The sequence below is a fragment of the Streptomyces sp. NPDC048111 genome, from assembly GCF_043202815.1.
In the GTDB taxonomy this organism is placed as follows: domain Bacteria; phylum Actinomycetota; class Actinomycetes; order Streptomycetales; family Streptomycetaceae; genus Streptomyces.
Genome location: NZ_JBIDBD010000004.1, coordinates 150,010 through 360,254, shown reverse-complemented (window position 1 = coordinate 360,254; position 210,245 = coordinate 150,010). Strand labels below are relative to the sequence as shown.

Annotated in this window: 150 protein-coding genes, 2 pseudogenes and 1 riboswitch (1 of these 153 running past the window's edge); of the genes and pseudogenes, 48 read left to right on the top strand and 104 right to left on the bottom strand. The window is 72.8% G+C overall.

Annotated features, from left to right (window positions below; translation table 11 throughout):
* Positions 1–620: 620 nt before the first annotated feature.
* A complete protein-coding gene (locus ACGF3I_RS11585; RefSeq protein ID WP_393130610.1) occupies positions 621–1,355 on the top strand; it encodes a 4'-phosphopantetheinyl transferase family protein in 735 nt (244 codons plus the stop codon).
* Positions 1,356–1,396: 41 nt separating this feature from the next.
* Here ACGF3I_RS11585 and msrB read toward each other — a convergent pair whose 3' ends face one another.
* From msrB to ACGF3I_RS11565, 4 genes are all read right to left on the bottom strand, one after another.
* Positions 1,397–1,804 carry a peptide-methionine (R)-S-oxide reductase MsrB gene (gene msrB / locus ACGF3I_RS11580; RefSeq protein WP_393130608.1) on the bottom strand — a complete coding sequence of 136 codons (408 nt, stop codon included), beginning with the start codon at positions 1,802–1,804 and terminating at the stop codon, positions 1,397–1,399.
* A 40-nt stretch (positions 1,805–1,844) separates the two neighbouring features.
* Positions 1,845–3,239, bottom strand: a complete 1,395-nt coding sequence (murC, locus tag ACGF3I_RS11575; protein ID WP_393130606.1) for a UDP-N-acetylmuramate--L-alanine ligase — start codon at positions 3,237–3,239, stop codon at positions 1,845–1,847.
* A gap of 111 nt (positions 3,240–3,350) precedes the next feature.
* Positions 3,351–3,818 (bottom strand): indole-3-glycerol phosphate synthase, encoded by a 468-nt coding sequence (locus ACGF3I_RS11570; RefSeq protein WP_393130604.1) that lies wholly within the window; start codon positions 3,816–3,818, stop codon positions 3,351–3,353.
* 152 nt (positions 3,819–3,970) lie between these two features.
* On the bottom strand, positions 3,971–4,798 hold the full coding sequence (locus ACGF3I_RS11565; protein WP_393130602.1) for a pyrimidine reductase family protein: 828 nt from the start codon (positions 4,796–4,798) through the stop codon (positions 3,971–3,973).
* A 28-nt stretch (positions 4,799–4,826) separates the two neighbouring features.
* Here ACGF3I_RS11565 and zapE point away from each other — a divergent pair, with 28 nt between their 5' ends.
* From zapE to ACGF3I_RS11545, 4 genes are all read left to right on the top strand, one after another.
* Positions 4,827–5,903 carry a cell division protein ZapE gene (gene zapE, locus ACGF3I_RS11560; RefSeq protein ID WP_393130600.1) on the top strand — a complete coding sequence of 359 codons (1,077 nt, stop codon included), beginning with the start codon at positions 4,827–4,829 and terminating at the stop codon, positions 5,901–5,903.
* A 66-nt stretch (positions 5,904–5,969) separates the two neighbouring features.
* Complete coding sequence (locus ACGF3I_RS11555) at positions 5,970–6,395, top strand: OsmC family protein (RefSeq protein ID WP_393130598.1); 426 nt, start codon at positions 5,970–5,972, stop codon at positions 6,393–6,395.
* 76 nt (positions 6,396–6,471) lie between these two features.
* Positions 6,472–7,356: a PPK2 family polyphosphate kinase gene (locus tag ACGF3I_RS11550; RefSeq protein ID WP_393130596.1), complete on the top strand. Its 885-nt coding sequence runs from the start codon at positions 6,472–6,474 to the stop codon at positions 7,354–7,356.
* Positions 7,357–7,464: 108 nt separating this feature from the next.
* Positions 7,465–8,355 (top strand): polysaccharide deacetylase family protein, encoded by an 891-nt coding sequence (locus tag ACGF3I_RS11545; protein WP_393130594.1) that lies wholly within the window; start codon positions 7,465–7,467, stop codon positions 8,353–8,355.
* Between the two features lie 84 nt (positions 8,356–8,439).
* Here ACGF3I_RS11545 and ACGF3I_RS11540 read toward each other — a convergent pair whose 3' ends face one another.
* Genes ACGF3I_RS11540 through ACGF3I_RS11525 form a run of 4 tightly spaced genes read right to left on the bottom strand, consistent with a single transcriptional unit; the run spans position 8,440 to position 11,009 of the window.
* A complete protein-coding gene (locus ACGF3I_RS11540) occupies positions 8,440–8,772 on the bottom strand; it encodes a hypothetical protein (protein WP_393130632.1) in 333 nt (110 codons plus the stop codon).
* 43 nt (positions 8,773–8,815) lie between these two features.
* Positions 8,816–9,493, bottom strand: coding sequence for an ABC transporter (locus tag ACGF3I_RS11535; RefSeq protein ID WP_393130592.1), 678 nt, complete (start codon positions 9,491–9,493; stop codon positions 8,816–8,818).
* Positions 9,490–10,308 (bottom strand): ATP-binding cassette domain-containing protein, encoded by an 819-nt coding sequence (locus ACGF3I_RS11530; RefSeq protein ID WP_393130590.1) that lies wholly within the window; start codon positions 10,306–10,308, stop codon positions 9,490–9,492. The genes ACGF3I_RS11535 and ACGF3I_RS11530 overlap by 4 nt, the downstream gene beginning before the upstream one ends.
* A 23-nt stretch (positions 10,309–10,331) precedes the next feature.
* Positions 10,332–11,009 (bottom strand): AIM24 family protein, encoded by a 678-nt coding sequence (locus ACGF3I_RS11525; protein WP_393130588.1) that lies wholly within the window; start codon positions 11,007–11,009, stop codon positions 10,332–10,334.
* Here ACGF3I_RS11525 and ACGF3I_RS11520 point away from each other — a divergent pair.
* The 6 genes from ACGF3I_RS11520 to ACGF3I_RS11495 all read left to right on the top strand — a co-directional run bounded on the left by ACGF3I_RS11520 (position 11,008) and on the right by ACGF3I_RS11495 (position 17,577).
* A complete protein-coding gene (locus ACGF3I_RS11520; protein ID WP_393130586.1) occupies positions 11,008–11,838 on the top strand; it encodes an aminoacyl-tRNA hydrolase in 831 nt (276 codons plus the stop codon). The two genes, ACGF3I_RS11525 and ACGF3I_RS11520, sit on opposite strands and share 2 nt — an antisense overlap.
* A gap of 164 nt (positions 11,839–12,002) precedes the next feature.
* Positions 12,003–12,608 carry a DUF4142 domain-containing protein gene (locus tag ACGF3I_RS11515; RefSeq protein ID WP_393130630.1) on the top strand — a complete coding sequence of 202 codons (606 nt, stop codon included), beginning with the start codon at positions 12,003–12,005 and terminating at the stop codon, positions 12,606–12,608.
* Between the two features lie 93 nt (positions 12,609–12,701).
* Positions 12,702–14,123, top strand: coding sequence for a DUF692 domain-containing protein (locus ACGF3I_RS11510; RefSeq protein WP_393130628.1), 1,422 nt, complete (start codon positions 12,702–12,704; stop codon positions 14,121–14,123).
* Between the two features lie 115 nt (positions 14,124–14,238).
* A complete protein-coding gene (locus ACGF3I_RS11505; RefSeq protein ID WP_393130584.1) occupies positions 14,239–15,039 on the top strand; it encodes a DUF4142 domain-containing protein in 801 nt (266 codons plus the stop codon).
* Positions 15,040–15,113: 74 nt separating this feature from the next.
* Positions 15,114–15,872, top strand: a complete 759-nt coding sequence (locus ACGF3I_RS11500; protein WP_393130582.1) for a TIGR04222 domain-containing membrane protein — start codon at positions 15,114–15,116, stop codon at positions 15,870–15,872.
* A 106-nt stretch (positions 15,873–15,978) separates the two neighbouring features.
* Positions 15,979–17,577 carry an alpha/beta hydrolase gene (locus ACGF3I_RS11495; RefSeq protein WP_393130580.1) on the top strand — a complete coding sequence of 533 codons (1,599 nt, stop codon included), beginning with the start codon at positions 15,979–15,981 and terminating at the stop codon, positions 17,575–17,577.
* A 78-nt stretch (positions 17,578–17,655) separates the two neighbouring features.
* Here the strand turns inward: ACGF3I_RS11495 and hemQ are convergent, their stop codons facing one another.
* Positions 17,656–18,372, bottom strand: a complete 717-nt coding sequence (hemQ, locus tag ACGF3I_RS11490; protein WP_393130579.1) for a hydrogen peroxide-dependent heme synthase — start codon at positions 18,370–18,372, stop codon at positions 17,656–17,658.
* A 4-nt stretch (positions 18,373–18,376) separates the two neighbouring features.
* On the bottom strand, positions 18,377–19,807 hold the full coding sequence (hemG, locus tag ACGF3I_RS11485; RefSeq protein ID WP_393130577.1) for a protoporphyrinogen oxidase: 1,431 nt from the start codon (positions 19,805–19,807) through the stop codon (positions 18,377–18,379).
* A gap of 117 nt (positions 19,808–19,924) precedes the next feature.
* On the opposite strand from hemG, the gene ACGF3I_RS11480 reads away from it, so the two are divergent.
* Entirely contained in the window at positions 19,925–21,304 is a 1,380-nt protein-coding gene (locus ACGF3I_RS11480) for an FAD-dependent oxidoreductase (RefSeq protein WP_393130575.1), read from the top strand.
* 3 nt (positions 21,305–21,307) lie between these two features.
* Here ACGF3I_RS11480 and hemE read toward each other — a convergent pair whose 3' ends face one another.
* Positions 21,308–22,375, bottom strand: a complete 1,068-nt coding sequence (hemE, locus tag ACGF3I_RS11475; RefSeq protein ID WP_393130573.1) for a uroporphyrinogen decarboxylase — start codon at positions 22,373–22,375, stop codon at positions 21,308–21,310.
* 91 nt (positions 22,376–22,466) lie between these two features.
* Here hemE and ACGF3I_RS11470 point away from each other — a divergent pair, with 91 nt between their 5' ends.
* From ACGF3I_RS11470 to ACGF3I_RS11450, 5 genes are all read left to right on the top strand, one after another.
* The gene (locus ACGF3I_RS11470; protein WP_393130571.1) at positions 22,467–23,117 is read left to right on the top strand and encodes a DUF3000 domain-containing protein; all 651 of its coding nucleotides are present in this window, start codon (positions 22,467–22,469) and stop codon (positions 23,115–23,117) included.
* Between the two features lie 261 nt (positions 23,118–23,378).
* On the top strand, positions 23,379–24,041 hold the full coding sequence (locus ACGF3I_RS11465; RefSeq protein ID WP_393130569.1) for a LuxR C-terminal-related transcriptional regulator: 663 nt from the start codon (positions 23,379–23,381) through the stop codon (positions 24,039–24,041).
* Between the two features lie 78 nt (positions 24,042–24,119).
* A complete protein-coding gene (locus tag ACGF3I_RS11460) occupies positions 24,120–25,391 on the top strand; it encodes an HRDC domain-containing protein (protein WP_393130567.1) in 1,272 nt (423 codons plus the stop codon).
* Between the two features lie 820 nt (positions 25,392–26,211).
* The gene (locus ACGF3I_RS11455) at positions 26,212–27,438 is read left to right on the top strand and encodes an acetyl-CoA C-acyltransferase (RefSeq protein WP_344380125.1); all 1,227 of its coding nucleotides are present in this window, start codon (positions 26,212–26,214) and stop codon (positions 27,436–27,438) included.
* Positions 27,435–29,567, top strand: a complete 2,133-nt coding sequence (locus ACGF3I_RS11450) for a 3-hydroxyacyl-CoA dehydrogenase NAD-binding domain-containing protein (protein WP_393130565.1) — start codon at positions 27,435–27,437, stop codon at positions 29,565–29,567. The genes ACGF3I_RS11455 and ACGF3I_RS11450 overlap by 4 nt, the downstream gene beginning before the upstream one ends.
* Before the next feature lie 213 nt (positions 29,568–29,780).
* Here the strand turns inward: ACGF3I_RS11450 and ACGF3I_RS11445 are convergent, their stop codons facing one another.
* The 11 genes from ACGF3I_RS11445 to ngcE form a co-directional block, all read right to left on the bottom strand.
* Entirely contained in the window at positions 29,781–30,932 is a 1,152-nt protein-coding gene (locus ACGF3I_RS11445) for a hypothetical protein (protein WP_393130563.1), read from the bottom strand.
* Between the two features lie 197 nt (positions 30,933–31,129).
* Entirely contained in the window at positions 31,130–32,626 is a 1,497-nt protein-coding gene (locus tag ACGF3I_RS11440; protein WP_393130561.1) for a glycosyltransferase family 39 protein, read from the bottom strand.
* A gap of 73 nt (positions 32,627–32,699) precedes the next feature.
* Positions 32,700–34,193, bottom strand: a complete 1,494-nt coding sequence (locus tag ACGF3I_RS11435) for an amino acid permease (protein WP_393130559.1) — start codon at positions 34,191–34,193, stop codon at positions 32,700–32,702.
* Between the two features lie 148 nt (positions 34,194–34,341).
* A complete protein-coding gene (gene dxs, locus ACGF3I_RS11430) occupies positions 34,342–36,267 on the bottom strand; it encodes a 1-deoxy-D-xylulose-5-phosphate synthase (protein ID WP_393130557.1) in 1,926 nt (641 codons plus the stop codon).
* Between the two features lie 177 nt (positions 36,268–36,444).
* Positions 36,445–37,749: a sugar ABC transporter permease gene (locus tag ACGF3I_RS11425; protein WP_393130555.1), complete on the bottom strand. Its 1,305-nt coding sequence runs from the start codon at positions 37,747–37,749 to the stop codon at positions 36,445–36,447.
* Positions 37,746–38,534 carry an ATP-binding cassette domain-containing protein gene (locus ACGF3I_RS11420; protein WP_393130553.1) on the bottom strand — a complete coding sequence of 263 codons (789 nt, stop codon included), beginning with the start codon at positions 38,532–38,534 and terminating at the stop codon, positions 37,746–37,748. The genes ACGF3I_RS11425 and ACGF3I_RS11420 overlap by 4 nt, the downstream gene beginning before the upstream one ends.
* A 211-nt stretch (positions 38,535–38,745) precedes the next feature.
* A complete protein-coding gene (locus ACGF3I_RS11415; RefSeq protein WP_393130626.1) occupies positions 38,746–39,849 on the bottom strand; it encodes a sugar ABC transporter substrate-binding protein in 1,104 nt (367 codons plus the stop codon).
* 133 nt (positions 39,850–39,982) lie between these two features.
* Positions 39,983–41,182 carry an ROK family transcriptional regulator gene (locus ACGF3I_RS11410; RefSeq protein WP_393130551.1) on the bottom strand — a complete coding sequence of 400 codons (1,200 nt, stop codon included), beginning with the start codon at positions 41,180–41,182 and terminating at the stop codon, positions 39,983–39,985.
* Positions 41,183–41,408: 226 nt separating this feature from the next.
* Positions 41,409–42,323: a carbohydrate ABC transporter permease gene (locus tag ACGF3I_RS11405; protein WP_393130549.1), complete on the bottom strand. Its 915-nt coding sequence runs from the start codon at positions 42,321–42,323 to the stop codon at positions 41,409–41,411.
* A 10-nt stretch (positions 42,324–42,333) separates the two neighbouring features.
* A complete protein-coding gene (locus ACGF3I_RS11400) occupies positions 42,334–43,260 on the bottom strand; it encodes a carbohydrate ABC transporter permease (RefSeq protein WP_393130547.1) in 927 nt (308 codons plus the stop codon).
* Between the two features lie 45 nt (positions 43,261–43,305).
* Positions 43,306–44,730, bottom strand: coding sequence for an N-acetylglucosamine/diacetylchitobiose ABC transporter substrate-binding protein (ngcE, locus tag ACGF3I_RS11395; RefSeq protein ID WP_393130545.1), 1,425 nt, complete (start codon positions 44,728–44,730; stop codon positions 43,306–43,308).
* A gap of 481 nt (positions 44,731–45,211) precedes the next feature.
* On the opposite strand from ngcE, the gene ACGF3I_RS11390 reads away from it, so the two are divergent.
* Complete coding sequence (locus ACGF3I_RS11390) at positions 45,212–49,045, top strand: GH92 family glycosyl hydrolase (protein ID WP_393130543.1); 3,834 nt, start codon at positions 45,212–45,214, stop codon at positions 49,043–49,045.
* A 92-nt stretch (positions 49,046–49,137) separates the two neighbouring features.
* Complete coding sequence (locus tag ACGF3I_RS11385; protein WP_393130541.1) at positions 49,138–50,097, top strand: FG-GAP repeat domain-containing protein; 960 nt, start codon at positions 49,138–49,140, stop codon at positions 50,095–50,097.
* 75 nt (positions 50,098–50,172) lie between these two features.
* On the opposite strand, the gene acnA is transcribed toward ACGF3I_RS11385, so the two are convergent.
* The gene (acnA, locus tag ACGF3I_RS11380; protein WP_393130539.1) at positions 50,173–52,887 is read right to left on the bottom strand and encodes an aconitate hydratase AcnA; all 2,715 of its coding nucleotides are present in this window, start codon (positions 52,885–52,887) and stop codon (positions 50,173–50,175) included.
* 544 nt (positions 52,888–53,431) lie between these two features.
* On the opposite strand from acnA, the gene ACGF3I_RS11375 reads away from it, so the two are divergent.
* Both ACGF3I_RS11375 and ACGF3I_RS11370 read left to right on the top strand, forming a co-directional pair.
* Positions 53,432–54,958, top strand: a complete 1,527-nt coding sequence (locus ACGF3I_RS11375) for a helix-turn-helix domain-containing protein (RefSeq protein ID WP_393130536.1) — start codon at positions 53,432–53,434, stop codon at positions 54,956–54,958.
* Positions 54,959–55,331: 373 nt separating this feature from the next.
* Positions 55,332–55,637, top strand: coding sequence for a hypothetical protein (locus tag ACGF3I_RS11370; protein WP_393130534.1), 306 nt, complete (start codon positions 55,332–55,334; stop codon positions 55,635–55,637).
* Between the two features lie 180 nt (positions 55,638–55,817).
* Here the strand turns inward: ACGF3I_RS11370 and ACGF3I_RS11365 are convergent, their stop codons facing one another.
* Together ACGF3I_RS11365 and ACGF3I_RS11360 are read right to left on the bottom strand one after the other, a co-directional pair.
* Positions 55,818–56,819, bottom strand: a complete 1,002-nt coding sequence (locus tag ACGF3I_RS11365; protein WP_393130532.1) for a proline racemase family protein — start codon at positions 56,817–56,819, stop codon at positions 55,818–55,820.
* 80 nt (positions 56,820–56,899) lie between these two features.
* Positions 56,900–57,808, bottom strand: a complete 909-nt coding sequence (locus ACGF3I_RS11360; protein ID WP_393130530.1) for a dihydrodipicolinate synthase family protein — start codon at positions 57,806–57,808, stop codon at positions 56,900–56,902.
* A 290-nt stretch (positions 57,809–58,098) separates the two neighbouring features.
* Here ACGF3I_RS11360 and ACGF3I_RS11355 point away from each other — a divergent pair, with 290 nt between their 5' ends.
* On the top strand, positions 58,099–59,466 hold the full coding sequence (locus ACGF3I_RS11355; RefSeq protein ID WP_393130528.1) for an aminopeptidase P family protein: 1,368 nt from the start codon (positions 58,099–58,101) through the stop codon (positions 59,464–59,466).
* A gap of 36 nt (positions 59,467–59,502) precedes the next feature.
* On the opposite strand, the gene ACGF3I_RS11350 is transcribed toward ACGF3I_RS11355, so the two are convergent.
* Entirely contained in the window at positions 59,503–59,901 is a 399-nt protein-coding gene (locus ACGF3I_RS11350) for a RidA family protein (protein ID WP_393130526.1), read from the bottom strand.
* Positions 59,898–61,007, bottom strand: coding sequence for an acyl-CoA dehydrogenase family protein (locus ACGF3I_RS11345; RefSeq protein ID WP_393130524.1), 1,110 nt, complete (start codon positions 61,005–61,007; stop codon positions 59,898–59,900). The genes ACGF3I_RS11350 and ACGF3I_RS11345 overlap by 4 nt, the downstream gene beginning before the upstream one ends.
* 146 nt (positions 61,008–61,153) lie before the next feature.
* Here ACGF3I_RS11345 and ACGF3I_RS11340 point away from each other — a divergent pair, with 146 nt between their 5' ends.
* Genes ACGF3I_RS11340 through ACGF3I_RS11325 form a run of 4 tightly spaced genes read left to right on the top strand, consistent with a single transcriptional unit; the run spans position 61,154 to position 65,471 of the window.
* On the top strand, positions 61,154–62,770 hold the full coding sequence (locus ACGF3I_RS11340) for an AMP-binding protein (protein ID WP_393130522.1): 1,617 nt from the start codon (positions 61,154–61,156) through the stop codon (positions 62,768–62,770).
* A gap of 4 nt (positions 62,771–62,774) precedes the next feature.
* The gene (locus ACGF3I_RS11335; RefSeq protein WP_393130520.1) at positions 62,775–63,773 is read left to right on the top strand and encodes a PaaX family transcriptional regulator C-terminal domain-containing protein; all 999 of its coding nucleotides are present in this window, start codon (positions 62,775–62,777) and stop codon (positions 63,771–63,773) included.
* On the top strand, positions 63,770–64,267 hold the full coding sequence (locus tag ACGF3I_RS11330) for a BlaI/MecI/CopY family transcriptional regulator (RefSeq protein WP_393130518.1): 498 nt from the start codon (positions 63,770–63,772) through the stop codon (positions 64,265–64,267). Before ACGF3I_RS11335 ends, ACGF3I_RS11330 begins: the two co-directional genes overlap by 4 nt.
* A 4-nt stretch (positions 64,268–64,271) precedes the next feature.
* Positions 64,272–65,471 carry a M56 family metallopeptidase gene (locus ACGF3I_RS11325; RefSeq protein WP_393130516.1) on the top strand — a complete coding sequence of 400 codons (1,200 nt, stop codon included), beginning with the start codon at positions 64,272–64,274 and terminating at the stop codon, positions 65,469–65,471.
* 97 nt (positions 65,472–65,568) lie between these two features.
* Here ACGF3I_RS11325 and ACGF3I_RS11320 read toward each other — a convergent pair whose 3' ends face one another.
* The 3 genes from ACGF3I_RS11320 to ACGF3I_RS11310 form a co-directional block, all read right to left on the bottom strand.
* Positions 65,569–66,024 (bottom strand): tellurite resistance TerB family protein, encoded by a 456-nt coding sequence (locus ACGF3I_RS11320; protein ID WP_393130514.1) that lies wholly within the window; start codon positions 66,022–66,024, stop codon positions 65,569–65,571.
* 129 nt (positions 66,025–66,153) lie between these two features.
* Entirely contained in the window at positions 66,154–68,451 is a 2,298-nt protein-coding gene (locus ACGF3I_RS11315) for a bifunctional salicylyl-CoA 5-hydroxylase/oxidoreductase (protein ID WP_393130512.1), read from the bottom strand.
* Between the two features lie 2 nt (positions 68,452–68,453).
* Positions 68,454–69,281 (bottom strand): enoyl-CoA hydratase family protein, encoded by an 828-nt coding sequence (locus ACGF3I_RS11310; RefSeq protein ID WP_393130510.1) that lies wholly within the window; start codon positions 69,279–69,281, stop codon positions 68,454–68,456.
* Between the two features lie 506 nt (positions 69,282–69,787).
* Here ACGF3I_RS11310 and ACGF3I_RS11305 point away from each other — a divergent pair.
* On the top strand, positions 69,788–70,177 hold the full coding sequence (locus ACGF3I_RS11305; RefSeq protein ID WP_393130624.1) for an ATP-binding protein: 390 nt from the start codon (positions 69,788–69,790) through the stop codon (positions 70,175–70,177).
* A 53-nt stretch (positions 70,178–70,230) separates the two neighbouring features.
* Here the strand turns inward: ACGF3I_RS11305 and argF are convergent, their stop codons facing one another.
* The 6 genes and pseudogenes from argF to ACGF3I_RS11275 all read right to left on the bottom strand — a co-directional run bounded on the left by argF (position 70,231) and on the right by ACGF3I_RS11275 (position 79,089).
* Positions 70,231–71,241 carry an ornithine carbamoyltransferase gene (gene argF / locus ACGF3I_RS11300; protein ID WP_393130508.1) on the bottom strand — a complete coding sequence of 337 codons (1,011 nt, stop codon included), beginning with the start codon at positions 71,239–71,241 and terminating at the stop codon, positions 70,231–70,233.
* A gap of 98 nt (positions 71,242–71,339) precedes the next feature.
* A complete protein-coding gene (locus ACGF3I_RS11295; RefSeq protein ID WP_393130506.1) occupies positions 71,340–72,572 on the bottom strand; it encodes an arginine deiminase in 1,233 nt (410 codons plus the stop codon).
* 194 nt (positions 72,573–72,766) lie between these two features.
* The gene (locus ACGF3I_RS11290; protein WP_393130504.1) at positions 72,767–75,406 is read right to left on the bottom strand and encodes a polynucleotide kinase-phosphatase; all 2,640 of its coding nucleotides are present in this window, start codon (positions 75,404–75,406) and stop codon (positions 72,767–72,769) included.
* Complete coding sequence (locus tag ACGF3I_RS11285; protein WP_393130502.1) at positions 75,403–76,974, bottom strand: 3' terminal RNA ribose 2'-O-methyltransferase Hen1; 1,572 nt, start codon at positions 76,972–76,974, stop codon at positions 75,403–75,405. The genes ACGF3I_RS11290 and ACGF3I_RS11285 overlap by 4 nt, the downstream gene beginning before the upstream one ends.
* Positions 76,975–77,034: 60 nt before the next feature.
* A pseudogene (gene mmuM, locus ACGF3I_RS11280) lies at positions 77,035–78,157 on the bottom strand (homocysteine S-methyltransferase).
* A gap of 2 nt (positions 78,158–78,159) precedes the next feature.
* Entirely contained in the window at positions 78,160–79,089 is a 930-nt protein-coding gene (locus ACGF3I_RS11275; RefSeq protein WP_393130500.1) for an LLM class F420-dependent oxidoreductase, read from the bottom strand.
* A gap of 249 nt (positions 79,090–79,338) precedes the next feature.
* On the opposite strand from ACGF3I_RS11275, the gene ACGF3I_RS11270 reads away from it, so the two are divergent.
* The gene (locus ACGF3I_RS11270) at positions 79,339–79,581 is read left to right on the top strand and encodes a hypothetical protein (RefSeq protein ID WP_393130498.1); all 243 of its coding nucleotides are present in this window, start codon (positions 79,339–79,341) and stop codon (positions 79,579–79,581) included.
* 111 nt (positions 79,582–79,692) lie between these two features.
* Here the strand turns inward: ACGF3I_RS11270 and ACGF3I_RS11265 are convergent, their stop codons facing one another.
* The 6 genes from ACGF3I_RS11265 to ACGF3I_RS11240 form a co-directional block, all read right to left on the bottom strand.
* Entirely contained in the window at positions 79,693–80,184 is a 492-nt protein-coding gene (locus tag ACGF3I_RS11265; protein WP_393130496.1) for a DUF6099 family protein, read from the bottom strand.
* 125 nt (positions 80,185–80,309) lie between these two features.
* Positions 80,310–80,696 (bottom strand): nucleotide pyrophosphohydrolase, encoded by a 387-nt coding sequence (locus tag ACGF3I_RS11260; protein WP_393130494.1) that lies wholly within the window; start codon positions 80,694–80,696, stop codon positions 80,310–80,312.
* On the bottom strand, positions 80,693–81,859 hold the full coding sequence (locus tag ACGF3I_RS11255) for an AAA family ATPase (RefSeq protein ID WP_393130492.1): 1,167 nt from the start codon (positions 81,857–81,859) through the stop codon (positions 80,693–80,695). The genes ACGF3I_RS11260 and ACGF3I_RS11255 overlap by 4 nt, the downstream gene beginning before the upstream one ends.
* Before the next feature lie 219 nt (positions 81,860–82,078).
* Entirely contained in the window at positions 82,079–82,468 is a 390-nt protein-coding gene (locus tag ACGF3I_RS11250; protein WP_393130490.1) for a cell division protein SepF, read from the bottom strand.
* Positions 82,469–82,603: 135 nt separating this feature from the next.
* The gene (locus tag ACGF3I_RS11245; RefSeq protein WP_393130488.1) at positions 82,604–83,014 is read right to left on the bottom strand and encodes a Fur family transcriptional regulator; all 411 of its coding nucleotides are present in this window, start codon (positions 83,012–83,014) and stop codon (positions 82,604–82,606) included.
* Positions 83,007–83,183: a hypothetical protein gene (locus tag ACGF3I_RS11240; protein ID WP_393130486.1), complete on the bottom strand. Its 177-nt coding sequence runs from the start codon at positions 83,181–83,183 to the stop codon at positions 83,007–83,009. The genes ACGF3I_RS11245 and ACGF3I_RS11240 overlap by 8 nt, the downstream gene beginning before the upstream one ends.
* A 423-nt stretch (positions 83,184–83,606) precedes the next feature.
* Here ACGF3I_RS11240 and katG point away from each other — a divergent pair, with 423 nt between their 5' ends.
* The 3 genes from katG (at position 83,607) to ACGF3I_RS11225 (ending at position 87,826) form a co-directional block, all read left to right on the top strand.
* Complete coding sequence (gene katG, locus ACGF3I_RS11235) at positions 83,607–85,838, top strand: catalase/peroxidase HPI (protein WP_393130484.1); 2,232 nt, start codon at positions 83,607–83,609, stop codon at positions 85,836–85,838.
* A 315-nt stretch (positions 85,839–86,153) separates the two neighbouring features.
* A complete protein-coding gene (locus ACGF3I_RS11230) occupies positions 86,154–86,675 on the top strand; it encodes a regulator component (protein ID WP_393130482.1) in 522 nt (173 codons plus the stop codon).
* Positions 86,676–86,683: 8 nt separating this feature from the next.
* On the top strand, positions 86,684–87,826 hold the full coding sequence (locus ACGF3I_RS11225; RefSeq protein ID WP_393130480.1) for an MAB_1171c family putative transporter: 1,143 nt from the start codon (positions 86,684–86,686) through the stop codon (positions 87,824–87,826).
* Between the two features lie 400 nt (positions 87,827–88,226).
* Here ACGF3I_RS11225 and ACGF3I_RS11220 read toward each other — a convergent pair whose 3' ends face one another.
* The gene (locus ACGF3I_RS11220; RefSeq protein ID WP_393130478.1) at positions 88,227–89,078 is read right to left on the bottom strand and encodes an SDR family NAD(P)-dependent oxidoreductase; all 852 of its coding nucleotides are present in this window, start codon (positions 89,076–89,078) and stop codon (positions 88,227–88,229) included.
* Positions 89,079–89,479: 401 nt separating this feature from the next.
* Positions 89,480–89,629: riboswitch (cobalamin riboswitch) on the top strand.
* A gap of 186 nt (positions 89,630–89,815) precedes the next feature.
* Here ACGF3I_RS11220 and metE point away from each other — a divergent pair.
* Positions 89,816–92,134: a 5-methyltetrahydropteroyltriglutamate--homocysteine S-methyltransferase gene (metE, locus tag ACGF3I_RS11215; protein ID WP_393130476.1), complete on the top strand. Its 2,319-nt coding sequence runs from the start codon at positions 89,816–89,818 to the stop codon at positions 92,132–92,134.
* A 273-nt stretch (positions 92,135–92,407) separates the two neighbouring features.
* On the opposite strand, the gene ACGF3I_RS11210 is transcribed toward metE, so the two are convergent.
* The 5 genes from ACGF3I_RS11210 to ACGF3I_RS11190 all read right to left on the bottom strand — a co-directional run bounded on the left by ACGF3I_RS11210 (position 92,408) and on the right by ACGF3I_RS11190 (position 97,778).
* On the bottom strand, positions 92,408–92,818 hold the full coding sequence (locus ACGF3I_RS11210) for a hypothetical protein (protein ID WP_393130474.1): 411 nt from the start codon (positions 92,816–92,818) through the stop codon (positions 92,408–92,410).
* A gap of 115 nt (positions 92,819–92,933) precedes the next feature.
* Positions 92,934–94,352 (bottom strand): DUF6177 family protein, encoded by a 1,419-nt coding sequence (locus ACGF3I_RS11205; protein WP_393130472.1) that lies wholly within the window; start codon positions 94,350–94,352, stop codon positions 92,934–92,936.
* Positions 94,353–94,395: 43 nt separating this feature from the next.
* Complete coding sequence (locus ACGF3I_RS11200) at positions 94,396–95,040, bottom strand: hypothetical protein (protein WP_393130470.1); 645 nt, start codon at positions 95,038–95,040, stop codon at positions 94,396–94,398.
* A gap of 12 nt (positions 95,041–95,052) precedes the next feature.
* Complete coding sequence (locus ACGF3I_RS11195) at positions 95,053–97,374, bottom strand: hypothetical protein (RefSeq protein WP_393130469.1); 2,322 nt, start codon at positions 97,372–97,374, stop codon at positions 95,053–95,055.
* Positions 97,371–97,778, bottom strand: coding sequence for a DUF6507 family protein (locus ACGF3I_RS11190; RefSeq protein WP_393130467.1), 408 nt, complete (start codon positions 97,776–97,778; stop codon positions 97,371–97,373). The genes ACGF3I_RS11195 and ACGF3I_RS11190 overlap by 4 nt, the downstream gene beginning before the upstream one ends.
* Before the next feature lie 514 nt (positions 97,779–98,292).
* On the opposite strand from ACGF3I_RS11190, the gene ACGF3I_RS11185 reads away from it, so the two are divergent.
* Positions 98,293–98,949 carry a pentapeptide repeat-containing protein gene (locus tag ACGF3I_RS11185; protein ID WP_393130465.1) on the top strand — a complete coding sequence of 219 codons (657 nt, stop codon included), beginning with the start codon at positions 98,293–98,295 and terminating at the stop codon, positions 98,947–98,949.
* Between the two features lie 460 nt (positions 98,950–99,409).
* Here ACGF3I_RS11185 and ACGF3I_RS11180 read toward each other — a convergent pair whose 3' ends face one another.
* From ACGF3I_RS11180 to ACGF3I_RS11060, 25 genes and pseudogenes are all read right to left on the bottom strand, one after another.
* Entirely contained in the window at positions 99,410–100,012 is a 603-nt protein-coding gene (locus tag ACGF3I_RS11180; protein ID WP_393130622.1) for a methylmalonyl-CoA mutase family protein, read from the bottom strand.
* Positions 100,013–100,065: 53 nt separating this feature from the next.
* A complete protein-coding gene (ahcY, locus tag ACGF3I_RS11175; RefSeq protein ID WP_393130463.1) occupies positions 100,066–101,490 on the bottom strand; it encodes an adenosylhomocysteinase in 1,425 nt (474 codons plus the stop codon).
* Positions 101,468–102,433: a methylenetetrahydrofolate reductase [NAD(P)H] gene (gene metF, locus ACGF3I_RS11170; protein WP_393130461.1), complete on the bottom strand. Its 966-nt coding sequence runs from the start codon at positions 102,431–102,433 to the stop codon at positions 101,468–101,470. Before metF ends, ahcY begins: the two co-directional genes overlap by 23 nt.
* Entirely contained in the window at positions 102,430–105,936 is a 3,507-nt protein-coding gene (metH, locus tag ACGF3I_RS11165) for a methionine synthase (protein ID WP_393130460.1), read from the bottom strand. Before metH ends, metF begins: the two co-directional genes overlap by 4 nt.
* On the bottom strand, positions 105,933–106,916 hold the full coding sequence (locus tag ACGF3I_RS11160; RefSeq protein ID WP_393130458.1) for a carbohydrate kinase family protein: 984 nt from the start codon (positions 106,914–106,916) through the stop codon (positions 105,933–105,935). Before ACGF3I_RS11160 ends, metH begins: the two co-directional genes overlap by 4 nt.
* 22 nt (positions 106,917–106,938) lie before the next feature.
* On the bottom strand, positions 106,939–108,159 hold the full coding sequence (gene metK / locus ACGF3I_RS11155; protein WP_393130456.1) for a methionine adenosyltransferase: 1,221 nt from the start codon (positions 108,157–108,159) through the stop codon (positions 106,939–106,941).
* A gap of 126 nt (positions 108,160–108,285) precedes the next feature.
* A complete protein-coding gene (locus ACGF3I_RS11150) occupies positions 108,286–108,675 on the bottom strand; it encodes an acyl-CoA carboxylase epsilon subunit (RefSeq protein ID WP_393130454.1) in 390 nt (129 codons plus the stop codon).
* 702 nt (positions 108,676–109,377) lie between these two features.
* Positions 109,378–111,567 (bottom strand): annotated as a pseudogene (locus ACGF3I_RS11145) (type I polyketide synthase); the annotation flags it as partial.
* A 56-nt stretch (positions 111,568–111,623) separates the two neighbouring features.
* A complete protein-coding gene (locus ACGF3I_RS11140) occupies positions 111,624–118,316 on the bottom strand; it encodes an SDR family NAD(P)-dependent oxidoreductase (protein ID WP_393130452.1) in 6,693 nt (2,230 codons plus the stop codon).
* 3 nt (positions 118,317–118,319) lie between these two features.
* Positions 118,320–126,941: a type I polyketide synthase gene (locus tag ACGF3I_RS11135; protein ID WP_393130450.1), complete on the bottom strand. Its 8,622-nt coding sequence runs from the start codon at positions 126,939–126,941 to the stop codon at positions 118,320–118,322.
* A 124-nt stretch (positions 126,942–127,065) separates the two neighbouring features.
* Positions 127,066–128,169 (bottom strand): zinc-binding dehydrogenase, encoded by a 1,104-nt coding sequence (locus ACGF3I_RS11130; protein ID WP_393130448.1) that lies wholly within the window; start codon positions 128,167–128,169, stop codon positions 127,066–127,068.
* Positions 128,166–128,978 carry a phytanoyl-CoA dioxygenase family protein gene (locus ACGF3I_RS11125; RefSeq protein ID WP_393130446.1) on the bottom strand — a complete coding sequence of 271 codons (813 nt, stop codon included), beginning with the start codon at positions 128,976–128,978 and terminating at the stop codon, positions 128,166–128,168. Before ACGF3I_RS11125 ends, ACGF3I_RS11130 begins: the two co-directional genes overlap by 4 nt.
* Before the next feature lie 84 nt (positions 128,979–129,062).
* Positions 129,063–129,800: an SDR family NAD(P)-dependent oxidoreductase gene (locus ACGF3I_RS11120; RefSeq protein ID WP_393130444.1), complete on the bottom strand. Its 738-nt coding sequence runs from the start codon at positions 129,798–129,800 to the stop codon at positions 129,063–129,065.
* A 3-nt stretch (positions 129,801–129,803) separates the two neighbouring features.
* The gene (locus tag ACGF3I_RS11115) at positions 129,804–130,646 is read right to left on the bottom strand and encodes a putative 2OG-Fe(II) oxygenase (protein ID WP_393130442.1); all 843 of its coding nucleotides are present in this window, start codon (positions 130,644–130,646) and stop codon (positions 129,804–129,806) included.
* A 116-nt stretch (positions 130,647–130,762) separates the two neighbouring features.
* Positions 130,763–131,572, bottom strand: coding sequence for a thioesterase II family protein (locus ACGF3I_RS11110; protein WP_393130440.1), 810 nt, complete (start codon positions 131,570–131,572; stop codon positions 130,763–130,765).
* Positions 131,569–131,985, bottom strand: coding sequence for an aspartate 1-decarboxylase (gene panD / locus ACGF3I_RS11105; RefSeq protein WP_393130438.1), 417 nt, complete (start codon positions 131,983–131,985; stop codon positions 131,569–131,571). Before panD ends, ACGF3I_RS11110 begins: the two co-directional genes overlap by 4 nt.
* Before the next feature lie 39 nt (positions 131,986–132,024).
* Positions 132,025–132,225: an MbtH family protein gene (locus ACGF3I_RS11100; protein WP_393130437.1), complete on the bottom strand. Its 201-nt coding sequence runs from the start codon at positions 132,223–132,225 to the stop codon at positions 132,025–132,027.
* Positions 132,222–133,151, bottom strand: a complete 930-nt coding sequence (locus ACGF3I_RS11095; RefSeq protein ID WP_393130435.1) for a methyltransferase domain-containing protein — start codon at positions 133,149–133,151, stop codon at positions 132,222–132,224. The genes ACGF3I_RS11100 and ACGF3I_RS11095 overlap by 4 nt, the downstream gene beginning before the upstream one ends.
* A gap of 89 nt (positions 133,152–133,240) precedes the next feature.
* Positions 133,241–137,644, bottom strand: a complete 4,404-nt coding sequence (locus ACGF3I_RS11090; protein ID WP_393130433.1) for an amino acid adenylation domain-containing protein — start codon at positions 137,642–137,644, stop codon at positions 133,241–133,243.
* Complete coding sequence (locus ACGF3I_RS11085; protein WP_393130431.1) at positions 137,641–140,697, bottom strand: type I polyketide synthase; 3,057 nt, start codon at positions 140,695–140,697, stop codon at positions 137,641–137,643. The genes ACGF3I_RS11090 and ACGF3I_RS11085 overlap by 4 nt, the downstream gene beginning before the upstream one ends.
* Positions 140,690–147,433 carry an amino acid adenylation domain-containing protein gene (locus tag ACGF3I_RS11080; protein WP_393130429.1) on the bottom strand — a complete coding sequence of 2,248 codons (6,744 nt, stop codon included), beginning with the start codon at positions 147,431–147,433 and terminating at the stop codon, positions 140,690–140,692. Before ACGF3I_RS11080 ends, ACGF3I_RS11085 begins: the two co-directional genes overlap by 8 nt.
* Positions 147,430–149,703, bottom strand: coding sequence for an acyltransferase domain-containing protein (locus ACGF3I_RS11075; RefSeq protein WP_393130427.1), 2,274 nt, complete (start codon positions 149,701–149,703; stop codon positions 147,430–147,432). Before ACGF3I_RS11075 ends, ACGF3I_RS11080 begins: the two co-directional genes overlap by 4 nt.
* 16 nt (positions 149,704–149,719) lie before the next feature.
* The gene (locus ACGF3I_RS11070; RefSeq protein ID WP_393130425.1) at positions 149,720–150,148 is read right to left on the bottom strand and encodes an ester cyclase; all 429 of its coding nucleotides are present in this window, start codon (positions 150,146–150,148) and stop codon (positions 149,720–149,722) included.
* A 201-nt stretch (positions 150,149–150,349) separates the two neighbouring features.
* The gene (locus ACGF3I_RS11065; RefSeq protein ID WP_393130423.1) at positions 150,350–151,903 is read right to left on the bottom strand and encodes an MFS transporter; all 1,554 of its coding nucleotides are present in this window, start codon (positions 151,901–151,903) and stop codon (positions 150,350–150,352) included.
* A gap of 111 nt (positions 151,904–152,014) precedes the next feature.
* Positions 152,015–153,412, bottom strand: a complete 1,398-nt coding sequence (locus ACGF3I_RS11060; protein WP_393130421.1) for an MFS transporter — start codon at positions 153,410–153,412, stop codon at positions 152,015–152,017.
* A 229-nt stretch (positions 153,413–153,641) separates the two neighbouring features.
* Between ACGF3I_RS11060 and ACGF3I_RS11055 the strand changes: the two genes are divergently transcribed.
* The 4 genes from ACGF3I_RS11055 to ACGF3I_RS11040 are packed head-to-tail and all read left to right on the top strand — an operon-like array spanning position 153,642 to position 161,667.
* Positions 153,642–154,730, top strand: coding sequence for an AfsA-related hotdog domain-containing protein (locus tag ACGF3I_RS11055; protein WP_393130419.1), 1,089 nt, complete (start codon positions 153,642–153,644; stop codon positions 154,728–154,730).
* A 24-nt stretch (positions 154,731–154,754) separates the two neighbouring features.
* Positions 154,755–157,547, top strand: a complete 2,793-nt coding sequence (locus ACGF3I_RS11050; protein ID WP_393130417.1) for a BTAD domain-containing putative transcriptional regulator — start codon at positions 154,755–154,757, stop codon at positions 157,545–157,547.
* Entirely contained in the window at positions 157,544–159,844 is a 2,301-nt protein-coding gene (locus ACGF3I_RS11045; RefSeq protein WP_393130415.1) for an ATP-binding protein, read from the top strand. Before ACGF3I_RS11050 ends, ACGF3I_RS11045 begins: the two co-directional genes overlap by 4 nt.
* Positions 159,841–161,667 carry an AMP-binding protein gene (locus tag ACGF3I_RS11040; RefSeq protein ID WP_393130413.1) on the top strand — a complete coding sequence of 609 codons (1,827 nt, stop codon included), beginning with the start codon at positions 159,841–159,843 and terminating at the stop codon, positions 161,665–161,667. Before ACGF3I_RS11045 ends, ACGF3I_RS11040 begins: the two co-directional genes overlap by 4 nt.
* Here ACGF3I_RS11040 and ACGF3I_RS11035 read toward each other — a convergent pair.
* Both ACGF3I_RS11035 and ACGF3I_RS11030 read right to left on the bottom strand, forming a co-directional pair.
* Positions 161,644–162,600 carry a polyprenyl synthetase family protein gene (locus tag ACGF3I_RS11035; RefSeq protein WP_393130411.1) on the bottom strand — a complete coding sequence of 319 codons (957 nt, stop codon included), beginning with the start codon at positions 162,598–162,600 and terminating at the stop codon, positions 161,644–161,646. The two genes, ACGF3I_RS11040 and ACGF3I_RS11035, sit on opposite strands and share 24 nt — an antisense overlap.
* 233 nt (positions 162,601–162,833) lie before the next feature.
* Positions 162,834–165,608 carry an AAA family ATPase gene (locus ACGF3I_RS11030; RefSeq protein ID WP_393130409.1) on the bottom strand — a complete coding sequence of 925 codons (2,775 nt, stop codon included), beginning with the start codon at positions 165,606–165,608 and terminating at the stop codon, positions 162,834–162,836.
* A gap of 449 nt (positions 165,609–166,057) precedes the next feature.
* Here ACGF3I_RS11030 and ACGF3I_RS11025 point away from each other — a divergent pair, with 449 nt between their 5' ends.
* A complete protein-coding gene (locus ACGF3I_RS11025; RefSeq protein ID WP_393130407.1) occupies positions 166,058–166,756 on the top strand; it encodes a 4'-phosphopantetheinyl transferase in 699 nt (232 codons plus the stop codon).
* A 74-nt stretch (positions 166,757–166,830) separates the two neighbouring features.
* Here the strand turns inward: ACGF3I_RS11025 and ACGF3I_RS11020 are convergent, their stop codons facing one another.
* The gene (locus ACGF3I_RS11020; protein WP_393130405.1) at positions 166,831–167,055 is read right to left on the bottom strand and encodes a hypothetical protein; all 225 of its coding nucleotides are present in this window, start codon (positions 167,053–167,055) and stop codon (positions 166,831–166,833) included.
* A 196-nt stretch (positions 167,056–167,251) separates the two neighbouring features.
* On the opposite strand from ACGF3I_RS11020, the gene ACGF3I_RS11015 reads away from it, so the two are divergent.
* The gene (locus ACGF3I_RS11015; protein ID WP_393130403.1) at positions 167,252–168,274 is read left to right on the top strand and encodes a LuxR C-terminal-related transcriptional regulator; all 1,023 of its coding nucleotides are present in this window, start codon (positions 167,252–167,254) and stop codon (positions 168,272–168,274) included.
* A 33-nt stretch (positions 168,275–168,307) separates the two neighbouring features.
* On the opposite strand, the gene ACGF3I_RS11010 is transcribed toward ACGF3I_RS11015, so the two are convergent.
* The 8 genes from ACGF3I_RS11010 to ACGF3I_RS10975 form a co-directional block, all read right to left on the bottom strand.
* A complete protein-coding gene (locus ACGF3I_RS11010; RefSeq protein WP_393130401.1) occupies positions 168,308–169,147 on the bottom strand; it encodes a 4'-phosphopantetheinyl transferase family protein in 840 nt (279 codons plus the stop codon).
* Positions 169,144–169,380, bottom strand: a complete 237-nt coding sequence (locus ACGF3I_RS11005; RefSeq protein ID WP_393130399.1) for an acyl carrier protein — start codon at positions 169,378–169,380, stop codon at positions 169,144–169,146. The genes ACGF3I_RS11010 and ACGF3I_RS11005 overlap by 4 nt, the downstream gene beginning before the upstream one ends.
* Positions 169,370–171,361 (bottom strand): HAD-IIIC family phosphatase, encoded by a 1,992-nt coding sequence (locus ACGF3I_RS11000; RefSeq protein WP_393130397.1) that lies wholly within the window; start codon positions 171,359–171,361, stop codon positions 169,370–169,372. Before ACGF3I_RS11000 ends, ACGF3I_RS11005 begins: the two co-directional genes overlap by 11 nt.
* A gap of 7 nt (positions 171,362–171,368) precedes the next feature.
* On the bottom strand, positions 171,369–172,400 hold the full coding sequence (locus tag ACGF3I_RS10995) for a 3-oxoacyl-ACP synthase III family protein (protein WP_393130395.1): 1,032 nt from the start codon (positions 172,398–172,400) through the stop codon (positions 171,369–171,371).
* 40 nt (positions 172,401–172,440) lie between these two features.
* Positions 172,441–175,425 carry a type I polyketide synthase gene (locus ACGF3I_RS10990; protein WP_393130393.1) on the bottom strand — a complete coding sequence of 995 codons (2,985 nt, stop codon included), beginning with the start codon at positions 175,423–175,425 and terminating at the stop codon, positions 172,441–172,443.
* Positions 175,425–175,694 (bottom strand): acyl carrier protein, encoded by a 270-nt coding sequence (locus tag ACGF3I_RS10985; protein WP_393130391.1) that lies wholly within the window; start codon positions 175,692–175,694, stop codon positions 175,425–175,427. The genes ACGF3I_RS10990 and ACGF3I_RS10985 overlap by 1 nt, the downstream gene beginning before the upstream one ends.
* A gap of 80 nt (positions 175,695–175,774) precedes the next feature.
* Positions 175,775–177,631 carry an acyl-CoA dehydrogenase gene (locus ACGF3I_RS10980; RefSeq protein ID WP_393130389.1) on the bottom strand — a complete coding sequence of 619 codons (1,857 nt, stop codon included), beginning with the start codon at positions 177,629–177,631 and terminating at the stop codon, positions 175,775–175,777.
* Entirely contained in the window at positions 177,625–179,442 is a 1,818-nt protein-coding gene (locus ACGF3I_RS10975) for a fatty acyl-AMP ligase (RefSeq protein WP_393130387.1), read from the bottom strand. The genes ACGF3I_RS10980 and ACGF3I_RS10975 overlap by 7 nt, the downstream gene beginning before the upstream one ends.
* Positions 179,443–180,029: 587 nt before the next feature.
* Between ACGF3I_RS10975 and ACGF3I_RS10970 the strand changes: the two genes are divergently transcribed.
* Positions 180,030–180,398: a hypothetical protein gene (locus ACGF3I_RS10970; RefSeq protein WP_393130385.1), complete on the top strand. Its 369-nt coding sequence runs from the start codon at positions 180,030–180,032 to the stop codon at positions 180,396–180,398.
* Between the two features lie 257 nt (positions 180,399–180,655).
* Here the strand turns inward: ACGF3I_RS10970 and ACGF3I_RS10965 are convergent, their stop codons facing one another.
* From ACGF3I_RS10965 to ACGF3I_RS10950, 4 genes are all read right to left on the bottom strand, one after another.
* Positions 180,656–181,954, bottom strand: coding sequence for a 7-cyano-7-deazaguanine synthase (locus ACGF3I_RS10965; protein WP_393130383.1), 1,299 nt, complete (start codon positions 181,952–181,954; stop codon positions 180,656–180,658).
* A complete protein-coding gene (locus ACGF3I_RS10960; protein WP_393130381.1) occupies positions 181,951–182,397 on the bottom strand; it encodes a hypothetical protein in 447 nt (148 codons plus the stop codon). The genes ACGF3I_RS10965 and ACGF3I_RS10960 overlap by 4 nt, the downstream gene beginning before the upstream one ends.
* Positions 182,398–183,224: 827 nt before the next feature.
* Positions 183,225–184,595, bottom strand: coding sequence for a class I SAM-dependent RNA methyltransferase (locus ACGF3I_RS10955; protein ID WP_393130379.1), 1,371 nt, complete (start codon positions 184,593–184,595; stop codon positions 183,225–183,227).
* A 136-nt stretch (positions 184,596–184,731) separates the two neighbouring features.
* Positions 184,732–186,777 carry an APC family permease gene (locus ACGF3I_RS10950; RefSeq protein ID WP_393130377.1) on the bottom strand — a complete coding sequence of 682 codons (2,046 nt, stop codon included), beginning with the start codon at positions 186,775–186,777 and terminating at the stop codon, positions 184,732–184,734.
* Positions 186,778–187,004: 227 nt separating this feature from the next.
* Between ACGF3I_RS10950 and ACGF3I_RS10945 the strand changes: the two genes are divergently transcribed.
* Entirely contained in the window at positions 187,005–187,673 is a 669-nt protein-coding gene (locus ACGF3I_RS10945; RefSeq protein ID WP_393130375.1) for a potassium channel family protein, read from the top strand.
* The gene (locus ACGF3I_RS10940; protein ID WP_053725471.1) at positions 187,673–188,341 is read left to right on the top strand and encodes a TrkA family potassium uptake protein; all 669 of its coding nucleotides are present in this window, start codon (positions 187,673–187,675) and stop codon (positions 188,339–188,341) included. Before ACGF3I_RS10945 ends, ACGF3I_RS10940 begins: the two co-directional genes overlap by 1 nt.
* Before the next feature lie 159 nt (positions 188,342–188,500).
* On the opposite strand, the gene ACGF3I_RS10935 is transcribed toward ACGF3I_RS10940, so the two are convergent.
* From ACGF3I_RS10935 to ACGF3I_RS10900, 8 genes are all read right to left on the bottom strand, one after another.
* On the bottom strand, positions 188,501–189,241 hold the full coding sequence (locus tag ACGF3I_RS10935; RefSeq protein ID WP_393130373.1) for a DUF3159 domain-containing protein: 741 nt from the start codon (positions 189,239–189,241) through the stop codon (positions 188,501–188,503).
* 3 nt (positions 189,242–189,244) lie between these two features.
* Entirely contained in the window at positions 189,245–189,643 is a 399-nt protein-coding gene (locus tag ACGF3I_RS10930; protein ID WP_393130371.1) for an OB-fold nucleic acid binding domain-containing protein, read from the bottom strand.
* Between the two features lie 129 nt (positions 189,644–189,772).
* Positions 189,773–190,465 (bottom strand): response regulator, encoded by a 693-nt coding sequence (locus tag ACGF3I_RS10925; RefSeq protein WP_393130620.1) that lies wholly within the window; start codon positions 190,463–190,465, stop codon positions 189,773–189,775.
* A gap of 82 nt (positions 190,466–190,547) precedes the next feature.
* Entirely contained in the window at positions 190,548–193,091 is a 2,544-nt protein-coding gene (locus ACGF3I_RS10920) for an ATP-binding protein (RefSeq protein ID WP_393130369.1), read from the bottom strand.
* 153 nt (positions 193,092–193,244) lie between these two features.
* Entirely contained in the window at positions 193,245–193,979 is a 735-nt protein-coding gene (locus ACGF3I_RS10915) for an ABC transporter ATP-binding protein (RefSeq protein ID WP_393130367.1), read from the bottom strand.
* A 300-nt stretch (positions 193,980–194,279) separates the two neighbouring features.
* Positions 194,280–195,059, bottom strand: a complete 780-nt coding sequence (locus tag ACGF3I_RS10910; protein ID WP_393130365.1) for a DUF3710 domain-containing protein — start codon at positions 195,057–195,059, stop codon at positions 194,280–194,282.
* A gap of 1 nt (position 195,060) precedes the next feature.
* The gene (gene dut, locus ACGF3I_RS10905) at positions 195,061–195,594 is read right to left on the bottom strand and encodes a dUTP diphosphatase (protein ID WP_393130363.1); all 534 of its coding nucleotides are present in this window, start codon (positions 195,592–195,594) and stop codon (positions 195,061–195,063) included.
* Positions 195,591–196,175 (bottom strand): PaaI family thioesterase, encoded by a 585-nt coding sequence (locus tag ACGF3I_RS10900; protein WP_393130361.1) that lies wholly within the window; start codon positions 196,173–196,175, stop codon positions 195,591–195,593. Before ACGF3I_RS10900 ends, dut begins: the two co-directional genes overlap by 4 nt.
* Before the next feature lie 57 nt (positions 196,176–196,232).
* Between ACGF3I_RS10900 and ACGF3I_RS10895 the strand changes: the two genes are divergently transcribed.
* Positions 196,233–196,691, top strand: coding sequence for a DUF3093 domain-containing protein (locus ACGF3I_RS10895; RefSeq protein WP_393130359.1), 459 nt, complete (start codon positions 196,233–196,235; stop codon positions 196,689–196,691).
* A 27-nt stretch (positions 196,692–196,718) separates the two neighbouring features.
* Here the strand turns inward: ACGF3I_RS10895 and ACGF3I_RS10890 are convergent, their stop codons facing one another.
* The 4 genes from ACGF3I_RS10890 to ACGF3I_RS10875 form a co-directional block, all read right to left on the bottom strand.
* A complete protein-coding gene (locus tag ACGF3I_RS10890; protein WP_393130357.1) occupies positions 196,719–197,729 on the bottom strand; it encodes a hypothetical protein in 1,011 nt (336 codons plus the stop codon).
* 11 nt (positions 197,730–197,740) lie between these two features.
* A complete protein-coding gene (locus tag ACGF3I_RS10885) occupies positions 197,741–198,037 on the bottom strand; it encodes a DUF4193 domain-containing protein (RefSeq protein WP_053725482.1) in 297 nt (98 codons plus the stop codon).
* Positions 198,038–198,429: 392 nt separating this feature from the next.
* Positions 198,430–199,668 carry a sensor histidine kinase gene (locus ACGF3I_RS10880; RefSeq protein WP_393130354.1) on the bottom strand — a complete coding sequence of 413 codons (1,239 nt, stop codon included), beginning with the start codon at positions 199,666–199,668 and terminating at the stop codon, positions 198,430–198,432.
* A gap of 5 nt (positions 199,669–199,673) precedes the next feature.
* Positions 199,674–200,327, bottom strand: a complete 654-nt coding sequence (locus ACGF3I_RS10875) for a response regulator transcription factor (RefSeq protein WP_100575919.1) — start codon at positions 200,325–200,327, stop codon at positions 199,674–199,676.
* Positions 200,328–200,672: 345 nt separating this feature from the next.
* Here ACGF3I_RS10875 and ACGF3I_RS10870 point away from each other — a divergent pair, with 345 nt between their 5' ends.
* Positions 200,673–200,843, top strand: coding sequence for a hypothetical protein (locus ACGF3I_RS10870; RefSeq protein ID WP_393130352.1), 171 nt, complete (start codon positions 200,673–200,675; stop codon positions 200,841–200,843).
* A gap of 142 nt (positions 200,844–200,985) precedes the next feature.
* Here the strand turns inward: ACGF3I_RS10870 and ACGF3I_RS10865 are convergent, their stop codons facing one another.
* On the bottom strand, positions 200,986–201,786 hold the full coding sequence (locus ACGF3I_RS10865) for an inositol monophosphatase family protein (RefSeq protein ID WP_393130350.1): 801 nt from the start codon (positions 201,784–201,786) through the stop codon (positions 200,986–200,988).
* A 34-nt stretch (positions 201,787–201,820) separates the two neighbouring features.
* A complete protein-coding gene (locus tag ACGF3I_RS10860; RefSeq protein ID WP_393130348.1) occupies positions 201,821–202,978 on the bottom strand; it encodes a ferrochelatase in 1,158 nt (385 codons plus the stop codon).
* Between the two features lie 220 nt (positions 202,979–203,198).
* Here ACGF3I_RS10860 and ACGF3I_RS10855 point away from each other — a divergent pair, with 220 nt between their 5' ends.
* Positions 203,199–204,437: an MFS transporter gene (locus ACGF3I_RS10855; protein WP_393130346.1), complete on the top strand. Its 1,239-nt coding sequence runs from the start codon at positions 203,199–203,201 to the stop codon at positions 204,435–204,437.
* Positions 204,406–205,716, top strand: a complete 1,311-nt coding sequence (locus tag ACGF3I_RS10850; RefSeq protein WP_393130344.1) for a D-arabinono-1,4-lactone oxidase — start codon at positions 204,406–204,408, stop codon at positions 205,714–205,716. The genes ACGF3I_RS10855 and ACGF3I_RS10850 overlap by 32 nt, the downstream gene beginning before the upstream one ends.
* A gap of 7 nt (positions 205,717–205,723) precedes the next feature.
* Here ACGF3I_RS10850 and ACGF3I_RS10845 read toward each other — a convergent pair whose 3' ends face one another.
* Positions 205,724–206,752 (bottom strand): hypothetical protein, encoded by a 1,029-nt coding sequence (locus ACGF3I_RS10845; protein ID WP_393130342.1) that lies wholly within the window; start codon positions 206,750–206,752, stop codon positions 205,724–205,726.
* A 498-nt stretch (positions 206,753–207,250) separates the two neighbouring features.
* Here ACGF3I_RS10845 and sepH point away from each other — a divergent pair, with 498 nt between their 5' ends.
* Entirely contained in the window at positions 207,251–208,297 is a 1,047-nt protein-coding gene (gene sepH, locus ACGF3I_RS10840) for a septation protein SepH (protein ID WP_393130340.1), read from the top strand.
* A 638-nt stretch (positions 208,298–208,935) separates the two neighbouring features.
* Here sepH and ACGF3I_RS10835 read toward each other — a convergent pair.
* The gene (locus ACGF3I_RS10835) at positions 208,936–209,784 is read right to left on the bottom strand and encodes a sulfurtransferase (RefSeq protein ID WP_393130338.1); all 849 of its coding nucleotides are present in this window, start codon (positions 209,782–209,784) and stop codon (positions 208,936–208,938) included.
* 213 nt (positions 209,785–209,997) lie between these two features.
* Between ACGF3I_RS10835 and ACGF3I_RS10830 the strand changes: the two genes are divergently transcribed.
* Positions 209,998–210,245 carry the 5' portion of a VOC family protein gene (locus ACGF3I_RS10830; protein WP_393130336.1) on the top strand. Its footprint extends 529 nt past the window's final position, so 248 of the gene's 777 nt are visible here — the first part of the coding sequence; the start codon lies at positions 209,998–210,000; its stop codon lies beyond the right edge, outside the window.

Sequence of the window (210,245 nt, the reverse complement as noted above, 5' to 3'; positions counted from 1 at the left end):
CATGAATGTTTACCCGTAATCGGGTGCACACATCACGTAAGAGCGGGACGGAACCACCGGAATAAGGCGGCCCGTCCACAGCGTCCTCGCTGTGTTGTTGCCTGCCGACCACGAGGGCCGTCAGGACTTTTCAAAGGAACCTCGTCCGCCGAAGCGGTACGGGGTTGTCAATCTGGCGTTGACTTTTGGCACGCTGTTGAGTTCTCAAGGAACGGACGCTTCCTTTGTACTCACCCTCTCGGGCTTTCCTCCGGGCGCTTCCCTTCGGTATTTCGTGTTCCCGACTCTATCAGACTCTTTCGTGTCCGATTCCCGGTCGCCCGGGGCCAAGTCGGTTTGTCTTCGCGGCTGTTGGGCCGTTCCGACGTCCCAGACTCTAGCGGATTTCCCCGGCCGATTCATAATCGAGTCGTCCGATTCGAACGGGAATACAGAATTCGGCATGCCGAAATTCATCCCGGTCGGGAGATCATGCTGAGTTGGGTGCCGCAGAATCTGCGGCGGACGGTCACCGCAGAACCGTTCCGGCTCGGTGGCAACCCGAAGAACCTTACGGACCGGGCGGTTCCACGTCAACCTGAACGTCAACCCGGCTGCGGCCGTGGCGGTAGCGTTCCTCCGTGACCTTGATCCTCGACAACGACACCGCCGACGCACACGCCTGGTGGTGGCGTACCGGAGACGACCCCGTCCCCGCCGCCGACCTGGACCTGCTCAGCAAGGACGAGCGCGACCGTGCCGCACGGTTCGTGCACCAGGGGACGGCCGTCGGGTTCGTCTCGGGGCGCGCCGCGAGCCGGCGGATCCTGTCGGGGCTGCTCGACATGGCGCCCGAGGAGATAGGGCTGGGGCGACGGCCCTGCCCGGGCTGCGGTGATCCGCTGCACGGCCCGCCCGCCGTACTGCACCCCGAGACGCCGCTGTGGATCAGCATTTCCCACACCGGCAGCTGCGGCATGCTCGCCGTCGCCCGCGTGCCGGTGGGGGTGGACGTCGAGGTCGTGCGGGACTTCCCGGTGGCGGAGCTCGCCCCGTCCACCCTGACCGTCTCCGAGCGCGCGATCGTGCTGGGTCCCGATGAGGGGGAGGCGCGCACGCGGGCCTTCCTGCGCTGCTGGACCCGTAAGGAGGCCGTTCTCAAGGCGGTCGGCGTCGGGATCACCACGGATCTGCGCGCCGTGGAGACCCGGCCCGAGCTCGCCGGGCCGGTGGTCGTGGCCTCCGGAGTGCCCGGCACGCCACAGACCTGGACCGTGACCGACCTGGCCGTGCCCGACACCTGGGCCGCGGCCGTCGCCGTCCCGGCTCCGGCCGACGGCACCCACCCGGACGTCCGTCTCCACGCGTACGTCTAGGCGCGGGGCTCGCGGCCCGGCCCGGACCGCGGGTGCGGAAGTCAGCCCTCGGTCGGGGTCAGGCGCAGCGAGATGCTGTTGATGCAGTACCGCTGGTCCGTCGGGGTGGCGTAGCCCTCGCCCTCGAAGACGTGGCCCAGGTGGGAGCCGCAGCGGGCGCAGCGCACCTCGGTGCGGACCATGCCGAGGGTGCGGTCCTCGATGAGTTCGACGGCGTCGGTGTCCTTCGGGTCGAAGAAGCTCGGCCAGCCGCAATGGGACTCGAACTTCTCGCCGGAGGTGAAGAGTTCGGCCCCGCAGGCGCGGCAGGAGTAGACGCCCTGCGTCTTGGTGTCGGTGTACTCACCGACGAACGCGGGCTCGGTGCCGGCCTTGCGCAGGACCTGGTACTCGGCGGGGGTCAGCTCCGCGCGCCACTGCTCGTCCGGCTTCTCGACGTCGTACGACATGGGGTGGCTCCTCGGTCGGATCAGGTCGGATCGGGGCGGGTCAGTTCGACAGGCGGGCCAGGATGGCCGGGCCGAGATCCGTCACGTCGCCCGCGCCCATGGTGAGAACAAGGTCCCCGGGGGCGGCCATTCCCGCGATCACGTCCGGCACCGTGGAGGCGTCGTGGACGGCGGTGACCGTGGCGCCGGCCGCCTTGGCCGCGTCGATGATGAGCTCGCTGGTGACGCCGGGGACCGGGTCCTCGCGGGCCGGGTAGATGTCGAGGACAACGGAGAGGTCGGCGAGGGCCAGGGCCTGGCCCATCTCCTTGCCCAGCTCCTGGGTGCGGGAGAAGAGGTGGGGCTGGAAGACGACGAGGAGGCGGGAGTCCGTGGCGGCGCCGCGCATGGCCTCCAGGTCGGCGGTCATCTCGGTGGGGTGGTGCGCGTAGGAGTCGATGACCTGGACGCCCTTGGCCTCGCCCTTGAGCTGGAGGCGGCGCTTGACGCCGGTGTACTTGCCGAGCGCGGAGGCCAGGTTGTGCGCCGGGATGCCGAGCGCCACGCCGGCGGCGAGGGCGGCCACCGCGTTGTGGGCGTAGTGGCGGCCGGGGACCGAGACCGTGAAGGTGAGGAACTTGCCGTTCAGGAGGACGGTCACCTCGGAGGTGAGTCCGCGCGGGGTGACCTTGTGGACGCGTACGTCGGCCGTCTCGGACTCGCCGTAGGTGACGACCTTCAGCTCGGACAGGTCGCGTACGCGCCGGGTGAGCTCCACCGCGCCGGGCTGGTCGGCGGCGATCACCAGGGTGCCGCCGGGGACGACCTTGCCGACGAAGGTCTCGAAGGAGTCGTAGATCTCGTCCATCGAGGCGTAGTTGGCGTGGTGGTCGAGCTCGACGTTGAGGACGATGGCGACCTCGGGGTCGTACTTCTGGAAGCTGCGGTCGCTCTCGTCGGCCTCGGCCACGAAGATGTCGCCCTGGCCGTGCCGGGCGTTGGTGCCGGGGCCTTCGAGGTCGCCGCCGATCGCGTACGAGGGGTCGAGGCCGAGTTCGGTCAGGGCGACGGCCAGCATGGAGGTGGTGGTCGTCTTGCCGTGGGTGCCCGCCACGGCGATGGCGCGCAGTCCGCCCATGAGGGAGGCCAGTGCGTCCGAGCGGTGCACGACGGGCACGGACAGTTCGGCGGCGCGGGCCAGCTCGGGGTTGTCGGCGCGGATCGCGCTGGAGACGACGACGCAGGTGGCGTCGTCGGCGAGGTGGTCCGCCACGTGGCCGATGTGGACGGTGGCGCCGAGGGCCCGCAGTGATGCGGCGGTCGCGGATTCCTTCGCGTCGCTGCCCGCGACCCGGGCGCCGCGCTGGGCCAGGATCTTCGCGATGCCCGACATGCCGGCACCGCCGATGCCGATGAAGTGCGGCCGTTCCATGGCGGTGGGAATGGCGGAGGCCATGCGGTTCTCTCCCGGGGTGCGACGACGTACAGAAGGAGCCCCCACCCTAATTCCTGTGGGGGCTCCGGCCGCGACACGGCTCCGGGAGTGCCGTGCGGGCGGGCGTACGGGCTACTCGCTGTGGGCGAACAGCTTGAGGACGGGGACGCCGACCTTGTGGCGGGCGCGCGAGGCCCAATCCCGGTGGAAGAACTCCTCCACGTAGTGCGGGGCGGTCAGGACGATGACCTCGTCGGCGTTCACCTCGTCGACGACGCCCTTGAGTTTGTCCAGGGGGTGGTCGTCGACCACCTGCCCCACCGCTCTGCTGCCCGCGTCCCGCAGGGACTGCAGGGAGTGCTGGAGTGCCACTTCGGCCGGGGCCTGTGCCGCCCGGCCCTCCGGTTCCTCGCCCTCGTGGACGGCGTCGTCGAGTTCGCCGAGGGCCACGTCGTCGATCGCGCGCAGCAGTCGGTCCTGGTCGCCCCTGGGCTGCATGAGCACGACGAACGACGTCTGCTCGTCCCCGTGCAGAGTGGTGACGAATTCCACGTCGACGGAGGTCAGGGGCTTCTCGATCATCAATACGCTCGTGAACACGACAGGCGCCCTTCTGTTCTCTCCATGGCCGCCGCCACCATGCGTGGCGGATCCGGCCCCTGCGGAAACCATCCTTCCCCGTGACCGCACGGGGTCTGCCTGAGTAAGTGTGCCCAGCGCGAGCTAACCGGAACGGTGAATTCCGCCGATCGTCAGATCCGACGGTAACGCGTGAACAGGAACCCGGCGTCCTCCAGGACCGCGGTCGGCGCGAACCGCTGAGGGACCTTCACCACCGGTCCCCCGGCGATGCGCTGGGCATCGCCCGCGGTCAGCATGGGCGACACCGTCAGACACAGTTCGTCGAGTACCCCGGCCGCGACGAACTGACCGAGCAGCCGCGGCCCGCCCTCGGTGAGCATCCTCCGCAGGCCCCGCTCGGCCAGCGCCCGGACGGCCCGCCGGGGCTCGACCCCGGGTCCGTCGCCGGCGACGACCACCTCGGCGCCGGCCCGCTCGGCCTCGCGGACGCGGTCGGGGTCGGCCGCGGCGCCGGTCAGGATCAGTGTGGGAACCAGGGGCGAGGTGAACAGGGGCAGCGCGAAGTCCAGGTCGAGGCTCGCGGTGACGACGGCGATCACGGGCGCGGGGCCCTGGCCCGCCGCCGCCCGCCGCTCGGCGAACTCGGCCCGCGCCCGGGCCGGCCGGTACCCCTCGAGGCGTACCGTTTCCGCGCCCACCACCACCACGTCCGCGAGGGCCCGCAGGGTGCCGAAGATCCGCATGTCGGTGTCGGAGGACAGCGGCTGCGAGCGGCCTTCGTGCTGTCCCGCGCCGTCGAGCGACGACACCATGTTGGCCCGCAGCCAGGGCCCGTCGGTCCGGGGATAGGCGTAGGCCTCGGCCAGTCGGTCCAGCGACCAGTCGCCGTGTGCGGCGTGTTCCGCGGTGTCGGTGGCTCCGGCGGCTGCGGGCCGCGGCGCGTCCGCGGTGCCCTCGGCGGCCGGTGTCTGGTCGGTCACAGGGAACAGTTGTCGCATGCGGTGAAGTCTGGCACGGCCCGTACAGTTGGGGACTGTGTCGACCAGCCCCATAACCGAAGCGGCCCCCGTGTCGCTCTGCGCCCGCGCGCCGCATGTCCCCGCCGACCGTCTGGTCGCCGAGATGGTGCCGCCGCCGCGGTTCGACTCGGTGCGCTTCGAGACGTACGTGCCGGACCCGAACCAGCCGAGCCAGACCGAGGCGGTCACCGTCCTGTCCTCCTTCGCGGCGGGACTCGGCGGCGCGCACGCCGTCGGGGCCAGGCGCCGCTGGTTCTCGAAGAAGCCGGCCGCCGCGCCCGGCCCGCGCGGGGTGTACCTGGACGGCGGCTACGGCGTGGGCAAGACGCATCTGCTCGCCTCGCTGTGGCACGCCACGCCGGCCGAGCCCGCGCTCAAGGCGTTCGGCACGTTCGTGGAGCTGACCAATCTCGTCGGCGCCCTCGGCTTCCAGCAGACCGTGCAGACGCTGAGCGGCCACCGGCTGCTGTGCATCGACGAGTTCGAGCTCGACGACCCCGGCGACACGGTGCTCGTGTCCTCGCTGCTGGGCAGGCTGGTCGAGCAGGGCGTGGCGCTGGCCGCGACCTCCAACACGCTGCCGGGCAAGCTCGGCGAGGGCCGGTTCGCGGCCGCCGACTTCCTGCGCGAGATCCAGGGTCTCTCGGCGCACTTCCGGCCGCTGCGGATCGACGGCGAGGACTACCGCCACCGCGGCCTGCCCGAGGCACCGGCCCCGTACTCCGACGAGCAGGTCACCAAGGCGGCGTACGCCACCGAGGGTGCCGCGCTCGACGACTTCCCCCAGCTGCTCGACCACCTCTCGCGCGTGCACCCCAGCCGGTACGGGGCGCTCACCGACGGGATCCGCGCGGTGTGCCTGACCGATGTGCGGCCGGTGCCCGACCAGTCGACGGCGCTGCGCCTGGTGGTACTCGCCGACCGTCTGTACGACCGGGAGGTGCCGGTGCTCGCCTCGGGCGTGCCCTTCGACCGGCTGTTCAGCGACGAGATGCTGAACGGCGGCTATCGCAAGAAGTACTTCCGGGCGATCTCCCGTCTGACCGCGCTCGCCCGTGACGCGAAGGGCCTTGTGGCGCAGTAGGTTTGGGGCCGAGGGGGCCCCAGCTGCATCCGTCCACCGCCCCCTCGGCCACAGAAGGGAATCATCATGGCCACCACGCGCACGGCGCACACGGTCTGGGAAGGCGAGCTCCTCAAGGGCTCCGGCACCGTCACCTTCGACTCCTCGGGCATCGCCTCGCAGGCGGTCTCCTGGCCGTCCCGCGCCGAGCAGGCCAACGGTAAGACCAGCCCGGAGGAGCTCATCGCGGCGGCCCACTCCAGCTGCTTCTCGATGGCCCTCTCGCACGGTCTGACCGGCGCGGGCACCCCGCCCACCCGCCTGGAGACGAAGGCCGACGTGACCTTCCAGCCCGGCGAGGGCATCACCGGCATCCACCTCACCGTGCGCGGCGAGGTCCCCGGGCTCGACGAGAGCGGCTTCCAGTCCGCCGCCGAGGACGCCAAGAAGAACTGCCCCGTGAGCCAGGCCCTTTCGGGGACCACCATCACGCTCAGCGCCGAACTGGTCTGAGGCCGCCCCCGCGGTAGCGCCGGGCCCCGTTCCATCGCACGATCGAGGGAGCGCGGGCGACCGGAAGGGGTGCGCAGTGGGCGGCAAGGACAAGGCCGACAAGGGCAAGGACCAGCCCGGGCAGGACCTTCGCGATCTGCTGCGCATCCCCGTGGGCGAGCGCCCGACCCTGGCCGCCCACGCCGCGGACGGCATTCCGGCCGGGCCGAAGGACAAGGCGGCCGGCCTCGCCGAGACCGCCCGGATGGGCGAACGCCTCGCCGACCTCCAGGAACGGCTGTACGCCGCGAGCACGGCGGGCGACCGGCGGCGGGTCCTGCTGGTGCTCCAGGGCATGGACACCAGCGGCAAGGGCGGCACGGTCAAGCACGTCATCGGCCTGTTCAACCCCTCGGGCTGCCGGATCAGGGCGTTCAAGGCGCCCACCCCCGAGGAGCTGTCCCACCCGTTCCTGTGGCGGATCACCAAGGCGCTGCCGCAGCCCGGCGAGATCGGCATCTTCGACCGCTCGCACTACGAGGACGTGCTGATCGCCCGGGTGCGCGCACTCGTGCCGCGCCCCGAGCTGGAGGAGCGCTACGGGGAGATCAACCGCTTCGAGGCCTCGCTCGCGGCCGACGGCGTGACCGTCGTCAAGGTCTTCCTGCACATCGGCTACGAGCAGCAGCGCCGCCGGCTGCTCGCCCGCCTCGACAACCCCGAAAAGTACTGGAAGTTCAATGCCGGGGACATCGAGGAGCGGGCGCTGTGGCCCGCCTACCAGGAGGCGTACGAGATCGCCCTGGAACGCTGCTCGACCGCGGACGCGCCCTGGTACCTGGTTCCCGCGGACCGCAAGTGGTACCGCAACTGGGCGGTCAGCAGGCTGCTCCTCGAACATCTGCGGGCCCTGGATCCGCAGTACCCGCCGGCGGACTTCGACGTCGAGGAGTGCCGGCGGCGGCTGGTCGGCGACCGCTGAGCGATCAGCGGCGGGCGCTGGTCCGCGTGGGCGCTGGTCCGCGTGGGCGCTGGTCCGCGTGGGCGCATCGGGCGCGCGAGGCGGACCGGCCTCAACAAATGCGCCGATATGATCGGCTACTTTCCGTTTGTGACGATTACTGCACGCAAACTGTTCACGGTTGTCCTGCTCGGGGCGACGCTCGCGGGCTGCGGCACCGGGCAGGCCTCGCACTCGGGCGCCGCCAAGGCCTCCCCGTCGGTCCCGGCGCCCTCGGGGGCCGGGGCTCCCAAGACGCAGGCCGCGCCGGTCCTGCCCCCGGGGCCGGGCGGCCTGACCCCCGTCTTCGAGGCCGCTCCCAAGAACCCGCGCGGCGAGAAGGTTGTGGCCCTGACCTTCGACGCCGACATGACCGCCGACCAGGGGCCGCGCGCCGCGGGCGGCGAGCGCTTCGACAACCCCGGTCTCATCGCCGACCTGAAGAAGATGAAGGTGCCGGCCACGGTGTTCATGACCGGGCGATGGGCCGAGGAGTACCCGGCCGAGGCCCGCGCGATCGGCACCGACCCCGCCTTCGAGGTGGGCAACCACTCGTACAGCCACTACGCGTTCAAGTCCGACTGCTACGGGCTGCCCGTGGTCGACAAGGGCGCGATGCGGGCCGATGTCGAGAAGGCGACGGCCCAGTTCAAGAAGGCGGGCGTGGTGAACACCGTGCCCTACTTCCGCTTCCCGGGCGGCTGTTACGACGATGCGGTGCTGCGCGACCTCGCCCCGCTGAAGATGACCGCGGTCCAGTGGGACGTGGTGAGCGGGGACGCGTTCGCCAAGGACGCCGACGCGGTGGCCGAGCAGGTCCTGGCCGGAGTGCGCCCCGGCTCGCTCGTGGTCATGCACTGCACGCGCAGCGCGGCGCCGGTCACCGAGACGGCGCTCCAGCGGATCGTGCCCGAGCTGCGCAAGCGCGGCTACCGCTTCGTCAAGGTCTCCGACCTGATCCGCGGCGCTGCCCGGCGCTGAGCCCGCGGGCGTACGGCGGGTGCGCGGGACGAGCCGGTCCGCTCGGCCGGTGCGGCGGTGCGCCGGCCCGGCCGGCCGGAGCCGTCAGCCCGAGCAGGCGGAGCGCTGGGCCTCCTGCCACTCGCACACCGGGCACAGGGTGGCGCCCTTCGTAGTCTCCGGATACTCGGTGGGCTCGCGGCACAGCACACACTCGGCGAAGGGAGCGCCCACCGGTCCGGGCACACCGGCCGCGCGGTCGGGCCCCGCGTCGCAGTAGCCCGGGTCGTCGTGCGGAGCCGTCCCGGCGTGCGGAGTCGTAGCGCCGTGCGGAGTCGTCACCTCGTGCGAGGGCGTCCCGGCGTGCGAAGCCGTCGCATCGTGCGGAGTCCTCGCGCCGCGTGGAGCCGTCGTGTCGCGCCCGGTCGTCTCGTCCATGCCGTCGAGCCTAGCCGGGTGCGCGCCCGGGCCCCCGGGCCGTTCAGCGGCGCCGCGAGCTGAGCGCGCAGACCCCGGCCGCGACCACCACCGCGAGGGCGAACGCGGCGGCCAGTGGCAGCAGGGGCAGCCGTACGATGCCGGTCGGCGAGCCGGTGACCAGGACGGTCACCGCGTGCCGTGCGGGCGAGGGGCCGAGGACCAGGGCGAGCAGCGCGCCCGCCGCGGTGAGCGCGAACGACCAGCCCCGACCGTGCAGCACCGGGCGGCTGCACAGCGCGCCGACGGTCGCGCCGGTCAGCACACAGACACCGGCGGCGAGCAGTCCCGCCGCGCCCGCCGGGCCCAGCGGCACCGCGGCCCTGTGGTCCGCGCCCGCCGGATCGCTCACGGCCGCCACGTACGCCGTGCCCGCCGCCGCGAGCGCCGCGGCGCATCCCGTCGCCGCGAGCAGCGACGCCAGGTGGACCCGGGCCGGGCCGGCCGCCGCCGCGGCGCAGCCGCGCGCCGCCTCCGGTTCCTGGGTGACGCAGATCCGCACCAGCCAGGCCGCCACCGGCAGCACCCCCGCGGCGGCGTACCCCAGCGCGCCGAGGACCGGCTCCCCCGCCTGTACGCCGACGCCGAGGACGGCGGCGTACAGCAGGACCGGCGCGAGCCAGCGCTGCGAGCGCAGCAGCAGCGCGCTCTGGTAGCGCACGAGCGGGACGAGCGGACTCATGGGCCGCGTACTCCTTCGATGTGCCAGGGCGGGCGGGCCGTGAGCAGCGCGCGCAGCAGGTCGTCGGACCGGGCGGCCGGCACGCGCAGGGTCCGGGTACCGTCCGCGTTCGCCAACTCCACGGGATCGCCCGGGAGTTGGAGCGGCAGCCGGCCGTCGCCGACGATGTCGATCAGGACGGCGGGCGGCGGCCCGGGGGCGGCTCCGCCCGGCGGCGCAGCACCCACGGGGGTCAGGCCGGTGCCCGCGAGGGCGTACCGCGCGCTCTCGTGCCCGGCCAGGCGCGCCGGATCGTGGTCGACGAAGACGACCGCGGCGCCGGCCGCCGCGCGCTCGCGCACCGCCCGGTCGAGCTCGGTACGGGCGGCGCCGTCCAGGCCGGTCCACGCCTCGTCCAGGACCAGGAGTTCGGGGTCGGCGAGCAGCGCCTGGGCGGCGGCGACCTTCTGGCTCGTGCCCTTGGAGAGCTCGCCGAGCGGGGTCCGGGCGTATCCGGCCGCACCGAACCGTTCCAGCCAGTGGAACGCCCGCTCCCTCGCCGTGCGGCCCGGCAGGCCGTGCACGCGGCCGAGGTGGGTGAGGTAGCCGGACGCGGTGAAGGGCAGGGCGGCGGGGAAGCGTTCGGGGACGTAGGCGGTGCGGGGGCGGCCGGTGACGCGGCCCTCGGTCGGCGCGTCGATGCCGGCCACGAGCCTCAACAGGGTCGACTTCCCCGTGCCGTTGGTGCCCTCGACCCGGACCAGGACGCCCCGGGGCAGCTCAAGGTCGATGTTCCGCAGGACCCAGGGGCCGCCGATCCCGTACCGGCGGCCCACCCCCCGCAGCGCGCGGGCGCCGCTCAGTGCTGCTGCGCCTTCTGCGGCGTCGCCTCGCTCGGCCGGACGATGACGTAGCCCTCGCCCTGGAGCATCAGCTGCACGGCCTCGCCGGAGCCGCCGCGCAGCATCGATCCGATGGACTGCGAACGGTGCAGGGAGGTCTGGAGGTTGGCGGTCCAGCCGACCACCGCGTCGGTGTCGACGTACACCGGCTGCTGGGGCGAGACCGGGATGACCAGCGGGTTGCCCTCGCACATCAGGCCGAGGCGGCCCTGGCCGGTGAAGACGCTGTTGAACAGGCCGCCGCCGGCGATGCCGGAGCCCTTGACCGTCTTGATCTCGTAGCTGAGCGAGGCGTCGAAGCACAGCACGTTGCGACCGTTGATGGTGAGCGCGTCACCCGGCTCGATGTCCACGATGAAGCAGTTCTGCGCCTCGTGCGCGAACCAGGCCTCGCCCTGGCCGCTGACCGCCATCAGGGGCAGGCCCTCGCCGGTCACCGCGCGCTTGAGCATGCCGCCGAGGCCCTGACCGCGGCGCTCGAACTGCAGGTTGCCGCGGTAGGCGATCATGGCGCCCTGGCGTGCCAGCATCTCGCCGTTGACGGCGTACTTGATCGACTTGGCGTTCTCCAGGGTCATTCCGGCGACGGCCGCCGGCTGGGCCATGTTCTCTTGGGCAAAAAGGTCGCTCTTCATGGGCGCATCCTGTCCCGGAACGATTCGTTCCGCCAAGAATCACCGGTTCGGCGGCTGGCAGACTGGGGGTGTGAGCACCCAGAACACCCCGGACACCCCGGCCGGCCCCTCCGAGAGCCCCTTCGACGACGAGTCCCCGCGGGACGAGGCACGGCAGTTCGTGCTGCCGCTCGTCGTGCACATCGAGAAGGCCGACCCCCCGGCCCGCACCGACGCCCTGGAGACCGCGGCCCGCGCGGTGCTCGTGATGCTCAGCGACGACCGGTCGCTCGGCGAGGGCCCCGACGCGGGCGAGTGGGCCCGGGCGGTGCGCGACTGGGAGGACTCTCGGATCCGCAAGGTGGTGCGCAGGGCCCGCGGCGCGGAGTGGCGCAAGGCGGAGGCGCTGCCCGGCATCACGGTGACGGGCACGGCCGCCGAGGTGCGCGTCTTCCCGCCGGTCCCGCTCGACGGCTGGCCCAAGTTGCTCGCCAGGCTCCAGGTGTCGGGCACGGAGCTGGACGACCCGGCCGCCCCTGCCGCACCCGACCCGTCGGCCCCGGTGCTCTGGTTCAACCCGGACCTCGGCATGTCGGCGGGCAAGGAGATGGCGCAGGCCGGGCACGGCGCCCAGCTCGCCTGGTGGGAGCTGACGGACACCGAGCGCAAGGCCTGGCGCGAGACGGGCTTCGCCCTGTCGGTGCGCACCGCGGACCCGGCGGCCTGGCGCGAACTGACGCTCAGCGGGCTCCCGGTGGTCCGCGACGCCGGCTTCACGGAGATCGCCCCCGGCTCCTGCACGGTGGTGGCCGACCACCCGGCCCTGCGCGCCCGGCTGCGCGGGGATTGACGGCGGCGGGGCGGCGGGTCCGACAGCCACTCCCCCGGTCCGCTGAACGCACCACCCGCCCCGTCCGTATCCCCCGGTACCCCCGAGCAGCGCGCTCGCGCTCTCAACCGGCCGTCCCGGGAGGCACCTTGTCGCGTGGAATCGTTCGCCCCAGCCTGTTCGCCCTGCGCCGTGTGAACGGTACGGGTCTGCTCATCGCCGTGCTCGTGGCCACCATCGGGGCCCTCGCCTTCCCCGTCTGGTCCTACGCCGACCGGGCCGGGACCCCGCAGGCGAACCTCGACTCGTCCTCCACGCCCACCCCCTGGGGCCCGCTGTCCGCGACGGACCGGGACTTCGTCACCAAGGTGCGGCTCGCCGGACTCTGGGAGGGCCCGGCCGGCCAGCAGGCGCAGGAGCGGGCGCCCAGTGCCGCGATCAAGGCGGCCGGCGACCACCTCGTCATGGGGCACGCCGCGCTCGACAAGCACGACCGCGACGTGGCCGACAAGCTCGGCATCGAGCTGCCGAGCCAGCCGAGCGTCCAACAGCAGGGCTGGCTGCGCCAGTTGACCGCGGACACCGGCACCGCCTACGAACGGGACTTCGCGAACCTGCTGCGCGCGGCCCACGGCAAGGTGTTCGCGCTCGTCGCGCAGGTCCGCGCGACCACGCGCAACTCGCTCGTCCGCGACCTCGCCAACGACGCCAACACCACCGTGCTCGACCACATGACGATGCTGGAGGCGACCGGCCTGGTGGACTTCGACGCGCTCGCCACACCGAGCTGACCCCGGGCCGCCCGGGGCGCGGCAACCTCAAATCAAGCTCTGAAGGTGCCCGGCACGGGGTTCGCCGCCGACGGCGGTGGCGATGACCTGTCCATGAAGCATCTGGGCATCGGCATCGGCTGGCGGCCTGAGATCGCCGGGGCGGTGGAGGAGCTCGACGGCGTCGACTGGGTCGAGGCGGTCGCGGAGAACATCTGCCCCGGGCACCTGCCCGAGGGCCTGGTCCGGCTGCGCGAGCGCGGGATCGCCGTGGTCCCCCACGGCGTCTCGCTCGGCCTGGGCGGCGCCGACCGGCCGGACGCGGGCCGCCTCGCCGACCTCGCGGCCCGCGCCGAGGCGCTCGGCTCGCCGCTGGTGAGCGAACACATCGCCTTCGTACGTGCGGGCGGGCCGCTGACCGCCTCGCCACGCATGGAGGCCGGCCATCTGCTGCCGGTGCCGCGCACCCGGGACGCACTGCGCGTGCTGTGCGAGAACGTCCGCGTCGCGCAGGACGCGCTGCCGGTGCCGCTCGTCCTGGAGAACATCGCGGCGCTGATCGCCTGGCCCGAGGACGAGCTGACGGAGGGCGAGTTCCTCGCGGAACTCGTCGAGCGCACCGGGGTGGGGCTGCTGATCGACGTCGCCAACCTGCACACGAACCGGGTCAACCGGGGTGAGGACCCCGCGAAGGTGCTGGACGCCCTTCCCCTGGAGGCGATCGCGTACGTCCATGTCGCCGGCGGCGTCGAGCGGGACGGCGTGTGGCACGACACGCACGCCCATCCCGTGCCCCGCCCGGTCCTCGACGTCCTGGCCGACCTCGCGGCCCGGGTGGCTCCGCCCGGAGTGCTCCTGGAACGCGACGAGGCGTTCCCGCCGGCGGCGCACCTTTCGGCCGAACTCGACCTGATCCGGGCGACGTTGGCACCGGCGCGCCCCGGCCCACCGCGCAGCACCACAACCTCGGCCGGGCCCGGACGGGGCGCCGCGGCGCCGGGCGGCGCGGGACGCGGAGCCGGGCGGGAAGACGGCGCGGAGCAGGGCGGCACCGGGCCCGGCGACCCCGCGCGGTCCGCCCGCGCCCGCGAATGCCTCGCGCTCACGCAGACCGCACTGCTCTCGGCGCTCACCGCCGGCACCCCCGTGCCCGCCGGGTTCGACGGACGGCGGCTCCGCGTCCAGGCCCGGGCCCTCGCGGCCAAGCGGGCCGACGTGGTGGCCAAGGTGGCGCCGGAACTGCCGGCGCTGGCCGGTGACGGGTTCCGGGAGGCGTTCCTGGCGTACGCCCGGTCGCGTCCGATGCGGGGCGGCTACCGTCAGGACGCCCTCGACTTCGCCCGCCATCTGCTCGACTCCGGGCGCCCCGACGACGCCAGGGCCCGGCGCGCCCTCGCCCGCTGGTGGAAGGACCGGGCCGGGCCACGCCCCCCGGGCCGGACCACGCGCCTGCTGCGCACCCTGGTCCGGACGGGCGGGATCACCCCCGGCGCGGCGGCGGGGCCCGCCAACGAAGCGGGTACGCAGGGCAGTTGATCCCCGTGCGACCGGCACGTGACGACTTCCGCACCCACCCGTCACCCAATTCACGAAACCCCCTCCCGGACCGGCGGTATCCGCACTACCGTGCGCACCGCACCAGGAGGCATCCATGCGTCGCTCGCTGTCCGGCACCGGGCTCGTCGTCACCGCGCTGACGGCGACCCTGCTCGCACTGCTCTTCCCCGTCTGGTCCTACGCCGACCGCTCCGGCACTCCGCTCGCCGACCTCAACGCCGGTACGGTGCCCACGCGTTGGGGCCCGCTGTCCGCGGCCGACCGGGACTTCGTGGTGCGGGTGCGGCTCGCCGGCCTGTGGGAGGGCCCGGCCGGGCGGCAGGCCATGGAGCGCGACCCCGGCGCCGCGGTCAAGGAGGCGGGCCGGCACCTCGTCGACGGGCACGCGTTCCTGGACGCCCGGGTCCGCGAGGTCGCGGCCCGGCTCGGCATGGAACTGCCCGACCGGCCGAACGCCCAACAGCAGGGCTGGCTGCGCCAGTTGAGCGCGGACACCGGCGCCGCCTACGAACGGGACTTCGCCAATCTGCTGCGCGCGGCCCACGGCACGGTGTTCAAGCTCATCGCGCAGATCCGGGCCACCACCCGCAACACACTCGTCCGCGACCTCGCCGACGACGCCAACACCACCGTCCTGGACCACATCACGATGCTGGAGGCCACCGGACTCGTCGACTTCGACGCGCTCGCACGGGACGGGGCCACGGCGGCGACCACGAGCCCCACCGGCCCGCCGCCGCCCACCCCGGGGGCGACGCCCCGGGCCCCGGCGCCGCTCACACCCGCCCCCGGCGAGGGCGACGGGCCAACCACCGAGCCCTCGTTCTCCTTGCCGCCGGCCGCCTCGCGCCCCAAGGACCAGGCCTCGGCCGCACCCGACGCCCACACTCCGTAACGAAACCACAACGCGTCGTCCACATCGTGGACGAACTGTGGCGGTGAGGCGTCGACTTCGCATACAACTCGGCCATGTTCTGGGTCCTCTTCCTTCTGCCGGCGATCGTCGCGGCCGGGTTGTCCTGCGGCCGGCTCTGCCTGGCGGCCGTCGCCGCGGCCCGGCCCCGGCCCCGCACGGACGAAGGCCGGGGGCTCTCCTGCTACGAGGCCGCCTTCCTGGCCGGCGGCCCCTACCGGGTCGCCGACCTCACCCTCGTCTCGATGCACCGGGCCCGCCGGCTCCTGCTCGCACACACCGGCTGGGCGACGGTGGTGGACCCCGAGGGCCGCGACGACCTGGAACGGTCCGTCCTGGCGGTGATCGGCCCGGGAGGCCAGGAACGGATAGCGGCCATACGCTCCGGTACGGCCGCGGCCGACGCGATGCACGCGCTCGCCGACCGGCTCGCGGGGGCGGGCCTCGCGGTGCCGGACGCGGTGCGGGCCGGGGTCGGCGCCTCGGTGCGCACGGTCCGCGGCGCCACCTACCTCATCGCGTCGCTCGCCACCGCCGCGCTGCTCATGCCGGGTGAGGGCGGTACCGGGCGGGCCGAGATCGCCGCCTGGTTCGCGCTTCCCCTCGTCCTCACGCTCGGCTGCCTCGCCATCGCCCGCGTGGAGATCCATCCGTACACCCGGTGGGCCTCGCCGGACGGGCAGGAACTGCTCGGCGGGCTCGACACGACGGGCGATCCGCTCACCGCGCTCGCCGTGCGCGGACTGCGGGCCGTGGACGACCCCCAGCTGCGCAGCGCGCTGACGAGCGGCCGCTTCGCGCATCGGAGTCAATGACCGCGCCCGGCGCGGCCCCGCTGCTTTACTTCCCCCCATCCGAAGTATCCCCTTTTGATCTGTCTGTACTTCCGTAGTACCGCAGCACGAAGGGGATGCACCGGCGATGAGAGCTGTAGCGCTGTACGGGACCCTCGGTTCCCTCGTCCTTTCCGCCCTCGTCGCCGCTCCCGCGGGCAGCGCCGACCAGCTCGGCGCCGAGGCCCGCGGCGTGGCCGCCGCCGCCCGGCGCGCGTCCGCCGCCCCGATCGCCTTCGGCACCTGCCCCGAGGCGGAAGGGCTGCCGCCGTCCGTGCAGTGCGGCACCGTGAACGTCCCGCTGGACTACGCCGATGCGACGGGTCGTCAGATCGCCCTGACCGTCAGCCGGACCAAGGCCCGCGGCAAGCCCGCCGAGCGGCAGGGCGCCCTGGTCTTCAACCCGGGCGGGCCCGGCGCCTCCAGCATGTACTTCCCGATGGTCGCCGGCCTCTCGGACTGGACGCGGATCGCCGGGGCGTACGACCTGGTCGGCTACGCGCCGCGCGGGGTGGCCCGCTCGGCGCCGCTGTCCTGCCAGGACCCGGCGGACTTCGCCAAGGCGCCCACCGCGTCGCCGGTGCACCCCTCCGAGTCGTACAAGATGGAGCGCATCGCCCAGGCCCAGGCGTACGCGCAAGGGTGCGCGCGCAACGCGGGGCAGGCGCTGCGCTTCTACACCAGCATCAACAACGCCCGCGACCTGGACGTGCTGCGGGCCGCCCTCGGCGAGAAGAAGCTGACCTTCATGGGCGCCTCGTACGGCACCTACTTCGGGGCGGTGTACGCGACGCTGTTCCCCTCCCACATCCGCCGGATGGTCTTCGACTCGGCGGTCGACCCGGACCCGGAGCAGATCTGGTACCGCAACAACCTCGACCAGTCCCGGGCGTTCGAGAGCCGCTGGGCCGACTTCCGCACCTGGGTCGCCAAGCACGACGACGTCTACCACCTGGGCACCACCGCGCAGGAGGTGCTGGAGAGCTACGAGAAGGTGCGGGCGAGGCTGACCCGGGAGCCGGCCGGCGGCACGGTGGGTCCGGCGCAGCTGCAGGCGACGCTCCTGAAGGCCGGGTACTACGACGACTACTGGTCGAGCCGGGCCACGGCCCTGTCGGAGTACCTCAAGGGCAACGAGCGGCCGCTGGTCCAACAGGCCGCCCCGCGGCCGGAGTCGGCGCGCGAGGACGAGAACGGGAACGCGGTGTACACGGCCGTCGAGTGCAACGACGCGCCCTGGCCGACCGACTTCGCCACCTGGGACCGGGACAACAGCGAACTCGCGGTGACCGCGCCGTTCGAGACGTGGGACAACGCGTGGATGAACCTGCCGTGCGCCTACTGGCCGGCCCCTCGGCAGCGGCCGGTGGACGTCGGCGCGAGGCCGGGGGCGCTGCCGCCGACGCTGATCCTGGCGGCCGAGCGGGACGCGGCGACGCCGTACCCGGGGGCGCTGGAACTCCAGCGCAGGCTGCCGGGCTCCGTCCTGATCACGGAGAAGGACGCCGGTACGCACGGCATCGCGGGCGGTGCCAACGCCTGTGTGAACGGCTATGTGGAGGACTACCTCCTGAACGGTCGGACGCCGGTGCGGCGCGCTGCGTGCGCGCCGCACCCGGAGCCGAACCCGGTGTCGCTGGACGAGCGGGCGGCCGGCAGGCCGGGGCATGTGCTGCCCGCTCTCTGATCTTCCGGGTCAGGGGCGGCCGGGCCCGCTCGCGTGGCGCGGGCCCGGTCACCTGGTCTTGCCAGGCCCCTGGTCTTGCTAGGCCAGGGAGGCCACGAGGTCGGCGACGCTCTTGCGGCGGCCGGTGTAGAACGGCACCTCTTCACGGACGTGCATCCGGGCCTCGGAGGCGCGCAGGTGGCGCATCAGGTCGACGATGCGGTGCAGTTCGTCGGCCTCGAAGGCGAGCAGCCACTCGTAGTCGCCGAGCGAGAACGAGGCCACCGTGTTGGCCCGCACGTCCGGGTAGCCCCGCGCCATCTTGCCGTGGTCGGCGAGCATGCGGCGGCGGTCCTCGTCGGGCAGCAGGTACCAGTCGTAGCTGCGCACGAAGGGGTAGACCGACACGTAGTCGCGGGCGTTCTCGTCCGCGAGGAACGCCGGGATGTGCGACTTGTTGAACTCGGCGGGCCGGTGCAGCGCCATGTTCGACCACACCGGTTCGAGCGCGCGGCCCAGCTTGGTGCGGCGGAACAGGTTGTAGGCGCTCTGGAGTTCGTCGGCGGTCTCCGCGTGCCACCAGATCATGATGTCGGCGTCCGCGCGCAGACCCGACAGGTCGTAGGTGCCGCGGACGGTGATGTCCTTGGCGGCGAGCTGGTCGAACAGCTCCTGGACCTCGTCGGCGTAACCCGACCGGTCCTCAGGGAGTACGTCGCGCAGCTTGAAGACTGACCACAGGGTGTAGCGGATGACCTCGTTGAGGTCCTTCGCCTTCTTCCCCGCGTTGGGAATCTTTTCCGGAGCAGCACTCATGTGGCTATTGTCCCGCGTCACCGAGGGTGTTCCGCGCCGGGGTCGACGTGGCGATGATCTCGTCCGCGGCGCGCCGGGCGCTCGCGATGCACGCGGGGATGCCGACACCGTCGTACGCGGCGCCGCAGATCCGCAGTCCCGGCAGCTTCGCGACCTCGGCGCGGACCCGGGCGACCTTGTCGAGATGGCCCACCGGATACTGCGGAAGGCCGCCGATCCAGCGGTTCACGGTGGTCGCGACGGGCTTGGCGGACAGGCCGACGGCCTCGCCGAGGTCACCGAGCGAGACGTCCACGAGGTCGGCGTCGTCCCAGTCCAGGTGGCGCTCCTCGCCGTAGCGGCCGATCGAGGTGCGCAGGACGAACAGGTCGCTGCCGCGCTCCTTGACCCAACTCCACTTGTGCGTCGAGAAGGTGGAGGCCTTGATGGTGCGGCCGTCCACCGGCGGCACCAGGAACCCGGAGCGCTCTTCGAGGCCCGCGAGGTCCGAGCGCCGGAAGGCGAGGGTGACCAGGACCATCGAGGCGTACTCGACCTCGGCGAGTTCGGCCGCGGCGGCCGGGGCCTCGTCGGCGAGCAGCGCGGAGGCCGACCAGGCGGGCGTGGCCAGGACCACGCCGTCGGCCTCGATCACCCCGGTGTCCGTCCGGATCCGCCAGCCGTCGGCGGCGCGGGTCAGCGCGAGGACCGGGCTCTCGGTGCGGATCTCGCCGCCCTGGTCGCGCACAGCGGCGGCGACCGCGACCGGCAGGGTGCCGATGCCGCCGTCGAGGCCCGCGAAGACCGGACCGCCCTGCGCCCGGGCCGCGGCCGCGGCCTGGACGGCCCGCACGCCGTCGAGGAGCGAGCGGTGGCCGCGGGCCGCCTCGAAGAGCTGGGGCACGGCGGCCCGCATCGAGATGCGGTACGCGTCCCCCGCGTACACCCCGCCGAGCAGCGGCTCGACCAGGCGGTCGACGACCTCGCGGCCGACCCGCCGGGCCACGTACTCGCCGACGCCGATGTCCTCGCCGACCTCGCTCGGGGCGAGTTCGCGGTCCTGGGCGACGCGGGCCAGGCCCTCGGCGGACAGGATGCCGTGCAGGGTGGCGGGCTCGGCGGGCACGCCCATCACATGGCCCGTGGGCATGGGCCGCAGGGCGCCCCGGGTCCACAGCGCGGCGCCGGCGGCCGCGGGCGCCTGGATCCGGTCGCCGAGGCCGACGGCGCGGGCGAGGTCGACGCCCTCGGGGCGGCGCGCCAGCATCGACTCGGCGCCGAGGTCGACGGGAGCGCCCTCGATCTCGCCGGCCAGCAGCTTGCCGCCGAGCACCGCGCTGCCTTCGAGCACGGTCACCCGGGCGCCCGACGCGAGCAGACGATGGGCCGCGGCGAGCCCGGAGATACCGCCTCCGACGACGACGATGTGCGGGGCGCGACCTGGGGCGTTGTCCATGGCTCCACTGTCTCAGACCCTCGCCCGCGCCCCGGAACGAGCCCCGCGCACGGCCCGCGGGCGCGATCCGTAGGGTGACCGGGGAGAAGGCGACCCTCACGAGCGGAGGCAACACCCATGGCGGCGGAGCGACTGGTGGTCATCGGCGGGGACGCGGCGGGCATGTCCGCCGCGTCCCAGGCCCGCAGGCTCAAGAAGCCCGAGGAGCTGGAGATCATCGCCTTCGAGCGCTCCGGCTTCACCTCGTACTCGGCGTGCGGCATCCCGTACTGGGTGGGCGGCGACGTGCCCCGCCACGAGGACCTGATCGCCCGTACGCCCGAGGAGCACCGCGAGCGCGGGATCGACCTGCGGATGCGCACGGAGGTCACCGAACTCGACGTGGCCGGGCGGCGGGTGCGCTCGCGGGAGCTGGTGTCGGGGGCCGAGGAGTGGACCTCGTACGACAAGCTCGTCCTCGCGACCGGGGCGCTGCCGGTGCGGCCCGCGCTGCCGGGGATCGACGCACCCGGGGTGCACGGCGTGCACACCATCGACGACGGGCGGGCGCTCCTGGACAGCATGGAGAGGGCGCCCGGGGAGCGGCGCGCGGTGGTGGTGGGCGGCGGCTACATCGGCGTCGAGATGGCCGAGGCGATGCTCGGCCGCGGCTTCGAGGTGACGCTCGTGACCCGGGGCGCCGCGCCGATGCACTCGCTCGACCCGGACATGGGCCACCGCGTCACCGAGGCGATGGAGCGCTGCGGGATCCGGGTCGTCACGGACGCGGAGGTCACCGCGGTGCGGACCCGGGAGTCGGGGCAGGTGCGCGCGGTGGCGACGGACTCCGCCGAGTACCCGGCGGACGTCGTGGTGCTCGGCCTCGGCGTCACCCCGCGCACCGCTCTCGCCCGGGCGGCCGGGCTGCCGCTCGGCTCCTCGGGCGGTCTGCGCACGGACGGCTCGATGCGGGTGCGCGGGCACGAGGACATCTGGGCGGGCGGCGACTGCGTCGAGGTGCTCGACCTGGTGTCGGGCCGGCACCGCTTCATCGCGCTGGGCACCCACGCCAACAAGCACGGCCAGGTCATCGGCGCCAATGTGGGCGGGGGTTACGGCACGTTCCCGGGGGTGGTGGGCACGGCCATCACCAAGGTCTGCGACACGGAGGTGGCGCGCACCGGCCTGTCGGAGCGCGAGGCGCGCGAGGAGGGTCTCCAGTACGTCACGGCCACCATCGAGTCGACCAATGTCGCCGGCTACTACCCGGGCGCGACCCTGATGACGGTGAAGATGCTGGCCGAGCGGCGCTCGGGGCGGCTGCTCGGGGTGCAGATCGTGGGCGGCGCGGGCTCGGCCAAGCGGATCGACATCGCGGCGGTCGCGCTGACCGCCCGGATGACGGTGGATCAGATGACCGCGCTCGACCTGGCCTACGCGCCGCCGTTCTCGTCGGTGTGGGACCCGGTCCTGGTGGCGGCGCGCAAGGCGGTCTCGAAGCTGCGCGCCGCCGGCTAGCCGCTACTTGGCGGTCTGCTCGTGGACGTACGCGACGAGGCGGGTCAGCGCGTCCGGGTCCATCGAGGGCAGCACGCCGTGGCCGAGGTTGAAGACGTGGCCCTCCAGGCCCGCCGCCGCGTCCAGGACCTCGCGGGTCTTGGCCTCGACGGCCTCGGTCGGGGCGAACAGGACGGCCGGGTCGAGGTTGCCCTGGAGGGCCTTGCCGGGGCCGACCCGGCGGGCCGCCTCGTCGAGCGGGACCCGCCAGTCCACGCCGACGACGTCCGCGCCGGCCTCGCCCATCAGGCCGAGCAGTTCGCCGGTGCCCACGCCGAAGTGGATGCGGGGCACGCCGTATCCGGCGACCGCTTCGAAGACCTTGGCCGAGGCGGGCAGGATCGAGCGCCGGTAGTCGGCGGGGGCGAGCGCGCCGACCCAGGAGTCGAAGAGCTGCACCGCGGAGGCGCCGGCCTCGATCTGGACCTTGAGGAAGGCGCCGGTGATGTCGGCCAGCCGGTCGAGCAGGTCGGCCCAGAGCTCCGGGTCGCCGTACATCATGGCCTTGGTGTGCTCGTGGTTGCGCGAGGGGCCGCCCTCCACGAGGTAGCTGGCCAGCGTGAACGGGGCGCCGGCGAAGCCGATGAGCGGCGTGGAGCCGAGCTCGGCGGTCAGCATCCCGATGGCCTCGGTGACGTAGTGGACGTCCTCGGGGGTCAGGTCGCGCAGCCGGGCCAGATCGGCGCGGGTGCGGATCGGGTCGGCGACGACGGGGCCGACGCCCGGCTTGATGTCGAGGTCGATGCCGATGGCCTTGAGCGGGACCACGATGTCGCTGAAGTAGATGGCCGCGTCGACCTTGTGGCGGCGAACCGGCTGGAGCGTGATCTCGGTGACGAGCTCGGGCCGCATGCACGACTCCAGCATCGGGATGCCCTCGCGCACCTTCAGGTACTCCGGCAGCGAACGGCCCGCCTGGCGCATGAACCAGACCGGCGTGTGCGGAACGGCTTCCCGCCTGCACGCCTTGAGGAACGCGGAGTCGTGCGTCTTGCTGTTCGGCTGGCCCACAGGGCGGTCGTTGGCGCTCACGCCCCAAATCTTCGCATGTGGCGGCAAGCCGCTTCCCCGGGCCGGGTGTCCCTACCGGCGCCGGGCCCCCGTTCCGCCTAGTCTTCCCCGCATGGCTGCCGCTCAGGGACGAACTTCGGATGGCGCCGACGGCAAGGACGCCGCGGACGGGACCTCCGTTCCGATCCCCTTCCGTCAGGCCGTCGACGCACTGCGCACGGCGCGACTGCGCCCCGAGATCGAGGTGGACGAGACGCGCCCGCCCCAGCGTCTCGCGCCGCACGCCTACGCCGTGGAGGCCGCCGTCGTCGAGGGCGAGGACGACCTGGCGGACGGGCGGCTCGTCCTGCTGCACGACCCCGCGGGCCACGACGCCTGGCAGGGCACCTTCCGCCTGGTCACGCTCGTACGGGCGGAATTGGAACCGGAGATGGCGGCCGATCCGCTGCTGCCCGAGGTGTGCTGGTCGTGGCTGACCGGCGCCCTGGACGCGCGGGGCCTGGCGTACGGGGAGGCCAGCGGCACGGTCACCCGGGCCGGTTCGCACTACTTCGGCGGGCTCTCGGAGCGGCTGCCCGCCACCCAGATCGAGATCCGGGCGTCCTGGACGCCGCGCGAGGGACGCGGTGGGGTGCCGGACACCGCGGGCCACCTCGCGGCCTGGTGCGATCTGCTGTGCCAGATCGCGGGCCTGCCCCCCGCCACGGGCGCCGACGCGGGCAGCGCCGTGGTCACCCTGCCGCAGCGCCGCGACCCCCGCTGACCCCTCTTCCCTGCGCCCCGCGCCCCGCCCCATGGCGGGGCGCGGGGCGTTGTGGCGCGCTCCCGGGTGGGGCCGCGCGCTCCCGCCCCCGACCGACGATCGAGCACATGTCTGAATTGCACTAAATGTTTCTCACCAAATCGTGATCATTCTCTAAAGGCGGAGGGGATTGGTGCCGAAGAGGTTTGTGACCCTAACTGCACGGTTCGCCCCGGCTTCATCCCCGAGCCGGCCCCGTCCCGCACCTTTCCAGGAGGCCTGGTGTCCGTTCTTCTTGAGCAGCCCGCAAGCCTGGTCGCCTACCGCCCGAACAAGCCGACGGCCATGGTCGTCGTTGCCGACCCCCGAGTCCGCTCCACCGTCACCCGGCACCTGTGGGCGCTCGGAGTGCGTGACGTCATCGAGGCGTCGTCCATCGCGGAGGCCCGTCCCCGCGTCGGCAACCCGCGCGACATCTGCGTTGCCGACGTCCACCTGCCCGACGGTTCCGGGCTGACCCTGCTGTCCGAGACCCGAGCCGCGGGCTGGCCCAACGGCCTGGCCCTGTCCGCCGCCGACGACATCGGCGCCGTGCGCAACGCCCTCGCGGGCGGTGTGAAGGGCTACGTCGTCACCGGTACGCGTACCAATGTCGGCCACCCCGGCCGTCCCGGTGTCGCCCCCATCGGCGCCGCCGCGGCCCGTATGCACCGCCGCCCCCCGGGTGCCCCGAGCCACCCGGGCGGCTACCGCGAGCTCTCCGGCCGTGAGGTCGAGGTGCTCCGGCTCGTCGCGGAGGGCCAGTCCAACAAGGCGATCGGCGTCTCGATGGGCCTGTCCGCCCTGACCGTCAAGTCCCACCTCGCCCGGATCGCACGCAAGCTCGGCACGGGTGACCGCGCCGGGATGGTGGCCGTCGCGCTGCGTACCGGAATCATCCACTGACCGGTTTACGACCCTCCCGCGCCCGTCGACGGAACGTTCCGTCGACGGGCGCGGTGCATACACAGATACCCTTGACAGGTGACCGACGCCCAAAAGACCGCAGCAGAGACAGCACTGCGAACCACCGGGGGCGCTCCCCCGGACGACGTCGACAAGGCGCCGATTCCCTTGCTGGAGCCCCGAGAGGGCATTCCGCCCGTTGTCGCCACCGACGAGGCGCTGGCCGAGGTGGTCGCCGCCTTCGCGGCCGGCACCGGCCCCGTGGCCGTGGACGCCGAGCGCGCGTCCGGCTACCGCTACGGACAGCGCGCGTATCTCGTGCAGCTGCGCCGCGAGGGCGCGGGCACCGCACTCGTCGACCCCGTCGGCTGTCCGGATCTCTCCGCCCTCGGGGACGCGCTTTCGGACACCGAGTGGATCCTGCACGCCGCGACCCAGGACCTGCCGTGCCTGCGCGAAATAGGCATGGTCCCCTCTCGCATCTTCGACACCGAGCTGGCCGGGCGGCTCGCGGGCTTCCCGCGGGTGGGCCTGGGCGCGATGGTCGAGAGCGTGCTCGGATACGCCCTGGAGAAGGGCCACTCGGCCGTCGACTGGTCGACCCGTCCGCTGCCCGAGCCCTGGCTGCGGTACGCGGCCCTGGACGTGGAGCTCCTGGTCGACCTGCGCGACGCGCTGGAGGAGGAGCTCGACCGGCAGGGCAAGCTGGAGTGGGCCCGCGAGGAGTTCGACGCCATCGCCTCCGCCCCTCCCGCGCCGCCCCGCAAGGACCCCTGGCGCCGCACCTCCGGCATGCACAAGGTGCGCAGGCGCCGGCAGATGGCGGCGGTGCGCGAGCTGTGGACCGCGCGGGACGCGGTCGCGCAGCGGCGCGACGTCTCACCGGGCAAGGTGCTCAGCGACGCCGCGATCATCGAGGCCTCGCTCGCGCTGCCCGCGCACGTCGGGGCGCTCACCGCGCTGCCCGGGTTCGGGCACCGGATGGGGCGGCGCCAGCTCGAACAGTGGCAGGCGGCCGTCGACCGCGCGAAGGCCCTGGCCGAGGCGGAGCTGCCGCAGCCCGGGCAGTCCCTGCAGGGGCCTCCGCCGCCGCGCTCCTGGGCGGACAAGGACCCGGCCGCCGCGGCCCGGCTCTCGGCCGCCCGCGCGGCCGTCTCCGAGCTCGCCGAGCGGTTGAACATGCCCCAGGAGAATCTGATCACTCCGGACACGGTGCGGCGGATCTGCTGGGAGCCGCCGGGGGACCGTTCCGAGGGGGCCGTTGCGGAGGCCCTGGGTTCGTACGGGGCGCGGGCCTGGCAGATCGCCCAGGTCACGCCCCTGCTGACGGCGGCCCTCACCGCCCCCTGACCCACCACTTTCTGGCCGATTTTCCCCCATGGGCGCGGGGGGCCATCCCATCTCGCGCAGTTCCCCGCGCCCCCTAGCGGGGTCGGTGCGGGCCAGCACCGGGCCACCTGAGCCCGCCCGAGGGACCTTCGTCCGCGGGCCGTGGTCGCTCCTCGCGCAGTTCCCCGCGCCCCTAACCGCACCGGTGCCGGCCCGCGCCGGGGCACCTGAGCCTGCCAAGGGACCTTCGTCCGCGGGCCGTGGTCGCTCCTCGCGCAGTTCCCCGCGCCCCTTAGCGGGGTCGGTGCGGGCCCCCTCGGGCCACCTCAGCCCGCCCGAGCAACCTTCGCCCGCGGGCCGCGGTCGCTCCTCGCGCAGTTCCCCGCGCCCCTTAGCGGCCTGGTGCTGGCCCGCACCGGCCGCCCTCAGCCCGTCCGGCGATTGAGGACGAGCGCCCTTAAGGCGCGAAAGGGGGGTGCAGGGGGCGCAGCCCCCGCCGGGGTCCGAGGGGCGGAGCCCCTCAGCGGGTCTGGGGCGCAGCCCCAGGGGCCGGGCCTGTCCAACCCCCTCCACGGGCGGGCGGGTGGGCAAACCCCCCGGGGTCTGGGGCGGAGCCCCGAAGAGCCGGGCCAGCCACCCCCCGTCACGGGCGGGCCGGTGGGCAAGCGCGCCCGGGGTCTGGGGCGGAGCACCAGGGGGGCTCGGGGTGTGACGTTCGCCGCTCCCGCCCCCGGGACTGGGCAGTTTGGTTACCCGTAAGTAGCATGGGTGAGGTGAGCGCGCGCTCAGCAGAAGCGCGCCCAGCGCAGCAGTGCCATCCCGCACCTGGAGGAGAGCCATCGTGCCTCGTACCGTCAGGGACGTCGTCTTCGTCGACGGCGTCCGCACCCCGTTCGGCAAGGCGGGCCCGAAGGGCATCTACCACGAGACCCGGGCCGACGACCTCGTCGTCAAGGCCATTCGTGAGCTGCTGCGCCGCAACCCGGCCCTGGACCCCGCGAAGATCGACGAGGTCGCCATCGCCGCGACCACGCAGATCGGCGACCAGGGCCTGACCCTGGGCCGTACCGCCGGCATCCTGGCGGGCCTCCCGCAGTCCGTGCCGGGCTACTCCATCGACCGCATGTGCGCGGGCGCCCTGACCGCCGTGACCTCCGTCGCCGGCTCGATCGCGTTCGGCGCGTACGACGCCGTGATCGCCGGTGGCGTCGAGCACATGGGCCGCCACCCGATGGGCGAGGGCGTCGACCCGAACCCGCGGTTCGTCAGCGAGAAGCTGGTCGACGAGTCCGCCCTCTTCATGGGCATGACCGCCGAGAACCTGCACGACCGCTACCCGCAGATCACCAAGCTCCGCGCCGACGAGTACGCCGTGCGCTCGCAGGAGAAGGCCGCCAAGGCGTACGCCGACGGCAAGATCCAGCAGGACCTGGTCCCGGTCTCGGTGCGCAACACCAACGCCGAGGTGGGCGAGACCGGTTGGGGTCTGGTCACCGCCGACGAGCCGATGCGTCCGGGCACCACCCTGGAGAGCCTGGCGAACCTGAAGACGCCGTTCCGCGTCCACGGCAACGTCACCGCGGGCAACGCGGCCGGCCTCAACGACGGCGCCACCGCGTCGATCATCGCGTCCGAGGAGTTCGCGCGGGAGAACAACCTCCCCGTGAAGATGCGCCTCGTCTCCTACGCCTTCGCCGGCGTGGAGCCGGAGGTCATGGGCTACGGCCCGATCCCGGCGACCGAGAAGGCCCTCGCCAAGGCCGGCCTGTCGATCGAGGACATCAACCTCTTCGAGATCAACGAGGCGTTCGCCGTCCAGGTCCTCGCGTTCCTGGACCACTACGGCATCGCCGACGACGACGCGCGCGTCAACCAGTACGGCGGCGCCATCGCCTACGGCCACCCGCTCGCCTCCTCGGGCGTACGCCTGATGACGCAGCTGGCCCGGCAGTTCGAGGAGCAGCCCGAGGTCCGCTACGGCCTCACCACCATGTGCGTCGGCTTCGGCATGGGCGCCACGGTCATCTGGGAGAACCCGCACCACAAGGACGCCGGAGGCAGCAAGTGAGCACCACCACCGCTGAGCTTCTCAAGGGCGCGGCCGAGCTCTTCCCCGGCGAGGTCGTGACGTCCGCGCACGTACGCCACCTCGAACTGCCTTACGGCGCCGGGCGTTTCGCGCTCATCACGCTCGACAACGGCTTCGACCACACCAAGCCGACCACCTTCGGCCCCGGCTCGCTGGCGAACCTGAACACCGCCATCGACCAGGTCGAGAAGGAGGCCGCCGAGGGCTCCATCGTGGGCGTCGGCGTCACCGGCAAGCCGTTCATCTTCGCGGTCGGCGCCGACCTCAAGGGCGTCGAGCTCCTGAAGAAGCACGACGACGCGCTGGCCATCGGCAAGGGCGGCCACGAGGTCTTCAAGCGCCTCGCGGGCCTCGCGGTCCCCACGTTCGCGTACTACAACGGCGCGGCCATGGGCGGCGGTGTCGAGGTCGGTCTGCACTGCACCTACCGCACCGTCTCCAAGGCGCTGCCCGCCTTCTCGCTGCCCGAGGTCTTCCTCGGCTTGGTCCCGGGCTGGGGCGGCTGCACGCTGCTCCCCAACCTGATCGGCGCCGACCGGGCCGTCTCGGTCATCATCGAGAACTCGCTGAACCAGAACCGTCAGCTCAAGGGCAAGCAGGTCTTCGAACTCGGCATCGCCGACGCCCTGTTCGAGGGTGCCGACTTCCTGGAGCAGTCCCTCATCTGGACGGCGAACGTCCTCAAGGGCGACGTCACCGTCGAGCGCCCCGAGATCGACCGCGGCGAGGCCTGGGACCAGGCCGTCGCCAAGGGCCGCTTCATCGCGGACTCGAAGGTGCACGGCGCGGCCCCGGCCGCCTACCGCGCCCTCGACATCATCGCGGCGTCCAAGGACGGCGACCTGCAGGCCGGCTTCGACGCCGAGGACAGCGCGCTCGCCGACCTCATCATGGGCGGCGAACTGCGGTCCGGCATCTACGCGTTCAACCTGGTCCAGAAGCGCGCCAAGCGCCCGGCCGGCGCCCCGGACAAGAACCTGGCGCGCCCGGTCACCAAGGTCGGCGTGGTCGGCGCGGGCCTCATGGCCTCGCAGCTCGCCCTGCTGTTCCTGCGCCGCCTGGAGGTGCCGGTCGTCCTGACCGACATCGACCAGGAGCGCGTCGACAAGGGCGTGGGCTACGTCCACGCCGAGATCGACAAGCTGCTCGCCAAGTCGCGGATCAACCAGGACAAGGCCAACCGCCTCAAGGGCCTGGTCTCCGGTGTCCTCGACAAGGCCGAGGGCTTCTCGGACGCCGACTTCATCATCGAGGCCGTCTTCGAGGAGATCGGCGTCAAGCAGCAGGTGTTCGCTGAGGTCGAGGCGGTCGCCCCGGCGCACGCGATCCTCGCCACCAACACCTCCTCGCTGTCGGTCACCGAGATGGCCTCGAAGCTGAAGCACCCCGAGCGGGTCGTCGGCTTCCACTTCTTCAACCCCGTCGCGATCCTGCCGCTCCTGGAGATCGTCCGCGGCGAGCAGACCGACGACGTCTCGCTGGCCACGGCCTTCGGGGTGGCGCGCAAGCTGAAGAAGACCGCGGTGCTGGTGAAGGACGCCCCGGCGTTCGTCGTCAACCGCATCCTGACCCGCTTCATGGGCGAGATCCAGAACGTCATCGACGAGGGCACCCCGGTCGCCGTCGCCGAGAAGGCCGTCGAGCCGCTCGGTCTGCCGATGTCTCCGCTGGTGCTGCTCGAACTGGTCGGCCCGGCCATCGGTCTGCACGTGTCCGAGACCCTCAACCGCGCCTTCCCGGACCGCTTCACGGTCTCGGAGAACCTGGCCGCGGTCGTGAAGGCGGGCAAGCGCGGCTTCTACGTGTACGACTCCGGGAAGCCGGAGCTGGACCCGGAGGTCGCGGCCCTCCTCAAGCAGGGCGATGTCGCCCTGACCGAGGAGCAGACCCGTGACCGCGTCCTGGACGCGGTGGCGCAGGAGATCGGTCTGATGCTGGACGAGGGCGTCGTCGCCGAGGCCCAGGACATCGACCTCTGCCTGATCACGGGCGCCGGCTGGCCCTTCCACCTGGGCGGCATCACGCCGTACCTGGACCGCGAAGGCGTCTCGGAGCGCGTGAACGGCAAGAAGTTCCTGGCGCAGGGCGTCGCGAGCGTCCCCGCCTAGGCACCACCGTCACGGCAGCGGCCCCGCACTTCGGTGCGGGGCCGCTTTCGTGCGCCAAGTGGTGTGCGCGGCAGGCGAGTTGACGGCCTGTCACGCATACGCGAAGGCCCGGGACCGCCGATGGGTCCCGGGCCTTTCGCACGCCGTGGGCCGAGGGGTTCCGCGCTGCGGCGCCCGCGCTTGGGCGCCCGCACCTCGGTCCCAGCGCTTCGCTCAGACCTGCTGCCAGGCTCCGAAGGCCAGGCCGGACGCGTCGGTGCGCTGGCGGGTGATCCGCAGGCCGCCGTCGGCGGTGAAGACGCCGAGGACGACGCGGCCGTCCGCGTCGACCGTCAACGCCGGTGCGCCCGCGCAGACTTCGCCGGTCGGCGTCCAGCTGACGCCGGCCGCCTCCTGCTCGGTCGGATACGCCGCTATCGCGGGCCGCCCGTCGCGGTCGCGCTGGGCGAGCACCGTGCAGTCCACGCCGTCGATCTCCTTGCGCAGCACCGCGACCGGTCCCGTGCCGCGGCCGCCCAGGGCCTCGGTGGGGCCGTCGCCGCGCCAGGCGTGCAGCTCACCGGAGCCGGCGTCCCGCAGGAAGAAGGTGACGCGGCCCTCCTCACCGGTCTGCACGCCGGTGACGGTGCCCGTCTCCGGGTGGCCCGGCAGCTTGTCGAGCCGCTCGAACGGGGCGTCGCCCGCGGCCCGTTGGAAGCGCATGATGCCGTTGTCGGACGGGGCGTGGATGAACATCCGGCCGCCCTCGGCCGCGACGACGGATATCGAGCGGTCGGCGCCGTTGCCGTTGAGGTCGGCCCACCCGGCCCACTTGCCCGACGGCTCCTGGCCACGGGCCGAGACGCCGCCGAAGGCGTTGCGCACCACGAGCTGGGCGTTGCCCGCCGAGTCGACGCCGACCGCGGGGTGGCCCATCTGCAGCCCGCGCTTCCAGTCCCGGCGCGGGTAGGGGGAGCCGACCACGGCCCAGTTCTTGACCGGACGTCCGGACTGGTACTGGATGGCGTGGACGAGCTCGGTCCAGGTGCCGCCGTCCTCGATGGGGGTGCGGCGCAGCGCGGCGAGGTGGACGTAGCCGTCGGCGCCCTGGGCGACCGAGAGGTGCGGCTGGAGGCCCTTGCCGGGCGCGACGAGCTCGGGTCCCGTCCACGCGCCGCCCGGTCGCGACTCCGTCCAGCGGGCGACGCCGCCGGTGGCGGGCGCGTACGCGGAGAGCCGGCCGTCCTTGCCGAGCCGGAGCCAGTCGGTGACCGTGGGACGGCCGTCCTCGGCCGTCACGACCGGGGTGGCGGCGACGGGTGCGGTGACGATGCCCCCGGCCCTGGCGGGCTCCTTGCCCGACGCCTGCCGAGACCTCAGTGCCATGGTCCACGACCACCTTTCCCCACCGGCGCCGCGCGAGCGTCCGGGTCCAGCAAACCAGCGACTTTCAGCGACCATAACACTGCTCGGTACCCCCCTTTTTCCCCCGGGATTTCCGTCCCGACGTGCGGCTTTTCGGCCGGGGCCGCAGGGTCCCCGCCCGGGGTTCCATCCGTTCGCTTACCGCCGCCCGGGTGACGTCAGCCGGCCCGCTCGTAGAGGACGGCTCCGTCCACGACGGCGGTGCGCTCGTAGCGCGCGGCGAGGAGGCGGCGCAGGGTGGGCAGCCGGTCCGGCGCGAAGGGCAGACCCCGGGAGTCGTCGACGACCAGGGCCGGGGGGTGCTCGGCGAGTTCGGCGCGGAACACCGGCCAGGCGCCGGCGATCCCGTACTTCTCCCCCACCTGCGGGCCGTCGCGGCCGCCGCTGTAGTTGGTGAGCAGACCGGCGGTCAGGTAGCGGCTGGCGGGCGCGCGCCGGGCCAGCCAGTACGTCTCCGGGTGTATGCCCCAGACCAGGACGCGGTCGGCGGGACCGGTGCGGGCCGTGACCGCGGCGACCAGGCGCTCGGTGTGGGCGAGGTCCGGGCGGGGCGCCAGCAGCCCCCACAGCAGGAACAGCGCGCAGGCGCAGGCACCGGTGCGCAGCGCGCCGGCGAGGCGCGGGGCGGGCAGGATCTGCAGGGCGCCGGTGGCGAGCAGCACCAGGGGCGGGATGAGCTGGAGGTAGTAGTGGCCGAAGAAGTGGAGGCCGAGCAGGACGGCTCCCGCCGACGCGGTCAGCCAGAGCCACAGGTCGAGGGCGCCGGTCCTGGCGATGCGCAGGACGCGTACCACGGGCGGCAGCAGGCCGGCGCAGCCCGCGGCCAGGATGAGGGTGTTGGTCAACCCCCGCGCCAGGACGTGGAGTTCGGATCCGGTGAAGGAGGCGTAGGACGAGGACCCGGTGACCGTCCAGAACAGGAAGCGGGAGGGTCCGGTGAGCAGCGCGACCACCAGGACGGGGGCCACGAGTCCAACTGCCGTGCGCAGCGCGGAGGTTCGCCGGTTCCCGGGCCAGTGCCACAGCAGCCACAGGACGGGCGCGAGCGCGGCGCCGCCGGTCTGTTTGGTCAGACAGGCGCCCGCGACCGCGAGGCCCGCCCGGCCGAACTGGCCGCGGTCGGCGCAGCGCACGGCGGCGGCCGTGAAGGGCAGCATGAACACCTCGAAGGTGGCGGCCTGCGCGTCCTCGGGGTTGAGGCCCACCGACGCCAGCAGGTACAGCACCCCCGCCGCGCGGCCCGCGCGGTCTCCCCAGCGGCGGCGGGCGGTGGAGGCGAGGGCCAGGGCGGTCAGCAGCTGGGCCGCGACGGCGGCCAGGCGCAGCGGGCCGAGCGAGCCGTCCCCGCACAGCGCGAACGCGGCCTCGTACAGCCAGGGCAGCAGCGGGGGTTTGCGGTCGACGACCGTGGTGTACAGGGTGCCGCCGCTCGCCAGCAGGCGGGCCTGGACGGCGAGATAGCCCTCGTCGGGGTTCCACAGCGGATGCCGGAACGACGGGAGGCGGGTGAGCAGCGCGAGAGCGGCGAGGACCGGAAGGAGCCGCCGCCAGTAGGACCCGGGGGCGGCAGGGGCCGGATCGTGTGGACGGCGGCGCTGGCCCGGCAGCACGCTCGTGGTCACGGATCGTAGCGAGGGCGGCGGCTCGGCGAGCATGCGGGCCACCCTATGCGGCCCCGTACGCCCCGATCACGGGGACATACGGGGTCGCGGCGGAAACCGGCGGTGATTACCGGGAGTTGCGGGCGGCGCGGATCTCGACGCGGCTGTGCCTGCGGCCGTAGACGAAGTAGATGACGACGCCGATCGCCATCCATACGCCGAACCGGAGCCAGGTCTCGGCAGGCAGGTTGATCATCAGCCAGAGCGAGGCCGCGACGGCGAGGCCGGGCACCCACGGCACCAGCGGGGTGCGGAAGGCGCGGGGCAGGTCGGGGCGGGTGTGGCGCAGGATCACGACACCGATCGCGACGACGACGAACGCGAACAGGGTCCCGATGTTCACCAGGTCGGCCAGTTCGCTGAGGCTGGTGAAGCCCGCGACGATCGCGATGATCACGCCGAGCAGGATGGTGGGCCGGTGCGGAGTGCGAAAGCGCGGATGGACGTGCGAGAAGAACGTGGGGAGCAGCCCGTCCCGGCTCATGGCGAAGAACACCCGGGTCTGGCCGAGCAGCAGGATCATGCACACCGTGGTCAGGCCCACCGCGGCGCCGAAGCTGATGACGCCGGCGAAGAAGGGGTGCCCGGTGGCCTTGAAGGCGTCGGCGAGCGGCGCGTCCACGGAGAGCTCGGTGTAGTGCTGCATGCCCGTCACCACGATGGAGACGGCCACGTACAGGAGGGTGCAGATGAGCAGCGAGCCGAGGATGCCGCGCGGCATGTCGCGCTGGGGGTTCTTGGTCTCCTCGGCGGCGGTCGCCACGATGTCGAAGCCGATGAAGGCGAAGAAGACGACCGAGGCGGCGGTGAAGATGCCCATGACGCCGAAGTTGGTCGGCGCGTAGCCGGACATCAACTGGATGAGCGGCGCCTTGAGGTCGCTGCCCGCGGTCTGGGGCTGGGCCTTGGGGATGAACGGCGAGTAGTTGTCGGAGTTGATGAAGAACGCGCCCGCGATGATCACGATGAGCACCACCGTCACCTTGATGGCGACGACGACGGAGGTGACCCGGGCCGACAGCTTCATGCCGAGGACGAGGATGCCCGTGAGCACGAGTACGAGGGCGGCGGCGAGGATGTCGAAGCCGAAGCCGTGGGCGCCGTCGCGCCCGCTGAGCGCCTCCGGCAGGTGCCAGCCCGCGTTGTCGAGGAGCGAGCGGACGTAGCCGGACCAGCCGACCGCCACCACCGCCGTGCCCAGCGCGAATTCGAGCACCAGGTCCCAGCCGATGATCCACGCGGGCAGCTCGCCCAGCGAGGCGTAGGAGAAGGTGTACGCCGATCCCGCGACCGGCACCGTCGAGGCGAACTCGGCGTAGCAGAGCGCCGCGAGGGCGCAGACGACGCCGGCGACCACGAACGCGATGGAGACGCCCGGTCCCGCGTTCTCCTTGGCGACCTTGCCCGTGAGGACGAAGATGCCGGTCCCGATGATGACGCCGACCCCGAAAACGGTGAGGTCGAGCGCCGACAGGGACTTCCTGAGCGCGTGTTCTGGCTCCTCCGTGTCCTGGATTGACTGCTCGATCGATTTGGTCCTGAACAGACCGTTACTGGCCACCCGTGCACCTCCGCTAGCTCATCGTCCTCGCCATGATCGGGAGGAGAGGAGATACGGGTACCGGGTTGAGCGCGTTTTTCACGCCAATGGGCCGGACCGATCACCCGTACAGGCACATCGGTCCGGCCCATTGGCCCCACTCACCCCATCAGTCGCGGGCGGGCTCCACAGCTGCCCTGCTCTCCTCGTACCGGCCGTCCAGTTTGGAGACCAGACCGGTGATCTGACGGGCGATGTCCGGAGCGGTCAGGCCGATCTCCGTCATGACCTCGCCGCGCGATGCGTGGTCGAGGAAGCGCGGCGGGATGCCGAAGTCGCGCAGCGGCACGTCCACGCCCGCGTCGCGCAGCGCCTGGCTGACGGCCGAACCGACGCCGCCCACCCGGCTGTTGTCCTCGACGGTGACCACGACGCGGTGCTTCTCGGCGAGCGGCGCCATGGCCTCGTCGACCGGCTTGACCCAGCGCGGGTCGACCACGGTCGTCGAGATGCCCTGGGCGTCGAGCAGATCGGCGATCTCCAGACACATCGGCGCGAGCGCGCCGACCGAGACCAGGAGCACGTCGGGACGCGTGGCACTCTCGGCGGGCGCGCGCAGCACGTCCATGCCGCCGATGCGGCCGACGGCCTGGACGGCGGGGCCGACCGCGCCCTTGGAGAAGCGCACCACGGTCGGCGCGTCCTCGACCTCGACGGCCTCGCGCAGCTGGGCGCGGACCTGATCGGCGTCGCGCGGGGCGGCGATCCGCAGACCCGGCACGACCTGGAGGATCGACATGTCCCACATGCCGTTGTGGGACGCGCCGTCGGTGCCGGTGACCCCGGCCCGGTCGAGCACGAAGGTCACCCCGCACTTGTGCAGGGCCACGTCCATCAGGACCTGGTCGAAGGCCCGGTTGAGGAAGGTGGCGTACACCGCGAAGACCGGGTGCAGGCCGCCGGTGGCCAGGCCGGCGGCGGAGACCGCGGCGTGCTGCTCGGCGATGCCCACGTCGTAGACCCGCTCGGGGAAGGCCTTGGCGAACTTGTCGAGGCCGACCGGCTGGAGCATGGCCGCGGTGATCGCGACGACGTCCGCCCGCTCCTTGCCGAGCTTGACCATCTCCTCGCCGAACACCGACGTCCAGTCCAGGCCGGAGGTGGAGACCGGCAGACCGGTGTCCGGGTGGATCTTCCCGACGGCGTGGAAGCGGTCGGCCTCGTCGGCGAGGGCCGGCTGGTAGCCGCGGCCCTTCTCGGTGAGGCAGTGCACGATGACGGGGCCGCCGAAGCGCTTGGCCCGCTGGAGCGCCGACTCCAGGGCCTCGATGTCGTGCCCGTCGATGGGGCCGACGTACTTGAGGCCCAGGTCCTCGAACATGCCCTGCGGGGCGATGAAGTCCTTCAGGCCCTTCTTGGCGCCGTGCAGCGTCTCGTAGAGCGGCCGGCCCACGACCGGCGTGCGCTCCAGGAGGTCCTTGCCCCGGGCCAGGAAGCGCTCGTAGCCGTCGGTGGTGCGCAGGGTGGCCAGGTGGTTGGCGAGGCCGCCGATGGTCGGCGCGTAGGAGCGCTCGTTGTCGTTGACCACGATCACCAGGGGCCGGTCCTTGGCGGCGGCGATGTTGTTCAGCGCCTCCCAGGCCATGCCGCCGGTGAGCGCGCCGTCGCCGATGACGGCGACCACGTGGTCGTCCTTCTTCAGGACCTCGTTCGCCTTGGCGAGGCCGTCGGCCCAGCCGAGGACGGTGGAGGCGTGGCTGTTCTCGATGACGTCGTGCTCGGACTCGGCGCGCGCCGGGTATCCCGACAGGCCGCCCTTCATCTTCAGCTTCGAGAAGTCCTGCCGCCCGGTGAGCAGCTTGTGGACGTAGCTCTGGTGTCCGGTGTCCCACAGGACCCGGTCCCGGGGGGATTCGAAAACGCGGTGCAGTGCGATGGTCAGTTCCACCACACCGAGGTTCGGACCGAGGTGTCCACCGGTCTTGGAGACCGCGTCCACCAGGAAGGTCCGGATCTCTGCCGCCAGCTGGTCGAGCTGCTCCGGGCTGAGCCGGTCAAGATCGCGCGGTCCCCTGATACGGGTAAGCAGCGGCACCCGTGCCTCCTTGCATCCGTGCTGGTCGAGCATGCCGATCCGTTGAGTCTAATGTTCCGTCCGCGACCGTGGTCGCAGGGCGGTGAGTTCCGTGTCACCCGGACGGCCCGCACCCCGGGCCGCGCACAGACGTGCCCGGCACCTTGGCGGCACCGGGCACGTCGGGAACGGGGCTGGTCAGGCGCGGCCCGCGGACTTCTGGGTCTTGCGGGTGACGGCGTCGATGATCACGGTGATCAACAGCACGCCACCGGTGATCATCTGCTGAACGGCGGCGGCGACGCCCTCGAGGGCGAGGCCGTACTGGATCGAGGTGATCACCAGCACACCGAGGAGCGCGTTCCAGGTGCGGCCGCGGCCGCCGAAGAGGCTGGTGCCACCGATGACGGCCGCCGCGATGGCGTTCATCAGGAGGTCGCCGCTGCCCGCGCCCTGGTTGGCCGCGCTGATCTTGGACGCGATGAACAGGCCGCCGACGGCCGCGAAGGTGCCGGAGATCGCGTAGACCGAGGTGCGGACCATCACGATGTTGATACCGGCACGGCGGGACGCCTCGACGCTGCCGCCCAGCGCGAAGATCATGCGGCCGTACGAGGTCCGGCGGAGCACGAAGTCGGTGAGGATCAGCACCGCGAGGAAGATCACCACGGCCAGCGGCAGGCCCTTGTTCTGGTTGAACATGAAGGCCACCGCGAAGGCCACCACGGCGAGCAGGACCGTGCGCAGCACGATCTCGTTGAGCGGGCGCGAGGGCACGCCCGCGGCCTCACGGCGACGGCCGTCGAAGAACGCCGACAGGAAGTAGACGGCGACGGCGACCGCCGCGGCGCCGTAGGCCACCGCGATGTCGCTGAAGAAGTAGTTCGACAGGTTGTAGAAGATGCCCGAGCCGTTGGTGTTGATCGTGCCGTTGTCGCCCAGGATCTTCAGCATGAAGCCGTTCCAGAACAGCAGACCGGCCAGCGTGACGGCGAAGGCGGGGACGCCGATGCGCGCGAAGATGAAACCGTGGATGGCTCCGGCGACGGCACCCGTGAGGATCGCCAGGACCAGCGCCAGCCACTCGGGCACGCCGTGCAGGATGCTCAGCACCGCGAAGGACGCACCCGCCACACCGCTGACGGAGCCGACCGACAGGTCGATCTCGCCGAGCAGCAGCACGAACACGATGCCCACCGCGATCATGCCGGTGCCGACCATGGCGACCGAGATGTCGGAGAGGTTGCCGGCGGTGAGGAAGTTCGCGTTCAGGCTCTGGAAGACGATGCAGATGATGATCAGGCCGACGATGACGGGCAGCGCGCCCAGCTCACCGGCCCGCACCTTGCGCTTCAGCTCCCCGACGTAGCCGGCGAAGCCCTGCTCGCGCACGAGCAGGCGCGGGTCCACCGCAGTGGAGGCGGCCGCCGCCGCGGGCGGCGCGTCCACGGGGGCCGTGGCGGGCTTGCCCAGGTCGGCCGGGGAGGTCTTGTCGGTGTTCACTTCTGGACCTCCGCGTTGCGCGCCGCACGGCGGGTCACGGCGTTGTCCGTGGCTCCGGTGATGGCGGAGATGATCTCTTCCTGCGAGGTGGTCTTCACGTCGAAGACCCCGTTGTTGCGGCCGAGCCTGAGCACCGCCACCTTGTCGGCGACGGCCTTCACATCGGCCATGTTGTGGCTGATGAGCACGACCGCGTGGCCGCGCTCGCGCAGCCGCTCGACGAGGTCGAGCACCTGGGCGGTCTGCTCGACGCCGAGGGCCGCGGTCGGCTCGTCGAGGATGACGAGCTTGGGCTCGCCGAGCATCGAGCGGGCGATGGCCACGGTCTGGCGCTGGCCGCCGGAGAGCGAGGCGATCGGGATGCGCACGCTCGGGATGCGGATCGACAGCGTGGTGAGCAGCTCGCGCGAGCGGCGCTCCATCTCGACCTCGTCGAGGACGCCGCGCTTCTTCAGCTCGCGCCCGAGGTAGAGGTTGCCGACGACGTCGATGTTGTCGCACAGCGCGAGGTCCTGGTAGACGGTCGCGATGCCGAGGTTCTGGGCGTCGTGCGGCTTGCTGATCTGGACGGCCCTGCCTTCCCACTCGATGACGCCGTCATCGATGGGGTGCACACCGGCGATCGTCTTGACCAGCGTGGACTTTCCGGCGCCGTTGTCGCCCACCAGGGCGACCACTTCACCGGCGTGGACCTCAAGCTCTACGTCGGTGAGCGCCTGAACGGCACCGAACCGCTTGGAGACCCCGCGCAACGCCAACACGGGCGTAGCGGACACGTGAACCATCTCCTTCGCCGCCTGACCGGCGGGGATGCCGCGCCCGGAGGGGTGGGGGCGCGGAGGTCGAGCAGAAGAGAACAGAAAGAACGGGGAACTGCGAGGTGAAACGTTCCGTCCGGCGCCCCCGCCGCAGCGGGGAAGAAGAGCGGGCCAGGGGCGCCGGAGGGCTTTCGGGGGGCTCAAGTCCCTTGCTGGGCAAGGGACTTGGCGCCAGGAACTACTTGACGCCGGCCGTGTCGCAGGCCGCCTTGAAGGCGGAGGTGCAGATCTCGGCGACCGTGTAGATCTTGTCCTTGATCACGGTGTCGTTGACGTTGTCCTTGGTCAGCGAGACGACCGGGACGATGTTGGACGGCACGCCCTTCGTGGTGGGCGAGTCCATCTTCTTCGGCGCGAGCGAGCCGAGGTCCTGGCCCTTGGCGAGCTTGACCGCCATCTCGGCGGCGATCGCGTCCTCCTGCGGGTAGGACTTGTACACGCTCATGTACTGCTCACCCGACAGAATGCGCTGCACACCCGCCAGCTCGGCGTCCTGGCCGGTGACCGGGGGGAGCTTGGCGAGGCCGGCCGCCTTGAGGGCGGTGATGATGCCGCCGGCCATGCCGTCGTTGGCGGAGTAGACGCCGATGACCTTGTCCTTGCCCAGGGCGGAGAGCGCGCCCTCCATGTTGGCGTTGGCGTTCTCGGGCTTCCACTCCTTGGTGTCGTACTCCTTCCCGATGTTCACCTTGCCGTCGAGCTCGGCGTGGGCGCCCTTCTTGAAGAGCTTGGCGTTCGGGTCGGTGACGGCGCCGTTCATCATGACGATGTCGCCGGACTTGGCCTTGTCGCCCAGGGCCTGGAGGAGGGCCTTGCCCTGCACGTGGCCGACTTCCTCGTTGTCGAACGAGACGTAGGAGTCGATCGGGCCCTCGGCGAGGCGGTCGAAGGCGACGACGGGGATGCCGGCGTCCTTGGCCTTCTTGACCGAACCGGCGATGGCCTTGGAGTCGACCGCGTCCACGATGAGGGCGTCCACCTTGTTGGTGATCATCGTGTCGGCCTGCTGGTTCTGGGTCGTCGCGTCCTGCTTGGCGTTCGCGTAGACGATCTGGCCCTTGCCGTTGGTCAGTTCCTTGACCTTGGCCTCGATCAGCGGCTTGTCGAACTTCTCGTAGCGCGCGGTCTGGTTCTCGGGGAGCAGCAGACCGATCTTGAGGTCGTCGCCCTTCTTCGCGCCGTCGGACGACTTGGTGCCGCCGCCCGACTCCTTGGCGCTGCCACAGGCGGCGAGCGAGACGGCCATCGCGGTGGCGGCAACGGCAACAGCGGCACGACGCATGTTCGTGTTCACTTCAGAAACCTCCCTGACGAGGCCGCGACGTTGCGGCCGAGGTGGCTGGAAGTCAACTCGGCGTTAAGCCCACCGTCAAGGAGTAAATCCTTAACGAGATGACAACGGTGCCATCCGTTATCTAAGTGAAGGCAGGAGCCGAGGCCGGAAGCGCACTGTCCAACAGGGTCGAATCGCCCATTTCACTCAGCACCAGGGCGAGCGCGCCCAGCACCTCCGCGCGTCCGCCGAGCGCCCCCGGCAGCACCGACAACTGCCGTGCCGCGCTGGGGATCGCGTACCGCGAGACGGAGTCCCTGATGGGCCCGAGCACGAGCTCCCCGGCCTCCGCGAGGTCGCCGCCGAGCACGACCCGGCTGGGGTTGAGCAGATTGCAGAGGTTGGCCACGCCGCTGCCGATGTGCCGCCCGACATCGCCCACGACGCGACGGCACCCGGGGTCGCCCTCGCGGGCCATCCGGACCACCCGCTCCATGGTCAGATCGGCTCCGTGGCTGGATTGCAGCAGGGGCAGCACATAGCGGGCCGCCGTGAACGTCTCCAGGCAGCCGCGGTTGCCGCAGCGGCACACCGGACCCGACTCGTCCAGGGTGATGTGCCCGATCTCCCCCGCGGTGCCGCCGGGGCCCCGGTAGATCTGGCCGTCTATGACCAGGCCGGCGCCGACACCGCTGGCCACCTTGATGTACGCCAGGTCCCGCACCCCGCGCCCGCTGCCCCACACCAGCTCGCCGAGCGCGCCCAGGTTGGCGTCGTTGTCGACGTACACGGGCACGCCCAGGCGTCCGGAGAGCTCCTCGCTCGGGTTGATGCCCGTCCAGCCCGGCAGGATCGCCGTGGAGCCCAGCGTGCCCGACTCCACGTCGATGGGCCCCGGCACGCCGAGACCCACTCCGATGACCTTGTCCTGGCCGATGCCGGTGGCCGCGATCAGCCGTTTGACCAGCTCTTCCGCCCGGTCGAAGCCCTGCGCGGACGAGGCGTCGACATCGAGCGGCTCGGACTCCTCGGCGAGCACCTGGTGGGCCAGGTTGCCGACCGCGACCCGCAGGTGCGTATGGCCGAAATCGACCCCGATGACGATGCCGGCCGAGCCGCTGAGCGAGACGCTGCGGGCCCGGCGGCCGCCGGCCGAAGTGGGGGTGACCTCGACGGTCCCGCCGTCCTTCAGCTCGCGGACGATGTTGGAGACGGTGGCCGCGGACAGTCCCGTCGTCCGCGCGATCTCGGCCTGGGTGAGCGAGCCCGCCATGCGCACGGCACGTACGACCCGCTCCAGGTTGGCCCGGTGCAATGACGTCTGCGACCCCGGAGTCTCCATCGACTCATCCACTCCCGCCGTAGGCGGACGGCACGACGGCCGCCCCCGCACGGAGCCGCAGCAATGAGGCCCCGTCTTTTCTCCAACATGTGAACCCTAAGCTCAGCCTTCTGGGTGGTCTCCCGTCAAGACCTGAGCAGACGCCGTGCGGATCGGGGAACGCGCGACCGCCCGTGGGCACGGGGCCCACGGGCGGTCGGGAGGGTACGGCGTCCGGTGCGCGGCGCTACTTGAGCGCCCCCGCGGTCAGGCCCGCCTGGACCTGCTTCTGGAAGACGACGTAGACGGCGAGCACGGGCAGCATCGCGATCGACAGGCCCGCGAAGAGCGCCCCCCAGTCGCCCTGGTAGCCCTGCTGCACCGCGAGGTCCGCCAGGCCCTGGGTGAGCACCCAGTTCTTGGTGTCGCCCTGGTTGAGCACCAGGGGCAGCAGGTACTGGTTCCACTGGCCGAGCACGTTGAAGATGCCGATGCTGATGATGCCGGGCTTGGCCATCGGCAGCATGATCTGGAAGAACGTGCGGGTGTGCGAGGCCCCGTCGATCAGCGCGGCCTCGGCGACGGTGGTCGGCAGCGTCCGGAAGAACGCCGTCATGAAGAACACCGTGAACGGCAGCGAGTACGCGATGTAGATGAGCACCAGGCCGGGCAGCGTGTTCAGGATGCCCAGGTTCTTGGTGACGAAGAAGAGCGGTACGAGCACCATCACCACGGGGAAGGCCATGCCGCCCACGAACAGGAAGTAGATGAACCTGTTGCCGGGGAACTCGAAGCGGGCCAGCACATAGGCCGCCATCGAGCCGAGCAGCATCGTGCCGAAGGTCGAAAGACCCACCACGAAGGCGGTGTTGAGGAAGTAGCGCCCGATGTTGGCCTTGCTCCAGGCCCGCGACCAGTTGTCGAAGTGGAGCTCGGAGGGCAGTGACCAGGGGTGGGTCAGGATGTCACCCGAGGTCTTGAACGAGCTCCACAGCGCCCACAGCAGCGGTACGCCCACCATGAGCGCCCAGACCAGCAGGAACACGTGGGAGAAGGCGTTGAGCACGCCTCCCTCGCTGCTGCGCCACTTCCAGCGGGCGGCGCTTGCGGTGGGGGCGGACGACGACTGCTCGCCGTCCACCTTCATCGTTTCGGTCGTCATCGCGCCGTCCCTAGAATTCGATGCGCTCGCGGCGCGAAAGACGCATGCTGAGAATGGCGAACACCAGCGTCACGATGAGCATCGCGACACCCATGGCGGCGGCCATTCCGTACTGGCTGTTGTCCCGGAACGCCGTCTTGTAGAGGAGCAGCGGGACCACGTCGGTGGATTCGTCGGGACCGCCGACGTTCACGGACATCAGCTGTACGTAGATGAACGCGTCCATCGCGATGATGCCCATGTAGACCCAGGCGGTGGCCACCGTGTCCCGCAGCAGCGGCAGGGTGATCCGGAAGAAGGTCTTGACGCGCGAGGCGCCGTCGAGCAGGGCCGCCTCGTAGATCTCGCCCGGGATGGAGGCCATGCCGGCGGAGAACAGGACGACGTAGAAGCCGACGTTCGCCCACACCATCACGACCATGATGCAGATCAGCGCGATGCTCGAATCGCCGAGCCAGGACTGCTGGAGCGAGCCGAGACCGACGTCGGCGAGCAGGGAGTTGAGCATCCCGTTCTCGGTGTCGGGGTTGTAGATCTGTTGCCACAGGATCGCGATGATCGTGATCGAGAGGACCTGCGGGAAGAAGAAGATCACCTTGTAGAGGCCGGAGCCCCGCACGCCGGCGACCCCCGCAGAACCCCTGCGACGGCCGCCGACATTCAGCATGAAGGCGAAGAAGAGACCGAAGGCCAACGTGACGACCGGCACGCACAGCAGCAGGAGGACGTTGTGCCACAACGCCTTCCAGAACAGTTCGTTGTGGATCAGTTTCTGATAGTTGTCCAGACCGATGAAGTTCTTCTCGGGGGTCAGTCCGCTCCAGCTCGTCATGGAGATCTGGAAGTCCTGGAGGAACGGCGAGATCACGAGGACCCCGTAGAGCGCCAGGGGAATTGCCAGGAATCCGATGATGAACCGGTACTTGCCGTGTCGCATGTCGCCGGTCGCTCTCGTCTCAGCCAGTGGGGTTGAGCGCCCTCGTCAGAGGTGCTTGAACTTCGGGACGGAGGAGTCCTTCTTGGTGTCGTCCGACGCCTTCTGCGCCTTGTCGATCCACTCGGCCGCCTTGATCTTGCCGCTGAGCAGATCAAGCGTCAGGTTTCCGATGGTCTCGTTGTTGAGCTTCTTGTACCAGTCCTGGAGGCGGGAGTTGAGGACGTTCGGTCCGGCGGCCTTCAGGGCGGCGTTCGCGGAGGTCAGGCCCGGGGTCAGGGAGAGGCCGTCGGCGGCGCCCTGAACACAGGTCAGCGACTTGATCGCGTTGGTGAAGTTGGTGGTCTGCTTCTTGCTGAGCATGATGCGCAGCAGTTCCATGCCACCGGTCGGGTTCTTGCCGTCCTTGGCGACGATGAAGGGCTCGCCGGCCGCCGCGTACAGCGCTCCGAAGGGCAGCTTGTCGCTGGGGCCCGAGCCGATGAGGGAGCCGACCGCGAGGTCGAAGTCCTTCGGCATGGTGGGCGCGGCCTCGTTCTCGACCCAGGAGCCGTCGGCCACCATCGCGGCGCGGCCCTGCGTCCAGGCGGTCTGCATCTGGATATGGGTCATGCCCTCGGAGCCCTGGAGGAAGTAGCCCTGCCCGGCCAGCTCCTCGTAGTACGAGATGACTTCCTTGACCGCGTCGGTCTTGAAGGCGCCGTCGTCGAGGTTGTCGATCGCGTTGAGCGCTTCCTTGCCGCCGACCTTGCCGATCTGGTGCAGCAGGTCGAAGTGCACGTAGTACGGGTACTTGCCCGGGTAGGTGAAGGGCGCGATGCCCGCCGCCTTGATCTTCTTGCACAGCGCCAGCATGTCCGAGAAGGTCTGCGGGTACGTCCAGCCCTTCTCCTTGAACAGCTTGTTGGAGTAGAAGGTGCCGTAGACGGTGAACGCGTAGTTGAACGCGTACATCTCCTTGGACCCGAACTGGCCCTGCTCGACGGTGCCGGCGATCAGGACGTCGCGGACCTTCTTCGACGGGTCGTCGATGGTCGGCGCGTCCAGGAGCGGGGTGAGGTCCTGGAGCTTGCCGGTCTTGGCGAGGGCGGCGGTGTCGAGGTTGTCGGCGCCGGAGTTGTCCATGAAGTCCGGCGGGGTGCTGCTGGCGAAGCGCGGCTGGAGCTTCGGGCCGATGGCCTGGGTGCCGGTGTGCTTGACCGTGATGCCGTACTTGGCGTTGTAGTCGGCCTCGGCGGACTTGATGTAGTCGTCACCGAAGCCGCCCTTGAAGACGAACGCCTCAAGAGCCGTGCCCTTGTTGACGCCGAGCGGATTGTCCGCCGACTTGGTGCCCTGGGAGCTGGGCTTTTTGGTGCTGTCGCCGCTGTCGGAACTCGCACACGCGCTCAGCAGTGACGTCGCCGGCACAGCCAGCAGGCCGATTGCCATGGCCCGCTTGAGTGCGTCACGGCGGTTGATCTCGGATCCCATGCTCAAGTCCTCGCCTTCTCCAGGACTCATGCGGTGCAGCGGAATCCGCCGGCGCCCGCGAACAGTTGAAGCGTGAGTGATGCCGTACATCCATCGCGGAGGCTGCCCGGTCCCGGGCCGACCGGCCCGCACGCGTTCCCCCCCGCCCGCGTTCAGCGGGTTGCCCGGACGCCGACAGGTATAGTCCACTTCCCGTCAACTGAGCAAGATCGAAAGCACTGTTGGCCGACAGTCTTTCCCGAGTTGAGACCTCGGAGATATATCCGTTGGTACGTACCAATGGAGACGGGGCTGCTCCTTTTGACGCGCATTACACACCTTGACGTCTGCATTGCCCTGCCGATTCCGGCCATCCATTCCTTCCCAACACCCTTGACACCGCCCGGCACTTGCCGCGCTACTGGTTCCTGCGTTTCCGCTCTGACAACGTTGTCCACCTCGCGCCCGCCCCTTCCGGCGGACGCCGAAGGAAAGGGCCCGCATGCTGCCCAGATACCGGTACCGACGAGCACCGGCCGCCGCCCTGGCCGCCGCCTCGTTCCTGCTCGTAGTGACGGCGCAGTCGGCCGTCGGGGCGCCGGCGGACGGCCGGTCCGCCCCGCCCGGCGGCCGGTTCAGCACCTCGTTCGAAACCGGCCAGCCCCAGCCGGACTGGACCGACACGGTGGACACCGACCGCGCCGGGGCCCAGCGGTCCTCGGGGGTCGACGGCGCGTTCGCCAGCGGCATACCGGGCAATGTGACGGACAAGGTCACCGAGGTGCGGGCCAGCGCCGAGAACACCGGCGGCGGCGAGGTGAAGGAGAACCTCGTCGACGGCCAGCCCAGCACCAAGTGGCTCGCCTTCCAGCCGACGGCCTGGCTGGAATTCGATCTGTCCGAACCGGTGAAGACGGTCACCTACGCGTTGACGTCTGCCAACGACGCCCCCGAACGCGACCCCAGGGACTGGACGCTGAAGGGCTCGGCGGACGGCAAGGACTGGAAGACCCTGAACAGCCGCAGCGGTGAGAGCTTCAAGGACCGCTTCCAGACCAGGACGTTCGACATCGCCAACACCACGGCGTACGCGCACTACCGGCTGGAGATCACCGCCAACGGCGGCGCCCCGATCACTCAGCTCGGCGACCTCCAGTTCTCCAACGGCGACACCAGCACCCCGACCCCGCCCTCCATGCTGACCCGGCCGGACCGCGGCCCCGGCGGCTCCCCCACCGCCAAGGCCAACGCGGGCTTCACCGGCAAGCGGGCGCTGCGCTACGCCGGCACCCACACGGCGGCCGGCCGCGGCTACTCGTACAACAAGGTCTTCGACGTGGACCTGCGGGTCGGCCGGGACACCTCGCTCGACTACAAGATCTTCCCCGCGATGGCGGAGACCGACCTCGCCTACCCCGCCACCAACGTGTCGGTGGACCTCGCCTTCACCGACGGCACCTATCTGAGTGATCTGAAGGCCCTCGACTCCCACGGCGGGGTGCTCAGCCCGCAGGGCCAGGGCGCCGCCAAGACGCTCTACGTCAACCAGTGGAACGAGGTCTCCTCGGCGATCGGCACGGTCGCCGCGGGCCGGACGGTCGACCGGATCCTGGTGGCGTACGACTCGCCCAAGGGGACGGCCGCCTTCCAGGGCTGGATCGACGACCTCACCCTCGCGCCGAAGAAGCCGGCCAAGCCGCTCGCCCACCTCGCGGACTACGCGCTGACCACCCGGGGCACCAACTCCAGCGGGTCGTTCTCGCGCGGCAACAACTTCCCCGCGACGGCGGTCCCGAACGGCTTCAACTTCTGGACGCCGATCACCAACGCCGGCTCGCAGGACTGGCTGTACGACTACGCGCGGCGCAACAACGCCGACAACCTGCCCACCCTCCAGGCCTTCGGCGCCAGCCACGAGCCGAGCCCGTGGATGGGTGACCGGCAGACCTTCCAGGTCATGCCGTCGGCCGCGGCCGGCACGCCCGACGCCTCGCGGACGGCCCGCGCGCTGCCCTTCCGCCACGAGAACGAGACCGCGAAGCCCTACTACTACGGCGTCACCTTCGAGAACGGTCTGCGCACGGAGATCACGCCGACCGACCACGCGGCGATGATGCGGTTCACCTATCCCGGTGACGACGCGAGCCTGATCCTCGACAACGTCACCAACCAGGGCGGCCTCACCCTGGACGCGGCGAACGGCTCCTTCACCGGGTTCTCGGACGTCAGGAGCGGGCTGTCCGCGGGCGCCGGGCGGCTCTTCGTGTACGGCGTCTTCGACGCGCCCGTCACGGCGAGCGGCAAGCTGCCCGGCGGCGGGGGCGCCGACGTCACCGGTTACGCGCGCTTCAAGGCAGGCAAGGACCGCACGGTGACGCTGCGGATCGCGACCTCCCTCATCAGCGTCGACCAGGCGAAGGCGAACCTGGCCGCCGAGATCCCCGCGAAGGCCCGCTTCGACACGGTCAGGGACCGGGCGCGCCAGGCCTGGGACCGGATCCTGGGCCGCATCGAGGTCGAGGGCGCCTCGCAGGACCAGCTGACCACCCTCTACTCCTCGCTCTACCGCCTGTACTTGTACCCCAACTCCGGCTACGAGAAGGTCGGTTCGAAGAACCAGTACGCCAGTCCGTTCTCGCCGAAGACGGGCGAGGACACGCCCACGCACACCGGGTCGAAGGTCGTCGACGGCACGGTGTACGTCAACAATGGCTTCTGGGACACCTACCGCACCACCTGGCCCGCCTACTCCCTGTTCACCCCGAAGAAGGCCGGCGAGATGGTCGACGGCTTCGTGCAGCAGTACAAGGACGGCGGCTGGATTTCGCGCTGGTCCTCGCCCGGCTACGCGGACCTGATGACGGGCACCAGCTCGGACGTCGCCTTCGCCGACGCCTACGTCAAGGGCGTGAAGTTCGACGCCGAGGCCGCGTACGAGGCGGCCCTGAAGAACGCCACGGTCGCCCCGCCCTCCTCGGGCGTCGGCCGCAAGGGCATGGACACCTCCCCCTTCCTCGGCTACGCCCCGACCTCCACCCCCGAGGGCCTGTCCTGGTCGATGGAGGGCTATGTGAACGACTACGGCCTCGCCAGGATGGGCCAGGCCCTGTACGCGAAGACGAAGAAGCCCCGGTACAAGGAGGAGTCGGCGTACTTCATGGGCCGCGCCCAGAACTACGTGAAGCTCTTCGACACCAAGGCGGGCTTCTTCCAGGGCAAGGACGCGAGCGGTCAATGGCGCGTGGACAGCGCGAAGTTCGACCCGCGCGTGTGGGGCTACGACTACACCGAGACCGACGGCTGGGGCTACGCCTTCACCGCCCCGCAGGACTCGCGAGGCCTCGCCAACCTGTACGGCGGGCAGGCCGGTCTGGCCCGGAAGCTGGACGCCTACTTCTCCACCCCTGAGACCGCCTCGCCCCAGTTCACGGGTTCCTACGGCAGCGTCATCCACGAGATGACCGAGGCGCGGGACGTGCGGATGGGCCAGTACGGGCACTCCAACCAGGTCGCCCACCACGTGACGTACATGTACGACGCGGCGGGCGAGCCCGCCAAGGCGCAGGAGAAGATCCGCGAGGTGCTGCGGCGCCTGTACAACGGCAGCGCGATCGGGCAGGGGTACCACGGCGACGAGGACAACGGCGAGCAGTCGGCCTGGTACGTGTTCTCGGCGCTCGGCTTCTATCCGCTGGTGATGGGCAGCGGCGAGTACGCGATCGGCTCGCCCCTGTTCACCAGGGCGACCGTCCATCTGGAGAACGGCCGCGATCTGGTGATCAAGGCGCCGAAGAACAGCACGTCCAACGTGTACGTGCAGTCCCTGAGGGTCAACGGCAAGGCGTGGAACTCGACGGCGCTGCCGCACGACCTGCTCGCGCGGGGCGGCACCCTGGACTTCGCGATGGGCCCGAAGCCGTCGGCGTGGGGCACGGGCAAGAACGCGGCGCCGGTCTCGGTGACCAAGGACGACAAGGTGCCGGCCCCGCCGTCCGACGCGATCACCGGCTCCGGCCCGCTGTTCGACAACTCCTCCGCGACCTCGGCGGAGTTCGGCCCGACGGACCTGCCCGTGAGCAACACCACGCGGGCCACGCAGTACACCCTGACGTCCGCGACAGCCGGAAAGGCGCCTTCCGGTTGGGTTCTCGAAGGGTCACAGGACGGCACGAAATGGACCGAGTTGGACCACCGCACCGGCGAATCCTTCACCTGGGACCGGCAGACTCGGGTGTTCTCGATCCATTCGCCGGGTTCGTATGCGCGTTACCGAATCGTCCCGACGACCGGGTCCTCACTGGCGGAATTGGAACTACTTGCGTCATCTGCAAAGTAGTTGACATGCAAAGATCCCGTGGAAGGATCCAGAAGATATCGCGTTGCGCCTCGATCAGGTACGACGCGCTCTAACTCGACATGGAGAAATACGTGGCCATACTTTCCGGCCGTAAGGGCGGTCGCGCCCTGTCCCGCATCGCCGTCGCGGCGATCGCCGCAGCGCTCGTGGGCACCACCGCGGGCGTGGCGTCCGCCGACAGCGTGCCGTCCAGCGCGGCGAAGGCAGCTCAGACGGCGCAGAAGTCCGCCCAGGCCAAGGCCAACAAGTTCGGTTCCGCTGCCCCGCGCAGCTCCGCCGCGAGCGGCGAGGTCCCGGCGGCCGAGACGTTCCCGCTGATCGCGGCGGACGCTTCGGGCCAGGGCTACTACTACTCCCCGAACGGGGTGGGCGGCTTCGGCGAGCGCTTCAACCTCAAAATCTCGTACAAGGACATCAGCCAGGCCACCAAGGTAGACAACAACAAGGACGGCGTCTTCGACGCCTTCTACGAGGTCTACACCAACGGGCACCTCGCCTTCGACAACGTGGACGGCACCGTGACGGACCTGGGTGCGGGCTGGGACGCCTACAACCTGATCCTCACGCCGGGCGACCTCGGTGGCGCTCCGGCCGACGACCTCCTCGCCCGTGACAAGTCGGGCGTCCTGTGGCTCTACACGGCCAAGGGCGACGGCTCGTTCACGCCCCGCGTCAAGCTGGGTGCGGGCTGGGGCGCCATGACCAAGATCGCCGGTCGTGGTGACATGAACGGTGACGGCAAGGCCGACATCATCGCCGTCGACACCGCCGGCACCGGCTGGCTGTACCCGGGCACCGGCAACTGGGCCGCCCCGTTCGGCAACCGCGTCAAGCTCGGCGGCGGCTGGAACACCTACAACAAGCTGGTCGGCATCGGCGACCTGGACTTCGACGGCAAGGTCGACCTCTACGGTCGCGACGCCGCCGGCAACCTGTGGTTCTACGCGGGCACCGGCACCACCGCCGGCGCGCCCTTCAAGGACCGCGTCAAGGTCGGCACCGGCTGGAACGGCATGCGCCTGATGTTCTGATCCACCGGATCACACGGGCAAGGCCCGCACCCTCGACGGGGGTGCGGGCCTTGTTCGTTGGGGGTGCGGCGGAACCTAGTTGCGGATCAGGTTGCGCAGCACGTACTGCATGATGCCGCCGTTGCGGTAGTAGTCCGCCTCGCCGGGGGTGTCGATGCGGACGACCGCGTCGAACTCGACGCCCGTGTCGGTGGTGACCTTGACGGTGCGCGGGGTGGTGCCGTCGTTCAGGGCGGTCACGCCGGTGAAGGAGAAGGTCTCCTCGCCGGTCAGGCCGAGGGAGGCGGCGGTGGCGCCCTCCGGGAACTGGAGCGGCAGGACGCCCATGCCGATGAGGTTCGAGCGGTGGATGCGCTCGTACGACTCGGCGATGACGGCCTTGACGCCGAGCAGCGCGGTGCCCTTGGCGGCCCAGTCGCGGGACGAGCCCGAGCCGTACTCCTTGCCCGCCAGGATGACCAGCGGGGTGCCGGCGGCCTGGTAGTTCTGCGAGGCGTCGTAGATGAAGGAGACCGGGCCGTCGGCCTGGGTGAAGTCGCGGGTGAAGCCGCCCTCGGTGCCCGGCGCGATCTGGTTGCGCAGGCGGATGTTGGCGAAGGTGCCGCGGATCATGACCTCGTGGTTGCCACGGCGCGAGCCGTAGGAGTTGAAGTCACGGCGCTCGACGCCGTGCTCCGTGAGGTACTTGCCGGCCGGGGTGTCGGCCTTGATCGCGCCGGCCGGGGAGATGTGGTCGGTGGTGACCGAGTCGCCCAGCTTCGCGAGGACGCGGGCGCCCTCGATGTCGGAGACCGGGGTGGTCTCCATCGTCATGCCCTCGAAGTAGGGGGGCTTGCGCACGTAGGTGGACTCGGCGTCCCACTCGAAGGTGTTGCCGGTCGGGATGGGCAGCGACTGCCACTGCGCGTCACCCGCGAAGACGTCCTGGTAGGACTTGTTGAACATGTCTTCGCCGATGGCGTTGGCCACCACGTCGTTGACCTCGGCCTCGGTGGGCCAGATGTCCTTGAGGTAGACCGGGTTGCCCTCGGTGTCGGTGCCGATGGCCTCGGTCGTGATGTCGACCTTCATCGAACCGGCGATGGCGTACGCGACGACCAGCGGCGGGGACGCCAGGTAGTTCATCTTGACGTCGGGGTTGATCCGGCCCTCGAAGTTGCGGTTGCCGGAGAGCACCGAGGTGACCGCGAGGTCGTGGTCGTTGATCGCCTTCGAGATCTCCTCGTCCAGCGGACCGGAGTTGCCGATGCAGGTGGTGCAGCCGTACCCGACGAGGTTGAAGCCCATCTTGTCGAGGTACGGGGTGAGACCGGCCTTGTCGAAGTAGTCGGTGACGACCTTCGAGCCCGGCGCGAGGGTGGTCTTGACCCACGGCTTGCGGGTCAGGCCCTTGTCGACGGCCTTCTTCGCGACGAGGGCCGCGGCGACCATGACGTACGGGTTCGAGGTGTTGGTGCACGAGGTGATCGCGGCGACGGTCACGGCACCGTGGTCGATCTCGAACGAGGTGCCGTCGGCCAGGGTGACCTGGGTCGGGCGGCTCGGCACGCCGTTGGTGGTGGCCGGGGCGTCGGAGGCCGGGAAGGACTCCTTGCCCGCCTCGTCGTCGTCCTCGACGTAGTTGCGCACGTCCTGGCCGAAGCGCTCGGCGGCGTTGGCGAGCACGATGCGGTCCTGGGGGCGCTTCGGGCCGGCGATGGAGGGGACGACCGTGGAGAGGTCGAGCTCCAGCTTCTCGGAGAAGTCGGGCTCGGCGGCCGGGTCGAGCCAGAGGCCCTGCTCCTTGGCGTACGCCTCGACGAGCGCGACCTGCTGGGCGTCGCGGCCGGTCAGACGCAGGTACTTCAGCGTCTCGTCGTCGATCGGGAAGATCGCGGCGGTGGAGCCGAACTCCGGCGACATGTTGCCGATGGTGGCGCGGTTGGCGAGGCTCGTGGCCGCCACACCCTCGCCGTAGAACTCGACGAACTTGCCGACGACGCCGTGCTTGCGCAGCATCTCGGTGATCGTGAGCACGAGGTCGGTGGCGGTGGTGCCCGCGTTCAGCTCGCCCGTCAGCTTGAAGCCGACGACGCGCGGGATGAGCATCGAGACCGGCTGGCCCAGCATCGCGGCCTCGGCCTCGATGCCGCCGACGCCCCAGCCGAGCACGCCGAGGCCGTTGACCATGGTGGTGTGCGAGTCGGTGCCGACGAGGGTGTCGGGGTAGGCCTGGCCGCCCCGGACCATGACCGTGCGGGCGAGGTGCTCGATGTTGACCTGGTGGACGATGCCGGTGCCCGGCGGGACGACCTTGAAGTCGTCGAAGGCGGTCTGGCCCCAGCGCAGGAACTGGTAGCGCTCCTTGTTGCGGCCGTACTCCAGCTCCACGTTCTGTGCGAACGCGTCCTTGGTGCCGAACTTGTCGGCGATGACGGAGTGGTCGATGACCAGCTCGGCCGGGGAGAGCGGGTTGACCTTCGCCGGGTCGCCGCCCAGCTCCTTGACGGCCTCACGCATGGTGGCGAGGTCCACGACACAGGGCACACCGGTGAAGTCCTGCATGATCACGCGGGCCGGCGTGAACTGGATTTCCTCGCTGGGCTGGGCCTGGGAGTCCCAGTTGCCGAGCGACCGGATGTGGTCGGCGGTGATGTTCGCGCCGTCCTCGGTGCGGAGCAGGTTCTCCAGGAGAACCTTCAGGCTGTAAGGGAGGCGCGCGGAGCCCTCGACCTTGTCCAGCTTGAAGATCTCGTACGACTCGTCGCCCACGCGCAGCGTGCTGCGGGCGTCGAAGCTGTTCGCCGACACGACAGTCTCCTTCTTAGATGTGCGCGTTCCACCACAATCCTGCCGCCACGACGTGTTGTCGATTCGCTGAGGTAAGGCTAAGTTAGGTAACCCTTACCGAGCGTCGGCTGCGGTGCGCCTCGGTAGATATCTCGATGTCGAGATAACTCTAGTACATGGCCGCGGCTGGGTCATGCGCGGGCGGCCCCATCAGGCCGCACCGCGACCCGTCGGTCGCGGTGGCGCCGGCCGTGCCGCGCCGGCCGCGCCGGCCGTGCCACACCGGCCGCCGGCACGGACCGACCGCTGGCGCGGACCGGGCCGCGGTGGCGCGGGCCGCACCGCACCGACCGGTGGCGCGGACCGCGTGGCGCTCGACACGCTCACCTCCGGTCCCACTGTGCGGCCATCCGACACGCCCGGCACGCGGAGGACGGACGACCCGGACGGACCCGCTCCGTTTGCGGGCCCCGTACGGGGATCGCAGGATCGGAGTTGACGGGGCATCACCCCGACGGCCCAGCCCGGCGCGAGCGTCATCTCATATCTGAGATAACCTGCCCCCATGGCAGACGACTACCTCGTACGCATCGGCAAGCTCATCCGTGACGCCCGGCAGCACCGGGGCTGGACACAGACGCAGTTGGCCGAGGCTCTTGGCACCAGCCAGAGCGCCGTGAACCGCATCGAGCGCGGAAACCAGAACATCAGCCTTGAGATGATCGCGCGCATCGGCGAAGCGCTCGACAGTGAAATCGTCTCGCTCGGATACGCCGGCCCCATGCACCTGCGGGTGGTGGGCGGTCGCCGCCTCTCGGGCTCGATCGACGTCAAGACGAGCAAGAACGCCTGTGTCGCGCTGCTCTGCGGCTCGCTGCTCAACAAGGGCCGTACGGTGCTGCGCCGGGTGGCCCGCATCGAAGAGGTCTACCGGCTCCTCGAAGTCCTCAACTCCATCGGGGTGCGCACCCGTTGGATCAACGACGGCACCGATCTGGAGATCGTGCCGCCGGCCGTGCTCGACCTCGACGCGATGGACGCGGCGGCGGCCCGCCGGACCCGCTCCATCATCATGTTCCTCGGCCCGCTGCTGCACCGCATGGACCACTTCCGGCTGCCGTACGCCGGCGGCTGCGACCTCGGCACCCGCACCATCGAGCCCCACATGATCGCGCTGCGCCGGTTCGGCCTGGACATCACGGCCACCGAGGGCATCTACCACGCCGAGGTGGAGCGCACCGCGCCCGACCGTCCGATCGTGCTGACCGAGCGCGGCGACACCGTGACCGAGAACGCGCTGCTGGCCGCCGCCCGCAACGACGGCGTCACCGTCATCCGCAACGCCTCCTCCAACTACATGGTCCAGGACCTGTGCTTCTTCCTGGAGGCGCTGGGCGTACGGGTCGACGGCATCGGCACCACCACGCTGACCGTCCACGGCATGGCGGACATCGACGTGGACGTCGACTACTCCCCCTCCGAGGACCCGGTCGAGGCGATGAGCCTGCTGGCCGCCGCCGTCGTCACCGAGTCCGAGCTGACGATCCGCCGGGTGCCGGTGGAGTTCCTGGAGATCGAGCTCGCGGTCCTGGAGGAGATGGGCCTCGACCACGACCGCACCGCCGAGTACGCCGCCGACAACGGCCGCACCCGGCTGATCGACCTCACCGTGCGCCCCTCCAAGCTGGAGGCGCCCATCGACAAGATCCACCCGATGCCGTTCCCCGGCCTCAACATCGACAACGTGCCGTTCTTCGCGGCGATCGCGGCGTCGGCCCAGGGCCAGACGCTCATCCACGACTGGGTGTACGACAACCGCGCGATCTACCTCACCGACCTGAACCGCCTGGGCGGCCGCCTCCAGCTCCTGGACCCGCACCGGGTCCTGGTCGAGGGCCCCACCCGCTGGCGCGCCGCCGAAATGATGTGCCCCCCGGCCCTGCGCCCCGCGGTGGTGGTGCTGCTGGCGATGATGGCGGCCGAGGGCACGTCGGTGCTGCGCAACGTGTACGTGATCAACCGCGGGTACGAGGAGTTGGCGGAGCGGTTGAACTCGGTGGGCGCGCAGATCGAGATCTTCCGGGACATCTGAGACACGGGGGCCGCCGCACCGCGCCGCCTCCTGATCGGAGGTCGGCCCGGCCGCGACGGCCCCTGTGGAACCGCAGTCGCCGTCTAGCTGACGAGCTTCATGGAACCCCAGCTGCTGTGGGGCCGGGCGATGGCGCATCGCGCTACGCCGGACGCGAGTTGGCAGGTTGGTGACGACATGACGCGATGGTTCTCATTTGATCGCGGAACACACCAACGACCGAAAAGCCCCGTTCCCGCATTTCCACGCCGGTCAGCCAAAGGCGGATGCCACGCGTGACGGCATGAAGTTCGTGTGAGACATGACCTCGGAGTTTGAGCGCATTCTCCGATCGGCGACGGGCACATGCGTTACGGCGGGTGACTGGGACTCAATGGATATCGAATCGCGTGAGCAGCTGCTCCAGTCGGCCGGGCTGACAGTTCTCGATGCGGCCTGGTCAGGTGAGGCGCCGGAGCCGATGGAGGCGTGGCGCTTGATCATCGGTGGAGAGGTCACTCCCTCGGCCATCGTTGGCTTCCTCGACGGCTGTGCGCACCTGGACGAGGTGCAATCCCAGTGGGAGTCCTTCGCTGAAATGGTGGAGTCTTCGACGGCAGGGAAGAATTTCTCATCAGTGTCGCCGGGGCTGGCTCGGCGAATCATCCGTGGGCCCACGTCCGGCGCAACGTCGGGTTGAGTCTGACTCGCAGCCTTGCTCCTTCGGTCGGGGAGCCAGAGTTTGTGGCGATGTCCATGGACGGCCGCGTGGTTTGCGGCGTAACAACCGAAGAGTACGGCGTGTGGATTGTGTGCAAGGATTTCTCCTGAGCATCCCGGAGAACGTCTCACACCAGCGCTTCCGGCCGGTGCCCCCCCCTTACAACAGAAACCCCCCCGGAAACGGATCCGACGGGTTCAGGAAGTACTGGGCCGTGCCCGTGATCCAGGCGCGGCCGGTGACCGTCGGGATGACCGCGGGCAGGGCGCCCACGGTCGTTTCGGCCAGCAGGCGGCCGGTGAACTCCGTGCCGATGAAGGATTCGTTGGTGAAGTCCTGGTGGAGCGGGAGTTCGCCGCGGGCGTGGAGCTGGGCCATGCGGGCGGACGTGCCGGTGCCGCACGGTGAGCGGTCGAACCAGCCCGGGTGGATGGCCATCGCGTGGCGCGAGCGGGTCGCGTCCGAGCCGGGGGCGGCCAGATAGACGTGCTTGACGCCGGTGATCTCCGGGTTCTCGGGGTGCACGGGCGGCTCGGTCGCGTTGATCGCGTCCATGAGGGCCAGGCCCGCCGCGAGCAGCTCGTCCTTGCGCTCGCGGGCGAACGGCAGGCCCAGCGCGTCGAGTTCGGTGAAGGCGTAGAAGTTGCCCCCGTAGGCGAGGTCGTAGGTGACGGTGCCGAGGCCCGGCACCGTCACCTTGCGGTCCAGGGCCAGGCAGAACGCCGGGACGTTGGTCAGGGTGACCGAGCGGGCCTCGCCGTCCTCGACCCGTACGTCCACGCTCACCAGGCCCGCCGGAGTGTCGAGCCGTACGGTGGTGACCGGCTCGGTGACCGCCACCATGCCGGTCTCCACCAGTACCGTCGCCACCCCGATCGTGCCGTGGCCGCACATCGGGAGCAGTCCGGAGACCTCGATGAACAGCACGCCGTAGTCCGCGTCGGGCCGGGTGGGCGGCTGCAGGATCGCTCCGCTCATGGACGCGTGGCCGCGCGGCTCGTACATCAGGAGCGTACGGACGTGGTCGAGGTGCTCCTCGAAGTACCGCCGCCGCTCGGCCATGGTGGCGCCGGGTATGACGCCGAGCCCGCCGGTGACGACCCGGGTCGGCATGCCCTCGGTGTGCGAGTCGACCGCGTGGTAGACGTGTCGGGTCCGCATGGATTGGCCTTTCTGGCGGGCTGGTCGGGGGTAACGGGTACAGGGGCCGGGCCGGTTGGCGGTGTGGGGGCCGGCGCCGGTTAGCGGTGGCCCTCGGCGAGCGCCTTCTCGGTGGCGGCGCGCACCGCGGCGTCCTGCTCCGGGGTGAGGGGCTGGCGGGGCGGGCGGACGGGGCCACCGGGGCGGCCCGCCAGGTCCATGGAGAGCTTGATGGCCTGGATGAACTCGGTCTTGGAGTCCCAGCGCAGCAGGGGGTGCAGCGCACGGTACAGGGGGCGGGCGGTGGCGAGGTCGCCGCTGACGGCGGCGTGGTAGAGCTCGGCGCAGGCGACGGGCAGGGCGTTGGGGTAGCCGGAGATCCAGCCGACCGCCCCGGCCAGGGCCAGCTCCAGGAGGACGTCGTCCGCGCCCGCCAACAGGTCGAGCTCCGGGGCGAGTTCGGCAATCTCGTAGGCCCGGCGGACATCGCCGCTGAACTCCTTGACGGCGACGATGCTGCCGTCGGCGTGCAGCTGGGCGAGCAGCTCGGGGGTGAGGTCGACCTTGGTGTCGAACGGGTTGTTGTAGGCGACGACGGGCAGGCCGACCTTGGCGACCTCGGCGTAGTGGGCCCGTACCGAGCGGTCGTCGGCGCGGTAGGCGTTCGGGGGGAGCAGCAGGACGGAGCCGGCGCCCGCCTCCGCGGCCTGCTCCGCCCAGCGGCGGGACTCGGTGCTGCCGTAGGCGGCGACGCCCACCATGACCCGGTCGCCGTCGCCCGCCGCCTCGACGGCGGTGTGCACGACGCGGGCGCGCTCCTCGTCCGAGAGGGTCTGGTACTCGCCGAGCGAGCCGTTCGGCACGACGCCGTCGCTGCCGTTGTCGATCAGCCAGCGCACGTGCTGGGCGTAGGCGGTGAAGTCGACGGACAGGTCGGAGCGCAGGGGCAGTGCGGTCGCGACGAGGATGCCGTGCCAGGGGCGGAGGCGCTGGGGTGCTGCAGACGTCATGGTCGAACTCCCTAGTGTGGTGTGTGACATTTTACTGAAGTGCGGTGGGCGCCCACAAGAGCGCGGCCCCAACCATCCCAAGAGCGCGAACCCAACCATCTTGGGACAGGGGGGTTTTGAGCCCCGGAGTGGGTGCATGCGGCGAGCGCGCGCGTCCCGTCGGAGCCTTGTGTGCTGTGACATAGTAATGTGAAATTGCACTGAGCGCCCAGGGTGCGGTCGGCACCCGCCTCTCGTGCACCCCGGCGCCCCGCCCTTCCACTCGCCCCTTCCCCAGCCCGGGAGACCCGATGGCCGAGCGTCCCGCACGTCCCCACACCGGCAGCCACGACCTGCCCGTCAGTCCCGAACTCGCCGCGTTCATGAGCGGCGACTGGGCCCCGAGCCCGCTGCCCGAAGAAGCCCGGGTGCCCGGCTTCGACGTCACCCCGCACCGCCGCGCCCGGCTGTCCGCCCGCTTCCCCGGCGAACGCCTGATCGTGCCCGCGGGCGAACTGAAGGTGCGCTCCAACGACTGCGACCACCGGTTCCGTCCGCACAGCGCGTACGCATGGCTGACCGGCCTCACCGGCGAGGACCAGGTGGGCCACGTCCTGGTGATGGAGCCGTCCGGGTCCGGCCACGAGGCGGTCCTGCACGTGCGGCCCCGCTCGCCGCGGGCCGGCGGGGACGAGGAGTTCTACCGCGACCGGCGCTACGGCGAGTTCTGGGTGGGCCGGCGCCCCGACCTCGCCGAGACCGAACGCCTGACGGGCATCCGCTGCGCGCACGTCGACGCCCTGGGCGCGCTGCCACCGGGCCGCAACGCCGCGGACGACCGTGAACTGGCCGCCGTGCTCAGCGAGTTGAGACTCGTCAAGGACGCCTGGGAAGTGGCCCAGCTCCAGCTCGCCGTCGACCACACCGCGGCAGGCTTCGAGGACGTGGTGCGTATGCTGCCGCGCGCGCTGAGCCACACCCGGGGCGAGCGCGTGCTCGAAGGGGCCTTTGGGGCGCGGGCGCGCGCCGAGGGCAACGGCACCGGGTACGAGACGATCGCGGCGTCGGGGGCGCACGCCTGTGTGCTGCACTGGATCCGCAACGACGGGCCGCTCGATGCGCGTGACCTGCTCCTGCTCGACGCGGGCGTGGAGACCGACACCCTCTACACCGCCGACATCACCCGGACCCTGCCGCTGTCGGGCCGCTTCTCCCCCGTACAGCGCCAGGTGTACGAACTGGTCCTGGCGGCGCAGGACGCGGGCATCGCGGCGCTGCGGCCGGGTGCGGCCTTCCGCGACTTCCACCGGGCCGCGATGGCGGTGATCGCGGAGGGCCTCGCCGCATGGGGCGTCCTCAAGAGCCCGTCGGGCGAGCTGCACCGCCGCTACACCCTGTGCGGCAGCGGGCACATGCTCGGGCTCGACGTGCACGACTGCGCCAAGGCCCGCGCCGAGACATATCTGGACGGCGTCCTGGAGGCCGGCCAGGTCCTCACGGTGGAGCCCGGCCTCTACCTCCAGCCCGACGACGAGACCCTGCCACCCGAACTGCGCGGCATCGGCGTCCGCATCGAGGACGACCTGGTGATCACCGACTCCGGCGCCCGGCTGATGTCGGGCGCCCTTCCGCGGTCGGTGGCGGGCATCGAGCAGTGGATGGGCGAGCTGCTCGCCTGAGGGCCCGGTCGCCTGAGGGCCCGGTCTGGTGCGCGGTCAGTCCAGGACGGCGAATCCGTCCAGTTCGACCAGCGCCTCGCTGTCCCACAGCCGCACCACCCCGACCACCGCCATGGCCGGATAGTCACGGCCCGCCAACTCCCGCCAGATGGCGCCCAGTTCGCGGGCCCGCTCCCGGTAGTCCGCGACATCGGTCGCGTACACGGTGACCCGCGCCAGATCGCGCGGCGTGCCGCCCGCGGCGGTCAGCGCCGCGAGCAGGTTGGTCAGCGCGGTGCGGAACTGCTCGGGCAGCGTGGCGCCCACCACTGTGCCGTCGCCGTCGAGCGCGGTCTGCCCGGCGAGGAAGACCAGGCGCGAGCCGGTCGCGACGACGGCGTGGCTGAAGCCGCGGGCGGGCGACAGCGCGGCGGGGTTCACTCGGTCCAGGCTCACCGGTACAGCTCCTTCGCGATGATCGTGCGCTGCACTTCGCTCGCTCCCTCGTAGATGCGGGGCGCGCGGACGTCACGGTAGAGGTGTTCGAGCAGGTGGCCGCGTTGCAGCGCGCGGGCCCCGTGGAGCTGGACCGCCGCGTCGACGACGTACTGGGCCGTCTCGGTGGCCAGCAGCTTGGCCATCGCGGAGCCGCGGGCGATGCCCGCCTCGCCCCGGTCGTAGGCGCAGGCCGCCGCGTACACCAGGAGCCGGGCCGCCTCGGTGCGGGTCGCCATGTCGGCGACGCGGTGCGCCACGGCCTGGAGGTCCTTGAGGGGGCCGCCGAACGCGGTGCGCCGCGCGGTGTGGGCGAGCGTGGCGTCGAGTGCGGCCTGCGCCATGCCGACGGCGAACGCCCCGACGCTCGGCCGGAACAGGTTGAGCGTGTTCATCGCCACCCGGAAGCCGCCCTCGCGCTCACCCAGGACGTCGTCCGCGCCCACGGGGACGCCGTCGAAGTCGAGGCTGCCGATGGCGTGCGGGGAGAGCATGTCGAGGGGGGTTCCGGTGAGGCCGGGGCGGTCGGCGGGGACCAGGAAGGCCGTCACGCCGCGGGCGCCGGCGTCCTGCCCGGTGCGGGCGAAGACGGTGTAGAAGTCGGCTTCGGGGGCGTTGGAGATCCAGCACTTCTGCCCCGTCAGGCGCCAACCACCGTCGTCCTGAACGGCGTTGAGGGCGAGCGCCGCGGCGTCCGAGCCCGCGTCCGGCTCGCTGAGCGCGAAGGCCGCGACCGCGCGGCCCGAGGTCACCTCGGGCAGCCAGCGCTCGCGCTGCGCCGGGCTCCCGTACGCGGCGACCGGGTGCGCGCCGAGGCCCTGGAGCGCGAGCGCGGTCTCCGCCTCGGTGCACGCGTACGCCAGCGACTCGCGCATCAGGCACAGGTCGAGCGCGCCGGAGCCGAAGAGCCGGGCGAGCAGCCCGTGCTCACCGAGCGCCTCGACGAGTGGCCGGTTCACCCGGCCTGGCTCACCCTTGTCCGCAAGGGGGCGCAGCCGCGCCTCCGCCAGCTCCCGCAGTTCCCGGCACCAGTCCAGCTGGTCCGGCGCCAGCGCGAATCCGGGCATGGCCACCCCTTTCCCGTTCGGGTTCCGACGGTCCCACTCGGCTCCGACACTCGGCTCCGACGGCAGGACAGGAACGCTTTATCGCGGACTGTTGACTGCCGTCATCCAAACGATACGCTCCAGAGGCGACAAGGGGGCGATCCCGTATGGAGCTGAAGACCTCAGCGCACGCCGACACCTTTCCCCGCGACCACCTGCCGCCCGCCGAGGCGTGGCCGCACCTGCTCCTCGGACCGCCGGGTCCGCACTACCCCGAGCGGCTCAACTGCGGCGCCGAGCTCCTGGACGGCACCATCGAGCGCCACGGCCCCGACCGGCCCGTCTTCCGCACCGGCGACGGCGAGGTCTGGACGTACCGGGAGCTGCGCGACCGGGTCGACCGGATCGCGCACGTCCTGACCGGCGAGCTCGGCGTGGTGCCCGGCAACCGGGTCCTGCTGCGCGGGCCGACCACGCCGTGGCTCGCGGCCTGCTGGCTCGCGGTGATGAAGGCGGGCGCGGTCGCCGTGACGGTCCTGGCCCAGCAGCGCGCCCACGAACTGGGCGTCATGTGCTCCATCGCGCGGATCAGCCACGCGCTGTGCGACGCCCGTGTCCTGGACGCCCTTCAGGCAGCAGAGGCGCCGGGGCTGCGCATCACCGCGTACGGGGGCGACGGGCCCCGCGACCTGCTGAACCTGGTCAAGCAGGCTCCCGCCGAGCCGTTCCGGGCCGTGGACACCTCGGCCGACGACGTCGCCCTGATCGCCTTCACCTCGGGCACCACCGGGCGCCCCAAGGGGTGCATGCACTTCCACCGCGATGTGCTGGCCATCGCCGACACCTTCGCCGAGCACATCCTGAAGCCCACGCCCGACGACCTCTTCGCGGGCAGCCCGCCGCTCGGCTTCACCTTCGGGCTCGGCGGTCTCGTCATCTTTCCGCTGCGGGCCGGCGCCTCGGCACTGCTGCTCGAACAGGCCGGGCCCCGGCAGCTGCTGCCCGCGCTCGCCGAGCACCGCGTCTCGGTCCTGTTCACCGCGCCGACCGCCTACCGCGCGATGCTGGACGACCTCGACGGGCACGACCTCGGCGCCCTGCGGCGCTGCGTGTCGGCCGGCGAGAACCTCCCGGCGGCGACCTGGCACGCCTGGCAGGAGCGCACCGGGCTGCGCATCATCAACGGGATCGGCGCCACCGAACTGCTGCACATCTTCATCTCGGCCGCGGACGAGAACATCCGCCCCGGCACCACCGGCCGGCCCGTGCCCGGCTGGCAGGCGTGCGTCGTGGACGAGCGGGGGCGGCCCCTGCCGGACGGCGAACCCGGGTTGCTCGCGGTGCGCGGCCCCGTCGGCTGCCGCTACCTCGCCGACGAACGCCAGCGCGTCTACGTGCGCGACGGCTGGAACGTCACCGGGGACACCTACGTCCGGGAGAGCGACGGCTGCTTCCGCTACGTGGCCCGCGCCGACGACATGATCATTTCTGCCGGGTTCAACATCGCGGGGCCCGAGGTCGAGGACGCGCTGCTGCGCCATCCCGACGTCACGGAGGCCGCGGTCGTGGGCCGCCCCGACGAACGCCGCGGCCATGTCGTCGTCGCGTACTGCGTGCTGCGGCCGGGCGTGACCCGCGACGAGGAGACGGTGACCCGGCTGCGCGACTTCGTGAAGGCCGAACTCGTCCCCTACAAGTGTCCGCGCGACATCGTCTTCCTCGACGCCCTCCCGCGCACACCCACCGGCAAGCTCCAGCGCTTCCGGCTGCGGGAACTAGAGTGATCGCGTGGCCGAGCAGCACACCCCCCGATCCCTGATCGTCACCCTGTACGGCGCCTACGGGCGCGAGACCGCCGGCTCGCTGGCGGTCGCCGAACTGATCCGGCTCCTCGCGGCCGTCGGCGTCGACGCCCCGTCGGTACGCTCCTCGGTGTCCCGGCTCAAACGGCGCGGGCTCCTCGAAGCGCGGCCCACCGCCGCGGGCGCGGCGGGCTACGCCCTCTCGCCCGACGCGCGCCAGCTCCTGGACGACGGCGACCGGCGCATCTACGCCCACCCCGCCCCCCAGGGCGAGGACGGCTGGGTGCTCGCGGTGTTCTCCGTCCCGGAGTCGGAGCGCAGCAAGCGTCACCTGCTGCGCTCCCGCCTGGCCGGGCTCGGCTTCGGCACCGCGGCGCCCGGGGTGTGGCTCGCTCCCGCACGGCTGTACGACGAGACCCGGCACACCCTGGAACGCCTCCAACTCGCCCCGTACGTCGACCTGTTCCGGGGCGAGCACCTCGGATTCGCACCCACCGCCGAGGCCGTCGCCCGCTGGTGGGACCTGCCCGCCATCGCCAAGCTGCACGAGGACTTCCTCGACCGCCACGAACCGGTGCTGCGCGCCTGGGAGTCGCGCGGCGGCGCTGGGGGTGGCGGGGGTGCTGGGGGTGCTGGGGGCTTCGGCGGTACCGGTGCCGGGGACGGGGGCGGTGCTGAGGGCGACGGGGACGGTGGTGGCTCTGCCGGCGCTGGTGGCGATGGCGGTGCCGGGGGCCACGGGGATGCCGGTGGCCGTGCGGGTGCTGCCTATCGGGACTATCTGCTCGCCCTCGACTCCTGGCGCCGCCTCCCCTACGCCGACCCCGGACTGCCCGCCGAACTCCTGCCGCGCGACTGGCCCGGCGGGCGCTCCGCCGAGGTGTTCGGCAGGCTGCACGCGATGCTGCGGGACGCCGGGGCCCCCTTCGTGCGGGATGCGCTGCCCGGCCGGGGCTCCCGGCCGCCTCGTACGATGACGAGGTGACGGAGCAGACGAGACGCCCCCGCCGGGGGCAGGGGGAGCTGGAGGCACGGGTCCTCGCGGCGTTGCGGGAGGCGCGGGGTCCGGTGACCGCGGGGTGGGTGCAGGAGTGGCTCGGGGAGCCGCTCGCGTACACGACCGTCGTGACGATCCTGACCCGCCTGCACGCCAAGCAGGCCGTGGCCCGGGAACGCGCGGGCCGCTCCTTCGTGTGGACCCCGGCCGACGGGGCCGGGCTCGCGGCCCGCCGGATGCGCAAGGTGCTCGACGCCGAGACGGACCGGGGCGCGGTCCTCGCCAGCTTCGTCACCGACCTCTCGCCGGACGACGAGCAGCTGCTGCGCCAACTGCTGGGTGGGGACGGTGAGTTCAGCGGCGTCGGCAGCCTCGATCGTGCCGGACGTGTCGACGGCGCCGACCGTGCCGGAGGGGCCGGGGGCTCCGAAAGCTCCGGGGACTCCGAGGCCTCCGGCGCGGTCGGGGACGTGGAGAGCTGATCCGGTGGGTGTGTTCGTCGTTCTGCCCCTCGTCCTTCCGCTGACCGCCTGGCCGATCGCCCGGCTCGCCGGGCCCCGGCTGCATCCGCGCACCGCGACCCGGGTGCTCTCCCTGGTGGGCGGGGTGCTCGCGCTGTGCAGCACGGTGTGCCTCCTCCTCTTGATGGTGGCCGGAACGGCGCGGTTGCCCGGCAACCCGCTGCCGGACGCCTGGGCCGACCCGGAGGTCCGCGCGGTGGTCCCCTACGACGAGGCCGTCGGCCACGCGGCCCTCGTCGTCCTGGTCGCCGTCGCCCTCGCCTGCGGCCAACTCCTGTGGCGGCACTGGCGGTTGCGCGCGCGGGCCGCCCGAGCTCTGGCCGGTGTCGCACCGGGCCGGCACGCGGTACTGCCGGACGCCCGGCCGTACGCCTACGCCCTACCGGGCGGGGCGCGCCGGGGGTGGGGTGGGGGTGGGTGCGCGCAGCACTGCGAGCGCGGGTGCGGGCACGGGGCTGTGTGCGAGCACGAGCCTGAGCGCGGGCACGGGTCTGAGCGCGGGCACGGGTCTGAGCGCGGGGCTGTGTGCAAGCACGGGCCTGAGCGCGGACGCGGACGCGGGCGGGGACGCGGGTTCCGGGTACGCGGCTGCCGGGGACGCGGCCGGGTGGTGGTGTCCAGCGGGATGCTGGACCTGCTCGACGCCCGCGAGCGCCAAGCCCTCTTCGCCCACGAGGAATCACACCTGACGAGCCGCCACCACGGGTATCTGATGGTGACGGGACTCGCCGCGCGCGCCAACCCCTTTCTGCTGCCCCTGCGTTCGGCCGTGGCCTACACCGTCGAGCGCTGGGCCGACGAGGACGCGGCCCGGGTGGTCGGTGACCGCGGCGTGGTGGCGCGCGCCATCGGCAAGGCGGCTCTCGCCGGGGGCCCCGGTCGCTCCGGCCTCCCGGCCCTGCCCGCCTTCGCGGCGCGAACGCCCCGGCTGGGGCGGGCCGGAACCTGGGCGTCGGTCCGCTTGGCGTCGCCCGGCCCGGTGCCGCGCCGGGTGGCGGCGCTGCTCCGGCCGGCTCAGCCCGCCCGCGTCTGGCCGCCCGCAGGCACGGCGGCGGGTCTCGCCCTGTGGACCGCCACCGCGGGGGCGGCTGCCTCCGCCCTGTCGTCGATGAACGCCACCTTCGTCCTGGTCACCGTCCTGCGGGGGGCGGCCACGGGGTTGTGAGGCGCGGGATGCCCCTGGCTGGGCGGCGCCCGGCTTGCACCGTGAGACTCCGGTGCGTCAGCAGGGCGCGGCGGGGGCTCGGCAGGGGGCGGGCGGGTTACAGGTCGAACTCCACGGGCGGCAGGCCCAGCGCATAGCAGGCCTCGCGGACCACAGCCTGTTCCGTCTTGTCGAAGTCGCCGTCCGCGCCGCCGATGACGATGCCTATCTGGATGACGGCACGTGCCTCGGCCGGCTTCTTCTTCGCCTTGGCGACCTCCTGCAACAGGCCGACCTTGCCGAAGTCGAAGTCGGCCGTCAGCTTGTCGAGCCCCTCGTCGAAGCGGCGCTGGAGGTCGGCCGCCGGGAAGTTCTGCAACACCTCGTTGGAGGCGATGAGTTGGGCGACTCGGCGTCGCTCGGACGGGTCGATGGTGCCGTCCGCGGCGGCGACCAGGGCGCACATGGCCATGCTGGCATCGCGGAAGGCGCCGCTCTTCAGGTCGTTCTTCTTGGCCACGAGCTGCGTCTGCATCGTCGTGGCGGATTCCTTGAGGCGGTCCCAGAGGGCCATGGTGCTTCTCCATGCATGTCGTCGAACTTCTACAGCAATGTAGAAACTGACGGGCCTCGTGAATGGTTCCCGTACGCGCGAAGCTGCTTCACGGGACCGTTCGAAGCGGGTGCACCGGCCGGTTCGGCGTCAGTTCAGGCTGAGCCTCGGCCGCGGTGCGTCCGTACGACCGGTCGGCGGGGTGCGGCTGCCCGCGCGGTAGGGCAGCGGCCAGTCCGCGCCGGCGCCCGTGTAGCCCTGCTCGGCCGCGGCGTGCAGGGTCCAATGGGGGTCGTACAGGTGCGGCCGGGCCAGGGCGCACAGGTCGGCGCGGCCCGCCAGGAGCAGCGAGTTGACGTCGTCCCAGGACGAGATGGCGCCCACCGCGACGACGGGGACGCCCAGCGCGTTGCGGATCCGGTCGGCGTACGGGGTCTGGTAGGAGCGGCCGAACTCGGGGCGCTCCTCGGGGACGACCTGGCCGGTGGAAACGTCGATGGCGTCGGCGCCGTGCGCGGCGAAGGCGCGGGCGATCTCGACGGCGTCCTCGGCGCTGGTGCCGCCCTCGGCCCAGTCCGTCGCGGAGATGCGGACCGTCATCGGCCGGTCGTCCGGCCACACCTCCCGTACCGCGTCGAAGACTTCGAGCGGGTAACGCAGCCGTCCCGCGAGGGAACCGCCGTAGGCGTCCGTCCGTTGGTTGGTGAGAGGGGAGAGGAAACCGGACAGCAAGTAACCGTGGGCGCAGTGCAGTTCGAGGAGGTCGAAGCCGCAGTCGGCGGCCCGGCGGGCGGCGTCCGTGAACTGCTCGCGGATCGCGGCGAGCCCCGCGCGGTCCAGCGCGCGCGGCACCTGGTTGACGCCGGCCCGGTACGGGAGCGGGGAGGCGGCGGCGAGGGGCCAGTTGCCGGTGTCGAGCGGCTGGTCCATGCCCTCCCACATCAGCCGGGTCGAGCCCTTGCGCCCGGAGTGGCCGAGCTGGACGCCGAGTGCGGTGCCGGGCGCCTGCTGGTGCACGAAGTCGGTGATCCGCCGCCAGGCGGTGGCCTGTTCCGGGGTGTAGAGGCCGGCGCAGCCCGGGGTGATGCGGCCCTCGGCGCTCACGCACACCATCTCGGTCATGACCAGACCCGCGCCGCCCAGGGCGCGGGCGCCGAGGTGGACGAGGTGGAAGTCGCCGGGGACGCCGTCGACGGCGGAGTACATGTCCATGGGCGAGACGACCACGCGGTTCTTCAGTTGCAGGCCGCGCAGACGGAAGGGGGTGAACATGGGCGGCGTGCCGGGCGGGCAGCCGAAGTCGCCCTCCACGGTGTCGGTGAAGCCGGGGTCGCGCAGCTTGAGGTTGTCGTGGGTGACCCGGCGGCTGCGGGTGAGGAGGTTGAAGGCGAACTGCCGTGCGGGCTGGTCGAGATACTGGGCCAGTTCCTCGAACCAGCGCAGACTGGCCGCCGCCGCGCGCTGGGTGGACTCGACGACGGGCCGCCGCTCGCTCTCGTAGGCGGCGAGCGCGGCCGGCAGGTCGGGCTGCTCCTCGATGCAGACGGCCAGGGCCAGGGCGTCCTCGACGGCGAGCTTGGTGCCGGAGCCGATGGAGAAGTGCGCGGTGTGCGCCGCGTCGCCGAGCAGCACCGTATTGCCGTACGACCAGCGCTGGTTGACGACGGTGCGGAAGGCGGTCCACGAGGATTTGTTGCCGCGCAGCGGACGGCCGCCCAGGGCGTCGGTGAAGATTTTGGCGCAGGCCTCGGCGGATGCCTGCTCGTCCAGCGTGTCGAATCCGGCGGCCGCCCACACCTCTTCGCGCATCTCGACGATGACCGTGGAGGACGTGGCGGAGTAGGGGTAGCCGTGCAGCTGCATCACGCCGTGCGCGGTCTCGGCGATCTCGAAACGGAAGGCGTCGAAGGCGAAGTCGGCGGCGAGCCAGATGTAGCGGCAGCGGTGGGTGGTGACGCGGGGCGCGAAGTGGGCGGCGTGCGCCTCGCGGGTGAGGCTGTGCACACCGTCCGCGGCCACCACCAGGTCGTAGTCGGCGGCGAGTTCAACCGCCGGTGGCGCCTGCGCGCGAAAGCGCAGCTCGACGCCGAGCGCCTGGCAGCGCTCGTGCAGGATCTCCAGGAGCCTGCGCCGCCCGAGCGCGGCGAAGCCGTGTCCGCCGGAGGTGAGGATGCGGCCCCGGTGCACGATGTCGATGTCGTCCCAGCGCACGAACTCGTCGCGCAGCGCCTGGTGGACGACGGGGTCCGCCTCCTCGATCCCGCCGAGGGTCTCGTCGGAGAGCACCACGCCGAAGCCGAACGTGTCGTCGGGGGCATTGCGCTCCCACAGCGTGATCGCGCGGGCCGGGTCGAGCCGCTTGAGCAGGGCGGCCGCGTAGAGCCCGGCCGGTCCGCCGCCGATCACGGCGATCCGCAGGGGCGAGCGCCCCTCGCCGGGGGCCGGCATCGCTAGCGCCCCTGCCACTTGGGGGGCCGCTTCTCGGTGAAGGCGGCGTGGAACTCGGCGTAGTCCTCGCCGTTCATCAGCAGGGCCTGGGTGGCGGCGTCCAGTTCGACGGAGGCCGCGAGCGGCATGTCGAGCTCCGAGGTGAGCAGCGCCTTGGTCTGCGCGTAGGCGAGGGCGGGGCCGTCGGCGAGGTGGCGGGCGAGTTCGGCGGCGCGTTCATCGGCGCGCCCCTCCTGTGTCAACTCGCTGAGCAGGCCGATGCGTTCGGCCTCGGGGGCGCGTACGGGCTCGCCGAGCATGAGCAGGCGGGTGGCGTGGCCGAGGCCGACGACGCGGGGCAGCAGATAGGCCGCGCCCATGTCGCCGCCCGACAGGCCCACTTTGGTGAAGAGGAAGGCGAAGCGCGCGGTGGGGTCGGCGATGCGGAAGTCGGCGGCCAGGGCCAGCACCGCGCCCGCCCCGGCGGCGACGCCGTGCAGGGCGGCGATCACCGGGAAGGGGCACTCGCGGATCGCGCGGACGACCTGGCCGGTCATGCGGTTGAAGTCGAGGAGCTCGGCGGTGTTCATCGCGAGCGTCGCGCCGATGATGTCGTCGACGTCCCCGCCCGAGCAGAAGCCGCGCCCTTCCCCCGCCAGCACCAGGGCGCGCACCGAGCGCTCGCGGGACAGCTCGGCGAGCAGGTCGCGCAGGTCGGCGTACGCGCCGAAGGTCAGGGCGTTCAGCTTCTCGGGCCGGGCGAGCGTCACGGTCGCCACGCCGTCGGCCACCGAAAGCCGCAGATGGCGCCACTGCTCGGTGGGTCGTGCGGAGCTGAGAAAGGGGCTCATCCGGGCGGCCTCCTTGGGGGCGGCACACGCCGCCACTGCTTGTGCTGCCTGCCCGACGAAGGTATCACTCATACGTGACTGTCGTCACGAGCACGCGATAAGCAAAGAGGGCGCACCAGAGGCCCAAGGTCCCGCGCGGCCGTGTCCCAGGGCCTTTCACCCCTGGACGGGGGCCTCTACGGGAGCCGACCGCCGAGTTCGTAGGCTGGGTGGCAGGACGATCCCCGCATCTGACGATCCCCGCACCGCGGGCGCCCCTCTCCGTCGGGCGCCCATCGGTGTCCCGCAGCCAGGACGCTCCCCGCACCCCGAACGGACCCGCCCTCTTGCCCGAAGCCCCAGGCCCCGTCCCCAACCCTGGCCCCGGTACCGGTACCGGTACCGGGAGCGATGTCGGCGCCGGTACCGATTCCGGCCCCGGCGGTCGCGATCCCCGGCCCGGCCCCGGCCTCGACTCCGACCCCCACCCCGACCGTTCCAGCGCCGCTACGCCCACCGCGTGGCGCATCCCGCTCCCCCACACGGCGGCCGCCGTACCGATAGCGCGCGCCCTGGTGCGTACGGCGCTCGCGGACATCGACGCGCCCGCCGACAGCGACACGGCTGAGTTGCTGACCGCGGAGCTGGTCGCCAACGCGGTCGAGCACACGACGGGCGAGGCACCGATCGAGCTGGTGGTGGAGCTGCTGGCTTCGGGCTGTCAGGTCGAGGTCCACGACGGCTCGCGGCTGCCCCCGGGCGACCTCATGGCGCCCGGCGCGCACACGCCCCCGGATCCCTGGCAGGAACACGGCCGGGGCCTGCTGCTCATCCGCACCCTGAGCTCGGCCTGCGGACACCGCCCCACCGCGCACGGCAAGGCGGTCTGGTTCACCCTGCGGAGCCGAGAGGGCTGAGCGAGCGCGGCGGCCGGGGCGGCGCCGACCAGGCGCCTGCGGCTGCGCCGGGCCTACGCGGTCCTGGATCCCAGCGTGGCGACCATGACCGCCTTGATGGTGTGCAGCCGGTTCTCCGCCTCGTCGAAGACGACCGAGTGCGGCGACTCGAAGACCTCGTCGCTGACCTCCAGCTCGGTCAGCCCGTACCGCGCGTGGATGTCCCGGCCGACCTGGGTGGCGAGGTCGTGGAAGGCGGGCAGGCAGTGCAGGAACTTGACGGCGTGGTTGCCGGTGGCGCGCAGCACGTCCATGGTGACCGCGTACGGGGCGAGCGCCTTGATGCGCTCGTCCCAGACCTCCTGGGGTTCGCCCATCGAGACCCACACGTCGGTGGCGACGAAGTCCGCACCGGCCACGCCCTCCTCGACGGACTCGGTCAGGGTGATGCGCGCCCCGCTCGCCTCCGCCGCCTCGCGCGCCTGCGCCACGATCTCCTCGGCCGGCCAGTACGCCCGCGGCGCGACGATCCGTACGTCCATGCCGAGCAGCGCGCCGGTGACCAGGTAGGAGTTGCCCATGTTGAAGCGGGCGTCCCCCAGATAGGCGAAGACGACCTCGCCGAGCGGCTTGTCGGTGTGCTCGGTGACGGTGAGGACGTCGGCCAGCATCTGGGTGGGGTGCCAGTCGTCGGTCAGACCGTTGTAGACCGGCACCCCGGAGTGCGCGGCGAGGGTCTCCACCGTCTCCTGCGCGTCGCCCCTGAACTCGATCGCGTCGAACATCCGGCCCAGCACCCGGGCGGTGTCGCGCGCGGACTCCTTCTTGCCGATGTGCGAGCCCGCCGGGTCGATGTACGTCGTGGACGCCCCCTGGTCGGCGGCGGCCACCTCGAAGGAGCAGCGGGTGCGGGTCGACGGCTTCTCGAAGATCAGCGCGATGTTGCGCCCGCTCAGCCGCCGCACCTCGGTGCCCGCCTTCTTGGCGGCCTTCAGTTCGGCGGCGAGCGCGACCAGTCCGAGGAACTCCTCGGCCGTGAAGTCCAGCTCCTTGAGGAAGTGGCGGCCTGCGAGGTCTATCGCCATGGTGGCTGCTCCTGGGACGGGTAGGGGGCGACGGGCGGCATCGACCGGGCGGCCGGTCGACGCTGGAATACTATACGTTAGAGCGCATCACTATACGGCTATACGGCATCCCGTTCGACGGGGCAGCTCATGCAGCGCGGACCTCCCCTTCCCCGGCCCAGCTCGTTGCCCCGGATCTCGATGACCTCGATGCCCTCCTTGCGCAGATGGGTGTTGGTGGTCACATTGCGCTCGTAGGCGACGACCACGCCCGGCTCGACGGCGAGCACGTTGCAGCCGTCGTCCCACTGCTCACGCTCCGCCGAGTGCACGTCCTGCGTCGCCGTGAGCACGCGGATCCGGTCCAGGCCGAGGGCCGCCGCGATTGCGCGGTGCATGTGCTCCGGCGGATGGTCGGTGACCTTGAGCTCCTGCTCGCCGGCGCCGGGCTCGATCGTGTACGAGCGCAGCATGCCGAGGCCCGCGTACTGAGTGAAGGTTTCTCCGTCGACCATCGTCATCACCGTGTCCAGGTGCATGAACGCCCGCCGCTTCGGCATGTCCAGGGCCACGATGGTGCGCGCCGAGCCCGCCGCGAACAGGCCGCGCGCCAGCATCTCCACGGCCTGCGGGGTGGTCCGCTCGCTCATGCCGATCAGCACCGCGCCGTTCCCGATCACCAGGACGTCGCCGCCCTCGATGGTGGACGGATAGTCGCTCTGCCCCTGCGACCAGATGTTGAACGGACCCGCCTGCGGGCCCCTGAACAGCGGATGGTGATGGTAGATCGCCTCGAAGTGCACGGTCTCGCGCTGGCGGGCCGGCCAGCGCATGGCGTTGATGGAGACACCGTCGTAGATCCAGGCCGAGGTGTCGCGGGTGAACAGGTGGTTGGGGAGCGGGCCGAGCAGGAAGTCGTCCAGGTCCATCGCGTGGAAGCGCACCGACGTGGGCTCCGCGTGCCCCGCGAGGAACTCCCGCTTGGTCATCCCGCCGACCAGCGCCTCGGCCAGCTCGGCGGCGGGCAGCTCCTCGAACACCTCACGCAGATGCCCGGTGGCCAGCGGCCCGTACTCCTTCTCGTCGAAGACCCGGTCGAGCACCAGCGCCCGGGCCGCCGGGATCTCCAGCGACTCGCGCAGCAGATCACCGAAGAGATGCACCTCCACCCCCCGGTCGCGGAGCACGTCCGCGAAACCGTCGTGCTCCTGTCTGGCCCGGCGCACCCACAGCACGTCGTCGAAGAGCAGCGCGTCCTTGTTGCTGGGCGTGAGCCGCTTCAGCTCCAGATCCGGCCGGTGGAGTATCACGCGGCGCAGCCGCCCTGTCTCGGAATCGACATGGAATCCCATGCCCTCATCCTGTCCCGCGACGGCCCCGCTCACCCGGTGAACCCGGCCGCCGCGCGCCTCGACGTGTCGGGGGGCGCGGCGCCGGGGCGGCCGGGGCGGCAGCGGCGCTCGGCAACACACCGACCCGCTCCGGTTCCGGCCCGGCCGCCCCGGTCACACCCGCGGGTCGACGGACGCCGGGCCGGGGCCCCGGCTCACAGCCGGGGGTCGACCGGCTCCGACTCCAGGGCGAGCACGGCGAACACCGCCTCGTGCACCCGCCACAGCGGCTCGCCGTCGGCCAGCCGGGCCAGCGCCTCCAGGCCGAGCGCGTACTCGCGCAGGGCGAGCGAACGCTTGTGGCCGAGGGACCGCTGCCGCAGCCGTTCGAGCTGGTCCGGGCGGGTGTACTCCGGACCGTAGATGATCCGCAGGTACTCCCGGCCGCGCACCTTGATGCCCGGCTGCACGAGCCGGCCCGCGCCGTCGCGGGCCATCGCCTGGAGCGGCTTGACGACCATGCCCTCGCCGCCCGCGCCGGTCAGCTCCAGCCACCACTCCACACCGGCCCGCACCGACGCCTCGTCAGCGGTGTCGACGACGAGCCGCCGGGTCACCTGGAGCAGCCCCGTCGGGTCGTGCTCGGCGAGCCGGTCGAGCCAGGCCAGCTGTTCGTCGTGCGGGACCGCGGCCAGGCTGCGGCCCTGTGCGGCCAGGATCTGGAACGGCGCGATCCGCACCCCCTCCAGTCCGTCCGTCGTCCAGCAGTAGCGCCGGTAGGCGTCGGTGAACGCGGCCGCGTCGGCGGCCCGCTCGCGCTGCCGCGCCAGCAGGTCCGCGGTCTCGACCCCGCGCGCCGTGGCCGCGTCGAGCGCCCGCAGGGCAGCCGGGAACGCGGCCCCGGACGCCGCTCCCACCGCGGCGTACTGCGAGCGCAGCAGACCCGACGCCTTCAGCGACCACGGCATCAGCTCGGCGTCCAACAGGAGCCAGTCCGTGCCGAGTTCGTCCCACAGCCCCGCCGCGGTCACGGACTGCCGCAGCCGTTCGAGGATCTCCTCGGTGACGGTCGCGTCGTCGAAGAACGGCCGCCCGGTGCGGGTGTGCAGGGCCCCCGTCGCGCCCCGAGCCCCGAACCGCTCGCCGGCCACCGCCGCGTCGCGGCACAGCAGCACCACCGCGCGCGAGCCCATGTGCTTCTCCTCGCACACGACCTTCGCGACACCGTCCTTGCGGTACTGGGCGAACGCCTCGGCCGGGTGCTCCAGATAGCCGTCCACGGTGGAGGTCGCGGTCGGCGCCATGGTCGGGGGCAGGTGGGCGAGGAGCCTCGGGTCGACGGCGAACCGGCTCATGACCTCCAGGGCCGCCGCCGCGTTCTCCTCGCGCACCGCGACATTGCCGAGGAACCGGGTCTCCACGACCCGCCGCCCGTGCACGTCGGCGAGGTCGAGCGGACGGCCTTCATGCCCGCCCGGCGCCTCGGTGACCAGCGGCTTGGCCGGCTCGTACCAGACCCGCTCGGCCGGCACGTCGACGAGCTCGCGCTCCGGCCAGCGCAGCGCCGTCATCCTGCCGCCGAACACGGCACCGGTGTCCAGGCAGATGGTGTTGTTGATCCACGAGGTGTTCGGCACGGGAGTGTGCCCGTAGACGACCGCCGCGCGTCCGCGGTAGTCCTCGGCCCACGGGTAGCGCACCGGGAGCCCGAACTCGTCGGTCTCCCCCGTCGTGTCCCCGTACAGCGCGTGCGAACGGACCCGCCCCGAGGTGCGCCCGTGGTACTTCTCGGGCAGCCCCGCGTGACAGACGACGAGCCGCCCGCCGTCGAGCACATAGTGGCTGACGAGCCCGTCGATGAACTCCCTGACCTGCTCCCTGAAGCCGTCGTCCTCCTTCTCCAACTGCTCGATGGTCTCGGCGAGACCATGGGTGTGCTGGACGTTCCGTCCCTTCAGGTAACGCCCGAGCTTGTTCTCATGGTTCCCGGGCACGCACAGAGCGTTACCGCTCGCGACCATGCCCATCACGCGGCGCAGCACACCGGGGCTGTCGGGCCCGCGGTCGACGAGGTCCCCGACGAAGACCGCGGTGCGGCCCTGCGGGTGGACGCCGTCCTCGTAACCCAGTGCGGCGAGCAGGGTCTCCAGTTCGGACCGGCAGCCGTGGACGTCCCCGATGATGTCGAAGGGGCCGGTGAGGTGGGTGAGGTCGTTGTAGCGCCGCTCGATCACTATCTCGGCGCTCTCCACCTCCGCGACGCTGCGCAGCACATGCACCTTGCGGAAGCCTTCACGCTCCAACCCCTTGAGCGAGCGCCGCAGTTCACGCCGGTGCCGGCCGATCACATGGCGCGGCATCCCGGCCCGGTCCGGCCGCTGTGCGTTGCGCTCGGCACAGACGTCCTCCGGCAGGTCGAGGACGATCGCGATCGGCAGCACGTCGTGCTCGCGCGCCAGCCTGATCAGCTGCTTGCGGCCCTCGGGCTGCACGTTGGTGGCGTCGATCACGGTCAGCCGCCCGGCGGCGAGCCGCTTCCCGGCGATGTAGTGGAGCACGTCGAACGCGTCCCCGCTGGCGCCCTGGTCGTTCTCGTCGTCGGCCACCAGCCCCCGGCAGAAGTCCGAGGAGATGACCTCGGTCGCCTTGAAGTGCCGCCGGGCGAAGGTCGACTTGCCCGACCCGGTGGCGCCGACGAGGACGACGAGGGAGAGGTCGGTGATGGCCAGGGGGGTGCGGGAGGTGCGGGGGGTGGGTGTGGTGGATGGATTGGGTGTGGTGGACGTAGTGGACGTGGCGGATGGGATGGGCGTTGCGGATGTGGTGGGCGTGGTGGCGCCGGGGGAAGTGCTCATGCTGCCGTCGCCTCCTTCGGCTCCGTGGCGGTGGTGGGGGTCGTGGTCGCGGTGGTGCTCGGCACAGCGGGCGTGGTTCGTGCGGTGGATGTCGCGGCCGGCCTGGTCGGGGCGGTGGGGGCGGCCGGAGCGGTCAGGGTGAACACCGCCATTTGTGTGGGCGGCCCCACCTCCGGGTCGTCCGGGCCGACCGGCACGAACGTCACGCCGTAGCCGTGCCGCTCGGCCACGGTGCGCGCCCAGTCCCGGAACTCCGCGCGGTTCCATTCGAACCGGTGGTCCCGATGGCGCACGTGCCCGGCCGGAAGGCTTTCCCAGCGGACGTTGTACTCGACGTTCGGCGTCGTCACGAGCACGGTGCGCGGCCGGGCCGAGCCGAACACGGAGTACTCCAGGGCCGGCAGCCTCGGCAGGTCGAGGTGCTCGATGACCTCACTGAGCACCGCCGCGTCATACCCCTTGAGCCTTTTGTCCGTGTACGCGAGAGAGCCCTGCATCAGGGTCACGCGGGCCGCCTGACGTTCCGTCATACGGTCGAGCCGCAGCCTGCGGGCAGCAACGGCCAGCGCGCGCATCGAGACATCGACGCCGACGACCTCGGTGAAGCGCACGTCCTTGAGGAGCTCCTGCACCAACTGGCCCTGGCCACAGCCGAGGTCGAGCACCCGCTGCGCGCGGGCCGCCTCCAGGGCTGCGAGGACCGCGGCCCGTCGCCGCTCGGCCAGCGGCACCGGCTTGTCGGCCGTGTCACTGCTCTCGTCGACGGCGTTGTCGACCTCTTCGACGTCCAGCCCCTCGGACTCCGCGAGCCGTACCAGTTCGAGCCGCTCCATCGCCTGCCGGGCCAGACTCCAGCGCCGGGACAGATAACGGCTGGTGATCAGCTTCTGCTCGGGGTGGCCGGCCAGCCAGCCGTCACCGGCCCGCAGCAGCTTGTCGACCTCGTCGGGCGCGACCCAGTAGTGCTTGGCGTCGTCGAGCACCGGCAGCAGCACGTACAACTGCCGCAGGGCGTCGGCGAGTCGGACCTCGCCCTCCAGAACGAGCCGCACATAGCGCGACTCGCCCCACTCGGGGAACCGTTCGTCCAGCGCGATCGGCTCCGCGCTCACCGAGTCCCAGCCGAGGGGCCCGAACAGCTGGTGCACCAGCTGCGCACCGCCCCGGGCGGGCAGCGCCGGCACCTCGATCCGCAGCGGAAGCGGCTCCTCCGCACGCTCCGGAAGCGCGGCGCACACCCCGCGCAGGGCACTCTTGAAGACGCTGGACAGCGCCACGGACATCAGCGAGGAGGCCGCGTACGGGCGGTCGTTGACGTACTGCGCGAGCGCCGCGTCGGGCGCGCCACCCCGGCCCTTGCCCTGACCCCGCCGCACGAGCGCGACGGGATCCACCTCCAGAAGCAGCGCGGCGGTGCAGCGCTCGGCGGTCGCCTCGGGGTAGAAGACGTGCGCCGTGCCGTGGGAGGTGGAGAAGCGTTGCGCCTTGTCGGGGTGCTTGTGCAGCAGAAATCCGAGATCGGTCGCAGGGGCTTCCGGGGTGCCGGTGGTGGTGATTGTCAGGAACACGTTGCGAGTATTGCCTGACACGCACGGCCCTCACCAGCGCTTTTCCACCCACCGACGCCCTCAGCCGCGTACGCCCCGCAGCCGCGCCGCCACCTGCGCGATCTCCCCGGGACCCACCCGGCAGCACCCGCCCACCAGCCGCGCCCCCGACGCCACCCACTCCTCCACCCGGCCCACGTCGAACGTCGCGCCGCCGACCCAGCGGCGCCCCTCGGCATCCCAGCGCTCGCCACTGTTCGGGTAGACCACTACGGGCTTGCCCGTAACCGACGCGGCCAGCGGTACCGCCCGGTCGGCATCGGCGGGGGTGCAGCAGTTCACACCGACCGCGATCACCCCGTCGCGCCCCGCCGCAAGGCCGAAGGCGGCAGCCAGGTCCTGGCCGGCCCGGGTGCGCCCGCCGTCGATGCTGTACGAGAGCCACACCGGCACGCCGCACCCTTCGACCGCCCGCAGCAGCGCCTCCGCCTCGTCGATGTCCGGCACCGTTTCCAGAGCCAGCACATCCGGCTCCGCCGCCACCAGCGCCTCGATGCGCGGCCGGTGAAACCGCTCCAACGCGCGAACGCTCAGCCCGTAACGCCCGCGGTACTCACTGCCGTCGGCGAGGAAGGCACCGTAGGGACCGATGGACGCGGCCACCCAGGGGGTGGGGTGGGGGGTGGTGGGGGTTTCGGGGGCGGGGGGGGGGGGGGGGGGGGGCCCGGCGGCCGGGCGCGCCCCCCCCCGCCCCCGCCCCCCCGCCCCCCCCCGCCGGGGGGGGGGGGGGGGGGGGGGGGGGGGGGGGGGGGGGGGGGGGGGGGGGGGGGGCCTCCCCCGCCCCCCTCCCCCGCCCCACCCCTCCCCCCGAACCCCACCCACCCCCTCCACCCAACTCCCCCGCCGCACGCGCCAGTTGCACGCTCGCCGTCAGCAACCGGACAGTCTCCGCCCGGCTCAGCCCGCGGCGCGCGAAGCCCTCGAAGGTGGCCTGGTAGCCGGCCGTGGTCAGCACCTGGGCGCCCGCCCGTACGTAGGCCGTGTGCGCGGCCTTGATCTGCTGCGGGTCGTCCGCCAGCAGGCGGGCCGACCACAGCTCGTCGCTCAAGTCACAGCCCTGTGCGGCCAGTTGATTGGACAGGCCACCGTCGAGGACGACCGGTCCCTGGGCGAGGGCTGCTGCGAGTGTCCGGGCGGGGCGCACGGTCAGGCCCTGGCCAGCTGCGGCAGCACCTGCGAGGAGATCAGTTCGAGCTGATCCAGGTCGTCGAGGTCGAGCAGTTGGAGGTAGATGCGGGACGAGCCGGTCGCCTCGTACTTGCCGATCTTCTCCACGACCTCGGCGGGCGAGCCCGCGAGTCCGTTGGCCTTGAGTTCCTGCACCTCCCGTCCGATGACGGCGGCCCGGCGGGCCACCTCCGCGTCGTTCTTGCCCACACAGACGACCAGTGCGTTGGAGTACACGAGGTCGTCCGCCTTGCGTCCGGCGGCCTCTGCGGCTGCCCGCACCCTGGTGAACTGCCGTTCGCTGTCCTCGATGGAGGCGAACGGGATGTTGAATTCGTCGGCGTACTGGGCCGCGAGGCGCGGCGTGCGGGTCGCGCCGTGTCCGCCGATCAGGACGGGCACCTTCGCCTGGGCGGGCTTGGGCAGCGCGGGCGAGTCGCTGAGCTGGTAGTAGGTGCCGTTGTAGTCGAAGGTCTGGCCCACTTCGGTGGACCACAGGCCGGTGACGATGGCCAGCTGCTCCTCCAGTCTGGCGAATTTCTCCTTCGGGAAGGGGATGCCGTACGCCTTGTGCTCGTCCTCGAACCACCCTGCTCCCAGGCCGAGTTCGACGCGCCCGCCCGACATCTGGTCGACCTGGGCCACCTGGATGGCGAGCACGCCCGGCAGCCGGAAGGTACCGGCGGTCATGAGGGTGCCGAGCCGGATCCGCTTGGTCTCCCGGGCGAGGCCGGCCAGGGTGATCCAGGCGTCGGTGGGGCCGGGCAGTCCGTTGGTGGATCCCATGGAGAGGTAGTGGTCGGAGCGGAAGAAGGCGTCGAAGCCGAGGTCCTCGGTGGCCTTGGCGACGGCCAGCAGGGTGTCATAGGCGGCGCCCTGCTGGGGCTCGGTGAAGATGCGAAGATCCATGCCTCCATCCTGCACTGCCGGACCGCCGTCAACCCCGTCCGCGCCACCTGCCACAGGAGTGCCCGGTCAGGTGAATATCCGGTGTTGTGCCCTGTCGCGCCCCCTCTGACCAGTGACGTTGGCGTCCACCGTTCGTTGGCCCAGGCGGAGCCGGACCGCCCGGCCCGCGTGTCGGCGGCCTTGGCCGGTGCGTCGACCGATTCTCCGCCCCGCCCGCCCCGCGGGAGGGCTTGGGCCGAGGAGGCCGCCATGTCCCAGGAAGCCGTACCCGAACAGACGGTGCCGCAGCAGTCGGCGCCGCAGTCCGCATCCGGGCGGGAGGGTGCGCCGAAGGGGCTGTTGCAGCAGATGGAAGAGCTGATGGCGGCGCTGAGCGCCGATCTGACCCAGCTCGACGCGGATCTGCAGTCCACGGCCGACCGTGCCTCGTGCGGCGACGACCCCGCCGGATCGCAGTCGCCGTCGCAGCCGCAGCCGCCGTTGCAGCAGTAGCCGCAGCCGCCTTCCGCGCCGGATTCGGTACGCGGCGCCGAGCAGGACGGGCGGCGCGAGAGCCGCCAGTAGAGCAGGCCGCCGGCCGCGGCCGCGCTCCCTCGCCCCCCCTTACGGCGCTCCGGCCGCCGAGTCGCGCAGGGCTTCGGCGGATCTGTCCCCCTTCCGTAAGGTCAGCCGGCGCAGCATCCCCCGGACGCGGTCGCTCGATTCGTCGGCGGCGTCGATGGCCTCTATGCACTGCCAGTACAGGCCCTCCTCGTCCGTGGCGCAGGCGACGGTGACGAGGGCCATCGAGACGTCGCCGAGCAGGACGCTCAGGGACGACAACGCCCCTGCCGGGTCCGGCACTTCGGAGAGCTGGGTGGCGCGGATGCCGTCGCGCCGCAGCCCGGGGTGTTCCAGGACGGCGCAGCCGCGGCTGCCGGCTTCGCTCAGACCCCGGGCCTCGCCCCTGAGTTCGGGCGGGCCGGTGGCCGCGAGGTGGCCGCCGATGGCCTGGGCGAGGGCTTGGGCCTGCCAGGCCTCGGCGACGATGTCGAGCACGGCCCGGCTCTGGGCCAGGGCGTGTTGAGCGGTTTTCAGGAGCCGTACCGCGTCCATGTGATTTCCCCGTTCGTGTGGTGGACCCGCGTGAGGTGTCCACTACCTAGCGTGAGCGTCCGGCGCTCGGAAATCCAGAGGAAATCGGAAATCTGTGCACAGCAAAGCGATTGTGAGTATCTCGGTCACTCGAATGAGTGACTCTCCGTGGTCGTCGGGGGGTTGTTCGGGGTCGTGGGTGGCTGCGGGGCGGGGAAACGGAGTTCGTTGCGGTCGATCTTGGCGGCGAGGGCGGTGAGCGGGTCGATGCCGAGGGCCGCGCAGAGCTGGAGGAGATAGGCGAGGACGTCGGCGACCTCGTCGGTGACGCGGTGGGCGTCCGCCGGGTCGGACATGATCCGTTCCGACTGCTCGGGGGTCAACCACTGGAAGATCTCCAGGAGTTCGGAGGCCTCCACGCTCAGGGCGGCGGCGAGGTTCTTCGGGGTGTGGAACGGCTGCCAGTCGCGGGCAGTGGCGAAGGCGACGAGTCTGCGCTGCAGGGCCGGTACGTCGAGTTGATGCTGGTTCACGGCCCCAGGTCTACCACCGTGGCGCCGTCGGTCTTCTGGGCGAGGGTCGCGTCGCCCATGGCGGCGAGCAGCCGGATGTGGCCGCGGGCGCACATCTCGGCGGCCAGGTCGGTGAGTTCGCGGGTCTGGCGGGGGTCGAGCGCGCGGTCGAGTCCGTCGGCGAGCACCGCCAGGGTCTGCATGGCGGGCGGCACTTCGGCGACGGTGTCGACGGCGAGGACGCCGGGCCCGGTGAGCAGGACGAGGGCGAGGGCGAGATAGCGCAGTTCGCCCTCGCCGAGTCGGCCGACGGGGGTGCCGTGCCGGGCGGCGCCGCGGGCCAGGACCGCTCGTAACGTACCGTCGGCCAGTTCTTCGGTGGTGAGGCCCGTGACGGGTCCCGCGCAGCCGGCTCGGGCGGCGTTGACGAGCCGGCCGTGCCGGATGGCGCACTCGGTGCGGGTGCGCAGCAGGATTTCGGCGAGGTTGTCGCAGCCGCGCCGGAGCCTGCCGTCGCCACCGCCCTGCCGGGGGACGACGGGTTCGCGCATGCGCTGGGGCTGGGGGTCGCAGGCGAACACCGAGCGCAGCGCGACGACGACCTGCTCGGCCGCGGCCAGGACGCGCAGCTGGCCTTCGGTCTTACCGGCGACGCGCAGCGGCAGCAGTGAGGTGCCCAGCCGGTCGTCGGGCAGCGGGGCGCGCGTGACGGGGACCGCGCCCGCGGTGTGCCAGGCTGCTTGGACGGTGGAGCGGCCCGGGTCGCGCAGTGCGGTGCTGAGGAGGGTCTGGCCTTCACTGGTCAAACGTTCGCCGACGATGCGGAGTTCCGGTTCCGCCTGGACGGCGAGGTCGAGCCGGACGGGGCCCGCGGGGCCGTCGACGGTGCAGCCGATCCTGAATCCGCGCCGGCCCTGGGCGTCGGCGCCGGCGCGTTCGGGGACACAGCCCGCGGGGTCGCGGAAGACGGAGCCGAGTGAGGCGCCGGAGCCGAGTCTGGCGAGGGCTTCGAATGCTTCGAGGACGCTCGTCTTGCCGCTGCCGCTGGGCCCGGTGACCAGGGTGAGGGGACCGAGCGCGATGGTCGCGCCGCGGTGGCGGCGGAAGGACGACAGCCGCAGTTCGGTGACGGTGGGTCGATCGGGGCGGCGGGTTTGGTCACTGGTGGTGGTCGCGGTGCTCATGACCGGGACCGTACGCAGCCCGAAAAGCGACGAACCGTTCCGCCGCGTGGACCTTCCTACGAATGAGGGACGGCACAGCGCTGCGGAAACGGTCCTGGATGGTGGAGTTGGTTGAGCCGGGGGGACGGGCGGCGCCCCCGGCGCAGGCCGTGCGGGCGGGTGCCCACGGGTGAGCGGTGGAGCGGGCCGGTCCCGGCAGTGGCCGGGGGCGGCCGGTGTTCAGGGTTGCGGGACGGCCGCCGCCGCGATGCCCTCCACCTCGGTGCCCGCCGGGGCGAGCAGGAAGACGTTGCGGTCGACTCGGTGCATGCCGCTGCCGAGGCCGAAGACGACACCGGTGCTGAAGTCGAGGATGCGCTTGGCGACCTCGGGGTCGGCGCCGGTCAGGTCGAGGAGGACGGGGATCTGCGCGATGAGGTACTCGGCCACCTCGCGGGCGTCCGCGAAGATCTGCACCCGCAGGACGACGAAGCGCCGCTGTTCGACGCTCGCGTAGTCACCGGGGATGGTGGTGTGATCGGCTCTGGACGGCCATTCGTTGCGACCGCGCAGCGGCACGACCTGGGCGAGCCCCTCCCACTGTTCGTCGGTGACGTCGTACCTGCTCACCGGACCACCTCGCCCACGTGCTGTATCTGCATCCGGCCATGATGACGCCGTTCACCCGTTCAGCCCAACTTCGACACGGCTTGCGGGGTGTCGGCTGCGACTCATTCGCGAAGGGGGCCAGGCGCCCCCCTGCCGTCACGCGCAGGACGGGCACAGACCGCGGTAGGTGACCTCGGCGCCGGACACCGTGAAGCCGAACCGTTCAGCGGCGGGCAGGTCGGCCAGCGGATCGCCGGTGGGGTGGACGTCGCGGATGGTGCCGCACCCGGAGCAGACCAGGTGCTGGTGGGGGCGGTGGGCGTTGGGGTCGTAGCGCTTGGCGCGGCCGTCGGTGGAGACCTCGACGACCTCGCCGAGCGAGACGAGCTCGCCCAGGGTGTTGTAGACGGTCGCGCGGGAGATCTCGGGGAGCCGCAGGGCGGCCCGCCCGTGGACCTCGTCGGCGGTCAGATGCACGTGGTCGCCGTTCAGGACCTCCGCCACCACGCGCCGCTGGGAGGTCATCCGCCAGCCGCGCCCGCGCAGTCTTGCGAGCAGATCACTCATACCGGTTCACCTGTCCACGGTTCAGGGGTCCATGCGCCGCGCGCGGCGTGGCGGTGCGCGCGGCGTCCTCCGCGCCTTTCGGGAAGCCCGGCGGGCTCCTCGCGTAGGTCTGGAAAGAGACCCGAAGAGATATGGGTTTGGTGTTCTTCTTGACTTGGATTTCGTCCATCGTAGGATCGAAGACGTCGATGGCCCAGGGACAGAGGGGACAGGAACCGTCCCCTCCCCCTCCCGTTACAGCACTCAGCCCACCCAGGAGACAGAGACGTCATGGGGGATCGCCGCCGCGAAGGTGCGGGGTGCCTGCCGGCACCCGCGGGCGGTGTGCCGTGCCTTCGCTGACGTGCGCGCGTACGGCGCCCGCGGTTTCCCCGGTGTCCGCGTACGCCGTATACGCGGCCGACGCCTACGCCGCCTGCACCGCCTACGCCGCGTTGATCGTGGCGCGGGGCGGCCCCGCCCCGACCACCGCCGTCTCCGGTTTCGTGACCGTGACGAAGCCGGGGGTGTCCGCCGGAGCCCGCGCTCCGGCCGTTTGTTCACCACCCGCAGTTCCCGAGCGACGTGATCAACCGAGTCAAGAAGGATTGCCATGTCCGAGAATCCCGACGCAATCGTCACCGACGCCAAGATGGAGGGCACGGGCGGCTGCCCGGTCGCGCACGAGCGCGCCCCGCACCCGACGCAGGGCGGCGGAAACCGCCAGTGGTGGCCGGAGCGGCTGAACCTGAAGATCCTCGCGAAGAACCCGGCCGTGGCGAATCCGCTCGGTGAGGACTTCGACTACGCCGAGGCGTTCAACTCCCTCGACCTTCCGGCGGTCAAGCGGGACATCGCGGAACTGCTCACGTCCTCGCAGGACTGGTGGCCCGCCGACTTCGGCAACTACGGCCCCCTCATGATCCGTATGGCGTGGCACAGCGCGGGCACCTACCGCATCAGCGACGGCCGCGGCGGTGCCGGCGCCGGACAGCAGCGGTTCGCGCCGCTCAACAGCTGGCCGGACAACGTGAGCCTGGACAAGGCCCGCCGGCTGCTGTGGCCGGTCAAGAAGAAGTACGGCAAGAACATCTCGTGGGCCGACCTCCTGGTCCTGACCGGCAACGTGGCCCTGGAGACGATGGGCTTCAAGACGTTCGGCTTCGGCGGCGGTCGCGCCGACGTGTGGGAGCCCGACGAGGACGTGTACTGGGGCCCCGAGACCAACTGGCTCGACGACAAGCGCTACACCGGTGACCGCGAGCTGGAGAACCCGCTCGGCGCGGTCCAGATGGGCCTCATCTACGTCAACCCCGAGGGCCCCAACGGCGTTCCGGACCCGATCGCGGCCGCGCGCGACATCCGGGAGACGTTCCGCCGGATGGCGATGAACGACGAGGAGACCGTCGCACTGATCGCCGGCGGTCACACCTTCGGCAAGACCCATGGCGCGGGCCCCTCCGAGGCCGTCGGCGACGACCCCGAGGCCGCCTCCATGGAGCAGCAGGGCCTCGGCTGGCGCAACACCCACGGCACCGGCGTCGGCCCGGACGCGATCACCAGCGGTCTCGAGGGCATCTGGACGAACACGCCGACCGCGTGGGACAACAGCTTCTTCGAGATCCTGTTCGGCTACGAGTGGGAGCTGTTCAAGAGCCCGGCGGGCGCCCACCAGTGGCGGCCGAAGGACGGCGCGGGCTCGGACACCGTGCCGGACGCCTTCGACGCGGCCAAGAAGCACGCCCCGACGATGCTGACCACCGACCTGTCGCTCCGCGTCGACCCGGCGTACGAGCAGATCTCGCGGCGCTTCCTGGAGAACCCGGAGGCGTTCGCGGACGCCTTCGCCCGTGCCTGGTACAAGCTGACGCACCGTGACATGGGCCCGGTCGTGCGCTACCTCGGCCCGGAGGTCCCCTCCGAGGAGCTGCTGTGGCAGGACCCGCTGCCGGCCCGGACGTACGACCTCATCGACGCCCAGGACATCGCCTCCCTCAAGGAGAAGGTGCTCGCGTCGGGTCTCACGGTGTCGCAGCTGGTGTCGACGGCGTGGGCGTCGGCGTCCTCGTTCCGCGGCAGTGACAAGCGCGGCGGCGCCAACGGCGGGCGCATCCGTCTGCAGCCGCAGAGCGGCTGGGAGGTCAACGAGCCCGACGAGCTCGCCGCGGTCCTGCGCACGCTCGAAGGCGTCCGCGAGGAGTTCAACTCGGCGCAGTCCGGCGGCAAGCAGGTCTCGCTCGCGGACCTGATCGTGCTGGCCGGCACGGCGGGCGTGGAGAAGGCCGCCAAGGACGGCGGCGTCACCGTCGAGGCGCCGTTCACGCCGGGCCGGGTGGACGCCTCCCAGGAGCAGACGGACGTCGAGTCCTTCGCGGCCATGGAGCCGACGGCCGACGGGTTCCGCAACTACCTGGGCAAGGGCAACCGGCTGCCGGCCGAGTACCTGCTGCTCGACAAGGCCAACCTGCTGACTCTGAGCGCCCCGGAGCTGACGGTCCTCGTCGGCGGTCTGCGCGTCCTGGGCGCCAACCACCAGCAGTCCTCGCACGGCGTGTTCACCGACCGTCCCGGCACCCTGACCAACGACTTCTTCGTCAACCTGCTCGACCTGGGCACGACGTGGAAGGCGACGTCCGCGGACCAGAGCACCTTCGAGGGCCGCACCGGCGCCTCGGCGGACGTCAAGTGGACCGGCACCCGCGCCGACCTCGTCTTCGGCTCCAACTCCGAGCTCCGCGCGGTCGCCGAGGTGTACGCGAGCGACGACGCCAAGGAGAAGTTCGTCCACGACTTCGTGGCGGCATGGACCAAGGTCATGAACCTGGACCGCTTCGACGTGGCCTGATGGTCACGGGTCCGGGCCGCAGCAACCTGGCTCGACGGCCACGGCCCGGACCGCAGTGACTTGGCCCGATCCGCACAACTGCCGTGTGCCCGCCCGCCCTTGAGGTACGTCTCGGGGGCGGGCGGCGCCGTGTGCGCCCGGGGCGCGGGCACCGGCAGGTTTGCGCCAAACAGCACCGGGAGGGCCTGCTCCGGCGGTCGGCCGGGCGGGCGGCTCATTACGCTGGCGCCGGTCATGTGGTGCGGCAGGGCCCTTGCGGCGGCCGCCCCCGGCGACAGTGGAAGGTGGCCGAGAGTGGAAGGCGGCAGGGAGCCAGTGCGGACAACCGGCGCGTACGAGGAGCTGCAGCGCAGGTGTGTCGCGATCCTGCGCGAGGTCGGCGTGGAGCGGTCGCTGCCCTTCGACGCGGTGTGCGCGCGGGTGGAGGAGCTCCGGGGCCGGCGCCTGGTGCTGCGGGAGCTGCCGGAGGAGGCCGCGCTGAGCGGGGTCTGCGGACTGTGGCTCGGCACCGACGCGGCCGACTACATCTTCTACGAGGCGAGGACCGCGCCGCTGCACCGCGAGCACATCGTCCTGCATGAAATCGGCCATGTGCTGTGCGACCACCGCCGGGACATGGCGGCCGGGGCCGGCGAGGTGCCCGCGGCTCCTGACGACGACCTCCCGCCGCAGTTCGTCAAGCGCCTGATGGGGCGCAGCAGTTACACCACGCGCGAGGAGCAGGAGGCCGAGATGATCGCCAGCCTGATCCAGAGCGCCGGGAAGTCCAGCCGTCTGGCGGGCCCGATGGGGCGGCTGGGCGCGTTCCTCGGGCTGACCGTCGCCGGGCGTGTGTGAGCCGGGCGATGGCGGGTCAACTGGCCGACGAGGTCGGCCTGTTCAGTGTCCTGGTGCTGTGGGCGGCCCTGGTGTGGCGGGCGGTCGCGGCGCTGCGCCGGCCCGCCCAGCGCGGGCTGTGGCTGACCGTGCTCGCCGCGACCGTCGCCATCACCCTGTTCCAGCCGAGGGTGGTCGAGTGGCTCGTGGCGGCCGGGGCCGGCGTCCACGCGGTGTCGCTGACCCGCAATGTGCTTGGGGTGCTCAGCGCCGGTCTTGTGCTGCTGTTCGTCGTCGACTCCACCCGTTCGTGCCGGATCCGGACCGTGGTGGTCGCGGGCCTGGCGGCGGCGATGGGCGCGCTGCTGGTGCTGGACCGGTTCGGCGGGGGCCGGGCGGGGCCCGGGGCCGCGCTCCAGGGCCCGGCCGATCCGTCGACCCTGTACTGGCTGATCCTCGTCGGCGCGCACCTGGCGGGTGACGCGGTCGCGGTCGTCGTCTGCCGGGGGTTCGGCCGGCGTGCCGACGACCGTGATCTCGTGTGGTCGCTGCGGCTGTTCGCGGCGGGCAGCGTCCTGGCCCTCGTCTTCTGGACGGGCTACCTGGCCAACATGTGCTTCCACACGCCCGCCGCGCTCCCCTATCTGTCGCTGGTGATCAGCGTGCACGGGCTCTTCCGCGCGGCGTCGCTGCTGGTACCCACCGCCACGGCCTGCGCGCGGGCGGTGTCGGACCTGCGCACGACCTGGCGGCTGTGGCCGCTGTGGCGCGATCTGGTGGTCGCGGTGCCCCAGGTGACGTTGACGAAGCCGCAGCGCACCCGGGTCCAGGACGTGCTGCGCCCGCGCTCCCCGCTGTCCCTCCAGGCGCACCGCCAGACCATCGAGACGTACGACGCGATGCTGGAGCTCCAGCAGTACGTCGGCCCGGACGCCTACGAGCAGGCGCTCCTGAGGGCCCGGCACGCGGGCCTGCACGGGGACCGGCTGACGGCGGTGGCCCTGGCGGGCGCCCTGGCCGCGGCCCGCCGCGCCAAACTCGCGGGCGCACCCCCGTCCCCGCCGCGCCCCCTGCCCGGGGTCGACCGGGGCAGCACGGTGACCCTGCTGGCGATCGCGCGGATCTGGCCGTATGTGTCGGGGGGTGGGGGGTCGTCGGGGGTGGAGGGTTGAGGGGACGGGCGTGCCCTCGGCGGTGTCGCACGGGGTGATCGGCGAGCCCGGCGCGGGGGCGCTGACGCGGGGCGGCTCGGGCCGGGTTGGAGCCCGGGGCCGGCTTTGTCGCGCGGGGTTGATGTGCGAGCCCGTGTACGCGAGGGCCCGCACTCGAAGACGTGCCCGCCGGATCGGAGCGCGGAGCCACCCCCGTCCGGCAGGGTGGCCCGCGGCCCGCACACGGGGGCCGCACTCGAAGACGTCCCCTCCCGGGCAGAGCACGGGTCGGCCGGCCCCGTCCGCCAGGCCGCCCGGGCAGAGCACAGGTCGGTCGGCCCCGTCCCCCAGGATGACCCGCGACCCGCACACGGGGGGCCCGCACACGAAAACGTCCCCACTCGGTGCCGCACCCGCCGACTCAGAGCGCGGAGTCGGCCCCGTCGCGCGGGGTGATCCGGAAGTCGAAGGCGAGGGTGCCCGGGTCGAGGGCGGTGGCGCCGCCGTCGATGGTGAGCACGGCGCCGTTGACGTAGGAGGAGGCCGGGGAGAGCAACCAGGCGATGGCCTCGGCGACTTCGCGCGCCTCGGCGGGCCGGCCCATGGGCAGCAGCCGGGTGGCCTCGGCGTAGGCGGCCTCGGCGCCGCCGTCCCCGAGCCCCGCCTCCTCGGCGAACCGGTTCATGCGCCGGTCGGCCATTTCGCTGCGCACCCAGCTGGGGCACACGATGTTGGAGCGGACGCCGAGGTGCGCGTAGTCGACCGCGACGGACCGGCCCAGCTGCATCAGGGCGGACTTGGAGACGGCGTACGGGGCGTTGCCGCGGCCGTTGCGCAGCGCGGAGACCGAGGCGACGGAGACGACCGCGCCGCGGGACTCGACGAGGTGCGGCAGGGCGGCGCGCAGGAGCAGCAGCGGGCCGGTGACGTTGGTGCGCATCACCTCGTCCCAGTCGTCGAGGGACATGTCGCCGACGGTTCCGCCGCGCCCGATACCGGCGTTGAGCACGACGCCGTCGAGGCGGCCGTAGGTGTCGAGGGCGGCACGCACGATGCCCTCGGCGGCCTCGGGGGTGCCGACGTCGCCGGGATGCGCGAGCGCCCCGGTCTCCCGCTCGAGCCGCCGCAACGGCTCGACGCGCCGCCCGCCGGCGACGACGGAGTGTCCCCCCTCGCCCAACAACCGAGCCGCGGCCTCCCCGATGCCGGACCCGGCACCGGTGACGATGACGACGCGCTTGTCGTGGGGGACGGCAACTGGCGTGGTGGTCATGGGAGGTTCGCTCTCTGATCGGGTGCGATGTGCGCGACGAATACGTTTCGCATCGTAGATCGGAGGGCGGAGGGCCGGATGATCTCGGCTGGGGAGGGTGGCTTGTTCTGGGGGATGGTCAGCGGGTCCGTGGGGTGAGGGGGCAGGCCACGGTGCACGGACCGCGTGCGTCATAAGGACTCGGCGCCCCGAAGTGGACGCGCCCCCGACCGCGGAGCGCGGCGGTCACTCAGGCCCTCGACCAGTCCGGCGCCGCCCTGCTGTGCGCGGCCGGGCTTCGAACGCGCAGCGTCCAGCCCAGCTCGCTCGGCAGCCTCCGGCCGGCAACGGCAGGTCGTGCCCCCGCTGGCGTAGGCTGGCCGCGCAGCTGGTTCGCCCCGTCCGCCAGGCGGGAGGCGTCGTAAGAGGGAACCCGGTGGAAATCCGGGACTGCCCCGCAGCGGTGAGCGGGAACGACCGCCGTCATACGCACTGGGTCCGTGCCGGGCCCGGGAAGCGACGGCCAGTAGGAGGCCTCCACGAGGAGGGCGTGCCCGCGAGTCCGAAGACCTGCCCGTTGCCCGTACGCGGACGATTCCGCGCGCGGACATCCCGGTGACCTCGTGGGCGGGTCGGCGTACATACCAGGCGGAAGACCGTGCCGTGAGGCGCACGTTCGTACCGTCCGGTCCGTCACCCCTTCGCGCTCTCGTCCCGTCGCCGGGATCTCAGGGATTCATCTCGCGAAGGAGATCTCCGTGACCACGAAGTCCGCAGCCGCGGCAGCACGGGCCACCGTGTACGGCTACCCCCGGCAGGGACAGGGCCGGGAACTCAAGAAGGCGATCGAGGGCTACTGGAAGGGCCGCGTCACCGCCGACACGCTGCGGGCCGGCGCCGTCCGACTGCGCCGCACCCACTGGCAGCAGCTCGCCGACGCCGGTGTGCACGAGGTGCCCACCGGTGACTTCTCGCTCTACGACCATGTCCTCGACACCACCGTCATGGTCGGCGCGATTCCGGAACGGCACCGGGCCGCCGTCGCCGCGGACCCGCTCGCCGGGTACTTCGCCATGGCGCGGGGCACACAGGACACCGCTCCGCTGGAGATGACGAAGTGGTTCGACACCAACTACCACTACCTCGTTCCGGAACTCGGCCCGGACACCGTCTTCACGGCCGACTCCACCCAGCAGGTCGCCGAGCTGCGTGAGGCCCTCGCGTTCGGCCTCGCGCCCCGGCCGGTGCTGGTCGGACCGGTGACCTATCTGCTGCTCGCCAAGCCCGCCCCGGGGGTGTCCGCCGGCTTCGGTCCGCTGACCCTGCTCGACCGGCTCCTTCCCGTGTACGCCGAGGTCCTCGCCGACCTGCGCGCCGCCGGCGCCCAGTGGGTCCAGCTCGACGAGCCCGCCCTGGCCCAGGACCGTACGCCGGCCGAACTCAACGCCGTCGCACGCGCCTACCGCGATCTCGGCGCACTCACCGGACGGCCGAGGATCCTCGTCGCTTCCTACTTCGACCGGCTCGGTGACGCCCTGCCCGTCCTCGCCAAGGCGCCGGTCGAGGGCCTCGCCGTCGACTTCACCGGACCGGCCGCCGCCAACCTCGACGCGCTCGCCTCGGTCGGCGGGCTCCCCGGCAAGCGTCTGGTCGCCGGCGTCGTCGACGGCCGCAACATCTGGGTCAACAACCTGGAGAAGTCCCTCGCCACCCTCGGCACTCTCCTCGGCCTCGCAGACCGGGTCGACGTCAGCGCCTCGTGCTCGCTCCTGCACGTCCCGCTCGACGCCGCCGCCGAGAAGGGGATCGATCCGCAGATCCTGCGCTGGCTCGCCTTCGCCCGGCAGAAGACCGCCGAGATCACCACGTTGGCGAGGGGCCTGTCGCAGGGGACCGGCGCGATCGCCGGGGAACTCGCGGCCAACCGCGCCGTTCTCGCCTCCCGTGCCGCCTCCCCCCTCACCCACGTCCTGGCCGTGCGGGCCCGCACCGAGGCCGTCACCGGGGCCGGCTCCCGCCGCTCGCGGCCCTACGCCGAGCGTGCCGCCGCGCAGCGGGCCCGCCTCGGTCTGCCCCTGCTCCCGACGACCACGATCGGCTCCTTCCCGCAGACCACGGAGGTGCGCACCGCCCGCGCCGACCTGCGGGCGGGCCGGATCGACTCGGCGGACTACGAGCAGCGCATCGAGGCCGAGATCCGTGAGGTGATCTCCTGCCAGGAGAAGATCGGGATCGACGTCCTGGTCCATGGGGAGCCCGAACGCAACGACATGGTGCAGTACTTCGCGGAGCGGCTCGACGGCTACCTCGCCACGGAGCACGGGTGGGTCCAGTCGTACGGCAGCCGCTACGTCCGGCCGCCGATCCTGGCCGGCGACATCTCCCGCCCCGCCCCGATGACGGTGCGCTGGACCTCGTACGCGCAGTCCCTCACGCACCGGCCGGTCAAGGGCATGCTCACCGGGCCCGTCACCATGCTCGCCTGGTCCTTCGTCCGCGACGACCAGTCCCTCGCCGACACCGCCCGGCAGGTCGCCCTCGCACTGCGCGACGAGGTGGACGACCTGGAGGCCGCGGGCACGTCGGTCATCCAGGTCGACGAGCCCGCCCTTCGCGAGACGCTGCCGCTGCGGGCCGCCGACCGCGCCGCGTACCTGGCCTGGGCGACCGAGGCGTTCCGCCTCACGACCGGCGGCGTACGGCCGGACACCCAGATCCACACCCATATGTGCTACGCCGAGTTCGGCGACATCGTCCAGGCCATCGACGACCTCGACGCCGACGTCATCAGCCTGGAGGCGGCCCGCTCCCACATGCAGGTCGCCCGCGAACTCGCCGCCCACGGCTACCCGCGCGGGGCGGGTCCGGGCGTCTGGGACATCCACTCCCCTCGCATCCCCTCCACGGAGGAGGCAACGGCCCTGCTCCGTAAGGGACTTGAGGCGATCCCCGCCGACCGGCTCTGGGTCAACCCCGACTGCGGCCTGAAGACCCGCGGCTGGCCGGAGACCCGCGCCTCCCTGGAGAACCTCGTGGCCGCCGCCCGTACCGTCCGCGGCGAGTCGTCCCCGTCCTGACACCTCAGGCCGATCTGCCGTCCGCGGCACAGGTTGCCGCGGCCGGCAGATCGGGCCTTGCGACGAGTTCACTGCTCCGCCTGCCGGGGCTTCGGCGGTTCGTTGTTGACGGAGACTGTCCCCGGTCCGGGGGAGCCCCGCCGCCGGTGTCTCGGCCGACGATCCGCGGCATGGCTCTGTTCACGAGAACGGCCAGCACCTGCTGAGAGTCCACGTCGACAAGGGATGCAGGCCCGAGAAGCGTCAACAGCCGGGCGGGGGCGCCGTGCTGGGCTATCGATGCACCTGCCATCCGCGGTCCGCCTCGGCGCGAGCCACTTCGGCGTCATACCGATCCGCGTCGAAGTGGAGCTCCGGCGGAGGGTGCGGCATGGAAGTGTGAGCCGCCCACGGAGCCTCCCAGTCCGACCACTGCACGATCTCTCCGAACCGCTGCACGACCACGGTCAGGAAGCCGCAGCAGCCACCGGTGCAATCGGGTTCCCCAAGCTCGATGCGGCGCGCCTCGGCGGTCGCCCGGAGAGGGCTGGGACCGCCGACCGGCAGCGCATCAGTCGCGTACGGTCCGCGGCCGCCTTCGCCGACCGCTTCCTCGACCACGTCCTCGCCGTTGACCCAGAACCGCACCTGGGCAGGGAACCGGGGGCCCGGCGGCAGAACCTTGATCTCCAAACGGTCGAACATCAGACCACCCTACGGGCCACGCCGGCGTCACCGCGCGGCCCAGCTGGCGCCCACTTCCGCCCGAACGCAGACGTCTCTACGAGAACGCCGGATCAGCGACCTTGACGAGACGAACCTAGTCGCGGCCGCCGTTCAAGTACTCGCCGATCCGGTGCAAGCTCCGCCAGGCGGAGGGATCGGTGCTGTCGCCCAACGTGATGTGCAGGGCCGGGCGGGCAGCTGGGCCGAGTGGCACGGGGGCCAGGTCGGCCAGGGCGCGGCGCGTGCGGTCGAGGCCGAGGTCCGCCGTGGCACGGGGACCGAGGGTGAACGAGATGGGGGCGGACGGCGGTTCGTAGTGTGCCGGCGCCGTCAGGTCGGCTCGGGCTGGGCGCAGCTCGGTGACCATCGTGGCGAGTTCGTGCCGTTCGGCGAGGGCTTCCGCCAGTTTCGGCAGCACGTCCAGGGGAGGGCGCCGGCCGGCGGTGTGGCCGAGGGCCAGGGTGATGTGTTCCTCGATGCCGGCGCGGGTGTGGGCGATGCGGATGGTGGCGATGGCCGGTCTCTCGGGAGCGCCGACCACGACGAGCCAGGTGGGGGTCGAGCTTCGTGCCCTGTCGCGGGCCAGAGCCGTCAACTGGCCGCGTGACCAGGGCAGGTTGACGGGCTCCGCGGTGGACCATCCGGCGGGCATGGCGCCGGTGAGCAGCTGCCAGGCGCATTCCAGGGCTCCCCCGAGGACGAGTTGGTCGGTGGCGGGGTGGATGGTGCGCAGCGACAGCACCAGCTGCTGTCCGTCGGCTGCTCGGGGGCGCTTGAACGGCGGGGTGATGCGCGGTCGCCCGTCGGGGCCGGCGGCCGGAATGAAGTGGCCTTCGTTCCAACGCAGTTCGGATCCGGTGAGGCCGTCGTAGTAGCCGTGTTCGGGGTCCTGGATGACCCAACGGCCGGGTGCGCGGTCCAGGAGGGTGCGCAGGGGGAAGGTGAGCCGGGTGCTCGGCGGGGTGATGAGGTGGAGTTCGCGGCCGGTGCCGGTGGTGAAGCGGATGACGTCGGTCAGCCAGGCGGTGGCGGCCGCGACGGGGCGGTCATGGATGACGACGGCGGCTTTGCCGGTGAGTATGTCGATGCCCGTGGGGCCGGGCGCCGCCTGACCCGCGGGGTCGGTGTCGGGAACGGGGACGACGTCGGTGTGCGCGGCATCGCGCGGCCAGGCGGTGCCGCCGAGGACCGCCGTCAGCCGGCCCGCCACCGACCCGGCCAGCCGCCGGGCCTGCGCGACCGCGCTCGCGCCCCGCACCTCGGTCCACCACACCGGAACGGTGACCTCCCTGCCAACCGCCTGGCCGAGCAACCTGCTGGCCTCGCCCGGGACTTGGAGGAAGCGTGGCGCTTCGACGGAGACGAGGGGCTGACCGTCGCCCCGGCACAGCTCCGCGGCCGCGCCGCCCGCTGCCCGGTTCACCCTCAGGTCCGGGCCTCCCGCATGCAGCGCGGCGAGCAGGGTCTTGGCGTCCGGCATGGTCGGGGTGAGGGCGATGGCGTCGTGGGTCATGGACTGCTTTCTGAAGTGTGGGGCAGGCGGTCAGACGCCCCGATCAGAGTCGATCGGTCAAGTCCAGGCCCATACCGTCTTCCTCCGCTTCGGAAATGAAGATGCCGAAGTCGACGGCATGTCCAAAGTAGGTGGGCTCCCCTGTCTCAGGGGAAACACCGAGGACGGCCGTGATGTCACGCAACGCCTCTGCGAGGCGCGGTGCGTTCCGGTGATGCACCTCGGGGTGGGGGCGTCCGGAGAAGTCGAGCGGGCTCCAAATGTCGTGGTGCACTTCGAGGTTCACGGCCGGGCCGAAGGGGTCCGGCGTAACCGAGAACTCGATGAGCCCTGACTCTCGGCGGCCCTTCCCTGATGCGTCGAACCAGGTTCCTGCCCCACCGACGTGAAGGGTGGCGACTTCCGCCTCGGGGAAAGCGGCAGGCCGGCTCCCCAGCACCTTCCCAGGAAGGTCCGGATCATCCAGCGGCAGGGTAGTGAAGAGTGTGCTTCGCACGCCAACAGGACCCGAGTTGAGCACGTACCAGCCGTACTCCAACTTCACAGCGTCCATGAGGTCGAACCTCTTCAGAACACCGGCAACCTTCGCCGCAACAGTCAGGGCGGACTGCAGACCGGGCGGAATCGACTCTCCAAGATCCCAGTACCAAGAGCCGCATTCCTTTGGCGCACGCATCAGAGTGGACACAACTGGAGTTCCTTACGGGAAAATGAGGCCGTCGGGCGGAACAGTTATGGCTCCGTCTTCGAACCGCAGTAAGACGGTCTTGCCAGGGTGCCGCATCACCGCATGTTCGACCGCCGAGAACACCCGAGGTGTGAGTGCCGACATGGGCTGGTGCACGTCAAGGGCTGCCACGCCGTGGCGCAACCCATCGTACTCCAGCTGTTCAAGCGCCTCCGGAACCACCTTCTGGATGCGCTTGATGGAATCGACATCCTTGAGCTGGTAGGCGAAATCAGGAGCCCCGTCGGGTTTTCTTGTGTAGACATCGAGATCCCAGGGCGTATCTTTGTCTCCGAACTCGAAACCGAGGTGGGTGAACCCGCGTTCCTGCAGCTCGGTCGCCTGAGTAAGCGCCATGTATGCGGCCGGGATCATGCTCCCCTTGGGATCGCTTCTACTGGGCCCTTTCTTGCACATATTCAGGATCTCGTCGTAATTGTCGAGGTGACGGAGGTGTCCTCTGCCGATGAGTTCGGCCACTCCGGCACCATAAGGGTCTTTGCGAAGACCCTGGAGCGCCTTTTCCTGATCGGCTGGAGCCATCTTCGCGCGACCGAGTTCGGCCAGGACTCCGGCCTCCTGCTGTGGCGTCATCGGCCCGGTGTGCGCCTGCGCCATGACGTCGGCAACAGTCCGGTACCGCGACGGGTCCACATCTGAGGTGATGCCTGGCGCATCATCTGCCCTTGGCAGTGTGGGCGGCGGGGAGCCATGGTCGGGCACACCATGATGCGCGGCACCGGTTTCATCGCCGGGTGACGTATCGGTCGTGCCGTGTCCCGAGCCGCCGTGGTGGGCCGCGGCCCCAGCGTGTGGATCCCCTGAATGGGCGTGCGGGACATCGCTGTCGCTCGCGCTACCAGTCGGCACACCCTCGCCTCGCCCGTGCGGAGCCGATTCGCTCCCGCCAGTGGCCTCGTCGCCGGCCCGTGGCGGTAAACCCTTCCCTGCATGGGCGTTCGCCCCGTGAGCGTGATCTGCCGCGCCCACCCCCGCAAGTTCACGTTCACCGTGTCCGGCCCCCGCCGCGAGGTCCGAACCCGAGGGCTCGTGCTTGGCCGGCGACAGGTTGGGCGTGCCGTCCGCGTTGATCGGGACGAGACGGCCGTCCTTGTCGACGCGGTAGCGGTGGTCCAGGTCGAGGATCCCGTCGGGGAACTTCGACCTCGGTATCTGGAAGTGGTCGGTCACGTTGGCCAGGACCTGGGAAACCTTGGGCAGGTCCGACAGGGCCTTGACCGCCTTGAGACTGCCGGAGAGCGGATCGAGTGCATCGCCTATCTTCGCCACGGTGCCGGCCGCCTTCGCGACGGCACCGCCCTTGCCCAGTCTCGCAACGCCCGCGGCAGGGCCGGAAGCCAGCGTGATCAGGTTGAAGAAGACCACCGCATGCGCGCGGGCGGGATCCTTCTTCCACATGTCGTAGTCGACGAACTGCTTGCCGAACTCCTTCGCGTACGCCTTGCTGTCGCGCTGCCAGCTCGACAGGTGCTCGCCCTCACCGAGCTGTTCCATGCCGTACGCGTAGGCGCCCACGACCGTACGGCGCAGCCCGTCCCACGCCTGGTCGCGAGCGGGCTGGCCGTGGTAGCCGAGCAGGGTGCCGATGCCGTCGATGCCGCCCCAGATGCTGTCCTTGGCCAGACCGTCCCACGCCCAGCTCTTCGCGCCGTGGCCCCACCAGTCCAGGCTCCAGCGCTCGTACGTCCGCTCGTCCGGGCTGCCCCACGGCAGGCTCTCCAAGTCCTTGAGCACGGCGGCGCTCTCGCCGTACATGCCCTTCGCGTGCGTGCCGTCGTCCACGATCCACGTCGGCCGGCACTCCGCCGGGGCGATCGCCTCGATCTTGTTCGCCGCACGGCGCTCCGCGTCCTGGAACGCGACGCGCGCCTCGTTCACGCCGTCCCACAGGGCCTTGTCGCGGTCGACCTTGTCCTGGTCCTTGGTCCAGCCGTCGTCCCCCTGGACCCCGGCGACGAATGCGATCGCGTCCAGCTTCAACTGCTTGAGCCGGTCCGCATGCGGTTTGGCCTCGGCGGCGAAGATGTCCAGCGCGTCGGCGAGGGACTCGATGTGCGTGGCGAAAGTGTCGGCAGTGTCCATCACCGGACGCGTCGAGGAGAACAGCTGCTCGGCCTCCGGGGCCTTGTAATAGCCGGCCGTCGCCTGGAAACGCGAGTGGACGTCCTGCCCGTTGTTCCGGATGCCCGTCGCGTACGTCCGCAGTTGCGAAACCGCGGTCGCCAACTCACCGAAGTCACCGGTGTACTGCGGGATCCCACCCGGCTCGATCATCCCGACTGCTTCCCGTCCCTGCCGCCGGACTCCTTGCCCACAGCGGCCAGTTCCTCCGGAGTGGGCGCCTTGGCCGCCTCACGCTGCGACTGCGCCGCCATCTCCACATCGCCCGCGATGTATTCGGTCGTGGCTTTGACCGTGCCGTCCATCGTCTTCCTCGTGCGGGCCGCCATGAACGTGATGCTTGCCTTGGTGTCGGAGGCGAAGTCCGCCACCGCGACACCCACCGGCCCCACCGGCACCTCACCGCAGTACGGACCACTGATCGTGCCCACAAAGCGCGCCGCATCCGCCACGCTGTCGCCGTACCCCTTGATGTCCTTGCTCAAGTCATCGGCCGCAAGCCCGACCAGCGACAGCACCGACGCCACCCCGCTGGGCGTGATGTCCCACCCCGTCATCTGCGCAACCCCCCGCGATCCTGTAGCCCGTAGCCAGTAGGCACGGTCACGCACACCACTGACACGTCCCCGGTCCATGACTATCAAGATCGCCGTTGCACATGCAATGCAGATCAGGCCATGCATCGGCGGTTTCCCACCCTCTCCACGACGGCGCCTGAGAGTCTCGTTGCTGAGCAGGCAAAGACGTCCAAGGGTGCCCTCTTCGCTGATTCGACCTGACGGCGCGGCGGATCGCGGCCACCGCACAGGTCCGAAGTCCACCAAGCCACCAAGCCACCAGGACGTGACCGTCGACCGAGGCCCGCCCGCGTTGCGGACTCGACGGCCATCAAGCGTGCGCCACGTGTGCCGCTCATGCGTCACGATGTCGCTCGCCACGTACACAACTGGGTGGAGATGCTCCGAGCAGATTGGCAGCATGCACCGTGTAGTCCTCATCGACATCCGCAACGCGGATCGGGCGGCGACAGACAGCATCAAGGGCGTTGTTGAGAGCCACGGTTGGGGGAAAATGTCATCTGGTACCCGTGAGAATTGGCGACCGAAAGTGCTGCCGGGCGATGTCGAGGCGTCGCGCCAGTTGCAGGAATGGCTCGCCGAAGAAGAGGGCTACAGGCTCTTCGGCATCGAGCACGACTTCCGAGGCGCGGACCTGTCCGGCGGCGACTTCACCAGCTCGTGGTTCACCCAGGCCAACCTCACTGATGTGCGGCTGGTGGAAGCGGTCCTCTACCGCGCCGACCTCCAGTCGGCCGACCTCACCGGCGCGGACCTCACCGGCGCCGACCTGGTGAGGGCGAACCTCGACGAGGCCGTACTCCGTTCCGCGCGCCTCGACGGAGCCGACATGGTCAAGGCCTCACTGCACGGGGTCGACGCGTCCGTGGCGAGCTTCAGGGGAACGCGGATCATGGGCGCCTCGCTCTTTAGCGTCGACCTGCGCGGCGCCGACCTCACCGACGCCACCCTGATGCAGAACAGCTTCCGAGTCACGATGGATGACGCCACCGTGGTGCGCGGCCTGTCCGGCACCGTGTTCGGGCCCATCACCGTACGCAACGGAGGAAGCGTCCAGGAGTTGGCCGGCGTCGAACTCCAAGCGTGGATCAGTGAGCGGGGCGGCGCGATCGAAGTGATCGCTCCGGGGGACCCCGTCCACTGCTCCTGACGGTCCTCGTAAGAACTGCTCTGCCGCGTGATAGCCGCCGAGCTCCGGGGGGCGGTCTCGGCCCGCATCATCGCTGGAGCTGGACCTGATGGTGGCCTCCGGTCATGTCGCGGTCGTCGGCGGTCCCGGTCCGGCAAGACGCTGCTGCGCGCGCAGGGCCGGCTGCGCGCACCAGTGGCGGCCGAAGGACGGGGCGGGCTCGGGCACCCGTGCCGGACGCCTTCGGCCGCGCCTGGTACAAGCCCACGCACCACGACATGGGCCCGGTCGTGCGCTACCTCGGCCCGGAGGTACCGCCTGCTGACCCTGAGCGCCCCGGAGCTGACCCGTCCTCGTGCTTCGTGGCGGCGTGGACCAAGGTGATGGACCTGGACCGCTTCGACGTGGCCTGCTCTCACTTCCCCCGGTCCGGTCGCGGAGCGCCGGCCCGGGCCGCCCGGGCCCGCGGATGTGCCGTCCCCTAGCCCGGGCAGGCGGCGCGCAGGATCGCGGAGACCTCGCCGAGGGTGGCGCCCGCCGCCAGGGCCGCCTTCATCGGGGGCAGTACGTCCCCGCCGGTCAAGGACGTCCGGCGCAGTGGGCCCAGGGCCGCTTCCACCCGCTCCTGGCAGCGCCAGGCGCGGAGTTTGGCCAGGCGCTCGGCCTGGCGGGCGACCAGCTCCGGCGCGGGCAGCCGCACCGGCAGGGGCGCCGGCTCCGGGGTGAGTTCCAGCGGGATGCCCTCGGCCCGGCTCAAGGAGAACACCGCGCGCACCAGCCGCCGCTCGTACGGACGGGTCGCGTCCGCGCCGCGCAGCACCACGGCGCAGCGGGGCGCGGACGCTCCCCGCTCCTCCGCCGCCACCTGGTGCAGCAGCACCAGCGGGACGGCAGGGGGATCGACGCACAGGGTGAGGACCGTCGTGCCCCGCGCGCATCCCGCCAGCAGCACGCGCATGTCGTCGATCGAGTCGACGGCGACTCCGCCGAGGCCCACCATGCCGTGGGCGAGCGGGTCGTCGCTGTCGTACCCGGCCCGGGTCGGCCAGTCGAACTCGACCGGCGGGCTCCCGGCGTCCCGCACGGCCAAGGACTCAAGCGTGGCTGGTCTCATCCCGTACCGCCCGGCCTTCCTGATCAGTAGCGGTAGTGGTCCGGCTTGTACGGGCCTTCTACCTCGACGCCGATGTATGCGGCCTGCTCCGGGCGGAGCTCGGTCAGCTTGACGCCGAGCGAGGCCAGGTGCAGGCGCGCGACCTTCTCGTCCAGGTGCTTGGGCAGCACGTAGACGTCGGTCGGGTACTGAGACGGCTTGGTGAACAGCTCGATCTGCGCCAGCGTCTGGTCCGCGAACGAGTTGGACATCACGAAGGACGGGTGACCGGTCGCGTTGCCCAGGTTCAGCAGGCGGCCCTCGGACAGGACGATCAGCACCTTGCCGTCGGGGAACGTCCAGGTGTGCACCTGGGGCTTCACCTCGTCCTTGACGACGCCGGGGATCCTGGCCAGCCCGGCCATGTCGATCTCGTTGTCGAAGTGCCCGATGTTCCCGACGATCGCCTGGTGCTTCATCCTGGCCATGTCCGCGGCCATGATGATGTCCTTGTTGCCCGTCGTGGTGATGAAGATGTCGGCCTTGTCGACGACCTCCTCCAGCGTCGTGACCTGGTAGCCGTCCATCGCCGCCTGAAGCGCGCAGATCGGGTCGATCTCCGTGATGATCACACGGGCGCCCTGCCCGCGCAGGGACTCGGCGCAGCCCTTGCCGACGTCGCCGTAGCCGCACACGACCGCCGTCTTGCCGCCGATCAGGACGTCGGTGGCGCGGTTGATGCCGTCGATCAGGGAGTGGCGGCAGCCGTACTTGTTGTCGAACTTCGACTTCGTCACGGCGTCGTTCACATTGATCGCCGGGAACAGGAGGTCGCCGTCGCGCATCATCTCGTAGAGACGGTGGACACCCGTCGTGGTCTCCTCCGTCACACCACGGATCTCCGAGGCCAGCTGCGTCCAGTCGATCGAGGTGGTGCCCAACAGGCGGAGGATCACCGCGAGTTCGTCCTGGTCGGCGGTGGACGGGTCGGGCACCGAGCCCGCCTTCTGGTACTCCACGCCCTTGTGCACCAGGAGGGTGGCGTCGCCGCCGTCGTCCAGGATCATGTTCGGGCCGCCGGTGGGGGTGTTCAGCCAGGTCAGCGCCTGCTCCGTGCACCACCAGTACTCCTCAAGGGTCTCGCCCTTCCAGGCGAAGACGGGGATCCCGGCGGCGGCGACGGCCGCGGCGGCGTGGTCCTGGGTGGAGAAGATGTTGCAGGAGGCCCAGCGGACCTCGGCGCCGAGGGCGACCAGGGTCTCGATCAGCACGGCGGTCTGCACCGTCATGTGCAGCGAGCCGGTGATACGGGCGCCGGCCAGCGGCTGCGTGGCGGCGTACTCCTTGCGGATCGACATCAGACCGGGCATCTCGTGCTCGGCGAGAGTGATCTCCTTGCGGCCGAAGGCGGCGAGGGAGAGGTCGGCGACCTTGAAGTCGGTGAAGTCAGCGGGTGCCTGCGAGGGCATGGGTGCTCCTGTGAGTTGTGTGCTGGGGGGCGCGAGCGGCGGCCCGGACGGCTCGGGGGGCCGGGGCCGCCCACCGGCTCGCGATGTTCTGGTGGATGTCGAGGGTCGCCGTCGACTTGTTGAGGGTGATGTAGTGCAGGCCCGGGGCACCCTCCGCCAGGAGCCGCTCCGCCATGGCGGTGGCGTACTCGACGCCGATGCGATGCCCGTCGGCCGGGTGGTCGCGGGCGGCCTCCAGGCGCGAGGCGAGGGCAACGGGGAAGCGCGCGTCGCTCAGCTCGGCGAACCGGCGGACCTGGCGGATGTCGGTGGCGGGCATGATCTCGGGGATGACGGGGGTCGGGCAGCCCGCCTCGGCCAGCCGGTCCCGCAGCCGCAGGTAGTCCGTCACGTCGAAGAACATCTGCGTGATCGCGTAGTCGGCTCCGGCCCGGCACTTGGCCACGAAGTGACGGATGTCCTCGGTCCAGTCGGGTGAGCGCGGGTGCCGTTCGGGGAAGGCCGCGACACCCACACTGAAGTCGCCCAACTGCCCTATCAGACGCACGAGTTCATGGGCGTGGGTGAAACCCTGCGGGTGGGGGGTCCAGATGCCCTTCGGGTCGCCCGGCGGGTCGCCGCGCAGCGCGAGCACGTCCCGGATCCCCGCGTCGGCGTACTGGCCGATGATGTGCCGCAGTTCCGCCACGGAGTGCCCGACGGCGGTCAGGTGGGCCACCGGGCGCAGGGTGGTCTCGGTGGCTATCCGCTTGGTGACCTCGATAGTGCGGTCCCGCGACGATCCGCCCGCCCCGTAGGTGACGGAGACGAACGCCGGGGCGAAGGCCTCGATCCGGCGGATGGCGTTCCACAGGGTGCGCTCGCCCGCGGCGGTCTTCGGCGGGAAGAACTCGAAGGAGAAGGTGGGACGGCCATCGGCGAGGATCTCGCGCAGGGTCGTCATGCCCGGCCTCCGGCATTGAAGTATCCGGCTTCGGGGTGGTGGATGACGATGGCGTCGGTGGACTGCTCCGGGTGGAGCTGGAACTCCTCGGAGAGATGGACGCCGATCCGCTCAGGTCCGAGCAGGTCCGCGATCTTCGCGCGGTCCTCCAGGTCGGGACAGGCCGGGTAGCCGAGCGAGTAGCGGCAACCCTGGTACTCGGTACGGAACATGCCGTCCAGGGACGTGGGATCACCCGCCGCGATGCCCAGTTCGCAGCGCACCCGGGCGTGCCAGTACTCGGCGAGCGCCTCGGCCAACTGGACGGACAGGCCGTGCAGTTCGAGGTAGTCGCGGTAGGCGTTGGCCTCGAAGAGCTTGGCGGTCTCCTCGCCGATGCGGGAGCCGACCGTGACGACCTGGAGGCCGACCACGTCCACCTCTCCCGACTCCTCGGGGCGGAAGAAGTCCGCGAGGCACAGCCTGCGGCCCCGGTGCTGGCGCGGAAAGGTGAAGCGGGTGCGTTCCGAGCCGCGCTCGTCGAGCAGGATGAGGTCGTCGCCCTTGGACACGCAGGGGAAGTAGCCGTGGACCACGGCCGCTTCGAGGAGGCTCTCGGTGTGCAGGCGGTCGAGGAGCCCGCGCAGCCGGGGCCTGCCCGCGGTCTCCGCCAGTTCCTCGTACGAGGGGCCGCCGCGGGCCTGCTTCAGACCCCACTGGCCCTTGAACAACGCGCCTTCGTCCAGCCAGGACGCGTAGTCCTTCAGGGCGATGCCCTTGGTGACGCGGGTGCCCCAGAACGGCGGGGTGGGGACGGGGTTGTCGGTGGCCACGTCGGACCGGCCCCCGTCGGACGGCTCCTCGACCCGGAGGGCCGCCACGTCCCGTCGGAGGACGCGGCGTTGCTTGAGCTCGGGCAGGGTGGCGCCCGGCACTCCGCGCCGTACGGCCATGAGGGCGTCCATGAGGCGCAGGCCTTCGAAGGCGTCGCGGGCGTAGCGGACTTCGCCCTCGTAGATCTCGTGGAGGTCCTGTTCGACGTAGGCGCGGGTGAGGGCCGCGCCGCCGAGGATGACGGGGTACTCCGCGGCCAGCTTGCGCTGGTTGAGCTCCTCCAGGTTCTCCTTCATGATCACCGTCGACTTCACCAGCAGGCCGGACATTCCGATCACGTCGGCGCGGTGCTCCTCGGCGGCCTCCAGGATCGCGGAGACGGGCTGCTTGATGCCGAGGTTGACGACGTTGTAGCCGTTGTTGGACAGGATGATGTCGACAAGGTTCTTGCCGATGTCGTGGACGTCGCCGCGCACGGTGGCCAGGACGATGGTGCCCTTGCCCTCGGCGTCCGACTTCTCCATGTGCGGCTCCAGGTGGGCCACGGCCGCCTTCATGACCTCGGCGGACTGGAGCACGAACGGCAGCTGCATCTGGCCCGAGCCGAACAGCTCCCCGACCACCTTCATGCCGGCGAGCAGGGTGTTGTTGACGATGTCGAGCGCGGGAGTGTCCTGGAGGGCCTCATCCAGATCGGCCTCAAGACCGTTCTTCTCGCCGTCGATGATGCGGCGCTGGAGGCGCTCGTCCAGCGGCAGCGCGAGCAGTTCCTCGGCCTTGCCCGCCTTCATCGACTTCATGTTGACGCCCTCGAACAGCTCCATCAGCCGCTGCAACGGGTCATAACCCTCCGCGCGGCGGTCGTAGATCAGGTCCAGGGCGACCTTGACCTGCTCCTCCTCCAGGCGCGCGATCGGCAGGATCTTCGAGGCGTGCACGATCGCCGAGTCCAGGCCGGCCTTGACGCACTCGTCCAGGAACACGGAGTTGAGCACGACGCGGGCGGCCGGGTTGAGGCCGAAGGAGATGTTGGACAGGCCGAGCGTGGTCTGCACCTCGGGGTGACGGCGCTTGAGCTCGCGGATCGCCTCGATGGTGGCGACACCGTCCTTGCGGGACTCCTCCTGGCCGGTGCAGATGGTGAAGGTGAGGGTGTCGATGAGGATGTCCGACTCGTGCACCCCCCAGTTCCCGGTCAGATCGGCGATCAGCCGCTCGGCGATGGCGACCTTGGTCTCGACGGTGCGGGCCTGGCCCTCCTCGTCGATGGTGAGCGCGATCAGCGCCGCACCGTGCTCCACCGCCAGTTCGGTCACCTTCACGAACCGCGACTCCGGTCCGTCACCGTCCTCGTAGTTGACCGAGTTGATGACCGCCCGCCCGCCCAGCTTCTCCAACCCCGCCCGCAACACCGGCAGTTCGGTCGAATCCAGCACGATCGGCAGCGTCGACGCGGTCGCGAAGCGGCCGGCCAGTTCGGCCATGTCGGCCACGCCGTCGCGGCCCACGTAGTCGACGCACAGGTCGAGCATGTGGGCGCCCTCGCGGATCTGGTCCCGGGCCATCTCCACACAGTCGTCCCAGCGGCCCTCCAGCATCGCCTCCCGGAACTTCTTCGACCCGTTCGCGTTCGTCCGCTCCCCGATCGCCATGTACGCGGTGTCCTGCCGGAACGGCACGGTCTGGTAGAGCGAGGCCGCACCCGGCTCGGGTGCCGGGTGCCGAGCGGGCGGGGTCAGGCCGCGGACGCGTTGCACGATGGCCCGCAGGTGCTCGGGCGTCGTTCCGCAGCAGCCGCCCACCAACGACAGGCCGTGGTCGCGGACGAAACCCTCCTGGGCGTCCGCCAGTTCGGCCGGGGACAGCGGGTAGTGGGCGCCTTCCTTGGTCAGGACGGGCAGGCCCGCGTTCGGCATGCAGGACAGCGGGATGCGCGCGTTGCGCGCGAGGTGGCGCAGGTGCTCGCTCATCTCGGCGGGGCCGGTGGCGCAGTTCAGGCCGATCATGTCGATGCCCAGCGGTTCCAGAGCGGTCAGCGCGGCCCCGATCTCCGACCCCAGCAGCATCGTCCCGGTGGCCTCCACGGTCACCGAGCAGATGAGGGGGACGTCGAGGCCGAGCGCGGCCAGCGCCCGGCGGGCGCCGATCACCGCGGCCTTCGTCTGGAGCAGGTCCTGGGACGTCTCGACGAGCAGCGCGTCGGCGCCGCCGGTCAACAGCCCCTCCGCGTTGGCCTGGTAGGCGTCACGGATGGTTGCGTACGCGATGTGGCCGAGGGTCGGCAGCTTGGTGCCGGGACCGATGGAGCCCAGTACCCAGCGCTGCTGTCCGGTGGAGGCGGTGAACTCGTCGGCGACCTCGCGGGCGATCCGCGCGCCGGACTCCGACAGCTCGAAGACCCGCTCCGGGATGTCGTACTCGCTCATCGCCGCGAGGTTCGCGCCGAAGGTGTTGGTCTCGACGCAGTCCACACCGACCGCGAAGTACGCCTCGTGGACCGTGCGCACGATGTCGGGCCGGGTCACGTTCAGGACCTCGTTGCAGCCTTCGAGGTCCTGGAAGTCCTCCAGGGTGGGGTCCTGCGCCTGCAGCATCGTGCCCATCGCACCGTCGGCCACCACCACCCGGGTGGCGAGCGCCTCGCGCAGGGCGGCCGCCCTGCCGGCCGGGCCGGTCCCCGCCGTGCTCACAGCGCTCTCGCCAGGTGCGGGGCGAACTCCGCGGCCGCCTCGGGCCCGTAGGCGAGGGTGAGCCTGAGCGCCAGCTCCGCGCGGTCGAGTACGTACTCCTGTGTCCCGACCCGCTCCAGCACGGTGGTGGCGAGCGCGCTGCCCAGCTGGGCCGCCCGCTCCAGCGGGAGGCCCCAGGCGGTGGCGGCGAGGAAGCCGGAACGGAAGGCGTCGCCGACCCCGGTGGGGTCCGCCGCGGCGGTGGTGGGGACGCTCGGGATCTCCAGGGTCGGCCGGTCCGCACGCCGGATGCGGGAGCCCGCCGCGCCGAGGGTGGTGACCCACCTGCGGGTACGGTCCAGCACCTGGCGCTCGGTCCAGCCGCTGCGCTCCAGGAGCAGCGCGGACTCGTACTCGTTGGTGAAGAGCGTGTCCGCGCCGTCGACCAGAGCGCGCACCTCCTCCCGGTCGAGCCGGGCGAGCTGCTGCGAGGGGTCGGAGGCGAAGGGGATGCCGAGCTCCCGGCACTCGCGGGCGTGCCGCAGCATGGCCTCGGGGTCGTTAGGGGAGACCAGGACGAGGTCGAGCTCGCCCGCCCGCTCGGCCACCGGTGCCAGGGCGATGGTGCGTGCCTCGGCCATCGCGCCCGCGTAGAAGGTGGCGATCTGGTTGTGCTCGGCGTCCGTGGTGCAGACGAACCGGGCGGTGTGGTGGGCGGGGAAGACGTGCACCGACTCGGTGTCCACGCCGTGCTCCTTGAGCCAGACCTCGTACGCGCCGAAGTCGCTGCCCACGGCCCCGATCAGGATCGGGCGCAGGCCGAGCAGGCCGAGCCCGAAGGCGATGTTCGCGGCCACTCCCCCACGGCGCAGGTCCAGGCTGTCCGCCAGGAAGGAGAGGGAGACGTGCTCCAGGCGGCCGGCCACGAGCTGGTCGGCGAACCGGCCGGGGTAGACCATCAGATGGTCGGTGGCGATGGAGCCGGAGAGAGCGATGCGCATGGCGTGGGCCTTCCTCGGTCGGTCAGATGCGGGCGGCGGCGCGCAGGGCGTCCACGCGGTCGGTGCGCTCCCAGGTGAAGTCCGCCAGCTCACGGCCGAAGTGGCCGTAGGCGGCGGTCTGGGCGTAGATCGGGCGCAGCAGGTCGAGGTCGCGGATGATCGCGGCCGGGCGGAGGTCGAAGACCTCGGCGACGGCCCGCTCGATCCTGGCCGCCGCCACCTTCGCGGTGCCGAAGGTCTCGACGAACAGGCCGACCGGCTCGGCCTTGCCGATGGCGTACGCGACCTGCACCTCGCAGCGGTTCGCGAGGCCCGCGGCGACGACGTTCTTGGCGACCCAGCGCAGGGCGTAGGCGGCCGAGCGGTCGACCTTGGAGGGGTCCTTGCCGGAGAAGGCGCCGCCGCCGTGCCGGGCGTAGCCGCCGTACGTGTCGATGATGATCTTGCGACCGGTCAGGCCCGCGTCGCCCATCGGCCCGCCGATCTCGAACCGGCCGGTCGGGTTGACCAGAAGGCGGTAGCCCTCGGTCTCCAACTTGATCCCGTCTGCGGCGAGTTGGGCGATGACCTGTTCCACGACGTGTTCGCGCACGTCCGGCACGAGGAGGCCGTCGAGGTCGATGTCCGCGGCGTGTTGCGAGGAGACGACCACGGTGTCGAGGCGGACGGGGGTGTCGCCGTCGTACTCGATGGTGACCTGGGTCTTGCCGTCGGGGCGCAGGTACGGGAGCGTGCCGTTCTTGCGGACCTCGGTCAGGCGGTGCGCGAGCCGGTGCGCGAGGTGGATCGGCAGCGGCATCAGGGCGGGGGTCTCGTCGCAGGCGTAGCCGAACATCAGGCCCTGGTCGCCGGCGCCCTGCCGGTCCAGTTCGTCCCCCTCCTCGCCCGCGGCGGTACCGACCCGCTGCTCGTACGCGGTGTCGACGCCCTGCGCGATGTCCGGGGACTGGGCGCCGATGGACACCGAGACGCCGCAGGAGGCACCGTCGAAGCCCTTGGCGGAGGAGTCGTAGCCGATGGCCAGGACGGTGTCCCGGACGAGCTGGGCGATGGGGGCGTACGCGGTGGTGGTGACCTCGCCGGCGATGTGCACCTGGCCGGTGGTGATCAGGGTTTCGACGGCAACGCGGGAGGCGGGGTCCTGGGCGAGGAGCGCGTCGAGGACGGTGTCGCTGATCCGGTCGGCGATCTTGTCGGGGTGGCCCTCGGTCACGGACTCCGAGGTGAACAGACGGCGCGACATGAAATCTCTTCTCCACTGGTGGGGGCGGGGCTGGTGGGGGCAGGGCGAGTGAGGGCGGGGCTGGTGAGGGCGAGCGGGGCCGGCTCAAGGAGCGTCGAGTCGGGTCCTTGCAAGGCGCTAAAGCGGTCATCGGCCCGGGCTGAAGCGGCGAGCGGAGGCCCACGAGCCGGGGGCCCGGTAGGTGCGGTCGTAGCCCCAAGTGGCCTCCGGGGCAGGGGTGGTGGCCCGGTCCGGACGGGCGCCGCCGCGCACCACGGCCAGCAGGGCCAGTGTCACGGCGGCGGTCTGGTACGCGTCGGGGCGGCCCCGGACGAAGCGCAGGACGTGCAGCTGCTGCTCCGGGGTGAGGCCGTCGGGCGGCGACGCGGCGGGGGGCTCGGCGCCGGGCTCGGGGTCAGCCGCGCCCGCTGGAGCGGGGGGTTGTACGGCGGGCGCGGCGGCGGGCTCGGCGGGGGCGGGGGCGGCCCACGTGGTGGGCTCGTCACGGGTCACGGCAGGAAGCACGGCAGTGGTCATGGCGCGTCCCATCCGGGTGCGGGTTCAGACCGCCCAGGCGAGGGCGGCGGGGGCGGGGTGGTCGCGGGTGTCGTCGGTGGCGCACCACAGGTCGGGTCGTCCGGGCAGCCCGTGCAGTACGCGGGCCAGCACCAGGGTGGCCAACGCACCACGCGGCAGGGCGAGTTGCTCGGAGCACTCGGTGGCGTCGGCCGCGAGCAGGCTGAGCACGGCGGTCGGCCGCGCCTCGGTCACGGCCTCGGTGAGCCGGGCGGCGAGGGCCTCCTCGTCAGCCACGGCCGCGAGGTCGACGGTGCGGGTGAGGACCGGAGTACCGTCGGCGCTGAGCGCCTCGACCGCCGCGACGCAGAAGGGATCGTCGACGAGCGCCGCGGGTACCAGCGCCAGTCGGCGGCCCTCCGTACGGTCCGGCGCAGCGGGCTCCCAGGCGAGCAACTGGCGTTCGCTGACCGCGGGTTGGAGCGCGCCGAGCCAGTAGGACTGGCGCTGGAAGGCGTACGTGGGCAGGTCGACGGGGTCCTCGCCGGGCGCGGCCGCCCGTGCGGTGGCGGCCCAGTCGACCGGCGCCCCGTGGACGTAGGCGTCGGCGAGCGGTGCGAGGACCGAGGACGGGTGCACGAGCGTCACCTCGGGGCCTCGCTCCGCGGCGCGGGAGACCTCGGGGCGGGCCTCGTGCGGGGTCGCGGCGGGCCGCTCCCCGCGGGCGACGGCACGGGCGGCTCCGTCGAGGGACAGGCTGCCGCCCGCGTGCGCGGCGGCGGCCTCCCGCGCGGGGTCGCCGTGGTCCCCGGCGACCGCGAAGTGGTCGGGGCGCACGCCCAGTTCGGCCCACAGGTGCAGCAGCGCCACGCAGACGGCGAAGCGGGCGCACCGCTCGGTGGTCGGGTCGGTCATCGCGCCGTCCGGATCGAGGACGGACTCGATCACCGGGGCGCCGGTGTGTGCGCCGAGAGCACGGGCGCACTCCCTCAGACGCTCGCGAAACACCGGTGAGCCCTCGGCGAGCAGCGTGGCCGTGCGGCGCCAGTCGCTGCCGGGGGCGGGCAGGACGTAGCCGATCCGCTCGTCACCGGCCGCGCCGAGCATCACGTGCGGCGAGGGCCGGCCCGCTGCCAACGCCCGTAGACCGGCTTCGAGTTCGGCGCGCGAGGTGCCGAGGACCACGGCTCGCAGGCCGAGGTCGGCGCGGCCGCGGGCCAGCGCCCTGGTGATCGCCGCGTCGGACGTGCCGGGGTGGGCGAGGCTGAACTCCAGGAGCCGGGAGGCCTGGGCGCACAGTGCCTCCGGGGTGCGCGCCGAGAGGGGCCACGCACACTCCGGGGTGCGCAGCGCGGGGGCGGCGGTCCCGGCCGGGGACGGGGCGCCGGACGCGGCATCGGCCTGGGCGGCGGCGGAACCGGGGGCGGCCGGGGAGTCGGGGGTCGAGGCCGGGGGCGTCGGGTCGTCGGTGGCGGGGGTGGCCGGGTTCTCGTTCGCCGGGTGGGCCGCCGGCGCCTGTTCCAGGATGACGTGGGCGTTGGTGCCGCTGATACCGAAGGAGGAGACGGCCGCGCGGCGCGGCCGCCCCGTCTCGGGCCAGGGCCGGGGCTCGGTGACCAGTTCCACCGCGCCGCTGTCCCACTCCACGTTCGGGGTGGGCGCGTCCACGTGCAGGGTCTTGGGGACGAGGCCCGCGCGCAGCGCCATCACCATCTTGATGACGCCGCCCACTCCGGCCGCGGCCTGGGTGTGGCCGATGTTCGACTTGAGGGAGCCGAGCAGCAGCGGCTCGCCCGTCCGGCGCTTGCCGTACGTGGCGAGCAGGGCGCCCGCCTCGATGGGGTCGCCGAGCCGGGTACCGGTGCCGTGCGCCTCGACCACGTCCACGTCACCGGGCCCGAGCCCCGCGCGCTCCAGTGCCTGGCGGACCACCTTCTGCTGCGAGGGGCCGTTGGGGGCGGTGAGCCCGTTGCTGGCGCCGTCCTGGTTGACGGCGGAGCCCTTGAGCACGGCGAGCACGCGGCGGCCGTGGCGGACGGCGTCCGAGAGCCGTTCCAGCACCAGCAGACCGACGCCCTCCCCCCAGCCGGTGCCGTCCGCGCCGGCCGCGAACGCCTTGCAGCGGCCGTCGGGTGCCATGCCCCGCTGGCGGGAGAACTCCACGAACACGCCGGGCGCGGCCAGGACGGTGACGCCGCCCGCGAGGGCCAGGGTGCTCTCGCCGGAGCGCAGCGACTCGGCCGCCAGGTGCAGGGCCACCAGGGAGGAGGAGCAGGCCGTGTCGACGGTGACGGCCGGGCCCTCCAGGCCCAGCACGTACGCGATGCGGCCCGAGGTCACGCTGGCGGTGGTGCCGGTGAGGAGGTGGCCGTCGGTGCCCTCCCACGGCTGGTGCAGTCGGGGCCCGTAGTCCTGCGCGATGGCGCCGACGTAGACGCCGGTGCGCGAGCCGCGCACCGACAGCGGGTCGATTCCGGCCCGCTCCAGGGCCTCCCACGAGGTTTCGAGGAGCAGCCGCTGCTGCGGGTCCATCGCGACCGCCTCGCGCGGCGATATGCCGAAGAACTCGGCGTCGAAGCGGTCGGCGTCGTGCAGGAATCCGCCCTCGAAGGCGTACGAGCGGCCGGGCCGGTCGGGGTCCGGGTCGTAGAGGTTGTCGGTGTCCCAGCCCCGGTTGTCGGGGAGTTCGCTGAGCGCGTCGCGGCCCTCGGCGACCAGGTCCCACAGGTCCTCGGGAGAGGCGGTGCCGCCCGGGTAGCGGCAGGCCATGCCGACGATGGCGATCGGTTCGGTGCGGCGCAGCTCCGTCTCGCGCAACCGGCGCTTGGTCTCGCGCAGTTCGGTGGTGGCCCGGCGCAGATAGTCGCGGAGCTTGTCCTCGGTGGCGCTGGCGCCGTGTGGTCCGTTCCCCATCGTCGGATACGGCCTTTCTCGCTTGAGGTGTGTCGCTTGAGGGAGGTGGAGAGGGGTCAGAGCAGGTCGAGTTCGCCGTCGAGGGTGGCGAACAGCTCCTCGTCGGTGGCGGTGCGCAGGTCGTCGCCGCCGTCGGCGTCCGCTCCCCCGGCGGGCTCGTCCCAGCGCTGGACCAGGGCGCGCAGCCGGGCACCGATGTCGTGCCGGGCCGCCCGGTCGGGGGCGGTGGCGAGCAGGGCCTCGGCCTCGGCCTCCAGGCGGCGCAGCGCCGCCTCGTCGATGCCGCCGCCGTCCTCGGGGACGGCCGCACCGTCGAGCGCCAGCTCCTCGTACAGGAACTCGGCGAGGGCGGCGGGGGTGGGGTGGTCGAAGACCAGGGTGGCGGGCAGTTTCAGGCTGGTGGCGGCCTTGAGGCGGTTGCGCAGTTCGACCGAGGTGAGCGAGTCCGAACCCAGCTCCTTGAAGGCGCGGTGCGGGCCGACCGCGGCGGGCGAGGCCTCGCCGAGGACCACGGCGGCGTGTTCCCGCACCAGGTCGAGCAGGACGCGTCGGCGCTCCGCCTCGGGCAGCGGCGTCAGCCGGTCGGCCAGAGCCGCTCCCACGGCCGCCGTTCCCGCCTCGGCCCGTCTGCGTGCGGGGCTGCGGACCAGGCCGCGCAGCAGGGCGGGGGGCTCCGCCCCGGAGGCGGCCAGGCCCCGCGTGTCGAGCCGTACGGGTACCAGCGCGGGACGGTCGGCGGCCAGGCCCGCGTCCAGCAGGGCCAGGGCCTCCTCGGTGGGCAGGGCGGCGACGCCGGTACGGGCGAGCCTGCGCAGGTCCTTGTCGCCGAGGGTGCCGGTGAGGGTGCTGGTCTGCGCCCACAGCCCCCAGGCGAGGGACACGGCGGGCAGTCCCTCGGCGCGCCGGACGGTGGCCAGGGCGTCGAGGAAGGCGTTGGCGGCGGAGTAGTTGGCCTGGCCCGCCGTGCCGAGGGTGCCGGCGGCGGAGGAGAAGAGCACGAACGCGGCGAGGTCGAGGTCACGGGTCAGCTCGTGCAGGTGCCATGCGGCGTCGGCCTTGGGCCGCAGCACCCGGTCCAGCTGCTCGGGGGTGAGCTGTTCGACGGCGGTGTCGTCGAGGGTGCCCGCCGCGTGCACCACCGCGGTGAGCGGGTGCGCGGGGTCGACGGTGGCCAGGGTGGTGGCGAGCGCCTCGCGGTCGGCGGCGTCGCAGGCGGCGACGGTCACCCGGGCGCCCAGGGCGGTGAGTTCGGCGGCGAGGGCGTCCGCGCCGGGTGCCCGATGGCCCTGTCGGCTCGTCAGAAGCAGGTGACGCACGCCGTGTTCGGTGACCAGGTGGCGGGCGACGAGGGCGCCGAGGGTGCCGGTGCCGCCGGCGATGAGGGCCGTGCCGTGCGGGTTCAGGGAGCGCGGGACGGTGAGGACGAGCTTGCCGGTGTGGCGGGCCTGGCTCATGTGGCGGAAGGCGGCCGGGGCCCGGCGGATGTCCCAGGCGGCGGTCGGCAGTGCCGTCAGCGTGTGGTCGGCGAGCCGGGCCATGACCTCGGCGAGCATGTCCCGTACCCGCTCGGGGGCGACGGTGTTGAGGTCGTAGGCGTGGTAGGCGCGGCCCGGGTGGTCGGCGGCGACCCGGCGCGGGTCGCGTATGTCGGTCTTGCCCATCTCGATCTGCCGGCCCGCCGGGGCCAGCAGGCGCAGCGACGCGTCGACGAACTCACCGGCGAGGGAGCCGAGGACGATGTCCACGCCCCGGCCGCCGGTGGCGCGCCGGATCCCGTCCTCGAAGGCGAGGGAGCGCGAGTCGTGGATGTGGGCCTCGTCGAGTCCGGCGGCGCGCAGCACCTCCCACTTGCCGCGGCTCGCGGTGGCGTACACCTCCGCGCCGAGGTGGCGGGCGAGCTGGACGGCGGCCATGCCGACGCCACCGGCCGCGGCGTGCACCAGCACGGTGTCGCCCGGCCGGATCCCGCCCAGGTCGACCAGACCGTAGTACGCGGTGAGGAAGGCGACCGGCACCGAGGCGGCCCGGGCGAAGCTCCATCCCTCGGGGACGGGGGCGAGCAGGCGGTGGTCGGCGATCGCGAGTGGGCCGAACCCGTCGCGGACCAGGCCGAGTACGCGGTCCCCCGGGGCCAGTCCCACCACGTCGGGCGCGGTCTCGACGACCACGCCCGCGGCCTCGTAGCCGAACCGGTCGCGGTCCTCCTCGATCATGCCGAGGGCGAGCACCACGTCATGGAAGTTGAGGCCCGCGGCGCGGACCGCGATCCGCACCTGGCCCCCGGCGAGCGGGGCCCGCGCCTCGGGGGCGTCGGCGAAGGCCAGGCCCTCCAGGCTGCCCTTGTCCCGCGACACCAGACGCCAGGCGTCGGTCCCGGGGACGTCCGGCGCCGCGTCGTCGGCGGCCCGGGTCAGTCGCGGCAGGTGGAACCGACCGCCGCGCAGGGCGAGTTCCGGCTCGGTTCGCAGCAACGTGGCCAGCACGGCGGGCAGTTCGCGGGCATCGGTGGGGCGGTCGAGGTCGAGCAGGGCGAAGCGGCCGGGGTGTTCGCGCCGGGCGGAGCGTACGAGACCCCAGAGCGCGGCGCCGGTCAGGGAGGCGGGGCGCTCGTGCGGGCCGGTGGCGACGGCTCCCCGGGTGACCAGGACGAGGGGCACGTCGGTGAGCACCTCGTGGGCGAGCCAGTCCCTGATCAGGCCCAGGGCTGCGGTGAGTTCGGCGTGCGCGGCGCGGGCCGGGTTTTCGCCGGGCAGCGGGGCGGAGGTGGCGACGGGGGCGAGCACCGCGGCGGGCGCCGGGCCACCCCCGGCGAGCGCGTCCACCAGGGCGGGCACGGTGGCGTGGTGGTCCTCGGCGGGGCCGCCGAGGCCATGGCCGGTGCCGAGCACGGCGAGCGGCGCGGGGGTCCCGCCGGGCGCGGCAGGGGGGGCAGGCTCGTCCAGCGGGGACCAGGTCACCGCGTACAGGGAACGCCGGGCCCCGGCGTCGTCCGCCGTCGTCAGCGCGCCGGGGGCGAGGGCGCGTACGGACAGCGAGTCGGCCGTGAAGACGACGGACCCGGCCGGGTCCCAGGCGGTCAGGCCCACGGTGTCGTCGGCGTTGCGGGTCAGGCGCACCCGCAGGCGGGTGGCTCCGGTGGCGTGCACCCGGACGCCGGACCAGCCGAAGGGCAGCACCACCTGCCCGGTGCCCGCGCCCTCGGGACCGCGCACGATCAGCGGGTGGAGGGCGGCGTCAAGGAGCGCGGGGTGCAGGGTGAAGTCTCCGGTCTCGGCGTGCCGCGCCTCGGGGAGGGTGACCTCCGCGTACAGGTCCGCACCCTGGTGCCATGCGGCGGTCAGCCCCCGGAAGGCGGGCCCGTAGGCGTATCCGGCCTCGGCGAGGCGGTCGTAGGCGCCCTCGGTGTCGATGCCTTCGGCTCCGCGCGGCGGCCAGATGGCGGGGGCGGCCGGGGCGGGGCCGCCGGGTCCGTCGACGGCGATCCGGCCCCCGGCGTGGTAGGTCCACTCGGCGTCGGGCGCGTCCTCGCGGCGCGAGTGGACGGCCACGGCTCGGCCGCCGTCGGCGTCGGGGGCGGCGATGACGCACTGGATGCGCAGGCCGCCCTCGCGGGGCGCCACCAGGGGCCTGGCGAGGTCGAGTTCGTCGATCAGGTCGCAGCCGACGTGGTCGCCGGCCCGCACGAGGAGTTCGAGGAGCGCGGTGCCGGGGACCAGGACGGTGCCGTGGACAGCGTGGTCGGCGAGCCAGGGGTGGCTGTGCAGGGAGATCCGGCCGGTGAGCAGGGTGCTGCCGTCCTCGGCGTTCTCGGCCGCGGCGCCCAGCAGCGGGTGGTCCAGCGGGACGAGGCCGAGGCCGGCCGCGTCGGCGGCGGTGGCGGGCGCGTCCAGCCAGTACGGCGCGCGCTGGAAGGCGTACGTGGGCAGCTCGACCGGGTCACCGTGCTGGGCCGGGGCGCCGAGCACGGCCGTCCAGTCCAGGGGCAGGCCGTGCGCGTGCGCGCGGGCCAGCGAGGTGGCCAGGCGCACCGGGCCGCCGTCGTCGCGGCGCAGGGTCTCCACGGCCACCACGTCGTGCCCGGCGGCCTCCGCGATCTCCTGGATGGCTCCGGTGAGCAGGGGGTGCGCGGTGGGCTCGACGAAGACGCGGTGGCCGTGCTCGATGAGGGTGCGGACGCCGTCGGCGAAGCGGACCGTCCGGCGCAGGTTGCGGTACCAGTACGCGGCGTCGAGGGCGGTGCCCTCCAGGGCCTGGCCGGTGACGGTGGAGTAGAAGGGGATGCGGGTGGGCCGTGGCGCCACCGGCGCGAGCGCGTCCAGGAGTTCGGCCTCGATCGGGGCGACGTGATCGGTGTGGGAGGCGTAGTCCACGGCGACGCGACGGGACCTGACGCCCTGCGCCTCCCACGCCGCGAGCAGTGCTTCCAGGGGCGCGGGGCGACCGGCCACGACGGTGGTGGCGGCGCCGCTGACGGAGGCGATCTGGATCTCCGTCTGGCCTTCGAGGAGTTCGGCCACCCGGTCGGCGGGCAGCATCACGGAGGCCATGGCGCCGCTGCCGGCCAGCCGTTCGCGGGTGATGAGGCTGCGCAGGGCGACGATGCGGACGGCGTCGTCGAGGGAGAGCGCGCCGCTGACGTAGGCGGCGGCTATCTCGCCCTGGGACTGGCCGATCACGGCGGCCGGGCGGATGCCGGCGGCGCGCCACACCTCGGTGAGGCCGATCATGACGGCGAACAGGGCGGGCTGGACCACGTCGACGCGCTCCAGGGGCGGTGCGTCGGGCGCGCCGCTCAGCACCGCGGTCAGGGACCAGTCGACGTGGCGGGTCAGCGCCCTTTCGCACTCCTCGACCGCGGTGCGGAACACCGGTGAGGACGCGAGGAGTTCACGGCCCATGGCGGGCCACTGGGCGCCCTGGCCCGGGTAGACGAACACCGGTCGGCCGCCGGTGGCCTCGGCGTGGACCAGGTGCGGGGACGCGGCGCCCGCGGCGAGCGCGGCCAGCGCCGCGGTGAGCTCCGCGCGGTCCGCGCCGATGGCCACGGCCCGGTGGGAGAGGGTGGCTCGGGTCGAGACGAGCGCGTGGGCGATGGCGGCGGGGTCCGTCTCGGGCCGGGCCTCGGCGAACTCCACCAGCCTGGCGGCCTGCCCGGCCAGGGCGGCGGTGCCGCGGGCGGAGAGCGGCCACAGGTGCGGGCCGCCCGTGAACAGCGGGGTGCCGGTGCCGGGCACGGACGGGGTGGGCGCGGGCGCGGATGCTGCGGGCACCGGAGCCGTTGCCTGCGCGGGCCCGACCGCCACGGACGTGGGGGCGGGGGCGGGTGCGGATGCGTTCGGTGCCGGGGCGGGTGCCGGGGCCTGTTCCAGGATGACGTGCGCGTTGGTGCCGCTGATGCCGAAGGAGGAGACGGCGGCGCGGCGCGGGCGGCCGGTCTCGGGCCAGGCCACGGTGTCGGTGACCAGTTCGACGGCGCCGGACGTCCAGTCGACGTGCGGGGTCGGCGCGTCCACGTGCAAGGTCTTGGGGACCACGCCCGCGCGCAGCGCCATCACCATCTTGATGACGCCGCCGACCCCGGCGGCGGCCTGGGTGTGGCCGAGGTTCGACTTGAGGGAGCCGAGCAGCAACGGCCGCTGGGCGGGCCGCTCCTGGCCGTAGGTGTCGAGCAGCGCCTGGGCCTCGATGGGGTCGCCGAGCCTGGTGCCGGTGCCGTGCGCTTCGACGGCGTCGACCTCGCCGGGGGCGAGGCCCGCGTCGGCGAGGGCCTGGCGGATCACCCGTACCTGGGAGGGGCCGTTGGGGGCGGTGAGCCCGTTGCTGGCGCCGTCCTGATTGACGGCGGAGCCGCGGACCACGGCCAGCACGCGATGGCCCCCGCGCACCGCGTCCGAGAGGCGCATGAGGACGAGCAGGCCCACGCCCTCGCCCCAGCTCGTGCCGTCGGCGCCCGCCGCGAAGGCCTTGCTGCGGCCGTCGGGAGCCAGGCCCCGCTGGCGCGAGAACTCCAGGAAGATCGTCGGGGTGGGCATCACGGCCGCGCCCCCGGCCAGGGCGAGGCCGCACTCGCCGCGGCGCAGCGACTGGACGGCCAGGTGCAGGGTGACGAGGGAAGAGGAGCAGGCGGTGTCCACGGTGACCGCCGGGCCCTCGAGTCCCAGGGTGTACGCGATGCGGCCGGACGCCACGCTGGAGGAGCCGCCGGTGACGGCGTAGCCCTCGTACTCCTGCGGCAGCTGGCCGAGGCGGGCGGTGTAGTCGTGGTACATCAGGCCGACGAACACGCCCGCGTCGGTGCCGCGCAGCGCCGTCGGGTCGATGCCCGCCCGCTCCAGCGCCTCCCACGTGGTCTCCAGGAGCAGCCGCTGCTGCGGATCCATCGCGGTCGCCTCCCGGGAGGAGATCCCGAAGAAGCCCGCGTCGAACGCGGCGGCCCCGTGCAGGAAACCGCCTTCCTTGACGTATGACTTCCCGGGCCTGCCGGGCTCCGGGTCGTACAGGCCGTCCACGTCCCAGCCCCGGTCGGCCGGGAAGCCGCCCATCGCGTCGGTGCCGGTGGCGACCAGGTCCCACAGGTCCTCGGGGGACTCCACCCCGCCGGGGAAACGGCAGCCCATGCCCACCACCGCGATCGGCTCGTGCCGGCGCTCGTCGTGCTCGCGCAGCCGCTGCCGGGTGGCGTGGAGGTCGGTGGTGACCTTCTTCAGATAGTCGCGAAGCTTGTCCTCGTTAGCCATCCGACCGAACACTCCTCATGAGATGCCGAGTTCGCTTTCAATGAACTGGAAGATTTCGTCGTCGCTCGCCGACTCGATGGCCGCGAGGACGGGTTCGTCCGCCGGTCGCGCCCCGACCGCCAGGGGCTGGACGGACGGCACGGGCGGCACGGGCGCGGGTGCCGGGGCGGGGGTGAGCTTGGCCAGGATCCGCTCGGTGACGGCCGCCGGGGTGGGGCAGTCGAAGAGCAGGGTGGCGGGCAGCCGCAGACCGGTGGCCGCGTTCAGCCGGTTGCGCAGGTCGACCGAGGTGAGCGAGTCGAAGCCGAGCTTGCCGAAGACCCGTTCGGGGTCCACCTTCTCGGCCGAGCCGTGGCCGAGTACCACGGCCGCGCAGTGGCGGACCAGGTCGAGCACCAGGTCGCGGCGCCCCTCGGCGTCCAGCGGGCCGAGCCGTTGGGCGAGTCCGCCGCCGTCGGCGGGGGTGGCGGGGCCGGCCTGGGCCGCCTCGGTCCGCCGGGCGGGGACGCGCACCAGGCCGCGGAACATCGGCTGGGGCGCGGTGCCGTCGGCGGCCCGGCGGCGCGGGGCCGCCGTGTCCAGGGCGACCGGGACGAGCAGCGGCGCGTCGGCCACGAGCGCGGCGTCCAGCAGCCGCAGGCCGTCGGCGGTGGACAGCGGGGCGACTCCCGAGCGGGCCATCCGGGCCAGGTCGGCCCCGGTCAGCTCGCCGGTCATGCCGCTGGCCCGCTGCCACAGGCCCCAGGCCAGGGAGAGGGCGGGCAGCCCCTGGGCCCGGCGCAGGTGTGCCAGGGAGTCCAGGAAGACGTTGGCCGCCGCGTAGTTGGCCTGGCCGCCCAGGCCCAGGGTGCCCGCGACCGAGGAGAACAGGACGAAGGCCGACAGGTTCCGTTCGCGGGTGAGCTCATGCAGGTGCCAGGCGGCGTCGGCCTTGGGACGCATCACGCGTTCGACGTGTCCGGCGGTCAGGGAGGGCACGGTCGCGTCGTCGAGCAGACCCGCCGCGTGGATCACGGCGGTCAACGGGTGGGCCGGGTCGATCGCGTCCAGGGTCCGGGCGAGGGCGTCGCGGTCCGCGGCGTCACAGGCCACCACCTGGGCGCGGGCGCCCAACTCGGCCAATTCCGAGACGAGTTCGGCCGCACCGGCAGCCGCCGACCCCTGACGACTCGTCAGTACGAGCTGTCGTACGCCGTGTTCGGTGACGAGGTGGCGGGCCACCAGGGCGCCGAGGGTGCCGGTCCCGCCGGTGATCAGGACCGTTCCCTCAGGGTCGAGTGCCGGGGCGTCGCCGGGGGCCGCGTCCGGTGTCCGTGCGCGGGTCAGGCGCGGTGCGTAGGCGATGCCCTCGCGCAGGACGAGCTGGTGCTCGGCGCGCTCGAAGGCCGCGGTGACCGCCGCGTGGAGGGCGGCCGCGGAGGCGTCCGCCGGACCGCTCGCGTCGGTGTCGAGCAGGAGGCTGCGGTCCGGGTACTCGCTCTGCACGGTGCGCAGCAGGCCCCAGGCGGCGGACTCGGCGAGGCCGGCGCATCCGTCCTCGGCGCCGGTGGCGACGGCTCCGCGGGTGAGCGCCACGAGCCGGGTGGCGGCCAGCCGTTCGTCGGCCAGCCAGATCTGGACGGTCGCCAGTAGTTCCTGGGTCAGGTGGCGCGCGGCGGTGGCCGGGTCGGCCGCCGCGGGGGCGGTCACCGGCACGAAGAGCAGGTCGGGCGGAACCTCCCCGGCGTCGAGGCCGGCGAGCAGGGCGGCCGGCGTCGGGTGGGCGGTGGCCGCGCCGAGGCCCGGCACGGCTTCGGGGACACCGAGTACGGCCAGGCGGGCAGCGGACGTTCCGGTCCCGGCCTCGGGCAGCGGGACGGGAGCCCACTCCACGGCGAACAGGTGCTCGGTACCGCGCCCGCCGCTCACCAGCCGCTTCGGGTCCACCGGCCGCATGACCAGGGACTCGACCTCGGCGACGGGGGTCCCGGTGACATCGGCGACGGCCATCTGGACGGCGCCGCCCTCCGTACGCGTCATCCGGACGCGCAGGGCGGTCGCGCCGTGTGCGTACAGCCGGACGCCGTGCCACGCGAAGGGCAGCAGGGGGCGGCCCGCCTCCTCGGCGTCCCGGGCCTCCTGACCGCCGGGGGCGCAGGGCGCGGCGAGCAGGCCGATGGCGTGCAGGGCCGCGTCGAGGGCGGCCGGGTGGATCCCGAACCCGGTCTCCGCGGCCTGGGCCGCGGGCAGGGCGACCTCGGCGTACACCTCGCCGTCCCCCTGCCAGGCGGCGCGCAGCCCCTGGAAGGCGGGCCCGTACTCGTAGCCCTGCGCGAGGAGTTCGGCGTACCGGGTGGAGAGGTCCACCGGCCGGGCGCCGGCCGGCGGCCAGAGCGGGTCGGCGGCGGGCGCCGGGGTGCCGGGCACCAGCCAGCCCGTGGCGTGCCGGGTCCAGGGATGGTCCCCGGGCTCCCCCGGCGCGGGCTCCGGCCGGGAGTGCACGGAGACGGGGCGGCGGCCGGTGGCGTCGGTGTCCCCGGCGACGACCTGGAGCCGGACGGGCTGCCCGTCGGTGAGCACCAGGGGCGCGTGCAGGACGAGTTCGTCGAGGCAGGGGTGGTCGAGCCGGGTGCCGGCGTGCAGCGCCAGGTCGACGAAGGCGGTGCCGGGCAGCAGGGCGGTTCCAAGGACCGCGTGGTCGGCGAGCCACGGGTGATCGCGCAGGGCGAGGGTGCCGGTGAAGACGACCGGGCCGCCGTCGGCGAGGTCGAGGCGGGCGCCGAGCAGGGGGTGGCCGGCGCTCTCCAGGCCGAGGTCCGTGGCGGCGGTGGCCGGGCGGGGCTGGTCCATCCAGTACCGCTCGCGCTGGAAGGCGTAGGTGGGCAGGTCGATCCGGCGCGGGGCGGCCTGGGCGTGCAGGGCGTTCCAGTCGACGGGGAGACCGCGGACGTGGGCGGCGGCGGCCGAGGCGGCGAAGCGGTCCAGGCCGCCGTCGTCGCGGCGCAACGAGCCGGTCACGAGCAGGGGTTCGGTGCCGGTGGCCTCCTCCACCGTCTCCTCGATGCCGGTGGTGAGCACGGGGTGGGCGCTGACCTCGATGAAGCAGCGGTGTCCTGCCTCGGCGAGCAGGGCGACGGTCTCCTGGAAGCGGACGGCGCCCCGGAGGTTGCGGTACCAGTACGAGGCGTCGAGCGGCTGGTCGCCGATCCGGGCGCCCAACAGCGTGGAGTAGAAGGGGATGTCGGGGGCGCGGGGGGTGACCGGGGCGAGGGCGGCCAGGACGCCGTCGCGGATCTCCTCGACGTACGCGGAGTGCGAGGCGTAGTCGACAGGGATGAGGCGGGCCCGGCCGCCGTCGTGGCGGATCTCCTCGACGAACGCGGCCAGCGCCTCGGGCTCGCCCGAAAGGACGGTGGAGTGGGGGCTGTTGAAGGCGGCGACGTTGAGCAGGCCACCCCGGTCGGCAATTCGCCGGGTCACCTCGTCGGCGGGCAGCGCCACCGAGGCCATGCCACCACGACCGGCGAGCCGGTGGGCGATCTCGATGCTGCGCAGGGCCACCACACGGGCCGCGTCGTCCAGGCCGAGCGCGCCGCTCACACAGGCGGCGGCGATCTCACCCTGCGAGTGGCCGACCACCGCGGTCGGCGTCACGCCCCAGGAGCGCCACAGCGCGGCCAGCGAGACCATCACGGCGAAGGAGACCGGCTGGACCACGTCCACCCGGTCCAGGCCGGGCGCGCCCTCGGCGCCGCGCAGCACCTCGGTCAGCGACCAGTCCACATACCGGGAGAGGGCTGCCTCGCACGCTTCGATCGCGGCACGGAACACCGGTGCGCTGTCGAGGAGTTCGCGTCCCATGCCGGTCCACTGGTGGCCCTGGCCGGGGAAGACGAACACGGCGCCGTCGGTGTCGCTCTCGGGGCCCGTACTCCCCCGCGTGACGGCGGGCGACTCCGCTCCGGTGGCCACGGCCGCAAGGGCGGCGGCCAGTTCTTCGCGGGCCGCGCCGACGACCACGGCACGGTGCTCGAAGCCCGCGCGGGTCACCGCGAGGGAGTGGGCGACGTCGGTGACGGCGGGGGCCTGGTCCGTGGTGAGGCGGTCCGCCAGCCGGGTCGCCTGGGCGCGCAGGGCCTGCTCGGAGCGGGCCGAGAGGACCAGGGCCGCGAGCGCTCCGGGCGGGCGCCCCGCGTCGGCGGGCGGGGCCGGGTCGGCGGCGTCGGGGGCCTGTTCGAGGATGAGGTGGGCATTGGTGCCGCTGATGCCGAAGGAGGAGACGGCGGCGCGGCGCGGACGGCCCGTCTCGGGCCAGGGCCGGGCCTCGGTGAGCAGTTCGACCGCGCCCGCGGACCAGTCGACGTGCGGGGTGGGCTCGTCGATGTGCAGGGTCTTGGGGGCGAGCCCCGCCCGCAGCGCCATCACCATCTTGATGACGCCGCCGACCCCGGCGGCGGCCTGGGTGTGGCCGAGGTTCGACTTGAGGGAGCCGAGCAGCAACGGCCGCTGGGCGGGCCGCTCCTGGCCGTAGGTGTCGAGCAGCGCCTGGGCCTCGATGGGGTCGCCGAGTCTGGTGCCGGTGCCGTGGGCCTCGACGACGTCGACGTCCGCGGGGCCGAGCCCGGCGCGGTCGAGGGCCTGGCGGATCACCTTCTCCTGGGCGAGGCCGTTGGGGGCGGTGAGGCCGTTGCTGGCGCCGTCCTGGTTGACGGCGGAACCGCGCACGACGGCCAGCACGCGGTGGCCGTTGCGTACCGCGTCGGACAGGCGCTCCAGGACGAGCAGGCCCACGCCCTCGCTCCAGCTGGTGCCGTCGGCGCCCGCCGCGAAGGCCTTGCTGCGGCCGTCGGGGGCCAGGCCCCGCTGCTGGCCGAACTCCACGAAGATGCCCGGCGTGGGCATGATCGCGGCGCCGCCGGCCAGGGCCAGCGAGGATTCGCCCGCGCGCAGGGACTGGACGGCCAGGTGCAGGGCCACCAGCGACGAGGAGCAGGCCGTGTCGATGGTGACGGCCGGGCCCTGGAGGCCGAGGGTGTAGGCGATGCGGCCGGAGGCGACGCTGGTGGAGGTGCCGGTGAGCAGATACCCCTCGGCGCCCTCGGAGCCTTCGTGCAGGCGCGGGCCGTAGTCCTGTGCCATGGCGCCGACGAACACGCCCGCGTCGGTGCCGCGCAGCGTCGTCGGGTCGATGCCCGCGCGCTCCAGCGCCTCCCAGGAGGTCTCCAGGAGCAGCCGCTGCTGCGGGTCCATCGCGGTCGCCTCGCGCGGGGAGATGCCGAAGAAGCCCGCGTCGAACGCGGCGGCCCCGTGCAGGAAACCGCCCTCCTTGACGTACGACCTGCCGGACCGGCCGGGCTCCGGGTCGTAGAGCCCGTCCACGTCCCAGCCCCGGTCGGCCGGGAAGCCGCCGACCACGTCCGCGGCCGAGGCGACCAGGTCCCACAGGTCCTCGGGGGATTCCACGCCGCCGGGGAAACGGCAGCCCATGCCCACTACCGCGATCGGGTCGGCGTGGGGGTCTTCGGGGGCCGATCCGTTCTGGGCGTCCTCGGACGCGGAGGGGGCGGACGGCACGGCGGCGCCGGGGAGTTCGGGCGCGCACGGCGCGGAGGGGACCGCGGTGTCGGGCAGTTCGGCGAGTTCGGCCGCGAGGTGGGCGGCCAGGGCCTGCGGGGTGGGCCACTGGTAGACGAGGGTAGTGGGCAGTTTGAGCCCGGTGGCCGCCTGGAGACGGTTGCGGAGCTCGACCCCGGTGAGGGATTCCACGCTCTGGTTCTTGAAGGTGACGGCCGGCTCGACCGCTTCCGGCCCGGCCAGGCCGAGTACGGCGGCGGTGGTGGCCCGCACCAGGCGCAGCAGGCGGCGCCCGCGTTCGGCGGGCCCGCCGAGTGCCGCCAACTCCCTTACCAGCGGCGGTGGTTCGACGATGTCCTGACCGGCGGCGGGGGTGCCGGGCGAGGACGGCGGGACCGGCGTCGCGGCGGCGTCGTCCGTTTCGAGCTCGGCCAGCCAGTGCCGCCGGCGCTGGAAGGCGTAGGTGGGCAGGTCCACGCTCCGCGCGCCGGGGAAGGCGGCGCCGAAGTCCACCGGCAGTCCGCGGGTGTACGCCTCGCCGAGCGAGGTCAGGAACCGGCGTGGGCCGCCGTCCTCGCGGCGCAGCGAGCCCACCGCCGCGACGCCGGTGCCGTGCTCCTCGGCGATGGCCTGCACGGCCGTGGTGAGCAGGGGGTGGGGGGAAGGCTCGACGAAAGCGGTGTGGCCGTCGGCGAGCAGGGCCTCGACGGTCTCCTGGAAGCGGACGGTGCCGCGCAGGTTGCGGTACCAGTACGTGGCGTCCAGCGGCTCGTCGTCGAGCCGGGTGCCCAACAGCGTGGAGTAGAAGGGGATGTCGGGGGTGCGGGGGGTGACGGGGGCGAGCGCCGCGAGGAGTTCGGCCTCGATCTCCTCCACGTACGCGGAGTGCGAGGCGTAGTCCACGTCGATCCGGCGGACCCGGACGTCCTCCCGCTCGAGGTCGGCGGCCAGCGCGTCGAGCAGCGCGGGGTCCCCGCACACCACCGTGGCGGACGGGGCGTTGACCACCGCGATCTCCACCCCGGCGAAGCGGCCGCGCAGCCGTTCGGCGACGGCGGCGGCGGGCAGCGCGACGGATGCCATCGCCCCGCGCCCGGCCAGTCGGCGCCCGATGACGGCACTGCGCAGGGCCACCACGCGGGCCGCGTCGTCCAGGCTGAGCGCGCCGCTCACACAGGCGGCGGCGATCTCGCCCTGGGAGTGGCCGACCACCGCGGTCGGCGTCACGCCCCAGGAGCGCCACAGCGCGGCCAGCGAGACCATCACGGCGAACAGGGCGGGCTGGACCACGTCGACCCGGTCCAGGGACGGCGCGCCCGCGGTGCCGCGCAGCACCTCGGTGAGCGACCAGTCCACGTACCGGGAAAGGGCCGTCTCGCACGCCGCGATCTCGGCGCGGAACGCCGGTGCGCCGTCCAGGAGTTCGCGGGCCATGCCGGTCCACTGCGAGCCCTGGCCCGGGAAGACGAACACGGCGCCGGTCGTGTCGGGCCCGGCGGCGCCCCGCACCACCGCGGCGGATTCCTCGCCCGCGGCGAGGGCGGTGAGGCCCGCGGTCAGCCCGGCCTCGTCCGCGGCGACCACCACGGCGCGGTGCGCGAAGGCGGTACGGGTCAGTGCCAGGGAGCGGCCGAGGTCGCCGGGGGTGAGGCCGGGGCGGGCGGCGCGGTGCGCGAGCAGCCGGGCGGCCTGGGCGCGCAGCGCCGGCTCGGTGCGGCCGGAGAGCACCCAGGGGGTGCCGGCGCCGGTCAGGGCGGGGGCGGCGGGGCTCGCGCCCCGCTCGCGTTCGGCCGGGGCGGGCGCCTCGGTGAGGATCAGATGGCAGTTGGTGCCGCCCATGCCGAAGGAGGAGACCCCGGCCGCGCGGACCCGGCCGGCCCGCGTCGGCCAGGGCGCCCGCCCGGTCTGCACCGCCAGGCCCAGCCGGTCCAGCGGGATCGCCGGGTTGGGCTCCTCGTGGTCGAGGGTGGCCACGAGCTCGCCGTGGGCCAGGCACAGGGCGGTCTTGACCAGGCCGACGATGCCCGAAGCCCCTTCCAGATGGCCGACGTTGGTCTTGACCGACCCCACGGCGAGCGGCCTTCCGGGCGCGCGGCCCGCGCCCAGCGCTGCCCCGAGGGCGCCGGCTTCCACGGGGTCGCCGACCGGGGTGCCGGTGCCGTGCAGCTCCACGTACCCGATCTCCTCGGGCCCCAGGCCCGAGCGGCGCAGCGCGGTGCGCACGAGCTGCTCCTGGGCGTCGCGGTCGGGCGCGGTCAGGCTCGCGCCGCCTCCGTCGTTGTTGACCGCGCCGCCGCGGATGACGCAGTGCACCCGGTCGCCGTCGGCCAGCGCGTCGGCGAGCCGCTTGAGGACGACGGTGGCCCCGCCCTCGCCGCGTACGTAGCCGTGGGCGCGGGCGTCGAAGGTGTGGGTGCGGCCGTCGGGGGAGAGCGCGCCCATCCGCTCCATGGCGAGGGTGCTCTCCTCGGCGAGGATGAGGTTGACGCCGGTCGCCACGGCGAGGGTGGACTCGCCGCGGCGCAGGCTCTCGCAGGCGAGGTGGACGGCGAGCAGCGAGGAGGACTGGGCGCTGTCCACGGTCAGGCTGGGTCCGCGCAGTCCCAGGAGGTAGGACAGCCGGTTGGCGGTCATGGCCCGGTGGAGTCCGGCGGCCGTCAGACCGCTGATGGCCGCCGGGCCGGTGCGGCGCACCAGGGTCGCGTAGTCGTCGTTGATGACGCCGACGAAGACACCGGTGCGTGTGCCGCCGAGCCGGTGCGGCACCAGGCGGGCGTCCTCCAGTGCCTCCCAGGCCAGTTCGAGGGCGAGCCGTTGCTGCGGGTCCATCGCGTCGGCCTCGCGGGGGGTGATCCCGAAGAACTCCGCGTCGAACTCGTCCTTGCCGGTGAGGAACCCGGCCCACCGCCCGGTGCGCCCGTCGCGCGTGACGGCCGATGTGCCGCTCCTGAGCAGTCGCCAGAAGGCGTCCAGGGAGGCGGCTCCGGCCACCCGGCAGGACATGCCCACGACGGCGATGGCCTCGCGGTCGGCGGTGCCGTCGCCGGCCCGGCCGGGGGCGGCGGTCTCCTCGTCGGTCAGCATGTGAACTCGTGTCCCCTCGTCTCGGGCCTGGCGGTACGGGTGCGGGTGCGGTGCGGGCAGGGGTGTGGGGGGTGGCAGGGCGCGGCGGCGCCGGGGGCGGGCCGGGTGCGGGGCGCGGCCGGCGTCAGCTCGACAGCACGGCCTTGAGCGTGGTCCCGGCGGCGACGGCGGCCAGTGCCTCGCCGTGGTCGGCCAACGGGTAGGAGGTCACCAGGGCCGTCAGGTCGAACCGGGCGGTGAGCGCGGGCAGCAGCTTCACGTACTCCGTCAGGTGAGCCCCGGTGAACGCCCACGAGCCGACCACGTCGAGCTGGCGGTGGACGATCTGATGCGGGTTGAACAGGGTGTCCCCCGCGTCGGTGTACTGGCCGATCACCAGGTACGAGCCGCCGCGGCGGGCCATCGTGAGGCCCTGGGCCACCGCGGCGGGCACGCCCGCGCACTCGATGACCAGGTCGGCTCCGCGGCCGCCGGTCTCCGCGAGCACGGCCTCCTGAGCGGCCTCGACCCCGCCGGGACCGGTCACGTCGATGTGCACGTCGCCGATGCCCGCCTTGGCAGCCAGGTCGAGCCGGCCGCGCGGGCCGCCGACCACGATCACCTTCGACGAGCCGGCCAGGTGGGCGAGGGCCGCCGCGGCCAGCCCCACCGGACCGCTGCCCTGGACGACGACGGTCTCGCCGACCCGGACCGGCCGCCGCTCGTAGAGGGCGTGCACGACCGTGGGCCCGGCGCAGGCGAAGGACATGGCGGCGAGCGGGTCGATGCCCTCGTCCAGGCGGACGACGGTGGCGCCCTCGTGCAGGACGATGGCCTCGGCCCAGGCTCCGGCGAGCTCGGAGCCGTCGGCGATGGCCCGGTTGACGCCGTAGGTGCGGCGGTTCTCGCAGAGGGTGGGCTCGCGGTGCAGGCGGCAGGGCACGCAGGTGCCGCAGGCGATGGACGACGCCCACATCACCGTGTCGCCGACGCGCAGTTCGGCTCCGGCGGCGTCCCGGGCCGGGGTGCCGGGCCCGAACTCCTCGACCGTGCCCAGGCCTTCGTGTCCGAGTACGAGCGGCGTGGGGATGGGCAGGTGACCCTGGTGCAGGTGGAGGTCGGTACCGCAGACCCCGCCGTGACGGCAGGCGACGACCATGCCGCCGGCCGGCGCCGGGGGCACCTCGAACTCCCGCAGCCGCAGCGGCTCGCCGAAGTCCTCCAGGACCACCGCCCGGGCGCGCCTCATGCCGGCACCCCCTCAAGGGCGTCGAGGAAGGTGGTGTCCAGGGTGCGCAGCGGCTCGGTGTCGCGGCACACCACGTACTCCGGACGCGGCTCACCCGGCCAACTGGGCAGGTTGGACGTGTCGTTGTACGTCATGATCAGCAGGCGGCGGGGGAACGGTGACATGTTGGGCGCGGAGCCGTGCACGATCTCGGGAGAGAAGAGGACCACCGAGCCGGCCCGCCCCTTGGGGCTCTCCATGCCGCGCCGGCCCACCAGGGCGGCGAGCTGCTGTTCGTTGAGGGCGATGTCGTCCGGGTCGAGGTGCTGGGCGGACTTGGCGGTGGCGTTGCGGCCCTCGTTGACCAGCCCGTCGCGGTGCGAGCCGGGCAGGAAGATGACCGGGCCGTTGAACTCGTCCACGTCGTCGAGGAAGACGGCCACGTTGACCTGCCGGGGGGCGGGCAGGTTGTCGGCGATCCGCCAGGCGGCGAAGTCCTGGTGCCAGGACCACTTCTCGCCGCCGAACGGGGGCTTGGCGTTGATCTTGAACTGGTAGATGTAGACGTCGTCGCCGAGCAGTTGGTGCACCGGCTCCAGCAGGCGCGGGTCGCGGACGAGGGCGGCGTACTCGGCCTGGCGGTGGTGGCTGGCGTAGACGGCGCGCACCTCGTCCCGGCCCTCCTCGGCCACCCGCTGCGGACCGGGTACCTGGCAGTCGCGCACGAAGGACTCGCGCAGCGACTCGATCTCCTGGGCGCCGAGGGCGGAGTCGAGCAGCAGGAACCCGTCCTCGTGATAACGGTCGATCTGCTCTTGGGTCAGACGCATCGGGCTTCTCTCCAGACGTTTCGGAATGCGGCAGATGAAAGGAAGGGAGTGGCAGGGCCCCGGCTCCGTGGGCCGGGGCGCCTGTCACATGAAGTTCCCACCGTCGACGATCAATTGCTGGCCGGTGACGTAGCTGCTCTTGGCGGTCACCAGGAATTCCAGGGCATCGGCGATGTCCTGCGCCGTGCCGATTCGCTGGGAGGGAATGGTGCGCAGGATCTCCGCGCGCCGATCGGGGTCGGACAAGCCGTACCGTTCGGTTACTTCGGGGGTGTCCGTGAATCCCGGAATGAGGGCGTTGACACGGACCTTCGGGGCGAATTCGAGGGCCAGGCAGCGGGTGAGCTGGAGCAGGCCCGCCTTGGCCGCGCAGTAGTTCGCGCCGTTCTTGCGGGGGCGGATGGCCGTGGTGGCCCCGACGTTGACGATGCAGCCGCGGCCGGCGGCCAGCATCGCGGGCGCCAGGGCCCGGGTGAGCCGGTAGGGGCCGGTCAGGTTGACCGCGAGGACCTGCTCCCAGTCCTCCTCGGTCAGGTCGAGGAAGGGCCGGTCCCGGTTGATCCCCGCGTTGTTGACGAGGACCTCGGGGGCGCCGCCCTCGGCGAGGATGCGGGCGCAGCCCTCGGTGACGGCGAGCGGGACGCCCACGTCGATCCGGACCGGCTCGATCAGGCCCCCGCCGCGTTCGGCCGCCTCCTCGGCGGCAGCCTTGTCCCCCTGGTAGAGGGCGTACACCCGGTGGCCGAGGGCCACGAGCCGCAGGCTGAGGGCCAGTCCGATGCCGCGGGTGCCGCCGCTCACGACCGCCGTGCGCTGTGCCATCGGTCAGGACCAGTACTGGAGGGTGCCGTCGGCGCCGACGCCCATGAAGAAGGAGAGGGCCACGCGGCGGCCGGGGCCCTCGTTGCCGCGCACCGCGTGGTAGTTGCGGGGATCGAACATGACCACGTCACCCGCCTCCGGGCGGACGGTCACGCTCGGCTCGTCGCGCGCCAGTTCCTCCGCGTAGCCGTAGCCGTCCCGGGCCCGCTCGTCGCCGGGCAGCCAGCGGCGGCGGAAGATCTGCGTCTGGCCGCCCGCCTCGGGCACCGACAGGTACCAGTTGAGGCCGATCTGGGCGATGACCGGCTCGTCGAGGGCGCCGGGCAGCTCCCGGGCGATCTCGTCCCAGTGCATCTTCATGCCGCCGGTGGTCTCGCGGATCATCCCGGCGTACATGGCGCGGCCGTCGCAGGAGGCGGGCTCCATCGGGCCGCCCCAGGCCGCCCGGACGCGCTCGGTGGCGGCCGCCAGCGGGTCGGTGCCGTTCAGCAGGCCGGACCGGTGGGCGGTGGAGCGCTCGGCGTCCTCCCAGTAGGCGGCGCCCAGGCCGTGGGCGTCGTAGTGGTCGTAGGCCGCCGGGCCGAGCTTGGGGATGCGCGGCACGACGATCTCCTCGTCGTACGAACCCATCGGCACCGAGTCCAGGGCCTCCAGGACCGCGGCGCACTCGGCAGGACTGCCGAAGTTCTTGACCTGGACGGCGCCGACCGTACCGGCGGCGAGCCGGACGAGGTGGTCCCGGGTCAGCTTTTCCGGCGAATCGACGGTTTCCACGTCGAACAGCACGTAAATGGGCGTCTGATTGCTGCTGACGTTCTCGCGTGACAGGGCAGTGGTGGTTCCCACGGTTTCTCCAGAAATCATTTCGAGGAGGTGAGGGAAGAAGCGGGTGAGGGTATTCGCCTCTCCCTCGGATCCGACGGTACGAGGGATGCGGCCGAAAGCTGCACCCCTACCGGCCCCTAAGCCATGAGGGGGTCCACGTGCGCGGCGATGGTCGCGAGGACCTCGCGCCGGCGCTCCACCAGGTAGAAGTGCCCGCCGGGGAAGATCCTCAGCGAGAAGTCGCCGGTGGTGTGATCGCGCCAGGCGGCGGCCTGTTCGGCGTTCACCCGGGGGTCGTCGTCGCCGATGAGGGCGACGACCGGACAGTCGACGAGGGCCCCGGCCGCGGGCCGGTACGTCTCGACGGCGGCGAAGTCGGCCCGGACGGTGGGCAGGACGAGGCGGCGGAGCTCGGGGTCCTCCAGCATCCTGACGTCGGTGCCGCCGAGCTTCTCGATCTCGGCGACCAACTCCCGGTCGCCCAGCCGGTGGACGCCGTCGTCGCGGCTGAGGGCGGGCGCCCGCCGGCCGGAGGCCAGGAACACGTCCGGGCCGCGGCCCACGCCCAGCCGGGCGAGCGCCCGGGCCGTCTCGAAGCCCACCACGGCACCCATGCTGTGCCCGAAGAAGGCCAGCGGCCGGTCCGGGTCGACGGTGGCGGCCAGTTCGGCCGCGACGGCCCCGGCCAGTTCGGCGACGCTCCGCGCACAGGGCTCGCGGTGGCGGTCCTGGCGGCCCGGGTACTGCACGGCGAGGACGTCGTAACGGGCCGAGAGCGCCTCGGAGTACGGGAAGAAGAACCCGGCCGAGCCGCCCGCGTGCGGGAAGCACACCAGCGTGGCTCCGGCCCGGACCGGACGGCCGTGGTAGCGGCGCAGCCACGGTCCGGGGTCGTGCCCGGCAAGGACGCGTCCGCCGGGCGGGCCGGGCGCGGTGGACGCGGTCATGAGGCGACGAGGTCGCCGCGCAGCAGGCCCGAGCCGGCGGGGGTCTCGGCCGGGTCGGAGCCGACGTGCACCGGCGCGTTGCGCTCGTCGACGAAGACCACGTGCGGGGTGACCTCGCGGGCTTCGGCGTCGGTGACGGTGGCGTACGCGATGATGATCACGAGGTCGCCGGGGCTGATGAGGCGGGCGGCGGCGCCGTTGATGCCGATGACGCCGGAGTCGCGCGGGCCCTCGATGACGTACGTGGACAGGCGGTTGCCGTTGTCGATGTCGACGATGTCGACCTTCTCGCCGGGCAGCAGGTCGGCGGCCTCCATCAGGTCGGCGCTGATGGTCACCGATCCGACGTAGTGCAGGTCGGCCTGGGTGACCTTGGCCCGGTGGATCTTGGACTTGAACATGGTCCGGTACACGGTGTCCCTACTTTCGACTGAGTGATCGGGGTGCGGTGGTCACCGGAGGTTCATGCGCCGGCGCAGGCTCAGCGGGCGCAGGTCGCTCCAGTCGGCGGCGATGCGGGCGAGGCAGTCCTCGCGGCTGCCGGTGAAGCCCACCGGGGCCCAGCCGGCCGGCGGCTCCTGGTCGGAGGGCCACACGGAGCGCTGCTCCTCGTGGTTGACGACTACGGACCAGGCGGCGGACGGGGCGCTCATCGGGCGTCCGCCTGCGGCTTGGTGCCGGAGAACATGAAGAACACCAGCATCATCGAGGCGTCCGGGCGGGCCACGAACGCGTCCATGGCGTCGGCCACGACCGCGCAGGGGCGCTCGGCGGCCGGGTTGACGGCGACCATGGCGGCGGTGCGGGAGCGGATGTTGAGCTGCGGGGCGAGGACGTCCATGCCGACCTCCTCGCTGGAGATGGCCACGGCTTCGACCTTGATGTCGGTGAAGCCGGCGGCCTTCATGAACTGGCCCAGCTCACGGCCGAGGAGGCGGTTGCCGCCGCGGCTCTTCTGGAGCTGGATGCGCAGGTTGACGACCTCGTCCCACTCCGGCAGGTCGGGCTGCGGGTGCAGCAGGCCCCACAGGGCGTCGTCCACGTCCGTGACGACGACCTTGCCGCCGGGGCGAAGGGTGCGGTGGATCTCGGTGAGGGCCTCGACGGTGCCGGGGACGTGCTGGAGCACCAGGCGCGCGTGGGCCAGGTCGAAGCTGTCGGCGGGCAGGACCGGTTCGAGCACCGAGCCCTGGACGATGTTCAGCTGGTCCTCGCGGGCCGGTGTGAGGTGGCCCCGGGCGTGCTCGATCAGGTCCTCGTTGAGCTCCAGGCAGGTCAGCGTGCCGGCCGGGATCTCCTCCAGGAGGCGCTCGCTGATGTAGCCGGGGCCCGAGCCGATCTCCAGGACGTCGGCGTCCTCGGTGAGCCCGAACTCCCGCAGGATGCGGGCCTCCTTGGCCCAGGAGGCGGCCACCTGCTGGCGCAGCCGGTGGATCTCGTTCTCCGGCGCGTGGTGCTCGCCCGGCTTGTAGTAGGAGGAGGGGCGGGAGATGTCGGCGCCGGGGGTCTGGTCGATCTGCTCGGCGGTCGGCTCGGTCACGGTCTGGGTCACGGTCTGGGTCACGGTCTGGGTGGTCATGGCGCTTCGGTGTCTCCGTCGGTAGGTGTCGGTCGTGGAAAACGGTGGGGCCGTCGTGCGGGGGCCGGCCGTGGAGATGGCCGGGCGGCTCAGTGCGGCGCCGGGAGGTAGCCGGCGCGCACGAAGTAGCCGAGGTAGGTGCGGAAGAGGTCCGCGTCGAGGTCGGGGCAGGCGACGCCGGTTCCGGCGAGGTGGGCCCGGGTGTCGGCGTCGTCGAAGCGCACGGCGGCGAACTCCCCGCCGCCGCCCGCCGGGTCGAAGAGGCTCAGCAGCGGGTAGGCCGCGTTCGCCGGGTCGGCCTTGATGCACTCCACCCAGTCGGGCAGGCTCTTCTCGGCCAGCGGGTACCCGAAGTCCCTTACGTGGCCGAGGACTTGGGCCAGCGGCACGGGGCGGGTGTTGACCTGGTGGTGGATGCCGCCGAGTGCCTCCGGGCGGGCGGCCACGGCCACGATCGCGCGGGCCACGTAGTCCACGGGCACCAGGTCGGCCTCGGCGGTGATGCCCTCGGGCACCGCGCCGGCCTGGACGCAGCCCTTGATGACCCGCCACAGGAAGTCGTCGCTCTGGCAGGCCCCGGTGACGGTGTGCCCGGCGATCCGCGCGGGGCGGTGCACGGTGACCGGGACGCCCGCGGCGCGGGCCCGCTCGATCACCTGCTCGGCCACCCACTTGCTCTGGGTGTAGCCCTGGCGCAGCAGCTCGGGCGGTCCGGTCGGGGAGGTCTCGCCCAGCGCGCCGCCGTCGGCGGGCGCCCCGGCGAAGACGCCGACCGTGGACACGTGGTGCACCGCGGCCCGGCCCGACGCGGTGGCCAGCCGGAGCACCTCGCGGGTGCCGTCGACGGTGGCCGCCCGCAGTTCCTCGTACGGCAGGACCAGGTTGACCGCCGCGCCGCAGTGGTAGACGGCGTCGATCCGGGCCGCCAGCTCCTGGTACGCGGCCGGGTCGAGGCCGAGCTTCGGGGCGGCCAGGTCGCCGGGGACGGCGCGCAGCCGGTCGGCGCGCTCGGGGTTCCACAGGCCGTAGCCGGTCAGCACCTCCTTCAGGCGCCGCTGGGCGGCTTCCTCGTCGGCGGCGCGCACCAGGCAGTGCACCCTCGCCCCGGTGGCGGTGAGCAGGGCGTCCAGCAGGAAGGCGCCGAGGAAGCCGGTGGCGCCGGTGAGCAGGATGTCGCGCTCGCCGCCGGGCAGGGCCGGTGCCGGGTAGCCGGCGATGCCCTCGCCGAGCCCGGTGTCGGCGTGCATGGCCGCGACGGGGGCGACCGGTGCGCCGTGCGCCGTGCCCGCGGCGCCCGCGTCTTCGAGGACCGCGGCGATGCCGGCCACGGTGGGGTCCGAGAAGAGGACGCGCAGCGGCAGGTCGGTGCCGAACTCCTCACGGAGGCGGAAGACGAGACGGGTGGCGAGCAGCGAATAGCCGCCCAGGTCGAAGAAGTTGTCGTGGACGCCGACCCGGTCGAGGCCCAGGAGTTCGCGCCAGGCCGCGGCCACCCGCAGCTCGGCCGAGGTGCGGGGCGCGACGTAGGCGGCCGTCCCGACGGCGCGCACCGGCTCCGGCACGGGCAGCACCTTGCGGTCCACCTTGCCGTTGACGGTCAGCGGCAGGGCCGCGAGGACCACCACGGCGGTGGGGACCATGTAGGCGGGCAGCCGCTCGGCGAGGTGCTCGCGCAGCAGGGCTCCGGTGTCCTCGGCGCTCTCCCCGGACCGGGCGCCGGGCTCCAGCGTGGCGTAGCCGTACAGGTGCGTCTCGCCGTCGGCGCCGCGCTGCGGAACGACCACCGCGGCGTGCACGTCGGGGTGGTCGAGCAGGACGGCCTCCACCTCGCCGGTCTCGATGCGGTAGCCGCGGATCTTGACCTGGTGGTCGGCGCGGCCGACGTACTCGAACTCGCCGCGCGGGGTGAGCCGGGCGAGGTCCCCGCTCTTGTACAGGCGCTCCCCGGGCCGGTCGGTGAACGGGTGCGGGACGAACCGGTCGGCGGTCTTGACCGGATCGCGGAAGTAGCACCGGGCCAGGCCGGGGCCGCCGACGTACAGCTCGCCGGTCACGCCGATCGGCACCGGCTGGAGCAGGTCGTCCAGGGCGTACAGCTCCATGTCGGGCATGGGGCGGCCGATGGGGCTGCGGCGGCCCAGGCGGACGTCCTCGGCCGTCATCTCGCGGATGGTGACGTGGATGGTCTCGGTGATGCCGTACATGTTGACCAGGCGGGGGCCGCGGTCGCCGTGGCGGTCGAACCAGCTGGCGAGGGTGCCGGACTCCAGGGCCTCGCCACCGAAGATGATCACGCGCAGCGGCAGGGTGTCCGGGTCGTGCCGGGCGTCCACGGCCGCGAAGTGCACGAAGGCGGACGGGGTCTGGTTGAGGACGGTGATCCCTTCCTCCCGGACCAGGGCGTAGTACGCCTCGGGGTCGCGGGCGGTGTCCATGGGCACGACCACCAGGCGGCCGCCGTGCAGCCAGGCGCCCCACATCTCGACCACGGAAACGTCGAAGGCGTAGCTGTGCAGCATCGGCCAGGCGTCGTGCTCGTCGAAGGAGTAGGTGCTGGTGGCGGTCATGGCCGCGAACATCCGGGCCACGGTGGCGTGGGTGACCTGCACGCCCTTGGGGGTGCCGGTGGAGCCGGAGGTGTAGATGACGTACGCCGTGTTGTCCGGCGCCTGCGGGACCGGGTCCCGCAGCGGCACCGGGCGGGCCGGGTCCGGGAAGGGCTCCTCGGGCCGGTCGAGCACCAGGAGGTGGCCCTCGTACGGGGGCAGGGCGCCGCGCAGCGAGTCGTGGGTGACCAGGACGTGCGGGGTGGCGTCGCCGAGGATCCGGGCCAGCCGGGCGGCCGGGTAGAGCGGGTCCATGGGGACGTAGGCGCCGCCCGCCTTGAAGACGCCGAGGATCGCGACGGCGGTGTCGAGCCCGCGCTCCAGGAAGAGGCCGACCAGACTCTCGCGGCCGACGCCCGCGGCCCGCAGCCGCAGGGCCAACGCCTCGGCCCTGCGGTCGAGTTCGGCGTAGCTGAGGCTCTCGTCGCCGCAGCTGACGGCGACGGCCGCGGGCCGCTGCCGGGCGTGCCGGGCGAAGGTCTCGTGCAGGCACTCGGTGACCGGGAAGTCCTGGGCGCGGCGGCCCACTTCGAGCACCCTGCGCTGCTCGGTGGGGCTGAGCAGCGGCAGCCGGGCGAGCCGGGTGCCGGGGTCGGCCACGGCGCCGGCGAGGAGGACGAGGTACCGGTCGAGCATCCGTTCCGCGGAGGCGCCGTCGAACAGGTCGCTGTCGTACTCCAGGGTGGCGACCCAGCCGTCGGGGCGCTTGCCGACGATGAGCTGGAGGTCGAAGCGGGCGGTGCCGTTGTGCGTATCGACGGCCTCTGCGGTCAGGCCCGGCAGGTCGAGGCCCGTGGTGGTCGCGTTCTGGAGGATGAACAGGGTGCGGAACAACGGGGTGAGGTGGCTGCCGCGGTCGGGGCGCAGGTCCTCGATGATCTTCTCGAAGGGCAGGCCCTGGTGGGCGTACGCGCCGACCGCGACGGCGCGCACCCGCTTGACGAGGTCCCCGAAGGACGGGTCCCCGGAAAGGTCGAGGCGCAGCGGGAGGGTGTTGACGAACAGGCCGATGAGTTCCTCGGTGTCCACGTCCTCGCGGCCCGCGATGGGCGTGCCCACTATGACCTCGCTCTGCCCGGCGCAGCGCTGGAGCAGCGCGCCGTAGGCGGCGAGCAGCACCATGTACGGGGTGAAGCCGCGGCCGCGGGCCAGCGCGGAGACCGCGCCCATCAGGGGCTCGGGGATCTCGCGTCGGACCCGGGCGCCCCGGTGGCCGGGCTCCTCGGGGCGGGGGCGGTCGGTGGGCAGTTCGAGGGCGGGCAGGTCGCCCGCCAGCTTCTTCCGCCAGTACGCGAGGTCGCCGGCCATGTCCCCCTCGGCGAAGCGCCGGTGCTGCCGCTCGGTGAACTCGGCGTAGCGGTACGGCAGTTCGGCCCAGTCGACGTCCGCCGCGCCCTCGGCCAGGCGCTGGTAGGCGGCGTTGAACTCGCGGATCAGCACATCGAGCGACCAGCCGTCGCACACCAGGTGGTGCACGGTCAGGGCGAGGATGTGCTCCTGGTCGCCGAGCCGGGCCAGGGCGGCGCGCAGCAGCGGGGGCCGGTCGAGCGCGAAGGGCTCGGTGGCCTGCTGCCGCAGCCATCCGCCCACGGTCCCCTCCCCCGCCGCGCCGGGCCCGAAGTCCGTTACGGGAACGGTGAGTTGAGCCTGTTGCGGGGCGATGACCCGGTGGCCCGGGGCGCCCTGGTGGACGCCGAAGGCGGTGCGCAGGGTGTCGTGGCGGCGCACCACCGCGTTCAGGGCGCCGCGCACGGCGCCGATGTCCAGGGGGCCGGTCAGGCGGACGGCGAGCGGGATGTTCTGCAGCGCGGTGCCGGGCACGAGTTCTTCCATGAACCACATGCGCTGCTGGGCGAACGAGAGGGGTTCGCTGGTCGGGAGGGTCACTGCTCCACCGCCTCGGCAGGGTCGTCGGTCTGTACGCGTTCGGTCTGGGCGCATTCGGTCTGTGCGCGTTCGGTCTGGGCGCGTTCGGTCTGGGCGCGGAGGACGAGTTCGGCCATCCGCCGGACGGTCGGCTCGTCGAGGAAGTCCTCCAGGGGGAGGTCGACCGCGAAGAGCCGGTTGGCCCGGGAGACGAGCTGGGAGGCGTTCAGCGAGTCGCCGCCGAGCATGAACAGGTCGGCGTCGGGGCCGATGTCCTCGATGCCCAGCAGCTCGCGCCAGACCTCGGTGACCCGCGCCGCGGGCCCCGCGACGGGCGGGGTCCGCCCCGGCCCGGCCTCGTCCGCCCCCGGCCCGGCCGGCGTCCGGGGAGTGGCGGCCACCGGCTCCGGGCCGGCGGGCTCCGTCCGCGGCGCCGGCGCCTGCGGGGCCGGCTCGATCCAGTGCCTGCGGCGGTTCATGGGGTGGCCCGGCAGGTCCACCGGGTGACCGACGGCCTCGGGCAGCTCCACGGCCACCCCGCACGCCCAGGCCCGGCCCAGCGCCTCCAGCAGGAAGCGCCGGTCGGAACCGGCCTGCCGGGCGCCCCGTACGGTGTTCACGGTCCGCACCTCGGGGCCCGCCACCTGGGCGGCGAAGCGGCCCAGCGCCCGGCCGGGGCCGAGTTCGAGGAACACCGGGTCGGGCTCGGCGGCCAGCAGGGTGGCGACGCCGTCGGCGAACCGCACGGCGGCACGCGCCTGTCCGGCCCAGTAGCGGGGGTCGGTGGCCTGGTCGTCCGTGATCCAGGTGCCGGTGACGTTGGAGACGAAGGGGACGTCCGGGGTGCGCAGCGGCACCTGGGCGACCAGTCGCTCGAAGGGCGCCAGCATCGGGTCGAGCATCGCGGAGTGGAAGGCGTGCGAGGTCACCAGGCGCTTCGCGGCCACCCCGCGCTCCGCGAGCCCCGCCTCCGCCCGGGCCACGGCCGACTCCTCGCCGGAGAGCACGCACCGCTGCGGGGCGTTGAGGGCGGCGATCGACAGGCCGGGGCCCTCCAGGGCGCGGGCCTCCCGCTCGGTCAGTTCGACGGCGAGCATGGCGCCGCGGGGGCGCTCGGCCATCATCGCGCCGCGCGCCGCGACCAGGCGTACGGCGTCCTCCAGGGTGAAGACCCCGGCCAGGGTGGCCGCGGCCCACTCGCCCAGGCTGTGCCCGATCATCGCGGCGGGCCGCACACCGCGCGCGCTCCACCAGCGGCCGAGGGCGTACTCGACGGCGAAGAGGGCGGGCTGGGCCAGCCGGGTGTCGACCAGCGGGTCGACCGCGCCGGGCGCGGCGGACGCCGACAGGAGGGAGAGCAGGTCGATGCCGCTGTGCGGGGCGAGGAGTTCGGCGCAGACGGCGATGTGCCGGGCGAACTCCGGCTCGGTGCGCAGGAGTTCAGCGGTCATGCCCTGGTACTGGGTGCCCTGTCCCGGCAGGAGCAGGACGGCGGGCGCGGGTCCCTTGGCATGGGCCCGGGTGGCCCGGCGCAGTCGTCCGGCGGCCTCGGCCGGAGTGCTCGCGACGACCGCGGCGCGGTGCGGGAAGGTCCTGCGGCGGCGGGTCAGGGTGTGGGCCACGTCCGTCAGGGCGGGACCGGGAGTCGCCTCCAGGGCGCCGGCGAGGCGTTCGGTGGCCTCGGCCAGTGCGGCGGGGCTCTTCGCGGAGACCACCAGCAGCCGGTCCTCGCCGTCGGCGGCGTCGCCGGTCGCGGCGGGGGTCACCGTCGGCGGGGCCTGTTCCAGGACGACGTGCGCGTTGGTGCCGCCGACCCCGAGGGAGCTGACGCCCGCCCGGCGCGGCCCGTCGCCGACCGGCCAGGGGCGCAGCCGGTCGTTGACCGCGAAGGACGACTTGTCGCTGGTGCGGGGGTTGCGGTCGCGGTAGTGCAGGGTCGGGGGCAGCACGCCTTCGCGGACCGCGAGCACCGCCTTGATCAGGCCGATCACGCCCGAAGCGGCGTTGAGGTGGCCGATGTTGGTCTTGACCGAGCCGATGGCCACCGCGCCCGGGGTCACCCCGTCGGCACCGAACACCTCGTCCAGGGCGGCGAGTTCGATGGGATCGCCGATGGCGGTCCCGGTGCCGTGCGCCTCCACGTAGCCGATCGAGGCGGGGGGCACCTCGGCGGCGGAGTAGGCGTCGTGCAGGACCTGGATCTGCCCGTCGACGCTGGGCGCGGTGTAACCGGGCTTGCGGGCGCCGTCGTTGTTGACGGCGGAGCCGAGGATCACGGCGTGGATGCGGTCGCCATCGGCGATCGCGTCCGAGAGCCGCTTCAGCGCGACCACGCCCACGCCGCTGCCGAAGACCGTGCCGGCCGCCTCCGCGTCGAAGGCCCGGCAGTACCCGTCGGGCGACTGGATGCCGCCGGACTCGTACACGTACCCCCAGTCCTGCGGGAGTTTGACGCCGGCGCCGCCCGCGAGCGCCATGTCGCACTGGTAGTCGAGCAGGGCGCGGGCGGCCTCGGCGATCGCGACCAGCGAGGTGGAGCAGGCGCTCTGCACGGTCACGGCGGGGCCGGTCAGGCCGAGGCGGTGGGCCACCCGGCTGGTCACGTAGTCCTTGTCGTTGCCGTGCAGCAGCGCGGCCGGGTACTCGCCGAGCAGCTGCTCGCGCGACAGGCCGGGCAGCACGTTCAGGACGAGGTAGGAGTTGAAGGAGACGCCGCCCCATACGCCGATCCGGCCCGGGTAGCGCTCCGGGTCGCAGCCCGCGTCCTCCAGGGACGTCCAGCACTGCTCCAGGAAGAGCCGCTGCTGCGGGTCGGCGAGCGCCGCCTCGCGCGGGGTCATCCCGAAGAACTCCGCGTCGAACTCCTCGACGCCCTCGACGCGCGCCACGGCGGGCACGTAGCCCTCGGGCGCGTCGGGCGGAACCGGGAGCCGCTCGATGGACTCGACGCCCCCCACCAGGTTCTGCCAGAAGCGGGTCACGTCCGGCGCGCCGGGCACCCGGCACGCCAGCCCCACGACGGCGATCCTCTCGGGTTCGTCCCCGAGGTCCTCTGCTCCCACGAGCTCAGACATCCCCCTGTCCCCTTCTCATCCGGCGCCGCCGGTCGGCGACCCGTCTGGCGCGTTCGGCCGCTTCGTCCCGCGCGGCCCGGCTGCTCGATTGATGTGCGGCGCCGCTCCCCGTACCCGACACGCCGCCGGACAGCAGGCCGTCGAGGTGGGCGGCGAGGGCGGCCACGGTCGGGTGCCGCAGCAGTTCGACCACGGGTACGTCGGCCCCGAGTTCCTCGCGGATCCGCAGCTGGAGCGGTACGAGTTGCAGCGAGTGGCCGCCGCGGCCGAAGAAGGTGTCCTCGCGGCCGATGTCCTCGATGCCGAGAAGTTCCTGCCACAGGGCACGGATCCGCTCCTCCGTCCGGGTGGCGGGGAGTCGCGCGCCGGCCGGTGCCGGGTCGCGGCGCAGGGCGCGCAGCGCGGCGAGGTCCACCTTGCCGTTGGCGGTCAGCGGTACCGCCTCGACCACCTCCACGGTGCCCGGCACCATCGCGGCGGGCAGCCGCGTCAGCAGGTCGGCGCGCAGCGCCGGTCCGTCGGCGGAGCCGTCGGTGGTGGCCCAGGCGGCGAGGGCGAGTTCACCGGTGGCGTCGGTGACGGCGGCGGCCACGGCGGCGGTGACCGCCGGGTGCGCGCGCAGGGCGTGCTCGACGCCCGCGAGGTCGACGCGGTGGCCGCGCACCTTGACCTGGCGGTCGGCCCGGCCGGCGAACACCACGGTGCCGTCCGGCCGGTAGCGGCCGAGGTCGCCGGTGCGGTAGAGCCGCTCGCCGTACCGCGCCGCCGGGTCGGCGGTGAAGCGGCCCGCGTCGTCGGCGCCGAGGTAGCCCCGGGCCAAGTGGACGGTCCGTACGACGACTTCGCCCAGTTCCCCGGGGGCCGCGCCGCGCGATCCGCGCAGGACCAGCAGCTGGGTGCCGTCGATGCCGGTGCCCAGGGGCACCTGCTCGTCGGGGGCGCTCTCGCCCACCGGGTGCCAGGCCGGGGCCTGGGGGGTCTCGGTGGCGCCGTAGAAGTTGACGAGGCGCGCGCCCGGGGCGAGCCGGCGCATGACGGCCACCTCGCGGCCGGTCAGCACGTCGCCGCCGAAGAACACGTACCGCAGCGCGGGCAGGCAGCCGTCGCCGAGTCCGGCGAGGAACCGGGCCAGCGGCGGAGTGAGGTGCAGCACCGTGATCCGCTCGTCGGCCAGCCAGCGGCCGAACGCCTCGGGTGCAGCCAGGTCCCGCGCGGTGGGGACGTGCAGCCGGGCGCCCAGGGCCAGGGGGACGAACAGGTCGCGCAGCAGCGGGTCGTGACTGAGCCCGGAGCTGAGCGCGAACCGGTCGTCGGCGCTCACCTCGAAGGTGGCCGTGTACCAGTCGAGGAAGTGCGCGAGCGGTCCGTGCGTGCCCACGACGCCCTTGGGCTCACCGGTGGTTCCGGAGGTGAAGGCGATGTACGCGGTGTCGCCGGGGCCGGCCGGTGCTGAGGGGCTCCCCTCCCGGGCGTCCGTCGCGCCGGCCGGTGCGGGTGCGTCGCGGTCGGCCGCCGGTGCGGCGGCGCTGCCGCCCCTGTCGTCCATGGCGTCGGCGAGTGGCGGGACGACCCGGGCGGACCGGACCGTGACACCGGCCGGGAGCTCGGGCCGCTCGGCCCCGGTCTCCAGCCAGGCGGCGGGTTCCAGGGCGCGGGCGATCCGTTCCCGGCGCCCGGCCGGGTGGGCCCGGTCGAGCACCGAGAACGCGGCCCCGCGGCGCAGCGCGGCGAGGATCGCGACCACCAGGGCGGGGGTGCGCTCGGCGTGCACCGCGACCGTGTCGCCGGGGCCGATCCCGACCTCGGCGAGCCCCGACGTCAACTCCTGTACAGAGCAGTCCAGTTGACGGTACGTCCACTCGGCGCCGAGGTGGCGCAGGGCGATCGCATCGGGCCGCGCGGCGACGGTGGCGGCGAACCGCTCGTGCACGGCGGCGGTGCGCGGGCCGGGCGGCAGCGGTGCCGCCGGGTCCGGCAGGGCCGCCGGGCACGGCAGGGCCGGCTCCTCCAGGGGCGCCTCGGGCGTCTCGGCGGCGGCGAGCAGCAGTGCGGCGAACTGGTCGAGGAAGGCCTCCACCGTGCCGCCGTCGAACAGCCAGGAGTCGAAGACGAGGTCCAGGCCCAGGGATCCGTCGGCTCCGGGTTTGACGTACAGCGTCAGGTCGAAACGGGCGCTCAGGTCCTCGGCCTCGACCAGACGGGCGGTCAGGCCGGGCAGGTCGTGGCGCGAGTCGTCCAGGTTGAGCATGTTGAACAGCACCTGGAAGACCGGGGTGCGGGTGAGGTCACGGGCGAGCCCGAGCCGGTCGACCACCCGCTCGAAGGGCACGTCCTGGTGGGCGTCGGCGTCCAGTGCGCTGCCGCGCACCCGGCGCAGCGCCTCCCGGTAGGCGGGCCCGCCGGAGAGGTCGGTGCGTACCGCCACGGTGTTCACGTACAGGCCGACCCCGTGCTCCAGGTCCTGGCGGCCGCGGCCGGCGACCGGCATGCCCACCACGACGTCCCGCTCCCCCGACCACCGGCAGAGCACGCCCTTGAACGCGGTGAGCAGGGCCATCGACAGGGAGGCGTTCTCCTGGGCGGCCAGCGCCCGCAGCCGCTCGACGAGGTCGGCGGGCAGGGTCCGGCGAACCCGGGCGGCCGGGCGGTCCTGGAGGTCGCGGCGCGGCCGGTCGGTCGGGAGTTCCAGGGCGGGCGGTGCGCCGTCGAGGGTCTTCACCCAGTGGCCGAGCGCGTCCTCGGCGGCGGCGCCGCTCTGCCGCTCGCGCTGCCAGGCGGCGAAGTCGGCGTACTGGACCACCGGTTCGGCCAGGCCGGCGGGCTCACCTCCGGTGAACTCGGCGTACAGAGCCGTGAGTTCGCGGACCACCAGTCGCATCGACCAGCCGTCGGCGGCGATGTGGTGGACGGCCAGCCGCAGGATGTGCCGGTCCTCGGCCACCTTGACGAGCTGGGTGTGCAGGGGCGCGCGGGTGAGGTCGAAGGGGCGCCGGGTGAACCGCTCGGTGTGGTCGGCGAGCGCCGTCTCCCGGTCCGCCGGGGCCTGCGCGGTGAGGTCGATCAGCGGCAGCAGTGCGTCGGGCAGTTCCTCGACGACCACCTGGCGGGGCTCGCCCGCACGGGCCACGTACACGGTGCGCAGCGCCTCGTGGCGGCGTACGACCTCGGTGAGCGCGGTGCGCAGCGCGGTGACGTCGAGGCGGCCCTCCAGGTGGAGTTCGCCCGCGATCCGGTAGGCGAGGCCGCCGGGGTGGAGCTGTTCGACGAACCACAGGCGCTGCTGGGCGGAGGACAGCGCGAGCCCTTCCGGGCCGCGCGGCAGCGCCGGAATGGGTGCGATCGCGGACGGGGAGGCGCCCGGGACGGTTTCCTCGGCGGGGCCGTCGGCGGCGAGGGTGTCGATGCGGGCGGCCACGGCGCCGAGCGCGGGGGCGTCGAAGAGGTCCCGCAGCGGCAGTTCGACGCCGGTGCGCTCGTGCAGGCGGGCCGCCGCCCGGATGGCGAGCAGCGAGTGGCCGCCCAGTTCGAAGAAGTTGGAGTCCACGCCGAGCCGGTCGGTGCCGAGCAGTTCGGCCCAGACCTCGGCCACGGTCTTCTCGGTGGGCGTGGTGGGCGGCGCGGCGCGGTGCCCGCCGTCCTCGGGCAGTTCCTCGGGGGCGGGCAGCCGGTCGCGGTCGGCCTTCCCGTTGGGATTCAGCGGGAAGGCGTCCAGGACGAACAGGTGCGAGGGGATCATCGCGGAGGTGAGCCGCTCGGCCAGGTGCGCGCGCAGCGCGGCGACCGTGGGCGGCTGCTCGGCGGCGGGTTCCTTGAGCACGTAGCCCGCCAGGACGAGCCGGCCATCCCGGTCCGGGCGGGCCATGACCACGGCCTCGCGCACCCCCGGGTGCGACTCCAGGGCGTCCTGGACCTCGGCGGGCTCGATGCGCACGCCGCGGATCTTGACCTGGTGGTCGGCGCGGCCGAGGTAGTGCAGGGTGCCCCCGCGGTCGAAGCGGACCCGGTCCCCGGTGCGGTAGACGCGGGCGCCCGGTTCGGCGGAGAAGGGGTGCGGAACATAGCGGTCGGCCGTCAGGTCCGGGCGGTTCTGGTAGCCGCGGGTGACGCCGGTGCCGCCGAGGTACAGCTCGCCGACGACCCCCGCCGGGACGGGACGCAGCGCGGCGTCGAGCACGTACAGCTCGGTGCCGGGCAGGGCGCGGCCGATGGGCGGGACCGTGCCGTCGGGGCGCAGGATCGCCGTGGTGCAGAAGACGGTGATCTCGGTGGGCCCGTACGCGTTGCAGATCCGGCGGCCCGGGGACCAGGCGCGCACCAGGTCGGCGGAGATGGCCTCGCCGACGGAGGTGAGCTCGGTGACGGTGGGCAGTTCGGCGGGGTCCATGGTGGCGAGGACCGAGGGCGTGGCGCTCAGCGTGGTGACGCGCTCGCGGCGGATGGTGTCGACCAGCGGCGGCCCGGGACGCAGTTCCTCGCGGGGGGCGACCACGAGGGTGGCGCCGGTGGTCAGCGCCATCATCCATTCCCAGGTGCTGACGTCGAAGCTGATGGAGGCGTTCTGCAGGACGCGGCGGCCCTCGATCGCGGGCATCGACTCGCGGTGGGCGAGGTCGAAGTCGACCAGACCGGCGTGCTCGACCATCACGCCCTTGGGGCGGCCGGTGGACCCGGAGGTGTAGATGACGTACGCCAGGCGGCCGCCGTCGGGGGCGGGCAGCGCGGGCGCGTCCTTCGGGGCCCGGTGGACCTCGTCCAGGTGGAGGACGGGCACGTCCACGGCGGGCAGCCGGTCGACCACGGAACTGTGGGCGAGCAGCAGCGCGATGGAGGAGTCCTCCATCATGTACTCCAGCCGCTTGACCGGATAGGTGGGATCGAGCGGGATGTACGCGCCACCGGCCATCAGGACGGCGAGCATGCCCACCCACAGACGGGGGGTGCCGTCGCCGCTGAGGCCCACCTTCACCTCGGGCCCCACCCCGCGCGCCCGCAGGACGTACGCCAACTCGGTTGCCTGCGCGGCCAGTTCGCGGTAGGTGAGTCGTTCGTCGCCGCATTCCACGGCGGTCGCGCCGGGCGTACGGGCGGCCTGCGCGAGCACCAGCTCATGGGCGCCGCGCGCGGCCAGGGCGGCCGGGTCGCCGGGACGGCTCCATCCGGTCAGCACCTGGCGCAGGTCGGCCGGCGAAAGCATCGCGAGCTCGCCGTGCGGGGCGTCGGGGCGGGCCGCGCAGGCGGCCGCCAGGGCCTGGAAGTGGCGCCCGAGATCTTCGGCCGTCGCCCGGTCGAAGAGGTCGACGGCGTAGCGCAGGGAGCAGGTGACGCCGCCGCCCACCTCCTCGGCGAAGACGGTGAGGTGGTGTTCGCTGCCCTGCACCGGAACCGGACGGGGCGTCAGAAGCAGGTCGCCAATGGCCAGTTGGGCCCCCTCGGCGCCGGTGGCGAAGAGGGAGAGACCCTGTTCGGTGGTGTAGGAGGCGGACTCGTAGAAGAAGGCGACGTCGAAGAGCGATCCGCCCCCGCCGCCCGCGCTCTGCCGCGCGACCTGCTCGGCGACCAGCGGGTACGGATAGTCCTGGTGCTCCATCGCGTCGAGCGCGCTCTCGCGCACCTGTGCCAGCAGGCCGCGGAAGGTGTCCTCGGGCCGCACCCGGGTGCGCAGCACCATCAGGTTGGCGAAGTAGCCGACGACGTCCTCGAAGACGGCCGCGCCGCGCCCGGTGGAGACGGAGCCGAGCCAGATGTCGTCCTGGCCGGTGTAGCGGTGCAACAGCAGGTTGAAGGCGGTGAGTACGGCCGTGTAGAGCGTGCCGCCGCTCTCCCGGGCCAGCCGGCGCAGGCCCGCGGTGGTCCCGGCGTCGAGGGCGAAGGCGTGCACGGCGGTGCGGTGACTGGGCCGGGCCGGGGCGCGCCGGTCGGTGGGCAGTTCGAGGCGGGGCACCTCGCCGGACAGCGTCTCGCTCCAGTACGCGGCGCTCGCCCGGCCCTTGGGGCCGGCGACGAGGGCGCGCTGGCGGCGGGTGTATTCCAGGTAGTCGGCGGCGGGCGCGGCGAGGGCCGCCGGGCGGCCGGCGCGGGCGGCCGGATAGGCCTGCTGGAGGTCGCGCACCATCAGCGAGAACGCCCAGAGGTCGGCGGCGATGTGGTGGGTGCCCAGGAGCAGGACGGCCCGCCCGGGTCCGGTGTGCAGCACCTCGGCGCGCAGGAAGGCGCCCTCGCCCAGGTCGTAGGGGCGCTCGACGAAGGCGGTGACGGCCGCGTCCTGGGCCGCGCCGTCCCGGCCGGTGAGGTCGGTCTCCGTGAAGTCGACCCGGATGCCGGTGCGGACGCGCTGGACCAGCTCGCCGCCCGCCTGCACGACGGCCGTACGCAGCACCGGGTGGTGGTCGAGCAGGCTCTGCAGAGCAGTGCGCAGGGCGGCCGGGTCGAGCGGGCCGGCGACCTCGGCGGCGAAGCAGAGGTTGTAGGCGGGGCTGCCCGGGTGCATCTGGTCGAACAGCCACAGAGCGCGCTGGCCTTCGGAGACCGGGTGGTCGGTCGGGGCCGTGCCGGCGGCCGTGTCTGCGGCCGTGTCGGCGGCGCCCGTCGCACCGGCGGTCGGTGCGGCGGCGGTCGGTGCGGCGGCGGGACGGGCGGCGGCGCGGCGCAGCAGCTCCGCGCGGAGCAGGGCGCGGCGCGCGTCAAGGGCGGTCGGGACGTCGGCGCCCGCGGGGGGTGTGGCCTGGTGTGTCGTCATATCTCGCCCGCCGCGTCGTTGGCCAGTCGGCCGAGCAGCGAGTCCACCTCCTCCGGAGTCAGTGCGTCGAGGTCGGCGAGCAGCCGCTCGACGTCCGCGGGGTCGTCGAGGTCGGGCAGCGCCGGGGGGCGGGTGGCGTCCGCCTGGGGGCCGGGCGGGCCGGCGGGTGCGGGGAGGAGCGCGGCGAGTTCGGCCGCCAGCTCCTCGGCGACGTCGGTGGGGGTGGCACCGCGCAGGATGCGCACCAGGCCGATGTCGACGCCGCAGTCCTTCTCCAGCCGGCGGCGCAGTTCCAGCCCCATGACCGAGTCCATGCCGAGCCGGTTGAGCGGGCGGTCGGCCGGCACCCGGTCGAAGCCGGTGCGCAGGACGGCCGCGGTCGCGCGGCGCACCCGCTCGGTGAGCAGGGCGACCCGGGTGGCGGGTTCGGCGGCCAGCAGCGCGGGGAGGTCGAACGCCTCCTCGGCGGAGTCGGGGGCCGACCCGGACCGGGGCGCGGACTCGGGCGCGGTCGGGGCGGGCTCCTCCTCCGCGGCCCGCCACCACGAGCGGGCGACGCGCAGCAGGAGCGTGCCGTCCTCCGCCAGGACGTGGACGGCGGTCGCGTTCCCGTCCGTACCGTCGGGGTCGTCGCTCGCGGCCGGTGCGGGCGCCAGGTGCACCCAGCGGGCCGGGGCCGTGCCGGCGTACCGCTCGCATCCGTCCAGGGCCGTGGGCTCGTGCGCGTCCAGGGCGGCGGCGGCCACCCGCAGGGCGACGTCGAGCACCTCGCGCCGGGTCCCGGCGGCGCCCGGCCGCAGCCGGACGAGGACCTCGCCCCCGCCCTGCCAGGCCGCCTCAACCGCGGCGTCGGCGAGGGCGCGGGGCCGCGTGCAGCGGCCGGCCATCGTGTCGAGGGGGCCCGGCGCGGTGGGCGCGGCGGCCGGGTCGGGGGTCCCCGGCCACGCCGTGGCGAGCCGGGTCCAGGTCCCGCGCGGGGCGCGCCCGTACACGGCGACGGCAGCGGCGCCGGGGGCCACCGGGGCGGCGACCAGGGAAGCCTCGGCCGGCCGTGGGCCCGGGGCGGCTGTCTCCCAGCGGATGGCGGCGGGGCCCTCGGGCAGCGCGCCGAGTGCCGTGTCGGCGAGGGCGGCCGCGAACTGCGCGGCACGTCCGCGCAGGGCGGGCCGGGGCGAGGGGGCCACGGTGGCCGCCAAGAAGCGTACGGCGGGGGCCTGTTGGGACCGCGGGGTTCGGACGGCGCCGGCGGCGCGCAGCCGCCACACGGTCCGCAGCAGGTTCTCCTGCTCGCCCTCGCCGCGGCGCAGGGTGGGCAGGATCAGCGGCTCGATCCCGTGGGCCGCGCAGCAGTCGGCCAGCGACGGCGAGAGCGTGGGGTGGGGCCCGACCTCGACGAAGGTCCGGACGCCCAGGGCGAGCAGGGAGTCCACGGCCTGGAGGAAGCGCACCGGGCGGCGCAGGTTGTCGGCCCAGTGGGCGGCGTCGAGCCGCTCCCCCGCCACCACCTCACCGGTGACCGTGGACACCAGGGAGCCGGTGGTGGGACGCGGTGCGACACCGGCGGCCGCGGCCTCGAACTCGGCGCGCAGGGGCTCGAGGAAGCGGCTGTGGAAGGCGATCTCCCCCGGCAGGATCCGGCAGAACACCTCCTGCGTGCCCAGTTCGGCGACCACGGCGGCGATCGTCGCGGCCTCGCCCGCCACCAGGGTGGATCCGGGGGCGTTCCACGCGGCCACGTCGGCCAGGCCGCCGTGGCGGGCGATCCGGTCGGCCGCCTCGTCGGCGCCGATCCCGAGGAGGGCGGTGCGTCCGGTGCCCACGGCGCGGCGCATCAACGTGCCGCGCAGCCGGGCCAGTCGCAGCGCCGCCGGCAGGTCGAGCGCTCCGGCGGCGACGGCGGCAGCGATCTCGCCGAGGCTGTGCCCGGTGAACGCGTCGGCCCGCACGCCCCGTTCGGCGAGCAGCCGGGCGAGCGCGATCTGCAGGCTCACCAGCACCGGCTGGAGGACGGCCGGGTCCTCCAGCCGCGACTCGCCCCGGTCGGCGGACAGTTCGCCGATCGGCGACCACCCGGCGTCCGCGCGCAGGATGTCGTCCGCCTCCTGGAACACGGCCCGCACGGCCGGTTCCCGGAGCAGCAGCTCCCGGCCCATGCCCAGCCACTGGTTGCCCTGCCCGGAGAAGACGAGCGCGGTTCGGCCCGTCCCGCCGCCGGGTGCGGCGTCATCGGCCGCCACGGTCGTGTGGCCGGCCCACGTCGATGTCGTCACTGGTGTGCCTTCGCCCTCAGTCGCCGTCGATGACGTCGAGGGCCTGCTGCGGGTCCCAGTAGTTCTGCGCCTGGTAGATCTTTCCGTCCTTGAAGCGGGTCTTGCCGGTGTAGGTGAGGGTGAAGGTCTTGCCGGTGGGCTCGCGGTCGAAGATGTGGCCCTGGTGGGTCACCGTGGTCTTCCAGGCGAGATGGGCGATGTCGCCCTCCCAGCGCACGACCTCGGCGCTGTAGTGGGGGGCGAGCTTCTCGCGGACCTCGATCAGGCCGGCCTTGATGCCTTCGAGATCGGCCCCGTCGTTTTCGAGCGCCAGCGCGCTCTCGTCGGTGAAGTGGCGGAACTCGGGGTGTATGAATTCCTCGACGAGGTCGTCGTTGTGACCGTTGAGCAATTCGTCGATGTACCGGCGCAGGACGTTTTCCAGCTCTTCCTGGACCTGAGTCATGGGATTCCCTTTCGAACGGGCGTCTACCCAAGGAAAGTTATTCGGCCACGTGGCTCAAGGGCACCCCTAACCCGCCCCTATGGGCGCCCCCCAATACCCCGATCCAACCCGCCCCAACCTGAAGTACCGGCACGAAGAAGCCGCCCACGCGCGGGGGTTCGCGTGGGCGGCTGACCGGGGGTGCCGAGGGGTGGAGGGCCGTCAGACGGCGCTCTCCCGCATGGGGACGGCGCCGACGGCTCCGGGGTCCCCGGCGGGCTCGCCCGCCTCCCCGGCGCTCTCCATGCGCTGCGGCAGCAGGAACGCCGCAGCCACCGCGCCGAGCACGACGACGCCGGCGCAGACCGCCGCCGAGGCCGAGAACGACTGCTCGAAGGCCTTGCGGGCCGCGTCCGCGGTCGCTTTCGCCGCCCCCGCGGGCAGGCCCTTCGCGGCCTCCAGCGCCTTGTCGAGGGAGTGGGTGGCGGGCTCGGGGCCGTCGAGGGCGTACGCGGACGCGTAGCGCGTGGCGAGCACGCTGCCGACCACCGCGACGCCGAAGGCCGCGCCCATCTCCTGCACGGTGTCGTTCATCGACGACAGCAGACCCGACTGCTCGGGCGGCCCGGCCGTCATCAGTACGTCGTTGACCAGCGGCTGGGACAGTCCCATGCCGGCCCCGACCAGCACCATCGCGACCACCATGGCCCCGTACCCGTACTCCTCGGTGAACAGGGCGTACGTGCCGTATCCGGCGGCCAGCACCAGCAGCGACAGGACGACGGTGTTGCGCACGCCGAGGGCCTTGGTGACCACCGGGGACAGCGGCGAGCAGATCATCAGGGCCACCGCCACCGGCAGGATGGCCGCGCCCGCCAGCAACGGCGAGTAGCCGAGCACGAGCTGGAACTGCTGGGTGAGCACGAACAGACTGCCGGTGAGCGCGAACATGAGGACGGCCATGGTGCCGCTCGAGCCGAGGAACCGGCGGTTGCGGACCACCGCGAGGTCGACCATGGGGTGCCGCGCGGTGGCCTGGCGCCAGAAGAAGACCACCGTGACCACGGCGCCGGCGGCCAGCGAGCCGATCACCTCGGCCGAGGACCAGCCGAAGCGCGGCTGCTCGATCACGCCGTAGACCAGTGCCGTGACGCCGACGATCGAGAGCAGGGTGCTCAGCGCGTCGAGCGGACGGGCCGCGGGGTCGCTGGACTCCGGCACCAGCACCAGGGCGCCGAGCACCGCCGCGGCCACCACGATCACGTTGATCAGGTAGAGGGAGCCCCACCAGAAGTGGGCCAGCAGCACACCGCCGATCAGCGGTCCTGTCACGGCGCCGAGGGCCGTCACCGCGCCCCAGATGCCGATCGCCTTGGGGCGTTCGTCGTCGGAGAAGACGTGGACGAGGATGGAGAGGGTGCCCGGCATGAAGGCGGAGGCTCCGGCGCCCATCACCGCGCGGGCCGCGATGAGTTCCCAGGATGCGGTGGAGAAGGCGGCCGCGACCGAGGCGGCGCCGAACAGGACGAGTCCGAGCACGAGGAGCTTCTTGCGTCCGAAGCGGTCCGAAAGGCTTCCGCTCAGGAGGAGGAGTCCGGCCAGCGCCAGGGAATAGGCGTCGACCATCCACTGGAGTTCACCGGTGTTCGCGTTCAATTCCCTGGCCAGGGTCGGCAGGGCGACATTGAGTACCGTCGCGTCGATCGACACCACGAATACGGCGACTGCCAGTACGGCAAGGATGGCCCACCGACGAGGGTGCTCCCTGTTCTCCACGACGACTCCTCATGCGGCAGTGCAGTGCCGCGCCATGACGGAAAGTACGTATTGACGTTAAGGGCCCCGGAGTTGGGGCGGCAAGACACGCGGTCGCGGATAGGGGACCCCCTACCGCCGGCGCCGGAGCAGCGCCACCGCGGCCGCCGAGGCCAGTACCGGAAGCGCCGCCATACCGGTCAGGACGCCCAGTTCCGCCAGTGCCGACTGGCTCGCGGCGTGCCCGCTGTCGGACGAGGCGTACCCGAACCCCTGGAGCACGAGGGCGTACAGGAAGGGGCCGAGAGCCAGGCCCACCGCCTCCCCCGTCGAGAACAGGCCCGCCAGGATCCCGCCCTGGCTGCGGCCGCTGCGCGTGTCCGCCTCGGCGATGCACTCCGGCAACAGCGCGTACAGGAACATCAGTTGGCCCGCATGGCCGGTCCCGGCCAGCGCCATGGTCGCGAGCACGGCCGCGGGCGGCAGGACGGGCGCGGCGAGGAACAGCGCGCAGCCCGCGGCGAACAGGGCGCTGGAGACGGCGTACGCGCGGCCGATGCCCAGCCGGTCGCCGAGCCGCCGCCAGGGGCTCACGGACAGGAGGTTGGGGGTGACGAAGACCGCCACGAGCGCGCCGGCCCAGCCGGGCGAGGGCAGCACCTGACGGGCGGCGTACGGGGTGCCCGCGAGCAGCACGCCGGTGGCGAGGGCCTGGGCCGCGGCGGCGCCGAGCAGGCCGGTGAACCGGGCGTTGCCCCGGGCCGCCCGCACCTGCCGGACCAGGCCCGGCTCGCTGGGCCGGGCCGGGCCGGCCGGCGCCGAGCGGGTGCCGAGGAACACCCCGAGGGTGCCTGCCGTGATGACGGCGGCGCCGAACAGGCCCGCCCAGCGGTGGCCTGGGGCTCCTCCGCCGCCGAGGTCGACCAGGGCGGGCGCCACCGCGCCGACGGCCAGCGCGGCCACGCCGAGCGCGATCACCCGGCCCGCCGCGAGGGCGACCCGGTCGCGCCGGCGGGAGCCGAGTTCGGCGGGCATCGCCGCGTACGGGATCTGGAAGCAGGCGAAGGCCGTCGCGGCGAGGAGGAACCCGGCCTCCGTCCACCAGGCGCCCGCGCCGCCGCGGAACGGGCTCGACAGCATCAGGGCGACGGCCGCGGCCATCGTGAGGCCCCCGGCCAGCACGTACGGGCGGCGGGCGCCCCAGCGGGAGCGGGTCCGGTCGCTGAGCCGGCCCACCAGCGGGTTGATGACGGCCACCCAGATCTTCGGGACCAGCACGGCGAGACCGGCCAGGGCCGCACCGACGCCGAGGGTGTCGGTCAGGTAGGGCAGCAGCAGGAGTCCGGGCAGGGTGGTGAAGGTGCCCGAGGCCAGCGCCCCCGAGGCGTACCCGGCACGCACCCGGCGGGACGGGGCGACTGCCCCCGGCGACGCGTCGGGCGCGGTCCGGGCCCGCGCCCCGGACGCCGGCGCGGACCCGGACCGGTGCGGCGGGCGTCCCGGCGGGGCCTGGGCGGGTGCTGTGGTCACGGAAGGACCGCCTTTCGGTCGGAGTACGGGCTCGCGCCCGGCGACCGAGGGGGCGGCGGCCGGACCGGGTGCGCCAGGACACCGTGCGGCGGCCTGCCTGTATTTCGCTTAAGTCCGCCGCAGTACCGGCCGTGCAACTTGCTGTCACCGTCCCGCGGTGGCGCCCCCGCCCGGCCCCGCACAAGCTTCGAGACGGCGGCGCGTACGACGCCGCGGTGAGGGGGAGACGATGACGGAGGCCATGACGGCGCCACCCGCGACGGTCCTGCCCGGCGGGGGCCCGGGCATCGCGGTCGGCCGCTCCACCGGTGGACCGGGCGACGGCGGCGGGCGCGGGGCCACGGCCGTCGATGCCGCCGCCGGCACGGAGTCCGGCCGCTTCGGAGCCGCCCGGCACCTGATCCACTGCCCGCCGTCCTGGGACCACTGCCTCGACGCGCCGAGCCTGACCGAGGAGCACTTCGTGCTCGCCGACCGGCTCCCCCGCCACCACCCGCTGTTCAACGACGGCGCCGGACGCTTCCACGACCAGCAGGTCGTCACCGAATCGGTGCGCGAGATCGGCGAGTTCGTCGGCCACCGCTACTTCGGCGTACCGGCCGAACGTCCCGGCCTCTTCTACCGCTTCGACCTGGACCTCACGGACCTGGCGGCGTGGCGCACCGGTCAGTACGCCGACTCCCGGCTGAGCATCCGGATCCGGGCCGTCCCCGGGCACGTGGTGGGCGGCGTGCCGCGCGCACTCGACTTCCACGTCGAGGTGAGCATCGACGCCGCGCCCTGCGCCACCGGTTCGGCCGGTCTCGTGTTCCTGATGCCCGCCCTGCACGCCGGCCACCTCGCGCACGCGCGCTCGGCCGTCCGTGAGGCCGGGGACGTCCGGCGCGGGCCGCTGCGCCCGGTGGACGCCGCCGCCGTCGGACGCGCGGGTGCGCGCAACGTGCTGCTCGCGAACCCCGAGGAGACGCAGGCCGGCCGGCTGACCGCGTGGGTGCGCACCCAGGGCCTGGCCCCGGCCCTGTGCGCCGCCGACGACGGCGTGCTGCCCGGGCTCCACGTCCTGGAGACGCTTCGCCAGACCGCGTTGCTGTGCGCGGGCCGCGGCCGGGGGCTGCACGCCTCGCGCAGCGCCCTCACCGCCTCGCGCGTGCACTTCCGCGGCTACGCGCAGGCGGCCGCGCCCCTGCGCTGCGCGGCCGTGCCCGGCCCCCTGGAGCGTGACGCCCAGGGGCGGCCGGCGGTGCCCGTCTCCCTCACCCTGACCCACGGCAGCCGGGCGGTGGCCGAGGCCACCACGCTCGTGGTGCAGGACTTCTGAACCGGTGAAAGGCAGTACCCACCCATGAGGTTCCGGATTCTGGGCCCGCTGGAGGTGGCCGGGGACCCCGGCCCGTCGTCCGCGGGGCTGCACACCCCCGGTCCCGGGAAGATCCGCGTGGTCCTGGGCGCACTGATCGCCCGGGCCAACGAAGTCGTCTCCGTCGACAGCCTGATCGACGAGCTGTGGGGCGAGACCCCGCCGCGCACCGCGCTGGCGACGCTGCACGTGTACGTGTCACAGGTACGCAAGTGCCTGGCGACGGCCGCCCCGCGGCACGGCCAGGACATCCTGCACACCCGGCGCCCCGGCTATCTCCTGGACGTGGCCCCGGACGAACTGGACCTGACCGTGTTCGAGCGGCTGCACGAGCAGGGCCGCACCGCGTCCGAGGCGGGCGAGTTCGCCCGGGCCGCCGAACTGCTGCGCGGCGCGCTGGAGTTGTGGCGCGGCCCGCTGCTCGCCGGAACGGCCCACGGGCCGCTCCTGGAGTCGGTGGCGGTGCGGCTGCACGAGGCCCGGCTGGCCGCGCTGGAGCTGCGCATCGCGGCGGACCTGCACCTCGGTCTGCACCGCGAACTGGTGCCGGAACTGGCCGCGCTGGTCACCGAGCACCCGCTCCGGGAGGAGCTGCACGCCCAGCTGATGACCGCGCTGCACCTCAGCGAGCGGGTGCCGGAGGCGCTGCGTGCCTATGCCCGGGTGCGCCGGACCCTGATCAAGGAGCTGGGGGTGGAACCGGGCCCCCGCCTGCGCGCGCTGCACCAGGAGCTGCTGTCCGCCGACGGCGCGCCCGTGGCACGCTCGGCGCCGCCGCTCAAGGCCGCCCCGGCCGCCGTCCGGGTCGCGGCACCGTCCGCCGCCCCGGCAGGACCCGCGGTCACCCCTTGGTTGCCGGCCGAGGACCCCGTGCTGGCCGGGCGTGACCGTGAACTGGCCGAGCTCACCGCCCTGTTGCGTGCCGCACCGGCGGGCGTCTGGGCCGCGGTGACCGGGCTGCCCGGGGCGGGCAAGACGGCCCTCGCGGTGGCCGCGGCCCGCCGTGCGGCCCCGGCCTACCCGGACGGGGTGCTCTTCCTCGACCTCGCTCCGGCGGACGGCGGCCCCACCGAGGGGCCGGGGGCCGAAGGCCGGTCCACCGAGGGGCCGGAGGCCGGAGGCCGGCCCGCCGACGGGATCGCGGACGGCGCCCCCGGCGCGCCACCCGCGGGCGCGTTGCGTCCCGTCGACGCCGCACGGCGGCTGCTGCGCCAGGCCGGACAGCCGGTCACCGGCGATCCCCTGCACGCCCTGCGGGCCTTCACCGCCGCCAGGCGGGTCCTCCTGGTGCTGGACAACGCCCGTTCGGTGGCCCAGGTGCGCGCCCTGCTCCCCACCACCGCCGGAAGCAGCGCCGTGGTCACCGGGCGCCTGCTGCCCGCCGGCACCGCGGGCATGCGTGCCGTGCGGCTCGCCCACCTCGGGCACGGACCGGCCGGGGACCTCCTCGCCGCGGCCGGGCCGGCCGCCGGGGAGATCGCCCGGCTGTGCGGCCGGCTGCCGCTCGCGCTGCGCGCGGCGGCCCTGCTGCTCAGCTCCCGGCCGCACTGGACGGGCGACCGGCTGCTCCGCGCCCTGCGCCCCGAGGCCTCCCGCCTCGCCGCGCTGAGCGTGGGCGAACTGGACGTCGGGGCGGCCCTGTTGAGCGCCTACACCGAGCTGCCGCCACCGGAGCGCGGCGCACTGCGGCTGCTGGGCCTGTTGCCGCCCGGCGTCTTCGACACGCACCTGGCCGCAGCGGTGCTCGGCCTCGACGCCGCGTCCGCACTCGCCCGGGTCGAGTCCCTGGCGGACCGCGGCATGCTGCTCGCGCTCGGCGAGGACACGTACGCCTTCCCCGAGTTGCTGCGCGTGCTGGCCGGGGACCGGCTCCGGGCCCACGAGCCCGTGGACTCGGTGCGCGCGGCCACCGCACGGATGTGTGACGCCTGGGCCGACCGCCTGGGCGACCCGGCCGGAGCACAGGTCGGCGCCCACGGCCTGACGGGTCTCGCGCACCTGGTCGGGCAGGCGCACGCGGCGGGACTGTGGGCGCAGACGGTCCGCCTGGCCGACGCGCTCGCCGCGCCACTGGAGCGGACGGCCGCCTGGGAGGACTGGGAGAAGACCCATACGCTCGCCCTCGGCGCCGCCCGGTCGGCCGGGGACCTGGGCGCGCAGGCGCGCGTCCTGCGCTCGCTCGGCGACCTGTACTGGCAGCAGCGGCGCACGGGCCGGGCGGCCCGGCTGTACGAAGAGGCCCTGGGAGCCGCCGAGCGGGCGCGGGAGCCGGAGGAGGCCGCCCGCGCCCTGGCCGGCCTGGCCGAACTCCGCCTGGACCTCGACCGGCCCGCCGAGGCCGACGCCCTGGTGCGCGAGGCCCTGGCCCGGGCCCCGCGCGAAGGGAGCCTCGGCCGGTACGAGGCGCACCGCGTCCGGGCCCAACTCCTGCTGCGGACAGGAGACATGGTGGCTGCGGCCACCCCGCTCGCGGAGTGCCTGGCCCTGGCCACCGCCCTGCGCGACAGCCGCCGCGAGGCCCACACCCGCCGCCTCCTGCGCCTGCCGGAGCCCGGCGCCCCGGTGCACGAGGCGCGCCCCGGCGTATGGCGGTTCCCGGCGGGGCCGGCGGCCTCGCCCCCGAGGCCGCCGAGCGGCTCCGCCTCCGGTTCGCCCGCCGAGGGGCGCACCGGCACGGGCCATCGGGAGCCGGGCACCAGGGCGCCCGCCGCGCCCGCCCGCGGCGACACCGCCGCCCGCCGCCCGAACCGCACGACGACCTCCGGGAGGAGGACATGACGATGCCCCTGCCCCAACTTGACGCCGAGGCGCCGAACGGAGCCTTTCCGTACCCCACGGCCGCCGTGCCGCACCCGGCCGACTCCGCTCCCGCCGGCCCGGGCCTGATCGGAAGGGAGGCCGAACTGCGCACTGTGGAAGGCGCGTTGAGGGACCCGGCCACGCGCGTGGTCACCCTGGCGGGCCCCACCGGGGTGGGCAAGAGCCGACTGGCGGCCGCCGCGGTGGCCCTGCTCCGCGCCGAGGGCTCGGACGGCCCCGGGAGCAGGGCGGTGTTCGCGACGGTACACACCGCCCTCGCCGATGCCGCCCCCGCCGACGGACGTCACCTGCTGCTCCTGGACGACTGCGACCACGAGCTGCGGCCCCGCGCCGAGTCCCTGGGCTCGCTGCTCGCGGTCCGGCCCCAACTGACCGTTCTGGTCACCGCACTTGAGCCGCTGGGCCTGTACGGGGAGCGGTTGATCCCGGTCGCGCCGCTGCCGGTACCCCTGCCCCACGAGGTCGAGGAGGGCGATGCCGAGGCGCTGGGCCGGGTCGCCTCGGTCGCGCTGTTCACCGAGCGGGCCGCCCGGTCCTGCCCCGGTTTCGCCCTCACGGCGGAGAACGCCGGTGCCGTCGCACGGATCTGCCGCCTCCTCGAGGGGCTTCCGGCGGCGCTCGAACTCGCCGCCGGACGGATCCGCCACTACCCCCCGGCCGCCCTGCTGGCCCGGCTGCGCCGGGATCCGGCCGCCCTGTCCGGCGGCCCCTCGGCCGCGCCCGAGCGCCACCGGTCCCTGGCCGCCCTGGTCGCCTGGGGCCTGCGCGGGCTGACCAGCGCCGAACGCGCCCTGGTCGAGCGCCTGTCGGTGCACGAGGGCGGCTTCGCGCCGCACGTGCTCGGCCGGTCGGACGAGGGCGCCCTCGACGAGCTGCTGGAGCGGGGCGCCCTGCGTCTGTCCGGCACCACCGGGGCCGCCGAGCCCCGGTACGCGGTGCCCGAGCCGACCCGCTCGTACTGCCTGGCCCGGCTCGCCGAGGCGGACGGGGGCCGTCTCGGCGCCGTCGCCGACGAGCACGCCGACCGTTACGCGCGCCTCGCGGCCTCCGCGGCGCCCCGGCTGGCGGGCCCGGAACGGGCGCACTGGTTCGGCGTGCTCGCCGACGAGGCCCTCAACGTGCTGGCCGCGCTGGAGCGGCTGGCCGTCCGTGGTGACCGGGCGACGGCCGCGGCGACCGTCCTGGCCTGCCGTGAACCGTGGCTCGCCCAGGGCCGGCTCCGCGACGGCGCCGCCTGGTGCGACCGGCTGCTGGCCGAGGACGGCCCGGCTCTGCCGGAGCCGCTGGTGGCCCAACTGACCGAGCTGGCAGGGGTGTTCGCGCTCGCGCGCGGCGACGCGGCGGAGGCGGCCCGCCGCCAGCGGTCCGCGCTGGCCCTGGGCAAGCGGCTCGGCGACCGCCGTCGTACGGCGCTCATCGGCGCCCAGCTGGGCGCCGCCCTGCTCGCGGCGGACGACCCGCGGGCCGCGCTGGCCGCGCTGGAACCGGCGGCGACCACGCTGGAGTCGGTGGGCGCCGTGGCGGCGGCGGCCCGGGCGCGGACGGACCTGGCGTGGGCCCAGCGTGAACTGGGCCGCACCCGGGCCGCGGTGGACCTGCTGGAGCAGGCGCGGGCGGCACTGCGCCGGGTCGGCGACGGCAGGGGGCTGACCGAAGCGCTGCGCCGTCGGGCCGCGCTGCACACGGACACCGGGGAGCACGAGGCCGCCGACCGGGCCCTGCGCGAGGCACTTGAGCTGGCCGACGAGTGGCGGGAGCAGACCCAACTGCCGTTGCTCCTGGAGGAGTTCGCCCTGTCCGTCCTGCGCCTCACGCCCGCGCAGCGCCCCCGGGTGGTCCGGCTGCTCACCGCGGCCGACGCGCTGGCCGCCCGGCTCGGGGCGGCTCGGCCCGAGCCGCGGCGGGCCACGCTGGACGAGGCGACCGCGGGCCTGGAGGCCCGGCTGGGCTGGACCGCGTACACCAGGGCCCGCGCGGAGGGCCTGGCCCTCGATCCGGCCGGTGCGGTCCGCGAGGCGCTCGCCTCCCCCGCTCCGGCACGGGCCGCCGCCGGGAGCGAGGCGGACCCGCAGTCGCTCACCCCGCGCCAGGTGCAGGTCGCCATGCTGGTTTCCGAGGGCCGGACGAACCGTCAGATCGCCGCCGAACTCGGCCTGTCGGAGTGGACGGTGGTCAACCACGTCCGGCAGATCATGCGCCGGCTGGGCTGCTCCTCCCGGATCCAGGTCGCCTGGGCCACGGGGCGGTGGTCATGACGCACCCCGCCACGCCGCACTCCGCCGCGACGCGCACGGCCACGCCCCGCCCGCCCTCGCCCGCGCCCCTCATCGACGTGGCCGGGGCGCTGGCCGCCCTCGCCCCGCCGCCGGCCGTGACCGCCGCCTTCCGCGAGCGCGGGTGGTGGCGCACGACCACCTTCGCCGACGACCTGGCCCGCACCGCCGCCCGCTTCCCCCAGCGCCGCGCGGTGGTACAGCACCGGCTGCACCGGCCGGCGGACCGCGCTCCGCTGGTCCTCACGTACGCCCAACTCGACCTGTACGTCGACCGGTTCGCCGCCGCCCTGGCCTCGCTCGGCATCCGCGAGGGCGACCCGGTGGCCTATCAGCTGCCCGACTGGTGGGAGGCGGCCGCCCTCGCACTGGCCTGCATGCGGCTGGGGGCGGTGGCGGTGCCCGTGCTGTCCACCGTGCGGGCCCGCGGGCTGCGGGCGATCCTGGCGGCCTCGCAGGCCCGGGTGTGCGTGGTGCCCGATGTGTGGGAGGACTTCCCGCACGCCGAGGCGCTGGCCGCCGTGGCCGCCGAACTCCCGTGGCTGCGGCACCGGGTGGTGGCGGGCGAGGCCGCCCGCACGCCGGGCGCGCTCGACTTCGGCGGCTACTTCCTGCGTACCCCGCACGAGCGGGGCCCCTTCGGGCGCCGGCCGGCGCCGCGCCCCGGGCACGCCGACCGGGCCTGCCTGCTCGTGACCGTGCTGGGCCTGGGCGAGGACCGCACGTCCGTCCTGCACACCCCCAACACCCTGTACGCCAACATCAGCACCCAGGACGACCGCACGGGCCCCGGACGGCGGCCGGGCGAGGTGTTCTACTCGGCGCTGCCGCTGGCCTCCCTCGCCTCCACCCTCTACTCGGTCTGCTGGCCCCTGGCCGTCGGCGGCACGGGCGTCCACCAGGACATCTGGAGCCCGGAGGCCTGCCTCGACCTGATGGCCGCCGCCGGGGTGCACCAGGCGTACGCCTCCCCCGCCCACTGGGCCGAAGTCCTGCTCGTCCAGCGCCGCCGTCCCCGCGCCCTGCCGCGGTTGCGGCTCGTCCTCTCCGGCGGCCGCACGAGCACCCCGGCCGACCTCCTGGCCGACCTCACCAACGCCCTGGGCGCTCCGGTCCGGGCCGTCTGGGGCGCACCCGAACTGGGCATGGGCACGGTGACCCGCGGCGACACCCCCGCCGAGCGTGCGGGCGAGAGCGACGGCGTGCCGCTCGCCGGTCTGGAGCTCTCGCCACTGCCGGGCCGGGACGCCCGGCCCGGCGAGTCCACCGCGCTGCGGGCCCGTGGCCCCTCCGTGTGCCTGGCGACCTGGCGGCACGGCGCCGCCGAGCCGACCGCCACCTGGGCGCACGAGGGCTGGCTCGACACCGGGGACCGCGCCCGCCCGGACGGCCTCGGCGGCATCCGCGTGACGGGCCGGGCGGGTGCGCGCACGGGCGGTCTCTTCCTCGTGCCGGTGGACCGGATCGAGGCGGCGCTGCTGCGGCATCCCGGCGTCCGGGAGGCCGCGGTGATCGCGCACGTCGACGCCGAGCAAGGGGAACGCCCCTGCGCCGTGGTGGTTCCGGCGGTGCGGGACAGCCCGCCCGGTCTGCTGGAGCTGCGGGAGCACCTGTCCGGGCAGGGCCTGGAGGAGGCCGTCCTGCCGACGCGCCTGGAACTGGTGACCTCGCTGCCGCGGGACGAGCACGGCGGCGTACGCAAGGACGGGCTGCGGACCTGGCTGGAGCGGCTGCGCCCCGGCCGTCCGGGCACCGCCCCCGCCGGTTCCCCCGGCGCGGGGTCACCGCCCGGCGGACATCAATAGGGCGCCGCAGATGCCCAGTTCGGCCTGCCAGACCGGGCTCAGCGCGGTGGCGGCGAGGGCTTCGGCGGCCCCGGCCGCGAGTTCGCCGATGAGGGTCTCGGCGGCGCTGCGGCTCTGCCCGTCGAACAGGACGTCCCGCAGCAGCTCCGCGTCCCCGCCGAACTCCGGCCCCCCGCTCAGGAACCCGCGCAGCCGCCAGCCCGCGTGCACGTTGTCGCCGTACGCCCCGTAGGCCGCGGCCAGTTCGGGCCGCCCGGCGAGCACCGCGCCCAGCAGCAGGGGATGACGTACGGCGTACCAGCCGGCACCGCAGCCCCGGGGGCACTCGGCGCTCACGCACCGGCCGGGCCAGGGGTCGTCCTCGTAGGCGGCGCTGGCCGCCGCGCTCGCGTGGGCGCCCAGCACCCGTTCGGCGCGCAGCTCGTCCCACACCCGGCGGGCGCCGGGCGGCAGGCCCGCCGCGAGCCGGTCCGCGTACACCAGCGCCAGATCTCCGGCGAGCACCGCGGCGCCCTCGCCGAACCGGCGCGACTCCCCCCGCCAGCCGTTGCGCTCGTGCTCGGCGGCGTGGCTGACGTGCAGGGTGGGCAGGCCCCGGCGCAGGGCGGCGCTGTCGCGCACGTCGCCGCGGATCAGCAGCCAGGTGTCGAGGAACTCCAGGGCCGCGGCGGCGTCGACCGCCTCCGTGGCCCGGGGGTCACCGCCGGCGGCCAGGTAACCGGTCAGCAGGAGGGAGGAGCGGGCCCGGTCGCGGCCGGTGCGCAGGACCGCGGCCAGGTCGCTGACGAGCACCGAGGCCTTCTGGTCCTCGGCTGCCCAGCGGCCGTGTTCGTCCGCCAGCACGGCGCCCATGCGTTCCTCCACCCGCCGCAGGGCCAGGTCCCGTACGGCCGCGGGCGTCGCGCTCTGCTGCGTCTGCTCGTGCCTGGTCATGTCCTGCTCCCCCTCGGTCGGTCCGGCGGCTGGTCACTGAGCCTGCCGTGACGGGGGCCGTGAGCCAAGGGACCGCCGGGCGGGCCGCCGGATCGGGGTCGTGGCGGGGCGGAGAACGGCAGAGGTCAGCTGTTGGCCACTGCCCCGGCCGCGGGCTTGCCACACCCTTGCCATACGGGCTCCCCGCCGCCCCGGCGCCAGGGGTGCGCGGGGGCCGCGGGCGGCTCCGGCGGTCATGTCGACAGCAACTGCAGCTGTACCGGCAACTCCACCCGCCGTGTCACCCCGAGCTTGCGGTAGGCCCGCGTCAGGTGCTGCTCCACGGTGCTCACCGTGATGCTGAGCTTCTGCGCGATCTCCCGGTTGGTGTCCCCGCGCACCGCCAGCGTGGCCACGCGCCGCTCGGAGTCGCTGAGCCGGTCCACCATCTCGGTGAAAGAGGTCGCCGGGGCCGACGGCGCGGGTGCGGGGGCGGGGTGCGGCCCGGTGTGCGCCACGGTGTTGCGCAGCGGGTACGCCCCGCACTCGTCGGCCAGGTGCCAGGCGGTGCGGTTGACCATCGCGGCCCGTCCGGTCTCCCCCGCCTCCTGGAGGGCGCGGCCGAACTCGGCCAGCGTACGGGCCAGTTCGTGGCGGTCGCCCGAGCGCCGCAGCGCCTCGCTCGCGCGCGCCAGATACATCTGCCGCTTGCGGGGCTCCAGGACGGCGGACCGGGCGCGCAGCGAAATGCCCTGCACCCAGGGGTCGGCCGCGTCGGGCGAGGCGAGCTGGTCCGCGACGAACCGGTCGGCCTGGCGGGTCTCCCCGAGCCGGAGCAGGGCCTCGGCGGCATCGGTGCGCCAGGGCAGCACGACGGGCCGGTCCAGGCCCCAGCGCTTCATGCAGCGGCCGATCTCCAGGAAGTCGCCGAGCGCGGCGTGGTAGCGACTGGCCGCGAGGTGGAACTGGCCGCGGGCGCGCAGGTATTCGAGGCCGTGCACGCTGGTGGGCACGGTGGGGGGCACCGGGCGGGCCAGTTCCGCCGCGGCCTCGTCGGTCCGCCCCTGGGCGAGGCAGGCCTGCACGAGGACGCCCGCGGCCAGGCTCATCAGGGAGCTGCCCGGGGTGCGCGGGACCGACTCCAGCGCGATGCGCGCCTCCCGCTCGGCGCCCGCCAACTCACCCTGTCTGAGCAGTGTTTGGGACCGCAGGGCGCGGAACAGCGCCGCCCAGCCGGTCGCCCCGCGGCCTTCGGAGTCCTCGACGGCGTCCCCGATCCAGGGCAGCGCACGCTCCGCGCGCTGGGCGCCGCCCAGGTGCAGCAGGGTCCGCAGGGCCTGGAGGGTGGGCTCGGCCGTCGCGCAGGAGGGCGACACGCCCCGCAGGAAGGTCTCGGCCGCGTCGACGGCGCGGGCGGAGACCTCGGGGAGTTGCCACAGGGCGGCGGCCGCGACCGGCGGCCGTTCCCGGACCGGGGTGGCGCCGTGGAGCAGGCCCGGACCGCCGTCCTCGGGGTGGGCCGGCATCCGCCGGGACTGGGCGCGGGGGAACGCGGAAAGCCCGTCGAAGGGGTCGGTGGCGGGGCCGCCCGAGCGGGCGCCGGGCTCCCCCGCGGCGAGCAGGCCGAGCACCTCCTCGGCCTCGTCGAGCCGTCCCTGGCCGACCAGTTGACGGGCGAGGGTGCCGAGCTGGGCGGAGCCGAGCCGGCCGTCGCGGGCCTCCTCCAGCGGCCGGCCCAGGCGCCGCTCCGCGCCGCCCGGGTCGATCCGGGCGGCGACGGAGGCCAGCCGCAGCGCGTTGTCGGTACGGGCCACCGGGTCGGTGATGCCCTCGCCCGCGAGCTCCAGGCAGGCCAGGGCGCGCTCGGGCCGGCCCGCGGAGAGCAGTTGCGCGGCGGCACTCTGCAGGACGGCGACCGCCCAGTCGCGGCCCACGAAGCGGGCGGCGAGCAGGTGGGCCGCCACGTCGGGGGCGTCCGCGCAGGCCTCCCGCGCGGCGTCGGCCGCTCCTACGTGCAGGGCGGTCCGCTCGGCGGGGGTCATCTGGTCGAGGACCGCGGCGCGGGCGGCCTGGTGACGAAAGCGCGCCGCCGCCAGGATTCCGGCCCGCTCCAGGGCGTCGGCGGTGCGGGCGGTGGCCGCGGCCGGCCGGCTCAGGAGTACGGCGGCCTCCTCGGGGCCCGCCCGTCCGTCCAGCACGGCCAGTGCCCGGGCCAGTTCGAGCGCGCCGGACCCGCAGCGTTCGAGGCAGGCGAGCACGGCCTGGGCGAAGGGTCCGTGCGGCCGCGGACCGGAGGCCGGACCCCCGAAGGCCCCCGCGCCGCCGGATGCGCGGCCGGTGGCCCCGCCGGTCCCGGTGCGCCGCTCCTCCAGGAGGGCGCGCAGCAACAGGGGGTTGCCGCCGCTCAGTTCGTACAGCGGCCCCGCCTCGCCGGGCGCCGCGTCGGGCGCCTCCTGGCGTACCAGGTCCTCGGTGCCGGACCGGCCGAGTGGGGCGAGGCCCAGCCGGACGAGTCCGGCGAGCCGGATGAGTTCGGTGCCCTGGAGGTGGTCACCGGTGGCACCGTCGACGCGGCGGGCGAGCAGCAGCAGGACCCGGTCGGTCCTGGTGTTCTGGGCGAGGTGCATCAGGAAGGCGCGGGAGGCGTCGTCGGTGTACTGCCAGTCGTCGACGCAGAGCACCACGGGAGCGCTCGCGCTCAGCCGCCGCACGGACGCGGTGAACAGTTCCATGGCCGCACTGCGACGGGCCCGCGCGTCCGGACCCTGCGGGGTCAGGGAGCCGGGGGGCGCCCCGGCGGCCAGCTGGCCGAGGACGCCGAGCGCCAGCGTGCGTTCCGCCGCGACCGCGGTGGCCCGCAGGACGAGGGCGCCCGCGCCGGCCGCCTCCTGTGCGGCGTACGCCAGGAGCTCGGTCCTGCCACAGCCCACGGGCCCCTCGACGAGGACCGTTCCCCCTTCCCCCTCGGCACACGCACCGAGGGCGATTTTCAGCCAGTCCGTCTCTGTCGTCCGCTCGACAAGTCTCATGTCGCGCCCCCCTATGCAATTCCGATTCCAGGCGCCGTGGACTACCGGCCCTTTCCTCCTCGGCACACTTCTGAATTGTGTGCCGAATTCCGCACCGGTCGGCGAATTCCGCCGGTGGCCGCATGTTGCATGTCAAGAACTTGCCGTCGTCCCCCGGCCGCCCGGGGCCGGCCGCTCGGGGCCGCCGCCCCTGGTGGGCGGCCCGTGCGCGCCGTGCACCCGAGCCCTTTGCGATGGCTCATGGCAAGCGCATGGCAAACCCCTGCCGCCCGCCCCGCCACCCCCCGGCAAGCCCGGTGCCGGGCGCCCCGCCGATGGCAACACCCTGGTGCGCGGGGGCCGTTCCGCCGCCTTCCGGGCGGCCGCGGGCCTTCGGACGTCGAGCGCGGGGGCCCGGGCCGCGAGGGTGGAGTCCGCACCCCCGCACACCGCGAAGAAACGGAGTCCCCATGCTCGCCTCGCTGCTCCCCTCCGCGGTCGCGGCCGTCGAGGTCAGGGCCCTTCCGGCCGACGCCACGCTCTTCCCCGAGGAGGCGGCCTGCGTCCGCGACGCGGTGGCCAAGCGCCGCTCGGAGTTCACCGCGGTGCGCTGGTGCGCCCGGGTCGCCATGGGCCGCCTCGGCCTCCGGCCGGCTCCCGTGGTGCCCGGCGTGCGCGGCGCCCCGGGCTGGCCCCCCTCGGTCACGGGCAGCATGACCCACTGCGCCGGGTACCACGCCGCGGCCCTGACCCGCCTGTCGGACCACTCCTCCCTCGGCATCGACGCCGAGCCCGACCAGCCGCTGCCGGAGGGGATCCTCGACGTCATCGCCCTGGGTCCGGAGCGGCGCCAGATCGACGCGCTGCTGCGCACCCGGCCGGGCCTCGCCTGGGACCGGCTCCTGTTCAGCGTCAAGGAGTCCGTCTTCAAGACCTGGTACCCCCTCACCGGGCGGGAGCTGGACTTCGACGAGGCGCTGATCACCCTGGATCCCGCGCTCGGCGCCTTCCACGCCGAGCTGCTGGCCCGGCCCGAGCTGCCCGGCGACGCATACGCGCCGCGCGAGTTCACCGGACGCTGGGCCCGGGACGGCGGAGTGCTCGTCAGCGCCATCGCGCACACCGCCGACGCTCCGGCTCCCGCCCGGCTCGCCCGGCTCGGAGCATGAAGCGGCCCGGGTCGCCACGCGGTACAGGCGCGCGGTGCCCGGGCCGTCATCGGTCCCGCCTCACAGACGGTGCGTCAGTTCCACTGGTCGTCCTGCGGCGTGACCACGACCGCGACCAGCCCCGGCAGCACCACCTCAAGACCGGCGGCCACGTCCTGGCCTGCCGCGATCGAGGAGATGCCGACCGTTCCCCCCTCGGCGGGCGCCGCCTCGGCATTGCCTGCGGCAAGGGCCCCGAAGAGCACGGCCGTGGCCACCACGCCGAAGATGCCGCCGAGTCGATGCATACCGTTCGCCATGACTGATCCCCCTAGGAGTAAAGAACACTAAAAGGCGTCGGTCCCGGGGGGCGGTTGATGCTCTGCATTTCCTGCCCCCGGCCTGCGATGAACAGCTTGGCGCGGGTTCTCCGTGCTGACCAAGCGGGTGACGGTGGCGTAATGTTGCATGACAACAAATGCGCCGAACTGCAGGGGGGCAGGGATGGTTGGAAGCGTGAAATCCGTTTCTGGTTTCGCCGAGCTGGACGACCTCAGTGCCACCGCATACGGCCATGCGGTACGCGAGGGCCGCTTCGAGCGGGAGGCCATCGCCGCGCACCTCTCCCTCAGTGTCGACGAGGTCGAGCGCACCGAGCGCGTACTGCGCCACCTCAAGCTTCTCCAGCCGATGCCGGGCCACCCGTCGGTGCTGGTCCCGGTGGGTCCGGACGTCGCCGCGGCCGACCTGGTCGGCGCCGCCGAGCAGCAGATACGTGACCTCCAGGGCGCCGTGACGGAGGTGCGCGGCAAGCTCCTGTCGCTCACCCCGCTCTACTTCGAGGGCCGTCGGGAGCGCAACCGGTTCGAGGCCTTCGACCTGATCAACGACGCGGCCCTGGTGCAGTCGATGATCAACGAACGGCGTCAGCAATGCCGCAACGAGATCCTGATGATCCAGCCGGGCGGCCCAAGACCCCCCGAGGTCCTCGCCGCCGCACGAGAGACCTCGCACGAAATGCTCAGCCGCGGCGTCAAGATGCGCACCCTCTACCAGCACACCGCCCGCAGCGATCTGCCCACGCGTTCCTACGTGCGCGAGATCACCGAAGCCGGGGCCGAGGTCCGTACCGCCGACGAGGTGATCGACCGGCTCTTCATCTACGACCGCGAGATCGCCTTCCTGCCCGAACGCGCCCGGCAGCCGGGCCGGCCGCCGGGCGCCGCGGTGGTGCGTGAACCGACGCTGGTGGCGTTCCTGTGTTCCGTCTTCGGTCATCTCTGGGACGGGGCAACGCCGTTCGAACCGGAGTCGGCCAAGGCGGAGGCCACCGCGGACGACGTCAAGCACTCGATCATGCGGCTGATGGCCAAGGGCTTCAAGGACGAGATGGTCGCCCGGCGTCTTGGCATGTCGGTCCGCACCTGCCGGCGCCACATCGCGGAGATCACCGAGGAGATGGAGGCGACCAGCCGCTTCCAGGCGGGGTTCAACGTCGCCATGTCGGGCGTCCTGGGCGACTTCGCCGACCTCCCGTGACCGCGGTCCGCGCCGGTCGTGGCCCCGCGCACCTCACTCCTGCGACGGCAGGGCGTCGCTGAGCGCGTCGACACAGTCCTGGTCCAGCATGGTGGTGATCTCCGTATCGACGGACGAGCCGAACCCCGCGTCGTACACGGCCGCGCTGACGCAGTACTCGTCGTCGATCACGAACGTACAGAAACCCCACTCGTCGCCGGTGCCCACCGTTCCGTCCGGTCGCTGCACCTGTACCGGCCGGCCGTCCGGGCCGAAGCCGAACTCCGTGAAACGGAAGTTCATCCCCTGCCCGATGGCCTTGCTGTACGCCTCCTTCAGCGTCCACAGCCGCACCAGGCTGGAGTTGCGCTCCCGCTCGTCCAGCGCCGCCAGGGTGATCAGCTCGTACGGCGTGCACACGTGCCGGTCGAGGCCGTCCCGGTACAGCGGGCGGTCCATCCGCTCCGCGTCCACCCCGATCAGCCCGCGCGTGGTGAGCCCCACCAGCAGCAGGTCCCCGGTGTGGCTGAGGCTGATGTCGATCTGGTCGAAGCCGCGCAGGTACGGCCGGCCGGTCGGCCCGTACGTCAGCTCCAGTTGCAGGGGATCGCAGCGCAGCACCGCCCCGGCCGCGTACTTGAGCAGCAGCCGGGAGGCGGCGTACAGATCGCGCACCTCCGCGTGGGAGAGCTCGAAGTAGCGGGTCCAGTCGCGGCCGAGCAGGGTGCGCAGTTCCTCGCCCTCGGGCATCTTCGCCCGCAGGTCCGACATCCGCGCCCACAGCAGGGCGGAGCCGCGCCGGCGCAGATCCTGCCGGATCTGCCACCAGGCCGCCTCGGAACCGTCGGCGAATTCCACCGGCGGGCCCACGGCCGCCTCACGGGGGACCGTCATGCTTGCTCCTTCACCAAGTCGTGGATCTGCTCGAAGGTGCGGGCCTCCAGGACGGAACGGACGGAGAGCCTGCGGCCCGTCTCCTCCTCGACCAGCGTGATCAGTTGCAGCAGCAGCACCGAGTCCCACGCGGGGATGTCGCGGAGATCGGTGACCATGTCCCGATCGCCCAGGTCGAGGGAGAACTCATCGTGCAGCAACCGCCGGAAATCGGCGAGGGTTTCAAGATCCATCACTATCCCTTCCAGCCGAATGGACGGTTACCCTGACGTGCTCGGGGATGACCGGAACAGCGCTCAAGTCATGACGGAGAATCAGGCCGTCCGCGCTTCGGGACGACGGGGTGAAACCCGCCGAGGGGTAGAAGTCCGCGGCGGCCGCGTTGGCCCGGGTTGGCCGATACCGCGCGGTCACCGTGTCGCACCCCTCCTCGGTCGCCTGCCCCAACAAAGCCGCCAGACACGCCTGTTCGATGCCTCGCGACAGCACGCGGCAACTGAGCCAGAAGTTCTCCAGCTCCAGCTCATCGCCCTCACGGCGGGCCAGCACGGCTCCCACGAGTCCGTTGTCACCGAACCGGTCGGCCGACCGCACCGCCAGGAGCAGCCGCCCGCCGTCCCCGGCCGCGGCAGCGGCGACCTCCGCATCCGTCAGCCGGGTGGCGGCGAGATTGAATCGGTTGGTGCGCCGGGTGAGTTGGGCGACGCGGGAGCGTTCGTGGGGCGCGACGGGCCCCACGGCCACACGCATGTCCAGATCCACGAGATAGTCCCGGGCCGTCGCCGCCCCCTCCCGGCTCTGCCGCCGTAGGGAGTCGGCTTGATAGCGACTGTTGCGGGCCCGGTCGTCCTCGGTGAGGACCGGGCAGTCGAACCAGCCGTCGCGGAGCAACTTGGTGATGTGGAGGGCCGGTTCGTCATCCAGACGTACGACGGCGACCTCGGGCAGCTCCTGCCGGATCAGCCCGCACTCGGCCGGGGAGTCGTCCACGACGACCAGCGCCCCGGGGGCGATTCCCAGCCGCTCGGCGATCGCGGCCACCTGCCGGTCCTTCGGGGACCAGTCGGCACTGATGTGCACGAAGTCCTCGGGACGCAGGGCCATGTCGGGATGGCCGGACAGCGCGGCCAGCGCGTCGGACCGGTCGTTCTTACTGGCCACGGCCAACAGCACGCCCTGGGAACGGAGTTGGCTGAGCGCCCGCTGGAACGCGCCGAACGCACGGCCCCGGTCGGTGCCCGCGGCGGCCACCCCGGCCACCCCGTCCTCCGCCAGGACCCCGTCCCACAGGGTGTGGTCCAGGTCGAGCACCAGACACTTGCGGGTCAAGCCGCGCAGGGACCGGATCAGATGAGCCACCTCGCGGGCGTAGGACGCCAACAGCGGTGCGCCGAGCCGCGCTTGGCCGTAGTGGGCCAGGCGCGTGTCGTGCAGCGGTCCGCCCTCGGCGACGAGCGGATCGAGGTCGATCACGCTCACCCCGGGGTGGGACTCGGCCAGCCTCAGCAGCCCGCAGTTGAACTCCCGCCAGACGATCCCCAAGCGCGCCCGTGAACGGTGGTCCACCCGCTGATGGCCGTACGCGCGGGGCAGCGGCACCGTGTTGAGCACCAGCGGCCCGGCGCCCGCCGCGGCCCGCGCGGAGGCCAGGCAGCCGATCAGGTCCAGCGCCTCGTCGGCGGCCCGGGCCACGTCCGCCACCTGCCACACCGCGGGCACCCGGGCGAAGACGGTCTCGGCGTCGAGCAGACAGAGCGCCAGGTCGTGGTCCTCGCCCCCGGGCGCGAACCGCCCGCCCGGGACGGTGAGTTCCTGTACGTATGCTCCACAGTCGCCGAGCAGGGGGCGCAACAGCACGCCGTGCCGGGCCAGTTCGGCGGTCAGCGAGTCGATCACGGGGGCCACCGTCGACTGCCCGGTGACGGCCACGCCGACGACCGGGACCTGGGGGTGCAGTGCACGCACCCGGGCCCGGTCCGCGGTGGCGAGGAGGCGGCCGATGCGGCGCAACGCCACCGGGTCCTCCGTCGCCTCACTGCGGGCCAGCAGCCCGGCGACGGTGTCGTAGGCCTCCTCGAGACGGCCCTCCGCGCGCAGCCGACGCAATCGCTCCAGCGCGGCAGCGGGCGTGGCCGGTCCCCCCGCTTCCCGGGCCCCGAAGGCGGGCAGGCCGGCGCCGGGCGCGGTGATGTCCAAGGACGTGGTCGTGGTCATGGCGTCCTCAGACCTTCTCCAGGGCGAGCCCCGCTTTGATCCACTTGCTGGATTCCACCGCGAGGGCCAGGGCCCGGTCGCCCTCACCCATCTGTCCGAGCAGCCGGTCGAGCTGGCAGAAGGGCAGCGCGTTGCCGGTGTTGCCGGTCTCCGTCACACAGCTGACCTCGCGCGCCCCCGGCAGCGGCAGCCGCTCCATCACCCGCTCGGTCATCCGCCGGGAGAGCTGCGGGGGCAGCAGGAAGGCGATCTCCTCCGGCGCCCAGTCGACGAGGCCCAGCAGGTCCCACAGCGCCTCGGCGGCCATCAGCGGCACCTGTTCCTCGATGGCCTTGTAGTCCTCGGCGAGCATCGGCCGGGTGGAGTGCCGGTCACCGACCCCGTACCAGTCGACGACCTGGCCCGGCTCGCGGCCGAGGCCGGTGAGCGCGTGCACCGTCCCGCGGACCGCGACCCGGTGTCCGGCGGGCTCCGCCGTGAGCACCGCGGCGCCCGCGCCGTCCCCGAAGAGCACGTAGTTGACCAGCTCCCGGGTGGGCAGCCGGCTCGCGCCCGGCTTCAGCTCCAGGTGGCGGTGGGTGACGTCGCCGCCGAGCACGAGCCCGGCCCCGGCGCCCGCGCCGAGCAGCGCCCGCCCGAACTCCACAGCCTGGAGCGCGCCCGAGCAGCCCGACTGCAACTGGTAGGCGGGCAGGTGGTCGAGGCCGAGCCGGTCGGCCACCTCGGCGGCGGTGGTGGGCAGCAGCCGGTCGGGAGTGGCGGTGGCGAGGACGAGGAAGTCGATGTCCGCCGCCTCGAGACCGCTCTCCGCCAGGGCCGCCCCGCCCGCCTCGGCGCACAGGTCGGCGAGCGAACCGCGGATCTCGCCGGTGGCCAGGTCCCGGGTGAAGTGCCGGGTCCTGGTGCCGACGAACACGTCGATCCACTCGTCGCTCACGCCGAGGGCCGCGCCGAGCTCGCGGTTGCCGACCGGTTCGCCGGGCAGCGCGGCTCCGGTGGCCGCGAGGTACGCGGTGGGGGGCATGGTGCTCTCCTTCATGGCTTCGTCACCTTCGTAGCGTTCGTCGCACGCGAGCCGCTCATCGCACCGGGGCCGCCCGCGCGGCCAGTTGACCGGCGAGGAACTCCGCGAGGACGCCGACCGAGTGCAACGCGGGAAGCATCCGGGGGACGGACACCGTCCCGAGCCGGGGCAGCCGGGTCTCGATCCGGTCCTTGAGCTGCATGATCATCACGGAGTCGAAGCCGAGGTCCTGGTAGAACCGGGTGGCCGGCCCGACCTCCTCGGCCCGGTAACCGCCGACCTCAAGGACCGCGTCGAGCACGGCCGTCAGGACGGGGTCCCCGTCGCCGGATGCCGGGCCGGATGCCGGGCCGGCGGCCCCGGACGCGTCGCGCGCCCGTTCCGCGCGGGCCCCGCCGCCACCGCCCCGCTCACCACCGGCCGGCCCCGAACCGCCGACCACGGCTGCCGCCGGCACCCGCTCCTGGCGGAGGCACCGCTCGGGGGCGAACACATACGGCGGCAGCGGCTCGAACCGCCGCTCCCGCGGCGGGTACAGCACGTCCCAGTCCGGGTCGAGGCCGGCCGTGTAGAGCCGGGCCACCACCTCGGCCAGCTCCCGGCCGCCCGCCTCGGGCCCCGGGCACGGGTGCAGGAACTCCGCGCCGTGCGCGGCCCCGGCCCGGCCCGCCAGGGCCAGCAGCTGCGGGCGCGGCCCGAGCTCCAGCAGGTGCGTCGGCCCCACCTCGCGCACGAGGCCGCCGAGCGCGTCGCCGAAGAGCACCGGCCGTGCCGCCTGGGCCGCCCAGTACTCGGCGTCCAGCGGCTCCTCGCGGAGCATCCGCCCGTAGCGCGTGGAGGCGAAGGGCACAGCGGGGCGCCCGGCGCGCAGCTCCCGCGCGGCGTCCCGCAGGCGCGGCAGCACGGGGGCGAGGGCGGCCGAATGGAAGGCGCCCGAGACCTCCAACGGCCGTGTCCGCACGCCCCGTTCGCTCAGCACCCGGGCGATCCGGGCAAGTTCCGCGGCTCCGCCCGACAGGACCACGTCGTCCGGGCCGTTGACGGCGGCAGGCGAGACGCCCGGCTCCGCCGCGAGCAGTGCGGCCAGCTCCTCGCGCCCGACCCGGACCGCCAACATGGCTCCGTCCGACGGCAGTTCACCCAAGAGTGCCCCGCGGGCGGCCACCAGCCGGGCGGCGTCCCCCAGGTCGAGCGCACCGGCGGTCACCGCGGCGGCGAACTCGCCGACGCTGTGGCCCAGCACTGCGGCGGGGCGCACGCCCAGCTCGGTGAGGGTGGCGGACAGCGCGTAACCGACGGCGAAGAGGGCGGGTTGCGCGTAAGCGGTCCCGCCGATCCGCTGGTCGCCGGTCAGGATGAGCTCGCGCACCGAGTACCCGGTGTGCGGCGCGAGTTCGGCGTCGGCTGCGTCCAAGTGGCGTCGGTAGGCCGGCGATTCGCGGTACAGCCGCGCGGTCATGCCGGGGTACTGGCTGCCCTGCCCGGTGAAGAGGAACGCCACGACGGGCGCCGACCAGGAGCTGGGCCGGCCGCAGCCCGCGGCCCCCTCGGCCGCGGCCCGGTCGAGCGCCCGGGCCAGCTCGTCGGTGTCGCGGGCGGTGACGGCGTAGCGGTGGGACAGGCCGGTCTTGGCGCGGGCGGAGCTCCAGCACAGGGGTGCCGCGGGCCCCTTGGGCCGCCCGTGCAGGGCCGCGGCCTGCGCGGCCAGGTTGCGGCGCAGGCCCTCGGGCGAGTCGGCGGTGAGGGTGAACACCCCGGCCGCCGCCGTCCCGCGGTCGCCCGGCCGCACGGCCTGCGGCCGGGGGGCGCTGGACAGCACGGCGTGGGCGTTGGTGCCGCCCATGCCGAAGCTGCTGACCCCGGCGAAGGACTCGTCGCGCGGCAGTCGCAGCGGCGACTTCAGCAGCCGCAGGCCCCGCTCGGCCAGGCGCAGCCGAGGGTTCTCGCGCTCGGCGAAGAGGCTGGCGGGCACGATCCGGTGGTGCAGCGCGAGCGCGGTCTTGATCAGTCCGGCGAGCCCCGCGGCGCCCTCGGTGTGCCCGAGGTTGCCCTTCACGGAGCCGATGGCGCAGGGCTGTTCACGGTCCACCCCGTGCACCGACCCGAGGGCCGCGCATTCGATCGCGTCACCGAGCACCGTGCCGGTGCCGTGCGTCTCGACGAACCGGACCTGAGCGGCGGTGACGCCCGCCCGCCGGTGGGCCGCCTCCAGCACCCGCTGCTGCGACCAGCGGCTCGGCGCGGTCACCCCGTTGCTGCGTCCGTCCTGGTTGACGGCGGTGCCCCGGATCAGGGCGTAGATCCGGCTGCCGTCGGCCACCGCGTCGGCGAGCCGGCGCAGCACCACCACCGCGACGCCGTCGCCGCGCCCGATGCCGTCGGCCTCGGCGCTGAAGGGCTTGCACCGCCCGTCGGCGGCCGCCAGGCCCATCTGCTCGTAGACCAGGCCGATGGCCGGGGAGAGCACCAGGTTCACCCCGGCGGCGAGCGCCGTGTCGCACTCCCCCGACAGCAGCGCGTTGACGGCCAGGTGCACGGCGACGAGCGAGGAGGAGCAGGCGGTGTCCACCGCCATGCTGGGGCCGCCGAGGTCGAGGTGGTACGAGACCCGGTTGGCGATCATCCCGGCGCTGCTGCCCGCGCCGAGCTGCGGGGTGACCGCGCGGTGGTCGGCCATGGTCAGCCGCCCCCACTCGCCCCCCATGACGCCCACGAACACACCGGTGTTGGACCCGGCGAGCGCCGTGGGCGCCGTGCCGGAGTCCTCGATGGCGCGCCAGGCGCACTGCAGCAGCATCCGTTGATGCGGGTCCATGGCCGCGGCCTCGCGGGGCGGCACCGCGAAGAAGGAGTGGTCGAAGACGTCGATGTCCTCGGCGAAGCCGCCCCGCGAGACGCCGGGGAACTCCTCGGCGCGCCAGCGCTCCCCGGGCACCTCGCCGGTCACCTCGCCCCGGCGCATCAGCAGGTCCCAGAAGGCGGTCACGCCGTGGGCGCCGGGAAAGACGCAGTCGATGCCGACGACCGCGACGGGATCCATCAGTCCCTCCGTCCGTGGGGCGCGGGCAGCACGGTGACCAGGTGGGCGTGCAGGCCTTCGAGAGTGGGGTGGTCCCACAGGAGCATCGGCTCCGCCTCGTACCCGAACTCGTCCTCCAGGTCGCCGCACAGGCTGAGCGCGATGACCGAGTCCATGCCGTACTCGGCGAGCGGGACCCGGGGGTCGATGGTGGCGGCCGGACGGCGCAGATAGAGCGCGGCGCGGTCCAACAGCCATGTCGCGAGGGTGACTTGAACGGGGGCGGTCATCGGTGGTCTCCTTCGGCGGGCGACGAGCCGGGGCTGCGGGCCGTACGGGAAGCGGGGGCGGGGCCGGGTGGCGGCCCGGGTCAGCCGTGCACGGGGGCGTTGTAGAGGTCGTAGCTGTTCTGCGCGCCGAACCGGACCCAGAGCTCGCGCCGTACGCGCGCCTCGCACGCGGGCGGCAGGGCGGGCACCCTGGCCCCGAGCCGGCGGGCCACCCGGTGCAGGGCGGCCGCCGCCCAGGCCGCGTCGGCCAGGAAGGGGTCCCCGCCGTCGCGGGCGTGGTACCAGACGCCCAGCACGGCCGCCCCCGCCAGCAGCAGCGCGTACCGGTCGGCCAGCGCGAACCCGGCCGCCGTGGGCAGCGTGGCGCGCCCGCCGTCGTCCAGGGCGCGTACGCGGTCGCCCAGTTCGCGCAATTCGGCGGTGAGCGCGTGGGCCAGCGCGGCCAGCGCCCGTACACAGGGGTCGTCCCCGGTGATCTCCGGACCGATCGCCGGCAGGCAGGCGATCAGCGAGTCGCGCCCGGAGGCGAGGACGAGACGTTCGGCGGACAGCGGAGGCAGCGGGCCCCAGGGTCTGAACAGGGCGGCGGGCGGCGGTTGTTCACGGAACCAGGAGGAGCGGGCCAGCCGGGAGAGCTGCGGGATGATCGTGGCCTGGCAGGCGGCGGAGCCCGCGTGCCCGAGGCTCAGCACGGGGACGTCGCGTACGTGCTTCTGGAAGATCCCCAGCGTTCCCTCCCGGCTGTAGATCCCGGAACCGAGCACCGTCGACAGGTCGTACATGGTCTCGGTGAGCACTTTGGGCAGCAGGTACTTGAGCGCGGCCGAGAACACGCTGGTCTGTTCGGGAAGCAGGTGCAGGGCGCGCAGCGCGACGACGGCGAGGGCGTCGTAGAGCAGCAGGTTGACCAGGGCACCGGTGGTGGCGCCGGGGCGGTCCGGATCGCCGCGCGACCCGTCCACCGCATGGGCGCGCGCCGACTCCTCGAAGCCGACGGCGGTCCGCAGGACGGTGTCCACCGCCCCGACCGCGAGCGCGGAGATGACCGTACGGCTGGCCTGGAAGGAGCGCAACGCGGTGGCGACCCCGCTGCCGAGCGGCCCCAGGAGCGCCTCGGCGGGCACCGGGCAGTCGGTGAATTCGAGCCCGGCGAACCGGCAGCCGCGCAACCCCACGGCGAGGTGGCGGGACAGCATGACGGCCCGGTCGGCGGGCAGCGCGGCGGGGTCCAGGAGCAGCGCGGAGTGGCTCCGGCTGCCCGGAGCCGCATCGGTGCGGCAGAACAGGACGAGGGCGCGGGCCCGCTCCAGGTTGTTGATCATCGGCTTGGCGCCGTTCAGGACCAGCGTGCCACCCTCGGGGCGCGCGGTGACCTGGCTGCGTACGTAGTCGTTGCTGTGCGCCGTCTCGTGCTGGGCGATGGCCGCCTTGCCCCCGGCCAGCATGAGGTCCGCGAGCCAGGTCCGCTGGCGTTCGGTGCCCGTCATCCAGACGTCGGACGCGGCCATCCAGCTCATCGCCCCGTACCCCAGGCCCAGCCCCACGTCGCGCCGGAACACCGGCCGCAGCACGGCCACGAGGTTCTCGAAGGCGTCGAGGCGACCGCCGAGCTCCACGGGTACGAACTCGCTGAACACCCCCAGCCCGTCGAGGAGTTCCTCTCCCCCGGTGAAGCGCTCGGCGGCCCGGTCGGCCGCGAGCAGGCGTGCGTATCCGAAGGGGTTGGCCGGGTCCGCCGGGTCACCGAGGGCGCGCTCCAGCCGGGCGGCCCGGGTGCGTGCGTCCTCGCCGGAACCCGGGGCCGGGCCGGGGGTCCCCCCTGCGCCCGGCCCCGGGGTCGCACCGGGGGCCGTAGCAACGTCCGAGCCCTCCCCGGAACCCCGGTCCGGGCCCCCGGGACGCGGCCCGGACCACGGCAGCAGTCGGCCCTTCACCACCGGCCGCCACCGCCGGCCGGCTCGGGGGTGAGCAGGTCCTCGCCCAGGTCCAGGCCGGCGTCCAGATCGCGGGAGCGGACCAGGGCGGCCACGGCGGGGTCGAGCAGCTCGTGGTCGGCGCGCACCTCACCCCGCAGGAACAGCTTGCGCATCAGGGTGCGCTGGATCTTCCCGCTGGTGGTGCGGCCGATCACCCCGGAGCGCACGAGCACGACGTTGGCGACCGGCACGCCGAACTCGGCGCCGACCCGCTCCACGATCCGGCGCACCAGGGCGCGCAGGTTCTCCGCGTCGCTCTCGGCGGCCTTGACCTCCTGCACCAGGACGAGCTGCTCCGTGCCGCCCGCGTCGACCGAGAAGGCCGCGCCGACACCGGAGTTGAGCGCGGGCGCGATGCCGCGCACGGCCCATTCGACGTCCTGCGGATAGACGTTGCGGCCGTTGAGGATGATCAGCTCCTTCAGCCGCCCGGTCACGTACAGCCGTCCGTCCTCCACCGTCCCGAGGTCGCCGGTGCGCAGGAATCCGCCTTCCCCGTCGGCCAGGGTGGCGCGGAAGGTCGCCTCGGTCTCGGCGGGGCGGCGCCAGTAGCCGGCCGCCACGCTGTCCCCGCGCAGCCAGATCTCGCCGACCACCCCGGGCGCCACCTCCCGGCGGTCGTCGGGGTCCACGATCCGCAGGTCGTAGCCGGTGGCCGGCCCGCAGGGCACCAGGGTGCGGGCGGTCGTCCCGGGCCGGACGTCCATGAAACGCCCTTCCTCCAGGGCGACTTGGTCGGCGCGCCGGGCGCCGTGCAGGGTGCCGGGGGTGCCGGCGGACACCAGGAGGGTCGCCTCGGCGAGCCCGTAGCACGGGTACATGGCCTCCGCCCGCAGCCCGGCGGGGGCGAAGCGCTCGGCGAAGGCCGCCATGGTCGCCTCGCGTACGGGCTCGGCACCGTTGAGCGCCAACCGCCAGTGGGAGAGGTCGAGTTGGGCGATCTCGTCGTCACGGATCCGGTCGACGCAGAGGTCATAGCAGAAGTTGGGGCCGCCGCCGACGGTCACGCCGTACTCCTCGATGGCCCGCAGCCAGCGCATCGGCCGCTTGACGAACGAGGCGGGCGGCATCTGCACCGACATGCCGCCCAGCCAGATCGGGTGCAGCAGATGGGCGATGAACCCCATGTCGTGGAAGTGCGGCAGCCAGCCGCCGAACCGGTCGGCCGAGGTGGAGCGCAGCACCTCCTGGAGCAGGGCCTGATTGTGCATCAGGTTGCGGTGACTGACCATCACCCCGCGCGGGTCGGACACGGAACCGGAGGTGTACTGGAGGAACGCGAGGTCGTCCGGCCCGCTGCGGACGGGCTGCCACGCATCGGCGTCCCCCAGCCCCGGCAGGTCGGTGGCGAGGCAGGCCACCCCCTCGGTGAGCGTGGCCGCCAGCCACTGGGACACCGCGGGAGCGTTCTCCTGCTCGGTCAGTACGAGCCGGGCCCCCGTGTCCCGCAGGACGGAGGACACCCGGTCGGTGCGACGGGCGTGCGGTCCGCCGCCGGGCAGCGGCGCGGGCACGGCCACCGCACCGGCGTACAGGCAGGCGACGTATGCGACGAGGAACTCGGCGGTGGATCCGTAGAGGAGCAGCACGGGGGCCCCTTGGGCGCCGCGCGCCTGAAGCACGGACGCAATCCTGCGCGCCCCCAAGTCCAGTTCTTCATAGGTCAGTCGACGCGCGGGCCCCCGGTCGGGCAGCTCGACGTGAGCGACCTCGCCGGCGAGCCGCGCGGCTCTCTCGCGTACGACCTCGGTGAATGTGACCTGGTTCGGCATCGCTTCCCCCTCGCGACGATCAACGGACAGGCCCGGCCCCGACGCGACCGCCGGTTCCCGACCCGTCCGATGTTCGAACCCCGCCCTAAAGTTCCGCTTAGGCGCCCACCCCGACGACCCCCCACAAGTCCGGCCAGCCCCCGCGACGCCGTTCGGCAGGCACGATCCGGGACCCCTCTCAGACCCTGCGCACGGCTGCTGCGACTGCCCCCGAGGCGCCATTTCAGCGGGGCGGGTGCAGGCGCTGAGCGGGAGCTGAGGCGAAATACCCCGTCTCGTTGTGGAGGTGGCGGCGTCCAGGACGTTCGTCGTACGGGTTACCTGCGGGTCGAGCACGGTGGGCGGATACAGGCCGTGGTCAGGCCCGCGGACCGACGAGCTTTCCGCAGGTGACGATTGTCCGCCCGTCGCCTGCGCAAACAACCAGCTGACGCCCGTCAGGACGTGCGTCAAACGTGCGTCAAACGTGCGTCACGGCGGGCAGACCGATCCCCGCTCCGCCCCTCTGTCGCCATATCCCCGAGCAATCCGGACCTGGACGTCGGACCATCCCCGTCAGCGGGCCTCGATCAGGGATAATCGACCCCATGTCGCTCTCCGAAGCCGCCGCACTCGCCCCGGGTGTCGCCGACCCGTACCGGATCAAGTTCGTCCGGCGACTGCCCGGCTCCCTGGACGAGCTACGCGGGCCGGTGCACGGTGTGGTCGAGCTGCCGCTGACGGTGGCCTGGTCCGGGCTGCGCTCCTTCGACCTGGACCGGCCGCGGCTACGGATGGGCCTGTACCGCACGGTGCTGTCCGAGGGCATGCGCGAGGACCTGTGCCGCTTCCTCGACGCCGACCTGCTCATCGAACTATGGCCGACTCTGCGCACCCTGATCGGCACCGCCGTCCGCGACGCCTGGGAGGGCGCTTTCCCCGAGCTGCGTGAAGCCGGCCGGGCCACCGCCGCGTGAAGAAGCCACCGATGCCGGAGCTGCACGCCCGGCTCCTCGAAGACGTCCTCGCCCTCGGTTCGCCCTACCCGCTGGTGCTGACCGGCGGCTACGCCGCCCAGGCCCACCAGCTCGTCGACCGCCCCAACCAGGACCTGGACGTCGCCACCCAGAACCCCGCGCCCCACCCACGGCCGCAGAGACGGCACGCCTCAAGTAGTTCGACGGAACCTTTCACTGCCGTGCACGCTGCGCACGCCCTGTCCGCCTGCGGTCGACTACGCCGCCACAGCGTCCTCACCGGCCATGCCCAACAGCCGGGTCAGTTCACCCCGCCCACGCATGATCAAGTCGAATGCTGCCACCGGATCGGTATCCGGCGGCAGCGGAACATCGGTCAGCACATCACTCAAGGTGTACGGACTCAGCAGCCACCGCTGCAATGCCCGCCAGTTCTTCCTGCGCTCCACAGAGATTTCACTCGACCACGGGCTGTCCTGATATCTGGTGCTGTCACCCTCGTGCGCGAACAGCAGCCCGGAGCGACGCACAAGGCAGGGAAAACAGATTCCGCAGTTGGGCGGCCCTCCGCGGTAGTTGGTCGGCGACTTTCCACAGCTCAGCGTCGCTTCCAGATCCGCCACGGAAAGACCCGCGCCGCTTCCGGCCTTGCAGACCTCACCTTTCGTCATCCACGCCCAAGGATTGGCCACCTGTACTGCCCGCCGGGAACCCGCGACCGCAACGATCAGCTCATTCAGGCGAGCCAGCGTCCACGGATGAACGGAACGGGTCGAGCAAGCAGCTGAACGCGCCGGCGTCAACGGCGGGTTGAGGGCAAGTTGCCCGTTCTCGGGAACATGGACGGTGCCCACTCCGTGCGCGGCCGCAGCACGAACGGCGCCAGCCGCATACAGCAGTCCCCGCGTGCGCGACGAAGGCTCCAACCGCTGTCCGCTCGGGGTCTGGCTCATCTCAAGCAACATCAGCGGCCGCCCGCCGGGCAATCGCTCAACGGATTCATACACGCGTCGTTGAAGCCCCACCAGGTTGTTGCCCTCGCTGAACATCACCAGCAGCATCGGCGTCGAGAGACCGGCCCGCGCACGTACGGCGGCCCAGCTCAGGGAGTCCAACCCACCTGAAAGGGTGGACACTTCGCCCGCCCGCACATCCTCTGAATCGGACATTGCCTCCTGAACGTGATGCCCGACAAGAGGGCGGAGCTCCACCTCCCACAGATCCGCGGTGAGGATCTGGAGGAGTGCGGCCAGCCTGGTGTCTGCGCCCCGCCAGGTCTCGTACGCCGCGACGGGCACGGAAAGCCGGATACGGCGGGTCCACCGATCTCGTGCAACAGCGCGCCGTGTGTACTTGTCGGCGATGAAGGCGGCCCTGGCCACTCGGAACAAGTCCTCGGCCCAGTCCGGTACGTAGCCCGGTAACCGGTGCCGTCCCGTGATGCGATGCTCGTTCTCCCGGAAAGAGCCTTCGCCGACCTCCGTCCACCACCCCGCAGGAGGCCGATCTCCCCCAGGCTCACGCCACCACACGGCGAGCTCCGAACCGGTAGTCATGCCACGGCTCCCTCGGCACCGATGGCCTCTTCGGTGATCAGACCGAGCACCCTGCCGACGGCTCCCGGCACCAGCTTCTCGGCGATCTTGGGGAGTACGGCTGCCGGATCCTGTGCCATGCCGATCACCGACTCGGCGGCACCGACCGCCTTCGCGAGTTCCGTCGCCTCGGCGGACTCCTCGCAGGGGTTCGGGACCAGGTCCAGCACCTTCTCAGCAACCCAGTCGGCGATCTTCCCCTCGGGATCGGCCACGACAAGTACCGGCACGGCCAGCTTGACGTGCTCGGCGACCACGGACTTCAGGAACTGCCCCACCAGGTCGGCGAAGAACACCTGGTAGAGATCGCACAGGATGTCCCAGGCGAAGCCGCCTCCTGCGGCGCCGGAACCCATGGCGTCGTCCAGCTCGGGGTGCTTCTTTCGCACATCACGAACAGCCACCGCCAACCCTCGACGTACGGCAGCGTCGGCGAACGTACCGCCGTCTCCGCCGACTTCCGAGACCAGTCGCGCGATCAGCAAGTTCTCCGACCGCGCCCCTTCCTCAGCCAACGAGCCCAGCACTCCGGCCAGCCGTTCACCGGCTGCACATGCCGTGTCGTACAACCCAAACGCCGACGCATCGGCGCGGAGGGTTTCGTGCAAGGCACTCAGGTAGTCCCCAGCGATCTCATCCAACTCGGCCAGTTGCTGATCTGCGTTCCACGGTTCACGTCGTGGCCAACGCGTCAGTCGTCCACTGGCAACAGCCCACCGACCGCCCTTCGGCCCCTCCCAGCGTGAGGATGTACCCATGCGACACCCCCCTGCCCCGATGTCTGCCCCGCGCCTCTGCCATAGCACCAGGCCGGACATGCTCCAGATAGAGCACGAGTCAGCCACTACGAAGGCCACCGCTGCGAGCGCAGCACGATCTCAAGCGTCACCCTGAGTACCTGGCATGCGTACATGGGGGGCACTGCCCGCACCGAGGGTGACAGGCAGGCAAAAATGGCACCTGGACGAGACGGGAGCGGGACTGGCGGAATCAAGCCTTGTGCCAGTTGGCGATGCGGGCGCACCACCCACGACGATCAACGCCCCGCAGCGTCACGCCCCCGAACATCCTGCAACAGTCACATGGTCAGCGAGCCAATCGACCAGCCACGCAGGGAACCTGACGCCCCATCAGAACGAACGCCAAGTGGGCGTCACGAGCGTCATTTCAGCGTCGAGATACCGCCCGTAACGCCCACAGTGCACATAATGCACATCAACAAAACCGCAGGTCAGGCGCCCTTCGCCACCGGCTCCAGAATCGCCACGCACTCCACATGGTGCGTCATCGGGAACAGGTCGAAAGCGCGCAGCGTCCGCGGCTTGTAGCCCGCTTCCGCGAAGTACGCCAGGTCGCGGGCCAGGGCTGCCGGGTCGCAGGCCACGTAGGCGATGCGGCGGGCGCCGAGGGCTGCCAGGTGCTTCACCGTCTGCTTGCCTGCGCCCGCGCGCGGGGGGTCGAGGACGATCAGGTCGGCCTCGGTGATCTTCGTGCGGGGCAGGACCTGCTCGACCTTGCCCTGTTCCACGCGGACCCGCGGCAGGTCGGCCAGGTTGTGGCGGGCGTCCTCCACGGCGCGCTTGGAGGACTCGATGCCGAGCACCGCGCCCGTCTCTCCGACGCGTTCGGCGATCGCGCCGGCGAAGAGGCCGACGCCGCAGTACAGGTCGAGGGCCATCTCGCCCTTGCGCGGCATCAGGCCCTGCATGACGGCCTTCACCAGGGTGTCCGGGGCCTGCGGGTGGACCTGCCAGAAGCCGCCCATGCCGACGCGGTACGTGCGGCCGTCGGCGCGCTCCCGGACGAAGGCCCTGCCGTGCACGCGGTGCACCCCGCCGTCCTTCTCCTCGACGCGCAGGACCGACACCGGCTTGTCCAGTTCGACCAGGGGCAGCCGGCCGCCCGGCTTCGGGGTCAGGACCACCTGGCGGTCGTGCGAGCCCGAGGACGCGATGGCCTCGACCGACGCCAGCTGCGGCCACTCCCGCTTCTCGACGCCCAGTTCCGAGACGCCGGGGGCCGCGATCATGCAGTGGTCGATCGGCTGCACGTCGTGCGAGCGGTGCTTGCGCAGGCCCGCGCGGCCGTCCTCGTCGATCGCGTACTGGACGCGGGTGCGCCACGCGGGGACCTCGCCCGCGGGGAGCTTGTCGCCCTCGGCGGGCATGACCGTGCCGTCCCAGCCGGCCTCCTCCGGGGTCAGGCCCGCGAGCCGCTGGAGCTGCTCGGCGATGACCTCGCCCTTGAGGCGGCGCTGAGCGCCGGGCTTGGCGTGCTGCCAGTCGCAGCCGCCGCACTTGCCGGGGCCGGCGTAGGGGCAGGGGGCCTCGACCCGGTCCTTGGACGCCTCGATGACCGTCACCGCGTCGGCGCGCAGGAAGCGCGAGTCCGCCTCGCCCTCCGTCACGCGGGCCAGTACCTTCTCGCCGGGCAGGGCGTGGCGTACGAACAGGACGCGGCCCTCGGCGGTGCGGGCGATGCAGTGGCCGCCGTGGGCCACCGGCCCTACCTCGACCTCGTACTCCTCCCCGACCAGCGACGACAGCGACTGCTCGGGTGCCGTCGGCTCGGCTGCCGACGGCTCGGATGCGTTCTGCTGCATGGGTGGGTGACTCCAGGGTGGGGAGGGGCAAACGGCGGGCGGCCGGGTGAACAGCCCACCAGTCTACGTGGGTGTCGCCCGGCCGCCCGCCACGAGTGCGACGGTGCGCGGATCCACGCAGGGACCCGCGCCCCGCTCACCCCTTGTTGCTCGGCTCCTTCGGGCGGGCCACCGGGCCGCGACGTACCGCGCCCGGCGCGTTCCAGTCCGCGCGCCTGCGGGCCCGCTTCTTGGCGGCCTCGGAGGACTCCAGCTGGTAGGGCACGGAGGTGACCATGACGCCCGGCGTGAACAGGAGGCGGCCCTTGAGCCGCAGCGCGCTCTGGTTGTGCAGCAGGTGCTCGTACCAGTGGCCGACGACGTACTCGGGGATGAAGACGCTGATCGCGTCGCGCGGGCTCTCGCGGCGCAGGCCCCGTACGTATTCGATGATCGGCCGGGTGATCTCGCGGTAGGGCGAGTCGAGGATCTTCAGCGGGACGTTGATCCCGCGCCGCTCCCACTCCTCCTTGAGGGCCTTCGTCTCGGCCGGGTCGACCGAGATCGAGAGCGCCTCCAGCTGGTCGGAGCGCATCAGCTTGGCGTAGGCGAGGGCACGCAGGGTGGGGCGGTGGACCTTGGAGACCAGGACGATCGAGTGCACCCGCGAGGGCCGCAGGCTGTCGTCCGAGGGCTCGTCGGGGGCGGCGATCTCGGTGGCGACCCGGTCGTAGTGCTTGCGGATCGCGGTCATCGTTCCGTAGAAGATCACCATGCCGAGCAGCGCGACCCAGGCGCCGTGGGTGAACTTCGTGGCGAGGACGACGACGAGGACGAGGCCGGTGAAGAAGGCGCCGAACGCGTTGATCGCGCGCGAGCGGATCATGTGGCGGCGCTTGGCCTGGTCGGTCTCGGTGGCCAGGTGGCGGTTCCAGTGGCGCACCATGCCGGTCTGGCTGAGCGTGAAGGAGACGAACACGCCGACGATGTACAGCTGGATCAGACGGGTCGAGTCCGCGCCGTAGATCACCACGAGCAGCACCGCGGCACCGGCCAGCAGCACGATGCCGTTGGAGAACGCGAGGCGGTCGCCGCGGGTGTGCAGCTGGCGGGGCAGGTAGCGGTCCTGGGCGAGGATCGAGCCGAGCAGCGGGAAGCCGTTGTAGGCGGTGTTCGCGGCGAGGAACAGGACGAGCGCGGTGGCCGCGGCGAGCAGGACGAACAGGAAGCTGCCGTGCCCGAAGACAGCCTCGGCGACCTGCGAGATGACCGGGTTCTGGACGTATCCGGAGCCGACCGGGGCGCCGTTGTGCAGCAGGTCCTCGCCGGGCTTCTCGGCCATGCGCACATGGGTGCTCATGGCGAGCGCGATGATGCCGCAGAACATGGTGACGGCGAGGCCGCCCATGAGCGCCAGCGTGGTGGCCGCGTTCTTCGACTTCGGCTTGCGGAAGGCGGGGACGCCGTTGCTGATGGCCTCGACGCCGGTGAGGGCGGCGCAGCCGGAGGAGAAGGCGCGCAGCAGCAGGAAGACCATGGCGAAGCCGGCGAGGCCCTGGTGCTCGGCCTTGATGGTGTAGTCGGCGGTCGGTGCCTTCATGGTGTCGCCGAGCACGATCCCGCGGAAGGCGCCCCACGCGATCATGATGAAGACGCCGGCGACGAAGACGTACGTCGGGATCGCGAAGAGCTTGCCCGACTCCTTCATGCCGCGCAGGTTCAGCAGCGTCAGCAGGACGATGACCGCGACCGCGCACAGCACCTTGTGCTCGACGATGAACGGGATCGCGGAACCGAGGTTCTCGATGCCGGAGGCGATCGAGACGGCGACCGTCAGGACGTAGTCGACCAGCAGGGCGCTGGCGACGGTGAGCCCGGCCTTGGGTCCGAGGTTGGTGTTGGCGACCTCGTAGTCGCCGCCGCCGCTCGGGTAGGCGTGCACGTTCTGCCGGTAGGAGGCGACCACCGTGAACATCAGCACCACGACCGCGACCGCGATCCAGGGGCTGAAGTGGTACGCCGACACACCCGCCACGGAAAGCACCAGGAGGACTTCTCCGGGCGCGTACGCAACGGACGAGAGCGGGTCGGAGGCAAAGACGGGGAGTGCGATGCGCTTGGGGAGGAGCGTTTCTCCCAGCTTGTCGCTGCGCAGCGCCCGGCCGATCAGGATCCGTTTGGGCACGTCGGTCAGTTTGGACACGCAGAGGATCGTAAGCGCTCTGTCCGAATAAGGCGCACCCGCCTCCCCCGGGCGGCGTCCGCCAGTGGGGCACTGCGTGAGTGCATCCCGGGGCATGCCGCATAAGCTCGTCTCGCGGCAACGTGGATTTCTGTTGCCACGCTGTTGCCCGGCTAGCCGAGAAGGAAGTAGTGAGCAGGGTGTTTGCGCAGGTCATCGGGGCGACCAGGAGTGCGGGGTAAGGGGACGTGCACATCGTCATCATGGGCTGCGGGCGCGTGGGAGCCGCTCTCGCGCAGGCCCTGGAACAGCAAGGGCACACGGTCGCGGTGGTGGACCAGGACCCGACCGCTTTCCGTCGGCTGGGTTCGGGCTTCGGCGGACGGCGGGTGACCGGCGTCGGCTTCGACCAGGACACCCTGCGCGAGGCGGGCATCGAGGAGGCCGGCGCGTTCGCGGCGGTCTCCAGCGGCGACAACTCCAACATCATCGCGGCCCGGGTGGCGCGCGAGATGTTCGGCATCGAGAACGTGGCGGCGCGGATCTACGACCCGCGGCGTGCCGAGGTGTACCAGCGGCTCGGCATCCCCACGGTCGCCACGGTCAGCTGGACCGCCGACCAGATGCTGCGCCGGCTGCTGCCCTCGGGTGCCGAGCCGCTGTGGCGCGACCCGAGCGGCGGCGTGCAGCTCGCCGAGGTGCACACCTCGGCCGCGTGGATCGGCCACAAGATCAGCAAGCTCCAGGAGGAGACCGGCGTCCGCGTGGCCTTCCTCACCCGGCTGGGCGAAGCGGTGCTTCCGACGTCCCAGACCGTCCTGCAGGAGGGTGACCTCGTGCACGTCATGATGCGGACCGACGAGGTCGAAAAGGTCGAGGCGGCCTTCGCCCAGGGTCCCGAGGAGGGCGGTCACTGATGCGCGTGGCGATTGCCGGGGCCGGCGCGGTGGGGCGTTCCATCGCGGGCGAGCTCCTGGAGAACGGGCACGAGGTGCTGCTGGTCGACAAGGCGCCCACCGCCATCTCGGTGGAGCGGGTGCCGCTCGCGGAGTGGCTGCTCGCGGACGCCTGTGAGATCACCTCGCTCGACGAGGCGGCGCTGCAGCGCTGCAACGTGGTCATCGCGGCCACCGGCGACGACAAGGTGAACCTGGTCGTCTCGCTGCTCGCGAAGACCGAGTACGGGGTGCCGCGGGTGGTGGCGCGGGTCAACAACCCGAAGAACGAGTGGCTGTTCAACGAGTCGTGGGGCGTGGACGTGGCCGTCTCGACCCCGCGTCTGATGTCGGCGCTGGTCGAGGAGGCGGTGAGCGTCGGCGACCTGGTACGGCTGCTGCGCTTCAGCCACGGCGACGCCAACCTGGTCGAGCTGACGCTGCCGCCGGAGTCGGCGCTGGCCGGCACGCAGGTGGGCGATGTGGCGTGGCCCGAGGACACCTCGCTGGTCACCATCATCCGCGGTACCCGCGTGCTCACGCCGAGCCAGGAGGAGACCCTGGAGGCGGGCGACGAGCTCCTGTTCGTGGCCGCCCAGGCGCGCGAGGAGCAGCTGGAGGACCTGCTGTCGGTCCGCCGCGAGGGCTGAGCCCGCGAGGAACGGCCGAAGGGCCCGCGACCGTGAGGTCGCGGGCCCTTCGCCGTGCTGTGCGGGTGCTGTACCGCTCGGGTGCAGGCCGCGTACGGGAGGGACGCGTGCGGGCCGTACCGCCCCGGCGTGCCGCGTACGGGAGGGGCGCGTGCGGGGTCAGGCTCCCGCCTCGCCGCGGGCGGCGGCCTTGCGGGCCTTCTCGGCCGCCTCCTCCGCCTCCATCTCGGCGAAGACGTCGATCGGCGCCGGGGCCTTCGCGAGGAAGACCCAGGTGAGCCAGACCGCGAGCAGGAACGGCGGGATCTTCAGCGCGATCAGGACCCAGCCGAGCTGGGAGGTGTTGGCCCACCAGTACAGCGGGAAGAGGATCGCGCACTTGGCGAGCAGGATCAGGCCCCAGGCCCAACTGGCCCTGGCGTACGCCTTCTTGCGGCCCGGGTTGCGGGTGCGCCAGGAGAGGTTCTCCTTGAAGACCGGACCGAGGATGAGGCCGATCAGCGGCACGCCGCACAGGGTGGTGACGATGTAGGCGAGCGCCATGCCCAGGGTGTAGAGCATGCCCGGCAGGTAGAAGTCCTTGGCGTTGCCCGTGACCATCGCGAAGACCACGCCGAAGGCCACGCCGAAGACGCCGCTGAAGGCGTGCTTCATCGTGTCCTTGCGCACCAGGCGGACCGCGACGAGCAGCAGCGACACCGCGAGGGCGGCGATCGCCGAGACGTGCAGGTCCTTGTTCACGGTGAAGATCGTGACGAAGAGCAGTCCCGGAAGGACCGTCTCCACCATGCCGCGCACCCCGCCGAACGCCTCGAAGAGCGCGGCCTCGGTGACGGCCTTCGCGTCGGCGGGCGGCGTGGTGGCGGTGGGGGTGGTGGTCGGCTTGTCGACTGACGTCACCGGCTACTCCTGTCCGAGCGGTCGCAGTTCGTATTTGGGGTTGAACAGGACGCGCCGCCCGTGGCTGAGGGAGATCCGGCCCGAAGCGATGAGCTTGCGGCCCGGCTCGATGCCCACGATCGAGCGCCGTCCGAGCCACACCACGTCCAGCGGGGCGGTGCCGTCGAAGAGCTCGGCCTCCAGCGCCGGCACACCCGCCCGCGGGCGCAGCGTGACGGTCCGCAAGGTACCAGTGACTTTCACTATCTGGCGGTCACTGCACTCGGAGATGCTGGTGCACCCCGTGGCCTGCGTGTCCTCCTGCAGTTCCGCGGAGTGCAGGTCCTCCTGCGAGGTGGACAGCCGGTCGAGCATCCGGCGCAGGCGCCCCGCGGGCTTCTCGGTTCGAAGGTCAGCACTCATACAGAAAGCGTACCGGGGAGCACATCCCCCGGATCAAAACCTGTGGTCAGCGTCCGTACGGCGGCGCTACAGCACGCGTGTGAGCCGGGTCGGCCGCGCGGGCGCGCGCGGCCGGGGAGGCGGGCGGGGTCAGGGTTCGAAGCGGTAGCCCATGCCGGGTTCGGTGATGAAGTGACGGGGGTGCGAGGGGTCGCCCTCGAGTTTGCGGCGCAGCTGGGCCATGTAGACCCGCAGATAGTTGGTCTCGGTGCCGTAGGAGGGCCCCCACACCTCCTGGAGCAGCTGTTTCTGGCTGACCAGGCGGCCGGTGTTGCGCACCAGGACCTCCAGGAGGTGCCATTCGGTGGGCGTGAGGCGTACGTCGCGGCCCGCGCGGTTGACCTTCTTGGCCGCGAGGTCGACGGTGAAGTCCTCGGTCTCGATCACCACCACGTCGTCGGCGCCGTCCGCGCCGCCGACCGGTTCGGCCCGGCGGACCGCCGCACGCAGCCGGGCGAGCAGCTCGTCCATGCCGAAGGGCTTGGTGACGTAGTCGTCGGCGCCCGCGTCGAGCGCCTCGACCTTCTCGTCGGAGGTGTGGCGGGCGGAGAGCACCAGGATGGGCACGCGGGTCCAGCCGCGCAGTCCGCGGATGACCTCGACGCCGTCCATGTCGGGCAGGCCGAGGTCGAGCAGGACCACGTCGGGGTGGCGGGCGGCGGCGAGCTGGAGGGCGCTCGCGCCGTCGGCGGCGGAGTCCACCTCGTACTTGCGTGCCTTGAGGTTGATCACGAGCGCGCGCACGATCTGCGGCTCGTCCTCGACCACGAGCACCCGGGTCATCTGGGACACCTGCCTTCTGCTGCCTTCTGCGGGGACGGGCTGAGCGGTGGATTCGTGCGGACGCGCTTCACGAGGGAGCGGTTCACGAGGTGGTCCGGGCCGGGAGGGCGGGGGCCTGACGTGCGGGGCCGGGGGCGGCGCGGACGGTGAGGACCATGGTGAGGCCGCCGCCCGGGGTGTCCTCGGCCGCCAGCGTGCCGCCCATGGCCTCGGCGAAGCCGCGGGCGACGGCGAGCCCGAGACCCACCCCGGCGCCGCGCGGGGCGTCGCCGTGGCGCTGGAAGGGCGCGAAGATGCGGTCCTTGGCGGTGTCGGGCACACCGGGGCCGCGGTCGGTGACGCGTATCTCGACGCGGTCGGCGAGGCCGCTGGCGGCGACGGTGACGGGGCTGCCGGGCGGGCTGTACTTGACGGCGTTCTCGACGACGTTGGCGACGGCCCGCTCCAGGAGGCCCGGGTCGACCTCGACCATGGGCAGCGTCTCGGGGATGTCCAGGACGACGCTGTCCTCGGGGACGCCGCCGAGCGCCATGGGCACCACCTCGTCGAGGTCGATCTCGCGGATCAGCGGGGTGACGGTGCCGGTCTGCAGGCGGGACATGTCCAGCAGGTTGCCGACGAGGTGGTCGAGGCGGTCGGCGCCGCCCTCGATGCCTTCGAGGAGTTCGGCGCGGTCCTCGTCGGACCATTCGACGTCGTCGGAGCGCAGCGAGGTGACCGCGGCCTTGATGGAGGCGAGCGGGGTGCGCAGGTCGTGGCTGACGGCCGCGAGCAGCGCGGTGCGGATGCGGTTGCCCTCGGCGAGCTTGCGGGCCTCCTCCGCCTCCCCCACCAGGCGTCTGCGGTCCAGGACGACGGCCGCCTGGGCGGCGAACGCGCCGAGCACGCGGCGGTCCTCGGCGGGCAGGACGCGGCCGGACAGGGCGAGCGCCATATGGTCGCCGACGGGCATGTCCACGTCGGCGTCCTCGGGACGGGCCACCGGGTGCGGGCCGACGCTGCCGGCCCGGGTCCAGGGCTCGACGTCGCCGGCCCGCTCCAGGAGGGCGACCGACTCCATGGCGAAGGTCTCGCGGACCCGTTCCAGGAGGGCGTCCAGGCTGGTCTCGCCGCGCAGGACGCTGCCGGCCAGGAAGGAGAGGATCTCGGATTCGGCGCGCAGCCGGGCGGCCTGGTGGGTGCGGCGGGCCGCGACGTCGACCACGGAGGCCACCGACACGGCGACCAGGACGAAGATCACGATGGCGACGATGTTCTTGGGGTCGGCGATCGTGATCCGGTGCGCGGGCGGGGTGAAGTAGTAGTTCAGGAGGAACGAGCCGAACGCGGCCGAGGCGAGCGCCGGGACCAGGCCGCCGAGCAGGGCCGCCGCCACGGTCAGCGTCAGGAACAGGAGCATGTCGTTGGCGAGGCCGAGGTCCGCCTCGACGTTGGTGAGCAGCACGGTCAGCAGGGCCGGGCCGACCACGGCGGCGGCCCAGCCCCACACGATGCGGGCCCGCCCGAGCCGGGCGCCGCGCGCGACGGGCAGGCCGCGGCCCTTGGCGGCCTCCTCGTGCGTGACGATGTGGACGTCGAGGTCGGGCCCCGACTCGCGGGCCACCGTCTGTCCGACGCCCGGGCCCAGGATGTACTGCCAGGCCTTGCGGCGGCTGGAGCCGAGGACGATCTGGGTGGCGTTGACGCCGCGGGCGAAGGCGAGCAGCGCGGCCGGGACGTCGTCGCCTATGACGTGGTGGAAGCTGCCGCCGAGGTCCTCGACCAGGGTGCGCTGGACGGTGAGTTCCTTGGGCGAGGCGGAGGTGAGCCCGTCGCTGCGGGCCACGTAGACCGCGAGGACCTCGCTGCCGGAGCCCTTGGCGGCCATGCGGGCGGCCCGGCGGATGAGGGTGCGCCCCTCGGGCCCGCCGGTGAGGCCGACCACGATGCGTTCGCGGGCCCGCCAGGTGCTCTGGATGCCGTGCTCGCCGCGGTACTGCTGCAGGTATTCGTCGACGCGGTCGGCGACCCAGAGCAGGGCCAGCTCACGCAGGGCGGTGAGGTTGCCGGGCCGGAAGTAGTTGGACAGGGCCGCGTCGACCTTGTCGGACTGGTAGACGTTGCCGTGCGCCATGCGGCGGCGCAGTGCCTGGGGCGACATGTCGACCAGCTCGATCTGGTCGGCCCTGCGCACCACCTCGTCGGGCACGGTCTCGCGCTGGCGCACCCCGGTGATGGACTCGACGACGTCGCCGAGGGACTCCAGGTGCTGGATGTTGACGGTGGACACCACGTCGATGCCGGCGGCGAGCAGTTCCTCGACGTCCTGCCAGCGCTTGGTGTTGCGGGAGCCGGGCACGTTGGTGTGGGCCAGTTCGTCCACCAGGGCGACGGCGGGGCCGCGCGCCAGGACGGCGTCGACGTCCATCTCGGTGAAGACGGCGCCGCGGTGGTCGAGCTCGCGGCGCCGGATCTGCTCCAGGCCGTGCAGCATCACCTCGGTGCGCGGCCGTCCGTGGTGCTCCACGAGGGCCACCACGCAGTCCGTGCCGCGCTCCACCCGGCGGTGCGCCTCGGAGAGCATCGCGTACGTCTTGCCGACGCCCGGTGCTGCGCCCAGGTAGATCCGAAGCTTGCCGCGTGCCATGGCCCCATTGTCTTTCAGAACGCAGCTGTCTTTCAGAACGCAGCTGCCTACGCTCCGTCGACTTTACGGCCAACAATTCCGGCATATGGGGTGGGGGTGGGGCGGGGGACGCGTATTGACGCGATTCTGACGGGCCGGGCCCGGGGGCGCGGGTCAGCCGTGGTCGGTGATCCGCCCGTCGTTCAGCTCCAGGACCCGGTCGGCGAAACCGAGGAGCTGGGGGTCGTGGGTGGCGACCAGGACGGTGACGCCCTCCCCGCGCACGACGGCGCGCAGCAGTTCCATCACCGCGAGCCCGGTCTCGGCGTCGAGCTGGCCGGTGGGCTCGTCCGCGATGAGCAGCGCGGGCCGGTTGGCCAGGGCGCGGGCGATGGCGACGCGCTGCTGCTGGCCTCCGGAGAGTTCGCCGGGGCGCTGGGCCGCGTGGTCGCCGAGGCCGACGAGGGAGAGCAACAGGGCGGCGCGCTCCTCACGTTCGCGCGGGTCGGTCTTCTTCAGCCGCATCGGGACGCCCACGTTCTCGGCGGCGCTGAGGATGGGGATGAGGCCGAAGGACTGGAAGATGAAGCCGATGCGGTCGCGCCGCAGTTCGAGCAGGCCCTGCTCGCCGAGGCCCACGATGTCGACGCCGTCCACGGTGACCGTGCCCTCGTCGGGCCGGTCGAGCCCGCCCAGGAGGTTGAGCAGGGTCGTCTTGCCGGAGCCCGAGCGCCCCTTGAGGGCGACGAGTTCGCCGCGCGGCACCTCGAAGGAGACCCCGCGCAGCGCGTGCACGGCCGCGGCGCCGCTCCCGTACGAGCGGTGCAGGTTCTCGACCCGCACCATGGGCCCGCCGTCCCGCCCGCCCGCGACGGCCGTCCCGCCCTGCCCCTTGGTGCCCTGCGTCATGCGCGTTCCCCCGTACGTACGTGTGCGCGGCCGGGCGCCAGTATGTGCGGAATGCCCCCGGCCGGGCAATGCGTCGCCGGGGTCTCTGCCCGCATTGCCGCCGCGGGCGGGGCCTGCCGGGCAACGGGCCGCCGAGCCCGCGAGCCGAGCCGGCCGCAAGTGCCGTACGGGGAGCGGAGGTTGAGGGCGGCGCACCCTTTCCGCGCCCGACTGCACCCCCCGGGGCCGGGCGTCCCCGCGGAACGCCGAAGGGCCGCTCCCCCGGTCCAGGGGTGCGGCCCATCGTGCGTGAGCCGGGTGTCAGCGGATCTCGGTGACCTCGGGGCCGCGCTGGAGCTGGCCCATGCCGCCGGAGAAGCGCGAGCCCTCCTGGTCCTCCTGCTGGACGCCCTCCGGCACCATCTGCGCGTCGTTGGGCAGCTTCAGGACGATCGGGTCGCGGGGCGCCATCGGGCCCTCGCCGCGCACCACCACGGTGTCACGGAAAATCGTCTCCAGGAGGCCGGCGGCCTGCGGCTGCACCGCGCCCTGGCCGGAGATGACACCGCGCAGGAACCAGCGCGGGCCGTCCACGCCCACGAAGCGGACCAGCTGGACGCCGCCCGTGCCGTCGGGCAGCTGGACGGGGACCTGGGCGCGCAGCTCCCAGCCGAGGGGGCCCTCGACCTCGTCGATGATGCCGCCCTGCTGGGTGATGCCCGAGGCGATCTCCTCGCGGACCTCGCCCCAGATGCCCTCCTTCTTGGGCGCCGCGAAGGCCTGCAGCTGCACCGCGCTGTCGTTCAGGACGACCGTGGCCGCCACGATCGCGTCGCCCGCGACCTCGACCCGCAGCTCCATGCCCTCGACCCCGGGGACGAAGAGTCCGCCGAGGTCCACCCGGCCCTCGCCGGGCTCGGTCACCTCGGAGACGTCCCAGGGTCCGTCGGGACGGGGGGCGGGCGGCAGGTTCACCCGGCGCGCCTGGGCCCCGTCACCGGCGCCGGCCGCGTCGTCCTCAGCGGACGCGGTGCCCTCAACCTGCTCGGCCTCGCCCGCCGCGTCCTCGGCGGTACCGCTCTTCTTGCGACGTCCGAACACGTCACTGTCCTTCCCGGTCGGATACGGCCGAAGCGTATCGATTCCCACCCGTAGTGCCGCCAGTGGCGGCCGAACCGTCCACGGCGGAATGACCGCCGGTGGACCCGAAGCCCCCCTCGGCCCGCGCCGAGCCGGGAAGCTCCGCCACCTCGTGGAAGCGCACCTTCTCGACCTGCTGGACGACCAGTTGGGCAATGCGGTCGAAACGCTCGAACCGCACGCTCTCGCGCGGGTCGAGGTTGACCACGATCACCTTGATCTCTCCACGGTACCCGGCATCCACCGTCCCCGGGGCATTCACCAGGGCGACACCGCAGCGGGCGGCGAGCCCCGAACGGGGGTGCACGAAGGCCGCGTAGCCGTCGGGCAGCGCGATCGAGACGCCGGTCGCGAGCACGGCCCGTTCGCCGGGCGCGAGTTCGGCCGCCTCGGTGGTCACCAGGTCGGCCCCGGCGTCGCCGGGGTGCCCGTAGGCCGGGATCGGCACCTCCGGGTCGACTCGGCGGATGAGGACGTCCACGGGGTCACGCGTCACGGGTTCACCTCGAAGGCGCGGGCGCGCCTGAGCTGGTCGGGATCGGACATGGCGGCCTGGATCTCGGCCGGTCGTCCGTTGTCGATGAAGTGGTCCACCTTCACCTCGATGAAGAGGGCCTGGGCCCGGACCGCCACGGGCCCCTCGGGCCCGCCGATGCGGCCGGTGGCCCGCGAGTAGATCTTGCGGCCCGCCACCGCGGTGACCTCGGCCTCCAGGTGCAGCACCGTGCCGACGGGGACCGGGCGGGCGTAGTCCGTCTCCAGACGGCCGGTCACCGCGATCACCCGCAGCAGCCAGTTGAGCGAGCCGAGGGTCTCGTCCAGGGCGGTGGCGAGCACTCCGCCGTGGGCGAGCCCCGGGGCGCCCTGGTGGGCCTCGCGCACGGTGAACTCGGCGGTGACCCGCACGCCCTGTCCGGCCCGGGCGGCCAGGTGCAGTCCGTGGGGCTGTCCTTCGCCGCAGCCGAAGCAGTGCCCGTAGTGCGCTCCGAGCAGTTCGCCCGGTGCGGGCGCGTCGGGGTGCCGCACCGGCGCCATGGCGTCGGCCGGGGGCGTCAGGGACGCAGATGTAGCAGTCACAGGCGCAGACCTTACCCGCGGTCAGCGCGCGGGTCTCGCCGTGCCAAGCTAGCTTCCATGCAGCCCAACGCCCCGCAGTACGCAGAACGCCTCACCGCGCCCCGTTCGTGGTGGTTCATCTCCGTCCTGGTCGGCCTCGCGTGCGCCCTGATGCTGCTGCCCGTGGGCACCCTGCCGCTGCTGGCCGGATTCGTGGGCGGCACGGCGGTGTCGTGGGTGGTGGTGAGTTCGTACGGCTCGGTGCGGATCCGGGTGCTGCCGGACACCCTGGTGGCGGGCGAGGCCCGCATCCCGGTGAAGGCGCTCGGCGAACCCGAGGTGCTGGACGCCGACGAGGCGCGGGCCTGGCGGCTGCACAAGGCCGACCCGCGTGCGTTCATGCTGCTGCGCGCCTACATCCCGACCGCGGTCAAGGTCGAGGTCACCGACCCGGCCGACCCGACCCCGTACGTCTATGTCTCGACCCGCGATCCCCAGGCGCTGAAGGCGGCCCTGGACGCGGTCCGCTCCGCCTAGGCCGCGCCCGGAGCGCGAGGGGGGCCTTCAGCGGCCGAGCTCCTTGCGGGAGTGGCCCTCGGGCAGCGGGTTCTCGGGCTGCTCCAGGGCGGGCAGGTCCGCAAGCGCGTCCCAGGGCACCTGGCGCTCGCGCAGGTCCTTGCGGATGTGCCCGGCGAGTTTCTTGGTGTCGCGCCGGTTCATCACGGCGCCGACGGCCGCGCCGACCATGAACGGCGTCAGATTCGGCAGGTTGCGTACGAGACGCTTCATGATCTGCTGGCGCAGTTCGCGCTTCATCTGGCCGCCGAGGGCGAAATTCAGGGACGTCGGCTTGGTGACGTCGATTCCGCGTTCCTCGGTCCAGGACGTCAGATATGCCAGGGAACGCTCGCGGAGATTTCCCGGCGGCCGCATTCCGTAGACCTCGTGCAGCTCGGCGATGAGCTTCAGCTCGATCGCGGCGACACCGGTGATCTCCGCGGCCAGCTCGGCGGGCATCGCGGGCGGGACGGGCAGCATCGCGGCCGCGCCGATTCCCGCGCCGACCGTGGAGGTGCCGTTGGCGGCCCCCGCGATCAGCTTGTCGGCGATCTCCTCCGGGCCGAGGCCGGGGAAATGCGCGCGCAGTGTCGCCAGGTCCCGCACGGGAACGCGGGGGGCGATGTCGATCACGCGGTCCGCAAGGTGGCCGAGCGAGGCCTTCACGCCCTCGCCGCTCTTGCGTACGCCCTTCTTGAGCACCGGAACGCTCTTCCGCAGGGCGGGGACGCCCTTGTCGAGAGTGTTCCTGCGCAGGGCGTCCAGGCGTCGGGCCCCGGCCGCGGGCCCCGCCTCCAGCTCCGTGCCCGGTGCCGTGGACGCTGCTTCGAGCGAGGCCTGGTGGCCCCGCCCGGCGTCACGTGCACCGTCGGCCGCGCTCGCCGCAGGGAGGCGGGCCGGCCACGTGGGGTCTTCCACACCTTCTGCCGGGCCTGTGCCGCCCTGTGGTGCCTCGGTGGAACCCGGGGCACCCTTCCTCCGGAACGGTCGCTTCCGGGACGGTTTCGCGCCTGCCACGGCCGGCCCGCTCAGTCGCAGTCGCGGCAGATCGGCTGGCCGTTCTTCTCCCGGGCCAGCTGGCTGCGGTGGTGCACGAGGAAACAGCTCATGCAGGTGAACTCGTCGGCCTGCTTGGGCAGGACGCGGACGGCGAGCTCTTCGTTGGACAGGTCCGCGCCGGGCAGTTCCATGCCTTCGGCGGCCTCGTACTCGTCGACGTCGACAGTCGAGGTCGACTTGTCGTTGCGCCGGGCCTTCAGCTCTTCAAGGCTGTCGGAATCGACGTCGTCGTCGGTCTTGCGTGGGGTGTCGTAGTCCGTTGCCATGTCGCTCTCCCCCTCTGGGTGGTTGCGGTGTCTCAGCGCCGTAACGCGTGAGAGGCCGGACTTGTGCCCGACCTGAGGCGGAGATTTTGCCTCACATCAAGGTCTGTTACTCAATCGACACCCAACCGCACTCCTCAAGAGTGATCGTCTTGGATGGCGATCGGGACCGTACACGGTCCTCATGTCGCACTTCACCAGCGCCACCTCGTGTACTTCCCGTGATCTCACCCCCTGGAAACCCGGACTTTTCCCGGGATTCCAGCAGATTCGACGATCACGGAGAGTAGGTGGCCGGATGTTTGCCTTTGTGACTGATCACACACGGAACTCACAGGAACGGGTCCCGAAAATTCCGCGCAAAGCGAACTGCCAGCACAGCTTCGAGCAGCGTCTCAGACCGGGAGGGTGACACGCATCACGAGGCCGCCGCCTTCGCGGGGCTCCGCGATGATACGGCCTCCGTGGGCCCGCGCGACCGACCGGGCGATGGACAGGCCGAGACCGACGCCCTTGTCGCTGCCCGTGCGCTCGGTGCGCAGCCGCCGGAACGGTTCGAAGATGTTGTCGATCTCGTACGCCGGGACCACCGGCCCCGTATTGGTCACGACCAGGGTCGCCTGGCCGTCCTTCAGGCTCGTGACCACCTCGACCCAGCCGCCTTCGGGGACGTTGTAGCGCAGGGCGTTCTGGACCAGGTTGAGCGCGATCCGCTCCAACAGGACACCGTTGCCCTGGACGACCGCGGGCGCCCGTTCCCCGCGCACCTCGACGCCCTTGGTCTCGGCCTCGCCCCTGGCCTGGTCGATGGCCCGGGAGGCGACCTCGGCGAGGTCGACCGGCTTGCGGTCGATGATCTCGTTGTCGCTGCGGGCCAGCAGCAGCAGGCCCTCGACGAGCTGCTCGCTGCGCTCGTTGGTGGCCAGCAGCGTCTTGCCGAGCTGCTGGAGCTCCACCGGGGCGCCCGGGTCGGACAGGTGCACCTCAAGGAGCGTGCGGTTGATGGCCAGCGGGGTGCGCAGTTCGTGCGAGGCGTTGGCGACGAAGCGCTGCTGGGCGGTGAAGGCCCGCTCCAGGCGGTCGAGCATCTCGTCGAAGGTGTCGGAGAGCTCCTTCAGCTCGTCGTCGGGCCCGTCCAGCTCGATGCGCCGGCTCAGGTCGGTGCCGGCCACGCGCCGGGCGGTACGGGTGATGCGGCCCAGCGGCGACAGGACGCGGCCGGCCATCGCGTACCCGAACGCGAAGGCGATCACGCTGAGGCCCACGAGGGCGAGCAGCGAGCGGCTGAGCAGGTTGTCCAGGGCGTGCTGGCGCTGCTGGGCCATGCAGACGCCGATCGCGTCGTTGAACTCCGGGATCGTGCCGCTCTTGGGGAGCTGGCAGCTGCTGCTGGAGAGGGTGAGGTTCTGCGCTTCGACGATCTTGAAGGGGCTGCTGCCGGCGTGCAGGGCCTGGGCGGCCAGCAGATAGATGATCGACAGGAGCAGTATCCCGGCGATCATGAACATGCCGCCGTAGAGCAGGGTGAGCCGTATGCGGATGGTGGGCCGCAGCCACGGGAAGGGCGGCTCGGCCGACTTGGGGGCCCAGGTGGGCTTGGGAGGCGCCGTCGGCGGCGCGGGGGTGGAGGCCATCGCCGTCAGATCCGGTAGCCCGAGCCCGGCACGGTGACGATCACCGGGGGCTCGCCGAGCTTGCGGCGCAGGGTCATGACGGTGACCCGTACGACGTTGGTGAACGGGTCGGTGTTCTCGTCCCAGGCCTTCTCCAGGAGCTGCTCGGCGGAGACCACGGCGCCCTCGCTGCGCATGAGGACCTCCAGGACGGCGAACTCCTTGGGCGCGAGCTGGATCTCCCGGCCGTCGCGGAAGACCTCGCGGCGGTTGGGGTCGAGCTTGATGCCGGCGCGCTCCAGGATGGGCGGCAGCGGCACGGTGGTGCGCCGGCCGAGCGCGCGCACCCGGGCGGTCAGCTCGGTGAAGGCGAAGGGCTTGGGCAGATAGTCGTCCGCGCCGATCTCCAGGCCCTCCACCCGGTCGCTCACGTCCCCCGCGGCCGTCAGCATCAGGACACGAGTGGGCATGCCCAGCTCGACGATCTTGCGGCAGACGTCGTCGCCGTGGACGAGCGGGAGGTCCCGGTCGAGCACGACCACGTCGTAGTCGTTGACGCCGATGCGTTCGAGGGCCGCGGCGCCGTCGTACACGACGTCGACGGCCATGGCCTCCCGGCGCAGTCCGGTGGCCACCGCATCGGCGAGCAGCTGCTCGTCCTCGACGACGAGTACGCGCACGGCGTTGTGTCCTTCCCTAGGGACCCGCGTCGTGCGCGGGCAGATCTGTGCACTGAAGCAGTGACGGTGAGCTTCCATCCTGCCCCTTACGCCCATAAACCGGCGGTAAGACGGTGCCGTTCCGGGGTCCGCCGTCCACCTGCGCTTTCCGGCCAGGAAGGGGGGCCGCCGCGGGAATGAACAGGATTGGCGCGGCAGTTGAGGTTTCTTTGAGAGTGGGCTTGGGGAGGACGATTGCACACCCCGCGATCACGCCCTGTATGTGGCATGCCACATCGTTACGTCGTGGTCGCGACCCACCGTCGGCACATCCCGTGCCACCGACCCACGACGAGGGGGCGCACCATGGACGCTTTCACCGCAGGACTTCTGCAGCGCATAAGGACCACGGAGACCGACCTCACTCGGGCGCGCGAGACGGGCGACGACTTCCTCGCCGATGTCGAGCAGGCGGAGCTGGACGATCTTCACCGTCTGGCCGCCGAGCACGGCGTCGAGGTAGTCGCAGCCGTCTGAGCCCACCCCACCCACCAGGAAACCCCGGCGCCGCGAGGCGGCTGCCGGGGTTTCGTCATGCCGGGGTTTCGTCATGCCGGGGTCTCGTCATGCCGGGACCAGGACCGGGGCCCGAGGCCGGGACCCGCGTCCGCGTCCCGGATCAGTCGTGCCAGGCTCCGTGCTCCTCCAGGAGGGTCTGGAGCGGGCCGAAGAGGGCGGGTGTGGCGGCGATCGTGAGGTCCCGGGAGGGGGGCTCGCCGGGGCGGCCGCCGGTGAGCGCGCCGGCCTCGCGGGCGATCAGGTCGCCGGCCGCCAGGTCCCAGGGGTTCAGGCCGCGCTCGTAGTACGCGTCGAGCCGGCCGGCCGCCACGTCGCACAGGTCGATCGCGGCCGAGCCGCCGCGCCGGATGTCGCGGAAGCGCGGGATCAGACGTTCGGCCACCTCGGCCTGGTGGGCGCGTACCTCCTGGACGTAGGCGAAGCCCGTGCCGACCAGGGACTGCTCCAGCGGGGCCGGCGGGCGGCAGCGCAGCGGGCGCTCGCCCTCGAAGGCGCCGCCGCCGAGCACGGCGTGGTAGGTCTCGCCGCGCATGGGGGCGGCGACCACGCCCGCGACCCGCGTGCCGTCCTGTTCGGCAGCGATGGAGACGGCCCAAGTCGGCAGCCCGTACAGGTAGTTGACGGTGCCGTCGAGCGGGTCGACGACCCAGCGGATGCCGCTGGTGCCCTCGCTGGACGTGCCCTCCTCGCCGAGGAAGCCGTCCTCGGGGCGGCGCTCGGAGAGGTAGCCGGTGATCAGTTTCTCGGCGGCGATGTCCATCTCGGTCACCACGTCGATCGGGCTGGTCTTGGTGGCGGCCACCGCGAGGTCGGCCGGGCGGCCGTCGCGCAGCAGGGCGCCCGCCCGCCGCGCGGCCTCCAGGGCGAGGCCGAGCAGTTCGCGGTGCAGAGGGTCGGTCATGGTCGCTCCCTTGGGACCCGTGGCGGACACGGGCTTACGCGTACGGGCTGTCGGCTCCGGCGGCCGCGGGCCGTGCGGCGCCGCGGGCGGCCGGGCAGCAGCCGACCGGGCAGAGGTCGTGCGAGGGGCCGAGCGCGCCGAGCGCGCACCGCTCGACGGGCAGCCCGCGCTCGGCGGCGGCCCGCTCGGTGACGAGCTCGCGCACGGCGGCGGCGAAGCGCGGGTCGGCGCCGACGGTGGCGGAGCGGGCGACGGGCAGGCCGAGTTCCGCGGCCTTGGCGGTGGCCTCCGTGTCGAGGTCGTAGAGGACCTCCATGTGGTCGGAGACGAAGCCGATGGGGACCATGACGACGGCCGGGGCGCCCTCGCCGTGCAGCGTCTCCAGGTGGTCGCAGATGTCGGGTTCGAGCCAGGGGGTGTGCGGGGCCCCGGAGCGGGACTGGTACACGAGCCGCCAGGGCCGCTCGACGCCCGTGGCGGCCCGGACGGCGTCGGCGATGACGCGCGCCACGTCGAGGTGTTCGCGCACATAGGCACCGCCGTCGCCGTGCTCGTCGGCGGGCCCGGAGGTGTCGGCCGCGGCCTCGGGGATCGAGTGCGTGGTGAAGGCGAGGTGCGCGCCCGCGCGGACGTCCTCGGGCAGCCCTTCGAGCGCCGCGAGGACGCCGTCGGTCATGGGCCCGACGAAGCCCGGGTGGTTGAAGTAGTGCCGCAGCTTGTCGATCCTCGGCACCGCGCGGCCCTCGGCCTCCAGGACGGCCAGGGACTCCGCGAGGTTCTCGCGGTACTGGCGGCAGCCCGAGTACGAGGCGTAGGCACTGGTGGCGAGGACGGCGACGCGGCGACGGCCGTCGGCGCTCATCTCGCGCAGGGTGTCGGTGAGGTAGGGCGCCCAGTTCCGGTTGCCCCAGTACACCGGCAGGTCCAGGCTGTTCTCGGCGAAGTCCTTGCGCAGCGCGTCCAGCAGCGCGCGGTTCTGCTCGTTGATGGGGCTCACCCCGCCGAACAGGAAGTAGTGCTGCCCCACCTCCTTGAGCCGCTCCCTGGGGATGCCCCGGCCGCGCGTCACGTTCTCCAGGAACGGGACCACGTCGTCGGGGCCCTCGGGGCCGCCGAAGGAGAGCAGGAGCAGGGCGTCGTACGGGGCGGCGGCCTCGGCCGTCGCGGGAGCTGGATCACGCGGTTCGGACATGACTCGATCCTGCCATCCGGCTCCGACAGGCGCGGAACCGAGCCGGGCGTGCCCGGCGGGAACGGGCTCCGCGGCGGGCTGTCGGTCTCGGCGCTAAGGCGATGGCCGGCGCGTGGCCGTGCCCCCGCGGACGGTCCGGAAAAGGCGGTGCGGGTGCGTAGTTCAGCGTCGTAAGCTTTAGGGATCAATTACACGCGTCACGCCGGATCCGGAGCCCCCGTTGCCCAGTCCCTACCGCGCGATATTCGCCGCCCCCGGCGCCCTCGGCTTCTCCGCCGCCGGACTGCTCGGGCGGATGCCCCTGTCGATGATGGGCATCGGCGTGGTGACGATGGTCTCCCAGCTCACCGGCCGGTACGGCCTGGCCGGGGCGCTGTCGGCCACGCTCGCGATGTCGGCGGCGGTCGTCGGGCCCCAGATCTCCCGCCTGGTGGACCGGCACGGCCAGCGCCGGGTGCTGCGCCCGGCGACGGTGGTCGCGGTGGCGGCCGTCGCCGGCCTGCTGGTCTGCGCACAGCAGGCCGCCCCCGACTGGACGCTGTTCGTCTTCGCGGCGGGCGCGGGCTGTGTGCCGAGCGTCGGCTCGATGGTGCGGGCCCGGTGGGCCGCGATCTACCGCGGCGACGCCCAGAAGCTGCACACGGCGTACTCGTGGGAGTCGATCGTCGACGAGCTGTGCTTCATCCTGGGGCCGATCCTGTCGATCGGGCTCTCCACCGCCTGGTTCGCCGAGGCGGGTCCGATGATCGCCGCCTGCTTCCTGGTCGCCGGCGTGTTCTGGCTGACCGCCCAGCGCGCCACCGAGCCCGCACCGCACCCCCACGAGCACCACGGCGGACGCTCCGCGCTCGGCTCGCGCGGGCTCCAGGTCCTGGTCGCCACGTTCGTCGCCACGGGCGCGATCTTCGGCTCGGTCGACGTGGTCACCGTGGCGTTCGCCGACGAGCGCGGCCACAAGGCGATGGCGAGCCTGGTCCTCGCCGTCTACGCGCTCGGCTCGTGCCTGGCCGGAGCGGTCTTCGGGCTGCTGCGCCTCAAGGGGGCGGCGTCCACCAGGTGGCTGGTGGGTGTCTGCGCGATGGCGGTGAGTATGATCCCGCTCCAACTGGCCGGGAACCTGCCGTTCCTCGCCGTGGCGCTCTTTGTCGCGGGGCTGTCCATCGCACCGACGATGGTGACGACGATGGCCCTGGTCGAACAGCACGTACCGCGCAGCAAGCTCACCGAGGGCATGACCTGGACGAGTACCGGGCTCGCGGTCGGTGTGGCGCTCGGCTCCTCCGCCGCCGGTTGGGTGGTGGACGCGGCGGGCGCACGGGCGGGGTACCTGGTGTCCGTCGTGTCGGGAACGCTCGCGGCGGCGGTGGCGTTCCTGGGGTACCGCCGGCTTCGCAGGCCGGTGACGCATCGGGAGGGGCTCGAAGCAGATGAGCGGAGCGAACGGCAGCACCTGGCGTAACTGGGCGGGCAACGTCACCGCACGGCCGGCGAGGGAAGTGACCCCGGCCTCCGCGGCCGAGCTCGCGGCCGTGGTACGCCGCGCCGCCGAGCAGAACCTGACGGTGAAGGCGGTCGGCACCGGCCACTCCTTCACCGCGACCGCCGCGACCGACGGCGTGCTCATACGCCCCGATCTGCTGACCGGCATCCGCGAGATCGACCGCGCCGCGATGACCGTCACGGTCGAGGCCGGCACCCCCCTGAAGCGGCTGAACGCGGCGCTGGCCAGGGAGGGCCTCTCGCTCACCAACATGGGCGACATCATGGAGCAGACGGTGGCGGGCGCCACCAGTACCGGAACCCACGGCACCGGCCGCGACTCGGCCTCGATCGCCGCCCAGATCACGGCACTTGAACTGGTGACGGCCGACGGATCGCTGCTGACCTGCTCCGCCAAGGAGAACGCCGACGTCTTCGCGGCGGCCCGGATCGGTCTCGGCGCGCTCGGCGTGATCACCGCGATCACCTTCGCGGTGGAGCCGGTCTTCCTGCTCACCGCCCGCGAGGAGCCGATGACCTTCGACAAGGTCACCGAGGAGTTCGATGAACTCTTCGCGGAGAACGAGCACTTCGAGTTCTACTGGTTCCCGCACACCGGCAACTGCAACACCAAGCGCAACAACCGCAGCCAGGGCCCCGCCGCCCCGCCCGGGACGGTGCGCGGCTGGATCGACGACGAGTTCATGTCCAACGGCCTTTTCCAGGTGGTGTGTTCGCTCGGCCGGGCGGTGCCCGCCACCATCCCCGCCGTCGCCAAGGTCTCCAGCCGGGCGCTCTCGGCCCGCACCTACACCGACATCCCGTACAAGGTCTTCACAAGTCCGCGCCGGGTCCGCTTCGTCGAGATGGAGTACGCCCTGCCGCGCGAGGCCGTCGTCGGGGCGCTGCGCGAGGTGAAGGCGCTGGTGGACCGCTCACCGCTGCGGGTGAGCTTCCCGGTCGAGGTGCGCACCGCGCCCGCCGACGACATCGCGCTCTCCACCGCATCGGGCCGCGAGAGCGCGTACATCGCCGTGCACATGTACCGGGGCACGCCGTACCAGGCGTACTTCACCGCGGTCGAGCGGATCATGACCGCGCACGGCGGCCGGCCGCACTGGGGAAAGATCCACACGCGCGACGCGGCCTACTTCGCGGAGGTCTACCCCCGCTTCGGCGAGTTCACCGCCCTGCGCGACCGGCTCGACCCGGACCGCCGCTTCGCCAACCCCTATCTGCGCCGGGTGCTCGGCGACTGACCGGGCCTCACGGGGCCGAGCTCTCGCCCGAGCGCGGGGCGGGCGTGACCGGGTCGGCGGTGCCGCCACCCGATCCGGAGCCGCCCGACCCCGAACCGCCCGATCCCGAGCCGCCCTGTCCGGAGCCCTTGGAGCCGGACGGGCTGGGGGTCGGGGTCGGCGTCGTACCCCCGGAGCCCCCGTCGGACCCGGAGCCCGCATCCGACCCGTCGGAGGTGGAGGGCGAAGGCGAGGGCGAGGGGCTGCGCTTGCCGGCCCCTCCCCCGGTCGTGTCCCCCTCACCGGCGTCGTCACCCGGGGACTTCGAACTCCCGGTCCCGGGTGAGGAGGTGTGCCCCTGGCCCGGGTCCGCGGGCGGCGCCGGGTCCTGCTTCCGGGAGCCGCCGGTGAACACGGAGGTGAGGGTGGTCCCGCCGCCGTTGCCGCCGACCTCGCCGCCGGAGATCAGTTCGTACGCGGTGATGCCGCCCATCGACACCCCGAACACGACGGCCGCCGCGAGGAGCGGGCGCTTCCATCCGCGCAGCCGGGTGCCGTGGACGCTCGCCTCGTTGAACTCCCTGGCGGCCCCGGCGCCCGGCGGCAGCTGCGCCCCGTCGAGGGACTTGAGCAGCTGGGTGCGGTCCGCGTCGGCCTGCGGCAGCAGCTGGGTGCGGTCGTCGTCGGCGTGCGGCAGGAGCTGCGTGCGGTCGGTGTCCGCGGGGGCGGTGGTCTGCCGGGTGTGCGGCGCGCGGGCCCCCTTGAAGGGGGAGACGACCGGCACCTGGCGCGAGCCGCCTCTGGCCTGGACGGTCACCTCGCGCAGCTGCTCGCCGGTCCGTTTGAAGAAGTGCTGGAAGATCGTGCCGCCACAGGTGGCAACCACGCTCACCACGCCGGCGCCGATGAACGTCCCGTACACACCGAGCGTCGAGGCGAGCACCGCCGCCGTGACGGCGGCCAGTGCGCTGCCCGCGACCTGGGGCACGCTCAGATCGATGCGCTTCTTCTGTTCCGTCCCGGGGCCCTGTGTCCCGGTGCCCGGCTTGTCACCCATTCCCAGCCTCTGTTCGCCCTTCTGGTCCGTCTTGCACTGAGAAAGGACATTTGAGCGAAAGGAATAGTTCCGATTCCGGGGATTGTGTGAAGCAGGACACGTGGGGTCCTGGCTCGAAGGCGTCATGACGGCCTCAACTCCCGTACTCCACGAGAACTTCGGCGGCGTGCCGGTCCACCCAGGTGGCCCGAATGGAGTACTGTGGCGAGCCCTGGGCCCCGGGTTCCACACGGGTTTCCGGGACTACGGGAGGGGGCCGAAAGCGGCACTCGAACCGGCGGCGCCGCGGCACCGTACGGGGGCCTGCTGCACAGGGTGACCAGCCCGGTCACTCTGCGTTGCGAATAGGTAACCGTGCCATAACGGCGTTCCAGGGCCCATGCCCGACACGCCGGGCAACTCGGCAATGTTGTGGCAGGCTGCACCCGGGCAGGCCACACTCGACTAGCGGAAGCAGCGACGCACGTGACGTCGGCAGGCACCACCCGGGAGGTCCCCATGCCCGAACTGCGTGTCGTGGCCGTCTCCAACGACGGCACACGACTGGTGCTCAAGGCTGCGGACAGCACGGAGTACACGCTTCCGATCGACGAGCGGCTCCGGGCCGCTGTGCGCAACGACCGAGCCCGCCTCGGACAGATCGAGATCGAGGTGGAGAGCCACCTCAGGCCGCGCGACATCCAGGCGCGGATACGAGCCGGTGCCTCCGCCGAGGAGGTCGCCCAGTTCGCCGGCATTCCGGTCGACCGCGTACGCCGCTTCGAAGGGCCCGTCCTCGCGGAGCGCGCCTTCATGGCGGAGCGGGCGCGCAAGACCCCCGTGCGGCGTCCGGGCGAGAACACCGGGCCCCAGCTCGGCGAGGCGGTACAGGAGCGGCTGCTCCTGCGCGGCGCCGACAAGGAGAGCGTCCAGTGGGACTCCTGGCGCCGCGACGACGGCACCTGGGAAGTCCTGCTCGTGTACTTGGTCGCGGGTGAGCCGCACTCCGCGAGCTGGACCTACGACCCGCCGCGCCGTCTGGTGCAGGCCGTCGACGACGAGGCCCGCTCGCTGATCGGCGAGTCCGACGACACGATCACCACGGTGCCCGAGCCGAGCTTCCCGTTCGTGCCCCGGATCGCCCGGCTGCCCCGCGACCGTCCGCTCGACCGTGCCCTCGACCGCCAGCTGGAGCGTCCGGCGCCGCCGCCGCCCGAGCCGGTGGTGGACGAGAGCGACTCGCTGACCAGTCTGCTCGAAGCGGTACCGAGCTTCCGGGGCGACATGGTCGTGCCCGAACGCCCCTCCTCGCCGCCGGAGCTGCCGGAGCTGGAGCCGGCCGCCGAGACGGACGTCGAGGAGCCGCCCGCGCCGGCCGCGTCGGCGGGGGCGGGTGCGGCGTACGCGGACGTGCTGATGCCGCGGACCGTGGCCGGCCACCGGGACCGGCTCACCGGGACCACCGATCGCCAGGCCGAGGCCGATGGGGTGCGGCCCGGGCGGCGGGCTGCTGTGCCGAGCTGGGACGAGATCGTGTTCGGTACCCGGCGCAAGAAGCAGGACTAGCCCTCCGGGGCGGGGGCCGATCGGCTCGGCCCTGCGCGCCTTGGCCTGCCCCGCGCTGGGCGGGGGTGTGCCGCCCTTGCCCTTTTGCGCAGTTCCTCGCGCCCCTGGGGGGCTGCCCCCCTTTCGCCCTTTCGGCCGCGCCCGGCCGCCGGTCGTTCGTCGGGTGCGGGTCGGCCCCGGCTGGGCGCGCAGTTCCCCGCGCCCCTGGCGGGGTCGGGGCAAAGGTCCCCTTGCCTTCGGGGCGTTGGTGCGCGGGCCCAGCGGGGCCGGGGGCCTGCCCCCCTTTGCGCCCGCCCGCGCCCGGCCGCTGGTCGTTCGTCGGGTGCGGGTCGGCCCCGGTTGAGCGCGCAGTTCCCCGCGCCCCTGGCGGGGTCGAGGCAAAGGTCCCCTTACCTTCGGGGCGTTGGGCGCAGACCCAGCAGGGTCGGGGCCTGCCCCCCTTTGCGCCCGCCCGCGCCCGGCCGTCGGTCGTTCGTCGGGTGCCGGCCCTCCCCGGCTGGGCGCGCAGTTCCCCGCGCCCCTGACAGGACCGGGGCAAAGGTCCCCTTGCCTTCGGGGCGTTGGTGCGCGGGCCCAGCGGGGTCGGGGCCGGGTCCCCGCTGCCTTCGGGGCGTTGGGGTGGGGCCGGGGGTCCCTGGCTAGCCCGGGGTGGGGCCTGTTGCTACGGGGCGGGCATCGTTCGACGTCCACTCCGACCACGACCCTGCGTACAGCGCCGCCGGGATGCCCGCCACGGCCAGGGCCAGTACTTCGTGCGCGCCGGAGACGCCGGAGCCGCAGTACACCCCGACCTCCGCGTCAGCGGCGCCGAGGGCCTTGAAGCGGGCGGCCAGTTCATCGGCGGGCAGCAGTCTGCCGTCGGGGCCGGCGTTCTCGTTGGTCGGGGCCGAGAGGGCGCCCGGGATGTGCCCGCCCACGCGGTCGATCGGCTCCACCTCCCCGCGGTAGCGCTCCCCCGCGCGGGCGTCGAGCAGCACCCCGGTGCGGGCGAGCTCCGCCGCCGCGTCCGCGTCCAGGAGCTTCATCGCGCCCGGCTCGGGGCGGAAGTCGCCCTCGGCGGGCTCGGGCACCTCGGTGGAGAGCTCGCCGGTCCACGCGGCGAGGCCGCCGTCCAGGACCCGGACGTCGCTGTGGCCGGTCCAGCGCAGCAGCCACCAGGCGCGGGCCGCGGCCCAGCCCTGGCCGCCGTCGTAGACCACCACGGGGGTGTCCGCCGACACCCCGGCGCGACGCATCACCCGGCCGAATTCGGCCACATCCGGCAGCGGGTGCCGGCCGCCGGATCCGGGCGGCCCGGCCAGTTCGGCGTCGAGGTCGACGAACACGGCACCGGGCAGGTGTCCGGACGCGTACGCGGCCCGGCCGTCGAAAGCGGGTGCGCCGCCCGCCTTGGCCGTGCTGAGCTGCCAGCGGATGTCGAGCAGGACCGGCGGCCGGGGTCCGGCCGTCTCGGCCGCCAGTTCGGGTGCGGTGATGAGGGCATTCATGGGGTCATCCTCGCGCAGACGGCACCGGGAACGTAACGGTCAGGAAAAGGATGAGAGGCCGCAAAGCGGGCATCCTCCTGCGGGAACGCGCCAAAAGCGGCGCGGCCGGGGCGCGTTGCGGCACGGGGGGTGGAAGCATCGCCCCGGGTGTGCGCGGCTTCGCCGACCGCACCCCGGAGCAGCGGTATGGCGACGGCCGAGGAGAGAGTGACGATGACCCAGTCGGAGACCCGGCGCACACCTGGCACGCCCTGCTGGGTGAGTCTCATGGTGCACGGTCTGCCCACGACCCAGGAGTTCTACGGCGCACTGTTCGGCTGGGAGTTCAGACCCGGCCCGCAGCAGCTCGGCCCGTACGTACGCGCGCTGCTCGACGGGCAGGAGGTGGCCGGGATCGGCCAGTTGCCGCCCGACCGCCAGCTGCCGATCGCCTGGACCACGTATCTGGCGACCGACGACGC

What these genes read in the sequence shown, in the direction of transcription:
- ACGF3I_RS11070 (WP_393130425.1), bottom strand. Translation starts at nt 150,148, where the DNA reads ATGACTCAGGTCCAGGAAGAGCTGGAAAACGTCCTGCGCCGGTACATC.
- ACGF3I_RS11085 (WP_393130431.1), bottom strand. Translation starts at nt 140,697, where the DNA reads ATGTCTGAGCTCGTGGGAGCAGAGGACCTCGGGGACGAACCCGAGAGG.
- ACGF3I_RS11470 (WP_393130571.1), top strand. Translation starts at nt 22,467, where the DNA reads ATGGCTGCCGCTCAGGGACGAACTTCGGATGGCGCCGACGGCAAGGAC.
- metF (WP_393130461.1), bottom strand. Translation starts at nt 102,433, where the DNA reads ATGACGACCCTGCGCGAGATCCTCGCCGATGGCCGTCCCACCTTCTCC.
- hemG (WP_393130577.1), bottom strand. Translation starts at nt 19,807, where the DNA reads ATGGACAACGCCCCAGGTCGCGCCCCGCACATCGTCGTCGTCGGAGGC.
- ACGF3I_RS11270 (WP_393130498.1), top strand. Translation starts at nt 79,339, where the DNA reads ATGTCCCAGGAAGCCGTACCCGAACAGACGGTGCCGCAGCAGTCGGCG.
- ACGF3I_RS11055 (WP_393130419.1), top strand. Translation starts at nt 153,642, where the DNA reads ATGACGGAGGCCATGACGGCGCCACCCGCGACGGTCCTGCCCGGCGGG.
- ACGF3I_RS11005 (WP_393130399.1), bottom strand. Translation starts at nt 169,380, where the DNA reads ATGGATCTTGAAACCCTCGCCGATTTCCGGCGGTTGCTGCACGATGAG.
- ACGF3I_RS10835 (WP_393130338.1), bottom strand. Translation starts at nt 209,784, where the DNA reads ATGAATGCCCTCATCACCGCACCCGAACTGGCGGCCGAGACGGCCGGA.
- argF (WP_393130508.1), bottom strand. Translation starts at nt 71,241, where the DNA reads ATGGCGATAGACCTCGCAGGCCGCCACTTCCTCAAGGAGCTGGACTTC.
- ACGF3I_RS10850 (WP_393130344.1), top strand. Translation starts at nt 204,406, where the DNA reads ATGAGCGGAGCGAACGGCAGCACCTGGCGTAACTGGGCGGGCAACGTC.
- ACGF3I_RS10895 (WP_393130359.1), top strand. Translation starts at nt 196,233, where the DNA reads ATGCAGCCCAACGCCCCGCAGTACGCAGAACGCCTCACCGCGCCCCGT.
- ACGF3I_RS10965 (WP_393130383.1), bottom strand. Translation starts at nt 181,954, where the DNA reads ATGACTACCGGTTCGGAGCTCGCCGTGTGGTGGCGTGAGCCTGGGGGA.
- ACGF3I_RS11095 (WP_393130435.1), bottom strand. Translation starts at nt 133,151, where the DNA reads ATGACCACCCAGACCGTGACCCAGACCGTGACCCAGACCGTGACCGAG.
- ACGF3I_RS10870 (WP_393130352.1), top strand. Translation starts at nt 200,673, where the DNA reads ATGGACGCTTTCACCGCAGGACTTCTGCAGCGCATAAGGACCACGGAG.
- ACGF3I_RS11480 (WP_393130575.1), top strand. Translation starts at nt 19,925, where the DNA reads ATGGCGGCGGAGCGACTGGTGGTCATCGGCGGGGACGCGGCGGGCATG.
- ACGF3I_RS11510 (WP_393130628.1), top strand. Translation starts at nt 12,702, where the DNA reads ATGAAGCATCTGGGCATCGGCATCGGCTGGCGGCCTGAGATCGCCGGG.
- ACGF3I_RS11320 (WP_393130514.1), bottom strand. Translation starts at nt 66,024, where the DNA reads ATGGCCCTCTGGGACCGCCTCAAGGAATCCGCCACGACGATGCAGACG.
- ACGF3I_RS11185 (WP_393130465.1), top strand. Translation starts at nt 98,293, where the DNA reads ATGTCATCTGGTACCCGTGAGAATTGGCGACCGAAAGTGCTGCCGGGC.
- ACGF3I_RS10880 (WP_393130354.1), bottom strand. Translation starts at nt 199,668, where the DNA reads ATGGCCTCCACCCCCGCGCCGCCGACGGCGCCTCCCAAGCCCACCTGG.
- ACGF3I_RS11340 (WP_393130522.1), top strand. Translation starts at nt 61,154, where the DNA reads ATGGAGCTGAAGACCTCAGCGCACGCCGACACCTTTCCCCGCGACCAC.
- ngcE (WP_393130545.1), bottom strand. Translation starts at nt 44,730, where the DNA reads ATGGGATCCGAGATCAACCGCCGTGACGCACTCAAGCGGGCCATGGCA.
- ACGF3I_RS11370 (WP_393130534.1), top strand. Translation starts at nt 55,332, where the DNA reads ATGGATATCGAATCGCGTGAGCAGCTGCTCCAGTCGGCCGGGCTGACA.
- ACGF3I_RS11500 (WP_393130582.1), top strand. Translation starts at nt 15,114, where the DNA reads ATGTTCTGGGTCCTCTTCCTTCTGCCGGCGATCGTCGCGGCCGGGTTG.
- ACGF3I_RS10985 (WP_393130391.1), bottom strand. Translation starts at nt 175,694, where the DNA reads ATGACCGCCCCCGTTCAAGTCACCCTCGCGACATGGCTGTTGGACCGC.
- ACGF3I_RS11360 (WP_393130530.1), bottom strand. Translation starts at nt 57,808, where the DNA reads ATGACGTCTGCAGCACCCCAGCGCCTCCGCCCCTGGCACGGCATCCTC.
- ACGF3I_RS11020 (WP_393130405.1), bottom strand. Translation starts at nt 167,055, where the DNA reads ATGGCGAACGGTATGCATCGACTCGGCGGCATCTTCGGCGTGGTGGCC.
- ACGF3I_RS11195 (WP_393130469.1), bottom strand. Translation starts at nt 97,374, where the DNA reads ATGATCGAGCCGGGTGGGATCCCGCAGTACACCGGTGACTTCGGTGAG.
- ACGF3I_RS11245 (WP_393130488.1), bottom strand. Translation starts at nt 83,014, where the DNA reads ATGAGTGATCTGCTCGCAAGACTGCGCGGGCGCGGCTGGCGGATGACC.
- ACGF3I_RS11135 (WP_393130450.1), bottom strand. Translation starts at nt 126,941, where the DNA reads ATGCTGACCGACGAGGAGACCGCCGCCCCCGGCCGGGCCGGCGACGGC.
- ACGF3I_RS10925 (WP_393130620.1), bottom strand. Translation starts at nt 190,465, where the DNA reads ATGACCCGGGTGCTCGTGGTCGAGGACGAGCCGCAGATCGTGCGCGCG.
- ACGF3I_RS10940 (WP_053725471.1), top strand. Translation starts at nt 187,673, where the DNA reads ATGCGCGTGGCGATTGCCGGGGCCGGCGCGGTGGGGCGTTCCATCGCG.
- ACGF3I_RS10995 (WP_393130395.1), bottom strand. Translation starts at nt 172,400, where the DNA reads ATGAAGGAGAGCACCATGCCCCCCACCGCGTACCTCGCGGCCACCGGA.
- ACGF3I_RS11520 (WP_393130586.1), top strand. Translation starts at nt 11,008, where the DNA reads ATGGGCGCATCCTGTCCCGGAACGATTCGTTCCGCCAAGAATCACCGG.
- ACGF3I_RS11265 (WP_393130496.1), bottom strand. Translation starts at nt 80,184, where the DNA reads ATGGACGCGGTACGGCTCCTGAAAACCGCTCAACACGCCCTGGCCCAG.
- ACGF3I_RS11050 (WP_393130417.1), top strand. Translation starts at nt 154,755, where the DNA reads ATGAGGTTCCGGATTCTGGGCCCGCTGGAGGTGGCCGGGGACCCCGGC.
- ACGF3I_RS11150 (WP_393130454.1), bottom strand. Translation starts at nt 108,675, where the DNA reads ATGACCACTGCCGTGCTTCCTGCCGTGACCCGTGACGAGCCCACCACG.
- ACGF3I_RS11420 (WP_393130553.1), bottom strand. Translation starts at nt 38,534, where the DNA reads ATGGTTCACGTGTCCGCTACGCCCGTGTTGGCGTTGCGCGGGGTCTCC.
- ACGF3I_RS11030 (WP_393130409.1), bottom strand. Translation starts at nt 165,608, where the DNA reads ATGAGACTTGTCGAGCGGACGACAGAGACGGACTGGCTGAAAATCGCC.
- ACGF3I_RS11390 (WP_393130543.1), top strand. Translation starts at nt 45,212, where the DNA reads ATGCTGCCCAGATACCGGTACCGACGAGCACCGGCCGCCGCCCTGGCC.
- ACGF3I_RS10990 (WP_393130393.1), bottom strand. Translation starts at nt 175,425, where the DNA reads ATGGATCCCGTCGCGGTCGTCGGCATCGACTGCGTCTTTCCCGGCGCC.
- ACGF3I_RS10930 (WP_393130371.1), bottom strand. Translation starts at nt 189,643, where the DNA reads ATGAGTGCTGACCTTCGAACCGAGAAGCCCGCGGGGCGCCTGCGCCGG.
- ACGF3I_RS11045 (WP_393130415.1), top strand. Translation starts at nt 157,544, where the DNA reads ATGACGATGCCCCTGCCCCAACTTGACGCCGAGGCGCCGAACGGAGCC.
- ACGF3I_RS10845 (WP_393130342.1), bottom strand. Translation starts at nt 206,752, where the DNA reads ATGGGTGACAAGCCGGGCACCGGGACACAGGGCCCCGGGACGGAACAG.
- ACGF3I_RS11495 (WP_393130580.1), top strand. Translation starts at nt 15,979, where the DNA reads ATGAGAGCTGTAGCGCTGTACGGGACCCTCGGTTCCCTCGTCCTTTCC.
- katG (WP_393130484.1), top strand. Translation starts at nt 83,607, where the DNA reads ATGTCCGAGAATCCCGACGCAATCGTCACCGACGCCAAGATGGAGGGC.
- ACGF3I_RS11100 (WP_393130437.1), bottom strand. Translation starts at nt 132,225, where the DNA reads ATGAGCGCCCCGTCCGCCGCCTGGTCCGTAGTCGTCAACCACGAGGAG.
- ACGF3I_RS10975 (WP_393130387.1), bottom strand. Translation starts at nt 179,442, where the DNA reads ATGCCGAACCAGGTCACATTCACCGAGGTCGTACGCGAGAGAGCCGCG.
- ACGF3I_RS11365 (WP_393130532.1), bottom strand. Translation starts at nt 56,819, where the DNA reads ATGCGGACCCGACACGTCTACCACGCGGTCGACTCGCACACCGAGGGC.
- ACGF3I_RS11355 (WP_393130528.1), top strand. Translation starts at nt 58,099, where the DNA reads ATGGCCGAGCGTCCCGCACGTCCCCACACCGGCAGCCACGACCTGCCC.
- ACGF3I_RS11310 (WP_393130510.1), bottom strand. Translation starts at nt 69,281, where the DNA reads ATGAGCCCCTTTCTCAGCTCCGCACGACCCACCGAGCAGTGGCGCCAT.
- ACGF3I_RS11535 (WP_393130592.1), bottom strand. Translation starts at nt 9,493, where the DNA reads ATGAGTCCGCTCGTCCCGCTCGTGCGCTACCAGAGCGCGCTGCTGCTG.
- ACGF3I_RS11210 (WP_393130474.1), bottom strand. Translation starts at nt 92,818, where the DNA reads ATGTTCGACCGTTTGGAGATCAAGGTTCTGCCGCCGGGCCCCCGGTTC.
- sepH (WP_393130340.1), top strand. Translation starts at nt 207,251, where the DNA reads ATGCCCGAACTGCGTGTCGTGGCCGTCTCCAACGACGGCACACGACTG.
- ACGF3I_RS11240 (WP_393130486.1), bottom strand. Translation starts at nt 83,183, where the DNA reads ATGGACGAAATCCAAGTCAAGAAGAACACCAAACCCATATCTCTTCGG.
- ACGF3I_RS11415 (WP_393130626.1), bottom strand. Translation starts at nt 39,849, where the DNA reads ATGCGTCGTGCCGCTGTTGCCGTTGCCGCCACCGCGATGGCCGTCTCG.
- ACGF3I_RS11120 (WP_393130444.1), bottom strand. Translation starts at nt 129,800, where the DNA reads ATGGCACAGCGCACGGCGGTCGTGAGCGGCGGCACCCGCGGCATCGGA.
- hemQ (WP_393130579.1), bottom strand. Translation starts at nt 18,372, where the DNA reads ATGAGTGCTGCTCCGGAAAAGATTCCCAACGCGGGGAAGAAGGCGAAG.
- ACGF3I_RS11255 (WP_393130492.1), bottom strand. Translation starts at nt 81,859, where the DNA reads ATGAGCACCGCGACCACCACCAGTGACCAAACCCGCCGCCCCGATCGA.
- ACGF3I_RS10860 (WP_393130348.1), bottom strand. Translation starts at nt 202,978, where the DNA reads ATGTCCGAACCGCGTGATCCAGCTCCCGCGACGGCCGAGGCCGCCGCC.
- ACGF3I_RS11375 (WP_393130536.1), top strand. Translation starts at nt 53,432, where the DNA reads ATGGCAGACGACTACCTCGTACGCATCGGCAAGCTCATCCGTGACGCC.
- ACGF3I_RS11445 (WP_393130563.1), bottom strand. Translation starts at nt 30,932, where the DNA reads ATGGCACTGAGGTCTCGGCAGGCGTCGGGCAAGGAGCCCGCCAGGGCC.
- ACGF3I_RS10865 (WP_393130350.1), bottom strand. Translation starts at nt 201,786, where the DNA reads ATGACCGACCCTCTGCACCGCGAACTGCTCGGCCTCGCCCTGGAGGCC.
- ACGF3I_RS11040 (WP_393130413.1), top strand. Translation starts at nt 159,841, where the DNA reads ATGACGCACCCCGCCACGCCGCACTCCGCCGCGACGCGCACGGCCACG.
- ACGF3I_RS11555 (WP_393130598.1), top strand. Translation starts at nt 5,970, where the DNA reads ATGGCCACCACGCGCACGGCGCACACGGTCTGGGAAGGCGAGCTCCTC.
- ACGF3I_RS11025 (WP_393130407.1), top strand. Translation starts at nt 166,058, where the DNA reads ATGCTCGCCTCGCTGCTCCCCTCCGCGGTCGCGGCCGTCGAGGTCAGG.
- ACGF3I_RS11275 (WP_393130500.1), bottom strand. Translation starts at nt 79,089, where the DNA reads ATGGATCTTCGCATCTTCACCGAGCCCCAGCAGGGCGCCGCCTATGAC.
- ACGF3I_RS11315 (WP_393130512.1), bottom strand. Translation starts at nt 68,451, where the DNA reads ATGCCGGCCCCCGGCGAGGGGCGCTCGCCCCTGCGGATCGCCGTGATC.
- ACGF3I_RS10920 (WP_393130369.1), bottom strand. Translation starts at nt 193,091, where the DNA reads ATGGCACGCGGCAAGCTTCGGATCTACCTGGGCGCAGCACCGGGCGTC.
- ACGF3I_RS11345 (WP_393130524.1), bottom strand. Translation starts at nt 61,007, where the DNA reads ATGCCCGGATTCGCGCTGGCGCCGGACCAGCTGGACTGGTGCCGGGAA.
- ACGF3I_RS11505 (WP_393130584.1), top strand. Translation starts at nt 14,239, where the DNA reads ATGCGTCGCTCGCTGTCCGGCACCGGGCTCGTCGTCACCGCGCTGACG.
- ACGF3I_RS11225 (WP_393130480.1), top strand. Translation starts at nt 86,684, where the DNA reads ATGGCGGGTCAACTGGCCGACGAGGTCGGCCTGTTCAGTGTCCTGGTG.
- ACGF3I_RS11400 (WP_393130547.1), bottom strand. Translation starts at nt 43,260, where the DNA reads ATGCGACACGGCAAGTACCGGTTCATCATCGGATTCCTGGCAATTCCC.
- ACGF3I_RS11035 (WP_393130411.1), bottom strand. Translation starts at nt 162,600, where the DNA reads ATGACCAGGCACGAGCAGACGCAGCAGAGCGCGACGCCCGCGGCCGTA.
- ACGF3I_RS11080 (WP_393130429.1), bottom strand. Translation starts at nt 147,433, where the DNA reads ATGACGACACACCAGGCCACACCCCCCGCGGGCGCCGACGTCCCGACC.
- ACGF3I_RS10970 (WP_393130385.1), top strand. Translation starts at nt 180,030, where the DNA reads ATGTCGCTCTCCGAAGCCGCCGCACTCGCCCCGGGTGTCGCCGACCCG.
- ACGF3I_RS11160 (WP_393130458.1), bottom strand. Translation starts at nt 106,916, where the DNA reads ATGCGCATCGCTCTCTCCGGCTCCATCGCCACCGACCATCTGATGGTC.
- ahcY (WP_393130463.1), bottom strand. Translation starts at nt 101,490, where the DNA reads ATGCCCTCGCAGGCACCCGCTGACTTCACCGACTTCAAGGTCGCCGAC.
- ACGF3I_RS11545 (WP_393130594.1), top strand. Translation starts at nt 7,465, where the DNA reads ATGATCGGCTACTTTCCGTTTGTGACGATTACTGCACGCAAACTGTTC.
- msrB (WP_393130608.1), bottom strand. Translation starts at nt 1,804, where the DNA reads ATGTCGTACGACGTCGAGAAGCCGGACGAGCAGTGGCGCGCGGAGCTG.
- ACGF3I_RS11130 (WP_393130448.1), bottom strand. Translation starts at nt 128,169, where the DNA reads ATGAGGCGCGCCCGGGCGGTGGTCCTGGAGGACTTCGGCGAGCCGCTG.
- murC (WP_393130606.1), bottom strand. Translation starts at nt 3,239, where the DNA reads ATGGCCTCCGCCATTCCCACCGCCATGGAACGGCCGCACTTCATCGGC.
- ACGF3I_RS10885 (WP_053725482.1), bottom strand. Translation starts at nt 198,037, where the DNA reads ATGGCAACGGACTACGACACCCCACGCAAGACCGACGACGACGTCGAT.
- ACGF3I_RS11405 (WP_393130549.1), bottom strand. Translation starts at nt 42,323, where the DNA reads ATGACGACCGAAACGATGAAGGTGGACGGCGAGCAGTCGTCGTCCGCC.
- ACGF3I_RS11290 (WP_393130504.1), bottom strand. Translation starts at nt 75,406, where the DNA reads ATGAGCACTTCCCCCGGCGCCACCACGCCCACCACATCCGCAACGCCC.
- ACGF3I_RS11440 (WP_393130561.1), bottom strand. Translation starts at nt 32,626, where the DNA reads ATGCTCGCCGAGCCGCCGCCCTCGCTACGATCCGTGACCACGAGCGTG.
- metK (WP_393130456.1), bottom strand. Translation starts at nt 108,159, where the DNA reads ATGTCGCGCCGTCTGTTCACCTCGGAGTCCGTGACCGAGGGCCACCCC.
- ACGF3I_RS10915 (WP_393130367.1), bottom strand. Translation starts at nt 193,979, where the DNA reads ATGACGCAGGGCACCAAGGGGCAGGGCGGGACGGCCGTCGCGGGCGGG.
- ACGF3I_RS11125 (WP_393130446.1), bottom strand. Translation starts at nt 128,978, where the DNA reads ATGCGTCTGACCCAAGAGCAGATCGACCGTTATCACGAGGACGGGTTC.
- ACGF3I_RS11295 (WP_393130506.1), bottom strand. Translation starts at nt 72,572, where the DNA reads ATGGGATTCCATGTCGATTCCGAGACAGGGCGGCTGCGCCGCGTGATA.
- ACGF3I_RS11565 (WP_393130602.1), bottom strand. Translation starts at nt 4,798, where the DNA reads ATGCGACAACTGTTCCCTGTGACCGACCAGACACCGGCCGCCGAGGGC.
- ACGF3I_RS11110 (WP_393130440.1), bottom strand. Translation starts at nt 131,572, where the DNA reads ATGACCGCGTCCACCGCGCCCGGCCCGCCCGGCGGACGCGTCCTTGCC.
- ACGF3I_RS11540 (WP_393130632.1), bottom strand. Translation starts at nt 8,772, where the DNA reads ATGGACGAGACGACCGGGCGCGACACGACGGCTCCACGCGGCGCGAGG.
- ACGF3I_RS11220 (WP_393130478.1), bottom strand. Translation starts at nt 89,078, where the DNA reads ATGACCACCACGCCAGTTGCCGTCCCCCACGACAAGCGCGTCGTCATC.
- ACGF3I_RS11525 (WP_393130588.1), bottom strand. Translation starts at nt 11,009, where the DNA reads ATGAAGAGCGACCTTTTTGCCCAAGAGAACATGGCCCAGCCGGCGGCC.
- ACGF3I_RS11010 (WP_393130401.1), bottom strand. Translation starts at nt 169,147, where the DNA reads ATGACGGTCCCCCGTGAGGCGGCCGTGGGCCCGCCGGTGGAATTCGCC.
- ACGF3I_RS11205 (WP_393130472.1), bottom strand. Translation starts at nt 94,352, where the DNA reads ATGACCCACGACGCCATCGCCCTCACCCCGACCATGCCGGACGCCAAG.
- ACGF3I_RS11000 (WP_393130397.1), bottom strand. Translation starts at nt 171,361, where the DNA reads ATGACCACGACCACGTCCTTGGACATCACCGCGCCCGGCGCCGGCCTG.
- ACGF3I_RS10955 (WP_393130379.1), bottom strand. Translation starts at nt 184,595, where the DNA reads ATGCAGCAGAACGCATCCGAGCCGTCGGCAGCCGAGCCGACGGCACCC.
- ACGF3I_RS11410 (WP_393130551.1), bottom strand. Translation starts at nt 41,182, where the DNA reads ATGGAGACTCCGGGGTCGCAGACGTCATTGCACCGGGCCAACCTGGAG.
- ACGF3I_RS11190 (WP_393130467.1), bottom strand. Translation starts at nt 97,778, where the DNA reads ATGACGGGGTGGGACATCACGCCCAGCGGGGTGGCGTCGGTGCTGTCG.